Annotated in this window: 165 protein-coding genes, 3 tRNA genes, 2 rRNA genes and 1 pseudogene (1 of these 171 cut by a window edge); 101 read left to right on the top strand and 70 right to left on the bottom strand. The window is 68.2% G+C overall.

Translation table 11 applies throughout. From position 1 onward, the window contains the following. From M1L36_RS07915 to M1L36_RS07890, 6 genes and pseudogenes are all read left to right on the top strand, one after another. Positions 1-360: pseudogene (locus tag M1L36_RS07915) on the top strand (MFS transporter); the annotation flags it as partial. Positions 361-556: 196 nt separating this feature from the next. Further along, entirely contained in the window at positions 557-1,810 is a 1,254-nt protein-coding gene (locus M1L36_RS07910) for a tryptophan--tRNA ligase (protein WP_250873166.1), read from the top strand. A gap of 25 nt (positions 1,811-1,835) precedes the next feature. Then, positions 1,836-2,387, top strand: a complete 552-nt coding sequence (locus M1L36_RS07905; protein WP_250873165.1) for a GNAT family N-acetyltransferase — start codon at positions 1,836-1,838, stop codon at positions 2,385-2,387. Positions 2,388-2,719: 332 nt separating this feature from the next. Further along, the gene (locus M1L36_RS07900; RefSeq protein ID WP_250873164.1) at positions 2,720-3,268 is read left to right on the top strand and encodes a KH domain-containing protein; all 549 of its coding nucleotides are present in this window, start codon (positions 2,720-2,722) and stop codon (positions 3,266-3,268) included. 76 nt (positions 3,269-3,344) lie between these two features. After that, the gene (gene paaK, locus M1L36_RS07895) at positions 3,345-4,631 is read left to right on the top strand and encodes a phenylacetate--CoA ligase PaaK (protein ID WP_250873163.1); all 1,287 of its coding nucleotides are present in this window, start codon (positions 3,345-3,347) and stop codon (positions 4,629-4,631) included. A gap of 139 nt (positions 4,632-4,770) precedes the next feature. After that, positions 4,771-4,959, top strand: coding sequence for a DUF7470 family protein (locus M1L36_RS07890; protein ID WP_250873162.1), 189 nt, complete (start codon positions 4,771-4,773; stop codon positions 4,957-4,959). A 9-nt stretch (positions 4,960-4,968) separates the two neighbouring features. Here the strand turns inward: M1L36_RS07890 and M1L36_RS07885 are convergent, their stop codons facing one another. The 3 genes from M1L36_RS07885 to rnz all read right to left on the bottom strand — a co-directional run bounded on the left by M1L36_RS07885 (position 4,969) and on the right by rnz (position 8,208). Beyond that, on the bottom strand, positions 4,969-6,948 hold the full coding sequence (locus M1L36_RS07885) for a DUF460 domain-containing protein (RefSeq protein WP_250873161.1): 1,980 nt from the start codon (positions 6,946-6,948) through the stop codon (positions 4,969-4,971). 93 nt (positions 6,949-7,041) lie between these two features. After that, complete coding sequence (locus M1L36_RS07880; protein WP_250873160.1) at positions 7,042-7,230, bottom strand: hypothetical protein; 189 nt, start codon at positions 7,228-7,230, stop codon at positions 7,042-7,044. 57 nt (positions 7,231-7,287) lie between these two features. Next, positions 7,288-8,208, bottom strand: coding sequence for a ribonuclease Z (gene rnz, locus M1L36_RS07875; protein ID WP_250873159.1), 921 nt, complete (start codon positions 8,206-8,208; stop codon positions 7,288-7,290). Positions 8,209-8,295: 87 nt separating this feature from the next. Between rnz and M1L36_RS07870 the strand changes: the two genes are divergently transcribed. The 4 genes from M1L36_RS07870 (at position 8,296) to M1L36_RS07855 (ending at position 12,177) form a co-directional block, all read left to right on the top strand. Then, positions 8,296-8,790, top strand: coding sequence for an SHOCT domain-containing protein (locus tag M1L36_RS07870; RefSeq protein ID WP_250873158.1), 495 nt, complete (start codon positions 8,296-8,298; stop codon positions 8,788-8,790). A 314-nt stretch (positions 8,791-9,104) separates the two neighbouring features. Continuing rightward, positions 9,105-10,151 (top strand): DUF4382 domain-containing protein, encoded by a 1,047-nt coding sequence (locus M1L36_RS07865; RefSeq protein ID WP_250873157.1) that lies wholly within the window; start codon positions 9,105-9,107, stop codon positions 10,149-10,151. A 107-nt stretch (positions 10,152-10,258) separates the two neighbouring features. Further along, positions 10,259-11,254 (top strand): AAA family ATPase, encoded by a 996-nt coding sequence (locus M1L36_RS07860; protein WP_250873156.1) that lies wholly within the window; start codon positions 10,259-10,261, stop codon positions 11,252-11,254. Positions 11,255-11,388: 134 nt separating this feature from the next. Then, the gene (locus tag M1L36_RS07855) at positions 11,389-12,177 is read left to right on the top strand and encodes a YihY/virulence factor BrkB family protein (protein ID WP_250873155.1); all 789 of its coding nucleotides are present in this window, start codon (positions 11,389-11,391) and stop codon (positions 12,175-12,177) included. A 45-nt stretch (positions 12,178-12,222) separates the two neighbouring features. On the opposite strand, the gene M1L36_RS07850 is transcribed toward M1L36_RS07855, so the two are convergent. Continuing rightward, positions 12,223-13,281: a methyltransferase domain-containing protein gene (locus M1L36_RS07850; protein ID WP_250873154.1), complete on the bottom strand. Its 1,059-nt coding sequence runs from the start codon at positions 13,279-13,281 to the stop codon at positions 12,223-12,225. A gap of 124 nt (positions 13,282-13,405) precedes the next feature. Here M1L36_RS07850 and M1L36_RS07845 point away from each other — a divergent pair, with 124 nt between their 5' ends. Genes M1L36_RS07845 through M1L36_RS07835 form a run of 3 tightly spaced genes read left to right on the top strand, consistent with a single transcriptional unit; the run spans position 13,406 to position 15,365 of the window. Further along, the gene (locus M1L36_RS07845) at positions 13,406-13,969 is read left to right on the top strand and encodes a TATA-box-binding protein (RefSeq protein WP_247414323.1); all 564 of its coding nucleotides are present in this window, start codon (positions 13,406-13,408) and stop codon (positions 13,967-13,969) included. A gap of 44 nt (positions 13,970-14,013) precedes the next feature. Next, positions 14,014-14,385, top strand: coding sequence for a DUF7473 family protein (locus M1L36_RS07840; protein ID WP_250873153.1), 372 nt, complete (start codon positions 14,014-14,016; stop codon positions 14,383-14,385). Beyond that, positions 14,382-15,365 (top strand): CPBP family intramembrane glutamic endopeptidase, encoded by a 984-nt coding sequence (locus M1L36_RS07835; protein ID WP_250873152.1) that lies wholly within the window; start codon positions 14,382-14,384, stop codon positions 15,363-15,365. Before M1L36_RS07840 ends, M1L36_RS07835 begins: the two co-directional genes overlap by 4 nt. Positions 15,366-15,369: 4 nt before the next feature. Here M1L36_RS07835 and hisG read toward each other — a convergent pair whose 3' ends face one another. Continuing rightward, entirely contained in the window at positions 15,370-16,218 is an 849-nt protein-coding gene (gene hisG, locus M1L36_RS07830) for an ATP phosphoribosyltransferase (protein WP_250873151.1), read from the bottom strand. 367 nt (positions 16,219-16,585) lie between these two features. Between hisG and M1L36_RS07825 the strand changes: the two genes are divergently transcribed. The 4 genes from M1L36_RS07825 (at position 16,586) to hjc (ending at position 21,095) form a co-directional block, all read left to right on the top strand. After that, positions 16,586-17,893, top strand: coding sequence for an amidohydrolase (locus M1L36_RS07825; protein ID WP_250873150.1), 1,308 nt, complete (start codon positions 16,586-16,588; stop codon positions 17,891-17,893). Between the two features lie 174 nt (positions 17,894-18,067). Then, positions 18,068-19,072 (top strand): hypothetical protein, encoded by a 1,005-nt coding sequence (locus M1L36_RS07820; RefSeq protein ID WP_250873149.1) that lies wholly within the window; start codon positions 18,068-18,070, stop codon positions 19,070-19,072. A gap of 84 nt (positions 19,073-19,156) precedes the next feature. Then, on the top strand, positions 19,157-20,554 hold the full coding sequence (locus M1L36_RS07815; protein WP_250873148.1) for an adenosylhomocysteinase: 1,398 nt from the start codon (positions 19,157-19,159) through the stop codon (positions 20,552-20,554). Between the two features lie 118 nt (positions 20,555-20,672). After that, positions 20,673-21,095, top strand: coding sequence for a Holliday junction resolvase Hjc (gene hjc, locus M1L36_RS07810; RefSeq protein WP_250873147.1), 423 nt, complete (start codon positions 20,673-20,675; stop codon positions 21,093-21,095). Positions 21,096-21,137: 42 nt separating this feature from the next. On the opposite strand, the gene M1L36_RS07805 is transcribed toward hjc, so the two are convergent. Further along, positions 21,138-21,782: an SWIM zinc finger family protein gene (locus M1L36_RS07805; protein ID WP_250873146.1), complete on the bottom strand. Its 645-nt coding sequence runs from the start codon at positions 21,780-21,782 to the stop codon at positions 21,138-21,140. A gap of 282 nt (positions 21,783-22,064) precedes the next feature. Between M1L36_RS07805 and M1L36_RS07800 the strand changes: the two genes are divergently transcribed. Further along, a complete protein-coding gene (locus M1L36_RS07800) occupies positions 22,065-22,265 on the top strand; it encodes a DUF7472 family protein (protein ID WP_250873145.1) in 201 nt (66 codons plus the stop codon). A gap of 213 nt (positions 22,266-22,478) precedes the next feature. On the opposite strand, the gene M1L36_RS07795 is transcribed toward M1L36_RS07800, so the two are convergent. Together M1L36_RS07795 and M1L36_RS07790 are read right to left on the bottom strand one after the other, a co-directional pair. Continuing rightward, positions 22,479-23,486, bottom strand: a complete 1,008-nt coding sequence (locus M1L36_RS07795) for a DNA primase large subunit PriL (protein ID WP_250873144.1) — start codon at positions 23,484-23,486, stop codon at positions 22,479-22,481. Between the two features lie 37 nt (positions 23,487-23,523). Continuing rightward, positions 23,524-23,727 (bottom strand): hypothetical protein, encoded by a 204-nt coding sequence (locus M1L36_RS07790; protein ID WP_250873143.1) that lies wholly within the window; start codon positions 23,725-23,727, stop codon positions 23,524-23,526. Between the two features lie 243 nt (positions 23,728-23,970). On the opposite strand from M1L36_RS07790, the gene M1L36_RS07785 reads away from it, so the two are divergent. After that, a complete protein-coding gene (locus M1L36_RS07785; protein ID WP_250873142.1) occupies positions 23,971-24,636 on the top strand; it encodes a helix-turn-helix domain-containing protein in 666 nt (221 codons plus the stop codon). Positions 24,637-24,903: 267 nt separating this feature from the next. After that, complete coding sequence (locus M1L36_RS07780) at positions 24,904-25,578, top strand: DUF7474 family protein (protein ID WP_250873141.1); 675 nt, start codon at positions 24,904-24,906, stop codon at positions 25,576-25,578. Positions 25,579-25,626: 48 nt separating this feature from the next. Here the strand turns inward: M1L36_RS07780 and M1L36_RS07775 are convergent, their stop codons facing one another. Next, positions 25,627-26,370: a DNA polymerase sliding clamp gene (locus tag M1L36_RS07775; protein WP_250873140.1), complete on the bottom strand. Its 744-nt coding sequence runs from the start codon at positions 26,368-26,370 to the stop codon at positions 25,627-25,629. A 153-nt stretch (positions 26,371-26,523) separates the two neighbouring features. On the opposite strand from M1L36_RS07775, the gene M1L36_RS07770 reads away from it, so the two are divergent. Both M1L36_RS07770 and M1L36_RS07765 read left to right on the top strand, forming a co-directional pair. Beyond that, entirely contained in the window at positions 26,524-27,153 is a 630-nt protein-coding gene (locus M1L36_RS07770; protein ID WP_250873139.1) for a hypothetical protein, read from the top strand. Between the two features lie 87 nt (positions 27,154-27,240). Next, complete coding sequence (locus M1L36_RS07765) at positions 27,241-27,999, top strand: 23S rRNA (uridine(2552)-2'-O)-methyltransferase (protein ID WP_250873138.1); 759 nt, start codon at positions 27,241-27,243, stop codon at positions 27,997-27,999. A 27-nt stretch (positions 28,000-28,026) separates the two neighbouring features. Here the strand turns inward: M1L36_RS07765 and M1L36_RS07760 are convergent, their stop codons facing one another. The 4 genes from M1L36_RS07760 to M1L36_RS07745 all read right to left on the bottom strand — a co-directional run bounded on the left by M1L36_RS07760 (position 28,027) and on the right by M1L36_RS07745 (position 31,872). After that, complete coding sequence (locus M1L36_RS07760) at positions 28,027-28,743, bottom strand: queuosine precursor transporter (RefSeq protein WP_250873137.1); 717 nt, start codon at positions 28,741-28,743, stop codon at positions 28,027-28,029. Continuing rightward, complete coding sequence (locus M1L36_RS07755; RefSeq protein WP_250873136.1) at positions 28,736-28,912, bottom strand: ribbon-helix-helix domain-containing protein; 177 nt, start codon at positions 28,910-28,912, stop codon at positions 28,736-28,738. The genes M1L36_RS07760 and M1L36_RS07755 overlap by 8 nt, the downstream gene beginning before the upstream one ends. A 77-nt stretch (positions 28,913-28,989) precedes the next feature. Beyond that, complete coding sequence (locus M1L36_RS07750; protein ID WP_250873135.1) at positions 28,990-29,388, bottom strand: hypothetical protein; 399 nt, start codon at positions 29,386-29,388, stop codon at positions 28,990-28,992. A gap of 210 nt (positions 29,389-29,598) precedes the next feature. Then, positions 29,599-31,872, bottom strand: a complete 2,274-nt coding sequence (locus tag M1L36_RS07745) for a twin-arginine translocase subunit TatC (RefSeq protein ID WP_250873134.1) — start codon at positions 31,870-31,872, stop codon at positions 29,599-29,601. Between the two features lie 89 nt (positions 31,873-31,961). Here M1L36_RS07745 and tatC point away from each other — a divergent pair, with 89 nt between their 5' ends. Next, entirely contained in the window at positions 31,962-33,410 is a 1,449-nt protein-coding gene (tatC, locus tag M1L36_RS21340; RefSeq protein WP_305794378.1) for a twin-arginine translocase subunit TatC, read from the top strand. A gap of 394 nt (positions 33,411-33,804) precedes the next feature. Beyond that, on the top strand, positions 33,805-34,461 hold the full coding sequence (locus M1L36_RS07735; RefSeq protein WP_250873133.1) for a histidine phosphatase family protein: 657 nt from the start codon (positions 33,805-33,807) through the stop codon (positions 34,459-34,461). Between the two features lie 24 nt (positions 34,462-34,485). Here M1L36_RS07735 and larE read toward each other — a convergent pair whose 3' ends face one another. Then, complete coding sequence (gene larE, locus M1L36_RS07730; protein ID WP_250873132.1) at positions 34,486-35,394, bottom strand: ATP-dependent sacrificial sulfur transferase LarE; 909 nt, start codon at positions 35,392-35,394, stop codon at positions 34,486-34,488. 160 nt (positions 35,395-35,554) lie between these two features. Between larE and M1L36_RS07725 the strand changes: the two genes are divergently transcribed. From M1L36_RS07725 to M1L36_RS07710, 4 genes are all read left to right on the top strand, one after another. Beyond that, on the top strand, positions 35,555-35,869 hold the full coding sequence (locus M1L36_RS07725) for a hypothetical protein (RefSeq protein WP_250873131.1): 315 nt from the start codon (positions 35,555-35,557) through the stop codon (positions 35,867-35,869). Further along, positions 35,866-36,177, top strand: a complete 312-nt coding sequence (locus M1L36_RS07720; protein WP_250873130.1) for a hypothetical protein — start codon at positions 35,866-35,868, stop codon at positions 36,175-36,177. The genes M1L36_RS07725 and M1L36_RS07720 overlap by 4 nt, the downstream gene beginning before the upstream one ends. 85 nt (positions 36,178-36,262) lie before the next feature. Further along, on the top strand, positions 36,263-38,263 hold the full coding sequence (locus M1L36_RS07715) for a MutS-related protein (protein WP_250873129.1): 2,001 nt from the start codon (positions 36,263-36,265) through the stop codon (positions 38,261-38,263). Between the two features lie 75 nt (positions 38,264-38,338). Next, complete coding sequence (locus M1L36_RS07710; protein WP_250873128.1) at positions 38,339-39,460, top strand: ORC1-type DNA replication protein; 1,122 nt, start codon at positions 38,339-38,341, stop codon at positions 39,458-39,460. Positions 39,461-40,892: 1,432 nt separating this feature from the next. Here the strand turns inward: M1L36_RS07710 and M1L36_RS07705 are convergent. Next, positions 40,893-41,435, bottom strand: coding sequence for a CDP-2,3-bis-(O-geranylgeranyl)-sn-glycerol synthase (locus M1L36_RS07705; RefSeq protein WP_250873127.1), 543 nt, complete (start codon positions 41,433-41,435; stop codon positions 40,893-40,895). Positions 41,436-41,598: 163 nt separating this feature from the next. Between M1L36_RS07705 and M1L36_RS07700 the strand changes: the two genes are divergently transcribed. Next, entirely contained in the window at positions 41,599-42,426 is an 828-nt protein-coding gene (locus tag M1L36_RS07700; protein ID WP_250873126.1) for a proline dehydrogenase family protein, read from the top strand. A 32-nt stretch (positions 42,427-42,458) separates the two neighbouring features. Here the strand turns inward: M1L36_RS07700 and M1L36_RS07695 are convergent, their stop codons facing one another. Both M1L36_RS07695 and M1L36_RS07690 read right to left on the bottom strand, forming a co-directional pair. After that, the gene (locus M1L36_RS07695) at positions 42,459-43,121 is read right to left on the bottom strand and encodes a DUF502 domain-containing protein (RefSeq protein WP_250873125.1); all 663 of its coding nucleotides are present in this window, start codon (positions 43,119-43,121) and stop codon (positions 42,459-42,461) included. A 34-nt stretch (positions 43,122-43,155) separates the two neighbouring features. Then, the gene (locus M1L36_RS07690; protein WP_250873124.1) at positions 43,156-43,314 is read right to left on the bottom strand and encodes a DUF7556 family protein; all 159 of its coding nucleotides are present in this window, start codon (positions 43,312-43,314) and stop codon (positions 43,156-43,158) included. Positions 43,315-43,554: 240 nt separating this feature from the next. Here M1L36_RS07690 and M1L36_RS07685 point away from each other — a divergent pair, with 240 nt between their 5' ends. The 16 genes from M1L36_RS07685 (at position 43,555) to M1L36_RS07610 (ending at position 62,172) form a co-directional block, all read left to right on the top strand. Further along, on the top strand, positions 43,555-45,504 hold the full coding sequence (locus M1L36_RS07685) for an ABC transporter substrate-binding protein (protein ID WP_250873123.1): 1,950 nt from the start codon (positions 43,555-43,557) through the stop codon (positions 45,502-45,504). A 188-nt stretch (positions 45,505-45,692) separates the two neighbouring features. Continuing rightward, positions 45,693-46,721, top strand: a complete 1,029-nt coding sequence (locus M1L36_RS07680; RefSeq protein ID WP_250873122.1) for an ABC transporter permease — start codon at positions 45,693-45,695, stop codon at positions 46,719-46,721. A gap of 2 nt (positions 46,722-46,723) precedes the next feature. Continuing rightward, positions 46,724-48,235, top strand: coding sequence for an ABC transporter permease (locus tag M1L36_RS07675; protein ID WP_250873121.1), 1,512 nt, complete (start codon positions 46,724-46,726; stop codon positions 48,233-48,235). Next, on the top strand, positions 48,232-49,602 hold the full coding sequence (locus tag M1L36_RS07670; protein WP_250873120.1) for an ABC transporter ATP-binding protein: 1,371 nt from the start codon (positions 48,232-48,234) through the stop codon (positions 49,600-49,602). Before M1L36_RS07675 ends, M1L36_RS07670 begins: the two co-directional genes overlap by 4 nt. Next, complete coding sequence (locus M1L36_RS07665) at positions 49,595-51,358, top strand: ABC transporter ATP-binding protein (protein WP_250873119.1); 1,764 nt, start codon at positions 49,595-49,597, stop codon at positions 51,356-51,358. Before M1L36_RS07670 ends, M1L36_RS07665 begins: the two co-directional genes overlap by 8 nt. Next, on the top strand, positions 51,358-51,795 hold the full coding sequence (locus M1L36_RS07660) for a DUF7555 family protein (protein WP_250873118.1): 438 nt from the start codon (positions 51,358-51,360) through the stop codon (positions 51,793-51,795). Before M1L36_RS07665 ends, M1L36_RS07660 begins: the two co-directional genes overlap by 1 nt. Positions 51,796-51,904: 109 nt before the next feature. Then, positions 51,905-52,519: a DUF7529 family protein gene (locus M1L36_RS07655; RefSeq protein WP_250873117.1), complete on the top strand. Its 615-nt coding sequence runs from the start codon at positions 51,905-51,907 to the stop codon at positions 52,517-52,519. An 84-nt stretch (positions 52,520-52,603) separates the two neighbouring features. Next, entirely contained in the window at positions 52,604-53,461 is an 858-nt protein-coding gene (locus M1L36_RS07650) for a CBS domain-containing protein (protein ID WP_250873116.1), read from the top strand. After that, positions 53,458-55,206: a glycine--tRNA ligase gene (gene glyS / locus M1L36_RS07645; RefSeq protein WP_250873115.1), complete on the top strand. Its 1,749-nt coding sequence runs from the start codon at positions 53,458-53,460 to the stop codon at positions 55,204-55,206. Before M1L36_RS07650 ends, glyS begins: the two co-directional genes overlap by 4 nt. A gap of 1 nt (position 55,207) precedes the next feature. Then, the gene (locus M1L36_RS07640) at positions 55,208-55,801 is read left to right on the top strand and encodes a dolichol kinase (protein ID WP_250873114.1); all 594 of its coding nucleotides are present in this window, start codon (positions 55,208-55,210) and stop codon (positions 55,799-55,801) included. Positions 55,802-55,956: 155 nt separating this feature from the next. Next, on the top strand, positions 55,957-56,451 hold the full coding sequence (locus M1L36_RS07635; protein ID WP_250873113.1) for a cation:proton antiporter regulatory subunit: 495 nt from the start codon (positions 55,957-55,959) through the stop codon (positions 56,449-56,451). Next, entirely contained in the window at positions 56,444-57,661 is a 1,218-nt protein-coding gene (locus M1L36_RS07630; RefSeq protein WP_250873112.1) for a cation:proton antiporter, read from the top strand. The genes M1L36_RS07635 and M1L36_RS07630 overlap by 8 nt, the downstream gene beginning before the upstream one ends. 49 nt (positions 57,662-57,710) lie before the next feature. Further along, positions 57,711-58,622 carry an AEC family transporter gene (locus M1L36_RS07625; RefSeq protein WP_250873111.1) on the top strand — a complete coding sequence of 304 codons (912 nt, stop codon included), beginning with the start codon at positions 57,711-57,713 and terminating at the stop codon, positions 58,620-58,622. An 83-nt stretch (positions 58,623-58,705) separates the two neighbouring features. Then, positions 58,706-58,912: a hypothetical protein gene (locus M1L36_RS07620; protein WP_250873110.1), complete on the top strand. Its 207-nt coding sequence runs from the start codon at positions 58,706-58,708 to the stop codon at positions 58,910-58,912. Between the two features lie 87 nt (positions 58,913-58,999). After that, the gene (locus M1L36_RS07615) at positions 59,000-61,558 is read left to right on the top strand and encodes a DEAD/DEAH box helicase (RefSeq protein ID WP_250873109.1); all 2,559 of its coding nucleotides are present in this window, start codon (positions 59,000-59,002) and stop codon (positions 61,556-61,558) included. 113 nt (positions 61,559-61,671) lie between these two features. Beyond that, a complete protein-coding gene (locus M1L36_RS07610; protein WP_250873108.1) occupies positions 61,672-62,172 on the top strand; it encodes a hypothetical protein in 501 nt (166 codons plus the stop codon). 35 nt (positions 62,173-62,207) lie between these two features. Here M1L36_RS07610 and M1L36_RS07605 read toward each other — a convergent pair whose 3' ends face one another. Next, positions 62,208-62,831, bottom strand: coding sequence for an Sjogren's syndrome/scleroderma autoantigen 1 family protein (locus tag M1L36_RS07605; RefSeq protein ID WP_250873107.1), 624 nt, complete (start codon positions 62,829-62,831; stop codon positions 62,208-62,210). A 376-nt stretch (positions 62,832-63,207) separates the two neighbouring features. Between M1L36_RS07605 and mdh the strand changes: the two genes are divergently transcribed. Next, positions 63,208-64,122: a malate dehydrogenase gene (gene mdh, locus M1L36_RS07600; RefSeq protein WP_250873106.1), complete on the top strand. Its 915-nt coding sequence runs from the start codon at positions 63,208-63,210 to the stop codon at positions 64,120-64,122. Positions 64,123-64,199: 77 nt separating this feature from the next. Here the strand turns inward: mdh and M1L36_RS07595 are convergent, their stop codons facing one another. The 3 genes from M1L36_RS07595 to M1L36_RS07585 all read right to left on the bottom strand — a co-directional run bounded on the left by M1L36_RS07595 (position 64,200) and on the right by M1L36_RS07585 (position 66,504). Beyond that, positions 64,200-65,321, bottom strand: a complete 1,122-nt coding sequence (locus M1L36_RS07595) for a Brp/Blh family beta-carotene 15,15'-dioxygenase (RefSeq protein WP_250873105.1) — start codon at positions 65,319-65,321, stop codon at positions 64,200-64,202. Continuing rightward, positions 65,318-66,079: a lycopene cyclase domain-containing protein gene (locus M1L36_RS07590; protein WP_250873104.1), complete on the bottom strand. Its 762-nt coding sequence runs from the start codon at positions 66,077-66,079 to the stop codon at positions 65,318-65,320. Before M1L36_RS07590 ends, M1L36_RS07595 begins: the two co-directional genes overlap by 4 nt. Positions 66,080-66,261: 182 nt before the next feature. Beyond that, the gene (locus tag M1L36_RS07585; protein WP_250873103.1) at positions 66,262-66,504 is read right to left on the bottom strand and encodes a ferredoxin; all 243 of its coding nucleotides are present in this window, start codon (positions 66,502-66,504) and stop codon (positions 66,262-66,264) included. 131 nt (positions 66,505-66,635) lie between these two features. On the opposite strand from M1L36_RS07585, the gene M1L36_RS07580 reads away from it, so the two are divergent. After that, a complete protein-coding gene (locus tag M1L36_RS07580; RefSeq protein WP_250873102.1) occupies positions 66,636-68,927 on the top strand; it encodes an ATP-dependent DNA helicase in 2,292 nt (763 codons plus the stop codon). Further along, positions 68,927-69,427, top strand: a complete 501-nt coding sequence (cgi121, locus tag M1L36_RS07575) for a KEOPS complex subunit Cgi121 (RefSeq protein ID WP_250873101.1) — start codon at positions 68,927-68,929, stop codon at positions 69,425-69,427. Before M1L36_RS07580 ends, cgi121 begins: the two co-directional genes overlap by 1 nt. Before the next feature lie 203 nt (positions 69,428-69,630). On the opposite strand, the gene M1L36_RS07570 is transcribed toward cgi121, so the two are convergent. Further along, positions 69,631-70,251, bottom strand: a complete 621-nt coding sequence (locus M1L36_RS07570) for a MaoC family dehydratase (RefSeq protein ID WP_250873100.1) — start codon at positions 70,249-70,251, stop codon at positions 69,631-69,633. Between the two features lie 192 nt (positions 70,252-70,443). Between M1L36_RS07570 and M1L36_RS07565 the strand changes: the two genes are divergently transcribed. The 5 genes from M1L36_RS07565 (at position 70,444) to M1L36_RS07545 (ending at position 74,198) form a co-directional block, all read left to right on the top strand. Next, entirely contained in the window at positions 70,444-70,764 is a 321-nt protein-coding gene (locus tag M1L36_RS07565; RefSeq protein ID WP_250873099.1) for an AbrB/MazE/SpoVT family DNA-binding domain-containing protein, read from the top strand. 19 nt (positions 70,765-70,783) lie between these two features. Continuing rightward, on the top strand, positions 70,784-71,413 hold the full coding sequence (locus M1L36_RS07560; protein WP_250873098.1) for a hypothetical protein: 630 nt from the start codon (positions 70,784-70,786) through the stop codon (positions 71,411-71,413). Beyond that, on the top strand, positions 71,410-71,952 hold the full coding sequence (locus tag M1L36_RS07555; RefSeq protein WP_250873097.1) for a poly(R)-hydroxyalkanoic acid synthase subunit PhaE: 543 nt from the start codon (positions 71,410-71,412) through the stop codon (positions 71,950-71,952). Before M1L36_RS07560 ends, M1L36_RS07555 begins: the two co-directional genes overlap by 4 nt. Then, the gene (gene phaC, locus M1L36_RS07550) at positions 71,949-73,376 is read left to right on the top strand and encodes a class III poly(R)-hydroxyalkanoic acid synthase subunit PhaC (RefSeq protein ID WP_250873096.1); all 1,428 of its coding nucleotides are present in this window, start codon (positions 71,949-71,951) and stop codon (positions 73,374-73,376) included. Before M1L36_RS07555 ends, phaC begins: the two co-directional genes overlap by 4 nt. Before the next feature lie 81 nt (positions 73,377-73,457). Next, the gene (locus M1L36_RS07545) at positions 73,458-74,198 is read left to right on the top strand and encodes a beta-ketoacyl-ACP reductase (RefSeq protein WP_250873459.1); all 741 of its coding nucleotides are present in this window, start codon (positions 73,458-73,460) and stop codon (positions 74,196-74,198) included. Between the two features lie 41 nt (positions 74,199-74,239). On the opposite strand, the gene M1L36_RS07540 is transcribed toward M1L36_RS07545, so the two are convergent. The 5 genes from M1L36_RS07540 to M1L36_RS07520 all read right to left on the bottom strand — a co-directional run bounded on the left by M1L36_RS07540 (position 74,240) and on the right by M1L36_RS07520 (position 80,633). Next, complete coding sequence (locus M1L36_RS07540) at positions 74,240-76,177, bottom strand: ABC transporter ATP-binding protein (protein ID WP_250873095.1); 1,938 nt, start codon at positions 76,175-76,177, stop codon at positions 74,240-74,242. Positions 76,178-76,236: 59 nt separating this feature from the next. Further along, the gene (locus tag M1L36_RS07535; protein ID WP_305794376.1) at positions 76,237-77,289 is read right to left on the bottom strand and encodes an ABC transporter ATP-binding protein; all 1,053 of its coding nucleotides are present in this window, start codon (positions 77,287-77,289) and stop codon (positions 76,237-76,239) included. Continuing rightward, positions 77,286-78,494, bottom strand: coding sequence for a FecCD family ABC transporter permease (locus tag M1L36_RS07530; protein ID WP_250873094.1), 1,209 nt, complete (start codon positions 78,492-78,494; stop codon positions 77,286-77,288). Before M1L36_RS07530 ends, M1L36_RS07535 begins: the two co-directional genes overlap by 4 nt. Positions 78,495-78,557: 63 nt before the next feature. Further along, positions 78,558-79,418 carry an FAD-binding protein gene (locus M1L36_RS07525; RefSeq protein ID WP_250873093.1) on the bottom strand — a complete coding sequence of 287 codons (861 nt, stop codon included), beginning with the start codon at positions 79,416-79,418 and terminating at the stop codon, positions 78,558-78,560. Between the two features lie 3 nt (positions 79,419-79,421). Further along, positions 79,422-80,633 carry an ABC transporter substrate-binding protein gene (locus M1L36_RS07520; protein ID WP_250873092.1) on the bottom strand — a complete coding sequence of 404 codons (1,212 nt, stop codon included), beginning with the start codon at positions 80,631-80,633 and terminating at the stop codon, positions 79,422-79,424. A 154-nt stretch (positions 80,634-80,787) separates the two neighbouring features. Here M1L36_RS07520 and M1L36_RS07515 point away from each other — a divergent pair, with 154 nt between their 5' ends. Then, positions 80,788-81,651 (top strand): SDR family oxidoreductase, encoded by an 864-nt coding sequence (locus M1L36_RS07515; RefSeq protein ID WP_250873457.1) that lies wholly within the window; start codon positions 80,788-80,790, stop codon positions 81,649-81,651. A gap of 54 nt (positions 81,652-81,705) precedes the next feature. Here the strand turns inward: M1L36_RS07515 and M1L36_RS07510 are convergent, their stop codons facing one another. Together M1L36_RS07510 and M1L36_RS07505 are read right to left on the bottom strand one after the other, a co-directional pair. Further along, a complete protein-coding gene (locus M1L36_RS07510; RefSeq protein ID WP_250873091.1) occupies positions 81,706-83,211 on the bottom strand; it encodes a glutamate-cysteine ligase family protein in 1,506 nt (501 codons plus the stop codon). A gap of 83 nt (positions 83,212-83,294) precedes the next feature. Then, a tRNA-Gln gene (locus M1L36_RS07505) sits at positions 83,295-83,367 on the bottom strand. 130 nt (positions 83,368-83,497) lie between these two features. Between M1L36_RS07505 and M1L36_RS07500 the strand changes: the two genes are divergently transcribed. The 5 genes from M1L36_RS07500 to pstB all read left to right on the top strand — a co-directional run bounded on the left by M1L36_RS07500 (position 83,498) and on the right by pstB (position 89,106). Continuing rightward, entirely contained in the window at positions 83,498-84,082 is a 585-nt protein-coding gene (locus tag M1L36_RS07500; protein ID WP_250873090.1) for an IMP cyclohydrolase, read from the top strand. Positions 84,083-84,378: 296 nt separating this feature from the next. After that, on the top strand, positions 84,379-85,476 hold the full coding sequence (locus tag M1L36_RS07495; protein WP_250873089.1) for a PstS family phosphate ABC transporter substrate-binding protein: 1,098 nt from the start codon (positions 84,379-84,381) through the stop codon (positions 85,474-85,476). Between the two features lie 63 nt (positions 85,477-85,539). Beyond that, positions 85,540-86,541: a phosphate ABC transporter permease subunit PstC gene (pstC, locus tag M1L36_RS07490; RefSeq protein WP_250873088.1), complete on the top strand. Its 1,002-nt coding sequence runs from the start codon at positions 85,540-85,542 to the stop codon at positions 86,539-86,541. After that, positions 86,541-88,217 (top strand): phosphate ABC transporter permease PstA, encoded by a 1,677-nt coding sequence (pstA, locus tag M1L36_RS07485; protein ID WP_250873087.1) that lies wholly within the window; start codon positions 86,541-86,543, stop codon positions 88,215-88,217. The genes pstC and pstA overlap by 1 nt, the downstream gene beginning before the upstream one ends. Positions 88,218-88,275: 58 nt before the next feature. Beyond that, positions 88,276-89,106 (top strand): phosphate ABC transporter ATP-binding protein PstB, encoded by an 831-nt coding sequence (gene pstB / locus M1L36_RS07480; RefSeq protein WP_379819854.1) that lies wholly within the window; start codon positions 88,276-88,278, stop codon positions 89,104-89,106. A 394-nt stretch (positions 89,107-89,500) separates the two neighbouring features. On the opposite strand, the gene M1L36_RS07475 is transcribed toward pstB, so the two are convergent. After that, entirely contained in the window at positions 89,501-90,685 is a 1,185-nt protein-coding gene (locus tag M1L36_RS07475; RefSeq protein WP_250873086.1) for an aspartate kinase, read from the bottom strand. Between the two features lie 201 nt (positions 90,686-90,886). Here M1L36_RS07475 and M1L36_RS07470 point away from each other — a divergent pair, with 201 nt between their 5' ends. Further along, positions 90,887-91,270, top strand: a complete 384-nt coding sequence (locus M1L36_RS07470; protein ID WP_250873085.1) for a hypothetical protein — start codon at positions 90,887-90,889, stop codon at positions 91,268-91,270. A gap of 272 nt (positions 91,271-91,542) precedes the next feature. Here M1L36_RS07470 and M1L36_RS07465 read toward each other — a convergent pair whose 3' ends face one another. Beyond that, positions 91,543-92,169 (bottom strand): rubrerythrin family protein, encoded by a 627-nt coding sequence (locus tag M1L36_RS07465; protein WP_250873084.1) that lies wholly within the window; start codon positions 92,167-92,169, stop codon positions 91,543-91,545. Between the two features lie 124 nt (positions 92,170-92,293). Between M1L36_RS07465 and M1L36_RS07460 the strand changes: the two genes are divergently transcribed. The 3 genes from M1L36_RS07460 to M1L36_RS07450 all read left to right on the top strand — a co-directional run bounded on the left by M1L36_RS07460 (position 92,294) and on the right by M1L36_RS07450 (position 94,974). After that, positions 92,294-92,740 carry a DUF6789 family protein gene (locus M1L36_RS07460; protein WP_250873083.1) on the top strand — a complete coding sequence of 149 codons (447 nt, stop codon included), beginning with the start codon at positions 92,294-92,296 and terminating at the stop codon, positions 92,738-92,740. Between the two features lie 148 nt (positions 92,741-92,888). Continuing rightward, positions 92,889-94,655 (top strand): cbb3-type cytochrome c oxidase subunit I, encoded by a 1,767-nt coding sequence (locus M1L36_RS07455; RefSeq protein ID WP_250873082.1) that lies wholly within the window; start codon positions 92,889-92,891, stop codon positions 94,653-94,655. Positions 94,656-94,818: 163 nt separating this feature from the next. Then, positions 94,819-94,974, top strand: coding sequence for a hypothetical protein (locus M1L36_RS07450; protein WP_250873081.1), 156 nt, complete (start codon positions 94,819-94,821; stop codon positions 94,972-94,974). Positions 94,975-95,476: 502 nt separating this feature from the next. Here M1L36_RS07450 and M1L36_RS07445 read toward each other — a convergent pair. Continuing rightward, on the bottom strand, positions 95,477-96,340 hold the full coding sequence (locus tag M1L36_RS07445; RefSeq protein ID WP_250873080.1) for a sulfurtransferase: 864 nt from the start codon (positions 96,338-96,340) through the stop codon (positions 95,477-95,479). Positions 96,341-96,562: 222 nt separating this feature from the next. On the opposite strand from M1L36_RS07445, the gene M1L36_RS07440 reads away from it, so the two are divergent. After that, positions 96,563-97,369, top strand: a complete 807-nt coding sequence (locus tag M1L36_RS07440) for a sulfurtransferase (RefSeq protein ID WP_250873079.1) — start codon at positions 96,563-96,565, stop codon at positions 97,367-97,369. A 6-nt stretch (positions 97,370-97,375) separates the two neighbouring features. Here M1L36_RS07440 and M1L36_RS07435 read toward each other — a convergent pair whose 3' ends face one another. Then, a complete protein-coding gene (locus M1L36_RS07435; RefSeq protein WP_250873078.1) occupies positions 97,376-98,554 on the bottom strand; it encodes an AI-2E family transporter in 1,179 nt (392 codons plus the stop codon). A 94-nt stretch (positions 98,555-98,648) separates the two neighbouring features. On the opposite strand from M1L36_RS07435, the gene M1L36_RS07430 reads away from it, so the two are divergent. Genes M1L36_RS07430 through M1L36_RS07420 form a run of 3 tightly spaced genes read left to right on the top strand, consistent with a single transcriptional unit; the run spans position 98,649 to position 102,724 of the window. After that, positions 98,649-99,794, top strand: a complete 1,146-nt coding sequence (locus tag M1L36_RS07430) for a thiamine ABC transporter substrate-binding protein (RefSeq protein WP_250873077.1) — start codon at positions 98,649-98,651, stop codon at positions 99,792-99,794. A 46-nt stretch (positions 99,795-99,840) separates the two neighbouring features. Then, on the top strand, positions 99,841-101,628 hold the full coding sequence (locus M1L36_RS07425) for an ABC transporter permease (protein WP_379819740.1): 1,788 nt from the start codon (positions 99,841-99,843) through the stop codon (positions 101,626-101,628). Continuing rightward, positions 101,621-102,724, top strand: a complete 1,104-nt coding sequence (locus M1L36_RS07420; protein WP_250873076.1) for an ABC transporter ATP-binding protein — start codon at positions 101,621-101,623, stop codon at positions 102,722-102,724. The genes M1L36_RS07425 and M1L36_RS07420 overlap by 8 nt, the downstream gene beginning before the upstream one ends. 26 nt (positions 102,725-102,750) lie before the next feature. Here M1L36_RS07420 and M1L36_RS07415 read toward each other — a convergent pair whose 3' ends face one another. Further along, positions 102,751-103,431, bottom strand: a complete 681-nt coding sequence (locus tag M1L36_RS07415) for a class I SAM-dependent methyltransferase (protein WP_250873075.1) — start codon at positions 103,429-103,431, stop codon at positions 102,751-102,753. Between the two features lie 110 nt (positions 103,432-103,541). Between M1L36_RS07415 and M1L36_RS07410 the strand changes: the two genes are divergently transcribed. After that, positions 103,542-103,982, top strand: coding sequence for a DUF2391 family protein (locus tag M1L36_RS07410; RefSeq protein WP_250873074.1), 441 nt, complete (start codon positions 103,542-103,544; stop codon positions 103,980-103,982). Between the two features lie 201 nt (positions 103,983-104,183). On the opposite strand, the gene M1L36_RS07405 is transcribed toward M1L36_RS07410, so the two are convergent. From M1L36_RS07405 to M1L36_RS07395, 3 genes are all read right to left on the bottom strand, one after another. Continuing rightward, positions 104,184-104,765, bottom strand: coding sequence for a DUF7090 family protein (locus tag M1L36_RS07405; protein WP_250873073.1), 582 nt, complete (start codon positions 104,763-104,765; stop codon positions 104,184-104,186). Positions 104,766-104,870: 105 nt separating this feature from the next. Next, positions 104,871-106,343 (bottom strand): NCS2 family permease, encoded by a 1,473-nt coding sequence (locus M1L36_RS07400; protein WP_250873072.1) that lies wholly within the window; start codon positions 106,341-106,343, stop codon positions 104,871-104,873. Between the two features lie 101 nt (positions 106,344-106,444). Then, complete coding sequence (locus M1L36_RS07395) at positions 106,445-107,158, bottom strand: phosphoribosyltransferase family protein (protein ID WP_250873071.1); 714 nt, start codon at positions 107,156-107,158, stop codon at positions 106,445-106,447. A 138-nt stretch (positions 107,159-107,296) separates the two neighbouring features. Between M1L36_RS07395 and lpdA the strand changes: the two genes are divergently transcribed. After that, positions 107,297-108,721, top strand: coding sequence for a dihydrolipoyl dehydrogenase (lpdA, locus tag M1L36_RS07390; RefSeq protein WP_250873070.1), 1,425 nt, complete (start codon positions 107,297-107,299; stop codon positions 108,719-108,721). A 227-nt stretch (positions 108,722-108,948) separates the two neighbouring features. Here lpdA and M1L36_RS07385 read toward each other — a convergent pair whose 3' ends face one another. Next, entirely contained in the window at positions 108,949-109,434 is a 486-nt protein-coding gene (locus M1L36_RS07385; RefSeq protein WP_250873069.1) for an SRPBCC family protein, read from the bottom strand. A gap of 86 nt (positions 109,435-109,520) precedes the next feature. Between M1L36_RS07385 and pheA the strand changes: the two genes are divergently transcribed. After that, positions 109,521-110,348: a prephenate dehydratase gene (gene pheA / locus M1L36_RS07380; protein WP_250873068.1), complete on the top strand. Its 828-nt coding sequence runs from the start codon at positions 109,521-109,523 to the stop codon at positions 110,346-110,348. Between the two features lie 83 nt (positions 110,349-110,431). Beyond that, entirely contained in the window at positions 110,432-110,839 is a 408-nt protein-coding gene (locus M1L36_RS07375) for an Hsp20/alpha crystallin family protein (protein WP_250873067.1), read from the top strand. Between the two features lie 22 nt (positions 110,840-110,861). On the opposite strand, the gene M1L36_RS07370 is transcribed toward M1L36_RS07375, so the two are convergent. Together M1L36_RS07370 and leuS are read right to left on the bottom strand one after the other, a co-directional pair. After that, positions 110,862-111,989: a winged helix DNA-binding domain-containing protein gene (locus tag M1L36_RS07370; RefSeq protein ID WP_250873066.1), complete on the bottom strand. Its 1,128-nt coding sequence runs from the start codon at positions 111,987-111,989 to the stop codon at positions 110,862-110,864. 68 nt (positions 111,990-112,057) lie between these two features. Next, positions 112,058-114,697 carry a leucine--tRNA ligase gene (leuS, locus tag M1L36_RS07365; RefSeq protein ID WP_250873065.1) on the bottom strand — a complete coding sequence of 880 codons (2,640 nt, stop codon included), beginning with the start codon at positions 114,695-114,697 and terminating at the stop codon, positions 112,058-112,060. A 159-nt stretch (positions 114,698-114,856) separates the two neighbouring features. Here leuS and M1L36_RS07360 point away from each other — a divergent pair, with 159 nt between their 5' ends. Continuing rightward, the gene (locus tag M1L36_RS07360) at positions 114,857-115,072 is read left to right on the top strand and encodes a DUF7535 family protein (protein WP_250873064.1); all 216 of its coding nucleotides are present in this window, start codon (positions 114,857-114,859) and stop codon (positions 115,070-115,072) included. 78 nt (positions 115,073-115,150) lie between these two features. After that, complete coding sequence (locus tag M1L36_RS07355; protein ID WP_250873063.1) at positions 115,151-116,092, top strand: phosphotransferase family protein; 942 nt, start codon at positions 115,151-115,153, stop codon at positions 116,090-116,092. Between the two features lie 21 nt (positions 116,093-116,113). Here the strand turns inward: M1L36_RS07355 and M1L36_RS07350 are convergent, their stop codons facing one another. Beyond that, positions 116,114-117,106: an ornithine cyclodeaminase family protein gene (locus M1L36_RS07350; protein WP_250873062.1), complete on the bottom strand. Its 993-nt coding sequence runs from the start codon at positions 117,104-117,106 to the stop codon at positions 116,114-116,116. Between the two features lie 115 nt (positions 117,107-117,221). Here M1L36_RS07350 and M1L36_RS07345 point away from each other — a divergent pair, with 115 nt between their 5' ends. The 3 genes from M1L36_RS07345 to M1L36_RS07335 all read left to right on the top strand — a co-directional run bounded on the left by M1L36_RS07345 (position 117,222) and on the right by M1L36_RS07335 (position 121,245). Further along, the gene (locus tag M1L36_RS07345; protein WP_250873061.1) at positions 117,222-118,733 is read left to right on the top strand and encodes a hypothetical protein; all 1,512 of its coding nucleotides are present in this window, start codon (positions 117,222-117,224) and stop codon (positions 118,731-118,733) included. Positions 118,734-118,830: 97 nt separating this feature from the next. Further along, positions 118,831-120,348: a hypothetical protein gene (locus M1L36_RS07340; RefSeq protein WP_250873060.1), complete on the top strand. Its 1,518-nt coding sequence runs from the start codon at positions 118,831-118,833 to the stop codon at positions 120,346-120,348. A gap of 63 nt (positions 120,349-120,411) precedes the next feature. Then, positions 120,412-121,245 (top strand): hypothetical protein, encoded by an 834-nt coding sequence (locus tag M1L36_RS07335; protein WP_250873059.1) that lies wholly within the window; start codon positions 120,412-120,414, stop codon positions 121,243-121,245. A gap of 115 nt (positions 121,246-121,360) precedes the next feature. On the opposite strand, the gene thsB is transcribed toward M1L36_RS07335, so the two are convergent. The 5 genes from thsB to M1L36_RS07310 form a co-directional block, all read right to left on the bottom strand. Beyond that, the gene (thsB, locus tag M1L36_RS07330; protein ID WP_369694212.1) at positions 121,361-123,034 is read right to left on the bottom strand and encodes a thermosome subunit beta; all 1,674 of its coding nucleotides are present in this window, start codon (positions 123,032-123,034) and stop codon (positions 121,361-121,363) included. A gap of 195 nt (positions 123,035-123,229) precedes the next feature. Next, positions 123,230-123,625 carry a DUF7383 domain-containing protein gene (locus tag M1L36_RS07325; protein ID WP_250873058.1) on the bottom strand — a complete coding sequence of 132 codons (396 nt, stop codon included), beginning with the start codon at positions 123,623-123,625 and terminating at the stop codon, positions 123,230-123,232. Positions 123,626-123,853: 228 nt separating this feature from the next. Next, a tRNA-Ser gene (locus M1L36_RS07320) sits at positions 123,854-123,934 on the bottom strand. A gap of 82 nt (positions 123,935-124,016) precedes the next feature. Next, complete coding sequence (locus tag M1L36_RS07315; protein ID WP_250873057.1) at positions 124,017-124,238, bottom strand: DUF7981 family protein; 222 nt, start codon at positions 124,236-124,238, stop codon at positions 124,017-124,019. Beyond that, positions 124,235-124,615, bottom strand: coding sequence for a Rid family detoxifying hydrolase (locus M1L36_RS07310; RefSeq protein ID WP_250873056.1), 381 nt, complete (start codon positions 124,613-124,615; stop codon positions 124,235-124,237). Before M1L36_RS07310 ends, M1L36_RS07315 begins: the two co-directional genes overlap by 4 nt. Positions 124,616-124,814: 199 nt before the next feature. Here M1L36_RS07310 and M1L36_RS07305 point away from each other — a divergent pair, with 199 nt between their 5' ends. Then, positions 124,815-125,810, top strand: a complete 996-nt coding sequence (locus M1L36_RS07305) for a patatin-like phospholipase family protein (protein ID WP_250873055.1) — start codon at positions 124,815-124,817, stop codon at positions 125,808-125,810. A gap of 35 nt (positions 125,811-125,845) precedes the next feature. Here the strand turns inward: M1L36_RS07305 and ilvA are convergent, their stop codons facing one another. Continuing rightward, a complete protein-coding gene (ilvA, locus tag M1L36_RS07300; protein WP_250873054.1) occupies positions 125,846-127,057 on the bottom strand; it encodes a threonine ammonia-lyase in 1,212 nt (403 codons plus the stop codon). 212 nt (positions 127,058-127,269) lie between these two features. Beyond that, a complete protein-coding gene (locus M1L36_RS07295; RefSeq protein WP_250873053.1) occupies positions 127,270-127,659 on the bottom strand; it encodes a gamma-glutamylcyclotransferase family protein in 390 nt (129 codons plus the stop codon). A gap of 66 nt (positions 127,660-127,725) precedes the next feature. On the opposite strand from M1L36_RS07295, the gene M1L36_RS07290 reads away from it, so the two are divergent. Beyond that, positions 127,726-129,192, top strand: coding sequence for an MATE family efflux transporter (locus M1L36_RS07290; protein ID WP_250873052.1), 1,467 nt, complete (start codon positions 127,726-127,728; stop codon positions 129,190-129,192). A gap of 92 nt (positions 129,193-129,284) precedes the next feature. On the opposite strand, the gene M1L36_RS07285 is transcribed toward M1L36_RS07290, so the two are convergent. Then, positions 129,285-129,800, bottom strand: a complete 516-nt coding sequence (locus M1L36_RS07285) for a hypothetical protein (RefSeq protein ID WP_250873051.1) — start codon at positions 129,798-129,800, stop codon at positions 129,285-129,287. A 233-nt stretch (positions 129,801-130,033) separates the two neighbouring features. Between M1L36_RS07285 and M1L36_RS07280 the strand changes: the two genes are divergently transcribed. Beyond that, the gene (locus M1L36_RS07280; RefSeq protein ID WP_250873050.1) at positions 130,034-130,315 is read left to right on the top strand and encodes a hypothetical protein; all 282 of its coding nucleotides are present in this window, start codon (positions 130,034-130,036) and stop codon (positions 130,313-130,315) included. A 75-nt stretch (positions 130,316-130,390) separates the two neighbouring features. Beyond that, entirely contained in the window at positions 130,391-130,882 is a 492-nt protein-coding gene (locus tag M1L36_RS07275) for a hypothetical protein (protein ID WP_250873049.1), read from the top strand. Positions 130,883-130,916: 34 nt separating this feature from the next. Here M1L36_RS07275 and citZ read toward each other — a convergent pair whose 3' ends face one another. Then, the gene (gene citZ, locus M1L36_RS07270; protein WP_250873048.1) at positions 130,917-132,053 is read right to left on the bottom strand and encodes a citrate synthase; all 1,137 of its coding nucleotides are present in this window, start codon (positions 132,051-132,053) and stop codon (positions 130,917-130,919) included. Positions 132,054-132,188: 135 nt separating this feature from the next. Here citZ and M1L36_RS07265 point away from each other — a divergent pair, with 135 nt between their 5' ends. Further along, positions 132,189-133,421, top strand: coding sequence for a potassium channel family protein (locus M1L36_RS07265; RefSeq protein ID WP_250873047.1), 1,233 nt, complete (start codon positions 132,189-132,191; stop codon positions 133,419-133,421). Positions 133,422-133,503: 82 nt separating this feature from the next. On the opposite strand, the gene M1L36_RS07260 is transcribed toward M1L36_RS07265, so the two are convergent. Then, positions 133,504-133,809, bottom strand: a complete 306-nt coding sequence (locus M1L36_RS07260; RefSeq protein WP_250873046.1) for a DUF7536 family protein — start codon at positions 133,807-133,809, stop codon at positions 133,504-133,506. Positions 133,810-134,006: 197 nt separating this feature from the next. On the opposite strand from M1L36_RS07260, the gene M1L36_RS07255 reads away from it, so the two are divergent. The 3 genes from M1L36_RS07255 (at position 134,007) to M1L36_RS07245 (ending at position 137,767) form a co-directional block, all read left to right on the top strand. Next, on the top strand, positions 134,007-134,963 hold the full coding sequence (locus tag M1L36_RS07255; RefSeq protein ID WP_250873045.1) for a succinylglutamate desuccinylase/aspartoacylase family protein: 957 nt from the start codon (positions 134,007-134,009) through the stop codon (positions 134,961-134,963). 89 nt (positions 134,964-135,052) lie between these two features. After that, positions 135,053-136,162, top strand: coding sequence for a threonine synthase (locus M1L36_RS07250; RefSeq protein WP_250873044.1), 1,110 nt, complete (start codon positions 135,053-135,055; stop codon positions 136,160-136,162). Positions 136,163-136,303: 141 nt separating this feature from the next. Continuing rightward, the gene (locus tag M1L36_RS07245) at positions 136,304-137,767 is read left to right on the top strand and encodes an extracellular catalytic domain type 1 short-chain-length polyhydroxyalkanoate depolymerase (protein WP_250873043.1); all 1,464 of its coding nucleotides are present in this window, start codon (positions 136,304-136,306) and stop codon (positions 137,765-137,767) included. Between the two features lie 61 nt (positions 137,768-137,828). Here the strand turns inward: M1L36_RS07245 and M1L36_RS07240 are convergent, their stop codons facing one another. Together M1L36_RS07240 and M1L36_RS07235 are read right to left on the bottom strand one after the other, a co-directional pair. Next, a complete protein-coding gene (locus tag M1L36_RS07240; RefSeq protein WP_250873042.1) occupies positions 137,829-138,479 on the bottom strand; it encodes a DUF192 domain-containing protein in 651 nt (216 codons plus the stop codon). 94 nt (positions 138,480-138,573) lie between these two features. Further along, positions 138,574-139,923 (bottom strand): TiaS agmantine-binding domain-containing protein, encoded by a 1,350-nt coding sequence (locus tag M1L36_RS07235; protein WP_250873041.1) that lies wholly within the window; start codon positions 139,921-139,923, stop codon positions 138,574-138,576. Positions 139,924-140,169: 246 nt separating this feature from the next. On the opposite strand from M1L36_RS07235, the gene M1L36_RS07230 reads away from it, so the two are divergent. Together M1L36_RS07230 and M1L36_RS07225 are read left to right on the top strand one after the other, a co-directional pair. Further along, the gene (locus tag M1L36_RS07230; protein WP_250873040.1) at positions 140,170-141,165 is read left to right on the top strand and encodes a transcriptional regulator; all 996 of its coding nucleotides are present in this window, start codon (positions 140,170-140,172) and stop codon (positions 141,163-141,165) included. A gap of 94 nt (positions 141,166-141,259) precedes the next feature. Beyond that, positions 141,260-141,733, top strand: a complete 474-nt coding sequence (locus M1L36_RS07225; protein ID WP_250873039.1) for a hypothetical protein — start codon at positions 141,260-141,262, stop codon at positions 141,731-141,733. Between the two features lie 96 nt (positions 141,734-141,829). Here M1L36_RS07225 and M1L36_RS07220 read toward each other — a convergent pair whose 3' ends face one another. The 6 genes from M1L36_RS07220 to M1L36_RS07195 form a co-directional block, all read right to left on the bottom strand. Then, a complete protein-coding gene (locus M1L36_RS07220; RefSeq protein ID WP_250873453.1) occupies positions 141,830-142,090 on the bottom strand; it encodes a glutathione S-transferase N-terminal domain-containing protein in 261 nt (86 codons plus the stop codon). A 111-nt stretch (positions 142,091-142,201) separates the two neighbouring features. After that, positions 142,202-143,008, bottom strand: coding sequence for a DUF7089 family protein (locus M1L36_RS07215; protein WP_250873038.1), 807 nt, complete (start codon positions 143,006-143,008; stop codon positions 142,202-142,204). A gap of 4 nt (positions 143,009-143,012) precedes the next feature. Further along, positions 143,013-143,099, bottom strand: a complete 87-nt coding sequence (locus M1L36_RS21730) for a hypothetical protein (RefSeq protein ID WP_439954813.1) — start codon at positions 143,097-143,099, stop codon at positions 143,013-143,015. A 356-nt stretch (positions 143,100-143,455) separates the two neighbouring features. Further along, on the bottom strand, positions 143,456-144,607 hold the full coding sequence (locus M1L36_RS21560; protein WP_369694211.1) for an OapC/ArvC family zinc-ribbon domain-containing protein: 1,152 nt from the start codon (positions 144,605-144,607) through the stop codon (positions 143,456-143,458). A gap of 5 nt (positions 144,608-144,612) precedes the next feature. Next, entirely contained in the window at positions 144,613-145,017 is a 405-nt protein-coding gene (locus M1L36_RS07200) for a DUF2073 domain-containing protein (protein WP_250873037.1), read from the bottom strand. Further along, positions 145,017-145,661, bottom strand: a complete 645-nt coding sequence (locus M1L36_RS07195; protein WP_250873036.1) for an Era-like GTP-binding protein — start codon at positions 145,659-145,661, stop codon at positions 145,017-145,019. Before M1L36_RS07195 ends, M1L36_RS07200 begins: the two co-directional genes overlap by 1 nt. Before the next feature lie 1,392 nt (positions 145,662-147,053). On the opposite strand from M1L36_RS07195, the gene M1L36_RS07190 reads away from it, so the two are divergent. Continuing rightward, entirely contained in the window at positions 147,054-148,736 is a 1,683-nt protein-coding gene (locus tag M1L36_RS07190; protein ID WP_305794374.1) for a Cdc6/Cdc18 family protein, read from the top strand. A gap of 155 nt (positions 148,737-148,891) precedes the next feature. Here M1L36_RS07190 and M1L36_RS07185 read toward each other — a convergent pair whose 3' ends face one another. Together M1L36_RS07185 and M1L36_RS07180 are read right to left on the bottom strand one after the other, a co-directional pair. Further along, the gene (locus M1L36_RS07185) at positions 148,892-149,068 is read right to left on the bottom strand and encodes a hypothetical protein (RefSeq protein WP_250873035.1); all 177 of its coding nucleotides are present in this window, start codon (positions 149,066-149,068) and stop codon (positions 148,892-148,894) included. 105 nt (positions 149,069-149,173) lie between these two features. Next, the gene (locus tag M1L36_RS07180; RefSeq protein WP_250873034.1) at positions 149,174-149,971 is read right to left on the bottom strand and encodes a S26 family signal peptidase; all 798 of its coding nucleotides are present in this window, start codon (positions 149,969-149,971) and stop codon (positions 149,174-149,176) included. Positions 149,972-150,194: 223 nt separating this feature from the next. On the opposite strand from M1L36_RS07180, the gene M1L36_RS07175 reads away from it, so the two are divergent. Next, the gene (locus M1L36_RS07175) at positions 150,195-151,826 is read left to right on the top strand and encodes a DNA-directed DNA polymerase II small subunit (protein WP_250873033.1); all 1,632 of its coding nucleotides are present in this window, start codon (positions 150,195-150,197) and stop codon (positions 151,824-151,826) included. Between the two features lie 303 nt (positions 151,827-152,129). Then, positions 152,130-152,663: an orotate phosphoribosyltransferase gene (gene pyrE, locus M1L36_RS07170; protein ID WP_250873032.1), complete on the top strand. Its 534-nt coding sequence runs from the start codon at positions 152,130-152,132 to the stop codon at positions 152,661-152,663. A 126-nt stretch (positions 152,664-152,789) separates the two neighbouring features. Here pyrE and M1L36_RS07165 read toward each other — a convergent pair whose 3' ends face one another. The 6 genes from M1L36_RS07165 to M1L36_RS07140 form a co-directional block, all read right to left on the bottom strand. Then, on the bottom strand, positions 152,790-154,337 hold the full coding sequence (locus M1L36_RS07165; RefSeq protein ID WP_250873031.1) for a dihydrolipoamide acetyltransferase family protein: 1,548 nt from the start codon (positions 154,335-154,337) through the stop codon (positions 152,790-152,792). Further along, positions 154,338-155,342 carry an alpha-ketoacid dehydrogenase subunit beta gene (locus M1L36_RS07160; RefSeq protein ID WP_305794373.1) on the bottom strand — a complete coding sequence of 335 codons (1,005 nt, stop codon included), beginning with the start codon at positions 155,340-155,342 and terminating at the stop codon, positions 154,338-154,340. Further along, entirely contained in the window at positions 155,339-156,442 is a 1,104-nt protein-coding gene (gene pdhA, locus M1L36_RS07155) for a pyruvate dehydrogenase (acetyl-transferring) E1 component subunit alpha (RefSeq protein ID WP_250873030.1), read from the bottom strand. The genes M1L36_RS07160 and pdhA overlap by 4 nt, the downstream gene beginning before the upstream one ends. A gap of 260 nt (positions 156,443-156,702) precedes the next feature. After that, positions 156,703-157,638: a lipoyl synthase gene (gene lipA / locus M1L36_RS07150; RefSeq protein ID WP_250873029.1), complete on the bottom strand. Its 936-nt coding sequence runs from the start codon at positions 157,636-157,638 to the stop codon at positions 156,703-156,705. A 55-nt stretch (positions 157,639-157,693) separates the two neighbouring features. Next, on the bottom strand, positions 157,694-158,638 hold the full coding sequence (otsB, locus tag M1L36_RS07145) for a trehalose-phosphatase (protein WP_250873028.1): 945 nt from the start codon (positions 158,636-158,638) through the stop codon (positions 157,694-157,696). Continuing rightward, positions 158,635-160,140, bottom strand: coding sequence for an alpha,alpha-trehalose-phosphate synthase (UDP-forming) (locus M1L36_RS07140; RefSeq protein ID WP_250873027.1), 1,506 nt, complete (start codon positions 160,138-160,140; stop codon positions 158,635-158,637). The genes otsB and M1L36_RS07140 overlap by 4 nt, the downstream gene beginning before the upstream one ends. A gap of 276 nt (positions 160,141-160,416) precedes the next feature. Between M1L36_RS07140 and M1L36_RS07135 the strand changes: the two genes are divergently transcribed. The 5 genes from M1L36_RS07135 to M1L36_RS07115 all read left to right on the top strand — a co-directional run bounded on the left by M1L36_RS07135 (position 160,417) and on the right by M1L36_RS07115 (position 168,067). Further along, on the top strand, positions 160,417-161,847 hold the full coding sequence (locus tag M1L36_RS07135) for an MATE family efflux transporter (protein ID WP_250873026.1): 1,431 nt from the start codon (positions 160,417-160,419) through the stop codon (positions 161,845-161,847). Positions 161,848-161,995: 148 nt separating this feature from the next. Beyond that, a complete protein-coding gene (locus M1L36_RS07130) occupies positions 161,996-164,335 on the top strand; it encodes a DEAD/DEAH box helicase (RefSeq protein ID WP_250873025.1) in 2,340 nt (779 codons plus the stop codon). An 88-nt stretch (positions 164,336-164,423) separates the two neighbouring features. Beyond that, complete coding sequence (locus M1L36_RS07125; protein WP_250873024.1) at positions 164,424-165,167, top strand: topoisomerase DNA-binding C4 zinc finger domain-containing protein; 744 nt, start codon at positions 164,424-164,426, stop codon at positions 165,165-165,167. A gap of 130 nt (positions 165,168-165,297) precedes the next feature. After that, positions 165,298-166,299 carry a tRNA-intron lyase gene (gene endA, locus M1L36_RS07120; protein WP_250873023.1) on the top strand — a complete coding sequence of 334 codons (1,002 nt, stop codon included), beginning with the start codon at positions 165,298-165,300 and terminating at the stop codon, positions 166,297-166,299. Between the two features lie 106 nt (positions 166,300-166,405). After that, complete coding sequence (locus M1L36_RS07115; protein WP_250873022.1) at positions 166,406-168,067, top strand: tryptophan--tRNA ligase; 1,662 nt, start codon at positions 166,406-166,408, stop codon at positions 168,065-168,067. Between the two features lie 21 nt (positions 168,068-168,088). On the opposite strand, the gene M1L36_RS07110 is transcribed toward M1L36_RS07115, so the two are convergent. Then, positions 168,089-168,724, bottom strand: a complete 636-nt coding sequence (locus M1L36_RS07110; RefSeq protein ID WP_250873021.1) for a class I SAM-dependent methyltransferase — start codon at positions 168,722-168,724, stop codon at positions 168,089-168,091. Between the two features lie 479 nt (positions 168,725-169,203). Here M1L36_RS07110 and pheS point away from each other — a divergent pair, with 479 nt between their 5' ends. The 3 genes from pheS (at position 169,204) to M1L36_RS07095 (ending at position 173,004) form a co-directional block, all read left to right on the top strand. Continuing rightward, positions 169,204-170,721, top strand: coding sequence for a phenylalanine--tRNA ligase subunit alpha (gene pheS / locus M1L36_RS07105; protein ID WP_250873020.1), 1,518 nt, complete (start codon positions 169,204-169,206; stop codon positions 170,719-170,721). Beyond that, positions 170,721-172,463 carry a phenylalanine--tRNA ligase subunit beta gene (gene pheT / locus M1L36_RS07100; RefSeq protein WP_250873019.1) on the top strand — a complete coding sequence of 581 codons (1,743 nt, stop codon included), beginning with the start codon at positions 170,721-170,723 and terminating at the stop codon, positions 172,461-172,463. Before pheS ends, pheT begins: the two co-directional genes overlap by 1 nt. Positions 172,464-172,533: 70 nt before the next feature. Next, on the top strand, positions 172,534-173,004 hold the full coding sequence (locus tag M1L36_RS07095) for a GNAT family N-acetyltransferase (protein WP_250873018.1): 471 nt from the start codon (positions 172,534-172,536) through the stop codon (positions 173,002-173,004). A 27-nt stretch (positions 173,005-173,031) separates the two neighbouring features. Here the strand turns inward: M1L36_RS07095 and M1L36_RS07090 are convergent, their stop codons facing one another. Both M1L36_RS07090 and M1L36_RS07085 read right to left on the bottom strand, forming a co-directional pair. Next, complete coding sequence (locus tag M1L36_RS07090; protein WP_369694210.1) at positions 173,032-174,081, bottom strand: quinone-dependent dihydroorotate dehydrogenase; 1,050 nt, start codon at positions 174,079-174,081, stop codon at positions 173,032-173,034. After that, complete coding sequence (locus tag M1L36_RS07085; RefSeq protein WP_250873449.1) at positions 174,081-174,281, bottom strand: hypothetical protein; 201 nt, start codon at positions 174,279-174,281, stop codon at positions 174,081-174,083. The genes M1L36_RS07090 and M1L36_RS07085 overlap by 1 nt, the downstream gene beginning before the upstream one ends. Positions 174,282-174,456: 175 nt before the next feature. Here M1L36_RS07085 and M1L36_RS07080 point away from each other — a divergent pair, with 175 nt between their 5' ends. From M1L36_RS07080 to M1L36_RS07065, 4 genes are all read left to right on the top strand, one after another. Continuing rightward, entirely contained in the window at positions 174,457-174,771 is a 315-nt protein-coding gene (locus M1L36_RS07080) for a non-histone chromosomal MC1 family protein (RefSeq protein ID WP_250873017.1), read from the top strand. 838 nt (positions 174,772-175,609) lie between these two features. Further along, positions 175,610-177,081, top strand: a 16S ribosomal RNA gene (locus M1L36_RS07075). 100 nt (positions 177,082-177,181) lie between these two features. Beyond that, positions 177,182-177,253, top strand: a tRNA-Ala gene (locus M1L36_RS07070). Positions 177,254-177,450: 197 nt separating this feature from the next. Further along, positions 177,451-178,962: ribosomal RNA gene (locus tag M1L36_RS07065) — 23S ribosomal RNA — on the top strand (it continues 1,399 nt past the right edge of the window). Together the 16S and 23S rRNA genes with 1 tRNA gene alongside form the textbook arrangement of a ribosomal RNA operon.

The following is a 178,962-nucleotide window of genomic DNA, read 5'->3' as shown; positions in this document are numbered from 1 at the left end:
CTGGGGGGGGCGCTCTGGGCGGCGGCCGTCGCCGTCGGGTGGCTGCCGGCGACGCTCCTCTTGCTCGCGCTCGCGCTCGTCCCCGTCGGCGTGACGAACGTGCTGTTCGCGGCGCTCGTCCAGTCGCTCGTCCCCGAGGAGATCCTCGGTCGCGCTAGCGCGGTGATGGGGAGCGGTGCCGGGGCGGCGACGCCCCTCGGCGCGCTCCTCGGCGGGGCGGCCGCCGACGCGTTCGGCGTCACGACGGTGCTGTACGTCGTCGCCGCCGGGTTGCTCGTGCTCTCGCTGTACCTCTCGACGGTCACCCAGTTCCGTCGGCTGCCCGAGATAGCCCAGGTGGAGACGCTGGCCGCCGACTGACGAACAGCGACACGCTTTTTCGACTCCACGGACTCCTCTCGAACATGTACGCTGTCTGCTGGCGCTGGCACGCCCCCTCGCCAGCGGACAGTCCCGTCGTCGTCCCCGCCGCGGCCTAACCCGGCCGGGCGACGACGGTCGCTCCCTCGCTGCTCTCTCGCCTCGCTTTCGACCACCACAGTACCCACAGCATCCGATGCACGACGACACCGACCCGACCGACGAATCGCCCACCGATCGCGACGCGACGACCGACGACGCGAACGCCACCGAGACGGCCGCGACGACCACCGACCCGACGACCACCGACGAGTACGAGCGCCTCGTCAGCGAGTTCGGGGCCGACCCGCTGGACGACGACCAGCGCGCGCGGTTCCCCGACGCTCACCCGCTGATTCGACGGGGACTGGCGTACGCGGGTCGCGACCTCAACGACTTTCTCGCGGCCGCAGAGCGCGGCGAACGCGTCTCGGTCGTCACCGGCGTCGGCCCCTCCGGGCCGATGCACCTCGGCCACACCGTCGCGTTCTCGCTGGCGAAGTACCTGCAAGAGGCGTTCGGCGCGTTCGTCTACGTCCCGCTGAGCGACGACGAGAAGTTCTTCACGCGCGAGCAGACGCTCGCGGAGACGCGTGCGTACACCCGCGAGAACCTGCGGGACGTGTTGGCGTTCGGCTTCGACCCCGAACGCACCCGCATCGTCGTCGACACCGCCGACGCCGACGTGCTGTACCCGCTGGCGACGGCGCTGGCGAAGGCCGTCACACCCGCCACCTACGAGGCGGTGTACGGGTCAGCCGACAACGTCGGCGCGTCGTTCTACCCGGCGATGCAGGCCGCCCACCTCCTGCTCCCGCAGTTCGTCGACGGCGCGCACCCGACGACGGTGCCCATCGCCGTCGACCAGGACCCCCACGTCCGCCTCGCGCGTGACGTCGCCGCCAAGGAGCGCCTCCCGGTCTCGAAACCCGGCGCGTTGCTCGCGAAGTTCCTCCCGGCGCTCACCGGGCCGGGGAAGATGAGTTCCTCGGACGACGCGCCGCGCATCGACCTCACCGCCGACCGCGAGACGGTCCGCGACGTGTTGCTGACGCACGCCTACTCGGGCGGTCGCGACAGCCTCGACGCCCACCGCGAGCACGGCGGCGACCCCGAGGTCGACGTCGCCTTCCAGTACCTCCGGGCGCTGTTCGAACCCGACGACGAGGTGCTGGCACGCCTCGACCGCGAGTACCGTGCGGGCGAGTTGCTGACGGGCGAGTTGAAGACCCACGCCGCCGACCGCATCAGCGAGTTCCTCGACGCCCACCAGACGCGCTGTCCGAGCGACGACGAACTGGACGCCGCGCTCGAACCGTACCTGCTGACCGACGCCGAACGTGGCCGTGCGCTCGCCGCAGTGGGACTCGGAACCGGCGTTCGGACGCTCGACGGGAGCGGGCAACGCTGAAATCGCCACCCCGAGAACGTGCCGTATGAGCGACGATTCGGCCGACCCGTCGACGGCCGTGACGATTCGCGAGGCGACCCGCGACGACGTGCCGGGCATCCGCCGGGTCGCCCGCGAGGGCTGGCACGCCGCTTACGACGAGTTCCTCGACGAGACAACCATCGAGCGAGTCCTCGACCGGTGGTACGGTCCCGCGTCCGTCGAACGCGCCGTCACGGACCCGGACGCGGTCTACCTCGTCGCCGAACCGACCGACTCGACCGACCGGAACGTCGTCGGCTACGTCTCCGGACGGGCCCAGACCGACCGCTACGGCAGCGGCAAGTCGTTCTACGTCGCTCCCGAGCGGTGGGGCGAGGGCATCGGCAGCGCGCTGTTCGAGCGGTTGCTGGACTCGTTGCGCGCCGCGAGCGTCGAACGCGTCGAGTTCGAGGTGCTCGCGGCCAACGAGCAGGCTCGCGGGTTCTACGAGTCGCGTGGGTTCGACGCGGTGGGCGAGTCCGAGGACGACCTGTTCGGAGAGGTGCATCCGGTCGTCGTCTACGCGCGGGACGCGACGCTCGGTTCCGACGGGTGAGAGAGACGAGAATCCGACACGACCCACAGCAGCGTATCGGAGGGGTTATCCGTCGATAGCGGCGACTGGTACTCAGGCGGCACGGTCACGACAGCACCTTTCAACCCACGTGATCGGCACGTGTGGTCACCGCTGTCTGACCTAAACCGTCTGTCTCTACAACCGACGAGCGACTGCTCCTCCCCGACGAGACGCCACCAACCGAGAGCGTCGGCGTCACGCAGCGATCGAACGTTCGCCAGTCGTCGAACCGCCATCGTCGGCCGTCTCCGGGTGTGATGCGTCCACGTGGCGAGCGAACGCTTAAACCGTCGGACCCGTTAGCACGCTCTATGCAACACGTGACGATTCCGCAGGACCGCATCGGCGTCCTCATCGGCGAGGGCGGGGCCACGATGCGCGAGATCGAGTCCCGGGCGGAGGTTCGTCTCGACATCGACTCCGAGACGGGGTCGGTCGCCATCGAGAAGACCGGCGACCCGCTCGTCGGTCTGAAGGGGCCGGACATCGTCCGGGCCATCGGTCGCGGCTTCCGTCCCGAAGACGCCCTCTCGCTGCTCGACGACGACATGCGGATGCTCGAACTGGTCGATTTGGACGCGGCGACGCGAAACAAGAACGACCTCCGCCGACAGAAGGGCCGCCTCATCGGCGAGGACGGTCGCACTCGGCAACTGATGGAGGAGCTATCGGGCGCGAAGGTCGTCATCTACGGCTCGACGGCCGGACTCATCGGCGGCCCCGAACAGGTCCGGACCGCCCGCTCGGCCATCGAGATGATCCTCGACGGCGCACCCCACGGCGCGGTGTACTCGTTTCTCGAACGCCGGCGCTCGGAGCTGAACCAGGGCGACCTGAACTACCACGAGTTCCCGGGCTGAGCGGTCTCCGGCCCCCTCGAACGGCGCGGTCGAACAGCGCCCACACACTTTTCGCACGGCCCGTCGTCGGGCCGGCATGGTCTGGAACGACATCGAGACGACCAACCGGGACGCGCTGACGGACCTCCAGGACCAGCGCCTCCGCAAGCGCGTCTCGTACGTCTACGAGAACGTCCCGTTCTACCGCGAGCGGTTCGACGACGCCAGCGTCACCCCCAGCGACGTCGACGGTGTCGAGGACCTCTCACGGCTGCCGTTCACGACGAAGGAGGACCTCCGGGACAACTACCCCGACGGACTGTTCGCCGTCGACCGCGAGGAGATGCGCTGTCTCCACGCCTCCTCGGGCACCACGGGGAAGCCGAAGGTCGTCGGCTACACCGAGAGCGACCTCGACCTCTGGCGGGAGGTCGTCGCTCGCTCGCTGACCGCCGCGGGCGTGACGAGCGACCAGACCGTCCAGAACGCCTACGGCTACGGCCTGTTCACGGGCGGTCTCGGCATCCACCACGGCTGTGACGAACTCGGCGCGACGGTCGTCCCCATCGGTGGCGGTCAGACCAAACGCCAACTGGAGTTCCTCGCGGACCTCGGCAGCGAGACGCTGACGTGTACGCCGTCGTACGCGCTCTACCTCGCCGAGCAGGCCGACGAGATGGGCATCGACCTCAAGTCGCTCCCGCTCTCGACGGTCATCTTCGGCGCGGAACCCTGCACCGACCCGATGCGCGAGGCCATCGAAGAGCGCCTCGGGGTCACCGGCGTCGACATCTACGGTCTCTCGGAGATCATCGGCCCCGGTGTCTCCAACGAGTGCGCCGAGGCACAGGACGGCCTGCACGTCTGGGAGGACCACTTCTACCCCGAGGTGGTCGACCCCCAGACCGGCGACGTGCTGCCGGCGGGCGAGGAGGGCGAACTCGTCCTCACGACGCTCACCAAGGAGGGGATGCCCGTCATCCGCTACCGAACCGGCGACATGACGACGCTCACCCGCGAGGAGTGCGACTGTGGCCGGACGATGGCCCGCATGGACAACGTCACCGGGCGGAGCGACGACCTGCTCATCGTCCGCGGCGTCAACCTCTACCCCAGCGAGATCGAGGCCACCGTCCTGGACATCGACGGTCTCGCTCCGCAGTACCGCATCGACCTCCACCGCGAGGGCGAACTCGACGAGATACACGTCACGCTGGAGGAGTCGCCGACGTACGGCGGCGACTCCGAGGAGCTACGCGAGGAGGCCCGCGCACGGCTGGACGCCCAGTTGTCGTTCAGCCCCGACGAGGTCGAAGTCCGCGAACCCGGCGGTATCGAACGGCAGGAGACCGGGAAGGTCCAGCGCGTGTTCGACCACCGATAATCTCACTGCGGTCGACTACCGTCGTCCCCCTTGGTCGCTACGCCCCCTCGTGGGACCACCGCTGACGGTGCTTCGCACTGCCAGCGTGCTCCACGCCTGAACCGCGGCGTTTTATCAGGCCGCTCGTGTACCGACGGGTATGTTCGGCAAACTCGGCAGGACTGGGCTCGCGGGGATTCTCCTCCTCGTCGGCGGACTCGCGCTGGTCGCCACGGAGAACGCCATCATCGCGGGCGGCATCGCGCTCGTACTCGTCGGCCTGCTCCTCGTCGCCCGAGGGCTCATCGGGACGATGATGACGGCGTTCGGGATGGACGGGATGTTCTGAACCGTCGACTCAGCTGTCGCCCTGTGACTCGCCGGCGCGGTGTTCGCTGATGAGGCGGTCGACCATCGCGCCGCGCTGTTCCTTACGGCGTTCCTCGGCGCGGCGTTCCCAGTCGGCGATGGCGGCCTCGACGGCCGCCTCCTCGGCGACCGCGAGTTCGTCTATCTCCTGAATCTCGATACCCTCGGCGGGAGCGACGGGTATCTCGTGGCCGAACAGTACCTCGTCGGCCACCTCCGAGAGGCCCCCCTGCCGGAGGACCACGCGGGGGTCGGTCTCGGCGAGGCGTTCGGCCGTCGAACGCCCCGCTCCGGAGGCGTCGCGCAGGAAGACGACGTCGCCGCTGGCGAGGCCGAACTCCTCGTCGGCGTGGTCGATAGCGCCCTTCGTGAACTGCTCGACGACCTTGACGGGGACGAGGCCCTGTCGTTTCTCCGCGACGGCGGCGAAGTTCGAGTGGTCGAGCTTCCACAGCTCTTTGAGTCGCTCCAGTTTCGACTCGACGGCCTCGCGCTCCTCGCGTTCGTCGGCGAGTTCGCGTTCGAGGCGCTCGGTCTCGCGTTCGAGGCGCGTGACCTCGCGGCGTTCGCGGGCCTCGCGGCGTTCCTCGCGGCGGGCCTCCGAGAGTTCGTCTTCGTACTCCGCGATGCGTTCGTCCTTCGTCGAGATGGTTCCGCGGAGCGTCTCGACCTGTGATTCGAGGCGATTGGCACGGGCTTCGAGGCGCTTGATGCGCTTCTCCTCGGCCGTGAGTTCGCGTTCGACGTGTTCGTGCTCCTCCTCGTCGCTCCCCTCGTCCTCGGTGAGCGCGTCGATAGCGGCCTCGACGCTCTCGTCACGGCCGAGCACGCGCGAGGCGACCTCGCCCAGGTCCAGCGAGGCGGGGATCTTCCGGGCGATGCGCTCCAGTTGGTTCTCGTGGTCGTCGAACGCGAACAGCGCGGCGGCCATCGCATCGCGCTGGTGGTCGTCGTCGTAGCCGACCTCGCGGGTCCGGTGCTGTTTCGTGTCGACGGGCAGGTCGCGCTCGGGTTTCCAGCCGGCGGCGTCGAAGCTGCGACGGTACTTCTCGACGGTCTCGGGCATCGGCGTCACGTCGGCGGCGACGAGGAGGGGCCGACCGCGCTCGATTATCCACTCGGTTATCTCGGCGGTGTCGGCGGTGCGCGTCGAGAGGACGTCCAGCACCTCCCCGCCGAGACCGACGATGGCGACGGCCGTCGTCGTTCCGGGGTCGATGCCGACGAACACGTGGTCGCGACGCTTGACGAGCGGTTCGAACTCGATACCGTCGCGGCGCTCGCGTTCGATCTCGACACGGACGTCGCCGGCCCGCGAGCGGGAGACGGGGATGTCCTGGGGGCGAGCGTGGACCTCGAAGACGGCCCGCGAGAGGCCGCCGTACTTCTCGACGCGTTCGACCTCGTAGTCGAGGTTGGCCTCGTCGAGCGTCCGTTCGACGTCGCGGGCCTTGTTCTGGACGTGGCCGTGGATGCGGCGGGTGTAGCGGTCCTCGCTCCACCCCCCCTTTCCGGTCGAGCGGCCGCGAGAGACCTTGACCGAGGTGGTGTCGGAGAACGCCGTCACCTCGTAGCCGACGTTGGCGGCGGCGAGACGGGCCGACGCCTCGGCCTCCTTCATCGGCTTCTTGCCGTAGGGGACGCCGTGGCGGGCGGCGACCCGAGAGAGCGGTTCCGGACGGTTCTCGCCGGTCACCTGGACCAGTTTCGTCTCGGCGGGCAACGAGTCGAGGAGGTGGACGAGCGCGTCCTTGTCGGCCGCGAGTTCGTACATGTTGTCGGTCGCGACCATCGCCGGCTTCTCGCGGTCGATGAGTCGACGGAGTTTCCGGAGGGACACCACGTCGCGGTCGAGGTGTTCGCCGTCGAAGGCGACGACGGCGTACTGGGGGGCGTCGCCGCGGACGTCGCCGCTCTGCACGTCGACGCCGAACACGACCGCGTCGAGCGCACTCGTGCGGGTACTCACAGCTTCGCTAGGGCGACGAGCGGCTTAAATTCGGTGCCGGAGTCGCTGCCGTGGTGCGGTCCGGGCGACGGGTCGGGTGGCTGCGAGCGTCCGTCACCGCGACTCCGACGGCGACCACGCACACGACGTTCCGTACACCAATCGCTCGGCCTCGACGTGGGCGTGGAGGCAGGCGTAGTTACAGAACCCGCCGACAGGCGTTCGGTCCTCGCCGTGTCCCTCCTCGACCCACACCGGTTCGTACCGGGTGAGGTCGCTCCCGCAGTACGTGCAGTCGGCCATGGCGAAGGGAGGGACGGCGACGACGAAGGGCTGTCGACAGGTGGTGGCGGCGAGTGACTACTCGGCGTCGGGGAACGGCACGTCGACGCCCTGGCCGTCCTCGGCGACGAACGCCTCGGAGAACTCCTCGCGGGCCTGCTCGCCGAGGTGGCCGGCGTAGCCGCCGTACCGGGAGGAGACGTGCGTGAGCGCGAGACGCTCGACGCCCGCGCTGGCGGCGAGTTTCGCCGCTCCACGGGCCGTCGAGTGGCCGGTGTGGGGCGCGCGTTCGGCGTCCTCGTCGGCGAACGTCGCGTCGTGGATGAGGAGGTCCGCGCCCTCGGCCGCGCGCTCGACGGGCGTCGAGGGGCGCGTGTCGCCGGTGTAGACGACCCGGCGACCGGGCCGGGGGTCGCCGACGACCTGCTCGGGGTCGACGACGGTGCCGTCGTCGAGTTCGACCGACTCGCCGGCGTGGAGCTTCGAGAACTTCGGGCCGACGGGGACGCCGAGTTCCTCGGCGCGCTCGCGGTCGAAGCGGCCCTTGCGGTCGTTCTCGACGAGCGCGTAGCCGACCGAGCGGGTGCGGTGGTCGGTCTCGAACGCCCGAATCTCGAACTCCTCGCCTCGGAGGGCGGTCGCGCCGGCCGCGACCTCGTCGACGCGGACCGGGTAGGAAGGGCGAGTCCCGGCGACCGAGACGAGGTCCTCGACCTCGGGTTTCGTCCCCGAAGGGGTGTGGATGGCCAGTGCCTCCTCGCGGTCGTTGAAGTCCCACGTCTGGAGCAGGCCCGGCAGGCCCAGCACGTGGTCGCCGTGGAGGTGGGTGAGAAAGACGTGTGAGACGTCGAAGCCGGTGCCGTACCGCATCATCTGGCGCTGGGTCCCCTCGCCGACGTCGAACAGGAACCGCTCGCCCTCGCGCCGAAACAGCACCGCACTCGTGTTGCGCTCGGTCGTCGGGATAGCCCCGCTGGTCCCGAGGAACGTGACGTGCATACCCCGATTCGCCGTGGGCGTCGGATAGCGGTGTCGAATCGGCCGGCGTGCGGGAAGCTTTTTCACCCCAAATGGGCAATCGATGACATGGCAACGGAGACGTTCGGAGAGCGACTCGTCGGGGTGGTCGCCATGCTGGTCCTCGGTGTGGGCTTCCTCGACCTGTTCATGGACGTGCTCCCGGGCGTCCCCTTCTTCCTCGTCTGGATCATCGGGTTCGCCGTCGTAGTGCCCATCGTCGCGCTGTTGCTGGGCGTCGACGACGAGGAAGAGGAGGGGTTCGTGCGCGGGTTCGAGCGCGAGATGGAACGGTTCGGCGAGCAGATGGAACGCACGTTCGAGGGCGGCGACCGTCGGGAGCGCTCAGAACACCGGACAAACGACCGCGAGACCGACGAGGAGTCCACCGCCGACGCAATCGAGACGCTCCGCACGCGCTACGCTCGCGGCGACCTCACCGACGAGCAGTTCGAGTCGAAACTCGACCGCCTGATGGAGACCGACACGCCCGAGAACGCAGCGGCCTGGCGCGAGCGAGAGCGGGACCGAGAACGGGGCCGCGAACCCGACGCCGAACGCTAACACGACGCACGCGGCGAGAGTCGGCGTATTCTGCCGGGAGCGGACGGCGCGAGCACGCTCCTCGCCGAACGGCGACCCTCGCCACGACCGGGACAGGTCTATTTACCCGAAATCGACGGGGACAAGCGTCTATTCGAACGAGTGGAGAAGTTCACAACCCTCGAACAGTTCGGCGACTGTGAGTCGGATTTCGAGAGCGAATCCTGCATCGTTCCTCACTGTTTCGACCGTTCAACCGCCACACTGCGGCGGGATTCAACGGCCCGGAACGGCCGCTCAGCTTATGTAGGAATCTGAGACTACTCGCAGTTACGATGAAACGAACCGCAAGCGCACTGCTGGTCCTGTCGATGGTGGTGCTCGCGGGCTGTTCCGCGAGCCTCCCCGGGTCGAGCGAGGAGCAGACCGGAACCGTACAGCTGTACGTCAGCGACGAGCGCAACGCTATCGAGCAGTTCAGCAGTCTGAACGTCACCGTCACCGGTGTCGCGTTCCAGACGAGCGAGTCGGTGACCGCCGACGCCTCGTCCGCGAACGCGAGCGCCGACGGGTCGGCCGACGTGGTCGCCGGGGCCAACACCACCACGGTCGCACCCACGACGCGGGCGTCCACGGACGATGACGGCACGTGGGAGACCCACAGCGTCGACAACGTCACCGTCGACCTCACGCGGCTGAAAGGTGAGAACGCGACGCGTCTCGGCAACCTCAGCGTCGCCGCCGGCGAGTACGACGCCGTCCGCCTCGAAGTGGGGGCCGTCGACGGGAGGCTCACGAACGGCGAGCGCGTGACCGTGAAGCTGCCCAGCGACCGCCTGCGGCTGAACGACGGGTTCGCTCTCGAAGCGGAGGGCGACGTCGAGTTCGTCTTCGACGTCACCGTCGTCGAGGCCGGCAACAGCGGCACGTTCGTGTTGAAACCCGTCGCCAGCGAGTCGGGCACCGACCAGCCCATCCGTCTGGTCGACGCCCGCGTCGGTGCCGGCGTCGCGGCGAACGCGAGCAGCGGCGTCGACGTCGAGGCGAACGTCTCGACCGGTGCCCAGCGCTCGAACGCGAGCGTCGAACTCGCCAACGGCTCGGTCGGCGTCGACCTCGGCACCTCCGGGTCGGGACCGAACACGACCGGTGGCCTCGAACTCCACGTCGTCGGGACGCCCGCACCGGGCGAGACGGTGACCGTGAAGGTGACCCGCGGCGACGCCGCCGTCACGGACGCGCGGGTACTCCTCGACGGCGAGGCCGTCGGCCGGACGGACGCCGACGGGACGGTCGGCGTGACGCTCCCGACCAGCGGGACGACGACGCTCCGCGTCGAACACGGCTCGGCGTCGGTCGACGCCGAACTGGTGTTCGGCTGAGTCGGGCACGGACGGACGGCCGGTCGGGACCGACATCCGGCCCGTGAGTCGGTCGCGGCGTGAGGCAGACCGACCGATTGATAGCCGTCGGTCGGCTTCGCGACAGTATGGACGCCCCGCTGTGGACCGAGACGCACGCGCCGTCGCTGGAGGAGCTACCACAGCCCGGGGTCCGCGACTCGTTCGAGCGGGCCGTCGACGAACCGATGAACCTCGTCGTCTACGGGCCACGCGGCGCGGGCAAGACCGCCGGCGTGCGCGCGCTCGCCGACGCCGCTCACGACGACCCCAACGACTTCGTCGAGATCAACGTCGACGACTTCTTCTCGCGACGCAAGACCGAGATCAAGAACGACCCCCGGTTCGAGCGGTTCCTCGTCGGGCGCTCGCGCATGTCGAAACGCGACATGATCAACCACGTCCTCAAGGAGTCCGCGAGCTACGCGCCCGTCTCGGGCACCTACCGGACCGTCCTGCTGGACAACGCCGAGGCCATCCGCGAGGACTTCCAGCAGGCGCTCCGGCGGGTGATGGAGCGCCACCACGCGACCACCCAGTTCGTCATCGCGACGCGCCAGCCCTCGAAGCTCATCCCACCCATCCGCTCGCGGTGTTTCGACGTCCGGGTACGCGCGCCGACCCACGACGAGGTCGTCGGCGCGCTCGAACGAATCGTGGAGGCCGAGGACGTGGCGTACGACGCCGACGGTCTGGAGTACGTCGCGGGCTACGCCGAGGGCGACATCCGACGGGCCGTCCTCGGTGCACAGACCACGGTCGAGCAGGAAGGGGAGTTGACGATGCAGACCGCCTACGAGGCGCTCGGCGACCTCGGTCTGACGACCCGCGTCGAGGAGATGCTGGACGCCGCGGTCGCCGGGGAGTTCGCCGACGCCAGGAAGACCCTCGACGACCTGCTCGTCGACGAGGGGTACGACGGTGGCGAGGTGCTCGGCGACCTGCTCCGCGTCGCGCGTTCGCGGCGGTCGGGCCGTGAGTTGGCCGAACTCCACCGCCTCGCCGGCGAGGTCGATTTGGACCTCGCGGAGGGCACCAGCGACCGTATCCACATCGGTCACCTGCTCGCCGAGTTGGGGCGCTGACGACTGTCGGGGTGGCGAGCGTCCTCCGACGGCACGACCGAACCGCCAAGGGCCGATGACGGCCGTCACACCTCACAGTGTCATCCTGGAGGCTGGTGGCGGGCTATTTGGCGGCCACGGGCGAACCGTGGGTTATGGTTCGTCTCGCCGACGGTGTCGACCTCGCCGTGGCCGTCGCTCGGGTCACGCTGGCGGAGAAACTCCGGTACCCGGCGGCGGCGCTGGCCTACTACGCCTTCGTCTCGTTCGTGCCGCTCCTGTTGCTGGTGTTCGTCGCTATCGGGCCAGTTCTCGCGACGGACATCTCGCAGGCGGCCCCCCAGTTCCTCACCCCGGCGGTGCGGCAACTGGTCAACCAGTCGATAGCGACCGGGGCCGAACGGACCGGCACTGGCGTTCTCGCGGCGCTCGTGTTGCTCTGGAGCGGTGCGAACTTCGTCGGTGACGTCCGCACCGTCGTCGAGCGCATCGAGGGGGACGTCGAGAGCACGATTCGGGACTGGCTTCGCGACGCCGTCGTCGTCCTCGGCAGTCTCGGGACCGCCATCCTCGCCGTCGGGGCCACGAGCATACTCTTCGCACTCCAACCGACCGGCGTCGTCAACCAGTTCGCCGCGTTCGTCGGCCTGTGGGTCACGCTCGGGGTCGTCTTCCTCCCGCTGTACTACGTCCCGTCGACCGTCGTGACGTCGCCGCGGGCCGCGCTCCCGGGCGCGGCGACTGCCTCCCTCGGGTGGACGCTCGTCCACACCGGCGTCCACTTCTACGCGGTCAACGCCGGTCGGTACGCCGTCTTCGGCGTCCTCAGCGGTATCATAATCATCTTCACAGCACTCTACCTCGCGTCCTCGACGCTACTCGTCGGTATCGTCGTCAACGCGGAGGTCGCCGCCCGACGCGACGACGAATCGACCGTCGCCTAGCCGAGCGAGCGGGAGACCGGACGCGCCGGACCCCACACCGCCCCGCTACTCCAACACTAGCGTGTAGCGGTCGAGCGAGCGGTGGACGCGGTGGCAGAAGCGATGCTCGACGGTCCACCCGGCGGCCGTGGCCGCGTCGTCCCACTCGCGGTCGGCCACGAGGACACAGCGCGGGGCGACCCGTCGAGCCTCGCTCAGCGCGTCGGTGACCAACTCGCGGAGGTCGCCCACGACCTTCGACTGGCGGCCGTAGGGGGCGTCGAAGACGACGGCGTCACACGAGTCGTCGGCGAACGGGAGACGCGTCGCGTTCGCCCGCGCGACGCCGAACGCTCGGGTCGACCCGAGCGCGTCCGCGAGGTTCTCGTGGGCACCGCGGACCATCTTCCACTGGGCGTCGCTGCCGACGACGTCCGCGCCGACCAGTCCTGCTTCGATGAGGACGCCGCCGGTGCCACACATCGGGTCGAGAACTCGCGCGCCGTCGCGAGCGCCGGCGACGTTGACGAGCGCACGGGCGAACAGCGGCCCCATGCTCCCCGGTTGGAAGAACGGCCGGTCGCTGGGGAGGCGCTCGCCGAAGTCCCGGCGACTCTCGGCGGCCAGCCAGCCGAGCGCGCAGACGGTCTCCCCGTCGTCGTCGTCGGGAGCGTCCGGGTCGCCGTCGACGCGGGCGAACAGCGCCCGGAGTTCGTGGTCGGGGTCGTCGAGGTCGACCTCGAACCCGCGGGCGACGAGCACGCTTCCGAGTTCGCGTTCGGCGCGCTGGGTGTCGACGCCCGTCAGCCCGCGGACGTCGTTCGCCCGCACCGCGACGGTGCCGTCGTCGAGCGGTCCGTCACGATGGGAGACGACCGGGAGCGAGGCGCGGTCGACGGTGGCGGCGTCGAGGAGCGTTCGAGCGTCGGCGACGCTGGCCTCGGGCGCGCTCGTCGTCCCGACGAGGCGACTGGCCCGGTGGGTGAACGCGAGCGTCCGAACCCGTCCGGTGACGCCGCGAGCGGTGGCGAGGCCGGTTCCGAGCGCCCGCACGTCGTCGCAGGCGCTCGCCGCCTCGCGTCGGGCGAACGCGTCGTCCTCGCCGCCGAGTTCCAGCACGTACACGTCCGGCCTTCACCCGTCGGCGGGCAAGAGCGTGCCGATGTGACCGGAATTACGGCGAGTCGGGACCTGTCAGTACGACCCCCACACACTTATAAAGGTTAAATACGTGGTTTAAATCGTGTCAATGACCGACCCCAAGGAAACCATCAACATCGAGAACGTGGTGGCCTCGACGGGCATCGGCCAGGAGCTGGACCTCCAGAGTGTCGCGATGGACCTCGAAGGGGCCGACTACGACCCCGAGCAGTTCCCCGGTCTCGTCTACCGAACCCAGAACCCGAAGAGCGCCGCGCTCATCTTCCGTTCGGGGAAGATCGTCTGCACGGGCGCGAAGTCGACCGACGACGTCCACGAGAGCCTGCGAATCGTCTTCGACAAGCTCCGTGACCTGCAGATTCAGGTCGACGAGGACCCCGAAATCGTCGTCCAGAACATCGTCACCTCTGCCGACCTCGGCCGCACCCTCAACCTGAACGCCATCGCCATCGGCCTCGGGTTGGAGAACATCGAGTACGAACCCGAGCAGTTCCCCGGTCTCGTCTACCGACTCGACGAACCCGACGTCGTCGCGCTGCTGTTCGGCTCCGGGAAGCTCGTCATCACCGGTGGGAAACAGCCCGTCGACGCCGAGCACGCCGTCGACAAGATCGTCTCGCGTCTCGAAGACCTCGGACTGCTCGACGGCTGAGCGGAGACGCAGGATACAACCCGTTCGCTTTCCTACCCGTTCGTATGATTCCGGCCCAGAGCGTGACCGGTGGCGGCGTTCTCGCCATCGTCGTCACGTTCCTCCTCGCGTGGCTGTTCTACGCGGTCGCGCTCCACCTCGCGGCGACGTTCTTCCTCGGTGACGTCCCCACCCAACGCGCGGCGACCGCCGCGTTCGCGCCCGCACTGTTCGCGATGTTGCTCCAGTTGGGGCAGGTCGGGGGAGCCGACATCCCCATCGTCGTGTTCATCGTCGTCTCGTTCCTCGTCGCGCTGTTCGCCAACCACCTCGTCTACCGCCTGCGCTGGACGAGCGCGGCGATGCTGACGCTGCTGTACTTCGCGTTCGCGTTCGCGCTCGGACTGGCGCTGTTCAACATCTACACGTTCCTGTGAGCACCGACAGCACCGACTCCCCCGGCAGCGCCCTCCGGACCGCCGACGGCCGCTACCGGATGCCGATTCGCCTCGCGCTCGGGAGCGTCGTCATCGTCTTCGTGAGCGCGGTCGGGGCGGCGCTGGCCGCCTCGCTCGTGGGAACGGGCGACGGCGAGGCGAACCGTGGCGTCCTCGTCGTCGGCAGCGCCGTCGGGACGACGCTCGCCGTGCTGTTCGTCGCTCGCGAGGGCGACAAGCGGACCGTCGCGGACCTCGGCCTCGCGCTCGACCGGCGGTGGTGGGCCGACCTCCTCGTCGGGTTCGCGCTCGGCGCGCTCCTCCTGACCGGTATCTTCCTCGTGCTCGTCGGTGGCGAGTGGGCGCGCGTCGCCCGCGTCGGTCTCCCCGCGCTCGTCCCGTGGTTCGGCACGCTCGGACTCTTCCTCGTCGTCGGGTTCTACGAGGAGCTGTTCGTCCGTGGCTGGCTGTTGACGAACGTCGCGGAGGGGTTCGCCGCGCTCGGCGAGCGCCTCGCGGCGGCCATCGCGATAGTCGCCTCGGCGGGCGTCTTCGGTGCGCTCCACCTCGCCAATCCGGGGGCGACGCTCGCCAGCACGCTCGGAGTGACCGCTGCCGGGGTGTTCTTGGGCTACGCGTTCGTCCGTACCGCGAGTCTCGCCCTCCCCGTGGGCGTCCACGTCACCTGGAACTTCGTCCAGGGCGCGGTGTGGGGCTTTCCCGTCAGCGGCATCGCCACGCCCGCGACGGTCGTCGAGACGGTCCGCTCGGGACCCGGGCTCGTCACCGGCGGCGCGTTCGGCCCCGAAGCCAGCCTGCTCGGTCTCGGCGCGTCGGTGGCCGGGACACTCGTCGTCGCCGTCTACGCCCGTCGCTACTCGCCGTCGCTGGCCGTGGCGCTGACGTGGACGACGACGCCGGCGTTGCGCGGCGAGCGCGACGGGGCCGACCGCGCGACCGAAGCGGCCTCCCGGCGCTGAGTCCTCACTCCACCAGTCGCTCGATTTCGGTGACGAGGATGCCGCTCGCGCCCTCCTCGCGGAGCTTCGCGATGGTCTCGAACACGTCGCGTTCGTCGACGACGACGTGGACCGCGAGCGTGTCGCCGCCGTTGGCGACGTCCATCACCGTCGGGCCGCCGAGGCCGGGGATGACCGCCTCGACCGCTTCGAGGCGCTCTTCGGGGACGTTCATCATCAGGTAGCGCTTGCCCTTCGCGGAGACGACCGACTGGAGGGCGGTCCGGACCTGTTCGACCTTCTCGCCGTCGACGGCGTCGGGGTGGGCGAACAGGCGGACCGAAGAGGCCATCACCTCCTCGACGACGGCCAGACGGTTCATCCGCAGCGTCGTGCCCGTCGAGGTGATGTCGACGATGGCGTCGGCGATGTCGACGTGCGGGGTGAGTTCGGTCGCCCCCGACACCTCCGCGACCGAGACGTCGACGCCCTGCTCGGCGAAGAACTCGCGGGTGATACGCGGGAACTCGGTCGCGACGGTCCCACCTTCGAGGTCGGCGACCGACTCGACGGCGGACTCCTCGGGCGCGGCCAGCACGAGTCGGCACTGGCCGAACTCCAGATCGAGGAGGTCCGTCAGGTCGGTGCCCGACTCGCGTTGCTGGTCGAGGCCCGTGATGCCGAGTTCGGCCGCGCCGTCGGCGACGTACTCGGGGATGTCCGCGGCCCGGGCGAACAGCACGGTGACGTCGGGGTCGACGGTGTCGGCGTACAGCTTTCGGTCCGCGCCGTCCGTCAGGTGCAAGCCCGCGTGTTCGAGCAGGTCGATGGTCGGGTCGTGCAGGCGGCCCTTGTTGGGGACGGCGATTCGCATTGGTGAGTGGTGCACTGGAGGGAGGTTGTGTGTTTCGCCGCTAGCAGGTGTTTGGTGATGAGATTCGGAAAGAGAGTTAGCGGGGAACGGCTCCGAAGCCCTCGCTGGGTGTTGTTGGAACGATAACACCTCGAGAGCCCTCGGACCGAGGACTTGGTGCGGCGGGCGCGCTCCTCGGCTCGTTTCACTCGCCTGCGGTGCTCACCCGTCCGCGCCTTCCTCCTCGCCCCTCGCCCTTTCAGTCCACCGAGGCAGCCCTACCCTTCCCCGAGTCGCGCGGCCTCACTGCCGTTCGGCACGCGCTCTCGGCCACCGCTTCGTCGTCGATGCCGATACACTGACACCCCCACCGCGAAAAGCCGCGGACATGACGACACTCGGCATCACCGACGGGCAGGTGTTGCGACCCGACACGACCGTCGAGGCGGCGGACGTGCTCATCGACCAGGAGAGCGGCGAGATTCTCGACGTCGAACCCGACATCGGCGCGAGCGCCGACGAAATCCTGGACGCGAGCGACTCGCTCGTGATGCCCGGCCTCGTCAACGCCCACGGCCACGCCGCGATGACGCTCCTCCGCGGCTACGCCGACGACAAACCGCTCGAAGCGTGGCTCCGCGAGGACGTCTGGCCGGTCGAGGCCGAACTGACGGGCGAGGACGTGGCGGCGGGGACGCGACTCGCGATGCTGGAGATGATCCGCTCGGGGACGACGGCGTTCGTGGACATGTACTTCGAGGTGCCCGACGTCGTGGCGGCCATCGAGGAGGCGGGGATGCGCGCCCGCGTCGGTCACGGCGTCGTCACCGTCGGGAAGGACGACGAAGCGGCCCGCGAGGACGCCGCCGAGTCCATCGCCGTCGCCGAGACGTTCGACGGGGCCGCGGACGGGCGCGTCCGGACGGCGTTCATGCCCCACTCGCTGACGACCGTGAGCGAGGAGGTGTTCCGCGAGTTCGTCCCGCAGGCCCGCGAGGCGGGCGTCCCGGTCCACATCCACGTCAACGAGACGACCCACGAGGTCGACCCCATCGTCGAGGAACGCGGGATGCGCCCGGTCGAGTACGCCCGCGAGGTAGGTCTGTTCGACCCCGAGAGCGACCAGCGGGACTTCCTCGCCCACGGCGTCCACAGCGACTCGGGCGAGGTCGAGGCGCTCGCGGAGACGGGCGGCGGCGTCGTCCACTGCCCGGCCTCGAACATGAAACTCGCAAGCGGGATGGCCCCGGTTCAGGCGATGCTCGACGCGGGCGTCCCGGTCGGCCTGGGGACCGACGGCGCGGCGTCGAACAACGACCTCGACCTGTTCGGCGAGATGCGCGACGCGGCGATGCTCGGGAAACTCGCCAGCGAGGACGCGAGCGCCGTCGCCGCCCCCGACGTCGTCCGGATGGCGACCGAAGGTGGCGCGACCGTCGCGGGCCTCCCCGGCGGGCGTGTCGAACCCGGTGCGGCCGCGGACCTCGCCGTCGTCGGCTTCGACGCCCCACACCTCACGCCCACCCACGACCACGTCAGTCACCTCGCGTACGCCGCGACGGGCAGCGACGTCCGCCACACCGTCTGTGACGGGCGAGTGCTGATGCGTGACCGCGAGGTCCGAACCCTCGACGCCGAGGCGGTGCGTACGGAGGCGACCGAGCGCGCGTTCGACCTCGTCTCGCGGGCGGAGTGAGGGCGACGCGACGAGGACGCGGGTCGACGGTGGAGTAATCAGAGCTAAACGTCGAGAAGGGGTTTTGAACGTTCTAACGAGTTCTCGACTCGCCTCGCGGAGCCGTCGAACACCCCCGAACCGGCTGAACGTCCTGACTGACTTATGTCCGTGTCGTTCACAGAATGTGATGTGATGAGTCAGAAACGAACTCTGTTCGCCGTCTTCGCGACGGCGTTGCTCGTGGTCGGTGCGTTCTCCACGGGTGCGGTCGCACTCGGCATCGCCCAGGACGACGACGGTCTCGCGGTCGACGTGAGTCAGGCCGAGAACGTCGTAATCACGGTCACGAACAACGGGAGCGCGGTCGAGAACGCCTCGGTCGTCGTCGGCCCCGTCGACAACTCCTCCGTCGTCGCGGAGGGCGAGTACTCGACCGACGCGGACGGCACGGTCACGCTCGCGTCCCCCGAAGAGAACGTCACCGTCGACGTGACGGCGACGGTCGGGAACGCCTCGGTCACCGAGACCGTCGAACTGGTCGGTGAGACAGACGAGAGTGAGGAGCGCGAGGCGTTCGACGTCGTCGTCGAGCAGGACGACGGTGTCACCGTCCTCGTCACCGAGAACGACTCGGGGGTCGCGAACGCCTCCGTGACGGTCGACGCGCCGGTCGTGAACAACTCGACGTACGCGGGCGTCGGCAACTACACGACGGGTCCGAACGGCACCGTCGACCTCCCGACCCCCGAAGGGAACGTCACCGTCGACGTGACGGCGACGATGGGCGACGAGACGGCCACGACGACGGCCACGCTCGTCGCCGAGGAAGACGGGGAGCCGAAGAGCTTCGGCGACCGAGTCTCGGCGTTCGTCCACGGACTGCTGAGCGGCGACAGTGACGGCGACGAACCGCTCGGTCAGCTCGTCTCCGATTTCGTCACCGAGAACAACCCCGGTGCGGACCAGAAGCCCGAGCACGCCGGCAAGCCCGCCCACGCCGGACCGAAGGACGACGACGACCGTCGCGGTCCCCCGGAACACGCGGGTAACGACAAGCACGACGAGAAGGAGAAGAAGCACGGCAAGGACGACGGTGACGATGAAGAGAGCGAGGAAGAAGCGGAGGAGAACGACGAAGACGACAGTGACGACGAGCCAGAGGCCTCTTACGGCCCGGTCGTCTCCATCGACGTCTGAACGTCGGTCGCTCCCTCGCGGGTTCTCACGTTTTCACGGTCCGGTAGCGGTAGCGTTTTCCTGTCGCCCCCGGACGAGACAGACATGACCGAGACCGTCAGCGAGTACCTCACGACGGCGACGGCCGACGAGGAGTCGGACGTGGCCTTCGAGAGTCTCGCCGCCGCACGCGAGTCGGGACGAAAGAAAATCGACTGGGCGCGCCAGCACATGCCCATCCTCGCCGCCCTGCGCGAGGAGTTCGAGGAGTCGACGCCGTTCGAGGGCCAGCGTATCGCCATGGCGATGCACGTCGAGGCTAAAACAGCGGCACTCACCGAGACGCTCGCCGCCGGCGGCGCACAGGTCGCCATCACGGGGTGCAACCCGCTCTCGACCCACGACGACGTGAGCGCGGCGCTCGACGCCAACGAGAACATCGACTCCTACGCCAAACGCGGCGTCGACGACGAGGAGTACTACGAGGCTATCGAGGCGACCATCGCCCTCGAACCGACCGTCACCGTCGACGACGGTGGCGACCTCGTCCTCCGCATCCACGAGGAGCACCCCGACCTCATCGAGGGCATCATCGGCGGGTGTGAGGAGACCACCACCGGGGTCCACCGCCTGCGCGCGATGGACGAGGACGGCGCGCTCGACTACCCCGTGTTCGCGGTCAACGACACGCCGATGAAGCGCCTGTTCGACAACGTCCACGGGACCGGCGAGTCCTCGCTGGCGAACATCGCCATGACGACGAACCTCTCGTACGCCGGGAAGAACGTCGTCGTCGCGGGCTACGGCGACTGTGGCCGCGGCGTCGCGAAGAAGGCCGCCGGGCAGAACGCCCACGTCATCGTCACCGAGGTCGACCCCCGCCGCGCGCTCGAAGCACACATGGAGGGCTACGAGGTCTGCTCCATGAAAGAGGCCGCCGAGAAGGCCGACGTGATACTCACGACGACCGGGAACCGCGACGTCGTCACCGAGGAGCACTTCGAGGTCGCGAAGGACGGCGTCCTCCTCGCCAACGCGGGCCACTTCGACATCGAGGTCAACCTCGACCAGCTCTCGGACATGGCCACGAACGTGCGAGAAGTCCGCGACGGCGTCCGCGAGTACGAGATGGACGACGGCCGCCGCCTCAACGTGCTGGCGGAGGGTCGACTCGTCAACCTCGCTGGCCCGCTCTCGCTGGGCCACCCCGTCGAAGTGATGGACCAGAGCTTCGGCGTGCAGGCCGTCTGTGTCCGCGAACTCGTCGCCGCCGAGAAAGGTGGGCTGGGCGAACGCATCGCCGAGCGCGTCCGCGAGCGCATCGGTCGGGGCAACGGGCTGACGCCCGCCGGCGAACGCTCCTATGACGCGGGCGTCCACGACGTACCCGACGCACTCGACCGCGAGGTCGCACGCATCAAACTCGCCGCCGAGGGCATCGACATCGACGACCTGACCGACGCGCAGGTCGAGTACATGGGCGACTGGCAGCACGGGACGTAGACCGCCACCAGCAGCCCGGAGGAAGCGATTCTCGACCGTCTCACGTCACCCCGCCGCCGTCTGTCAGTTTCACCGCGCTCTCCACGCCCTTAAGCCGCTCCGGCCGAGAAGCAGGCACATGCCGGGCAACAGGAAGGGGGACCGTCGCGAGCGAGAACTCGTCAACGAACTCCACGACCGCGGGTTCGCGGTGATGCGCGCCCCCGCCAGCGGGTCGAGCACCGACCGCGAACTGCCGGACGTCCTCGCCGGGAACGGCGACGTGTTCTACGCCATCGAGGCGAAGGCCTCCAACGGTCGGCCCATCTACCTCACGGGCGAGGAGGTCGAGGCGCTGGTGTACTTCTCGCAGAACTTCGGCGCGAAACCGCGCATCGGCGTCCGCTTCGACCGCGAGGACTGGTTCTTCTTCCACCCCGCCGATTTGTACGTCACCGACGGGGGCAACTACCGCGTGAAGAAGGAGACGGCGCTCGCCGACGGCACCGACATCGAGGAGTTGACCGGCGGGAGCGAACAGACGACGCTGACGAGCGACTGACGCGAGCGCCTCGGCGTCGCGTCGCCACGTCGTCGCGCCCGCTCAGGCCGGTGCGAGCGAGCGGTCCGTGTCGCGCCGGTCGGCCTCCTCGCGGCCGCTACTGCGGGTGGGCCCGGAGCGGTCGGGCCGCGAGACGACGCGGTCGAGGCGCGACAGCGGGAACGAGTACCGCTGGAGGTCCTCGAACGGCGTGTCCGGGTCGCCCGAGAACGGATACACCGCCCGGACGACGGGGTCCTCACGCGGGTAGTGGCGGTTGTTCGGGTAGTCGGCGACGGTGGTCTCCTCGTCGACTCCACCGTCGAAGTCGGCGAGCGTGCCCTTCTTCGGGACGGTCACCTCGTCGGCGCGTTCGTCGGTCGTCTCGACGACGACCAGCAACGCGTCGGTCTCGCGGTCACGCACCGTCGTGCCCGGCGGCAGTCGGCAGTGGTCACAGACCGCAGGGTCGTCCTCGCGGACGAACGCCTCGCGGCCGCAGGCGAGACAGTCGACGACGCGGCGACCCGGAGCGGGGACTCTTCCCCCCGTTATTTCGAGTGCAACTCTGCGGATGTGCTTACAGCGAACGCCACGCATCTGGTGGTCGGGACAGCTACACTTCCCGTCGACGAGGTCGACGGCGTAGGTGTGGCCGCTGTCGCTCTCGACCTCGTAGATGCCGCCTCCGAGGGCTGTAACGGCCATCTTCTCGGTCCACGCGCGGGCCGCACGTGGGTCGAGCAGTCGCGTATCCGGGGCAAGTGCGTGCCGCTGTGACGCTGGTGTGTGTTCGGTTGGCGTCATGGTTTGGCTCGGGAGACGGACGGCGTCCGCTCCACACGAAACGTAGGTTGTCGAGACGTATCAACCGCTCGCCCGCGTGTGCGTGGTGAATCTGAAATTGCCCGACGGGACGCACGGCCGCGTCCTCCGCCGTCGGGCGTGCGGTTCGAAGGGCTTTTGCTGTGACCGTCGGAATCGCGGGACATGGCTCTGGACCGGGAGACAGTCACCGAGATCGTCGTCTCCGTCGTCGCCGTCGGACTCTTCATCGCCGCCGTCGTCTACGTCGGCGGGACGTACAACGCCGACGGCCTCTCCGGTGAGGGCGCGTTCGCGCTCATCGGCTCCATCGCGGGGTTCGTCGTGTTGATGACGCTCGTCGCCGTCTTCCTCTCGCGGCAGTAGCCGACCCGCACGCTCGTCGCGTACGTCACCCTCGACAGCGTTCGTTCTGTCGAGATTCTCACTCACTGACGCTCGTCACCGGCGTCCATCGGACGCCGGTTTCCAGCGGGACCAGGGGTCCCGCGCGGCTCCGAATCTCGCTACTCACGGCTCTCGGTGTTCACCGTTCGTTCCGTCGAGATTCTCACTCGCTGACGCTCGCTCCGAATCTCGCTACTCCAACGCCTCGGCGTAGTACTCGAGCGGGTGGTCGATGGTCGCACAGCGGTCGTCGGGGTCGATGCAGACGTCGTACGCTTGCATCGTCGAACAGCTGGGTGGCGGGTAGAGACCGCCGTCGAGACGGTCGGCAGCGTACGCGAGCGACTCGTCGGCCGACCCGACGAGCGTCGTCGCCGCCTCGCCGTCCATCCCGAGCGCACCGAGAAACGAGACGAGCGCGAACCGACCGGCCGCCGACAGCGACTCCTCGTCGCTCCGAGCCCGGTCGAGCAACGCCTGCATGCACGGCGGGAACGACCCTGGGTCGACCCGGTCGAACGACCGGGGGTAGGTGGCGGTGGCGAGCGCCGACTCCACCTCGCTCACGACGGCCGCCAGCGGGTCGGCGATCTCCTCGGGCACCGTCAGCGGCAGGCCGTCGGCGACCCGGCGCTCGACGGCGCGTTCGAGCAGGTCGTACAGCTCTCGGCGGGTGACGGTGACCCAGCCGTCGGCGAGTTCGCGGGTGACGAGTCGCCAGTCGTCGCCCGCGGGCGCGAGGTCGAGGTAGGTCCCGACGGCGACGCGATACTCGGTGGGGTCTGTGTCCGTCCCGTCGCTCCGGACGACGCTCGCGAGGTCGAACTCCCGGAGGACGGCGTCGAGGGTGAGCGGGTCGCCGCCGAGCGTCGACTGGCGGCCGCGCTCGAACTCCTCGACGAACCGCTCGTGGGCCGTGGTCGCCTCGCTGGCGGCGTACTTCTCGACCGCACCGGGAGCGTCGACCAGCGAGACGAGCACCCGGGCGATGGGGTACGACAGCACCTCCGTCCGGGCGTCGACGCGCTGGTCGCTTGCCTGTTCGACGGTACCGGCGACGAGCGCGCGCTGGACGCGCTCGCGGCCGCGTTCGACCGCCGGGTGGCCCTCGCGAATCAGCGTGACGAGGTCGACGCCCGCCTCGCCCACCGCCTGGCGGGCGCTCTCGAAGAACGGGTAGCGCGCGTGGTGGGCGTCCATACTCGCTCCATCGGCCGCGGGCCGATAAGTACGGCGGTCAGGCCCCGTCGGTCGACTCCACGGTGGACGCGGTGGGGGCGAGTTCGAGGATGACGGTGTCCCAGTCGGGACCGTCGCCGTCGGTCGAGCAGTCCCACCCGCCCGCCACGTCGACGCCGTTGTCGGACGCCGCGAGGAGCAGTGTCGCGAGTGCGTGGTTGAACGAGTCCGCGTCGGTGGCCGCCGGAAGTGTCATCGTCATGGGTCGGAACCCGAAAGCCGGCGTTGTGACACCGTTCGGCCCCGAGGGGCCGACCGATACGACGGCGTGTTGGCGACGGGCGGTGGATGCCAACGAATGTCACGCGCGCCGCACAGATACGTCTGTGGCTTGGCGGACACGCTATGTCTCTCCGTCGCATAGTAGTGGCGAGCGTCGCGGCCGGCTTGGTGAACCAAGCTTCCAGCCCATACCACCACCGCTCGCCAGAACAGGTACGAAATAATGAGTGTCGTCGCGGAGCTTCGCATCGCCGCGGGGCAGTTCGAACTCGGCCGCATCCTCCCGATACCCGAGGGGACGGAACTCGAACTGGAGCGAGTCGTCCCGGTCGGCGAGCGCGCCGTCCCGCTCGTGTGGACCTACGACGCCGACCCCGAACGGTTCGCGAGGAGCGTCCGGAACCACCCGGCGGTCGACTCGTTCGACGAACTCGACCGCTTCGACGGTGAGACGCTCTACGCCCTCCGCTGGGACGCCAGCAGCGACCACCTCTTCGACGCCATCCACCGCGAGGACGCCCACCTGCTTCGCGCGACTGCCGTCGCAGACACGTGGACGTTCGAACTCCGATTTCACACCCACGAGTCGCTGTCGGCGTTCCAGCGTCACTGTGAGAACGCACACGTCCACTACGGCGTCCGTCGAATCACCACTCCCGACGGCCCCGTCGACCGACGCCACTACGGGCTGACCGAACAGCAACGCGAAGCACTCGTCCTGGCCGTCGAGACCGGCTACTACGACATCCCGCGGCGACGTTCGACGGTCGACCTCGCGGAGCAACTCGGCATCTCGGACCAGGCGGTCACCGAACGACTCCGGAGAGCCATCGTCGCCCTGTCGACGAGTACGGTCGTCGTCCCCGACGCCCCGGACCGGTCCGACTGACGAGCACGTCGGCCAGCGAGATAGTCACAGACGTTCGACAGGATACACCATGCAACGCGATTACGACCGTCGCGCCGCCTCTGACTGGTAGCCCGAGAAGGACCGTCGCGTACCGACGACAGTGATGGCCTCTGACAGCCCAGCACGACGACTCCGACGGGTCGCCGGTTCCCCCTGAGACCCGTCGACTCGGGCCATCGGCGAGCGACTCGCGCTGTGGGGGCGTCGAGTCGGCCGCCGAGTCATCGGTCGTCGCCAGTCCGGGCCATGGGCGGAGACACCCTCGTCTCCGACGCCGTGGTGACCCGCTCGACGACCCGAACGACATTTATCGGCCCCCACCAACTCCCGAGCGTGCGGTTTCGCTACCCCTGTCCGGACTGTCGCTCGACCAACAGCCTGCACGACCCCGACTGCCGGTTCGACGGCACCCCCTGGCCCGAGGTCGAGCGCGCCTACACGGACGTGCTCGTCGCGCTGAGCGACGGCGCGAAACGCGAGGGGCGCATCCGCGAGGCGACCGACGGACCGTGGGACCCGCTCCACTCCGCGGCGCTGAGTCGCCTGCGTCACGAACAACGGCTGAAGGAGACCCGCGGCGACGCGCTCGAACTGCGCTCGGCGGCGGAGTTCAAAGAGCAGGTCTCCGAACCGACCCAGGAACCCATCCGAACGGTCTACGAGAAGGGGTCGGTGCCGGGCACCCACGACAACGCCGTGTTCGCCATCATCGCGTACTACGAGATGGTGGGACTCTCCTGGGAGGAGACCCGCGAGCAGGTCGTCGCGTGGCTCCACGAGTCTGGCACCTGGAAGCGCGGCGGGTTCGAGGAGGCCTCGCCCGAGCACCTCGTCGACTCGAAACGCCACGTCTACGACCAGGGCTACGGCTGGAAGGAGAAGGCACGGGCGGCGAAGGCGGTCATCGACCGGTCGCTCTGAGAGCGGGGTCGGGAGAGAAGAGACCGAGAGAGCGGGCTCTACCGTCGTTCAGTCGCTCTGGATGCGCGGGGCGAGCATGTAGGTGACGTTGCCCTGTCCTTCCGCGATGTCGAAGTGCATCTTGACCGGGAAGTCCTCGCCGAGTTCGACGGTGACCTCGGCGTCTTTCGGGATGGCCTTGTTCATCTCCTTGAGGTAGTCGAGGCTGAACAGCGAGTGGGCGTCGCCGGCGGTGAGGTCGATGAGGTCCTCGCGGTCGAGTTCGAAGTGGACGTCGTCGGTGTCGCCCTGCGCGTCGACGTAGAAGTGGTCCTCGTCTTCGTTGACGCCGAGGACGATGTGCTCGGAGACCATGTCGGCGGCCTTGACCGCGCGGTCGATGTGGCTCCCTTCGAGGACGATGTTGGCGGCGAGGTCGAGGTCCGGGAGGTCGGGTTCCTGGCGGATGGAGTCGGGGTCGATGAGCGCCAGCGTGTACTCCAGGCCGTCGATCTGGATGTGGAGCTTGCGCGTCTCCTCGTCGAGTTCGAGGTGGACGAGCTGGTCGGCGCTCGCCATCTTCACCATCTCCTCGAGGCGCGAGAGGTCGACGCCGATGACGCCGCCGTCGGTCTCGTAGGACTCGAAGGCGGCGGGGGAGAGCGAGAGGTCGACCATCCCCACGTTCGCGGGGTCGACCGCACGAATCGTGAGCTCGTCTTCGTCGAGACGGATCTTACACTCGTCGACCAGCACGCCGACGGAGTCGAGCGCCGCCCGGAGCGTCCCCGAGCTCACGATAGCCTTGAACATACGAACGGTTTACCGGGGATGGGTTAAAAACCTAAACGATTCTCCCCGCGTGCAGGCGGGCGCGGGACCGCCGACCGGGAGCGTGGACCGCGACCACCAGCGACGCTCACCGCGGGCCCAACAGTCAAACGATAGCCGCGAGTCGGTTCTCGCATGACCGAACCGAACGCGCGCCTCAGCCGTCGTCGTCTGCTCGCCACCGCAGGAACGAGTGTGGCCGCGCTCGCCGCCGGCCCGACCGTCCTGGCCGCTCAGGACGGCGAGAGCGAACGAGTCGCCGTCCCCGCCGTCATGCCACAGACGGGGGCGATAAGCGGCGACGAGGACTACACGGGGTTCCTGCTGAAGCTGACGAGCGAACTCGACACCACCGTCGAGGGGGTCGGTGGCTGTACCGTCGAGGGGTGGACGCCGTCGAACCCCCGAGTGTTCGAGACGCAGGTCGTCGACACCGTCAACGCGGGAGAGAACGACCAGTACGAGGTCGTCCCGTCGTCGGCGTACCTCCCGCAGGACACCGACTTCGCGAGCGGGGACCTGTTCGTCATCAACAACCAGTCGGCGTGTGGGGGTGGCGAGTTCCTCGGTATCCAACTGGAGAACGTCCGCGACAGCGAGGACGCCGTCCGGTACAACTTCAGCCGCGAGGACGTGAGCAGCGACGGCGGCGGCGACGACGGGGAGTCGGGCGCACTCGGCCCCGGCTTCGGCCCCGTCGCGGCGCTCGGGGGCGTCCTCGGCGGCGCGTACGCGCTCGCCCGTCGGGGGCGTGGCGACGACTGACAGCCCGAGCGCCGCGACACGGTGTCGCACGACCCGGACGCCGACCGAACGAAGGGCGTATCCGGTCGAACCGCCTACGCGGGCCAAATGGCGCGCAAGGACGACTACTACAACCGTGCGAAGCAGGAGGGCTACCGTTCTCGCGCGGCGTACAAGCTGAAGCAGTTGAACGAGGAGTCCCACCTCGTCGAGCGCGGCGACACCGTCGTCGACCTCGGAGCGGCCCCCGGCGGGTGGCTCCAGGTCGCTGCGGAACTCGCGGGCGACGAGGGCACCGTCGTCGGCGTCGACCTCCAGCGCATCAAGGACATCGACGGCGTCGAGACGGTCCGTGGCGACATGACCGACGAGGACGTCCGCACGGACCTCGTCGAGCGGGTCGGTGAGGCCGACGTCGTGCTCTCGGACATGGCTCCGAACATGACAGGCGAGTACAACCTCGACCACGCCCGCTCCGTCCACCTCGCTCGCCAGGCGTTCGAGACGTCGATGGCGGTGCTCGCACCCGGCGGCGACTTCGTCGCGAAGGTGTTCGACGGCCCCGACCTCGCCGACCTCAAGGCGGCCGTCGAACGCGAGTTCCGCTACGTCCGCGAAGTGCGACCCGAGGCCTCGCGCAAGGAGTCCTCCGAACTGTACCTCGTCGCGAAACGTCGACTCACCGCCCCGGTCCGCGAGGGCGACGAACTCGACGTCGAGATTCAGGACGTCGGCAGCGAGGGCGACGGCATCGCGAAGGTCGAGGGGTTCACGCTGTTCGTCCCCGACACCGAGGCCGGCGAGACGGTCACCGTGGAAGTGACCGACATCAAGGCACGGTTCGGGTTCGCCGAGAGAGTCGAGTAGCGCTGTCGCGACGGAGGAACGCCGTCGTCAGTCCGTCGGCGTGACGCGCGGTGCGACGCCGCGGTCCCGAGCGGTCCGGACGACGAGGTAGACGAACGGCGTGTCGACGACGGCGATGAGCAGTTTCAGCAGGTACTGTCCGACGACGAGCGTCAGCAGTTCCGACCCGGGGAGGACCGGACCGACGCCGAGCACCGACGGCGCGAGGCTGAACGCGACGCCGACGAAGATGACCGTGTCGAGCAGTTGGCTCGTGGCGGTCGAACCGATGTTCCGGAGCCACAGTTTCTCGCCGTCGGTCGCCTCGCGGATGCGGTGGAAGACGACGACGTCCCAGTTCTGGCTGACGACGTACGCGAGCAGGCTCCCGGCGACGATGTTCGTCGACGCGCCGAGGACGGCCGCGAACTGGTCGGCGAACGCCGCGTCGGCGGCGGGCGCGGCGATGGTCCCCCAGACCAGCAGGAGCAACACGAAGTTCATCACGAACCCGACGTTGACCATGCTCTGGGCGGCGCGCTTGCCGTACAGTTCGGAGTAGCAGTCCGACGCGAAGAACGTGAGCGCGTAGGCGAGCGCCGCGCCGGGCAGCGCCAGCGCGGGACCGACGACCGGGAGCGAGACGGGCAGGGAGAACAGCAACACCTTCGAGGCGGTCAACTGGGCGGTGACGAGCGCCGTGACGAACAGCGCGACGAGCGCGACGGCGGCGACCGGGAGGACGCCGGAGCGCGCCTCACTCATCGTCGTCGAGGCGGCCGTGGCGGGCGTCGATGTCGTCGAGCACGTCGAGCGTCTTGCGGATGGACGCCCGGATGGCGTCGCTCCGGTTGACGAACTTCCCCTCGTCACCGACGTGGTCGTCGAGGTCGTCGAGCAGTTCCTGTGGAATCTCGACGCTGATCTTGGGCATGGACGGCAGTTGCCGGCGACGATTCAAAACCTGTCGATACGGACGCCGCGACGTGCGGACAGTGCGACCGGAGAGCCTCAGTGAGAGCGAAACAGCGCGACGAGTTCGCGACAGACGAACCCCGCGAGGAAACCGAGCAGCGCTCCGCCGAGACAGAGCAGGGCGACGGTGCCGGCCGTCGCCATCGCGAGCGCCTCGGGGCGACCGAACAGGACGAACGCGACCGGGGGAACCATCCCGATGACGATTCCTTCGAGCAACCCGCCGCCCCGCGCCGCCGAGATAGCGGCGACGAGCGGTGGTGTCGCGAGCAGTACGACCGGTAACACGCGACGATACAGCGTGTCGCTGATGGTGCCACCCGGGAGGACGACGACCGTGACGACCGCCAGCAACGCGGCGGCGTACACGGCCGAGACGTACCACTCTCGTGTGTCGCGTCTCCCCCGAAGCAGCGTCTCCGTCGCCCCGCTCATCGGTGTCTCCCCCGAGCAGGGCGGGTCGTCAGACGTGCGAACATACCCCCCAACTCCCCGCCCGCACAGTTAGCTTTTCCGCAGCGGAAGAGTGTCACAGTATCAAATGTGAAGCATCGTTCGGGACACCCCCGAGGATGACCCGGCGAGCGCGGACGTCGGGCCGGGAGGGACGGGGTCGAACGGTGCGCCGCGACCGACGAGACGTCGTCAGTCCGCGCCCTGGCCCCGCGAACGGGGCGAGCGCCGGCCGCCGAGGGTGTACACCCAGAGGACGCCGAGACCGACGCCGTACATCAGCGCGACGGGGACGGCGACGAGGAACATCGTGAACAGCCCTCGCGGGGTGAGGAACGCGGCGAGCGCGAACACGGCGGTGACGGCCTCGCGCCAGCGGTCACGCTGCATCTGGAACGGGACGATGCCGCCGCGGTGGAACAGCAGCATCGTCGTCGGGATGGCCGCGAGCAGGCCGATGCCGACGGTGGTGAAGAACACCAGCCAGCCGAAGGCGTTGACGCGGTACTTGATGAGCATCCCGTTGTTGACGATGTCGGCGGCGAGCCACGAGATGACGTTGGGCGCGATGACGAGGAAGCCGACGACGCTCCCGACGGTGATGGCGATAGCCGTCGTCACCGCCCACGTGAACAGGACGCCCCGGTCGCCGGTGACGAGACCGCGCTCGGCGAGCGCGGGCCACATGTAGTAGAGCAGGAGCGGGACGACGGCGACCGCGCCGATGATCATCGAGAGTTTGACCTCGAAGATGAGCGCCTCGACGGGGTGGAGCGCGACGATGTTGAACACCTCGGGCGAGATGGACTCCGAGAGACGAACGACGTACCCCGGCGACAGCGACCCCGCACCGCCCGAGACGGGGTCGGGACCGACGACCGGGTACTCGACGTAACCCGCCGTCGGCAGCCGACTGAGGAAGACGTCGACCAGGTCGCGGATACCGCCGGTGTAGAGCCAGGCGAACGAGCCGCCCATGAACAGCATGAACACGGCGATGAGCCGGAACGACTTGGAGGCGAGACTGCCGAGGACGAACTGCACGTCGTAGAGGTAGCCGCCGATGTCGTCCTCGTCGGTGTCGTCGTCGGTGAACGCCCCGACCATCCCGGTGGTCGTCCGGGTGACGACGCCCTCGTCGTCCGCTTGGTCGTCGGTCGCCTGGGCCGCCTCGGCCTCGGCGGCCGCCTGCCGACTCGCTTCGGCCTCGTCGAACCGGTCGAGGACGGCCTGGGCCTTCTCGTGGTCGCCGTCGTTCATCGCCGCGCCGGCGACGTTCAGGGCCTCCTCCTCGTCCATCTCGGCGAACGCCTCGGGGGGGGCGGCCCGGACGCCCGCGGCGTCGAGCGTTCGCACGTCGATGGCAGATGGGTCGCCGAACGCGCCGGGGTCGTCGATGGCGAGCTGGTCGACCACGCGGAACAGGTGGAAGACGAACACCGCGAGCGCGACGAGCACGGCGACGGCCGCCGAGGTGACGATTAGCGCCGTCGCCTCGGTCGTCCCGAGCAGGTCGGCGGGTGCGGGCAGTTGGACCCGGTAGTCCGCGGGAAGTCGCGTCAGCGCGCGGTTGGCGCGTTCGACCCCGCCCGCCGAGAGCGCGCCGTAGGTGGCGGCCCCGCCGAGCACCGCCCCGCCGAGGACGGTGTTCCAGTTGCTCCGGACGACGGCGCGAAGCCCGACCGCCTCGCCCGAGCGCTTGACCGAGACGACCACCTTGGTCAGCCCCAGGCTGGCTCCGTAGAGGAACAACAGCGGCACCGCCCACATCACCTGCGTGAACGGGTCTGGCGGCGAGAACACCGCACCGAACGCGAAGATGGCGACGACCGCGTAGCGCCAGTTGTCGCGGAACGTCTCATACTGGACGAGTTCACCGTACGCGAGCGACGCCATCGCCAGCGGCAGCTGTGCGGCGAGACCGAACGACAGCGAGAGGAACAGGACGAACTCCGCCCACTTGACGATGGAGTAGTCCGGTGCGAACCCGGCCTGGACGGCGTTCGAGGCCAGGAAGTCGAACATCACCGGGAAGAAGACGTAGTAGCCGTAGGCGGTCCCGAGCACGAACAACACGACGGAGGTCAGCCCCATCCCGACGAGTTGCCACGTGGGAATCTTCTTCTCGGGCCACCAGCCCCGGCGTTTGAACGCGTCGCGTCCGAAGTAGACAAGCACCGGGAGGGCGAGAATCGCGCCGATGATGAGCCCGATCTTCGCCTGGAGGAGGATGACGTCGAACGGCGTGACGGCGACGATGTTCGCTTCGGGGGCCGTTCCGAGCAGGTCCGCCTGCAGGCGACTCCACCCGAAGTAGTAGAGGAACATGATGGTCCCCAGCAGACCGAAGAGGAACACGAGCGCCACCTTCTGGAGGTCTTTCTGCGCTGCTCGAAGCATCTCGCCGACGGCGGCCCGTCCGTCGACTAGTGCTCGTTTCGTATCGTCGTCGATGGCGCTCGACACACCCGACCTAGCCAACTCCGTGCTATCAATCTTTTCCGTCGGCGTCGGGTGAGAAGGCTTACAACGGACCGGTGACCTACGGTCGGGTAATGAGTGGCGACGAGCGGCGTGGGTCCGACGACCCGCCGGAAGCCAGCGACGAAGTCGCGGGTGACGACGCCGACGTCGCGGACAGCGAGGTCGACCAGCGGGAGACCTCGGAAGACCGAGCGGTGACCGACGAGAACCGTGAGGACAGCGAGGCCGACCAGCGGGAGACCTCGGAGGAAGGCGAAACCGACCGGCCGGACGTCCCGGCCGACGCGGCCCTCGCGGACCTCTCGTACAAGGAACTGCAGTCGCTCGCGACGACCCACGGTATCGCACCGGTCGGCCACTCGGCGGCCGACCTGCGCGACCACATCGCCGAGGCTCGCGACGACTCCGAGGGTGACGACGGGTCGACGGACGGGACCGCGGCCGACGCCGAGACGGCGACCGACGCCGAGGACAACGCAGACGACGCGGACGACCCGATGGCCGACCACGACGTCGAGTACCCGAGTCCGCCGAGTACCGACTGGTCGGCGGACGACGAACCCGCCATCGACGAGGTGTTCGAGGACGACGACGAACCGGTCGACGACGGCGACGGCGAGGACCCCGCCGACCGCCTGTCGCCGGTGCCGTCCGACGAGCCGAGTACCCCTCCGGCGACCGACGCGGCGGACGACGACGGCGTCGCCCAGTCCGACGGCGGTGCGACGGTCGTCGACGGCGCGGACACCGACCTCGACTACAGCTACTACGAGGACGACGGCGACTTCATGAGCGGCCCGGAGCACGACCAGGAGATGCCGCTGGCCGACCACATCGAAGAGATGGTCAAGCGCCTCGGCGTCGTCATCATCGCGATGGCGCTGGTGAGCGTGCTCACCCTCCCGTTCGCCGTCGACCTCATCAACTTCATCTGGTACTCCATCCTCGGGTCGGTCCAGAACAGCGTCACCAGCCCGCGGGCGTACCAGCCGCTGTCGCTCGTGCTCGCCCGGCTGAAGGTGGCGACGCTCGCCGGCTTCGTCATCGCGTTACCGGTGTTCGTCTACGAGACGTACCTGTTCATGCGGCCGGGGCTGTACAAACACGAGCGACGCTACTACCTCGCGGCCGTCCCGACGAGTCTCATCCTCGCGTTCATCGGCGTGGCGTTCGCGTTCTACCTCGTCCTCCCGTTCATCTTCAGCTACTTCGTCGGCTACTCCGAGCAGGCCGCCGACATCGCGTTCGGTCTGACCGAGACGTTCGGCCTGATGTTGCTGTTGATGGGCTTCTTCGCCGCCGTCTTCCAGATTCCGCTGCTCATCATGCTCGCGGTGATGATGGGCCTGACCACCCGCGAGTGGCTGGCTCAGCGTCGCCTCTACTTCTGGGGTGGCTTCCTCGGCGTCGCGCTGCTGTTCAGCCCCGACCCGACCGGTCTCGCACCGTTCATCGTCGCCATCACGATGGTGACGCTGTTCGAGGGGACGCTGTTGCTCCTGCGCTGGACCCAGCGCTAGCAGCGTACGACGTTCCGGTCGTCCACGCTCTCGACCACGGCCGTGCTTGTAGAGGAGTTGGTACCACCTCGAAAGCCCCGAGACGCTGGGCGAAGGTGGCCGACGCAAGCACTGGAGTGAGCAAAGCGAACGAAGCGCGCAGCGAGGCCCCCGAGTCCAGCGTCTCGCCCCTTTCAGTCCACCCACGATAGCTGGCTGAACTGTCGTCGCGGGTGGACTGAAAGGGGCCGCGGTCTGGTGAGCCGAAACGACGTAAGCACCACAGTGAGCGAAGCGAGCGAGGAGCGCAACGAGTTGCAGGCCACCAGACCGCGGGGGCTTTCGAGGTGTTCTCCTCGGCAGCCGAGTCGTTCCCTCACGAAGAACCAAGCCACCACCGTCCAAACCCCCACCAATGCCGACAGTCGTGCTGATGCGACACGGGGAGACGCCGTGGAACCGCGACCAGCGGATGCAGGGGTGGGCACCCGTCCCGCTCTCCGACCGGGGCCACGAACAGGCCGCCGCGGCCGCCGAGCACGTCGCCGCGAGCTACGACGTCGACCGCATCGTCTCCTCGGACCTTCTCCGAACGCGGGAGACGACCGAGCGGGTTCGCGAGACGCTGGGCGACCTGCCGGTCACGTTCGAGCGGGCGTGGCGCGAACGTGACATCGGCGTCTACCAGGGACTCGGCTACCAGGAGATGCTCGACCGGTTCCCGACGTTCGCGCTGGGCGAGACGGCGGCGCGGGCGGCGACCGAAGTCCCGGACGGCGGCGAGAGCATCGTCGGGATGCGCTCGCGGGTGCTGACCGGGTGGCGGACAGCAGTCGAGGAGTCGGGGACGACGCTCGTCGTCACCCACGGCGGCCCCATCCACCAGGTGCTCGGGCACGCGAAGGGGATGGACGCGACGACGGCCGTCCTCGAACACGAGCAGGCCAACTGCGCGGTCAACGAGTTCGAAGTCGACGGCGAGTCGGTGACGGTCCAGCGCGAGAACGCGACGCCGTGGGCCGACGGTCTCGACGTGCGAACCCGCGAGGGACTGGAGGGCGGCGCGGAGTAAGAGCAGACGAGCGACCGGGCCGAGCTACCGCGTCGGGTACTCCGTCTCGAAGACGTTCGTGACCTCCGAGACCGAGTCGTCGCACTCGGGCGCGTCGTCGGCCTCTGGCTCGGTGTCGGCGTCGCTCGCGGGACTGACGCTGCCCGTCGCGTAGCCGTGGAGGTCGAGCGTGACGTGGTCGAAACCGACGGCCTCGCAGTGGTCCCGCGCGGCGGCGACGAACTCCGGGTCGAGTGCTCGGTCGAGTTCGTCCTCGCCGACCTCGATTCGCGCGAGACCGTCGTGGTCACGGACGCGGAACTGCTCGAACCCCCACTGCCGGAGCAGCGACTCGGCGCGTTCGACGCGGGTCAGGCGCTCCTCGGTGACTTCGAGACCGGTGGGGATGCGCGAGGAGAGACACGCCATCGCGGGCTTGTCGGCGACCGAGAGGCCGTACTCGCGGGCGATGTCGCGGACCTCCTCCTTCGAGACGTCGTGGGCGAGCAGCGGCGAGAGCACGTCGAGTTCCGCGACCGCCCGGAGACCGGGGCGGTGGCCCTCGCCGGGGTCCGAGGCGTTGGTGCCGTCACAGACGGTGTCGATGTCCAGCGAGCGAGCGTGGTCGTACATCGCGCCGAGACGCATCGTCCGGCAGTGATAGCAGCGCTCGCCGTCGTTCTTCACGAACTCGGGGTCGTCCAGTTCGGAGAACTCGACGGTCTCGTGGCGGATGCCGATCTCCTCGGCGACCCGGCGGGCGTCGTCGAGTTCGGCGTCGGGGAGCGTCTCGCTCTTGGCGGTGCAGGCGACGGCGGCCTCCCCCAGCGCGTCGTGTGCGAGGGCGGCGACGACGCTGGAGTCGACCCCGCCGGAGAACGCGACGAGGACGGCGTCGCGTTCGGCGAGCGCCGCTCGGGCGGCGTCGCGTTTGGCCGCGGTGTGCTCGTCCATGCCCGAGACTGTGTCGCGACGACCAAAGCCCTCACGTCCCGTCGCCGTGGCGTGACACCGGACCGAGAGACGGGGTCGGTGGGGACCGAGCCAGTCGCGCCTCGTGAACACGCAGTGGCGGGCACAACGCTCAGGGTCGTGGCGCGAGTCGTCGATCCACATGTCCGGACGGGACGACACGACACTCGGCACGAGCGACTCGCCGCTGTACCCGGAGGACCACCAGGGCGCGCACTTCCTCGGCGTCGAGGACCGAGGGTCGCCGCTGTACTACGACGCGAACCAGAACACCGTCTACACCGGGAAGGTGGAGTCGGGACAGTTGACCGACGAGTGGGCGACCGAGGTGTCGCTCAGCGACCGGTCGCTCTCGGAGTTCCTCGACAGCGAGTCGAGCAGTTGGGAGTCGCTCTCGGCGTTCGCCAAGCGTCACCTCCCGGGCGTCGACACCGACGAGGACGAGGGCGACCGATGAGCGACCGGCCGGGACCCCCCGGCGACGACGAGCGCGCACGGTTGCGCGAGGACGCCCCGCAACTCATCGGCCAGTCGGCCGGCGGGAGCCACATCTACTACGACGAGGTCGGGGACACGATGTACGAGGGGTCGCCCGACGACCCCGACACGCGGCGCAACGAACGACCCCTCGACGACGCGGGCGTCGAGGGCATCGTCGACACGGTCAACGAGCGCGAGGGCTGGAACTGGCTCTCGGAGTTCACCCAGGAGCGCCTCCCCGACCTCGGGACGATAACCGGCGACGACGCCGACGAATCGGGCTGAGCGCGGCATCGGCCCGTGTATCGGGACGACACCACACCGCACGCGGAGCGACGGACCTTTGTCAGCCGACTGCAACGGCGGGGGTATGGACCTCGAAGCCATCCAGGGTGTCGGCGCGAAGACGGCCGACCGGCTTCGACAGTTGGACGACGCCGAGCGCGCGCTGGAAGACGGCGACGTCGCCGCCCTCGCCCGCGCCCCGGGCATCACCGAGGGCACCGCCGCCCGCATCGCCCGCAACGCCATCCGCGAGCGCCACGGCGACACCGAGGACTTCCTGCGGACCGACCGCGCCCGCGAACTGTACCGCGAGGCGCTGGCGCTCGTCCAGGAGCGAGCGGTCACCGACTACGCGAAGAAACGCGTCGAGACGTTCTACCCCAGTGCGAGCGCCACCCGCATCGCGGAGGTGCAGACGTTCGTCGCCGACGCGCGCGACCACGACCCGACCCCCGAGGTCCGTGAGGCACTCGGCGACATCGAACCGCTCGTCGCGCCACGGGACCTCCGCGTCCGGGACCGCTGTGTGGCGACGGGCGACGCCGAACGCTTCGCCCGCGCCGAGAGCGCGTTCCCCGAGGTGAGCGTCGAACTCGTCGAGGACTCGCGGGACATCGCCGAACTCGCGCGCGGGTACTCGACCGTCGTCGTCCTCGACGAGCGCTTCGCCGGCCTGGACATCGACGGCGACGTGCGCGTCCTCCCCGACGCCTTCGACCGGGTCGACGAGGTGGTGCCCGAACGCCTGCTTCGGTTCTTCGCGGACAACCGCTCGCGACTCGACGCCGCGGCGACCGTCCACGAACGCGCGGGCCTCGACGCCCCGTGTGACCTCGACGCGATGCGAGACGGCCTGGACCGACTGACCGACGACGGGACCGTCAAGGGCGACGCGGACCTGCATCGCCTCCGCGACGCGGTCGACGACCTCGACGTGGCGGTCTCGACGGCAGAGAGCGTCGCCAACGACCGTCTTCGGGAGGCGATTCAGTCACAGGACGTCACCATCGAGGGCGCGGACCTGCTCTCGCTGGTCGAACAGGGCGCGCGCGTCGACTCCCTGCTGGAGACGGAGCTCGCCGACGAGTTCGACGCGGCCATCGACGCCGCCCGCGACCACCTCTCGGACGCGCTTGCAGTTCCGGACTACGACGACCTCGTCGAACAGGCGTTCGTCGAAGACCCGACGTTCCCCGTCGAACACCAGGAGGAGGCGGTCAACCGCCTCCGCCGGGAGTTGCAGGCCGCCCGTGACCGACGCGCCGCGAAACTGAAGGCCGCGCTCGCGGCGGACCTCGCGGACCTGCGCGACCCTGCGGGGACGCTCGTGCGGGCGGCGCTCGACCTCGACGTCGAACTCGCGGTGGCGCGCTACGCGGCCGACTTCGACTGCACGGTGCCGGAGTTCGTGGAGCGCGATGGCGACGGCATCGGAGCGGGAATCCTGATGCAGGGCGGGCGCTCGCCGCTGCTGGACGTCGACTTCGAGGCGGTCGACCCCGTCGACTACGGCGTCGAGGGAGTCGCGCTCCTCTCGGGGGTGAACTCGGGGGGGAAGACCTCGACCATCGACCTCGTGGGCCTCGTCGTCGTGCTCGCCCAGATGGGCCTGCCCGTCCCCGCAGAGCGCGTCGAACTCCAGCGCTTCGACGCGCTACACTACCAGGCGAAGAGCCAGGGGACCCTCGACGCGGGGGCGTTCGAGGCCACGTTGCGGGAGTTCGGCGACCTCGTGGATGGACCGGGCGCACGCCTCGTGCTCGTCGACGAGTTGGAGTCCATCACCGAACCCGGGGCGAGCGCCCGTATCATCGCGGGCATCCTCGAATCGCTCCACGAACAGCGTGCGACCGCCGTGTTCGTCTCGCACCTCGCCGGCGAGATCCGCGACGCCACGGGGTTCGACGTGCAGGTCGACGGCATCGAGGCCGTCGGTCTCGTCGACGGCGAGTTGCAGGTGAACCGCTCGCCGGTGAAAGGGCGACTGGCGCGCTCGACACCCGAACTCATCGTCGAGAAACTGGCCGACGACGCGGGCGACGGCGACGGGTTCTACCGGCGACTGCTGGCGAAGTTCGCCGACTGAGCGTCCGGTTCGCGGACCTGTCAGACGGGTGTCCTCCCAACAGTTAAGTCCCCTCAGTAGCGAGGTGAAAGTGAAATGGCCGACGACGAGATGCTGTCGTGGGACGAGTCCGTGTTCCGCGACGAGCACGTCTTCGAGATCGACTACGTCCCCGAGACGTTCTACCACCGCGACGAGCAGATGCAGAACCTGAAGTACGCGCTCCGGCCCGCCGCGCGTGGCTCCCGGCCGCTGAACGTGATGATGCGCGGGCCGCCGGGGACGGGGAAGACGACGGGCGTCGGCAAACTGTTCGACGAACTGCAGGCGGTCGCGGACGTCAACGTCGCGCACGTGAACTGCCAGGTGGACTCGACGCGCTACGCGGTGTTCTCCCGGCTGTTCGAGGAGATGTTCGAGTACGAACCGCCCACCAGCGGCATCTCGTTCAAGAAGCTGTTCGGCCAGATAACCGACCGCCTCGTCGAGGACGACGAGGTGCTGGTCGTCGCGCTCGACGACGTCAACTACCTGTTCTACGACGACGAGGCGAGCGACACGCTGTACTCGCTACTCCGGGCGCACGAGGCGCACTCCGGGGCGAAGATCGGCGTCGTGCTCGTCTCCTCGGACCTCGACCTCGACATCATCGAGGAGTTGGACACGCGCGTCCAGTCGGTGTTCCGCCCCGAGGAGGTGTACTTCCCGCGCTACGACGAGGCCGAAATCGCCGATATCCTCCGCGAGCGCGTCGAGTACGGCTTCCGCGAGGACGTCGCCGGCCCCGAGATAACCGACCGCGTGGCGGAACTCACCGCCGAGACCGGTGGCGACCTCCGGGTCGGCATCGACCTGTTGCGGCGGGCCGGCCTGCAAGCGGAGATGCGCGCCTCCCGAACCGTCGAACTGGAGGACGTCGACTCGGCGTACGACAAGTCGAAGTACGTCCACCTGTCGCGGCACCTCCAGGGGCTCTCGGACTCCGAGCAGGCGCTCGTGCGCGTCATCGCCGAACACGACGGCGAGCGCGCCGGCGAGGTGTACGACGCGTTCGAGGACGAGACCGGTCTCGGCTACACGCGCTACTCCGAACTCATCAACAAACTCGACCAGTTGGGACTCATCGACGCCACCTACACCAGCGTCGAGGGACGCGGGCGTTCGCGGACGCTCTCGCTGGCGTACGACGCCGAAGCGGTGTTGGAGCGGTTGGACTGAGCACCGTCGGAACTGATGGCGTGTATCGGAACGTAACGAGCGTTAGACAGAGAGCGTGAGTATATCGGCGCGCAGAGTAGACTGCTCACCTATTGACCATGAGTTTGTGGAACATTGATGTGTTGAACGGTTTTCTAGCAAATTACAAAATCTCCTTCAACACGATTTTTGTTGTCCAACACGGCGACGCATTGGCTAGAATCATCACCGTGAGAATATTTAATATCTGGCTGCACCATCCTACTCTTTGAAAGCATCATGGAATTCAATACCTCTTCAAATTCGGGACGTGCAAGTGCTCTCCCTGACGTTGTGAAAGTGAACCTCATTCTGTGGGGAGCCATGATTGCAGCACTGGGCATCATTTTGTGGGACACGATGTTCCTCGCTCAGGCACTACCTGTGGCATTCCTCGCTGCAATTGCGAGTAATCTCTTCCTTCTATGGGGGACCCGAGAGATGCGTGATGACGTAGACGCCTGAACATCGAGTTATTGTGGCTCTGGTATGTTATACGCCATTTTCTATTATTGCTCGAAGCCTGAACAGTAAGTCGGTCAGTGTTACACACGCGGCACGTGTCTAACAGCTGAATCACCCCAAACCTGTTTGGAAGAAACTTCCTGCTTCGATTGCCGGTATTGATAGACAGAGAGCGTGGGTCTATCGTTTCTCTGGTGTGAACGTCTCTGTGCCTTTGACGTTCTCAATCGTCATCCGATTGTGGTCAAGGGTGGCTGTCACACGGTCATATACCTGCACCTGACTGAAGTCCGCACGAGATGTGGCCGCAAATCGACATCCCTCCGCAGGGTTCGAGTCATCTCCCCACTCTTCGCTACACACACTCAGCGTGTATGATACTCTATTGTATTCGGTTTGTAGCTCCCTGTGAAGAGCCTCGGAAACGGTTGGCCTTCTTGGGGTCGAAAAGCGGTCTGCCCATTCGTCGGCGAGGTACTCCACTCGGGGTCGCTGTGTCGTCTCAAGGACACCGAGCGAAACCCGAATCACGTCTTCACGAATGGCTTGGCTCTCTTCATTGCGCCACACGTCAATTGCTTTGCTTTGTACGTAGCCCGTCGTACTTGGGGGTGTGGAGCAACCAGGTATCCCGGCGGCTCCAGCTGCAGTGAGAGACGCAAGGAGGGTGCGCCGATTCATACGTTATTTCACTTATCATAGAATAAGTAAGTTTGCAGGCAGGGAATAGTAGGTAGTGATACACACGCGGCACCCGTCTTTCAGTCAACGCTGGCCGTTCGAGAGCCACCCGCCAGCCCACTGTACCGCGAGCGAACGCCGTGAGCGAGCGGGGTGACGAGTGAACGGAGCGCCCGCTCTGCGGGCGCGAAGTGAACGAGGAATCCTTTTGTTCGAGCTTTTACCCTGTGGGGCGGCTTCGCCGCCCCACTCGTGGATAAACAGTCGCTTACCAGGGTTCGTCCTTCAGTCCCAGCAGGTACGCGCCGACGTTGGTCCCGACGTGGAGCAGCGGCGTCACGACGAGCACGACGGCGACGGTCGGGCGGGTGAACGTCTTCTGGAACCAGTTCGGCGCGACGAGGCGGGCGAGTGCGAGCGCCCCGGCGACGAAGTCGAGTTGGTCGAGTCCGGGCGCCATCGCCCCGCGAGTGCGACCGGTACGTCGCTTGAGGAACGACCCGACGATGTCGCCGAGCATCGCGCCGGCGGCCAGCGCGACGCTCGCCCGGAGCGGGAAGCGAGGGAGCGACCACGAGGTGCGCCCCTCGACGGCGGCGGCGACGCGGTTGAGGCCGCACGCGGTGAGCGTCCCGACGAGGATACCGGCGGCGGTGCCCCGCCAGGTCTTGCCGTCGCCGAGCAGACGCTTGCCGTTCCACTCCCGGCCGCCGTCGATGGGCGAACCGCCGCCGAACAGGACCGCGGCGTTGTTCGGCAGGTAGGCGGGCAACATCGCCCAGAACGCGGCGACGAGCGTCGAGAGGGTCATGACGCGACGTGCTCGTGGCGATGAGTAAACACTGTCGGAGCAGGTTGCCCGAGGAGCGCGACCCGGTCGCGGGCGACGGGCGGAGCGCGAACTGGCGGTGGAGTCGCGAGTGTGGCGTCGGGGATAAACACGCTCAAGTCGGCGGACGGCAGAGCTTGCCACGATGATACCTCCTATCGCGGACCGGTTCGTGGCGGGCGAGAGCGCCGCCGCGGTGCTCGACCACGCCCGACGGATGGAGGCGTCGGGCGTCAAGAGCATCTGCAACCTGCTGGGCGAACACTACCAGGAACGCCCGCCCGCCGACGGCGACACCGCGGCGTACCGCCAACTGCTGCGGGACATGCCCGACACGCTCGACGCCTGCGTCTCGGTGAAACCCTCGCAGCTCGGTATCGAGGTCGGCGACGCGGTGTTCGAGGAGAACCTCGGGCGCGTCGTCGAGGTCGCCGAGCAGGAAGGGCGGTTCGTCTGGGTCGACATGGAGGACTACACGACCGTCGACGCCACCATCGACGCGTTCGAGGCGGCCGCTCGGGACTACCCGAAGATGGGGCTGTGTCTCCAGTCGAACATGAAACGCACCGACGAGGACCTCGAACGGGTCGCCGACGTCGCCGGGAAGATACGCCTCGTGAAAGGCGCGTACGACCCGCCGAAGGAGCTGGTACACCAGGGTAAGGAGGCGGTGAACGAAGCGTACGGACGCCACATGGAGTACCTGTTCGCGGAGTTCGACGGCACTGTCGGCGTCGGCAGTCACGACCCGCGGATGATCGACCGTGCCATCGCCCTCCACGACGAGTTCGGCACCGACTTCGAGATTCAGATGCTCATGGGCGTCCGGGAGGACGCGCAGGTCGACCTCGCGGGCGAGTACGAGGTGTACCAGTACGTCCCGTACGGCGACAAGTGGGCGTCGTACTTCTACCGACGCGTGCTCGAACGCAAGGAGAACGCGCTGTTCGCGCTTCGAGCGATTCTCTCCTGAGCCGACGGACTGTCGGAGCGAGGGTCGGCGGTTCAGACGTCCTCGGCGTCGGCCCGGTCGGCGCGCAACGACGGCATCTCCTCTTCGACGTCGATCTGGACGCCGCTCTCCTTGGCGTCGCCGAAGCCCGCCGAGAGGATGCGTGTGAGCGCGTCCTCGACGGTCTCGTCGACCTCGGTGTAGCTCTCGGGTTCGACCTCGACGACGAACCCGGTGGTGATGTTCGGCGCGGTGGGCAAGAACAGCAGTTCGCGACCGTCGTCGGCCTGCTTTCCGGTCTTGAACCCGGTCATCCGCATCCCCTGCCAGGTCTCGATCTTGACGGGGCTCTGGAGGTCCTCGGGACCCTGCACGGCGGTCTCGACGGCCATCTTCGAGGCGTTGTAGACGACGCGTAACCCCGGAATTCGGTTCATCGAAGAGTCGATGCCGCCCTCCACGAGGTCGCCGAAGGTGGTCCGCATCATGTAGCCGACCGACAGCGTGAGCAGGAGGAGGACCGCGATGAGGAGGCCGACCTGAACGTACGGCACCGCCCACTGGTTGTTGGGCAACTGTTCGGCGGTGATGGGGATGAGTTCGAGCGCCGCGAGTTTGACGAACAGCCAGCGGAGGATGTAGAGGGTGACCAACAGGGGACCGAGGACGATGAGGCCACTCGCGAAGTCGCGTTTCCACGAGCCTAGCGAAGCCATACCGAGCACAACGGGGGCGGGATTATCAGCCTTCCTACCGGTGGTCGTCGACGGCGACCGACCCTGCCAGCGGCACCGAGAGCCACGCGTCGTCGCGCGAGATGTCGGCGATGACGAGTCGCTGTCCCGAGATTGCAGCCATCACCTCGCCGTCGCCGCTCGCGTCCGCCCGTGCCGCTGAGTTGGATGGCATCACGTGTCACTATCTAGCATTCAACTATAAACGTATCGGAACGGGTTGCCGGTTCATCACGGTCGAGCGTGTTGGTAAAACCCGTATTTCAGTCAACGCGACGTATTAGTCACGAGAACCGCTACCTCGGTTCGTGTGGACGCCTAACAAGATAGCATCGTACCGAAAATCGGCGGCAGATGCCGTCGGCGTGGAGACAACGGCAGTTTTATCACCAACAATCAAATACGGAGACTTGGAATGACAGACAGTAGCGGACTTTCCCGGCGTCGCTTCCTGCAGGCGACCGGTGGGGCGGCAGGCGTTGCCGCGCTCGCAGGTTGTCTCGGGCTTGGCGGTGACGACGGCAACGACGGTGGCAACGACAGTGACGGGAACGGCAACGGTAACGGCACCGGCAACGGTGGCGGCGACGGCAACGAGTCGACGCCCGAACCGCAGTCCGGCGGGACGTTCCGGATGATCAACTCGACGATGACGACGTTCGACCCCGTCGCCGCAGGCGACGAGGCATCGGGCTACGTCGTGACCCAGATTCACGACGCCCTGATGAACTACCCGAACGGCGACACCTCCGTCGAGAACCTGCTCGCCTCGAACGTCGAGCGTTCCGACGACGACACGACGTACACGTTCACACTCAACGACGCGACGTTCCACGACGGCAACACCGTCACGGCACAGGACTTCGTCTACTCGTTCGAGCGGCTCGCCCGCTCGCCGAAGTCGGTGCGGTCGTACTTCATCCTCGACTCGCTGGGCATCGCCCACGAGACCGACGGCGACGGCAACTACGTCGCGGAGTCGCTCAACGTGAGCGCCGAGGACGAGAAGACCCTCAAGATCACTCTCGCGGAGCCGTTCCACATGACGCTCCAGATGCTCGCGTACTCCTCGTTCGCGGTCATCCCGCAGGACGCCATCGGCATCGACATCGACGCCGAGCGCACGGGCTCGGGTGAGGAGGCCGAGGACGCCCCCGAGTACACCGAGTTCGCCACCAGCTCTCCCATCGGCTGTGGTCCGTTCTCCTTCGACTTCTGGGAGAAGGGGACGGCCGCAGAGGTCTCGAAGTACGACGACTACTACGGCGAGAGCGCCTACCTCGACAAGGTCCACTGGCAGGTCATCGAGGACGACAACGCGATGTTCAACTACGCGATGTCGCAGAACGTCGACCGGTTCAACGTTCCGACGCCGCGCTACGACCGCAGCAAGGTCAAGAACACCTCGAAGGACGACCAGGGTCGCACCGTCGGCGAGTACGGGCCGTTCCAGGCGAACGGCGAGACCGTCGACTACCTGAAGGTGCCCGAGGTGTCGACGTTCTACATCGCGTTCAACACCCAGGAGGTCCCGAAGCCGGTCCGCCAGGCGTTCGCTCACGCGATCAACCAGGAGAGCCTCTCGAGCCGTGTGTTCAAGGACCGCCAGGCGCCGGCGTACCACCTCACGCCGCCGCTCGTCTTCCCCGGGGAGAACCCCGCGGAGAACTACGACTCGCACGTCCAGGAGAACTACCCGTACGGTATCGGCGAGTCCCAGGTCCCCGAGGCCAAGCAGGTCATGGAGGACGCTGGCTACTCCTCGAACGAGAAGTTCGAGCTGACGCTCACGCACTACGAGAGCACGACCTGGAACGAGATGGCCCAGATCATCCGCCAGCAGCTCCAGAGTGCACACATCGACATGACCATCGAGTCCGCGGAGTTCTCGACGCTCCTCGACCGTGGTCAGAACGGGAACCTACAGGCGTACACGCTCGGGTGGATCGCCGACTGGCCGGCCGGAGACAACTTCCTCCAGCTCATCAACCCGCCAAACACCTACACGGGTGAGACCGGCGTGCTGACGTACACGAACTGGGGCCGCGACGAGGCGACGGAGGCCTCCCAGAGCGCCGCCGAGGCGTGGGAGACCATCCAGGCCAACCCCGGTCCGGGCGACGATGCAGAGCAGGCCCGTGCCGACGCCTACCTCAAGATGGAGGAGGCGAACTGGGAGGACGTCATCCTCGTGAACATGTTCCACGGCGCGACGGAGCGGTTCAAGTACAAGTACATGCACATGCCCGCCTTCGGTGCGATGGGCGAGTCCCGCCAGAAGTTCACGAGCTTCTGGAAGGAGCAAGAGAGCCGCCGGACGGTCACCGCGACGCCGCAGACGCCCGCAAACGGCTCCGGCGAGTAAGCACCGTCCACGTCTGAACGTACCGTTTTTCGACCCAACGCGCCCAGCGGCGCGCGTGCGAGACGAAAGAGATAATTGCCGCACCCCAAAATTCAGCGACAAGCTACAATGATAGCCATGGACAGCGACGGCGGTGACTGCGCCCGCGGACGGGCGACGGGCCGTCCCGAACGAGACGGGAGGGCTCCATGAGCCGCTGGAGCTACTTCGCGAGGCGACTCGTACTCGCCATTCCGGTGCTGTTGTTCTCGATGTCGCTCACCTTCATCATCCTTCGGATGGGTCCACTGGACCCGGTGTCTGCGATCGTCGGGACGAACAACGACCCCGGCTACCGCCGCGCGGTCGCACGGAGTATCGGTATCATCGACGCACAGGGCAATCCGATTCCCCTCTGGCGACAGTACGTCGCGTTCATGACCGACCTGTTGACCTTCGACCTCGGTCAGGCGTGGGTCGTCAACCGCGGGTCGGACGTGACGGAACTCATCGCGACGCGAGCGCCCCGAACCATCTGGCTCGGCTTCTGGTCGGTGCTGGTGGCGCTGCTCGTCGGCATCCCGCTCGGGTTCTACGCCGGCCTGCGTCCGAACACGCTGTCGGACTACTCGGCGTCGTTCGGTGGAATCGTCTGGCGAGCGATGCCGAACTTCTGGCTCGCCATCATCATCTCGTCGTTCCTCGTCGCTTCGAACCAGTTGACCGGCGGTGCGTTCAACTGGTCGACGTGGATCGTCGACACGAAGGTCATCACGGCACCGCCGCTGGAGGACCTCACGGACCCCGAGAACCTCGCGGTCGCCATCAAACAGATCCTCCCACCGGCGCTGGTGTTGGGCTCCTCGTCGATGGGTAACGAGATGCGTGTCGGCCGGACGGCCGTTCTGGAGACGGTGAACTCGAACTACGTCGAGACCGCCCGGGCGAAGGGCGTTCCCGAGCGCATCATCGTCTGGAAGCACATCTTCCGGAACGCGCTCATCCCGCTGGTGCCCATCATCACCGCGGAGGCGTTCATCCTCATCGGCGGGTCGGTCATCGTCGAAGAGATCTTCGCCATCAACGGACTGGGCAAACTGTTCATCGACGCGGCGTTCCAGGGTGACCTGCCGCTCGCCGGGTCGCTGATCTACGTCTTCGTCCTACTCACGTTGATAATCAACATCCTGCAGGACTTCCTGTACACCCTCATCGACCCACGAATCGGGTACGACTGACAATGAGTAGCCAACACCAATTCGAGGAGGTACCGCTGCGCGAGCGTCTCGCGACGAACCCGCGGCCCGCGCTCGTGTGGGCCGTCGGGCTCGCCTTGCTGCTGCTCGTCGAACTCGGCGCCGTCATCTCGACGCTGTTCGGCGTGTTCGAACTCGTCGCCAGCGTCGCTATCGGTGCGGTCAGCGGCGCGCCCCAGGGCATCGGCCCCAACAGCGACGCGACGGGTGCGGTCGTCGTCAGCATCCTCAACAGCATCGAACAGTTCGGGAACACCCTGCCGACGCTGCTCTCGCGGAGCCTGATTCCCAACCAGGGCCACCAGGTCGCCAGCGGGGCGTGGGAGGGCACCTTCCTGGGACTGCCACCGGCGTACGCCTGGTTCTTCCGGGTCGTCCTCATCTACGCCTACCTGTTCCTGTTGCTGTGGTGGGCCTGGTTCGGCTACCGGACGTTCGTCGAGCACTACCGACAGGCCGACTGGACGCCCCGCGACGACGTCGTCGACCGCCTCCGCGGTCACCGCTGGGGTCAGTTCGGCCTCGTCATCGTCGTGCTGTTCGTCGGTCTGGCGCTGTTCGCGCCGACCATCTCCCCGACGACGTTCGAACAGGACATCGACCGTCCCTACGAGTTCGAGGTCGAGTACTTCGACGAGGAGACGGGGACCGTCGAGACGACGACCGCCGGTGACGCGAATCTCGTCTCCTCTTCGCAGGGGACGCCCGCGTACAACACCGGGCCGCTGTCGTACGACGAGTTCGGCCGGTTCCATCCGTTCGGGACGATGAACTTACCGGGCGGTGACCTGTTCACCTTCATGGCGTACGGGGCACGCGTCTCGCTGTTCATCGGCGTCACCGCCATCGCCATCAGTGGCTTCATCGCCGCCGCGTTCGGTCTGCTGACGGCGTACTACAAGGGCTTCGCCGACCTCTCGGTGGTGGTCATCAGCGACTCCATCCAGGCGATTCCGGTGTTGCTGTTGCTCATCCTCATCAACGTGGTGTTCGCCGACCACTGGTTGACGAGCTTCTACAACGGCGGGTTACTGCTCGCGCTCGCGTTCGGGTTCCTCTACTGGCCGGGGCTCTGGCGTGCGGTGCGTGGGCCCGCCTTCCAGGTCTCCGAACAGGAGTGGGTCGACGCCGCTCGTTCCTACGGGCAGCGCTCGACCACCACGATGCGCAAGCACATGCTGCCGTACATCCTCGGCTACCTGCTCGTCTACGGGTCGCTGACCATCGGCGGCATCATCATCACGACGGCGGCGCTGTCGTTCCTCAACATCGGAATCGGCGCGCCGACCCCCGAGTGGGGCCGGGCGGTCGCCGACGGGCGGTCGTACGTCGCCACCGAGTCGTGGCACATCGCGCTCATCCCGGGCATCCTCATCGTGCTCGTCGTGACGGCGCTGAACGCGTTCGGCGACGGCATCCGTGACGCCATCGACCCACAGAGTCAGGGTGGCGAGGGTGCTGCTAACGAGGCCGCGGCCGCCGGGGGTGGCGGATGAGCCTCCAGCAGAGCCGGATGGACGAACCCATCCTCGAAGTGGAGAACCTCCAGACGACGTTCTTCACCGACAAGGAGACCATCCGTGCGGTCGACGACATCAGCTACACCATCCACCGCGGAGAGACCGTCGGCATCGTCGGCGAGTCCGGGTCGGGCAAGTCCGTCACCGCCCGCTCCATCATGGGACTCGTCGACTCGCCCGGTCGCATCATGGGCGGGTCCATCAAGTTCCGCGAGCCGACGACCGTCGACCGGCTCGCGCGACTGTTCCCCAAGCGGACCGCCGAGATCGACGAACTCCGCGAGGAACACGACCTCGTCGACCTCGTCGACCGCCTGCTGTCGAGTGGCCACCGCGCCTCGGAACTCGGCGGCGACCAGTACGCCGGCGCGGACGCCGAGACGCTCGTCCGCGAGGGGCGTGTCGACATGGCCGACCTCGTCGAGGGCGGCTACGCCGCGGAGCTCGGTATCGTCCGCGAGAAGACGTTCGTCGTCCGCGACGGCGCGGAGGGCTACGTCGAGATCACCAACGCACCCAAGGAGGGGCTCCGGAAGCTCCGTGGCAGCGGTATCGCCATGATCTTCCAGGACCCGCTGACGTCGCTCAACCCCGTCTACACCGTCGGTAACCAGATCAAGGAGGCGCTGCGCCTCCACCGCGGGCTGACCGGGAAGGCGGCGACCGAGGAGGCCGTCCGCCTGCTCGAAGCGGTGTCCATCCCCGACGCCCGTCGACGCGTCGACGAGTACCCCCACCAGTTCTCCGGAGGGATGCGCCAGCGGGCGGTCATCGCGATGGCCCTGGCGTGTGAGCCCGAGTTGCTCATCTGTGACGAGCCGACCACGGCGCTCGACGTCACCATCCAGGCGCAGATTCTCGAACTGCTCGACGAGATCCAGGCGGAACGCGACCTCTCGATCATGTTCATCACCCACGACATGGGTGTCATCGCCGAGATCGCCGACCGCGTCAACGTGATGTACGCCGGCGAACTCGTCGAGAGCGCCCCTTCGCGGGTGCTGTTCGACGAGCCGAAACACCCCTACACGCAGGGGCTCCTCGAGTCGATTCCGAGCCGCAACGTCGGCGGCGAGCGCCTCCGTACCATCGAGGGGGAGGTGCCGACGCCGAACGAACAGCCGACGTACTGCCGGTTCGCACCGCGGTGTCCCGAGGCGTTCGACGCGTGTGACGCCGTCCATCCGGTGAGCGTCGACGTGAGTACGAGCGAGGCGGAACACACCGCCGCCTGCCTGCTGTACCCCGAAGACATGGCCCGCGAGGACGCCGTCGCGTACCACCAGTCACGTGGTGCGACGACCGCGCGAGCCGACCCAGACGAGGTGAGCGACGATGAGTGAGACAGAAGAACTCCGCCGAAGCGACCGAACCGACGAACGCAACGACCTCGTGAACGTCAACGGCCTGAAGACCTACTACGAGAGCGGAGGCATCCTCGGCTCCCAACCGGTCAAGGCCGTCGACGGTGTGGACTTCGACATCGAACGCGGGGAGACCCTCGGACTCGTCGGCGAGTCCGGGTGTGGGAAGACGACGCTCGGCCGGACGCTCGTCCGCCTCGAGCGCGCCACCGACGGCGAGGTGCTGTTCGACGGCGAGGACATCACGACGTTCTCGGGCAAGCGCCTCAAGAAGTGGCGGCGCGACGCCCAGATCGTGTTCCAGGACCCCGAGTCCAGTCTCAACGACCGAATGACCGTCGGGGAGATCATCCAGGAACCGCTCGACGTCCACGACTGGCCGGACCTCGACGTCGACGTCGTCGGCACACAGAAGGAGGTCACCGTCAGCGGCGACGGCCACCTGAACGAGGACGAGCGGGAAGCCGACATCACCGTCGAGGTGCCCGGCGGAGCTATCTCGGTCCGCGACGGCGTCCCGCTCCCCCAGGACCGCGTCAGCGTCGACGTCAGCGAGAGCGACTCGTCGGTGACGGTCACGCTGTCGGTCGACGTCTCGCGGAGCAAGCTCCGACGAGCACGCGTCAGGGAACTGCTGACGACCGTCGGCCTGCGCCGGGAGCACTACTTCCGGTACCCCCACCAGTTCTCGGGCGGCCAGCGCCAGCGCATCGGTATCGCCCGCGCACTGGCGCTCGAACCGGAGTTCGTCGTGCTCGACGAACCCGTCTCCGCACTGGACGTGAGTGTCCAGGCGAAGATCCTCAACCTGCTGGAGGAGCTCCAGGAGGAGTTCGGGCTGACGTACCTGTTCATCGCACACGACCTCTCGGTGGTGCGCCACATCTGCGACCGCGTCGCCGTGATGTACCTCGGACACATCATGGAGATCGGCGAGAGCGACGAGCTGTTCCAGAACCCGAAGAACCCGTACACGCGGGCGTTGCTCTCGGCGATTCCCGACCCCGACCCGACCGACGACAAACGGCGGATCACGCTGCGGGGCACGCCGCCGAGTCCGCGTGACCCGCCGAAGGGCTGTCCGTTCACCACGCGCTGTCCGGTGAAGATCCGCCCGTCGGAGTACGACCACCTCGACGAGGAGACGTGGGAGGGCATCGAACTGTTGCGCGAGATCCTCCGCGAGCGGTCGCGGGCCGACCGGTCGTTCACCGAGATGGCCCGGGGCGTCCTCGGGATGGAGACGCGCTTCTCGGGCATCGACGAGATCGTCCGTGAGGTGTTCCCCCACCGCCTCGACCCCGAGCGCGAACAGGCGCTCGAACGGGCCATCGAGGCCGCCGACGGCGGTCGGGAGGACGAGGCGCGCGAAATCCTCGGACAGCACTTCGACCCCGAGGAGACCGACGCGGACTTCGACGACCTCGTCGACGCGTTCATCAGCGACGTCCACGCGGGCAGCCACGAGCAGGCACGCTCGCGGGTCCGCGACCGGTTCGGCGAGATGGACGTCCCGCCGGAGGTCCGCTCGGACGTCGAGACCGCCATCGACCACGTCCGGTCGGGCGACGAGGACACCGCACGCGAGTACCTGCGCGACCAGTTCGGGAGCGTCTGTGACGCCGAATCGCCACAGCACCACGTCGTGAGCGACACGGGACGGACGAGCTACTGTCACCGTCACCGTGCCGAACACGAGGAGCCGGAAGTGGTGTTCGAGAGCCTCGTCGACTGATGGCGGACCGCTCGGCGACACCCGAGGAGTTCGACGGGTCGGGGGCGGACCGTCCGCGCCAGCTCGTCGACCTCGTCGCCTACTCGCTGAGCGTCCTCGTCGTGTTGTTCGTCGTTCTGGGTGCCGTCAGCGTCGCGCTCGGCGGCGGGCTCGTCGGGGTGAAACGAGGACTGTTCGTCGTCGGGATGTTGCTGTTCGGCCTCGCGGCGTTGAAGCTCCGCCCGACCCGACTCGACAAGCGCGACGAGGCCCGACTGCCCGCCGACCGCGGCCGAGAGACGCCGTTCCAGTCGCGCGTCCAGCGGGTGATTCCGTCGGCGTATCGCCTGGACCACGACGACCGACTCTCTGACGCGCTGAAGCTGTTCGTCGCGAGTCTGCTCGTGCTGGCCGTCTCCTACGTGATGGAGACGGTGTTCGGTATCGCCGTCTCGTAGCCAATCGTCGCGGCCGGGGGACGAACCGGTCGCGACGACGGCACGCTCGGTCCGGGCGTGTCGGGACGACGCCAACAGCTTTTACACGTTCAATCGCCGAGAGGGAGGCATGCCCGAAATCGGAGAGGAGACCGACTACGCCGACCGCGTCGCGAGCAACGCCGACGCGCTGAAGAACGCGTGGAACGCGACCCGCGAGGAGCTGTACGGGATGGCCGAGGAACTCGAGGAGAAGGGGTGGGACGCGCTCGCCGTCGCTGCCGACGACCTCGCACCCGAGAGCCCGGAACAGGAGCCGACGGGTCGCTACGGCCTCACGTTCGGTGTCGTCGACAACCTCGCCGACGACGTGCTGGAGGTGCTCGCGACGGTGACCGACCACACCGTCGAGGAGCTCGCCGCCCAGGAGGAGGGCGAGCCGCTCGAACTCGACGCGTTCGACCGCTTCGAGGTGTTCCAGCACGAGCAGAGCGGTCAGGTGTACATGGTCGTCGCGTACTTCGACGACGACAGCCAGACGGCGCTGTTGCTGGCCGGAGCGTACCAGCAGATGTACGCGGGGGCCGTCCGCCGAGCGGTCGTCGACAACGAGACGGCGTTCGTCCACGTTCAGCGTCTTGACCGGACGCCCGTCGCCAGCTTCCGCCACGAGGAGTGGGAGCCGTTCTTCCCGAAGGCGGAGCAGCGACTCGCCGAGGGAGCCGACGAGGACCCCCGACACTGACCGGCGGTCGACCGGCCCCCGTCCGTGTGAGAAACCGACGGGGATGTGTAACGCCTTTGTACGCGGGCGGAGTCAGTGTGCACCATGAACGTCGCAGACGCCATGACGCCGGGCGACGAGGTCGTGACGGTGTCGCTACCGGGCAGCCGCGACGACGCGTTGGAGTACCTCCGCACGGGCGAGTTCTCCTCCGTCGCCGTCGTGAAACCGACCGACGACGGTGAGGTGTTCCGGGGACTCGTCTCCCGGGAGGGCCTCATCAACAACCCCGACGAGGACCAACTCGCGTTGCTCGTCGAGGAGGGGCCGACCGTCACCGCCGACACGTCGCTCGACGAACTCGCCGCCGTGATGCGCGAGCACGACGCCCGGCGCGTGCCGGTCGTCGACGGCGACACGCTCGACGGCATCGTCACCATCACCGACGTCGTCCGGGCCATCGCAGAGGGCGACGCCGACGGCGAGAGCGCGGTCGGCGACCTCGCGACGCGCACCGTCAACTGCGTCTACACCGAGACGCCGCTGGCGGTCGTCGAGCGCGAACTGTCGTTCGCGGACGTCCCCTACGGCATCGTCGTCGGTGAGGACGACGACGAGGTGGACGTCGTCGGCATCATCACCGAAGCCGACCTCATCGAGGTCGCCGAGGTCGTCGAGGGCGAGGGCCAGACCGGCGACTCCATCGCCGACGAGGACGACGACTGGAAGTGGGAGGGTATCAAGGCCGTCGGCAACCGCTACATCCCGACGCGTGACGTGCAGTTCCCCGAGGGCACCGCCAGCGAGTTCATGAGCGAGGAGATGGTGACCGTCTCGCGGACGAAGACCGCGCAGTTCGCCGCCCGCCAGATGCTGAAACACGACATCGAGCAGATACCGCTGATGAGCGGTAGCGACCTCGTGGGCATCGTCCAGGACATGGACCTCCTGAAGTCGCTATGAGCGAGGCCGACACCGACCTGATGGAGCTCGCCAAGCGCCGGGGCTTCTTCTTCCAGGCCAGCGAGGCGTACGGCGGCGTCGCGGGCTTCTACGTCTACGGCCCGCAGGGTGCGACCCTGAAGTCGAACGTCGAGGACGCCTGGCGCGACCGCTACGTCACCCGCGAGGGCCACATGGAGATCGACGCGCCAACCGTCATGCCCGAACCCGTCTTCGAGGCGTCGGGCCACCTCGACACGTTCGACGACATGATCGTCGAGTGCCCGTCGTGTGGCGAACCCCACCGCGCCGACCACCTCGTCGAGGGTGCGACCGACATCGCCGACGCCGAGGCGCTCCCGATTCCCGACGTGGAGGCGCTCATCGCCGACCACGACATCGCCTGTCCGGCGTGTGGCGAACCGCTCGCGGGCGTCGACGTCACCGACTTCAACCTCATGTTCGAGACGGCCATCGGCCCCGGCTCCTCGCAGGCGGGCTACCTGCGCCCGGAGACCGCACAGGGCATCTTCGTCGAGTTCTCGCGGCTCAAGGAGTACGCGCGCAACCAACTCCCGTTCGGCGTCGCACAGGTCGGTCGAGCCTACCGCAACGAGATATCGCCGCGGCGGGGTCTCATCCGCGTCCGAGAGTTCACGCAGGCCGAACTGGAACACTTCGTCGACCCCGAGGCCGACGAACCGCCGCTCGAACGCGTCGCGGACGTCGAGGTACCGCTGTACTCCGCGAGCGCGCAGGACGGCGACGGCGGCATCGAGACGATGACCGTCGGCGAGGCCGTCGAACGAAACGTCGTCACGAGCGACTGGGTGGCGTTCTACCTCGGTCTCTCCAAGCAGTTCTACGAGCGCATCGGCGTCGACATGGACCGGTTCCGCTACCGCCAGCACCTGCCGGGCGAACTCGCCCACTACGCCAGTGACTGCTGGGACGCCGAGGCCGAGATCGACGGCAACTGGATCGAGATAACGGGCTTCGCCTACCGGGGCGACTACGACCTCTCGAAACACGCGAAGTACGCCGACGCCGACTTCACCGTGTTCCAGCAGTACGATGACCCCGTCACCGTCGAACGGGCGGTCGTCGACCCGGACATGAGCGTGCTCGGCCCCGAGTTCGGCGGCGCGGCCGGCGACGTCGCCGCGGAACTCGACCGGATGGCCGCCGCGGGCGAGGGCGACTTCGACGCCGACCCCATCCCCGTCACCGTCGACGGCGAGACGTACGACGTGCCCGGCGACGCCGTCGACCACCGCGTCGAGGAGGTCACGGAGGCGGGCGAGCACGTCACGCCCCACGTCGTCGAACCGTCGTTCGGCGTCGACCGTCTCGTCGCGACGGTGCTCGACCACGCGCTCCGGACCGACGAGGTCGACGGCGAGCAGCGCTCGTACCTCGCTCTCCCGCCGGAGATGGCCCCGACCACCGTCGGCGTCTTCCCGCTGATGACGAAAGACGGCATGGACGAGCGCGCGAAGGACCTCGCGAGCACGCTCCGCCAGACCGGTCTGAGCGTCGTCTACGACGACTCGGGTGCCATCGGACGGCGCTACCGCCGCCAGGACGAGGTCGGTACGCCCTACGGCGTCACCGTCGACTACGAGACCCTGGAGGAAGACACCGTGACGCTGCGCGAACGCGACTCGACCGACCAGGTCCGCCTGCCGGTCGCCGACCTCGCCGCGGCCATCGCCAACCTCCGGACCGGCGGTGACCTCCGCGAGTGGGGCGACCCGGTCGAGTAACGTGGTCGTCCCCCCAGAGGTCCAGCGCCGGTTGGTCCACGCCACCGGTGCGGTCGTCCCGCTCGCGTACCTCCTGTTCGACGTGCCGTGGCGGTGGGTCCAACTCGCCTGGACGCTCGCCGCGCTGGGAGGGCTGCTCCTCGAAGCGCTGCGGCTGTCGGGGGTCGTCCAGTGGCGTATCTACGACACGCTGACCCGCGAGTACGAACAGGACAACCTCGCGGGCTACGCGCTGTACCTGGTCTCGATGTGCGGGGTGGCCTGGCTGTTCCCCCCGAGCGTCGTCCCCGGCGCGGCCGTCGCGGGGATGTTGATGCTCGCACTCGGCGACCCCGTCTCCGGGCTGTTGGGGTCGGGCGAACTCCAGTCGGTGAAGGGGACGCCCGTCCTCCTCGCGATGTTCGCGGTGTGTCTCGCCATCGCGCTCGGCGTCGGCCTCGCGCCGGTGCCGGCCATCGCGGGCGCGGCGGCCGCCACCGTCGCCGACGGCGTGAAACCCGTCGTCGCCACCTACGTCATCGACGACAACCTCACCATCCCGCCGGCGGCGGCCGTCGGCGTCCTGCTCGGGACGTACCTCCTCGGCGTGGCCTGACCGGTCGACGACGCCGACGCTTCGACCGTCAGACACGTCCGAGTGTCACGATTCTGCACCCGAAACGAAGGGGTTCGCCAACGTCTGTCGTGGGGTGCGAGAACCGTCCCACAGCGTCGGGACGGTTATGACCCGGCGCACACTTGGTTCGTGTAATGACCGTCTACGAGAGCGACCTCCCGGGCGTCGGCAAGAAGTTCGAGGTGGAACTCGACGGCGAGGCGCGGTTGGTCATCGTCATCCACAACACCGGGAAACGAGAGCTGTTCCTCCGAGAGTCCGAGGACGCGGACGCCGAGAAGCTGTTCGGCCTGTCGGACCGTCTCGCCCGCCAGGTCGGGACCATCATGGAGGGGGCGTACTTCCAGCCCATCCGAACCGACAGCATCGAGACGGTGCTGTCGGACGACACGCTCATCGAGTGGACGAAGGTCCAGGCGGACTCCCCGCTGGTCGGGAAGACGCTCGCCGAGACCCGACTGCGCCAGGAGTTGGGCGTCTCCGTCGTCGCCATCCAGCGCGGCGGGGAGACCATCGAGAACCCCGGCGCGGACACCGAGATACTGGCCGAGGACACGCTCGTCGTCCTCGGGTCGAGCGAGGCGTGTCGCCAACTGGACGGCGTGGTCTCCGGGGACGTGGATGGCTGAGGGGACGACGCTGCTCGCCGTCGGGGCGATGTTCCTCGCGCTCGTCCTCGCGGGCGTGCTCGCCCGACGCGCGGGCGTGTCGGTCATCCCACTCTACATCGTCGCGGGCATCGGCGTGGGGGAGGTGGCGACCGGCGCGGCCGGCGCGTCGGGGACGCTCGCGGAGGTAGCGACGATGGTGCCCCAGCCGGACAGCGAGTTCGTCGCGCTCGGCGCGGAGCTGGGTATCGTCTTCCTGCTGTTCTTCCTCGGACTGGAGTTCAGCGTCGAGCGCCTGCTGGCGAGTCGCGACCGCCTGCTGTCGGCGGGCGCGCTGGACCTCGCGGTGAACTTCCCGGTCGGGGTCGCCATCGGTCTCGTCGCGGGCTGGTCGCTCGTCGAGGCGTTCGTCCTCGGCGGAGTCGTCTACATCTCCTCCAGCGCCGTCATCACGAAGTCGCTCATCGACCTGGGGTGGATCGCCAACGCCGAGTCCGAACCGATGCTCGGGACGCTCGTGTTCGAGGACCTCGCCATCGCGCTGTACCTCGCCATCCTGTCGGCGGTCGTCCTCGGTGGCGGTGACCTCGCGAGCGCCGCGCAGGGCGTGGGCGTCGCCGGGGGCTTCCTGCTCGTGCTCGTCGCGGGCGTCGTCAAGGGCGAGGCGCTGTTCGCACGCTACCTCGCGGTCGACTCGAACGAACTGTTCGTGTTGCGCGCGGTGGCGGTGGCGACGCTCGTCGGCGGTATCGCGCTCGAACTCGGGGTGAGCGAGGCGGTCGCCGCCTTCTTCGTCGGGATGGGTTTCTCGTCGACGCGCCACCTCGAAGCGCTCGAACGGCTGCTCGCACCGATTCGGGACGTGTTCGCGGCCGTCTTCTTCTTCTACATCGGTTTGACGACCCAGCTCGAACTCGTCGGGGCCGTCGTCGGTTTGCTCGCCGTGGCCGTGGTGCTCACGACGCTCTCGAAGTTCGCCTCGGGGTATCTGACGGGGCGGCGGGTGTACGGCCTCGACCAGCGACGGTCGGTCCGTGTGGCGGCGGGTCTCGTCACGCGCGGGGAGTTCTCACTCATCATCGCGGCGCTGGTCGCGGGCGCGAGTTCGCCCGTCCTCGCCGAGACCATCCCGGCGTTCGCCGTCGGCTACGTCCTCGTGATGAGCGTGCTCGGGACACTCGCGATGCAGTACGCCGACCGCATCGCGGACGTGATTCCGGGGGCGACCTGACCGGCGTGGAACGCAACACCGAACCGCCCGCCGTTCGAACGCCCTCCCAGTGAGCGTCGTCACGAACCTGCTGTACCTGCTCGTCGTGCTGGGCCTCGGCGTCGCCGGGCGCTCGGTCGGCCTCCTGACCGACCGGCGGGCGGACCTGCTCACGACCGTCGCGTTCTACGTCGCGCTGCCGGCGCTCGTGTTCGGGTCGACCGCCGGGCAGGACCTCGGCGAGGTGCTCGAACCGCGTCTCGTCGTCGGCTACTGGACGGTGCTGTTCGCCGTCGTCGCCGTCGGCTGGGTCGTCCACCGCCGCGAGTCCTCGTCCGCCGTGCGGAGCGTCGCCGTCGTCCAGTCGTACCACGGCAACCTCGGGTTCCTCGGCCTGCCCATCGTCGCGGCGGCGTTCGGTAGCGGCGTCGTGACCGCCAAGGCGAGCCTCCTGCTCGGCGTCGGCGCGCTGACGCAGGTCCCCCTGACGCTGGGGGTGTTCGCCTTCCTCACCGACGCCGAGACCGACCTCCGCGCGGAGGTCCGGGGTTTCCTCACCAACCCGGTACTGCTCTCGCTGGGCGCTGGCCTCGCCGTCGCCGCACTCGGCGTGCCGGTTCCGGAACCGGTGTCGGCGGGGCTGGGCGTGCTGGCGGAGCTCGCGCTCCCGGTGGCGCTGCTCGCCATCGGCGCGTCGCTGTCGTTCGACCGCGACGCCGTCGACCGCTCGACGGTCGGGAGCGTCGTCGCCGTCAAGATGCTGGTGATGCCCGCCGTCGCGCTCCTCGTGTTCTGGGCACTCGCTGCCGACCCCTCGACGACTCGCGCGGGGGTGGTGATGCTCGCGATGCCGACCGCGGTGTCGACGTTCGTCTACGCGAGCGAACTCGGTGGCGACGCCGACCTCGCCTCGACGAACGTGTTCGTGACGACGGTCGCGTCGGTCGCGAGCGTGCTCGTGGTGCTCCAGTTCGTCGGGTGATGTCGAGGGGGCAGTGGCGCGTCCGGCCGTCGCGCCGGGTTCGCAACCCCCAGCGCTTTCCGACGGTGGGCGCTACTGCCACCGTGCCCGACTTCGGCAACCCCGCCGGCTTCGACGTCGCGACCGTTCTGACTGGCTCCGGACTCACCCTCCTGTTCTCGGCGGCCATCACGATGTACGGCGACCGGTTCGCGTACACGCCCGGAGAGCTGTACGCCATCGGCGGCGTCGTACTGGTCGTCGTGGGCGTGCTCTTCGGTCTCGTGCTCGTCGCGACGGGCAACCGCTGAGCGGTCAACGCGTTCGAGGACGTTCGCCGGTTCACTTTCACCCCGATACGCGAACCCTTAACCGCGAACGCGCGTCAGTATCGCCAAATGGCGGCCAGTAGCGAGTCCGACGCCGAGACCATCGACGGCCCACTCCTCACGCCGGGCCTGCTCCAGCGCCGGGAGTACCAGGCCGAACTCGCCGACGCCGCGCTCCGCGACCACACGCTCGTCTGTCTCCCGACGGGACTCGGGAAGACCGCGGTGAGCCTCCTCGTCACCGCACAGCGCCTCCACGAGACCGGCGGGAAGTCCCTGCTGCTCGCACCGACGAAGCCGCTGGTCAACCAGCACGCCGACTTCTACCGCGAGGCGCTGACGATTCCGGACGACGACATCGTCGTGTTCACCGGGAGCGTCCGCCCCGACGACCGAGCGGAACTGTGGGAGTCCGCGCAGGTCGTCGTCGCCACCCCCCAGGTCGTCGAGAACGACCTCGTCGGCAACCGCATCTCGCTCGAAGACGTCACCCACCTCACCTTCGACGAGTGTCACCGCGCGACCGGCGACTACGCCTACTGTTACATCGCCGAGCGCTACCACGCCGACGCCGCGGACCCGCTCGTGACCGGCATGAGCGCCTCGCCCGGTGGGGACAAGGAGGAGATTCTCGTCGTCTGTGAGAACCTCGGGCTTCGGGAGGTGGAGGTGATGACCGAGGGCGACTCGGACGTGAGCGAGTTCACCCACAAGACCGAGGTGGAGTGGGAGCGCGTCGAACTCCCCGAGGGCGTCATCGAGATACGAGACGCGCTCAACGAGGTCATCACCGACCGCCTGGAGAAGCTCAAACAGTTGGGCGTTACGCGCTCGACGAACCCCGAGATGTCCCAGCGAGACCTCAACTCCATCCGCTCGGAGCTCCAGAAGATGATGAGCAACGACCAGTCGGAGGGCTACCAGGGGATGTCCGCCCACGCCGAGATAATGAAGCTGCGGCGGGCGGTCGAACTCGTCGAGACCCAGTCCGTCGAGTCCCTCCGGCGGTACTTCGAACGCCAGCGCAACGCCGCACGCTCGTCGGGGGCGTCGAAGGCCTCCCAGCGGTTCGTCTCCGACCCGCGGGTCCAGGAGGCGATGCGCCGGGCCGAGCAGTTCGACGACCTCCACCCGAAGTTCCGTCGGGCGCGCATCCTGCTGGCACAGACGCTCGGCATCGAGGAAGGCGAGCGCGTCATCGTGTTCACCGAGTCCCGCGACACCGCCGAGACGCTCACCGAGTTCTTCGGCGAGCACTTCGAGACCCACCGGTTCGTCGGGCAGGGCGACAAGGAGGGCTCCGACGGGATGACCCAGAAACAACAGCAGGAGACCCTCGACGCGTTCCGGAACGGGGAGTTCGAGGTGCTCGTCTCGACGAGCGTGGCGGAGGAGGGTCTAGACGTCCCCGAGGTCGACCTCGTCCTCTTCTACGAACCCGTCCCGAAGGGCATCCGTGCCATCCAGCGCAAGGGTCGAACCGGTCGGCAGACCGAGGGGAAGGTCCACGTCCTGCTCGCCGAGGACACCCGCGACGAGGCGTACTTCTGGATTTCGCGCAGGGAGGAGAAGCGCATGGAAGAGGAGTTGCGGAAGCTGAAGGGCGTCGCCGGCGAGGTCAACGAGGAACTCGGCCAGCACGGCCTCGACGAGTTCGAGTCGGCGAACGAGGCGGAGGCCACCCCGGACGCGTCGCCCGCGGCCGCACAGACCGCGACCAACGGCGGAGCCGACGCCACCGACGACCCGAGCGAAAGTGATGACTCAGTTGACACGAAATCGAGCGAGGGGGCGAAGGCGTCGACCGGAAACGAGGGGGGTTCGGACGGCCAGTCCGGACTCGACGCGTTCGCCGGCCGCGAAGAGGGAGGGGGAGAGCGCCACGAACGCGCGTCCGACTCGACGCTCGACGACGCCACCGACACGGACGACGGCCCCGGCGCGGACGCCACGGTCGCGACCGCCCGCGGTGACGGCGACACCGTCGAGATCGTCGTCGACCAGCGCGAACTCGACTCGACCATCGCCCGGGACCTCTCGACGCGCGACGGCATCACTACTCGGCTGGAGACGCTCGCGGTGGGCGACTACGTGCTCTCGGACCGCGTCGTCGTCGAGCGCAAGTCCGTCGACGACTTCCTCGACACGCTCGTCGGGGGCGACCGCTCGATGTTCGAGCAGGTGAAAGACGGCGCTCGGCACTACTCCCGGCCCGTCGTCGTCGTCGAGGGAGAGGACCTCTACGGCGCGCGCAACGTCCACCCCAACGCCATCCGCGGGGCACTGGCCTCGCTCGCCATCGACTTCGGGGCCTCGATTCTGCGGACGACCGACGAGGCCGACACCGCCGACCTCGTCGAGGTCATCGCCCGACGCGAACAGGAGGAGTCCGACCGCGAGGTGAGCGTCCACGGCGAGAAGGCCGCCAAGACGCTCGACGAACAACAGGAGTACGTCGTCGGCTCCATCGCCGACGTCGGGCCGGTGACCGCCCGCGCGCTGCTCACTCACTTCGGGAGCGTCGAGGCGGTGATGACCGCGAACGAGGAGGACCTGCTGGAAGTGAAGGGTGTGGGAGCCGTGACCGCCGAGCGCATCCGCGAAGTCGTCGGCAGCGACTACGAGTGAGCGTTCGGGAGAAAGTACTTACAGGCGAGTCGATAGGTCAGGTTGTGAACCCCCGAGGGGCCCTGCTCTGTCTAGCCGGCGTTGCACTCGTAGTGGTGCGACCTGGAGACACGATGCTCGGACGGGGACTGTTGCTCGGTGGGGGGTGTATCTACGTCGTGAGCGGTGTGGCGGTGACCGTCGCCGAACGTCTCGAACGCCGATTGACACCGACGGGTGCGACCCTGGTCGCCACGGTTGGGTTCGTGACGGCGCTCGTCGTCAGGGTGCTGTCGTTCACGGCCGGTCGACCCGGTCTGCCACCGTCCGGAGTACAGTTCGACGACCTCGCGTTCGGCGGGCCACTGATTCCGATCTTAGCTGTCGTCGCTACGTCGGTAGTGTTCGCGGTTCTATCGAGTCCAACACTCCGGTTGGGAGTGGCGATGCTAGCCTCGATTCCCTTCGTCTACCCCATCGTCACGGCCGACCAGCGGGGACTCGAAGCCATCGGAGTCGTCTACTTCAGCGGCGTCTTCTTCGGGATGGCGGTGTTGATGAGTGTACCAGTGTATCTGACGGTGAGCGCGCAGCGAGTATCGAGCGACCCGCCTCGGCGAGAGACGGCCGGGTAAGCAGACCTCCACGGTCGCCGTTCGTCCGGGCCTGCCTACTTCTCGGCGTTCCTGACTGCCGCGAGCGCGTCCGCCGCGTCCTCGACCGCGTCGAGGTACTCTCGGGCACGCGCGAGGTCGTCGGTCCGTTCGGCCTCGTCGGCGAAGCGCGTCACCGTGCGGGCGAGCGACGCGCGGGCCTCAGAGAGGTCGGTGTGGGCCGGGTGGGTGGACTGGCCTCGTGGCTCCGGAGCGGCGGTCCGTTCGGGCGTCGGCGTCGCCTCGTGGCCGTCGGTGGTGGCCGTCGAGGACGAGGACTGCGCGGGAGCGGGGCGGTCGGGGGCGGGTGACTGCTCGGTGGGTTGTTCGACGGGCGACGGCTCGGACGGTGGCCGTTCCGATGGGGACTGCTCCGTGGGGGCAGTCGCCTCGGCGTCGGCGGCCTGCTCGGCGTTCTCGGCGGCGACGGTCTCGCGGCCCTCGGTCTGACACGTCGGGCAGAACTCCTCGCCGTTCTGGCGGAAGAGGGGAGCACCGTGGACGTCGCAGTGCTTGTTCGTCATCGTCGCCCCCTGGAGGAGTAGTTCGCTCATCCGTTGGGTCGACTCGCGTTCGCGCTCGTCGTCGGCGAACTGTTCGCGGAGTTTCTCGCGCTCCGCCTCCTTGTCGAACTCGCTCATAGACCACGCTACGGGCGGCTGAACCGAAAAGCGTGGTGGGTGCGCGATTCGGAGTGAGCGTCGCGAACGAGAATCGCGGCTGGCCGAGCGGTGAGTGGAACGAACCGCGAGATGCACGGTGCACTGAGTTTGGCGAGGCCGTCGGTTCCGCTAGAGACCGGCGGCGTTCACCCCGGTGACGAGCGACCGGAGCGAACGAGCGAGAGCCACGGGGGACCGAACGGCGGGCAGTCCCGAACAGTGGTAGCTACTCACGCTCGTTTCGTGACAACGATAGCCACACGGGCGGCGGCCGCGTCGATTGGAAACACCGTGGCCGAGTACCGAGATACGGCGCTTCGAAGCGCTTAACCACTGTCCGCGGGACGTTGAAGGTATGGTAAAAGTGAGCGTCGTCGGAGCGGCCGGCACGGTCGGCGCCGCAGCCGGGTACAACCTCGCGCTGCGTGACGTCGTGGACGAACTCGTCTTCGTCGACATTCCGGACAAGGAAGACGAGACCGTCGGACAAGCCGCCGACACCAACCACGGGGTCGCCTACGACTCGAACACCACCGTCGTTCAGGGGGGCTACGAGGACACCGCCGGGTCGGACGTCGTCGTCATCACCGCCGGCATCCCGCGCCAGCCGGGACAGACGCGCATCGACCTCGCGGGCGACAACGCGCCCATCATGGACGACATCGGCTCGTCGCTCGCGGAGTACAACGACGACTTCGTCTCCGTCACGACGTCGAACCCGGTCGACCTGCTCAACCGCCACCTCTACGAGACGGGCGACCGCGACCGCAACAAGGTCATCGGCTTCGGGGGTCGCCTCGACTCCGCGCGGTTCCGCTACGTCCTCTCCCAGCGCTTCGACGTCCCCGTCAAGAACGTCGAGGCGACCATCCTCGGCGAGCACGGCGACGCGCAGGTCCCGATGTTCTCGAAGGTCCGCGTCGACGGCGCGGACCCCGAGTTCGACGCGAGCGAGCGCGAGACCATCCTCGAAGAGCTACAGGAGTCCGCGATGGACGTCATCGAGCGCAAGGGCGCGACCCAGTGGGGACCGGCGACCGGCGTCGCCCACATGGTCGAGGCCATCCTCCGGGACACGGGTGAGGTGCTGCCCGGCAGCGTCGTCCTCGACGGCGAGTACGGCTACGAGGACACCGCCTTCGGCGTCCCCGTCAAACTCGGCGCGAACGGCGTCGAGGAGGTCGTCGAGTGGGAGCGCGACGACTACGAGGTCGAACTGATGGACGACGCCGCCGAGAAGCTCGCCGACCAGTACGAGAAGATCTCGTAACCCGGTCGCTCCACCATCGATTCTTCCGACGCGACGCCACGACCAGCGTCGGCGACGCTCTCCCGCTCGGCAGTTCGTCACCGCCCTGGGGAGCCGTGGGCGGGTCCCGGTCCGTCGACTCCCGGCGGCGTCCACAGCCCCTGTTCGCGGTCCAGCAGCGTCACCACGACGACGTGGGGGAGGGTCAACACCGCCAGCAGGACGAGGTAGACGGCGACGAGCGCTGCGAGGCTGCCGTCGGTCGGGACGGCGAGGAAGAGCGCCGCGAAGACGACGAGTGCACCCACCGTGAGCGGGGCGGCGTCGCGGGCGAACCGAACGACTCCGGGGCGCAGGTCACCGGCCGCCAGCGCGCGGGTCGCGGGCCGGTCGAGGACGACCAGTCGGGCGATATGCCGCACCGAGTGCCAGAGACAGAAGTAGAGACCGACCGCGAGGACGGGTGGGACGACGAGGAAGTACCCCCAGAGCAGGGTCGTCTCGACGGCGTCGAGTCGCCACGACACGCGGGCGGCCCCACCGCGACGCCGGGCGTGGACGAACCCCAGTACGAGTGTGGCCAGCGAGAGTGCGCCGAATCCCACGGCGACGACGAGTCGCGTGCCGGGCGCGAACGCGGGGGCCAGCGCGTCGGCAGCGCCGGCGTCGAACAGTCCGACGACGTCGGTGGCGACCCGACGGTAAGCGACTGGCGCGCCAACCAGCGGGACGACCATCGGGAGGCCACCACGGACGACCACGGCGAGCGCTCGCTGGGAGCCGGTCCGGAGGTGCGTCGTCTCGACGAGGTCGACGAGCGCGTAGAGGTCACCCTGCCCCCAGTGGAACCACGTCAGAGCGACGAAGACGACGAAGGCGGCGGCGGGTGCGACCCACCAGCCGAGCAGGTACGCCCCGCCGAGGACGAGGTACAGCAGTCCTACGCGCGCGAGGGCGTCGCGGGCCGGCCCGGTGAGGAGTGCGCGGAGGCCGGCGTCGGCGAGGGTCCCCCGAGCACGCAGCAGCGTGACGTGGTCGACCGCGCCGTGTGGCAGTCCGAGTACGAGGACGCTCGCGGCGAACGGGAGGTACAGCAGCGCCCGGGGAACCGTGAGACCGAGCGCGAACGGAACCGCGACGGCCACGAGGAGGAGCCACACCGGAAGGAACACCGCCCGTCGGAGGGTTCGGCGGGCCGCCGACGCCGTCTCCACGGTCATCGCTGTCGCGGGGCCGGTCGTGGCGTGGGGTCGGCCGCGGGGGTTGGCCGGCGCTCGGCGGACACCGCGAGCACCCACTCGAACAGGAGCAACCCCTGGACGACCAGCAGGTTGGTCACGAGGAAGAACGTCGCCTCCTCGACGGGGAGACCCAGCGGCGCGAGACCGGTCGTGAACTCGGAGTTGATGACCCAGATACCGAGCGCGATGGCGACGGCGTCGGCGACCCAGAGGTACAGCGTCGGGACGGCGACGGCGAGGACGAACGGGCGGCGGGACGCCCAGAGAGCGTGACCGCCGAACCCCCACTGGAAGGCGAGGACGGGAGCCGCCCAGACGAGGATGGCACCCAGGTAGTAGCCCGCGTCCGTGATCGTGAGTGCGCCGCCCGCAACGGCGAGCGCACTCCAGAAGAGGACACCGGCGGCCCGCGGTCGCCACCCACCGGCGGTCGCCGTGTCGACGCTCGCGACGGTTCGATGGTACCACAGCCCCGTCAACACCGGCTGGAGGAGGAAGAACACGTACTCTTCGTAGGGGGCCTGCCAGACGCGGCCGAGGACCGCGTCGGGCGGGTACGACCAGACACCCTGCGCGATGAGGTAGTTGTCCCACGGCGTCGTGTAGACGAACGCGATGCTCGCCAGTAGCGCGATGCCCGCCGCTCGTCGACGCGTGAGTCGTGGGCCGATGACCACGAGGAAGACGAGAGCGGGGACGACGAACACCAGGTGGAAGCCGAGATAACTGAGCGCCATCCGACGACTGTCACCGAGACGTACGGTCGACGACGAGAAAAGCCTACGTTCGTTTCCCACTCGAACGTCGTCCGACAGACCCAGAAACGGGAATCTCGGACCCGTGGGTGGGCGAGTCGAGTGCTCGTCGACACACGGTCGGGGCGTGCCGACGGGGGGCGGTGGGACGGTGAAAACGTCGGCTAGATTATCTGCTCGCCGTCGTCGTCGAACACCTTGATGGCGTCGACGGGACAGACCCGCGCGGCGAACTTCGCGTCCAGTTCCGCGTCCGCTGGAATCTCGCGGCTGAACACGCCGTCTTCTACCTCCTCACTGTCCTCCAAGACGGCCTTCCCGGCGTCCATGTCCTTCGAGAAGCCGTCCCACTCGGCGACACACTGGTACATCCCGATGCAGGTGTCCCGGTCGTACTCGATGCGCATACGCGAGGTTCGTCGGGGGGTGAGAAAGGGGTGGCGCTCGGTGGGAGACGCCACGGCGGTTCTCACGTGACCAGTTCCACTTTCGCCGCGACTGCCGAGCGTTTAAAAACCATCGCGCGTTATGCCCGTCAATGAACGTCGACGACGTCCCCGAGGTCCCCGAGTGGCTGCCAGGACATCTCCGGGACGACGGTATCGAGGAGCTCTATCCGCCGCAGGCCGAAGCCGTCGAGAAGGGCGTCACCGAGGGCGACAGCCTCGTCGCCTCCGTCCCGACCGCGTCGGGCAAGACGCTCATCGCCGAGTTGGCGATGCTCTCCAGCGTCGCTCGTGGCGGGAAGGCACTCTACATCGTCCCGTTGCGCGCGCTCGCATCCGAGAAACAGGAGGAGTTCGAACAGTTCGAACGCTACGGGCTCTCGGTCGGTGTCTCGACGGGTAACTACGAGTCGGAAGGCGAGTGGCTCTCCTCCTCGGACATCGTCGTCGCGACCAGCGAGAAGGTGGACTCGCTGGTGCGCAACGGTGCGTCGTGGATCGACGACCTCTCGTGTGTCGTCAGCGACGAGGTCCACCTCGTCGACGACGCCCACCGTGGCCCCACGCTGGAAGTCACGCTCGCGAAGCTTCGGCGGTTGAACCCGAACCTCCAGACCGTCGCCCTCTCGGCGACGGTCGGCAACGCCGAGGAGATGGCCGACTGGCTGGACGCCGAACTCGTCGACTCGGACTGGCGACCCATCGACCTGCGGACGGGCGTCCACTACGGGCAGGCGCTCCACTTCGACGACGGCGAGAAGCGCGAACTCCCCGTGCGGGGTAACGAGAAACCCACCTCGGCTATCGTCCGGGACACGCTCGACGAGGACGGCTCGACGCTCGTGTTCGTCAACTCCCGGCGCAACGCCGAGGGTGCGGCCAAGCGCCTCGCGGGTGTCGTGAGCGAGACGCTCTCGAACGAGGAACAGGAGGCGCTCGGCGAGGTGGCCGACGCCATCCGGGAGGTGAGCGACACCGACACGAGCGACGACCTCGCGGCAGCCGTCGAACGCGGTGCGGCGTTCCACCACGCGGGGCTCGCCCGTGACCACCGCTCGCTCGTCGAGGGGGCGTTCCAGGACCGCCTCATCAAGGTCGTCTGTGCGACGCCGACGCTCGCGGCGGGGGTCAACACGCCCTCCCGACGGGTCGTCGTCCGCGACTGGCGACGCTACGACGGCTCCGTGGGTGGGATGGCTCCCCTCTCGGTGCTCGAAGTCCACCAGATGTTCGGGCGGGCGGGCCGCCCCGGTCTCGACCCGTACGGCGAGGCCGTCCTGCTGGCGAACAGCCACGACGAACTCGACGAACTGTTCGAGCGCTACGTCTGGGCCGACCCCGAGGCCGTCCGGTCGAAACTCGCCGCCGAACCCGCCCTGCGGACGCACGTCCTCGCCACCGTCGCCAGCGGGTTCGCCGACTCCCGGTCGAGCCTCCTGAGCTTCCTCGAACGGACGCTGTACGCGACCCAGACCGACGAACCGGGTCGCCTCGAACGCGTCACCGACGACGTCGTCGCGTACCTCGTCGCCAACGAGTTCCTCGAGAAAGAGGGCGACAGCCTCGCCGCCACCAGCATCGGCCACACCGTCTCCAGACTCTACCTCGACCCGATGAGCGCCGCCGAGATAATCGACGGGCTCCGCGGAGCGACCGACGCGACCGCGATGGGTCTCTACCACCTCGTCAGTCGCACGCCGGACATGTACGACCTCTACCTGCGCTCGGGCGACCGCGAGCAGTACACGATGCTCGCGTACGAACGCGAGTCGGAGTTCCTCGGCGCGATGCCCAGCGAGTTCGAGGACGCCCGGTTCGAGGACTGGCTGTCGGCGCTCAAGACCGCACGGATGCTCGAAGACTGGGCCGGCGAGGTCGAAGAGGACCGCATCGCCGAACGCTACGGCGTCGGCCCCGGCGACGTCCGCGGGAAGGTCGACACCGCCGAGTGGTTGCTGGGCGCGGCCGAACGCCTCGCCGGGGAACTCGACCTCACCATCGCCCCGGCCATCCGCGAGGCCCGCGTCCGGGTGAAACACGGCGTCGGAGAGGACCTCATCGACCTCGCCGGGGTGCGAGGCGTCGGTCGCAAACGCGCCCGGCGGCTGTACGAGGCGGGTATCGAGGACCGCTCTGACCTCCGCAACGCCGAGAAGTCGGTCGTCCTCGGTGCGCTCCGCGGTCGCCGGCAGACCGCCGAGTCCATCCTGGAGAACGCCGGGCGAGAGGACACCTCGATGGACGGCGTCCGCGAGGACCCCGACGCGAAGTCGACCGCGCTCGCCATCGAGGCCGACAGGGCCGAGCAAAGCTCGGCGAGCGGCCGGACGCAGTCCGGCAACGACCCCGAGGAGGAGGACCAGACCAGCCTCGGTGACTACTGATGCGGCTGGTCGAGGGGCGGGCGACCGTCGAGTCGGTCGACGCGTTCGTCGCCGAGTTGGGCGACGTCGGCGACGAGTACGGCTGTGCGGTCCAGGCGTTCGACGCCCGCGCGGTCGTCGACGAGGCACACCTCCGGCGGGCGGTGGAGTTGGCCGACCGCGCGTTCGAACGCGGCGAGAACGTCGCTCGTGACCGGGGCGTCGAGATACTGCTGTACGCGGCGGGTCGCCGGCAGATAGACCAGGCGCTCGCGCTCGGCGTGCGCGAGGGGGAGGTACCGGCGGTGGTCGTCGTCCACGCGAGCGAGGAGTCGGGAAGCGAGCGGGCGGCCGCCGAGGCGGTCTACGACCTGCTCGCGCCCGCCGAGACGCTCGGCGAGTACGACGAGCAGCGGGTCCGTTCGTTCTACGACGTCACCGACGCCGAGCGGGCGGCGACCGACGCGTCGCTGTCCGAACTCGTCCGCGAGCGGGTGGCGTTACTGACCGTGGAGAAGTAGGGAGATTCGAGCGCAGCGAGAATCTCCGAGAAGCGAGCGGGGAGCGACGCGACCCGCGAGCAGCGTCGTTCGGAGAGAGTGAGCGCAGCGAACGAGCGAGAACCACGGCCAATCGAGCGACGACCGCAGTGAGCCGCGAGTAGGGAGAGTCGAGCGCAGCGAGAGTCGCCGAGAAACGAGCGGCGAGCGTCACCGACGGGTCGTCACTGCGCGTCCGGTGCGTGGTCGATGAGGACGACGGCCTCGCCCTCGATGACCGCGTCCTCGCCGCTGCGGACGCGGGTGGTGAGTCGGAATCGGTCGTCGCCGAACTCCTCGACGATCTCGACGTCGGCGGTGATGCGGTCGCCGATGCGGACCGGTCTGAGGAACTCGAGGTCCTGTGAGAGGTAGATGACGTTGCCCGGGAACCGGGCGAGCGCGGCGCTGATGAGGCCACCGACGAGCGTCCCGTGGGCGATGCGACCCTTGAATCGGGTGTCCGCTGCGTACGACTCGTCGAGGTGGAGCGGGTTGGTGTCGCCGCTGGCGGCGGCGAAGCGCTCGACGTCGCGTTCGGTGATGGTCTTGGTGAACCGGACGCCGTCGCCGACGGTGACGTTCTCGCGGGAGTGGACCGTCCGTTCGGTGTCCCACTCGGGGAGGTCCTCGCCCGGTTCGAGTCGTTCTTCGGTGTCGGCGTCGCCCGTCGGCGCGTCACCGTCGGCCGACATCGGGACGCCGAAAGCCGCGGCCGTCGCGCGGTTGGCGGCGACCACACTGTCGACGAACAGCTCCGACGTCTTGACCCACGGTTCGAACAGCGACGGGGGCGTGTAGCTCATTCGGCCACCCCTTCGACCCCGTGCGTATTAATCACGCGCCTCGTGGCCGGAACGTGAACTGTGCCCATAGGGACACGAACGGGCCGAGCACAAAAAGCCGTTTCGCCCGTTGCCAACGAGTGGTATCAGATGGTATCAGATGGTGAATCAGAGCAACGCTTAAGTCTCGGAGCCTCCTGACATCGAACGACGATGTCCGACGACCGCGACCCGATGTGGCCGCCCGCGCTGTTCGCGCGGGAGTTCCAGGAGGCGTCCGAGGAGGCGCTGGACCGCCAACAGCAGTACTTCCAGCGGATGCTCGACGCCAACGGCCTGGGCGGGATGGGCGACTCCGTCCCGTCGCAGTTGGGCGCGATGAGCCAGTTGGCGATGTTCAAGACCCGGGTCCAGAGCGGCGGCCGGATTTCGATTCCGGACGCCGAACGAGAAGCCCTCGACATCGAAGAGGGAGACATCGTGCAGACCGTCGTCGTACCGATCAAACGAAACCGAGGAAACTCAGATGACTGACAACAGCTACACCGGACCGATGAGCACCGCATTCGAACTCCAGCGCGACGCCGTCAAGCAAGGGCAACAGGCGTTCGAGCGCTCGCTGGACTTCCAGCGACGCATGAACCACGCGATGCTCGACGGGATGGACACTCAGGAGGAGACCCAGCGAACGGGCGTCGAGTTCGCCCGCGACGGCATCCACGCGTACCTCGACGCCGTCGAGACGATGAGCGCCCCCGGCGTCGGCACGCGCGGCGTCCGCGAGATGCGCCGCTCGGTCGACGAGGGGTTCGACAACCTGCTGGAGGCCCACGAGGAGGCGTTCGACGCCGCCGGCGAGGGGATGGAGCGCTCCGTCGAGGAGTACGAGGAGTTCTCCGAGGCGTACCTCGACGCGCTCGAAGCGCAGGTCGAGGCCCTGTTGGAGGCCCACGAGGACGTCCAGGAACGCACCATCACGACGATGGAGGAGTCCCTGGAGCAGTACGAGCGCCTCCAGTCGGAGATGGAGGGGCAGGCCGAGGAGATGAGCGACGCCTTCGAGCGTCAGAGCGAGCAGTTCCGCGAGACGTTCGAACAGCAACTCGAACAGTACCGCGAGCAGGTCGACCGCATGCAAGAGCAGGTCGAGGAGCTCCAGCGCCGGAGCCAGGAGGAAGAATGAGCGACCAGGCGCAGTTCAACTGGCTCAACATGGCCGAGCAGATGAACGAGGCGATGGCGCGCTCCGTCGAGCAGAACATGGAGGCGCAGGCCAAGTTCATGGAGTCGTGGACCCAGGGCGTCGAGCAGGCGATGCTCGACCAGGACCAGCTCGAAGAGAGCGCCGAGTCCTACGCGAGGGCCTACGAGGTGTGGATGGACGCCGCCGACCAGATGTACGAGCGCGTCACCGACGCCGCCGAGGGCGAGGACGTCTCGTTCACCGAGTTCCGCGACATCTGGCTGCGCAGCGCCAACGACGCGTTCAAGGAGGTCATGGGGACGACGGCGTTCGCCGCCTCCCAGGGCTCGATGGTCGAGGCGATGATGGACCTCCAACAGCAGACCGACGAGGTCAGCGAGGAGACGCTCTCACAGCTCGGCTTCTCGACGCGCGGCGACGTCGACGAGGTGGCCGGTCGCCTCGTCGAACTCGAGCGCCGCCAGCAGGCCGTCGAGGACCGACTCGACCGCATCCTGGAGCATCTGGAGGACGAATGAGCCGCGAGGACTCGACGCCCAACCCGTTCGACCTGGCCGTCAACACCCAGCGCGAACTGCTGGAGGCGACGACGGGCGCGTTCGAACGCAGCGAGGTCGTCGACGACCGACTGGAGACCCTCCAGTCCGTCGAGGTCGGCGAGACGCCCAGCGAGGTCGTCTACACCGAGAACAAGCTGGAGTTGCTTCACTACGAGTCCCAGAGCGACGAGCAGAACGAGGTGCCCATCCTCGTCATCTACGCGCTCATCAACAAGCCGTTCATCCTCGACCTCCAGCCCGACCGCTCGGTGGTGCGTCGCCTGCTCGAAGCGGGCCACGACGTCTACCTCATCGACTGGAACGAGCCGTCGCGGCTCGACCGCCACCTGACGCTCGACGACTACGTCAACCGCTACATCGAGAACTGCGTCGACGTGGTCCGCGAACGCTCGGGGCAGGACGCCATCAACGTGCTGGGCTACTGCATGGGCGGGACGATGTCTGTGATGTACGCCGCGCTCCACCCCGAGAAGGTGAAGAACCTCGGGCTGATGGCCGCGGGCCTCTGCTTCGAGGAGAGCGGTGGCGTCCTCGAGACGTGGGGCGACGACGAGTACTACGACCCACGGGACGTGACGGAGGTGTACGGCAACATGCCCAGCGAGTTCCTCGACGTGGGGTTCGCGCTGATGGACCCCGTCGCCAACTACGTCTCGAAGTACGTCCGCCTGTACGACAACGTCGAGAACGAGGACTTCGTCGAGAACTTCGCCCGCATGGAGCGGTGGCTCTCCGAGGGTATCGACGTCGCCGGCGCGGCGTACGTCCAGTTCCTCGAGGACATCTACCAGGACAACAAGCTGTACAAGAACGAGCTGGAGCTCGACGGCAAACACGTCGACATCTCGAACGTCGACATGCCCGTCCTCCAGATTCTCGGCGAGTACGACCACCTCATCCCGCCGGGAGCCTCGAAACCGTTCAACGACGTCGTCGGCAGCGACGACGTGACGGTCATCGAGTACCCGACGGGCCACATCGGCCTCTCCGTGTCGGGCAGTTCCCACAAGGAGGTCTGGCCGAAGGTCGCCGAGTGGTACCACGAGAAGAGCGGAGACGGCGACGCCGAGGGCGCGTTCGACGACGTGGCCGAATCGGAGGACGTCGAGGTCGTCGTGGAGAGCGAGGCAGGGGCCGACGTCTCCGACGACGTCGAAGAAGCGAGCGCCGACGTCGAAGAAGCGGAGGCCGGTCCGGCAGGCACCGAGGGCGAAGACGTCGAAATCGTCGACGGTATCGGCCCGACGTACGCCGAACGACTCCGAGCGGCGGGCATCGCGACCGTCGACGACCTCGCCAGCGCGGACGTGGCGACGGTCGCGGAGGCCGCAGAGGTCGGCGAGGCACGCGCTCGGGAGTGGCTCGACGGCCTGACCGAGTAGCCCGCCGGCGGTTTTCTCCTTCGTCTGACACGAGAAAGTCCTATCACCCCTCGCTCTCAGACTGCTACTATGCGAAGTGAGATGCTCTCGGGTCAGACCTGTCTCGTCACCGGCGGTTCACGCGGTATCGGGCGCGGCATCGCCCTCGAACTCGGCGAACACGGCGCGAACGTCGCCGTCAACTTCCGCTCCTCGGAGGGTGAGGCCGCGGAGGTCGTCGACCGCATCGAGGACGCTGGCGGCCGGGCCGTCACCGCCCAGGGCGACGTCGCCGACCACGCGCAGGTCGAGGCGATGTGCGAGGACGTCCGCGACGCGTTCGGGCCGGTCGACGTGCTCGTCAACAACGCCGGCATCACCATCGACAAGACGTTCAAGAACATGACCCGCGAGGACTGGGACCGGGTGATGGACGTCAACCTCGGCGGCGTGTACAACTGCACGAACTGTCTGTTCTCGGACCTGCTGGAGTCCGACCAGGGCCGTCTCATCAACATCTCCAGCGTCGTCGGCCAGCAGGGCAACTACGGGCAGGCCAACTACGCGACCACCAAGTCGGGGATGTTCGGGTTCACCCGCACTATCGCCCTGGAGATGGCCCGCTCGGGGTCGACCGCCAACTGCGTCGCCCCGGGGTTCGTCCAGACCGACATGCTCGACGAGGTGCCAGAGCGCGTCCAAGAGAAGATCTTGGAGCGGATTCCGCTGCGCCGGTTCGCGAGCGTCGAGGACGTCAGCGGCATCGTCCGTTTCCTCTCCTCGCCCGAGTCGAGCTACATGACCGGCCAGGTGCTCGCCGTCAACGGCGGGATGGAGTGGTGAACGGCCAGTTCTGAGGACACGGTTCTGAACGGGCCGCCCGCTCAGTCGTCGTCGCGGTCGACGACGGCCTCGGGGGCGCGTTCTCCGGCTTGCACACCCCAGAGCGTCGCGTAGAGGCCATCTTCGGCGAGCAGTTCGTCGTGGGTGCCGCGCTCGACGACCCGGCCGTCGTCGAGGACGAGGATGAGGTCGGCGTTCTTCACCGTCGAGAGGCGGTGGGCGATGACCAGCGTGGTGCGGTCGGCCGACAGGCGGTCGAGCGAGCGCTGGATGAGCGCCTCGGTCTCGGTGTCGACCGCCGAGGTGGCCTCGTCGAGGACGAGCACGGGCGGGTCCTGGAGCACCGTGCGGGCGATGGCGATGCGCTGGCGCTGGCCGCCCGAGAGCTTCACACCGCGTTCGCCGACGCGCGTGTCGTAGCCGTCGGGGAGGTCGCGGATGAACTCGTGGGCCTCGGCGGCGCGGGCCGCGTCGCGAATCTCGTCCGCGTTCGCGTCGAAGTGGCCGTACTCGACGTTCTCGGCGATGGTGCCGTCGAACAGGAACGAGTCCTGACTGACGTAGCCGACGCTGTTGCGGAGGCTGTCGACGGTCACCTCGTCGAGCGCGTAGCCGTCGAGGCGAACCTCGCCCTCGGTGGGTTCGTACAGGCGCAAGAGGAGTTTGAGGAGTGTGGACTTCCCTGCACCCGTGGGGCCGACGACGGCGACCGTCTCGCCGGGGGCGGCCTCGAAGGTCACGTCGTGGAGCACCGTCTCGCCGTCGGTGGCGCGGGCGGCCGCGCCGTCGGTCGCCGGCACGTCGGCCTCGTCGGGCGCGAGGGGCAGTTGGCCCTGGTAGGCGAAGTCCACGTCGTCGTACTCGACGCGGCCGGCGACGTCGGTCAGTTCGACGGCGGTGGGGTCGTCCTGCACCCGGACCGGGATGTCCATCAGCCCGAAGACGCGTTCGGAGGAGGCCTTCGCGTTCTCGTACTGGTCGACGATGTTCGACACCTCCGCCAGCGGCGTGACGAACCGCTGGGTCATGAACAGGAACGTGATGAGCGCCCCTTCCGAGAGCGCGAGCGAGAACGGGCCGGGCGGCCCGGCGAACACCCAGTAGCCGCCGACGAGGAACGTGACGGCGAACGAGAGGCCCGCGAGCATCTCCATCCCCGGTCGGTAGAGGTAGTTGAGTTTGAGCACCGCCATCGTGTCGTCGAACAGTCGGCGGGAGGCACCGCGAACCCGCGACACCTCGTAGTCCTCGCTCCCGCTGGTCTTGATGAGTTCGACGCCCGACAGCGCGTTCTCCAGGCGGGTGTTGAGGTCGCCGACCGTCGCCCGCTGGGAGACGTACAGCGGTTCGGCCAGGCGCATGAACCCGGCCGTCGCGAGCACCATCAGCGGGACGGCGACGAGCGTGACGAGCGCGAGTTGCCAGTTCAGCCAGAACAGCACGCCGGAGATGCCGAGCACCATCACGACGAGTCGCGCGGAGTTCATCAGCGCGTTGTCGAGGAACATCTCCAGGTTCTGGGTGTCGTTGTTGAGCACCGACATCACCTCGCCGGTCTGCTTGTCGTCGAAAAAGGCCATGTCCAGCCGTTGCATCTTCTCGAAGCTGTCGACCCGGACGGTGTGCATCACCTCGTGGGCGAACAGGTTGGCGGCGACGCCGTACACCCAGGTGAACACCGCGGTCACGACGAACGCGCCGGCGATGAGCCACACCGAGAGCCAGAACTGCCCGAGGTCCGCGCCGGGAATCCAGCCGGCGGGCACGAGCGGGAGGGTGTAGGTGCCGTCGTTGAACACGCCGTCGACGGCCGCCCCGAGCACGAGCGGGGGAATCAGGCTGGCGAGTCGCGCGACGAAGTTGCCGCCCATCCCGACGGCGAACCAGCCGAGACGCGGGCGGCCGTACTCCCGAAACAGTCGATAGAGGGGCCGTTCGACGCGCGCACGGTAGGCGTCGAACGGGTTCTCGTCGTTCACACTGAAAGATCAGCTGCGGACGACATACGTGCCACGATTGCGAGTGCCGTGGGACGGGTTCACTCGGCGTCGTCGTCGGACCGTCGACCGTCGGCGTCGGTCACCCCGGCCCCCGACTTCTCGGTCGTGTCGGTTGCCGACTCCTCGGGCGTGGTGTCGGTCACAGGGTCGGCCGTACCCTCCTCGTCGGACTCCTCGGCGAGCGCGTAGCGCGGGATGACCTCCGGTTCGGGCGTGTAGCGGACGGCGGCGTCGACGCGGAACACGTCGGCGAGCAGTTCCTCGGTGACGACCTCTCGGGGCGGCCCCCAGTCGTACGGTTCGCCGTCGCGGAGCGCGACGAGGTAGTCGGCGAACCGGGCGGCCTGCGCGATATCGTGGAGGACGACGCAGACGGTGACGCCCTCGTCGGCGTTGAGTTTCCGGAGCGTCTCCAGGACGCGCAACTGGTGGTGGAGGTCGAGGAACGTCGTCGGTTCGTCCAGCAGGAGCACCTCGGTGTCCTGCGCGAGCACCATCGCGATCCACGCCAGTTGGCGCTGCCCGCCGCTCAACTGGCCGAGTTCGGCGTCCGCGAGGTGGTCGACGCCTGCCAGCGACATCGCGCGCTCGACGGCCCGGTCGTCGGCCTCCGAGAGCGAGTCGAACAACCCCCGGTAGGGGTACCGGCCGTGGTAACAGAGGTCCTCGACGGTGAGCGTCGACGGCGAGTCGTGTTCCTGTGAGAGGTGGCCCAGTTCGCGGGCGAGTTCCTTCGAGGAACGCTCCTGGAGGGCCCGACCGTTGAGGACGACCCCCCCTCGCTCGGGGGCGAGTTCGCGAGCCAGACACTTCAACAGGGTCGACTTGCCCGACCCGTTCGGCCCGACGAGCGCCGTGATTTCCCCCTGTGGAACGTCGAGCCGCGCACACTCGACGATGGGGTCGTCGGTCGAGGGGTAGCCGATGGCGAGGTCCTCGCCGACGATGGCGCTCCCGGCCGACTCGTCGTGTGCGGGCGTGGCCCACCGGGTGTCGGCCCCGTCCGGGTCGACCGATTCGCCACCGTCCGCCGCGGGCTCGCCGCCGCCGGTCGTCGGTCCCTGCGTCGAGTCCTGGTCCTGCCGGCTCATAGCTCACCCATCGTGTCCTGTTTGCGCATGAGGTAGAGGAAGTACGGCCCGCCGACCAGCCCCGTCACGATGCCGACGTGGAGCTGTTGGGGCTGGTCGAACACCACCTCGAAGAACAGCCGTGCGCCGACGTCCGCCGCACACAGCAGCGCGGGGCCGACGAACAGACAGCCGACGATGAGCTTCCGGTAGTCGCTCCCGACGACGTTCCGGACGACGTGGGGGACGATGAGACCGACGAAGCTGACGATGCCGGCGACGGCGATGGAGGCGGCGGCCGCGACGATGGCAACGACCGAGAGGCCGAGGCGCATCCGCTCGACCGGCATCCCGAGCGAACGGGCGGTCTTCTCCCCGAGCAGGAGGACGTTCAACTGCCGGGCGAGGAGGAGGGCGAGGACGACGGCGAGGAGCGTCCCCGGGAGCGCGACGCGGACCTGGCCCCAGCCGACGCCGGTGAGCGACCCGGTGGTCCACGCGAGCGCCTGCTGGACGACGCCGATGTCGCTGGCGAACGTGAACAGCGCGCGCTGGAGCGACTGGAACACCGTCGAGACGACGACGCCCGCGAGGACGAGGCGGACGGGACTGGTGCCGCCCTTCCAGGCGATGGCGTAGACGAGCGCGAACGCGATGGCCCCGCCCAGCGCGGCGGTGAACGGGAGCAACGCGGTCGGGTCGAGGACGACCGCGCCCGCCGTGAGCGGGACGACGAACGTGGCCCCGGAGAACACGACGAGCGTCAACAGGACGGTCAGTCCCGCCCCCGAGGAGACCCCGAGGATGAACGGACTGGCGAGTTCGTTGCGGGTGACCGCCTGGAAGATGGCCCCCGACACCGCCAGCGCCATGCCGGCGAGGATGGCGACGAAGACGCGGGGCAGTCGGATGTTCCAGACGATGTTCGTCGCCGTCGCGAGGTCCACCTCGGCCGTCGAGAACCCGAGCGTGCTCGCGACGATGTTCCCGAGGCCCTCGCCGAGCAGGAACCGGAAGAGGACCTGCGGGTTCGTCCAGACGGCCGCGTCGGCGACGGCCCCCCACGCTTCGGGGATGCTCATCGAGTACGTCCCGAAGCTCACCTGGACGAGCAGGCTGGCGACGACGACGAACGAACTCCCGAGACAGAGCGATAGCAGTCGGCCGTCGACCAGCGAGGCGCGTCCCCGCTGGCGGTCGGTGGCCGTGTCGATGTCGGTCGCCATTCGATTGCGTTTAGGTACCCCTAAAACACGGAAAACCGTTTCGGAGTCGGCGTCCCCACGGCGTCACCCCTCGCTCGGCCAGTCGAGGCCCTCACGAAGCGCCTCGCGGCCCGACGCGACCCGTTCGTCGCGCTCCGTCGCGGTCGTCTCGAACGCCAGGCGGTCGGCCTTGACGGCCTCGCTGACGCGTTCGAAGCGTTCGTCGGAGACGGCCTCGGGGCGGGTGTCGGCGAGCCACGCGTCCATCGACTCGTGCCACTCCGCCTCGTCGTAGCGCCCCTCGGGGACCGACCAGTCGTAGTACGTCGCGACGGCGTCCCACCAGCCGTCGGCCCGGCGGCGGTTCGAGACGACGGTCTTGCCGACACGCGCGCCCTGCCCCGCGCAGGCGACGACCTGGTGGGGGCCTTCGGTGAGCCACCCGGCGACGTAGAGTCCGTCGCGGTCGGTCCGGCCACCCTCGTCGACGGCGGTGGGGTCGACGTCCTCGGGGAGGTAGTCGGCGTCGTACGCGGAGGCGGCGACGACCGCACCGGTCTCGACGGCGCGGCCGTCGGCGGTCTCGACGCGGAATCGCGGCGCGTCGTCGCCCGCCGCGAGGGGGACGACGTCGGTGACGGCGTCCTCGACGACGCTCCCGCCGGCGTCCTCGACCTGCGTCCGCCCGACCGAGAGGAGTTCTTCGGGGGTTATCGCGGGCAGTCCCAGGTAGTTCTCGACGACGTACGCCTGGCGGATGGCGGAGGGGCCGCGGTCGAACACGAGCGTGTCGAGGTCGTACCGGGCGGTGAACAGCGCCGCCGAGAGACCGGCCGCCCCACCGCCGACGACGACCACGTCACGCTGCTCGTCCGCGGCGGCCGTGTCGGCGGCGTCGGCGACGGCGGAGGCGTCGGTGTCGCTCGCGGGCGGGTCGGTCGTCACGGCTCAGTTGCCGGTGACGACGCTCGCGAGTTCGTCGCGGTCGAACAGCTCGCCCGAGAACTGGTCGGGGAAGTACGCCTGCGCGAACCGCTCGGTCAGGAACAGGTTCTGGATGGGCCCCTCGTAGATGGGGCCGCCACGGAACACCATCCCGTCCTGGACGGCCGTGAGGTCGCTCGCGACGGGGTGTTCTTCCATGAACGCGACGACGGTGTCCTGGAACTCCCCTTCGGTCTTCGTCTCGTGGCCCCGAATCAGGATGGAGTCGGGGTCGACCTCGGCCATCGTCTCGTAGTCGATCTGGCCGCGGTCGTTCGTCGAGAGGCCGCCGATGCCGGTCCCCTCCAGCGCGTCGCCGATGCCGAGGTCGCGGAACTGCTTCTTGTTCGTCCCCTTTCCGGTGATCCGGTACGGCGAGAACGTCTCTGGCTGGTCGCCGCTCCCGAAGGTCAACAGCGCGTTCGGGCGCTCGCCCTCGGCGGGCAGGTTCGACTCGACGGTCGAGAGGACGTCGTCGTGGAACGACGCGAACGCCTCGTAGCGCTCCTGTTCCTGAAACACCTGCGCGACCTTCTCGAACGCCTCGTACATCGAGTAGTACTGGTAGTCGTGCCAGTCGTCCGTCCGGCGGAAGATGGTGTTCCCGAGGAACGGCGCGACGTTCTCGCTCACGTCGTCGACGTCGGACTGCGCCCACCCGCTGAAGTTGTTCAGCAGCCAGTTCGGGTCGACGAGGTGGAGGTCGCTGTCGAGTTCGTAGAACAGCTCCTTGTCGATGCCGTCCTGGTACATGTTCGTCAGCGACGCCTTGTCGAGACTGACTCCCGAGAGGTCGTCGTAGTAGCTCGTGTAGTAGCGCGCCTTCTGCCCGACCGTGTTCACGGCGTCGCCGTGACCGAGCGCGACCGCCATGTCGGCGTAGCCCGGGCAGTAGACGGCCACCGCCTCGGGCACCGACTGGAACTCGACGGTACCGACCGGCTCCATCGACACCGAGTACGAGCCGCTCTCGGTCGACTGCTGGTTCTCGGTCGATTCGGTGGTCGTCCCCTGGCCCCCGGCGTCGGTCCCTCCATCGGTCCCCGCGTCGGTCGGGTCCGCGGTCGGTGACCCCTCGCCGGAGCCGCCGTCGTTCGTACAGCCTGCGAGCAGCGCGCCCGCCCCGACCGCACCGCTCGCCAGCAGGAACTGTCGTCGCGTCCGGTGGTCGTCCATACGGTTTAGGCCAACCTAATCCACTATAAGCCCACCGAAGTTTCGGCGTGCCTAAACCCTCGGTGCGCGGTGGCACACCGCGGCGGGTCGAGGGGATGGTGTCGGCGGGCGGAGCTATTTCACCCCCCGCCCCGTCGCGCCGGGTATGGCCGACATGTCCGTCGAGGAAGCGATGGAGCAGTACGGACCCAGCGAGATAACCCCCGAGGACCTGCTGACGGTCCCCGACCCGGACTTCACCGAGGAACACGTCGCGTTGGTCACCGGGGCGGCGAACGGCATCGGTCGGGCCATCGCGCTCGGGTTGGCCGCCAACGGGTTGACCGTCGTCGGGACGGACGTCGACGAGGACGGACTGGCCGAAGTCGAAGAGACGACCGAGGACCTGGAACTCGACGGCCGGTTCATGGGTGCACCGGGCGACCTCACCGACGACGAGGCCATGCGCTCGGTCGTCGACGCGGCCGCCGAGGAGGGCGCGATTCGCTACCTCGTCAACGTCGCCGGCATCCAGCACATCGCCCCCATCGCGGAGTTCCCGATGGAGAAGTACGACCAGATGCACGCCATCATGCTCCGAGCACCGCTGCTGTTGACGCAACTGTGCTGGCCGCACTTCGAGTCGGCCGGCGGGGGCGTCGTCTGTAACATGGCCTCCATCCACGGCCACTACGTCACCCGCGACAAGGTGGCGTACAACGCGACGAAGTTCGGTCTCCGGGGGCTGACGCAGTCGACCGCGGCCGAGGGCGAGGGGGCGATTCGCGCGTTCACCGTCAGTCCGACCTACGTCAAGACCGAACTCGTCGCCAAACAGCTCCCGGACACCGCCGACGCCCGCGGGCTGACCGTCGACGAGGCCGTCACGCAGGTGTTGCTCGAACAGGCACGCACGAAGGAGATGATGGAGCCCTACGAGGTGGCGAACGTCTGTACGTTCGGCCTGTCGAGACACGGCCACTACATCAACGCCGGCGACCTGCTGCTCGACGGCGGCTACACCCTCACCTACGAGTAGTCACCGAGCGGTCGGGGCCGACGGTGTGGCGACGCTCCCGTCGGACCACCCCGCTCACTCCAGCCAGTCGACGAACGTCCCCTCGACCAGCGTCTCGCGTTGCTGGTCGATGTAGTCGCTCTGAGTCGCGTAGATGGCCTGGTCGAACGGCGCGCCGTCGGCGACCAACTGCCGGACGCGGTCGTGTTTCCAGGAGGCGGGGGTCACCCAGCGGTCGACGCGGGCGGCCAGCGGCGCGATGTAGCGGTCGATCTCGCGCTCGGAGAGCCCACGCAGTGCCAGTCCGTCGCGGGCGGACTCGAGCAGGTCGTCGAACAGCACCTCGGCGTCGGTCGTCTCCTCGCCGTCGGCGGTCACCCAGCGGAACTCGCCGTCGAGGCCGTCGCGGACGGCCGCGTAGAAGTTGTCGCGGGCGGCCTCCCACGGGAGGTCCGTGAGCGGGTGGTCCCGAGCGTGGAGGCTCTCCAGCAGGCCGGCGTAGGCGGCGAGGAAGGCGACGGTGTCCCGGACCGTCGGCTGACCGGGGATGGGCCGGAACTCGATGCGGGCGTTGGCCGCCGACCGGGTGGGGCCGTCGAAGACGGGGCGGACCCACCGCCAGTACGACCCGTGGGTGTGGCGGAGGTGGGCGAACCGGTCGTCGAACCGCCCCGACTCGTCGGTGAGCATCGGGACGACGGTGCGGTCGGCGGCGATGTCGTCGATGGCGTCCTCGACGCTGTCGAAGTCCGGCGGGAACCGGACCTTGTTCTCGCCGCCGGTGTTGAGGAACGACTCGAAGATGCCGACGCGACACTCCATCCAGCCGTCGTCGAGGACCGTCTCGGGGTCGGCGTCGTACAGTTCGGGCGGGACGAACGGCGAGTTGACGCCGAGCGCGAGCAGCGGCCCGGCGACTCGCAGCGCGTACGCGAAGTAGTCGGGGAGGTCGGGCGCGTGTGAGACCTGATAGTGCGGCTGGATGGAGGTGATGAGGCTCTCGGGCATCACCGTGTCCGCCGACAGCGAGACGTGGGGGACGTCCAGTTCCATCCGGATGCCGCCGTCGACGTTCGCCATCGCGTGGTAGCGCACGGCGTCGGACATGTTGGTGGCGATGCGGACACCGCCGTCGTCGACGCTGTCGGAGAGGTACTTCCCGGCGGACTCGCCGACGGGCGGAATCGTCCAGATGCCGTCGGAGACGAGGTCGATACCCGACGAGCGGGTCTCCCTGAGCGCGGCGTCGAGACGCGCCTGGACCTCCGCGGTCTGCGAACGCAGCCCGTACTTCGAGAGCGGTTGGGGCGTCGTCTGCATCTCGGCGTTGTGGAGACCCAGTTCCTTCTCGAAACCGATGTACTCCAGCAGCCGTCGGGGGACGCGCTTCAACGTGTGGTCGTCGGTGTCGACGCCGTAGAACTCGTACTCCAGACCGACGATGCCCTGTGGGTTGTCGAACGTCCCGTCCCGGACCTCGTGCTTCAGGTCCTCGGCTTCCCGTTCGACCCGCCGCTGGAACTCCTCGGCGTCGACCGAGAGCACCTCGGACACCTGTGTGGCGAGGTCTGAGGCTGTCATGTCAGGCTCCACGCGGGGCGAGGATTTCAACGTCGGGGTTCGGGCGACGAGAGCGGACGCTCGACGGGTGGAGAGTGAAGAAGTAGTCCCACACGGATTCGAACCGCGGTCGTTGCCCCCAGAAGGCAACAGGATTGGCCACTACCCCATGGGACTGCACTCGAAAGGACGGAGGCCGGATATTAAAACGTCGTGGTTCGCGTTCGCGCCCGAATCGAACCCCTTCGTTTCGGGTCGAACGTGCATCACCGTCAGCTATTTCTCTCCGAGGTATGCACGAACACGTATGTACGTCGGTCGCTTCGTCGTCGTCGGTCCGGGCATCGGTGCGTATCGAGTCTCCTCGCGGTCGTTCCCCGATCGCCAGGTCACCGACCGTGACGGGACGCTGACCGTCGCGCCGACGCCGGACGCGCCGCCGTCGGACAACCCCTACATCGCGTACAACTGCCTGCGGACGGTCGAACGCGAGGAGGGGCCGCTGGCGGTCGTCGGCAACGGGTCGCACGTCGACCCCGTCACCGAGAAACTGGCGATGGGCTACCCCGTGCGCGACGCGCTGGCGCTGTCGTTGCTCGCGCTGGACTTCGAGAAGGACGACTACGACACGCCACGCGTCGCGGGCGTGGTCGGTGCCGAGGCGGCGACCGTCGCCACCGTCCGTCGGGACGCGCTGGTCGTCCGAGAGGTCGACGAGCCGACGCTGGTCGCGACCTACGAGACCGACGACCCCGAACCGTTCGACCTCGACGCGGCGGACGCGAACGCGGCCGCCCGCGAGGTGTACGACCACGAGTTCGAGCACGCGGTCTGTGCGGCGGGCGTGACGGTCGACGAGGAGGGGTTCGAGACTGCCTTCGTCAACGACTGAGCGGACCACGAGAGACCGAGCGGGCGGACCGGACTACCTCGAAGCGGGTTCCGACGACGCGGTGCGCCGACACGCAGGTTCGTTCCGGGGAGTCTCCGAGCGGTCCCGGTGCGAGAACGAGCCGGGAGCAGCGAGCCTCCGGAGACCGGACGTCTGTATTGGTAATCACCGACACGGATAGCTCTCTGTAGCCGTATCGAGAGGGGAGGAGTGCAACGGCGATGTAGCAATATTTTCTACAAAAATATATACCTGAGTCGGAAGCTTGATATTGTGAACGCGGCGAGTACCCGGTGATGGCAGACAACTCGTCCAAGCGTCTCTCGCGTCGCAAGTTCATCGCCGCCTCGGGCACGGCTGGTGCGCTGGCGCTCGCCGGCTGTACGAGCAACCCGAACGCGGGTGGTGGTGACGACGAGAGGAGCGACGGCGATTCCACCGACGGTGGCGACGGCGGCGGGTCGACGGAGGGCGGTAACTCTTCCACTGGGGACGGCAACAGTGAGTACCAGAATCTCTCGGGCGAGATCAACGTCGCCGGGAGTTCGACGGTGTACCCCCTCGCACAGGCGCTCCAGGAGCAGTTCACCAGCGAGGAGATGCACCCGGACGTCAACATCACGCTCCAGTCGACCGGGAGCGGTGGCGGCTTCCAGAACTACTTCTGTGTCGGCGACACCGACTTCAACAACGCCTCGCGGCCCATCAAAGAGGAGGAGCAGGCACTCTGTCAGGACAACGGCGTCAACCCCGTCGAGCTGAAGGTCGCGACGGACGCGCTGACGGTCGTCGTCAACAACGAGAACGACTTCGTCGACGAGATCACCTTCGAGCAGCTCTACCAGATCTGGTCGGCCGACAGCGACGCTTCGACCTGGAGCGACGTCAACTCCGAGTGGCCCGACGAGAAGCTCCAGCTGTTCGGCCCGACCGAGGCATCGGGCACCTACGACTACTTCCTCGAGACCGTCATCGGCGAGGAGGGCCCCGGCATGCGCACCGACTACCAGGCGACCGAGAACGACCGCACCATCGTCCAGGGTGTGCAGGGCTCGCAGTACGCGATGGGCTTCTTCGGCTTCGCGTACTACAGCAACAACACGGACGCCGTCAAGGCGCTCTCCGTCGAGGGCGGCGACAGCGACGGGGCCGTCGCACCGAAGCTGGAGACCGCGAAGTCCGGTGCTTACCCGCTGGCCCGGCCGCTGTTCACCTACCCCGCCCGCGAGTCACTCGCCGAGGAGCACGTCGCCGCGTTCGCGAAGTTCTTCGTCGAGCAGTCGACGAACGAGGACATCGTCGCCAACCAGGTCGGCTACGTGCCGAACTCCCAGGAGGAGGCCGACGAGATGATGAGCACGCTGGAGTCGGCCATTCAGGAAGCTCAGGGCTGAACGGCCGACCGACCCGGGGGGGAACGAAGCGCTTTTTCGACTACACACGAAGGACAAATCAAAATGGGGGCAGACAATCTGACAGACACGCTCACGAGGCAGACGGAGAACTCGCCTCGTGAGTTGCTCGTACGGACGTTCTTCTTCGTCTGTGCGTTCGTATCGATTCTGACGACTGCCGGTATCGTCTTCGTACTCGTCTCGGAGGCGGCGACGTTCTTCACCGGTACCGCACAGTTCCTCGGTGTCACCGGGGAGACCGTCTCGCTCGTCGACTTCCTGACGGGGACGACGTTCTCCATCGCCGGCGACCAGTTCGGTGTCCTCCCGCTGCTGTCGGGGACGCTCGCCATCGTAATCGGGTCGGCGGTCATCGCACTCCCACTCGGGGTCGCGACGGCCATCTACCTCAGCGAGTACGCCAGTCCGCGGGTCCGGGCGTACCTCAAACCCGCACTGGAGATCCTCGCCGGCGTCCCGACCGTCATCTACGGCTTCTTCGCCATCGAGTACATCACCCCCCTCCTCAAGCAGTACCTGTTCCCCGACATCGGTTTCTTCAACGCGCTGTCGGCGAGCATCGTCGTCGGCATCATGATCATCCCGATGGTCTCCTCGATCTCCGAGGACGCGATGAGCGCGGTACCCGACGAACTCCGGCAGGCCGGCTACGGCATGGGCGCGACGAAGTTCGACGTCTCGACGGGCATCGTCGTCCCCGCCGCCATCTCCGGCATCGTCTCGTCGTTCATCCTCGCCATCTCCCGGGCCATCGGCGAGACGATGGCCGTCGCCATCGCCGCGGGGGCGACCCCGCGACTGTGGACGACCGGGAGCGTCGACGCCGGGCCGGTGTCGCTGCCGTACCCCGACCCCGCGTACTTCCTCGAGTCCATCCAGCCGATGACCGGCGCGATGGTCCAACTGCTGTTCTCGGACATCACCGGGGGCGGGTTGGCCTACCGCAGTCTGTTCGGCATCGGCATCACGCTGTTCGCGATAACCCTGTTCATGAACATCGTCAGTAACTGGATCGCAAGCCGGTACCAGGAGGCGTACGACTGATGGCGGCCGACTCCCCGAGCACGGTCAGAGACGGGTTCGGCACCGTCAGTCGAACTGCCGGCGTCGTCTTCCGCTACGCGCTGTTGGCGGCGACGCTGCTCGGCATCCTCGCCGTCGGCATCCTGTTCGTCTACGTCGCCAACGACGCCATCCAGCCGTTCACCGCCGACCCCGGCTGGCACCTCACGTTCTTCCTGACGCTCGTGGTGCCGACGCTGGCCGTCGGCTACTCCCTCTCCGGACGGGGAGAAGGGAGCCTCCGCGTCGGGCTCGAGTCGCTCGGTCTCCTCGCGGTGATGCCGCTGTTCGCCGGCGGCGTCGCCGTGTTGTTCCTGAGCATCCTGCCCGCGCTGGTGGTGTTCTCGTTCGCGGTGGCGCTCGCGATTCCGCTCGCCGCCATCGTCGCGCTCCAGCGCACGCGCCAGGTCGGGTTCGTCGCGAAACTGGTCGCCGCGGCGGTCGTCACCGTCGCCTCGCTGCTGTTCGTTCCGAACTTCATCCAGAACGTACCCGTGATTCCCGTCGAGTGGCTGCTCGTCGCGCTCACCATCGGGGCACCAACCGCGGCCATCGCGGGGGCGTACGCCGCCGCCTCGTGGAACGACCGTCGAGTCGGTCGTATCGCCGCGCTCGCCGCGCTCGGCGGCGTCCTCGTCGGTGGGCTGGTCGGCTCGCTCACCGGAGTCGGCGGTATCGCCGCGACGGTCCTGGCGACCGTCGCCGGAGTGCCCGTCGGACTGTACGTCGCGACGGTCGTCGACCAGCACCCGACCCGTCGCGAGGGGCTGTTGCTCCCGCTGGTCGTCCTCGGCGGGATGCTGCTGGGCGCGTTCCTCGTCCGGACGGTCGGCTTCGCCGGGCCGGCGTCGTGGCTCGACTGGGCGTTCGTCACGAGCGACAACAGCTTCTCCGCCGAGAGCGCGGGCATCTACCCCGCGCTCGCGGGCAGCATCATGCTGATGCTCATCGTCAGCCTCGCCTCGTTCCCCATCGGCATCGGCGCAGCGGTGTACCTCGAAGAGTACGCCGGCAACTCCCGGCTGACGCGGCTCATCGAGGTCAACATCGCCAACCTCGCGGGCGTCCCCAGCGTCGTCTACGGTCTGTTGGGTCTCGGCCTGCTCGCGCGGATGCTCGAAGACGGCCTCCCCGTCTTCCCGGCGGTCGTCGCCGACCCGCTCGGTCTGGAGCCGATTCGCGTCGGCGGGGACCTGTTCGGTATCGGGACCGTCTTCGTCGGCGGGCTGACGCTGTCGCTGCTCATCCTGCCCATCGTCATCATCTCCTCGCAGGAGGCCATCCGCTCGGTGCCACCCTCCCAGCGTCAGGCCTCCTACGGCATGGGCGCGACCCGCTGGCAGACGGTGAAGAACGTCGTCCTCCCCAAGGCGTTCCCGGGCATCCTGACGGGGACCATCCTCGCACTCGGGCGGGCCATCGGCGAGACCGCACCGCTGCTCGTCATCGGCGCGCCCAACGAGTTCGGCATCCCCCAGGAGCTCTCCTCGCGGGTCGGCGCGATGCCCCTGCAGATCTACGCGTGGGCGACGACCTCCGGCACCGAGGAGTTCTACACGAAGGTCATCCCGGCGGGCGTGGTCGTCCTGCTCGTCGCGATGCTGGCGATGAACTCCGTCGCCATCGTCCTGCGGAACCGCTACCGGCAGCGAAACTGAGGTGACACCAATGAAATCGGAAGACACGACATCCCAGGCGGTCGAAGAACAGGAAGACATGAGCGACCCGACGGACGACGACATGCTCATCCAGACGGACGTCAGCGACTCCGTCTCGGCGGGCAGTTCGACGGTGACCGACACCGTCGTCGAGGCGAAGGACATCAACGTCTGGTACGACGACGACCAGGCGCTCCACGACATCTCGCTGGCGATTCCCGAACGGCAGGTGACCGCGATGATCGGTCCCTCCGGCTGTGGGAAGTCGACGTTCCTCCGGTGTATCAACCGGATGAACGACCTCATCGACGCCGCGCGCGTCGACGGCGAACTGTACCTCGGCGACAAGAACGTCTACGACGCCGACGTCGACCCCGTCGCGCTCCGACGCCGGGTCGGGATGGTGTTCCAGAAACCCAACCCGTTCCCCAAGTCCATCCGCGAGAACGTCCTCTACGGGCTGAAAGTGCAGGGCATCGACGCCGACTACGATAAAGTGGTCGAGGAGTCCCTGCGGAAGGCCGCGCTGTGGGACGAGGTGAAAGACCGTCTCGACGAGTCCGGCCTCGAACTCTCCGGCGGGCAACAACAGCGCCTCTGTATCGCGCGCGCCATCGCCCCCGACCCCGAGGTCATCCTGATGGACGAACCGGCGAGCGCACTCGACCCCATCGCCACCTCCCAGATCGAGGACCTCATCGCCGACCTCGCCGAGCAGTACACCGTCGTCATCGTCACCCACAACATGCAGCAGGCGGCGCGTATCTCCGACAAGACCGCCGTGTTCCTCACCGGCGGCGAACTCGTCGAGTTCGACGACACCCAGAAGATCTTCGAGAACCCCGAGAGCGAGCGCGTCGAGGACTACATCACCGGGAAGTTCGGGTAGCGCCCGCGGACCTCGTTCGGGACGACCCCGGAGCGACGTGCGTTCGACTCCGATTCGATAGCCGCGAGCGGCGCGACCCACCGGCCGCGTGGTCGACGGTCGGAACCATCCGCGGCGCGGACGGTTCGGGTGGACGATAGAGCAGACAGTAGCCCGATAGAGCCCACTTAGCGAGGCTTTTACTCCCGAGTCGACACCGTGTAGATGGCGCGTGACACCCCCCTGACGACCCGGGACATCGTCCGCCGTCTGTCGACGCCACTGGGTCCGACGCGCCGCCTCTCGACGGCCGTACGGGCCGCCCCCGCCCGTACGGACTCCGTTCTCTCGGACCTCGCCTCTCGAAAACCTCGTCTCTCGGAAACCTCACGTGTCCGAGCGTGGCGACCGGCGGCTACTCCGTGAACTCCTCCTGGATGATGCGCAGCGCGTCCTCGCGCTCGTCCCAGCGGACGAAGACCGCGACGCTCGTCGCGCTGGTCAGCAGGTCGTGGATGGTGATGTGGGCGTCCGCGAGCGGGTCGACGATCTGGCGGATGACGCCCGGCCGGTTCGGGAGTTCCCCGCCGGTCACCCGGACGACGGCGATGTCGGGGTCGACGGTGACGCTGGAGAGCGTCGCCTCGTCGACGACCTCGTCGTGGAGCACCATCTCGGCCTCCTCGGCGACCGACTGGTCGACGTAGTAGGTGATGGAGTCCATCCCGCTGGCGACCGCGTCGATGTTGATGTCGGCCCCGGTCAGCGCTCCCGAGAGGCGCGCGAGGATGCCCGGCTGGTTGCGGATGGCGCGGCCCGCGATGGTGAGACAGGCCAGCGGGTCCTCCCGGAGGTCGATGAGGTTCTCGAACTGCCCCTCGACGCTCGTCCCGCCCGCCAGCAGGTCGCCGTGCTGGTAGTGGACGACCCGGACTCCGAGCGTCTCGGTCTTGTACGACAGCGCCGAGGGCGCGATGACCTCCGCGCCCCGGAACGAGAGGTTCCGGAGTTCGTCGACGGTTATCTCCCCGACGTTGCGCGCACCCTCGACGACGGCCGGGTCGCCGGTCATGACACCCTCGACGTCGGTGACGATGACGACCTCGTCGGCGTCCATGTAGTTGCCCAGCATCACCGCGGAGGTGTCGGAGCCACCACGGCCGAGCGTCGTCACGTTGCCCGCGTGGTCCTGGGCGAGGAAGCCCGTGATGACCGGGACGGTGCCGTCGAGGCGGTCGGCGAGCGCCTTCGTGCGTCGCTGGGTCTCCTCGACGTCGACCTCGCCGCGGGCGTCGGTGATGACGGGCCACGCGGCGCTGCCGGGTTCGACGACCAGCGCGTCGACGCCCCGGGCGGCGAGGGCGGCTTTGAGCATCCGCACGGAGGTGCGTTCGCCCATCGAGACGATCTCGGCGCGGTCCTTCTCGTCGGCCTCGAAGTTGATGGCCTCCAGGAGAAAGTCGGTCGTGCTCCCCATCGCGCTGGCGACGATGGCGACCTCGTGGCCGGCCTCGACGGCCGCCGCGACGGAGTCGGCCGCCCGGTTGACGCGGTCGCCGTTCCCCAGACTCGTCCCCCCGAACTTCGCTACGACGCGCATACACCATCCCCCCGATTCGGCCGGCGAAGCGGTCGTCGAAGCGGTCGTCGAGACGGTCGCAGCGCCCTCAGGTTCTCGGGCGTGTCAAACATTGTCGTGAACAAGCTCCGGGCGGGCATAAACAGACGGAATCACACGAAGGCTTGCCGGTCTCCTGTCGGTGGGTGGATTTATCCCGTGGCAGGAACTAGCAGAGGGACGATGCAGGTGCGGGACGCAGTCGAGGCCGACGCCGAGCGCCTCGCGGAACTGACGGGCCGACCACGGGACGTGATGCGCAACCTGGTCCACGACCGGACGGTCCGGGTGGGCGTCGACGACGACACCATCGCGGGGTTCGTCAGCTTCGACGCCGAGCGCCGGACGGTGTACATCACCCAACTGGAAGGCGACCCCGAGGCGTGTGAACGGTTGCTCGAAGAGCCGGTTCGGTTCGCGCGCGGCGAGTCGATGGCCGTCGAACTTCTCCTCCCGGAGCACGACGACAGTCGTCGGAACGCCGCCGAGACCTACGGGTTCGAGAGCGACGGCAGCGGTCCCCGCTTCGAGGGGACGCCGACCGTCCGCTACCGATTGGCCTCCTGAGCGAGGGTTCATACACGAAGACGCACCCAGCGTCGTCGTGCGCTGAGTGACACCGCCGGTCGTCACGCGTGGGAGAGTCCACGACACCGTGCGAGGCAGCGCCCGGCGGCGCGACGAGCCTCGCCTGTTCGCCAGGAGAGCGCGGTACTGAGCGGTCGCCGAGCGGTGCGGGCGTGGTGCTGTGCGGGTCGGTCGTCGGTCGTACCGTGAGCGAGTGAGCCGCGAAGCGGCGAACGAGCGCAGCAAAACGTGGGTGGTGAAAGGTGGGTGTTCTAGCAAACGGGTTTCGGGTTGACGCCCATCCCCTCCAGACGGTCGGTGTACTCCTCGTAGGCCGCCTGAATCGCCTCGCTTGCGGCGGTGGCGGCGCGGTCCCGGTCCTCGTCGCTCTCACAGAGCGTGTCGAGCAGGTCGAGCGCCCGTTCCAGTTGGTCGTCGAGGTCTCCGTTCATCTCGCGAATCTTCCGCGTCGTCTTCGGGTCGGCCTGGCCGACGAAGAATCCGACGAGCTGGTCTTTGGACTTCTCGGCGGCGAGCGTCCGCCCGAGGAAGCCACCGGCACGGTCGAGGGTGTCCTCGCGCTCGCGGAGGTACTGCTGGATGGCGGGCACGTCGTCCACCTCGACCTCCTCACCGAGCAGTTCCGAGACCGTCTCGTAGTGGCCCTGCTCCTCGTCGGCGGTGGCGGCGAACGCCTCGCTCGCCTCGCCGTCTTCCTCGTCGGCCCACTGCTCGTAGGTCTCCCAGGCGGCGCGTTCGGCCTCCGCGGTGGCCCGGAGGACGGTGTCGCGCTCGATGTCGCCGCCGGTGTCGGCGTACAGCGCCTTCGAAGAGCCGAGTCGGGAGAGGGCGGTGCGGTTGTCCTCGCGAACTCGGTCGGCGAACTCGTCTGCGGTCATGGACGACGGTACGGTCGGTGTGGGTTTGTAGCCACCGGGACCGGCGGTTCTTCGGGGTGAACGCTCCGAGGGGGAGGCGACGCCGACGGGATAGCGTTTTGTCGCCGCGCCGAGAGAGCGGGGTATGGACCGCGTGCCAAGCGCAATCGCCGGCGGCGTCGCCGGAACCGCCGTCCTCTCGCTGTTGTTGATCTTACTGGAGGTCCAGACGCGAGAACAGATCCTCGTCTTCGACGTCATCGCCCGGTTCGTCGGCCTGCCCGAGCAGCAGGCCATCGGGTTCGTCATCTACCTCCTCGCAGGCTGTGTCGCGTGGCCGCTCGTGTTCATCGCCATCCAGCGGTACATCCCAGGTGGCCCGGACCCCGCCGCACAGGGTGTCGTCTTCGCCATCCCGCTGTGGGTCGCGTTCGCCGTCACCGGCCGCGGCGACATCACCGGCCCGCTGCTCATCGTCTACGTCGCGCTGACGCTCGTCGCCCACCTCGCGTACGGCTGGGTGATGGGTGCGGTGTACGCCCACCTCCACGGGGAGACCGAACTCCCCCGCGAGGAGTACACGGTCGGCTGAACGACCCGACGTCGGTCGGTCTCGGCGACCGTCAGCGCCCGGATGAGGTCGTTCCGGAAACGACGAAAACGCCCGACGCTACGCCGCCTCAACCTATTTGACCCTGCCACGCGGAGGTTCGACCACGAGTCCCTCCGACTCGCACACCATGGTATCTGTCCAGACTATTCCTGGTATCCTCATCGCCGGGGCCCTGCTGTCCGTGCTCGTGCTCGTGGGGCTGTATCGCGCTCCCGGGCGCCGGACGGCGGCCGACGGGGGCTACGCCAGACCGGGCGAGACGGCGACAGAGACGGCGAAGCCGACGGGTGTCCTCCGCTGGTTGACGACCGTCGACCACCGCGACATCGGTCTGCTGTACATCTTCTTCGGGACCGTCGCCGCGCTGTGGGGCGGCACCGACGCCATGATGGCCCGGACGGAGCTGTTGACGCCCGCCGAGACCATCTGGGGCAACGAGACGTACAACGCGCTGTTCACGACCCACGGCATCACGATGATCTTCTTCTTCGTCGTGCCGGTGTTCACGGGCATCGCGAACTACTTCCTGCCCATCCTCATCGACGCCGACGACATGGCGTTCCCGCGCATCAACGCCATCGCGTTCTGGCTGTTGCCGCCGGCGTTCTTGCTCGTTCGTGGCGGCCTCATCACCGAGGTGTTCGCGAAGGTCGTCGCGCCGGCGCTCGGGTCGCTCGTCGACCCGCTGTTCGCGTTGCGCCCGCCGACGACGTCGTGGACCATGTACACGCCGCTGTCGCTCGCGCAGGTGAACCCACAGGTCGACCTGATGTTACTGGGGCTGCACCTCTCGGGTATCGCGACGACGCTGGGAGCCATCAACTTCATCGTCACCATCTTCGTCGAACGCGGCGACGGCATCGACTGGGCGAACCTCGACATCTTCAGTTGGACGATGCTCACGCAGTCGGCCATCATCCTGTTCGCGTTCCCGCTGCTCGGCAGCGCACTCATCATGCTGCTGATGGACCGGAACTTCGGGACGACGTTCTTCGCGCTGGAGGGCGGCGGTCCGCTGTTGTGGCAACACCTGTTCTGGTTCTGGGGACACCCGGAGGTGTACATCCTGTTCTTACCGGCGACGGGGCTGACGAGCCTCATCCTCCCGAAGTTCTCGGGCCGGAAGCTGTTCGGGTTCAAGTTCATCGTCTACTCGACGCTCGCCATCGGCGTGATGAGCTTCGGCGTCTGGGCCCACCACATGTTCACGACGGGCATCGACCCGCGCATCAAGGTCTCGTTCATGGCGGTCACCATCGCCATCGCCATCCCGAGCGCCGTCAAGACGTTCAACTGGATGACGACGATGTGGGAGGGGGCCATCAAACTCACCGCGCCGATGGTCCTGCTCATCGGCGGCATCGGGACGTTCATCGTCGGCGGCGTCACGGGCGTGTTCCTCGCCTCCATCCCCGTCGACATGGCGTTCCAGGGGACGTACTACATCGTCGGGCACTTCCACTTCATCATCATGGGCATCATCGCCATGGCGATGCTCGCCGCGAGCTACTACTGGTACCCCATCCTCACCCGCCGGATGTACGACCGGCGGTTGGCGATGGCCCAGGCGCTCATCCTCATCGTCGGGGTCACCATCACGTTCACCACCCAGCTCCTGCTCGGCTACCTCGGGATGCCCCGGCGCTACGCGGAGTACCCCCAGCAGTTCACCCTGCTCCACCAGATATCGACGCTCGGGGCGTACATCATCATGTTCTCGGTGACGCTCTGGGTCGTCAACATGGTCCAGTCGCTCCGGACCGGCCCCATCGTCATCGACGCCGACGTCTGGAAGCTGAAGGAGACAGACCAGTTCACCCGCGAGTGGCAGTGGTTCGAGCGCAAACTCGCGGAGCGCCGCGGCTTCGAGACCAACCCCTCAGACGAGGACTGACCCGCTCACCAACCCCCTGGGTCGGGGAAAGGTGCTTACATATCAACCCCTCCTTGCGAAATCGAATCGCCAGCGGGCGACGCCGTCGGTTTCGGCTCTCGCAAACCGGCAGTGTACCCGTCCGGGACCGCTAGCGACGATGATGACAGAACGACGAATCCTGGTGTGTGAAGACTGTGAACGAGTCATCTCGGGGCGGGTCGAAGAGGATGGCTCGATAATCCTCCCGCTTGCGGGCAACCGCTGTACGTGCGGGGGCGAGAAGTTCGACGTCGTCGAACCGGTCGGTGGACCGAAGACCGACGCCGCGCCGGGGTGAGCGGCCAGCCCCGCAGGGCGGACGGACGACCACCTCACGGCCGTCGCGTCGTCGAAGCGGACGCCGCGCTGCAGTAGCCTCGACGACGCGTGCCCACACGGTCGTGTGGCTCCCCGGTCACACGCCGGTGACGCCTTCGGCGTGACGGGCGTCTCCGGGTGTCGCCGGTCGTTTCTCGTGGTGCTCGACGACCAGCGGTGCCGCTGGGTGAACCGACGCCGGTCGCGGCCGCTCGGCGGAGTTCTTCGGAGCTTTCGGTCGAGAAAAGTTCGACAGCGAGGGTCGTTTCAGTCACCCTGCTCGCGGGTCACTCCGCTCCCCGCTCGCTCTTTTCGAGGCTTCCTCTTTCGCTTCGCTACAGTCGTCGGCCTCGCCCTGCTCCACGGGGCACTCCGCTCCCCGCTTCGCTATGAGGCCTCGTGCGCTCGCGCTTACTCGGCTTCGCCCTGCTCGCGGGCCTTCGGCCCGCTCGCTCTTTCCGAGGCTTCCTCCTTCGCTTTGCTCAGTCGTCAGCCTCGCCCTTCTCGATAGGCGCACCCACGAGGTTGCCCCACTCGGTCCACGACCCGTCGTAGTTGACGACGTCGTCGTACCCCAGCAGTTCGTGGAGCGCGAACCACGCGATAGAGGAGCGTTCGCCGATGCGGCAGTACGCCACGACCTTCTCGTCGTCGGTGACTCCCTCGCTCTCGTACAGTTCGCGCAGTTCGTCGGCGGACTTGAACGTCCCGTCGTCGTTGACCGTCGCGGCCCACGAGATGTTCGACGCGCCGGGGATGTGGCCGCCGCGCTGGGCGGTCTCCTGGAGTCCGGGCGGCGCGAGAATCTCGCCGCGGAACTCCTCGGGCGAGCGCACGTCGACCATCGGCAGGCCCGCGTCCATCGCGTCCTCGACGTCGCCGCGGTACGCGCGGATGGAGTCGTCGGGGTCGTCCGCCGAGTACTCCTGCTCGGGGAACTCGGGGACGTCCGTCGTCGTCGGGTAGTCGTTGTCCAGCCAGTAGTCACGCCCGCCGTTCATGAGTCGGACGTCCTCGTGCCCGAAGTACTTGAACTGCCAGTAGGTGTAGGCGGCGAACCAGTTCGAGTTGTCGCCGTACAGCACGACCGTCGAGTCGTTCGAGATGCCGTGACTGCCGAGCAGGTCCTCGAAGTCCTCCTTCTCCAGCACGTCGCGTTCGGTCTGGTCCTGCAGTTGGGTCTCCCAGTTGAACCCGATCGCGCCGGGAGCGTGGCCCTCGTCGTACGCCTCGGTGTCCACGTCGACCTCCACCAGTCGGTGCGCCGGGTCGTCGCTCTGGAACTCGTCGAGGTGCTCCTCGACCCAGTCGGCCGAGACGAGCACGTCGTTCGCGTAATCGCTCATAATGCACCGGAACGTTACGTCAGCGTGGCTATATCCGTGTTACTGCCGGACGGATTCGCCGCACGTTCCGCCTTGGAGAAACGATTGCCGGTTGTTCGGTGGAGTCGCACGTGACGGGTCGAACCACCCGGACAGAGACGGGCCGGTGCCGAAACAACCGGCAACATACACAGGTATCTCCGAGCGGGGAACGGTGAAGTCTCGACCCCCACAAGGCCTCGTATGGACATCGTCGGTGCCGACTGGGTCGAGACGGAGGGTGAGGCGGTCCGTCGCGTGGACGTCCGCGACGCGTGGGAGTACGACGGCATCGGCCACCTGCCCGACGCGGTGAACGTGCCGTTCGACAGCTACCGGGCGGACGACCACGCCTCGGCGGGTGGGGCGGGCGAAGCCGGGATGCTCCCCGGTGCCGAGACGTTCGCCGAGGTGATGGGCGCGGCGGGCGTCACCCGCGAGGACGACGTGCTCGCGTACGACGACACCCACGGGGTGTTCGCGGCGCGACTGCTCGTCACCTGCGAACTGTACGGCCACGACCCCGAGCGTCTGCACCTGCTCGACGGCGACTACTCGGCGTGGGCGCGCGAACACGCCGTCAGCCAGGAGGCGGTCGACCCCGACCCGGCGACCTACGAGGCGGCGTTCGACGCCGAAGGGCCGCTCGTCGACGCCGACGCCGCGGCCGCGGCGCTGGACGACCCCGACAGCGTCGTCGTCGACACGCGCGAGCAGTGGGAGTACGAGGAGGGACACCTGCCGGGGGCCGTCCGCCTCGACTGGCAGGAACTCGTCGACGACGACACCCGCGGCGTCCGTCCCGAGGCCGACCTCCGCGCGCTGCTCGACGAGCGGGGCATCTCTCCCGAGAAGCGCGTCGTGCTCTACTGCAACACCGCCCGGCGCATCAGCCACACCTACGTCGTCCTCCGGCACCTCGGCTACGAGGACCTGGCGTTCTACGAGGGGTCGCTGACCGAGTGGGAGGAGGAAGGCAGGGAGTTGGCGTCGGGCGACGGCGAGGACTGAGCCGCCTCAGTCACCGGTCGGGTCCGTCCCGGACTGGTCGCGACCGGAGGAGTCGGAATCGGACGGAGACGACCCGCCGTCCGCCGACTCGCTCGGGGAGTCCCCCGTGTCCGGCGGGTCGTCCGCTTCGGGCGGTGCGTCGGTGTCGTCCTCGACCGACGGCCCCACGTCGTCCGCGTCGGCCTCGGACGCGGACCCGGTGTCGTTCGCGAGCAGTTCGACGGTCTCGACGACCAGCGCGACCACCAGCGGGCCGGCGATGAACCCGATGGCTCCGACGGTGAGGACGCCGCCGACGAACCCAATGAAGTAGAGGCTCGTCGGGAGGTCGGCGGCCCACGACGCCAGTCGCGGGCGGATGACCGCGTCGGGAACCGCACCGATGAGGACGCCACCGACGACGACGACCAGCGCCGCCCGCGTCGGGTCGGGCGTCGGGCCGACGAGGTCGACGAGCGCGAGGAGTGCGATGAGGACGCTCGGACCGAGCACGGGGATGAACTGGAGGAACCCCGCGACGATGGCGAGGGTGAACACCGCCTCGTAGCCCAGTGCGTAGAAGACGACCAGCGCGACGAGTGCGGTGCCGAACGCCGTCGCCGCCTGGAGGACGTAGATGCCGTACAGCGTCTGGCGGATGCGTTCGTTGAGCGCGATGAGGACGTCGTGGTAGGCGTCGGGGACGACCCGCCGGAACGCGTCGCCGGTCGCACCCGGCCGGAGGAGCAGACCGAACAGCAGGATGGCGAACAGCATCAGCTTCAGCAGGACGACCGGGAGCGTGGCCGCCAGACCGGTCGCGACACCGCGGAGCGTCGCGGTCACGGCACCGACGACGGTCGACAGTTCGACGGCGTACACCATCCCGGCGACCTCCAGGGAGAGTTCGTCGGGCAGCGACTCGATGAGCGTGAACGCCGACTGGCGGCGCTGGTAGAGCAGGAAGCCGAACGCCCCGAGGACGAACAGCACGACGGCGAACGCACCGGTCGTGACGAGCGCGCTCGCGACCCGCCTGGAGAAGCCGCGGGCGACGAGGCGGTTGCGCGCCGGGACGAGGACGTACGCGACGGTGATGGCGAAGAACACCGTCCCGATGACCTCCCAGAGGACGTACGCCGCACACAGCGCGAACAGCGCCAACAACCCCGCGACGACGTTTCGACGGCGACGAGCGAGATGCATGCGCCCCGTTGTGATTGCCCACCAATAAATCAGCCTCATCGACCCGACCCCCACACCGTGTGACGTAAGTACCACCCGAAGAAACAACCGAGTAATGAGACGACGAAGCTTCCTCCTGAGCGCCGGTGCGGGGGCGGCGGCGCTGGCCGGCTGTCTGGGCGACGACGGCGGCGAGACGACCGAGACGACCGATGGGGACGGCGCGGGCGGGGCGAACGCCACCGACGGACCGACCACGGGCGAGGGGACGACGTCCGGGACGACGACGGGCACGGCGGCGTCCGTCTCGGGGACCCTGGTCGTCGCCACCTATCCGACGTGGGTCGAGGGCGACAGTCCCGCGGGGACGTGGGTGAAGGAGGCGTTCGAGTCAGAGTACGACGCGACCGTCGAGTACACCACGCCCGACTCGCGGTTCAGCTACTTCATCCGCCGGGCGGCACAGGGTGCGCCCATCGACGCCGACGTCTACCTGGGGCTGAACGTCGACGAACTCATCGACCTCGACGAGAAGGCCGGGGGCGACGTGCTCTCGCCGCTGTCGGTCGACGCGCCCGTCAAGGAGGGCCTCCAGTTCGACCCGCAGGGGCGGGCGGTGCCCTACGACACGGGCTACATCAGCCTCGTCTACGACGAGACCACCGTCGAGGCACCCGCGACGTTCGACGACCTGCTGACCGAGGAGTACCGCGGCGACCTGCTCGCCCAGAACGCCCAGTCGAGCGCGACGGGCCGGGCGTTCATGCTCCACACGGTGAAGGCGAAAGGCGAAGACGGCTACCTCGACTACTGGCAGCAGCTTCAGGACAACGACGTGCGCATCCTCGGCAACTGGTCGGACTCCTACACCGCCTACGAGAACGGCGAGGCCCCGATGGTCGTCTCCTACTCGACCGACCAGGTGTACGCCCACCAGGCGGGGGCGGACCTCTCGCGCCACCAGGTCGGCTTCCTGAACGACCAGGCGTACGCCCAGCCCGAGGGCGTCGCTCGCTTCGCCGACTCCGAGCAGCAGGAGTTGGCGCAGGCGTTCGTCGAGTTCCTGCTCACCCCCGAGGCCCAGGGCGAGATCGCCCAGCGCAACGTCCAGTACCCTGCGACGACGAACGCAGAACTCCCCGAGGAGTTCTCGAAGTACACGTTCGAACCGGAGGAGCCGGTGACGTTCACCTACGAGGAACTCAAGGGGAACGTCGACGAATGGGTCGACCAGTGGGCGCGCCAGATCGCACAGGGCTGAGCGGACGGGTGGACGACGCCACGAGCGCGCCGACCCGGAGGGGACGGTGAGTCGCGCGAGCGGCGCGTTCGAGCGGGTCGGTCTGACCCGCGAGCGCCGCGTTCGCCTGCTGGCGACGCTCGCCGTCGGCGCGTTCCTCACCGCGATGCTGTACTACCCCGTCGCCAGCGTGCTCGTCGAGGCCGTGACGGTCGAGGGGGCACCGAGTCTCGACCCCCTCGTCACCGTGCTCACCGACCCGTTCTACACCGGAGCGTTCGGGAGCGCGCTCGCCGACCCGAGCGCCATCCCCGCCGGCCTCGCCGCGTGGGCCGCGAACGGCTTCTCGTGGCCCGGGTTCGGCCTCGTCGGGTTCACCGCGTGGCAGGCGCTCCTCTCGACGGTCGCGAGCGTCGCGCTCGGCCTCCCCGGTGCGTACGTCCTCGCGCGCTTCGAGTTCCGAGGGCGAGAGACGGTCCGGTCGCTGACCGCGGTGCCGTTCGTCCTCCCCTCCATCATGGTCGCGGTCGGCTTCGTCGCCACGTTCGGCATCGACGGGACGCTCAGCGACGCGTTCGCCGCAATCGGTCTCCCACGGTTCTCGCTGCTGTTCACGCTCGAACTCGTGGTGCTGGCCCACGCCTTCTACAACGCGCCGCTCGTGGTCCGCATCGTGAGCGCGGCCGCCGAACGCCTCGACACGCGAACGCTCGAAGTCGCCCGCGCCAGCGGCGCTCCGCGCTGGCGGGCGGCGTGGGACGTGCTCGTCCCCCAACTGCTTCCCGCGCTCGGGACGGCTGCGCTGTTGACGTTCGTGTTCACCTTCCAGTCGTTCGCCATCGTGCTCGCGCTCGGTGGCCTCCAACTGGCGACCGTCGAGGTGTGGGTGTTCGACCTCGTCCAGTCGTTCGACCTGCAGGAGGCCGCCGCCCTCGCCACCGTCGAGGCGGTCGTCTCGCTGTCGCTCACCTACGCCTACCTGCGCTACGAGGCCCGTCAGGCCCGCGGCGGGAGCGGGCGGACGCTCGACCGACTCCGGTTCGGTGCAGCGAGCGCACGTACTCGCCTCGCGGTCGGGGCGTACGGCGTCGTCACGCTCGTGGTGTTCGCCCTCCCGCTCGTGAGCATGGTCGCCGAGAGCGTCGTCGGGCCGAACGGGTTCACCCTCCGATACTACGAGTTCCTCGTCGCCCGCCAGACGACCGCCGCGAGCTTCCAGACGCAGCCGCTGACCGCCGTCCGGAACTCGTTGCTGTTCGGCTTCGGGACGCTCGCCCTCGCCGTCCCGCTCGGCGTGACCGTCTCGCTACTGACCGCACGGGGCGGCCGTCTCGTACAGGTCGGCGGCACGCTCGCGTTCGTCCCGTTCGCCGTCAGCGGCGTCGTGCTGGGCCTCGGCCTGCTCCAGTCGTTCGTGTTCGGGACCGTGCTGTTCGGCCACCGCATCGTCCTCACGGGTGCGTTCGCCATCGTCGCCGCCCACGCCGTCGGCGCGTACCCGTTCGTCACGCGCTCGGTGTCGCCGCTGCTCGCGCGCCTCGACCCGGCGCTCCCCGAGGTGGCCCGCGCCGCCGGTGCGAGTCGCCTCCGGGCGCTGTGGGACGTCGAACTGCCGCTCGTGATGGGCGGCGTGCTGGCGGGCGCGGCGTTCGCGTTCGCCATCTCCATCGGCGAGTTCGACGCCACCGTCATCCTCGCGGAGGGGTCGGAGAGCTACACGATGCCCGTCGCCGTCGAACGCTACCTCACCGAGCGTTCGCTCGGTCCGCCCAGCGCGATGGGCACGGTGCTGCTCGTCGTGACTGCCGCGAGTTTCGTCGTCATCGACCGCCTCGGAGGTGCGTTCGATGGCTGACGTCGACCTGACGGGCGTCGAGAAACGATACGGCGACACCCGCGCGCTCGGCCCCGTCGACCTGCACGTCGAGGACGGCGAGTTCTTCACGCTCGTCGGCCCCTCGGGGTGTGGGAAGACGACGACGCTCCGCCTCGTGGCAGGGTTCGAGGACCCCACCGTGGGGGAGGTGTCCATCGGCGGCCGGTCGATGGTCGGCGTCCCTCCCGAGAAACGCGACGTGGGCGTCGTCCCCCAGCAGTACGCGCTGTTCCCCCACATGAGCGTCCGCGAGAACGTCGGCTACGCGCTGAACTTCCGCCCACCGCCGGGCGGTGACGCCGACGCGAGGGTCGACGAACTGCTGGACCTCGTCGGCCTCTCGGGGCTGGGCGACCGGGACCCCGATGACCTCTCGGGCGGTCAGCGCCAGCGCGTCGCGCTCGCCCGCGCGCTCGCGCCGAGTCCCGAACTGCTCCTGCTCGACGAACCGATGAGCGCGCTCGACGCCCGCCTGCGCGAACGGTTGCGCCGGGAGGTCCGACGCATCCAGCGCGAACTCGGCGTGACCACCATCTACGTCACCCACGACCAAGAGGAGGCGCTGGCCGTCTCCGACCGGTTGGCGGTGATGAACGACGGTCGAATCGAGCAGGTCGGAACGCCACGCGAGGTGTACGACGCGCCCGCGACACGGTTCACCGCGGCGTTCGTCGGCGAGAACAACCTGTTCGACGGCGAGGTGCTCGAACTGGTCGACGCGAGTTCGGTGCGGACCGCGACCGACGTCCAGGGCGACGGCGGCGACCGCCCGTCGCTCGCCCGCGTCGCCCTCGACCGCCTCGACGCGACGGTGACGGTCGCCACCGACGCCGCCGTCGGCGAACGCGTCGCGTTCTCGGTCCGCCCCGAGTCGTTCACGCTGGATTCGGAGGCGGGGCCGGCACCGACCAACGCGCTCGCCGGTCGCGTCCGCGAGACGGAGTTCCTCGGCACCGCCACGCGCCTCACGCTCGACTGTGGCGAGGCGACGCTCGTCGTCAGGGTGGCGGCCGACGCGACCCCTGACGGGGAGGTGACGGTGACGTTCCCACCCGAAGCGGCACGGCCGCTCTGAGTCGAGAAAGTGGCGAAACGGTCAGACTACGGCGCGACGCCGACGGTGAGGAGCGTCCCGAACACGCGATACCGCTCGACCATCGCCTCGCGGGTCTCCCAGCCCTCGTGTGGGAACTCGCTCTCGTTGGGAATCTCCGTCTCCTCGTCGGGGATGGTGTCCTGCTCGGCGACGTGGAGGCCGGCGCGCTCGAACGCCTCGCGGTACTCCGTGCGCGACCAGCGGGTCATCTCCACCGAGATGTTGTCCTGCCAGTCGTGGCTGTGGACGTTCTCCTCGTAGTAGTTCACGGCGCAGTAGAAGGTCCCACCGGGTTTCAGCACGCGCGCGACCTCTTCGAGCGTGTGGTCTGGGTCGGCGGCGTAGTAGAACGCCTCCATCGTCCAGACGTGGTCGAGCGAGTCGTCCTCGAAGGGGAGCGAATCGAAGTCGCCGACGACGAACCCCACGTTCGGGTCGTCGGTGTACGACCGGGCGTTGGCAGCCATCTCGGGCGAGCCGTCGAGGCCGTACACCCGTTCGGCGTCGGTCGCCTCCCGAATCGCCCGGGGGATGTAGCCCGACCCGGTTCCCAAATCGAGCACCCGGTCGCCCTCCTCGATGGGCATCCGCGCGAGTGCGTGTTTCGCGGTGTGCCAGTGGCGCTCTTCCATCCCCTTGTCGCGGCCGTCGGCCGCCCACGCGTCGAACTCCTGACGAACGCTCATACCGAGTGCGCGCGGGGCGACGCCAAACCGATTGCGAAGCGCGGGAGGTCGGTGACGACCACCCAACACGAAGGCGGGAGCGTTATACCGCCCGCCGGCCACGACCCGGCATGGTCGGACCGCGTCGCCGCTTCAAGACCGCCGACGTCGCCCAGCAGTTGGTCGGTGGCTTCCTCCTCGCCGGCCCGTTCGTCGTCACCGCGGAGGTGTGGCAACTGGCGACCAACATGCGCTGGTACCACGTGCTCGCGACGGTAGCCATCGTCTTCGGTATCGGTTACGGGGCGCTGTACAAGGCCGACGCGGGCCGGGACCCCGACCGAGAGGTCGAGGTCGGCGGGGTCCCTGCCCGGTTCGTCTCGCTGATGGGGGTCTCCTTCGGGTCCGTACTCGTCCTCGCGCTGGCGTTCAACGCGCCGAACACGTTCGCCGGTGACTTCTTCGAGGGGACGCCGGACCTGACGACGCTCGTGTACTTCACGCTGAAGGCGACCGCCGTCGGGGCCATCTTCTCGGTCGTGGGCGCGGCGACGGCGGACTCGGTGTTCTAAAACCACCTTTTAACCACGCGCCGGGTCGCGGAGCGACCCGGCAGTGTAAAAGCTGGACCAAAATCACGACTCACCACCTTCGGTGGTTCGTCGCTCCCGCTCGCTCCCTCCGGTCGCTCGCGACACGACAGAACGACTGCTCACCCAGTCGGCTATCGCAGTCGCTGGTGAGGCCGAGCGACCGAACGGAGAGAGCTCCGTTCAGGAGAACTGCGACTCGACGCGGCCGTCCTCTTCGAGTTCGATGACGCCGTCGAACAGGTCGCGGTAGCCGTCGACGACGTCGTCGTCGTGGACCTCCTCGGCGACGTGGAACAGACCGATGGCGTCGTGTTCGTCGAGCAGTTCGAGAATCTGTTCGACGGCCGTCCGGGTGCGCTCCTCGTCGGCGTAGTACGCCATCTCGGTGACGGAGTCGATGGAGATGCGGAGTTTCCCGTCGTGGGTCTCGAGGAACGTCTCGATGGCCTCGACCATCCCGTCGAGGTCGTCGGGCGAGGAGACGTAGCGGATGTTCTGCCCAGAGCGTCGGGAGTAACCACGTTCGATGGAGAGGGTGTCGAGGATGGTCGCTCGGCTCTCGTCGACCTCGTAGTACTCGAGTTTCTGCTGGACCTCGCGGGCCGTCGTCCGCGTCGAGAGGATGAACAGGTGGTCGGTGTCGGTCTTGAAGAAGTCGGTGTCGATGCGGTCGGTCTCGCCGGTGCTCGGGTGGAGCAGCATGATGCCGGTGCCCCCCGGCACGGTCTCGGGCGTCGTCTCGATGGCGAGCGCGTAGTCCATACCCCGTTCGCGTCCCGTGTTCTCTTAAAAGGTAAGATTCGTGGTGTGAGTTCGCACGGGACGAGCACGTTCGGTGGCGAACGTGGCGGTTCGAACGGTGGGCAGTTACGACCCGACCGCGGCGTCGAGGACGCCGCCGGTCGCGACGACGAAGTAGACGACGAACGCCAGCGCGAGGACGACCTGCGTCGGCCGGATGTCGCGCCACTCGCCGACGGCGGCCTTCACGAGCGGGTAGGAGATGATGCCCGCGGCGATGCCGTAGCCGATGTTGAACGTGAACGGCATGACGAGGATAGTGAGACCGGCGGGGACCGAGTGGGTGATGTCGTTCCAGTCGACCGCGGCGATGTTGCCGAGCATCACGACGGCGATGACGACCAGTGCGATGTGACTGGCGTACAGCGGAATCGCCGTCGCGAGCGGGACGAACGCCAGCGAGAGCAAGAACAGCAGGGCGACGACGAGCGCGGTCATGCCCGTCCTGCCGCCCTCTTCGACGCCCGTCGCGGACTCGATGTAGGTGGTGACGGTGGAGGTGCCGAGCATCCCGCCGACGGTGGTGCCGACGGCGTCGGCCATCAGCGGCTTCTCGATCTCGGGGAGGTCGCCGTCCTCGTCGAGGAAGCCCGCGGCCTGCCCGACGCCAGTGAGCGTCCCCGCGGTGTCGAAGAAGTCGACGAAGAAGAACGTGAAGACGACCAGCGAGAACGCGAACGGTTCGATACCGCTGAGTCCGGTGACGAACGCTCCCGCCAGCGGGGTGATGTCGTACTGGACGTTCGTGAGTTGGTCCACGAACACCGCGCCGTCGATACCGCCTTCGACGACGAACGCGGGAGCGACGGTACCGGGTGCGACGAGGCCACCGACGGTGACGAGACAGCCGAGCAGCGTCGTCCCGAGGATGCCGATGACGATGGAGCCACGCACGCCGCGAGCGTAGAGCGCGAGCGTCAGGAACAGGCCGACGACGGACATGATGGCGACGGGGTTGCTGGCGACGTTGCCGAGCGTGACGAGCGTCTCCTGGTCGGCGACGACGATCTGCATCTCCTCGAGGCCGATGAGCGCGAGGAACGCGCCGATGCCGGCTCCGACGGAGAACTTCACGGGTTCGGGGAACGCCTCGATGATGAACTTCCGCGCGCCGACGGCGGTCAGCGCGATGAAGACGAGACCCTCGACGACGACGGCGGCGAGCGCCGTCTGCCACTGCACGCCGAGTCCGAGGACGACGGTGAACGCGAAGAACGCGTTCAGCCCCAGTCCGGGCGCTTGCCCGAACGGCCGGTTGGCGTACAGCGCCATGATACTCGTCGCGACGAACGCCGCGAGGATGGTGACGACGGTGAGCATCGAGACGACCGCCGCGTCGCTCATCCCGGGAATCGTGATGGCCGGCCCGAGGATGACCGGGTTGAGGAAGACGATGTAGCTCATCGTCAGGAACGTCGTGATGCCGGCGGTCACCTCGGTCCCGAGGTCGGTCCCGTAGCGGTCGAACTCGAAGAACTCGCGGACGGTCCCCCGCATCCCGCTCGCCGACTCCTCCGACTGGGTATCAGTGGCCCCCATAGTTCACGTTCGAGCATACATTCGCATACTGACTTAGGCGTTGCCTTCTAAAGTATGCACAAACGTGTATTGTGTATCGTCGACCGCGACCGTCGCGTCGCTCAGTCGAGCGTCGTGAGCGCGCCGACGGGGGCGTCGGTGCGCGACTCGGCGACCTCGACGCCGTCGGTGCCGGCGGCGATGAGCGCGAACACGCCCACGACCTCCGCGTCCGCGCCGTCGGCGATATCCAACAGGAGTTCCTGGGTCTCGCCCGAACGGATGAGGTCGTCGACGACGAGCACGCTGTCGCGGCCCGACAGCGCCCGTTCGGGGAGGTAGTAGGTCAGCTCGATGCCCGACTCGAAGCGCTTTCGGGCCTCGATGAACTCCTCGACGGCGGTCTCTTTGGACTTCTTCGCGTAGGCGAGGCGGGCGTCGAAGTGCCGGGCCATCGCCGACCCGAGGGTGATGCCGTCGGTGGCCGCCGTCAGCACGACGTCGGGTGAGTCGAACGCGAAGCGCTCGGCGACGACGGGCGCGACGAGGTCGAGGAACGGCTGGTCGAAGACGGCCGCGGAGTTGTCGACGTACCCCTCCTCGTCGTGGCGGATGCGCGATTCGAGTTCGGCCGCGAGCGTCTCGTAGCCCGTCTCGCTCACGATGTCGCGGGCTCGGGACTCACCGGGCAGCACGTGGCCGTTGACGTACCGGTTGAGGTCGCCCGCGGGCAACCCGGTCTCGTCGGCGAGTTCGTCGTACGTGCGCGTCCGCTTGAGCGTCCTGAGGACGGCGACCGCCCGCAACTGGAGGGTCGCCTTCTCGGCGCGGTTCATACCCACCCGAGAGTGTATGCACGAACATGAGTACGTCGATGCTGGACGGAAGCTCGGTAGGCACCGCGATGGACAGCTCGTGACACGGCACGCGACGGAACCCATACAGCCAAACCCCCGGCGGCAAATATCGCGTGTATGGTCGTCGGAGACATCGCGACAGGCACCGACGTCGTCGTCATCGGCGCGGGGCCGGGCGGCTACGTCGCCGCCATCCGTGCCGCACAGCTCGGGAAGGACGTCACCCTCGTGGAGAAGAACGCGTACGGTGGTACCTGCCTCAACTACGGCTGTATCCCCTCGAAGGCGTTCGTCACCGCCTCCTCGCTGGCCCACGACGCGGGCAACGCCGAGGAGATGGGCATCCACGCCGACCCCGCCATCGACATGGCGGCGATGACGTCCTGGAAGGACGGCGTCGTCGACCAGCTCACCGGCGGCGTCGAGAAACTCTGCAAGGCCAACGGCGTCAACCTCATGGAAGGGACGGCGACGTTCGCCGACGAGAACAAGGTCCGCGTCGGTCACGACGGCGAGGGCCAGGGCAGCGAGTCCATCGAGTTCGAACACGCCGTCGTCTCGACCGGCTCTCGACCCGTCCAGGTCCCGAACTTCGAGTTCGACGGCGAGCACATCCTCTCCTCGCGTGACGCGCTGGCGCTCGACGCGGTCCCCGAGAGCCTGCTCGTCGTCGGCGCGGGCTACATCGGGATGGAGCTCTCGACGGTGTTCGCCAAGTTGGGCACCGACGTGACGGTCGTCGAGATGCTCGACTCGGCGCTGCCGGGCTACGAGGACGACGTGGCACGCGTCGTCCGTTCGCGCGCCGAGGACCTCGGCGTCGACTTCCACTTCGGCGAGGCCGCCAGCGAGTGGGAGGAGATGGGCGAGGGCATCACCGTCCGCACCGAGAACGCCGACGGCGAGGTCAGCGAGTTCGGCGCGGAGAAGGCACTGGTCGCCGTCGGGCGCTCGCCGGTCACCGACACGATCGACCTCGACGCCGCCGGTGTCGAGACGAACGACAAGGGGTTCATCGAGACGGACGACCGCGCTCGCTCGAACGTCGAGCACATCTACGCCGTCGGCGACGTCGCCGGCGAACCGATGCTCGCGCACAAGGCTAGCAAGGAGGGGCAGGTCGCCGCCGAGCACATCGCCGGCGAACCCGCCGCCCTCGACTACCAGGCCGTCCCCGCCGCGGTGTTCACCGACCCCGAAATCGGCACCGTCGGCCTGACCGAGGCCGAAGCCGAGGAGCAGGGCTTCGAACCTGTCGTCGGCCAGATGCCGATGCGCGCCTCCGGGCGTGCGCTCAGCATGAACGAGTCCGAGGGGTTCGTCCGCGTCGTCGCCGACGAACCGAGCGGGTTCGTCCTCGGCGCACAGATCGTCGCGCCCGAAGCGAGCGAACTCGTCGCGGAACTCGCACTCGCCATCGAGATGGGCGCGACCTTAGAGGACGTCGCCGCGACCATCCACGTCCACCCGACGCTGTCGGAGGCGACGATGGAGGCCGCCGAGAACGCGCTGGGCCACGCGATTCACACGCTCAACCGCTAAGCCCTCGAAATCGCTTGGCCGCGATTTCTCGCCCTTAGTGTTCCGCCAGGACGGCGTTGCGCGAGTCGCACTGGTCGCGCGACCGCGCCGGAGTGCCACTCACTCGCTTCGCTCGTTCGTGGTTCGGTCGAGAGACAGGCCTGCCCTTCCCCGAGTCACGCTGACCCTCGCGCCTGCTCGGGCACGCGCTCCCGGCCACCACACCGCGACACCACTCCACCCGTCGCTCACTCGTCCAGATACCGTCGCCAGTCGTCGCCCTCGGCGACGCGCTTGAGGAACGCGTTGCGCTCTTCGAGGACGGTCGAGAACCGCCGCTCGACGGCGCGGTCGAACACCTGTCCGACCGGGCCGAGCGGCGACTCGAAGGTGAGGACGTCTCTGAGGACGGTTCCCTCCTCGGGGTCGTCGGCGTCCTCGAACGCGAAGAAGTGGTCGTGGACGAGCGTCTGGAGCGGCCCGTCGGTCATGGTCAACCGGAAGTGCGTCGGTCGGGAGTACGCGCTCACCTTCGTCGTCAGTTCGAAGCGCTTGCCGAGCAGCGGGACGCGCCACACGGTTGACTCGCCCGGGTCGGGGAGACCCGTGACCGCACCCGCGACGGGCGTGCCGCTCGCCTCGGAGGACTCGCGCCGGAGGTCGACGCTTCGCGCGAGGTCGAACACCCGCTCGGTCGGCGCATCGACGTGGGTCTCCAGGCGAATCGTCACCATCCTGTGGTCGTCGTCACCACTCGACCGGAGTGGATGAAAGTTGTGACCGCCGACGCGCTTTTCCGGAATCGCTGCGACGGCGGGGTATGAAGGTCATCACGCTCGGTCCCGCCGGGACCTACTCCCACCGGGCGGCCCGTGCGGTCGTCGACGGTGGCGAGGACCCCGACGAGGCCATCTCGTTCACCGAGTCGGTCACCGACATCGTCGCCCGGGTCGCCGACGGGACGGCCGACCGCGGCGTCGTCCCCATCGAGAACAGCATCGAGGGGAGCGTGACCGAGAGCCTCGACGCGCTCACGAACACCGACGTCGCAGTCGTCCTCGAGATCGTCACCCCCATCCGCCACGCGCTGCTCGCCCAGTCGGAGTCGTTCTCGCGGGTCGCCAGCCACGCCCAGGCGCTCGCGCAGTGCCGGGGCTACCTGGAGGCGAACCATCCCGAGGCGACCCAGGAGGCCGTCGCCTCGACCGCTCGCGGGGTGGAGGTCGCCCGCGAGGACCCGACCGTGGCGGCTATCGCCCACCCGGACACGGCCGACGGAACGCTGCGCGTCCTCGCCGAGGAGATTCAAGACCGCACCTCGAACGCGACGCGGTTTCTCGTCGTCGCCCCCGCCGAGGAACGCCAGCGCGGCGGCGGCAAGACCTCGCTGGTCGTCTACCCCAAGACGAACCACCCCGGCCTCCTGCTCGAACTGCTCGAACCGTTCGCCGACCGCGACATCAACCTCTCGCGCATCGAGTCCCGGCCCAGCGGCGAGCGACTGGGCGACTACGTCTTCCACGTCGACGTCGCGGCGGGCCTCTACGAGGACCGCACCGCCGAGGCCGTCGCGGAGGTCGAGGCGATAGTCGGCGAGGGGTGGGTCCGGACGCTCGGGTCGTACGACACGCGTCACGTGCTCTACTGAGTCGTCGACCCGTCCGCCGGTTCCGCGGACGACCGCCCCGCACCTGTGGTAGATTTATCAGTTTTCGCGGCCTACCGCCCCCCATGTCACGGCGCAACCCGTTCGACGATATCAACCGGATGTTCGAGGAGATGAACGAGGGGTTCCGCGCGTTCGACACGCAACTCACGCGCGGCGTGCCCGTCGACGTCGTCGACCGCGAGGACGCCTACGTGGTGACCGCCGACCTCCCCGGCTACGAGAAGGAGGACATCGACATCCGCCTCTCGGGGGCCACGCTCACCATCAGCGCGACCCGGGAGTCGGAAGCCGACGAGGAAGGGGAGAACTACGTCCGCCAGGAACGTGCCACCGAGTCGGTCTCGCGGACGCTCCGTCTCCCCGACCGCCTCGACGGTGGTGCGACCGAGGCGTCGTACAACAACGGCGTGCTGACGGTGACGCTGGAGAAGGCGAGCGGCGACGAGGGCGACTCCATCCCCATCGAGTGAGCGAGTCGGCGCTGGGAGTCGACTACGCCATCGCCCCGGTTCGCCACTCGACGGGGCGGTCGAGGAACCGACTCACGTCACGGACTTCCTCGTCGATACGCTCACGAGCCGAGTCGTCGAGCGACCCGAACGGTGAGACGGTCACCAGCGCGTGCGAGCGCGAGCGGTCGAGGTGCCACGTCCCCGCCACCTGCCCGTCGACGAGCACCGTCGGGCGGATGATACCCCCGCCGGGCCAGACGCGGGACTCGAACCCCACGGGGATGGGCCGGTTGGACTTCTCGTAGCCCAGCAGGAACGTGTCGTAGCCGGGGAGGAGACGGACCGACGTGGTGTCTCCCCGGTCGTCGGGTGCGTCCCTGTCGTCCAGAACTAACGCGGACGTCTCGCCGACGCCGACCTCGCGGACGTCGTCACCGAGCGAGTCCCACGCCGCTTTCACGTCGGCCGCGTACAGACCGCTCCACGCCGCGAAGTCGGCGCGTGTCGCGGGGCCGTACGCCGCGAGATACCGCCGGCCGAGCGTCGCGAGCGCCGCGTCGCGGTCCGGCGCGAGCGGCAGGTCGACCCACGAGTCGAGTCGGTCGTAGGCGTTCTTCCCGTCGACGGGCGCGACCGCACAGAGTACCCCCCGGAGCGCGGCCCGCCGAATCAAGACGTTCGGAGCCTGCGTCGACGGGTCGAGGGCGACGCCGCGAGCGACGAGCGCCTCGACGATGTCCCGCTTCGTGAGCGGCCCTTCGTCGGCCAGCACCGCCCCCACGAGGTCGACGGCCGCGTCGATGGTGGCCTCGTCGAGTCCCCACGCGGCCAATCGTCGGGCCTCCGGTCCCCGCGTCGCGAACGTCGGGCCGAACACCGAGAGGAAGAGCGAGAGGTCGTCGGTGGCGACGAGGTGGAGCGTCCCGCGCATACACCACGTCCGGACGACCGAGCGCTCCTCGTACAGCGCTCGTTCGACGTCCTCGGCCGTCAGTCCACGGCTCCGCGCCCGGACCGACAGCGCCGCGGCGGGCTTCTCCTGGGCCTGGAGACCGCAGGCGGCGTGTACCACGTCGGCGACCGTCGCGGTCTCGGCGTGGCGCGGCGCGAGACGCTGGGCACGGAGTCGCCGTCGTCGAACCTCGCCGGTCACGGTCGGTGAATCCATGGAGGAGGGAGGCGATACGAGGAGAAAGCGGTGCGTTCACGCCGCCGGGACGGTTCGAAGGCGAGCGCTCAGTCGATCCGAATCGCCGGGCGGTTCGGCGCGGCCTTCTTCGCGACGCTCTCGTCGGCCTCGCTCGCGGGCACGACCGACACCTCGGCACCGAACTCGCGTTCGACCAACCACGTCGCCTGTTCCAGCACGGCCAGTTCGCGGTCGGGGGCCAGCGCGCTCGTCAGCGACTGGCGCTCGTTCTGGAGGTCCTGCCCGTAGCTGGCGGCCTCGTCGCCCTTCGCGCGGATCTCTTCGTCCTGCATCAACTCGCCGATGACGTTGGGCGCGTCGCTCTCGATAGCGATGTCCAGCGCGCGGTGTTTCCACGCCGGCGCGACGACGATGGTGACCTGTTCGGGGTCCTCGATGCCCGCCACGTCGACGATGTTGCGCACGTCCTCGCGGGTGTTCTCGACCAACTGGCGTTCACGCTCGGCGTCGCTCACGTCGCCCGCCGGTTCGGGGAACGACGCCTCGGCGACGAACCCGTCGTGACCCAGCGTCGACCACAGTTCCTCGGCGATGTGGGGCGTGACCGGGGCCAGCAGGCGAACCGCGACCGACAGACCACGCTCGAACGTCTCGGCGTGAGGGTCGGTGTACTCGCGGTACTGGCGCAACAGGCCGACCAGGTCGCGGGTCTCGCGCAGCGCCTCCGTGAACGTCAGGTCGTCGTAGCTCTCGCGAGCGGCGGCGATGGTCGCGTCGACCTCACGGGCGACGTATGCGGCGATGGCGTCCTCGTCGCCCTCGGGGGGCGATTCGCGGAACATCTCGACGGTCTCGTGGAAGCGTTGCAGGAAGCCGTTGGCCGACTGGACGCCGGTCTCGGACCAGTCGAAGTCCCGCGGGGGACGGGCGGCCTGCATCGTGAACAGGCGGGCGGTGTCCGCGCCGAACTCGTCGACGATGGCCAGCGGCGAGACGCCGTTGCCCTTGGACTTCGACATCTTCTCGCCGTCGGCCAGGACCATCCCCTGAGTCACCAGGTTCTCGAACGGTTCGCGGTGCTCCAGTAGCTCCATGTCCGCGATGGCCTTCGTGACGAACCGCGAGTACAGCAGGTGCATCACGGCGTGTTCGATACCGCCGACGTACTGGTCGACGGGCATCCACTCGTTCGCTCGCTCGACGTCGAACGGTGCGTCTGCGTCGTCGGGCGAGACGTAGCGCAGGAAGTACCACGAACTGTCGACGAACGTGTCCATCGTGTCCGTCTCGCGTTCGGCGTCGCCGCCACAGTCGGGGCAGGTGGTCCGTTTCCACTCCGTCGCCTCGTCCAGCGGGTTCCCGGTGGTCTGGACGAACTCGGGCAACTCGACGGGCAACTCCTCGTCGGGGACCATCACGGGGCCACAGTCCGGACACTCGACGACCGGGATGGGCGTTCCCCAGTAGCGCTGTCGGGAGATACCCCAGTCGCGCAGGCGGTACTGGACGTGGTCGGTCGCCGAGGCGATGTCGCGGGTCAACTCCTCGCGGGCGGCGGCGCTCTCGGTGCCGGAGTAGTCGCCGCTGTTGACCAGCACGCCGTCGTCCGTGTAGGCGGCCTCGCTCACGTCGGGCACCTCCTCCGGGGAGGGGGCGACGACGGGCACGATGTCGACGCCCTGGTCGCTCGCGAAGGCGTGGTCGCGGTCGTCGTGGCCCGGCACGCCCATCAGCGCGCCCGTGCCGACGTCCGAGAGGACGAAGTCCGCGACGAACACCGGAATCTCCTCGCCCGTCGCCGGGTTGGTCGCGGTCAGGTCCGTCCGGACGCCGTTCGGTTCGTCGCCTTCGGGGTCGGCCTCCTCCTCGACGAAGTGGCGAATCTCGTCGTCCTCTTCGGCCAACGCCTGGGAGATGGCGTGGCCCGGAGCCAGCGCGAAGAACGTCGCGCCGTAGATGGTGTCGATGCGCGTGGTGAACACCTCGACGGGGCCGTTGTCGGACACCTGGAACTCCAGTCGCGCGCCGGGTTGGCGACCGATCCAGTTCTCCTGCATCTGGCGGACGTTGTCGGGCCAGCCGTCCAGTTCTTCTAAGTCGTCGGCCAACTCGTCGGCGTACTCGGTGATGCCCCAGAACCACTGGTCCAACTCGCGGGTCTCGACGGGCGTACCACAGCGCCAGCAGTGTTCGTCGTCACCCTCGACCTGCTCGTCGGCCAGGACGGTCTCGCAGTCCGGACACCAGTTGACCTCGCTGGCCTCGCGGTGGACCAACCCGGCGTCGTGGAACTGCTGGAACAGCCACTGGTTCCACCGGAAGTACTCGGGGTCACACGTCGCTATCTCGCGTTCCCAGTCGTAGCCGAACCCCATCGCCTGCATCTGCTCGCGCATCGTCTCGATGCACGACAGCGTCCAGTCGCGCGGGTTCGTGTCGCGTTCGATGGCCGCGTTCTCGGCGGGCAACCCGAAGGAGTCCCAGCCGATGGGGTGGAGCACCTCGTCGCCCTGCAACTTCCGATAGCGGGCGTACGCGTCGGTGATGGTGTAGTTGCGGACGTGACCCATGTGCAACTCCCCGGAGGTGTACGGGAACATCCCCAGTACGTACGTCGGGTCGTCGGCGTCGTCCGGGATGTGGAAGGTGCCCGCCTCCTCCCACTCGCGTTGCCATCGTGGCTCTATCTCGCCGTGGTCGAAGCCTCGTTGGTCCTGGTCCTGCATGATGGTGATATACTGCTGGTACTCGGTGGGTGCTTCTTTAGGTTGTCATTCGACAGCGGGGACTGACAGGTACGCGAACGGGAGCGAGTCGCGTCGACCGGCCGTCGCGCGAACCGGATGGGGACTACCGCTATATGCACGCGAGTCGTCACGTCTAGCATGAGCGAATCGGACGACCCAAACGGACTGACCGGCGCGCTCCGGACCGTCACGCCCGAGTACTTCGGCCGCCCCGACGTGGAGATGGACGTGGTAGGCTGGTCGCTGTTCCTCGGTCTCGTCATCCTGCTCGTCCCGCTGTTACCGTTCATCGTCATCGTCTGGCTGGTGTCGAAACTCGCCGAACGCGGGGAGCGACGGCTGAGCGACGAGTAGCCGGCCGCACTCCGACGGGCCTTTGCTCCCGTCGGTCCGACCGGACGGTATGCGACCGGGACCACGTTCGGTGAGAGCGTGACGAGCGCCGTCCACGCGATAGCGCGACGGGAGCTGGATGCGCCCGCAGAGCGCGTCGAACGCGTCGACGGCGGGTTGCTCAACGAGACGTACACGCTGCGCTGTGCCGGGCGCGAGTACGTCCTCCAGTTCGAGGCGGACCCCGAGCACGACTGGGACGACTCCCTCCAGCGCGGCCTGGACTGCTACGTCGCGCTGGGCGGCAGCGACGTGCCGGTCCCCGACGTCGTGACGGAGCGACTGGGAACACACGGCGACCGGACGTACAGCCTCGTCGAGCGCCTCCCCGGCGAGACCGGCGGGCGTTCGGTCCCCCGCGAACGCGCCGTGAACGCCGGGCGAGTGCTGGCGCGTCTCCACGACCACCGCGGGTTCGAACGGGCGGGGCCGGTGGCGCTCGCCGAGGGGCGACTGCACGCCGAGGCGTTCGCCGAACCCGACCCGCGCGGTCGCCTCCAAGAGATCGTCGGGGACGTGGTCGGGGAGATTCGCGACGCCGGCCACCCGACCGTCGCCGCGGACGTCCAGCGCGTGGTCGATGGGTCGCCGAACCTACCCGGAGAGGTCCCGGCCGTACTCTGTCACGGCGACTACTCGCCGGACAACGTGCTGTTCGCGGGCGACGACATCGCGGGCGTGCTCGACTTCGACCGGGCGTACGCCGGCGACGCGCGCTGGGACCTCGCGAAGGCCGCGAACGGCTTCTGGATGCACGACCCCGCGAGCGACCGCGACGTGCGTAGGGAGTTCTACGCGGGCTACCGGGCGGTCGCCGGGACGGACGACTCGTTCGCGCGGGCCGAACCCGTCTATCGCGTGGCGACGCTCGCGGCCCACGTCGGCGGGTTGCTGATGTTCGAAGCGCTCACCGACGAGGAACTGGCGTTCTACGCCGAGCAGTTGGCGGGCGCTGTCGACCGGGCGGAGCGACTACACTGAGAAGAGACGCGTCGTATCGGTTCAGACCCGCGTGTCGACGAGGTCGAACGGGTCGCCGTTGTCGTTCTCGTCGGCCGCGGCGTAGACGACGTGGGCGGTGGCGATGTCCTGGATGGCGAGGCCGGTCGAGTCGAAGACGGTGATGCCGGTCTCGTCGGTGCGGCCCGCCTTCTCGCCGACGACGATTTCGCCGAGCGCGCCGTGGATGTCGTCGTCGTCGAGGACGCCCTCGCTCCACGGGACGTTGATCTCCCCGGAGTGGGTCGTCTGAGCGTAGTCGTCGATGACGAGCGTGGCGTCGAGGAGCGTCTGGTCGTCGTGTTCGTGTTTGCCCTCTGCGTCCGCGCCCATCGCGTTGATGTGGGTGTGCTCACCGAGCCACTCACGTTTCACGATGGGCGACTCGACGGGCGTCACCGTCGAGAGCACGTCGCAGGCAGCGGCGTCCTCGATGGACCCCGACTGGACGTCGAACTCGTCGCCGAAGCGGTCGACGAACGCCTGGACACGCTCGTCGTCGAGGTCCGAGACGACGACGGTCTCGATGGGGCGAATCGAGGCGATGGCTTCGAGTTGGGAGTACGACTGGACGCCCGCACCGACGATACCGAGCGAGGAGGCGTCCTCGACGGCGAGGTGGTCGGTGGCGACGGCGGCGGCCGCGCCCGTCCGCAGGCGCGTGACGGTGGTGCCGTCCATCACGGCGAGCGGGAACGCCGTCTCGGGGTCCGAGTAGATGATGGTGCCCATGACGGTGGGCAGGTCGTGGTCCTCGACGTTGTCGGTATGGACGTTCACCCACTTGACGCCCGCGGCGTCCCAGTCGCCCGCGTCGAGGTAGGCGGGCATCGAGCGGAAGTCACCGTTGTACTTCGGCAGGTCGATGTACGACTTCGCGGGCATCTGTGCGTCCCCGCGTTCGTACGCCGCGAACGCGTCCTCGACGGCCCGGATGACGTCGGTCATCCGCGCGTTCTCGACGACGTCGTCGCGGTTCAGGAGCAGCGTCTGCATGGTGGCAGTTCTTGCCCACCGGTACTTATTCCATCCGAAGCGCCCGGCAGGTCGGCCACGTCGAGCGAACAGTGTAGACAGAAGACATTTCACGGACAGTCACGGAGCGTGAACAATGCGCCCTCCAGCGCTCGCCGTGGTCCTCGCGCTCTGCTGTGTCCTCGCGGGCTGTAACACGTTCGCGCCCGGTCAGACCGGCGACCGAGGTGCCGTACCGACCGTCACGCCCGCCGAAGTTCCCCGCGACATGGCCGGCGGGACCGTCGCGCCGGGGCTGACCGAGGAGGGTATCGTCGACGGCCGTGCGCTGGTGGCCGCCCACGCCCGAGCGGTCGCGAACCGTTCGTTGACCCTCCGACTCCGCTACGAGCAGCGCCGCGGCGACGAGACGACCCAGTCCGCACGCCTCACGCACCGCTTCGGCCCGAACCGAACGACGAGTGTGATGGACGCTCGCATCGGCGCAGGGCAGGCCGCTCCGTACGACCGGTCGAGCAGTTGGACGAACGCGACGACGAGCTACCAGCGGACGGTCGTCGGGAACACGACCACCTACCAGCGCCAGACGTTCGACCCCGAGGACCCCCAGCGCGGCCCCAACAGCTACGAGATGCGCGCGAGCCAACTGACACGACTGCTCGACAGACTCGTCGTCGACGACGTCACCTACGCGGGGAGCGTGGAAGGCGTCGACGTCTACCGCGTCGACGGGCGACTACCGGAGACGGGCCAGCGCTGTGACCGCCACGGCGGTCGGCAAGTCGCCGGACAGGTCGACCTCGTCGTCGACGAGAACGGGTTCGTCCGGGGGTACGAGCGGACGACCCCGCGATGTATCCACCTCGAAGAGCCGGTCAACGGGACGGTCGTCGAGGAGACGCTGTACGAACGCGGTGGGGACACCCTCGACCGGCCCGACTGGGTAGCCGACGCCCGCGAGACCATCGCGAACCGCGAGTACGTCGCTCCCGGCGTCACCACCGAGCGCGTCGTCGCTCCCGACGAACTGAGCGAGACCCACCGTCGGTTCGTCCGGAACACGCCGCTGCGCTCCGTCGAGGAGCGTGGAACGGTCGTGGACGGCGAGCGCGCCACCGAGTACACCGAACGGACCGTCCGCGGGACGAGCGGGGCGTTCCTCGTCGAGTCCTGGCGCGACGACGGGAACGGCGTCGACCGGAGTCGCTGGTCGAACGGGTCGGTCGGTTACATCCGCGAGCGCGGCGAGGAGACGCGTTACTTCCGCCAGGACCGGATGGACGCGGGCAACGACCACTGGCTCGACCTGGACTACCGACTCGTCTACGCCGCGGAGACGACCGTGACGCCCCTCGACGACGGGCGGTATCGGGTCACCGCGCGGGGCCTCCCGACGGTGTACTACGGGGTGGGAACGAGTGCCGACGTTCCGGACCGGGCCGGGTTCGTCCGGTTCGTCGTCAACGAGAGCGGGTTCGTCAGCCAGTACGAACGCGAACGGCTCGCCGTCGACCACGACGAGGAGGGCGAGCGCGTAGTCCGGCGGTACGTCGTCGTCCGCTACTCGGACCTCGGAACGGCGACCGTCGAGCGACCCGACTGGATCGACGACGCGCGCAACGCGACGGCCACGGACGACTCGACGTGACCGGTGGCCGTGCGTGAGCCAGCGCTCGCGTGACCGACGAACCACGCGGTCGGGACGACGAGAAGACTCATATCGCGCGGACAATCAGTCGGGGACGATGCGCCCTCCCCGCTTCGCGGTCGTCCTCGCGCTCTGCTGTGTCCTCGCGGGCTGTAACGGCCTCGTTCCTGGCGGAACCACCGGCGACGCGCCGATGCCGACCGTCACGCCCGCCGAACTGCCGGAAGACGAGACCGAGACCTACCCGCCCGGACTCGCCCAGGGCCGACTCGTCGACGGGTCGACGCTGCTGGCCGCCCACGGCGACGTGCTCGCCAACCGGTCGGTGGTCGTCGAACGCCACTTCCGGGAACTGGCCGTCAACGGCACCGAACTGGGCACGCGGGCGGTCGTCTACCGGTTCGCGGCCGACCGCTCGCGGCTCCTGTACTCCGGACGCGGCCTCGACCAGCGGTACAGCACCGTCGACGTCTGGGTCAACGAGAGCGCGATGCTGTACCGCCACGGCGTCGACGACCCCCGCTACGAACTGGACGAGCGCGCGGTCGCCATCGGCCCCGAGAGCGTGACGGTCCCCTACGAACTCCGACTCTCGGAGCTCCGTAGCCGCCCCGTCGAGACGACCTACCTCGGCGAGCGAGACGGCTACGACCGGTTCCGGGTGACGGTGCCGGGCGGCGAACTCGCCGACGAGCCCAACCGGTTCGTCGTCGACGAGCGCGGGTTCATCAGCGAGGTCCACACCGGTCGTATCGGCCACGACGGGACGAGTCAGCAGACGTCGGTCGAGGTGTCGTTCACGTCGGGCGACCTCGAACGGCCCGACTGGGTGACCGACGCCCGCGAGACCATCGCGAACCGCGAGTACGTCGTTCCCGGTGTCACCAGCGAGCGCATCGTGAACACGCAGGCGCTCCGCGAGGCACACACCGCCGTCCTCGCGAACACCTCGGGGACGTACGTCCACGAGCAGCGTCGGGAGGAGTCGGACGGCACCGTCTTCGACCGCGAGCGGGTCGTCGTCGAGCGTTCGACCGACCCCGACCGGTACCTCCGGACCGGCGAGTACGGGACGGCCGAGCACACCTACTACGACGACCGCTGGTCGAACGCGACCGTCACCTACCACCGCTCGGGCCGGGGCAACGACAGCGACTACGACCGACGGCCCGCTCGCGAGGGGGTCCGGTCGCTCCCCTCCGTCCGGCTCCCCGACGCCGCCGAGGTCGGACAGACGACCATCATCGACCTCGGCGACGGCCGCTACCGAATCTCCGTCACCGACTACTACGGCGACGACACGGGGCGGAGAGGCGAGTTGCTCGTCGCCGTCGTCGACGACCGTGGGTTCGTCTCGTCTGTCAGGGAGGGCTACACCGTCGTCGACGAGCGCGGGACGGAGTACGATGTCGTCGAGACGACCCGCTACACGAACGTCGGGAACACCACGGTCGAGCGCCCCGACTGGCTTCCCGACGCGCGCAACGCGACGAGCGAGCGGCCGACCGCCCTCGACGCGTCGGTGACCATCGACACCCACCAGCCGGGGACGGCCGTCGTCGTCGACCCCGTGACGGGCGACCCGCTGGCGGTCCACGACGACCAGACCGGATAGCGATAGACGACCCGAGCGGCGACGGAGCGGAACGTACTTGATTTCCGGGACGAGAGTCGACGCGTGCGCCCTCCACGCCTCGCCGTCGTCCTCGCGCTCTGCTGTCTCCTCGCGGGCTGTAACGCATTCTCGCCCGCCGGCACGAGCGACCACACCGCCCCCAGCGTCGGAGTCACTCCCGCCGACGTCCCCCGTCTCGCGAGCGACCCGGTCGCTCCTGGGGTGACGGGCGAGGCGGTGACGAACAGGTCGGCGCTCCTGGCGGCTCACCGGGCGACGCTCGCCGACCGACCCGTCACTGTCACGCAGGTCAGACGGGCGACCGCGGCGAACGGGACGCTGCTGTACGAGCGACACGTCGAACGTCGCTACGCAGCGAACCGTTCGGTCGGCGGCGTCACGAGACGGACGGTCGGTCTCGACGCGGACCCGAACGTCACGTACTGGCAGGACCGAGGTGTTCGCCTCTCGCGCTACGAGGGCGACCCCCCGCGGTACGAACGACGCCCCGTCGGGCGCTTACCCGCCCCCGACGTGCACGCGTGCGACGAACTCCGGGCTCTCGACGGCGTGTGGGTCCCGGTCGAGACGCGGTCGCTCGGGGACCGAGACGGGCGCGACCGGTTCCGGGTGACGGTGTCGTCGCCCGACGACGGACCCGACCCGACCACGTTCGTCGTCGACGAGGACGGGTTCGTCGGTGAGATTCGTCGCACACAGCGGACCGGACTGTACGCCGGTGAGCGCGTCTTCGAGGACGTGACCATCGAGACGGTGACGCGCTACTCGCTCGACGACGGCCCGCTCGACCGACCGGAGTGGCTCCCCGACGCGCGCGACGCGACGGGCGAGCGGCCGGCCGCCACGAGCGAGAGAACACCAACCGCGAGCGACTGAGCACTCGTTACGAGCGGGCGAGCGTCGCCACTTCTCGGTGTAAAGAACGGAAGAATCGGTCGTCGAGCGGTGCGCCGGGGTCGGTCGGGTGGGTGTGGGGTGGCGTGAACCGAACTTACATCATGCCGCCCATGCCGCCCATCCCGCCCATGCCGCCGGGTGCGCCACCGGGGGCACCGCCCTCGTCGTCACCGCCTGCGGTCGACAGGTCGCCCGCGGCGATGATGTCGTCGATTTTGAGGACGAGGTTCGCGGCCTCGGTGGCACTGGAGAGCGCCTGCTCCTTGGCGTGGGCCGGTTCGACGACGCCGGCCTCGAAGGTGTCCTCGACCTCGCCGCTGAAGACGTTCAGACCGGCGCGCTTCTGGCCGTCCTCGTGAGCGGCGCGCAGGTCGACGAGCGTGTCGATGGAGTCCAGCCCCGCGTTCTCCGCGAGGATGCGGGGGATGAGCTCCAGCGAGTCGGCGAACGCCTCGACGGCGAGCTGTTCGCGACCCTCGACGCTGTCGGCGTACGAGCGCAGACGCCGCGCGACCTCGACCTCGATGGCACCGCCGCCGGCGACGACGCGACCGTCCGAGACCGTCGCGGCGACGACGTCGAGCGCGTCGGTGATGCCGCGTTCGAGTTCGTCGACGACGTGGTCGGTCGAGCCGCGCAGGAGCAGCGTGACACCGTGGGTGTCGTCGCCGGCACCCTCGACGTAGAACAGTTCGTCGGCCTCGTCACGGGTGACCGAGCCGTGCCCGAGGTCGGACTCCTTCGCGCTGTCGAGGTCCGAGACGACGCGCGCCCCGAGGACCTCCTTGAGGAACTTGAGGTCGGACTTCTTCGCGCGGCGGACGGCGAGGATGCCCTCCTTCGCGAGGTAGTGCTGGGCGAGGTCGTCGATGCCCTTCTGACAGAAGACGACGTTCGCGCCCGTGTCGACGATCTGCTGGACCTTCTTCTTCAGCTGCTCCTCTTCCTGGTCGAGGAACGACTGGAGCTGGTCGGGGCTGTCGAGGCTCAGGGAGGCGTCGGCGTCGGTCTCCTCGATCTCGACAGGCTCGTTGACGAGCAGGACCTTCGCGTCCTCGACGTCCGAGGGCATGTCGGGGTGAGCGGGGTCCTTGTCGATGGCCGCGCCTTCGAGCAGTTCGGACTCGCCCGCGGCGCGCCCGGTCTGCGTCTCGATGTTGATGAAGTCGAGGTCGACGACGTTCTCGCCGTCGGGACCCTCGACCGTCACCGCGCGCACGGCGTCGACGATGAGCTTTCCGAGGACCTCCTTGTTGAGTTCGGCACCCTTGCCGGTCATGGAGGTCTCGGCGACCTTCCGGAGGAGCGCCTCGTCGTCGGTGTCGACGCGCTCCGCGATGTCGTCGACTTCCTCGCGAGCCTGCTCGCTCGCCATGTGGAAGCCCTTGATGATGGCCGAGGGGTGGATGTCCTGTTCGAGCAGGTCCTCGGCGTTCTTCAGCAGTTCACCAGCGACGGCGACCGCCGTCGTGGTGCCGTCGCCGGCCTCGTCCTCCTGTGTCTCGGCGACTTCGATGATCATCTCGGCAGTCGGGTTGTCGATGTCCATCTCCTGGAGGATGGTGACGCCGTCGTTCGTGACGGTGACGTCGCCCATCGAGGAGACGAGCATCTTGTCCATCCCTTTCGGCCCGAGCGTCGAGCGGACGGACTCCGCTACGGCGCGGGCCGCCTGGATGTTGTACGACTGCGCGTCGCGGTCCTTGACGCGCTGGCTGTCCTCACCGAGGATGATCATGGGCTGACCCATGCGCTGTCGCTGGCTCATAGTCGGGACGAACGTTGCCGGCGGTTCTATATAAAAGTTGCAGTTTCGGAGAGAGAGAAGCTACCACACACCACAGCGACGATACACCGAAACCGACGGGCTCGGACCGTCTCACAGGTCGCAGTTCGTTCGGACCGGGACGCCGCCGAGCGGTGACCGAGCGCCACCTTTATACGTTCGTCCGAAGCGGGCCGCTCACTCGACCGGTTCGCGCCAGGTGACGCGGACGGTCCCGAGGACGAAGGCGTCGCGCGTGTCGGTGTCCCGGCGAACCTGGATGGTGTTCGTCCCCTCGCGGAGCGTCGCACCGGTGATGACGTCCATCCAGCACTGCCACCCCGACGCGGGCGGGATGTCGAACCCCGACAGCGACTCGCCGTTGACGAGCACCTCGTGGTCGTAGGAGTCGACGTCGAGCGCCTGGATGGTGACGTAGCCGTCGATCGCGCCGTCGACGGGCACCTCGAAGCTGTGTTCGGTCGACTCGTCGCCGACGAACTCCGCCCACGGGACGTCGAGCGCGCCCTCGCGGTCGGCCAGCAGTTCGCCGAACTCCAGGAGGGCGTAGTTGCTCCGGTACCGTTGGTCCATGTCTCGTCGTTTCGGTCCAGTTACAAAGAAGGCGCGGGATGGCGGGACGACCACACGCGACGCGGTACACGACGGGTCGCTCGTGGTAACCGCGCCGGAACGGAAACTGTGAACAACGCCGAGACGGTCCTGCTCGCCTCGCTTCGCTCGGCTTCGCGGGCTACGACCCGTCTCGTTCAAACCCCTTCGTAGCGGTTCCACTGCTCGCAAGTTGCTCGCAGTGAGAAACGCCAGGACAGGGATTTGAACCCTGGATCCCAGAGGGAACACGCTTTCCAGGCGTGCGCCTTACCACTCGGCCATCCTGGCTCAGTCGTGACTACCGGAATGGGACGGATAAGTCCTTCTTTCCGCATCGGCGAGTCGGCGGGCGATTCGACCGCCCGACCCGTTACGGCCCGACGAGGTACGTCAGGAGCGTCGTCCCGGCGAAGACGACGACGGCGGCCACGGCCACGACGCCCAGCGGGAGCGTCCCGAACTCCAGCAACTGGTAGCCCTGGACGAGGACGAGGAAGGCGAGCGTCGCGATGACACCCCAGAGCACCGCGGCCTTCAGCGTCGCTCGTCGCCCCGCGCCCGTCGGGCGCGCGCGGTCGGACTGCTCGCTCACTCCAGCGTCGCGATGGCTTCGATTTCGACGCCGACGCCCTTCGGAAGCGCACCGGCCTGGACCGCGCTGCGCGCCGGCATCGACTCCTCGAAGTACGTTCCGTACGTCTCGTTCATCTCCTCGAAGTCGTCGATGTCCGCGAGGTACACCGTCGTCTTGAGCACGTCCGAGAGGTCCGCGCCCGCTTCGGCGAGCACGGCCTTCACGTTCTCCAGTGCGAGTTCGGTCTGCTCGGCGATGGAGGCGTCGGCCTTCGACTCGCCGTCGGGGGTGAACGGAATCTGCCCCGCGGTGAACACGAGCGACCCGTTGGTCGTCGCCTGACTGTACGCGCCCACTGCCGCCGGTGCCTCGTCGGTGCTGACGATGTCTTTCATCGCTCGGCGATGTGCCGGGCGCGAGCATAAAACCCGGCGACCGTACCCCCGGTGACCGGAGCGGAGCGAGACCGGAACGGTACGGACCGGGACGGCGAGGTGGCGTAGAGAGCAATCGCGGGAGGCGGACCGTCGTCCATCCCGTGAGCCGACTGTCACGAATGCGAACTGTTACCCGGGCGCACGTGGAGCGTCGGGCATGGTCACGAACGTCGCCATCGCGTGCCAGGGCGGTGGCAGCCACACCGCGTTCACCGCGGGGGCGTTGCGCGAACTGCTCCCCTCGCTCGAAGCCAGTTCCGAGCACCGACTCGTCGGTCTCTCGGGCACCTCCGGCGGTGCGCTGTCGGCGCTCGCGGCGTGGTACGGCCTGGAGAGGGAGGGTGCGGCTCACGCACGACGGCTGCTCAGACAGGCGTGGCTCGACCTCAGCGCCGGCAACCCGGTCGACTGGTTCGCCAACGAGGCACTCGTCGCCACCGCTCGCCTCACCAACGGGGGCGCGGCGGTCCCCGAGGTGAGCCCCTACTACACGCCCGCGGCGCTGTGGGGCCAACAGCGTATCGAGCGCGTGCTGGAGTCGCTCGTCGACTTCGACCGCCTCCACGCGCTCGCCGAGGACGACGGCGTCCCCGAACTCCACATCGGTACCGTCGACGTCAACGGCGGGGAGTTCGAGACGTTCGGCGCGGACACCGTCACCCCCAAGGTGATGCTGGCGTCGATGGCGCTGCCCGAGATGTTCCACGCGGTCGAACTCGACGGCGATGACCACGGCCACGCCCACTGGGACGGGCTGTTCTCACAGAACCCGCCCATCCACGAACTGATGGAGGTCCCCTCCGGGCGCAAACCCGACGAACTGTGGGTGCTCCAGATCAACCCCCAGGAGCGCGAGAGCGTCCCCACCGCGCTCACCGACATCGCCGACCGACGCAACGAGCTGTCGGGCAACCTCTCGATGAACCAGGAGCTCCGGTTCATCGAGCAGGTCAACTCGTGGGTGGAGAAGGGCCACCTACCGGACGACCAGTTCAGTCACACGACGGTTCACCGCATCGGCATCGGCCGGCAGTTCGGGCTGAGTTCGAAACTCGACCGTTCGCCGCGGTTCGTCCGCCAACTGCTCGAACTCGGGGAGGAGCGCGCCGGCGAGTTCCTCGCCGACCACGAGGCGCTGGACGCGGAGACGTAGCACGGGAGCACAGCGCTCGCCGGCCTGCGCGCCGTTCAGACGAGTATCTCGACGGGGTAGCCGCGGTCTTCGAGCGCGTCGACGAGGCGGGCGACGTGTTCGTGGCCGCGGGTCTCCAGGTCGATCTCGACCTCCGCACTGCCCATCCCGATGTCGCGGGCGGTGCGGTCGTGCTGGATACCGTAGATGTTCGCACGCTGGTCGGCGACGATACGGGTGAGTTCGGTGAGCGTCCCCGGTTGGTCCTTGAGGACCGTCCGGAGGCGGAGGTACCGGCCGCTCTCGATGAGTCCGCTCATCAACACCGTCGTCAGGACGTTCGGGTCGATGTTCCCACCACAGACCAGCGGGACGACGACCTCACCCTCCGTCGTCTCGAACTTGCCTTCGAGCGTCGCGGCGAGTGCGGCCGCGCCCGCACCCTCCGCGAGCAGTTTCGAGCGTTCGAGCAGGTTCGTGATGGCCATGGCTATCTCCCGGTCCGAGACGGTGACGACCTCGTCGACGCGTTCTTCGATGACCTCGAAGGTGTGACTGCCCACCTCGCGGACGGCGATACCGTCGGCGATGGTGTCGACGGCGTCGACGGCGACCGGGTGGCCCTTATTCAACGCGTCGGCGACCGTCGAGGCCCCCTCCGCCTGCACGCCGACGACGCGCACGTCCGGGTCGAGGCCCTTCACGGCAGTCGCGATACCGGAGATGAGGCCGCCGCCACCGATGGGGACGACGACGGTGTCGACCTCGGGCAGGTCCTCGACGATTTCGAGACCGATGGTCCCCTGACCGGCCATCACGTCCTCGTCGTCGAACGCGTGGAGGTAGAAGCGGTCCTCCTCCTCTTCGATGGCGTGGGCGCGGGCCTGCGCCTCGTCGTAGTCCGACCCGTGGAGGACGATGGACGCGCCGTACCCCTCCGTCGCCTTCACCTTCGAGATGGGGGCGTTCTCGGGCATGACGATCTTCGCGTCCACACCCGCGCGGGTCGCCGCGAGCGCGACGCCCTGGGCGTGGTTGCCGGCGCTGGCGGTGACGACGCCCGCCTCGCGCTGCTCGTCGGAGAGCGTCGCGATGCGGTTGGTCGCACCGCGGATCTTGAACGCGCCCGTGCGCTGGAACTGCTCGCACTTGAGGTAGATCTCGGCCTTCGTGAACCGCGAGAAGGTGTTCGAGTACTGGATGGGCGTGTGTGCGGCGGCGTCACCGATACGGTCGCGCGCCGCCTGCACGTCCGCGAGCGAGAGCATGGGCGAACCTCCTGCGGGCGGCACCCTATGCCTTTTGCAACACTTGCCGCTCGGCGGACGAGGAGAAACGCTCCAGAAGGGGACTACCGGAGCGTGTGACGTCTGTCGCAACGGCTGACTCACCCATAAAGCCCGGCCATGTACAGTGAAAGTGAAATCGAGCGACGGCGACGTTGCCGACCTGTCGATTCGGCGATACACCGGCGGTCGGGTCACCCCCCGTCCGGTCGGACCCGTGCGTCGTGAGCGGCGAACCAACGGCGAACGCGCTCCGGAAACGCTCCCGACCCCGGCCACGTCGCGTCGGTGTCGGCGTCGAGGCGCTCGGGGTCGCCGACGTACACCGCGCAGGGGCCGGCCGGTCCGGCCAGCGTCTCGCGGACGTACAGTCCCCGGTCGACCCCCTCGTAGGCGTCGAGCGCCCCGAGGTTCGCCGTTCGGAGGATGCGACCCTCGGTCTCGCCGCCGGGGGCGAGCGTCGGGTACGCGCCCTCGACGCGGTGACAGCCCACGAGCGTCGCGTCGGGGCCGAACTCGAACGCGTCGAGCACCGAAGCGGTGCGGTCCGGGTCGGTGAGCGTCCCGTAGACGAAGACGTCCATGGTCCGACCAGGACGCGACGCGGGAAAAAACGGCACGCTGAAAGGCTACGGTGTGAAGTGAGTGACGTGTCGACACGGAGCCTTCGGTCGGTGTGGCGGCGGGTGTTCTCGCTGGCGTGGCCGGTGATGGCCGAACAGACGTTCCGCACGCTGATGCGGACGACCGACATCGTCGTCACCGCCGCCATCTCGCCGGTCGCCGTCGCCGCCATCGGCCTGGCGGACCTCTACGCCCGGTTCCCGCTGTGGGTCGGCCTCGGGATGGGCGGCGGAGCCATCGCGCTCTCCAGTCAGGACACCGGCGCGGCCGACGCGGACGATGGGTCTACCGACCGCAATTCGGGCGACACCGACCGTGCGGCGAACACCGTCGAGGAGACCACCACCGACGCGACGGCACGGGCGTCGGCCAACCGCGACCAAGCGATCTCGACGGCCGTCGTCCTCGGGGCGGTCCTGGGACTCCCGTTCGCCGCCTTCGGCTGGTTCTACGGCGAGCAGGCCATCGCGCTGCTCGGTGCGCCCGCCGACGTCGCCCGCCTCGGTGGGCAGTACCTCGCCGTCATCTTCCTCACCGCGCCGGCCCGCCACGTCGCGCTCGTCGCCGCCCGCTCGTTACAGGGCACCGGCGACACCCGAACTCCGATGTACGTCAACGTCGTCGCGAACGGGCTGAACATCTCGCTGAGCGTCGTCCTCGGCCTGGGTCTGTTCGGCGTCGAGGCTCTGGGCGTCGTCGGCGTCGGCGTGGCGACCGCCGCGGCGAACGTCCTCACCGCGAGCGCACTCTGTCTCGCCCTGCTCGGGTCGTGGTCCGACGCGAACCTCGTCGTCCCCTCGGACCCCGTCGTCTTCCGACAGCTCGTCGCGGTGAGCGCCCCGAGCGTCGCCGAGGGCCTGCTCTCGACGCTCGCGGAGTTCCCGTTCAACGCCATGCTGCTCGGCTTCGGCACCGCCGTCAACGCCGCGTTCCAGGTCGGCCGACGCGTCTACCAGCAGGTGACCAGCCCGCTCGGTCGGGGGTACAACGTCGCCGTGAGCGTCGTCGTCGGCCAGGCGCTCGGGCGGAACGACCCCGGCGAGGCACGCTACCTCGGCTGGGCGACCGCGGCGCTCGGCGTCGTCACCGTCGGGACCATCGGCGGCGTGCTGGCCGTCTTCGCCCCTACCTTCGTCCGGGCGTTCACCGACGACCCCGAGACCGCTCGCTACGCCGTCGACTTCGCCCGGGTGTACGGTCTGACCGCGCCGTTCCTCGTGAGCTTCGTCGTCCTCCAGGGCGCGTTGCGAGGTGCGAGCGAGACCCGCGTCCCCCTCGTCGCTCGGACCACCGGGATGTTCGGGTTCATGGTCGGCGGGACCTACCTCCTGGGCGTCGTCTGGGGCTACGGCGTCCTCGGTGCGTACGTGGGGTTGGCGCTGAGCTACGTCTGGATGGCGGCCGTCGTCGCGGCGAGTTTCCACCGCGGCGACTGGGCGGTCCGGGCCGCCCGGATGCTCGCCGACCGCGGGTCGTCCCGGAGCGACGACTGAGCGTCCGAGAGTCACGAGGAGGAGTCGTAGGCGACCGAGGAGCCCGGAACCGCAGAACACCGGAGCCGGCACGCACTGGGGCCGACGGCCGCTCAGATGAGGACCATCGCGCCGCCGATGAGGCCCGCGACGGCGAGCAGACGCGCGACCGTTCCGAAGAACGCCGCGAGCGCGAACTTCGCGTAGTTCATCTCGAGGACGCTGAACGTGTAGATGACGGCCGTGTCCGGGAAGAACGGGATAGCCAACCCGACGCCCAACCCGAGGTAGCCGTAGCGGCTCATCGTCGTCACGACGCTGCTCTCTCGCAGGGAGACGACCGAGGGGACGTTTCCGACCAGTCGGTCGAACACGCCCGTCCGCGCGCCGTTGCCGACCCGGAGCGCGAGCAGACTGCCTCCCGCCTTGCCGATGGAACTGGCGACGACGAGCAGCGCCAGTTCGGTCATCGGGTCGAACCCCAGGTCGAGCGGGATGGCGAGCACCAGTTCGCCGGGGAACGGGAGGACGACGGCGACCAGCAGCGAGTACACCGCCGCGACCAGCAGGCCGAGCGGACCCGTCACCTCGTGGATGAGCGCCTGAATCACCTCGGGGACGGGTATCATTAGTTAGACGGGAGAGTCTACGTTGCCTAAGTTAAGTGGCTACTATGATTGAGCGACGAAACGACCTCGAATGCAGGACGGAACCGAGGTAGGTAGCCGCCGGAATCGGTGGCCGCCGGGCGAGCAGCCCCACGACGGACCGAGGAGTTATGCAGTGACTCGGTGACAGGTTCGACGTGCCGACCAGTACCAGACCGGGGGCCCGAGCGCGCGCCGAGGGACTCCCGAGCAGTATGCTCGCACGACCGTTCCTGACTGCCGGTATCGTGGTCGCCGGGGTCGTCGAACTGAGCGTCCAGACGGCCCTTCCTCTCTACGGGTTCGTCCGGTGGGGGCTGGTCGCTCCGTTCGCCGGCCTGGTCGTCGCGACGGCCGTCGTGCTGTTGACGTTCGCCGAGAAGTACCCCGAGACGGACGCGCTCGGGTTCTACGCGTTCTTCGTTGGCCCGATTCTGCTCGGCGTGACCGTCGCGCTGGGACTGCTCGAACTGGGGGCGCAACTCGCCGCGGGCTGAGAGGACGGGCACGGACCGACCGTCCGGTGGCGCTCGTCTCCGGACACTTATCAGCCCGCTCGGTGACGGGCCGACATGGCAAACCGCCGGAACGTGGAGTCGGGGGGAGATCAGCTCGGCCCGCTGTTCGCCGCGCTCGTCGCGGGTGTCGTCGTCGCGGTCCCCGTCGTGTTCACCGGCTGGTTCGTCGACGCCCCCGCGTTCCTCGCGTTCGCGAGCGTCGTCTACGCGCTGGGACTGCTCGCCGTCTGGGCGGTCGGACGAGCCAGATACGGTCGTCCCACCGCCCCGTTCACCGGTCGGGCGGTCGCTCTCGTCCCCGTCGGTGCGGTCGTGTTGACCGCGCAGGCGGCCCTCCCCGTCTACGGGTTCGTCCGCTGGGGACTGGTCGCACCGCTGGCAGTGTTGTTCGTCGTGACGGCCCTCGCGGTGCTCACGTTCCCGTCGAACGAGGGTGACAGCGACGCACTCGGACTGTACGCCGTGTTCTTCGGGCCGATTCTGCTCGGCGTGACCGTCGCGCTTGGACTGCTCGAACTGGGGGCGCGCACGCTCGTCGTGGGATGAGCGACGAACTGCGAGAGAGGAGAAGAGACCGCGTCTACCGCTCGTCGAGCGCCGTGAAGTCGGCGTCCTTCTCGCCGACGTAGCGCGCCCGCGGACGGATGAGGCGGTTGTCGTCGTACTGTTCGAGGACGTGGGCGACCCACCCGGCGACGCGGCTGATGGCGAAGATGGGGGTGTAGATGTCGATGGGGATGCCCATCTGGTAGTACGTCGAGGCGGAGTAGAAGTCGACGTTCGGCGCGAGTCCCTTCTCCTCGGCCATGTACTGCTCGATGGTCGAACTCATCTCGAACCACTTCGGCGTGCCGGCGGCCTCGCCGAGTTCCTCCGAGCGCTCGCCGAGGATCTTCGCCCGCGGGTCCTTGACGTTGTAGACGCGGTGGCCGAACCCGGCGACGCGGCGACCGTTGTCGAGGGCGTCTTGAATCCAGTCGAGGGCGTCCTGGTCGCTGCCGTCGACCTCTTTCAGCATCCGCATGACGTTGGCGTTCGCGCCGCCGTGGAGGCTGCCCGAGAGCGTCCCAACGGCGGAGGTGACCGCCGAGTGCATGTCCGCGAGCGTGCTCGCGGTGACCATCGCGGAGAACGTCGAGGCGTTCAGGCCGTGGTCGGCGTGGAGCACGAGCGCCATGTCGAACGTCTCGGCGAGCACGTCGTCGGGCTCCTCGCCGTTGAGCATGTAGAGGAAGTTCGCGGCGTGGCTCAGGTCGTCGCGGGGTGCGACCGGGTCCTCGCCGTTGCGAGCGCGGGAGAACGCCGCGAGCGCCGTCGGCAGTTTCGCGGTGAGCCGCCGCCCTTTCCGGAGGTTGGCCTCGTAGTCCGTCGGGTCGGCGTCGGCGTCCGCGTCGTACGCCGAGAGGTGGGAGGCGACGGTCCGCATCGCGGCCATCGGCTCCTCGTCGGCGTCGGCGAGTTCCTGCGCGAGTGAGACGATGGCGTCGTCGACGTGGCGCTCGTCGGCCATCGACGCCGCGAACGGCTCCAGTTCCTCGGCCGTGGGGAGCGCACCGTGCCACAGCAGGTAGACGACCTCCTCGAAGCTCGCCTCGCGGGCGAGGTCCTCGATGGAGTAGCCGCGGTAGACGAGTTTGCCGGCGTCGCCGTCGATGAACGAGAGTTCCGACTCGGCGACGAGAACGCCTTCCAGCCCCTTCTTGAGTTCGTCAGCCATAGACAACGCTTCCCGAGGCGAGTCTAAAAGGATTGTTATACGGGGAAATCGTGAATCGGCGAACAGGTCGTCGCTCGCCGGCGACGCGAACCGGTCGGAGGCAATCCTTTATCCGTTGGCGGTCGACTCGGGAGTATGAGCGAGGTGGCGTACGAACCGGTGTCGGTCAAGGAGGTGCTGGCGGAGATGAAAGACACCGCCGAACTCCTCATCGACCTGTCGTACTCCGCCGTCCTCCTGCGGAGCGACGACATCGCCGAGGAGGTACTGGACCTGGAGGGCCGCATGGACATCCTCCAGCTGAAAGCCTGGATGAGCCTGCTGATGGCCGCGCGCAGCCCCGAAGACGCCGAGGCGCTCGCGCCCGTCCTGGGGGTCGTCGGGGCCGCCGAGAAGATAAGCGACGCCGCGGGCGACATCGCGAAGGTCGTCTTGGAGGACATCGGCCTCCCCGACGCGATGCGGGCGGCGCTCCCCGAGGCCGTCGAGACGCTCGTGCGTGCTCGCCTCGACGAGTCGTCGTCGCTGGCGGGCCAGCGCCTCGGCGACATCTCGCTGGAGACGACGACGGGCGTGCGCGTCATCGCCGTCCGCCGCGAGGGTGGGTGGCTGGTCGACCCCGACTCGGAGACCCGACTGGAAGCCGGGGACGTGTTGCTCCTGCGTGGCCCCGAGGAGGCCGTCGGCGAGGTGTACACCGAGACGTCGGGACGGGAGTTCGTCCCGGCGGCGGCCCCCGAACCAGCCATCGACGACCTCGAACGGGCCGTCGACTCCATCGTGCTGATGAAGAACATGAGCGAACTCGCCGTCGACCTGGCGTACGGTTCGGTGCTGTTCGACAGCACCGACGTCGCCGAGGAGGTGCTGGAACTCGAAGCCGAGGTCGACGCGCTCCAGTCGCGCTTCGAGGCGTGGACGCTCCAGGCGGCCGCCCGCGTCGAGGACCCCGTCTCCTTGCGGGGCCTCGTCCACCTCGCCAGTGCGACCGAGGTCATCTCCGACGCCGCCCTCGAGATCAGCGAGGGCGTCCTGCGCGGACTCGGGACCCATCCGGTCGTCGAGGAGGCCGTCCGTGCGAGCGAGGAGGTCGTCGTCCGCTTGCGCGTCGCGCCGGGCAGTGCGCTCGACGGGACGACGCTGCGCGACGAGATGGTCGGCACCGAGACCGGGATGCGCGTCATCGCCGTCCGCCGGGGCGAGGAGGAGGGGCGGACGATGCGCGGTCGGTTCGGCCGGGAGCGCGGCGAGTGGGTCGTCTCCCCGCGGGCGTCGACGGAGCTCCACGACGGCGACACCATCATCGCGAAGGGGACCGCCGAGGGAGCCGAGCGACTCGCCGACCTCGCCGGCGGGCGCGAGGGCTGAGGGGCAGTTCTGCGGCCGTGGAGGCTGCGCCGTCACTGTCCTGCGGAGGCCACGCCGTCACCGTCCCGAACACCCGCGACGACTACAGTTCGCGAGCGCGACGTACCGCCGTGACGACGGTCAGTGCGACCGTCACGAGCAAGGCCAGCCCCGTCGCCAGGACGAACGCCAGCATCAGGAAGTACCACGGGCCGCCCGCCTCGGGCGCGGGGCCGAGCAGTTCGAACACACGGACGGCGTAGACGAGGGCGGCGACCACGACGCCGACGGAGACGCCGATACGGGCGTTTCGCGGGACGTTCAGCACGCGGACGAGGTTCGCGGTGCCGGGGCGTTCGGGGACCGTCTCGCCGGGCGTCCCCGGCGCGGAGTCGTCTGACTGTGCCACGGGCGACGTTGGGGAGCCCCGGCCAAAGCGTCTGCGTCTCCCGGCGCGTCGGAGACGACCACCCGGACGGGGCGTGCGAGAGAACCGCTCGTCTGCGAGCGAACGTTCGGTGCTCGCGGGGGAAACCGGACGTTCGTCCGCCGGAAAGCGGTACCGAGACCGAACTACATAAATGGATGTGCGTGCCGCCTAGAGGTATGACTACGCTCGGTACCGCGACTGCTGCGCCGGGGGAGTTCGCGACCGGGCGGTTGCCGGTCGGGGAGGCCCGCGACGGCAGCGAAGTCGCCCTCCCGGTCGCGGTGCTCAACGGCGCACGCGACGGGCAGACGCTCTATCTGCAGGCGGTGAGCGACGGCGACGAACTCAACGGCGTCGGGGTCCTCCAGCGCCTCGTCCCCCAGCTCGACCCCGCCGAACTGGCCGGTCAGATACTCATCGTCGGCATCGTCAACCTCCACGCGTTCTACGTCGCCGAACACCGCAACCCCATCGACGACACGAAGATGAACCGGGCGTACCCCGGCGACCCCAACGGCACCTCCAGCGAGCGCATCGCGGCGGCGACGTTCGAGGCCGCCCAGCGCTCGGACATCGTCCTCGACCTCCACCAGGGGTCGACCTCCCGGATGATCAACGAGACACGCGTCCGCTGTGGCCCGCGCCACCGGATGCACGACGAGTGTCTCGAACTCGCCCGCGTGTTCGACGCGGGCTACGTCCTCGACCAGAAGGGACCGGACGGCCAACTCGCCCGCGCCGCCCCCGACGAGGGCATCCCGACCATCGACCCCGAACTCGGCGGCTGTGTCGGGTGGGACGAGGAGTCCATCGCCATCGGCGTCCAGGGCGTGAAGAACGTGCTCGTCCACTACGGGTTCCTCGACGGCGAGGCGAGTTTCGGCGAGCAGACGCGCGCCAGCGGCTTCGAGCAGTACGGCGCGCCCGCCGGCGGCCTCGTCTCGTTCCGCAAGGACCTCGCCGAGGAGGTGAGCCGCGGTGAACCGCTGTTCGACGTCACCGACCCGTTCGGCGCGGTCAAGTCGACGGTGACCGCCGACTCCGACGGCGTCTTCTGGCGCACCCGCCGTCTCCCGCAGGTCGCGACCGGCGAGTACGTCTGCTCGGTCGGCACCGACATCGACACGGTCTGACCGACGGGCACCGAGAACACGCGAACGACCCGACCGCCGACGGTTCTGCAACCGAAACGGACACCACAGCACCGCACCGAGCCTCGCGCATGCTTCGCTGTCCGGCCTGCGAGTCCGAGTACGAGGACCGCTGGCGCTGTTCGTGTGGGCACGCGCTGGAGTTCGCCGACCCGCCACGCCCCGACCCCGACGCCCCCGACGCCCGCGAGGGACTGTGGGCGTTCGAGGCGTTCCTCCCGGTCGACCACCGCGTCAGCCTCGGCGAGGGCTACACCCCGCTCGTCGACGCCCCCGACTGGGACGCGCAGTTCAAACTGGAGTACGTCTTCCCGTCGGGCAGTTTCAAGGACCGCGGGGCGACGACGACGCTCTCGCGGGCGCTCGACGTGGGCGCGGAACGAGTCGTCGAGGACTCCTCGGGGAACGCGGGGGCGGCCATCGCCACCTACGCCGCACGGGCCGGCGTCGACTGCGAGATATACGTCCCCGCGTCGGTGAAGGCCTCGAAGCTCCGGGCCATCGAACGCGCCGGTGCGGACGTCGTCCGCGTCGAGGGGTCGCGACAGGCAGTCACCGACGCCTGCGTCGAGGCCGTCGAGGAGGGCGCGGGGTGGTACGCCAGCCACGCCTGGAACCCCGCGTTCTTCGCCGGGACGGCGACGGTCGCCTACGAACTCGCCCACCAGCGCGACTGGTCGGTGCCCGACGCCATCGTCCTCCCGCTCGGACACGGCACCCTCTTTCTCGGCGCGTATCGCGGCTTCCGCGCGCTACAGGAGGCCGGCTGGACCGATTCGATGCCCCGACTGCTCGGCGTGCAGGCGGCGGGCTACGACCCCATCGCCCGCGAGTTCGAGTCGAAGCGAAGGGGTTCGGGACGGGATGGCGTGGCGAGCGGTGAGACCCCGGACCCCGACGCGGCCGTCGAGACGAACGACCTCGCGGACGGCATCCAGATTCGCGACCCCGCTCGCGGCGACCAGATACGTGCTGCCATCGAGGCGACCGACGGCGACTGCATCGGCGTCGACGCCGCCGCGACCGAACGCGAACTCGACGCGCTCCACGCCCGCGGCTTCTACACCGAACCGACGTGTGCGGTCGCCCCCGCCGGACTGCGCGAGTACCGCGAGCGGGGCGTGCTAGACGAGGGGAGTGACGTCGTCGTCCCGCTGACCGGCAGCGGACTGAAGGGCTGAGAGCGACGGGTCCCGCGACCCATCACACTCGACGGCTCCACAGCCCACGGAGTCACCGAACGATACCTTCCGAATTCGACGTGTTTTCGTTAATATGTTAACCTAGAGAAGTTAGTTCGCGCGCGCCGTTAATTCGAGTGCATGAGTGACGTAACACGTCGCCGGCTCCTGCGGACGCTCGGAGCGGCGGCAGCGGCGAGTTCCGTAGCGACGACTGCGAGCGCGGCCAGCGGGTCGATCACCGACCAGACCTACGGCGGTCGACGGTACAAGCGGTACGTCCCGAGTGGCTACGACGGGTCGGAGCAGGTCGGACTGGTCGTGATGCTCCACGGCTGTACCCAGACTCCCGGGGGGTTCGCCTCGGAGACGGGGATGAACGACCTGGCCGAACAGGAGGGCTTTCTCGTCGTCTACCCCGACCAGACCAGCGGGGCGAACGCCAACGAGTGCTGGAACTGGTTCGAACCGGCTCACCAGCGACGCGGCAGCGGCGAACCCGCGCTCATCGCCGGGATGACCCAGGAGGTGGTGGACGGGTTCGCCATCGACCCCGAGCGGGTGTACCTCGCGGGGTTCTCGGCGGGTGGCGGGATGGCTCCCATCATGGGTGTCACGTATCCGGACCTCTACTCGGCCATCGGCGTCCACTCCGGCCTGGAGTACGACGCGGCCAACAGTCTCACCGAGGCGACGACGGCGATGAACTCCGGCGGCCCCGACCCCCAGCAGAAGGGGACGCTCGCCTACGAGGACATGGGGTCGCGAGCGACAGTCCTCCCGACGGTCGTCTTCCACGGCACGAGCGACTACACCGTCGTCACGCAGAACGGCCACCAGGCGGCCGAGCAGGCCACCCAGACCATCGACCTCGCGGCCGACGACGCCGACGACGACGGCACGGACTACACCGCCGAGACGACCCGGACCGAGCAGTCGGCGGGGCACAGCTACACAGTCAGCGAGTACGCAGACGAGTCCGGGTCGGTCGTCGTCGCGAAGTACATCGTCGACGGGATGGGCCACGCGTGGGCCGGCGGCACGAGCGGCGGGGCGTACACCGACCCCGACGCACCCGACGCGAGCACCATCATGTGGGAGTTCTTCGAGGGCGCGAGCGGTGGCGGCGACGGTGGGGGCGACGACGGCGGGGACGGGACCAACGCCGCACCGACCGCCGCCGCGAGCGCGTCGCCGACGACCGCCGCGGTCGGCGAGTCCGTGAGCTTCGACGCCAGCGGCTCCTCGGACAGCGACGGCTCGGTCGCGAGCTACGACTGGACGTTCGGCGACGGCGCGTCCGCCACGGGCGCGACGCCGACCCACGCCTACGGGAGCGCCGGGAGCTACACCGCGACGGTGACAGTCACCGACGACGCGGGCGCGACCGACAGCGCGAGCGTGACCGTCACCGTCGAGTCGTCGAGCGGCTACTGCGGCACGGCGAGCAACTTCGACCACGGCGAGGCGGGGCGGGCCTACCAGTCGATGTCGACCGGCGCGTACTACGCCGAGGGGTCGGACGACTACATGGGCTTTCCCGCCTACAGTTCGACGCTGAAGGAGACGTCACCGGGGTACTTCGAGGTCGTGAACAGCTGTTGAGGCCGCGAGCGGCGGTCGAAGAGGAGCGGACCGGAGGCGGTGGCCGAGGACCGGCGGCCGGTCAGCGCGAGTCGGTCTCGGTCTCGCTCGTCGCGTTCAGCGCCGAGAACTCGACCTGCGTGCCGGGGCCGATGCCCGTCTCGTTGGCGAACCCGCGGTTGACCTCGACGACGTACTGGGCGGGACCGTCGCTCTCGTAGTTCCCGTAGTCTGTGCTCCCCTCGGGCGGCACGTCGGCGTGCTCGACGTTCAGGACGGTGCCGTTCGAGGAGACGAACACCATGTCGAGCGGGATGAGGGTGTTCTTCATCCAGAACGTCCGGGGGTTGGCGTCGTCGTAGACGAACACCATCCCCGCGTCCTCGGCGAGCGACTCGCGATGCATCAGCCCGCGGCGGCGCTCGCTCCTGTTGTCGGCGACTTCGAGCGTGACCGTCGCGAGCGTCTCGCCGTCCTCGACGAACGTCGCGCTCGGACCGGTCGGTGTCGTGGTGGGCGACGTCGTCGGGTCGGCCGTCGACGCGGGCGACGGTGTCGCCGTTTCCGAGGCGTCCTCGGTCGGCGACGTCGCGGTCGGCGGCGCGTCGGTTCCCGTCGCGGGGGCCTGCGTCTCGGTGGTCGCTGGGTCGTCGGCGATACCCGCACACCCCGACAGCGCGACGACGAGCGCGACCGCGAGGAGGAGGGCACCGGTTCGTGTCGAACGGACCATACCACCACAGCGGACGCCGGGACCTTCGGTGTTCTGACCGCGGCACGTCGAACGGACGAACCCACCGCCGGGGGCGACTCGGGCCGTCGACCCGCTACCGTTCGGGGTGGGTCGGCGCGTCGAACCCGCCGCGGACGAGCGGTTTCGCGACGTGCCGGCGCGCACACGGCGGCACCTCGTACCAGCCGACGTCGAGGTCACGCTCGACCGACCGCTCAGTCTTCCCGTCACGGTGGGTCGAGCAGTCCCGACAGCGATAGCCCTGGTCGCGGCCGGCGCTCTCCATCCGCCGCCCGCAGTCGGGACAGTCCGGCACCACCAGTTCCGTGGCGTCGAGCGCGCGGACGGCGAACTTCTCCAGTTTGACGGTCCCGTCGCTCACCTCGCCACAGACGGTGAGGCGGTCGCCCGGACGGAGCGCCCGTACCCGGTCGCGAAAGCGCTTGGTCGGTTCGAAGGCGGCACACCGGAGCGTCGGCGGGTCGGCAGGGAGTGTGGTGTCGTCGAGAGCCTCGTCGCTGGCCCCGAGTGTGAAGAAGACGTGGCCACCCCGACGGGTCTCGGGGGCGTCGAGGACAGTGCCGTCGAGGCGGTACGCCCGGCCGTCGAGTGCGTCGGCGAGCGCCCCCGCCCGGAGGTGCGCGTCGGTCCCCTGGTTCGTGTGGAACGTCTCGGCGCTGGCGACGGGTTCGCTCTCGATGGCGGCCGCGACCCGCTCGGCCGTGTCCGCGTCGTCCCCGCGGATGCCGTAGAGAACGGGACCGGGCGTGTGCGGGACACAGACGGTCTCACCCTCGCCACGGTCGACGGTGTCCCAGACGCTCGGGTACGCCTCGTCGGCGGCGGCGACCACCGAGTCGGCGTCGACGTCGCGAGGGGTCCCCCACTTCTCGCGCTCGCGGTAGGCGATGCGTTCGTACGTCCAGTCGCCGAAGACGGGGTCGGTCTCGGACCCGGCGGCGTCCTCGATGCCAGCGGCCCACGCGCCGACGGCAGCGAGCGCCCCGATACGGCCGCGGCCGTCACCCCACCCTTTCGCGTGGAACCCGGCGTGCGCGAGCAGCGCCTCGGCGTCTGCGATGGCGAGGTGGTCGCGGACGGCGGCGCGGGCGAACCGGACGACGGCGTCCTGTGGACCGAGCGTAGCGTCGGGGTCGCCGGCGGCGACGACGAGACCGGGGTTCGTGTTCGGGTCCGTCTCGACGGCCGCCCCATCGACGACCTCGCGGGCGACGGCGAACGCTTCGGCGGCGGGGACGTCGGTGTGAATCGCGAGGGCGGCGTTGCCGCGGGTCTTGTGCTCGACGGCGGGGTTGAGCCGTATCAGGAGGAGGCGCTCGACGGTGCCGCGTTCGCGCAGTCGCTCGGCGATCCGGTGGGCGACGTGGGTCGTACACATCCCGTGCTCGCGCGAGTCGGTGTCGTCGAGGCCGATGACGGTCACGCGCGGACTCGGCGGGCGAGGCGGTAAGCGCTTTCGTCACGGTCGCTTCCGGGGTGGGTCGGCCGTCGACCGTCCGGGGCGACGACCCCGAAGCATCGACCTGTCGCCGACGAGACAGCTGGTGGTCGGCAGGTCGGTGGACCGGCCGTACCACTTAAAACGAGCCGAGAGCGGCCCCGAAACCGCCGGACGACGGTTCCGGTGTTGACACAATATATATATGCGGACAAGCGCATACCACCAGTTATGTCACGGTCTGCACTGGTCGGAAACGTGACCGCGATGCTCGCCGACGCGGGCTTCCTCGTGAGCGACCGGTGTGCCGTCCGTCCGAAGAGCTTCGACGTCGCCGCCCGCCGACGGGACGACGTCCTCCTCCTGAAGGTGCTCGGCAACGTCGACTCCTTCGACGCGGCGACCGGCGCGGAGATGCGTCGTCTCGGACGGTACCTGAACGCGACGCCGCTGGTCATCGGGCTGCGGACCCGCGACGAGGACCTCAAACCGGGCGTAGTGTACTTCCGCCACGGCGTCCCCGTCCTCTCGCCGGACACCGCGATGGACCTGTTCATCGAGGGCGTCCCGCCGCTCATCTACGCCGCCCCCGGTGGGCTGTACGTCAGCATCGACGGCGACGTGCTCGCCGACAAGCGCCGCGAACGCGAGTGGTCGCTCGGCCGTCTGGCCACCGAACTCGGCGTCTCCCGGCGCACCGTCTCGAAGTACGAGAGCGGGATGAACGCCAGCGTCGAGGTGGCCGCCCGCCTCGAGGAGCTGTTCGACGGCTCGCTGTCGAACCCCGTCGACGTGTTCGAGTCCGAGGAGCTCCGAGACGCCGACCCGATGCCCGAAGACCCCGAGGCCGACCCCGACGACGAACCGCTCGTGACGGTGTTGACCCGTGTCGGCTTCGACGTCCACCCCACGCTGCGCTCGCCGTTCAAGGCCGTCAGCGAGGACAGCGGGGCCGGTGGGTCGACCGCCGTCACCGGCGACGACGGCGGGACGATGCTCACCGGTCACTCCACGTTCGACCGCACCGCAGAGAAGCGCGCCCGCATCATGAGTTCGGTCGGCGAGGTGACCCGCACGTCGGCCATCTACGTCGTCGACCGTGCGCGCCGGGACAGCGTCGACCGAACCGTCCTCATCGAGCAAGACGAGATCGCCGACATCGAGGACGCCGAGGACCTCCGAGACCTCATCCGCGAGCGGACCGACCGCTCCGAGTCCGAAGCGTAGCCCTCGCTAACCGCTGCTTTCAGTCCGGTTAGCGGAGCATTTCGACACGTTCCACGCGTCATACCTTTATCGTGCCATGCGGTACCACATCCCCATGGCTATCGAATCGATGGGCCTCGAAGCGACGGGCCGCCCGTCGTTCACCGACCGACGGTCCGGGGCGCTTCGCGACGCTGTCTTCAACACCGTCCGCGCGTGGGAGCGTGTCGAACCGGGAACGGTCGGCGGGTACCCGGCGTTCCTCGTCGACGACCGACCGTTCGCCGTCGTCACCGACGGCGGCGTGGCGCTGTGTGGACTCGACGACGACGCTCGGGACCGACTGCGGGTTCGCTGGTCGGGGTTGACCCTCGACTGGGACGGCGACGTCGCCCTCGGCGGGCCGACGGCGACCGACGACGACCGGCGTGACGGCCCGGGTGACCGCGTCGACGGCCCCCGCGACCACGCGCTGCGTTCGGACGGCGGACGGGACCGCTCCTGGCCGCTCGTCCCCATCGGCGGCAACGACCTCGTCCTGCTGCGGCGGTTCATCCGTCTCAGCTACGAGGGCGTCTGCGCCGCCTGAGCCGACGCCGGGCGGTGGCGACGCTGACGGTTGGGGTCACGAGTGATCACGAGAATTCGGGCCGTGAAGGGGCTGTGAGCGCGTCGTCTCGGCCGTTCAGGCGCTCGCTTCCCGACCGTAGGTTCGTTCGAGGTACTCGACGATGTCGTCGGACTCGGGCATCCCGTCGACGCCGTGGTCGGGGTCGACGAGCACCGGCACGCCGGTCTGGCCGCTGATCTCTTTCACCTCGGTGCGCTCGCCGTGCGAGCGCGGAACCATGTGGGACTCGTACTCCAGTCCGAGTTCGTCGAGTTTCGACGTCACCTTCGCACAGTAGGGACAGCCCTCCAGTTCGTAGAGTTCGAGGTTCGACATCACCGACGTGTACGGACGGATGCCGTAAGAAGCCGACGCCGTCGTGTCGAGGCCACACACCACCGGCGAACCCCGAACTCGGGTCGCGAGCGGCTCCTCGGCGACGGTCCCTCACTCCTCGACGAGTTTCTCGAACGTCTTGCGCGCCCAGACGACGGCGTACTCCGCGCCCGCGTCGCGGTACGCGGCGGTGTCGAGCGCGCCGAACGGCGTCGGGAGGTCACAGCCGTGTTTGACGCCGCTGCACGCGAGTTCGGCCGCGGCTGGGAACGACGTCCGGCCCGTCGCGACCTCCCGCGCGAGACCGTCCAGCCGTGGCTGGAGTCGCTCGCCCGCGTCGCGCCACGCCTCGTGGAGTCGGGGGTGGTCGTCGGCCCACTCGCGGAACACCGGGCGGGTGTGGAGTCCGAGGTAGGCGTCGTACAGCGCGTTCGCCAACTGGTAGGTGTCGGCGGGCGAGAGCCCCGTCGCGGCGGCGAGGTCGGTGTACCGCTCGCCGAAGAAGCCGAGGAACTGTTCGGGGAGTGGGGGACCGCCGTCTCGGACGGCGATGCCGGCCTCGACGAGCGCCTCGGCGACGAGGAAGTCGAGGAACGCCTCGGGCGACCCCGTCGTCCGCGCCTTCACGAGGACGACCGGCGGCGTCGTCTGGGTCGTCCACGTCACCCCGCCGTCGCCGGGCATCCCGACGGTGAACGTCTCGCTGGCGTACCGCCGGAGGAGTTCGGGGGCGTCGTCGGGGAGCCACTCGGCGGGGAAGGAGACGGGCGCGAGGCTGTCGACGAACAGCCCCAGCGTCTCGGCGGCGTCCGGTGGCAGTGTCTCGAAGTCGCCCTCGCAGTCGAGGACGACCGTACCCGGTGCGTGGGCTTCACGCACCGCTTGGAGTTCCGGGGAGAGGTCCCGTCTGTCGAACATCGACTCAGAGTGCCAGGACGACGACGAGTGCGACCGCGAGCACGGCGGCGACACCGATGGTTCCCATGACGACTTTCGTAGCCTCGCTCATGGAACTCGCTTCGCGGGCGACCGTTTAAGTCCTGCCGGGTTCGTCCCGACGACCGTGTCCATCGTAGCGGGGCGACCCTCGCGGGACGACGCGACCGACGCCGTCCGCGACGTGACGACCGAGCCCCCTCGCGGCGCTCCTGGGCGACGGTCACGGACGCACGACGGTTCGGCTGACTCCGTCGTCGGCGATAGCAACTCGTAAGCACCGACAGTCGACAGCAGTACGGTCGACGACGTGGCGACCCCCTCGTTTCCGGTGGAGAACCGTACGACGGCGACCGGGAGCGTGAACACGGCGGGCGTCCGGAAACGGACCCGAACGAGTCGCGACTACGACACCCGAAGGGACCGCGGCTACGGTACGTCGCGGTCGCCGAGCCAGTCTTCGGGCATCTGGATGACGTACCGACCGTTCTCCCGGAGCGAGATGATGTACTCCTGGCGGTCGTACAGCTCCATCAGGTTGAGTTCGTACTGACCGGGTTCGACGATCTTGATCGACTCGAACTGCTCGTTGAGCTCCTCGCGGAGTTCGGCCATGTCGGGTTTCTCCCCGCTCGGTTCGCTGACGACGCGACCCGAACTGGGGGCTTCGGACTCCCGCGGCGGGAGTTCGTCGGGGCGCGCCATCTCGCTCCGCGCGCTCGCCTGGGCGGTGTCTTCCGTCGAGCCGTCGAGGGATTCCTCGTCGGCGACGATGAGACCGTCCTCGTTCGGCCGAGGGGTGTCGTCGCGAGGCTCGTCGGTCGGCCGGTCGACCGTCTCGGCCACCCGTTCGGTCTCGGTCGGTCGGTCGGTCTGAGTCGTCTGGTCCGTCTCGGTCGCCTGTTCGGTCTCCGTACCCCACCGCCCAGCGCGTCGCCGGCGACGGTGGACGCGCTGGTCTTTCTCCCGAACGTGGCTCACGTCCGGCGGGTCGGGCCACGCGGCCAGACCGTCGTCCGTGTCTTCGCCGGATGCGACCGCGTCTGGGGCGGCCGCGTCGTCCGATTCGGAGGTGGCGGGTGACCGTGTGTCGTCCGGAGAACGGTTCTCGTCCGCTGGTCGTGTCGCGTCTGCTGGTCGCGTCTCGTCGGTCGTCGGTTCACCAGTGGTCCGCTCGTCGACGCTCGCGGTCCCGGTTTCGACCCCGGTGTCCGCGTCACCGGCGTCGGTTCGAGTGGAACCGGTCGCGTCCTCGACGTCGGTGGTATCGGGGACGTCGGTGGAGTCGGGGGTCTCGGCAGTGTCGGGAGCGCCGGCAGTGTCGGACCTGTCGGGAGCGTCGTCGCGGTGCATCCAGTCGCGCATCGCGGTGGCGGTGCGGCCCATGCGTTCGGCGACGCCGCCGGACTCACGTTCTGGCGGGGTCGCGTCGGAGTCGTCCGGCGCGTCGGTCGACGTCCCGTCGGCCGCACCGCTCGGGCGGAACTGGAACGTCGTGCCGCCACAGCCCGGACAGCCCGACAGCATCTCCTTCGAGCCGTCCTCGAACGTGTGCCCGCAGGCGGTACACTGGTGTGGCACCGGGGTTACCTCCGGGTGACCAGCGCGCTGATGAGGTTCTCGTCCTTGTGGAGGGTCTCGATGCGGTTGGCGGGGCCGATGACGGTCAGCTTGTTGTCGTTGTCCGACCCCTTGCCCATCAGGCGGTTGAACAGGCCGCCGTCGTTCGAGGGTTTGGGGTAGGTCTCGATCTCGATGCCGGTGAACCCGTCGGGGCTGATCTCGCTCATCGTCACCTCGATGAGTTTCGACTCCTCGTCGGGCGAGAGGCCGTCTTCGAGGATGACGATGTTGCCGTCGTGGACGCTGTCGAGGATGGTCCGGATCTTCTCCATCGTCCGGAGGTTCGACATTCGACCGGCACTGATGAGGTCGATCTGGACGCCGTCGGGGGTCTCGGGCGCGCCGTTGGGTGGTTGCATGCCAGGCATTATCCGAAGTACTCCGCGATCTTGTCGTACACTTCGTCCATGTTGTCGCCTTCGAGCGCCGACAGCGGGACGGTCTCGTGCTGTGGGAACGCGTTGGCGATCTGCTGGACGCTCGACTCCTCGAGGTCGGTCTTGTTCGCGAAGATGAGCACGGGGAGGTCCTTCGACTCGATGATGCCGATGAGCATCGTGTTCACCTGCGTGAACGGGTCGGCCGCGCTGTCGAGGACGTAGATGACGCCGTCGACGTCCTCGCGAAGCCAGTGCATCGCCTCGGCGACGCCCTCGGTCGCCTCTCGGGACCGACGCACGGCGTCTTCCTTCTCGATGTCGTGTTCGAGGAACTCCTTGTAGTCGACCTTCGTCGTCACGCCGGGCGTGTCGACGATGTCGATGGTGACGCTCTTCCCGTTGCGTTCGATCTCGACGTTCTCCTTGCGACGAGCACGACGTGTCTCGTGAGGCACGTGGCTCTCCGGGCCGATGGCGTCACCGGTCCAGTCGCGGGCGATGCGGTTCGCGAGCGTCGTCTTGCCGGCGTTCGGCGGCCCGTAGATACCGATTCGCTTCGGTCCCTGATCGGGCGCGAACAGCTTCGACGTCACGCGCGAAATACTCGATCTGAGTTCAGTTAACAGTCCCATCCTGGCGTATCCTCCCCGGCCCCGAGGGGCGGGTCTATCTGCCATAGCCGACCCGACTCACTTAACACTGCGTCAGACATACATACATTTTCTGACAATATTGCGGAGACGTCCGACCGAGCGTGTCGAGGTCGGCCTCCCGACACGCGTATCGAGAGTGCGATTCCGTACACGCGCGCGAGACGCCCGAACCGACGGAGTTCGGTTCGCCGAGTCCGGACCGGACGCGTTCGACCCGTCGAGTCGAGGCGACCGTGTTCGATGTGACCGACCTCGGTCGGTCCACCGGAAGCGACGGGGGCCGGGTCCGACAGTCCTCGCCTCGAGACTCGTCGCCACCGTGGCTGGTGGGGCGCGAGTCGACAGTCGGTAGTGAGCGTGACGGCGACGCAGCCTCACACCTCAGCCGAGTCGGTTCGACACGAAGTGGTGCCGTCGTGGTGTGAGGGCATCCGCGATACTAGAGGGTGCTAGAGGGCTACTAGTACACCCCTAGAGCTGTTCTAGGCACCCTCCGAAACCCCCACCCCTTCGTTTCGTGTGGAGCGGGCACCACCCACCGGGGTGGGGACGGGTCGAACTCGGGCCGAACGACCGAACTCGTTTCTAGAACTAGAAAGAAACCGTGCAGAATTGATTCTAGCAACACACAGCACTAGAAATAAACTAAATTAGACCAGTTGTCTCTAGTACGGGTTTGGTATGCTGGACGTGTATATGAATGTTTCTGTGACTAGCCAGGCTCGCGACTCGTCACACCCCCCACCCCGCCTTTTGGCGTTTCCACCCGAAACGAGGGGGTGGGGGGGTCAGGTGGTGCGAGTGAACGACACGCACTGCCGAGAGAGCGTCCGTAGGTGGCTAGCTAGCGGTTCTCACGACCCCGTCGACGACTCCCCGCTGAACGGTGATATCCGACCCCCACCTCCCCTTCCCGTCCGCACCGGAACTCACCCCACGCTCGACGTCTCCTTCGACGGTTGGAGGAGAAGGGACGGGGTCCACCGACTCGTCCTGACCGGCGGACGACACCCCACGACGAGGAGGGGTGCTTCCGTGCACTCTCGCTGCACTCGGAAACACGGCCCGTGCCGAGTGGGTGCCGCGTGGGTCTACCGCTCGAGCACCGTCGTCTCTCGGTGACGACCGGTGTCGCTCCCACGGTGCGGTTCCGAGACCGCACGGCCGAGCGTGTGGGTGAGAGCGTCCCGACACACTGACCGTTCGCCGAGACCACAATGTTTAATTGATGTCTCGACTTCGTGTTCTTCTGCATCAACTGGACGCACTCCTGCGGGACGATTCCGAGAAGCGGTCTTCTACGGGGGAACAACGACCGTCTCGCCGGGTGCGTGGGGCTGACTCCACCCGAAACGGAGGGGTCGAGGACACATGACGAACACAGATTCGAACACCGACGCCGACCCGTCCGCACGCGACGACCGGCCGAGAGACGACGACACCGTCGGCCGACGTGAGGCGGACGACGTCGAAGAGGTCGACGAGTCCGAAGTGACCGAGGACGTCGAGGGGATCGACGAACAGGGACTTACGGCGGACGACGGGTCCGACCCGACGGTCGACGACGGGTCGGCGACGACGGTCGCCGCCGACGTAACTGACGTCGAAGCCGGCGTCGAAGCCGACGGAGTGGCCGACGACACGTCCGAGGCGGAGCCCGACGAGGCGTCGCCGGGACTGTTCGACGACCTGCTCAGCGGCGAACCCATCTTCGAGAACAAGGAGGTGCTCCGCCCGTCGTACACGCCACGACGACTCCCGCACCGCGAGGAGCAGATCAACAACATGGCGACCATCCTCGTCACTGCGTTGCGCGGCGACACGCCGTCGAACATCCTCATCTACGGGAAGACGGGGACCGGCAAGACCGCGAGCGCGAAGTTCGTCAGCGACGAACTGGAGACCACCTCCCAGAAGTACGAGGTCCCTTGCGAGGTCCAGTACATCAACTGCGAGGTGACCGACACGCAGTACCGCGTGCTCGCACAGCTCGCGAACAAGTTCATCGACGAGAACGTCACGTACATCGAGTCGGAACTGGAGCGACTCGAAGACACACGAGCGGCACTCGACGAGGAGACGACGACCGTCGAGGAAACTGGCTTCGACAGCGAAGAGGCGCTCGACGAGCGTATCGAGGACCTCGACGCCGACCGCGAGGAGTTCGAACCCGTCCCCATGACGGGGTGGCCGACCGACCGCGTCTACTCGACGTTCTTCGAGGCCGTCGACTACCGCGAACGCGTCGTCGTCATCATGCTCGACGAGATCGACAAACTCGTCGAGAAGTCCGGTGACGACACGCTGTACAACCTCTCGCGGATGAACTCCGAACTCGACAACTCCCGGGTCTCCATCATGGGTATCTCGAACGACCTGAAGTTCACCGACTTCCTCGACCCGCGCGTGAAGTCGAGTCTCGGCGAAGAGGAGATCGTCTTTCCTCCCTACGACGCGACCCAACTCCGGGACATCCTCCAGCATCGCTCGGACATCGCGTTCAAAGAGGACACGCTCTCGGAGGACGTCATCCCGTTGTGTGCGGCGTTCGCCGCCCAGGAACACGGTGACGCGCGTCGTGCGCTCGACCTACTCCGGACGGCGGGTGAACTCGCCGAACGCGACCGGACCGAGACCATCCACGAGGCCCACGTTCGACGCGCCCAGGAGAAGATCGAGTTGGACCGCGTCGTCGAGGTCGTCCGGACGCTCCCGACGCAGTCGAAACTCGTCCTCTACGCGGTCATCCTCCTGGAGGAGAACGGCGTCCACAACATCAACACGGGCGAGGTGTTCAACATCTACAAACGCCTCTGCAACGAGATCGACATGGACGTGCTCACCCAGCGGCGGGTGACCGACCTCATCTCCGAACTCGACATGCTCGGCATCGTCAACGCCGTCGTCGTCTCGAAGGGGCGGTACGGCCGCACCAAGGAGATGAGCCTCTCGGTCCCCCTCGACGAGACCAAGAGCGTCCTCCTGGCCGACTCGCGTCTAGGCGAGGTCGAGGACGCCCAACCGTTCGTGCAGGCGCGCTTCGACGACTCCTGACCTGTCGGCTGCGACACGTCTCGGTTGACTAACCCGTTCGTTTCGTATCGAGAACGGTGACCGGTCGACTGGCGACCGTCGAGAAAGCCGAAAACGGCTGCTTGTGTGGAAAACGTTCACAAGGAACTCCACCCGAAACAACGGTCGAGTAGTCGTTACCGGGGCGCTTCGTCACCCGTCTCGGTCGCCTCCTCGTCGGTCACCTCTTCGAGCAGGTGTGGGTCGTGTTCGCGGATCTGTTCGAGGACCTCGTCGTCGTCGTACTCGAAGCCGTCGCCGTCGTAGCCGTCCTTTCCGAAGTTGATACCGAACTCGGGTCGCTCGTCTCCCATGGTCGACCACGGGAGGAAGCGCAGTTAACTGTCGGGGTGGTGCCACGTCGACCGGAGGGGCAGTCCCGCCGGGTCCTGTCGAGGAGCGTCGGTCGTTCCTCGTAACTACCCACGGCGCGCGTCGAACCCGAGGACGAGCGCGCCACCGAGTCCGCCGCCCGCGGCCGCGACCAGCGTCACGAGCGTCTCGACGGAGCCACCGAGCAGGCCGAACAGCAGGCGGACGTTGCCGAGCAGCGGGATGCGGAACTCGGCGGTGCCGATGATCCAGTCGGGAGCGACCGGACGGTCGGCGATGCCGGCGACCTGGTCGTACTGGCCGTTCGTCGCGTCGTTGTCACCCTTCGTGATGAACCCGGCGTTCGGGGCGGGGCAGGCGGGCAGGGCAGTGTCGGTCGCGGGGTCGTCGTCGATTTCACAGGCGTCGTAGCGACCGACCGCCTCCGGGTCCGCGCGGTCGTACCAGTCTTCGCCCTCCTCGACCCAGAGCATCGCCCGGTGGATGATGGGCGTGGCGGTGGTGCTCCCGTCGGGGCGATAGACGACGACGTCGCCGGCGGCGGAGAACTTGCTGTAGCCCGTCTCCTGGCCGGTACGGTACGTGACGACTCCGGTGGAGTCGCCCGCGGCGACGGTCGCCGCACCGTCGGCGAACCGTTCTTCTTCCATCACGAACACGAGGTCGCCCTTCTGGATGTGCGGTTCCATGCTCTCGCTCTCGATAGCGACGAGCGGCGGCCAGACACCACTGACCGCGAACAACAGGAGTCCGACCAGTGCGACCGCGGCGACGCTCCCCGCGACCTCGCGGACGTAGACCACGGCCTCGTGGTCGGTGGTGAAGAGCCAACGAACCCAACCGAGTCCGACCGGTCGTTCGCCCTCTTCACCGGGGTCTTTCATCGTCCCCTCCTATCTCTCCGGGCCGTTTCAACCTTCTGTTGCCCGAACGCAACGTTCGGCCGTCCGTCGAGCGAACGCGCCTCGCCCCGTGGTGTGGCGGTTCGACGCCCCGACGAGCGCCGACCGACGAGCACCGACCGCGAACGCCGTGACCGTCCGTCTCGCGAGGACTGTCCGCACTCCGAGACGCTACGTTTTTGCCGTCACCGACGGACCGTTGAGTGTGCCACTGGAGACACCCCAGCGCATCGTGGCCGAACTCGCGAGTCGCGGCTACAACGCCGACCGCGAGGCGGTCACCCTCCTCGCGGGTGCCTCCGACCCCGGCCGCGCGCTGGCGGCCGCCCTCGACTCGCTCCCCGACGACGCGCTGAAACTCTCGGCCGCACACGTCCGGACCACCCTCGACCGCGGCGTCGTCCCCGACCCCGAAACCGACGCCACCTCCCCCGACGTGCGGACCGACTCCCCGACCGACGCCACCTCCCCCGACGTGCGGACCGACTCCCCGACCGACGCCCCGCCGAAGCCGGCGGCCTCGGGCGACGGCGACCCCCCCGTTTCCGATGCAACCCCCGCGCAGTCGTCGACAACGGCTGGAAACGGGACTGCAGTGGAAACGGGGGGGTCGGCGGTCGGAACCCGCTCGCCACCGCCCGCCGACATCCTCGGCGACATCACCGGCGAGTCGACCGGGACCGGCGAGTACGACGAGTTCGTGAAGGTGTTCCGCGACCGCTACGAGCGACTCTCGTCGGTCCTGCGCGGCCGGGTCAACCACCGACCCACCTCTTCGCTCGAATCGAGCCCCGGTGGCGAGGACGCCGCCATCATCGGTATGGTCAACGACGTCCGCTCGACCGCCAGCGGTCACTGGCTCGTCGAACTGGAGGACACCCAGGGCGTCTTCCCGTGTCTCGTCATGAAGGACAAGCCCATCGCCGAACTCGTCGACCAACTGCTGATGGACGAGGTCATCGCCGTCGACGGGACGCTCTCGGGTGACGGCGGTATCCTGTTCGTCGACTCGCTGCACTTCCCCGACGTCCCCCGGACCCACCGCCCGAACACCGCCGACCGCCACGTCCAGGCGGCGCTCATCTCGGACGTCCACGTCGGTAGCCAGGAGTTCATGGGCGAGGCGTGGTCCCGGTTCGCCGACTGGCTCCACAGCCCCGGTGCCGAGTCCGTCGAGTACCTCCTCATCGCCGGCGACATGGTCGAGGGCGTCGGCGTCTACCCGAACCAGGACGAGGAGCTCTCCATCGTCGACATCTACGAGCAGTACGAGGCGTTCTCGGAGCACCTGAAGGAGGTGCCCGGCGACATGGAGATCGTGATGATCCCGGGCAACCACGACGCCGTCCGCCTCGCCGAACCCCAACCCGGGTTCACCGAGGAGCTTCGAGACATCATGAGCGCCCACGACGCCCGCATCTCCGGGAATCCCTCGACGGTGACCGTCGAGGGCGTCGACGTCCTCATGTACCACGGCGTCAGCCTCGACGAGGTCATCGCGGAACTCCCCGAGGACAAAGCGAGCTACGACGAACCCCACAAGGCGATGTACCAACTGCTCAAGAAACGCCACGTCGCCCCGCAGTACGGTGGGCACACCCGTCTCGCGCCCGAGGAGCGCGACTACCTCGTCATCGAGGACGTCCCGGACGTGTTCCACACGGGCCACGTCCACAAACTCGGCTGGGGGAAGTACCACAACGTCCTCGCCATCAACTCCGGCTGCTGGCAGGAACAGACCGACTTCCAGAAGTCCGTCAACATCTCGCCCGACCACGCCTACGCGCCCATCCTCGACCTCGACACGCTGAACCTGACGGTCCGGGACTTCAACTGAACCTTTTATCCACGAGTCGGGGGCCTGCGGCCCCCGACGGGGTAAAAGCTTCAGCAAAAGGATTCCCTCACCGTCTCCCTCGCGCCTGTGGCGCTCGGTCGACGGTTCAGTCACCCCGCTCGCTCACTCGCTACGCTCGTTCGTCACCGGCGACTCCGTCGCCGGTTTCCAGCGGGACCGGAGGTCCCGCACGGCTCGCGGTACGACCGATCGACGTGGTTCGATTCGACTGTAATCGCAACCCTGACCGATTCGTTGCGTCGCTCCGGGACGCTTACGGTCGCGCCTCCCAGAGCCTCGCACATGAGCGACACCCAGCGGCTCATCGACGCGCTCCGGGCGGCCGAGGCGGTCCAGTTCGGCGAGTTCGAACTCTCCCACGGCGGCACGTCGGACTACTACGTCGACAAGTACCTGTTCGAGACGGACCCGACGTGTCTCGACCTCATCGCCGAGGCGTTCGCCGAGCGGACCGACGACGTCTCGAAACTCGCTGGCGTCGCGCTGGGCGGCGTCCCCCTCGTCGCGGCGACGAGCGTCGCGACCGGGAAACCGTACGTCATCGCGCGCAAGAAGGCCAAGGAGTACGGCACCGGGAACCGCATCGAAGGACGACTCTCTGACGGCGAGGAGGTCGTCGTCCTCGAAGACATCGCCACGACGGGCCAGAGCGCACTCGACGCCGCCGAAGCGCTCCGTGAGGCTGGCGCGGAGGTGAACCGCGTGCTCGTCGTCGTCGACCGCGAGGAGGGTGCCGAAGCGTTGCTCCACGAACACGACCTCCGACTGGAGGCCCTCGTCACCGCGAGCGACCTGCTCGCCGACGAAGAGCGATAGAACGGCGACTCGTTTCACTCGGTCGACAAGCCCTTCGTTTCCACTGGAGAACCACGAGACTGCTCGCTGGTCGGCGGTGAGAACGGGGAGACGGAGAGACGAGAGAGAACCGCGAATCGACCCGGACTACTCCAACAGCAGGAGCGACGGGTTCTCCAGGTACTCCATGACGCGGTTGGTGAACGCGGCGGCCTGAGCGCCGTCGATGACGCGGTGGTCGATGGAGAGCGAGAGCGTCATCACCTTGCGCGGGACGACCTCGCCGTCGACGACGCGCGGTTTCTCCTTGATGGCACCGAGACCGAGGATGGCGCTCTCGGGGAAGTTGATGATGGGGGTGGCGTACTCGCCGCCGATGGCTCCGAAGTTCGTGATGGTGAACGTCCCGTCTTGCATCTCCGTCCGGGAGATGGAGCGCTCGCGCGCCTTCTCGACGAGTTCGTTCATCTCCGAGGAGAGCTGGAGCATCCCCTTCTGGTCGGTGTGCTTGACGACGGGGACCATCAGGCCCGCGTCGGTGCCGACGGCGACGCCGACGTTGTAGTCCTTGCGCAGAACGATCTCCTCTGCCTCCTCGTCGAGCGTGGAGTTGAGGTACGGGAACTCCTTCAGCCCCGCGACGACCGCCTTGATGACGAACGGCATGTACGTCAGCTTGATGCCGCGCTCTTCGGCGACGCCCTTGAGGTCGCCGCGCGTGGCGACGAGTTCGGTGACGTCGACCTCGTCGTGGTGGGTGACGTGTGGCGCGGTGAACTTCGAGCGCTCCATCTGCTTACCGATGGTGCGGCGGATGCCGCGGTACGGGACGCGCTCGTCCTCCTTGCTCTCGGTGGTACCGGCCTGGACGGCCTGCGTGTCGGCCTCCTGGGCGGCCTGCTGCGCCTCGGCGTACTGGGTGACCTGCGCGGGCGTGACGAACGCCTGTCCGTCGCGCTCCTCGTCGGTCGGGACGGCGTTCAGGTCGACGCCCTCCTCGTCGGCGAGTTTCCGGGTGGCGGGTGCGGCGAGCGTGCGGTCGCGGTCCGCGCTCTCGACGCTGGCGGACGCGCTCGACGCGCTCGCGGAGCCACCGTCGCCCTCGTCGCCGACGCGTTTCGTCGCGGACTTGACGCCGTCGTTCGAGACCTCGGGGGCCTCGGACCCGTCGTCCGCGTCCCCGCCGGAGTCGGCGTGGGCGCGCACGTCGGCGTCACTGACTCGGCCACCGGGACCGGAGCCGTCGACCTGCGCGATGTCGACGCCCAGTTCGCGGGCCAGTCGACGCGCGCTCGGAGCGGCGAAGACGCGACCTTCGGGGGTCGAGACCTCCTCGTCGCTCGCGCCGTTGGTGCCCGAGGCGGCGTCGGTCGCCGTCGACTCCTCGGTGTCGCCCGCGGAGACGCCTTCGTCCTCGGCACTCGTGGACTCGGAGGCGGACTCGTCCGCACCGCCCTCGGTCTCGAAGACGATGATGACGTTCCCGACGGGAACCATCTCACCGGCCTCGGCGCGAATCTCCTTGACCGTGCCGTTGACGGGCGAGGGGACCTCGACGACGGCCTTGTCGGTCTCGGCCTCGGCGACCGGCTGGTCCTCGCTGACCGGGTCGCCCTCCTCGACGAGCCAGTTGACGATCTCGGCCTCCGTCAGGCCCTCCCCGACGTCGGGGAGTTTGAACTCGCGGATACCCATCTAGAACTCCACCGCCTCGCGGATGCCGTCCGCGACACGGGCCTTCTCGGGCAGGTAGTAGTCTTCCAGTGCGTACAGCGGGAAGGGGACGTCGAAGCCGGTGATGCGCTCGACGGGCGCTTCCTGATACATGAGGGCTTCCTCCTGAATCGTCGCGATGATCTCGCCGGCGAGGCCGCCCGTCTTGGGAGCCTCGTGGACGACGGCGGCGCGACCGGTCTTCTTGAACGACTCGACGATGGTCTCGGTGTCCATCGGCGAGAGCGTGCGCAGGTCGACGACCTCCACGTCTATACCCTCCTCTTCGAGGTCCTCCGCGGCTTCGAGGGTCGGGCGGGTCATCGCGCCCCAGGTGAACACCGAGATGTCGGTGCCCTCGCGGCGGACGGCGGCCTTCCCGAGTTCGACGGTGTAGGTGTCGTCGGGCACCTCCTCGCGGAACGCGCGGTAGATGAGCTTCGGCTCGAGGAAGATGACCGGGTCGGGGTCGCGGATGGACGCGGCGAGCAGCCCCTTCGTGTCGTACGGTGTCGAGGGGATGACGACCTTCAGACCCGGCTCGTGGACGTAGAACGCCTCCTTCGACTCGGAGTGATGTTCGGGGGCACGGATGCCGCCACCGTAGGGTGCGCGGACGACCATCGAGGCCGTGTAGCGACCGCGCGAGCGGTTGCGCAGACGGGCGGCGTGGCTGACGATCTGGTCGAACGCCGGGTACATGAACCCGGAGAACTGCATCTCGGCGACCGGTTTCAGGCCGTAGGCGGCCATCCCGACCGCCGTCCCGGCGATGCCGGACTCGGCGAGCGGCGTGTCGATGACTCGGTCGTCACCGAAATCGTCCCAGAGACCTTCCGTCGCGCGGAAGACCCCGCCGTTCTTCCCGACGTCCTCGCCCATGACGATGACGTCGTCGTCCCGTTCCATCTCGCCGTGCAGGCCGTCACGGACCGCCTGCACGAGCGTCAGATTCTGTGTCGACTGCTGTTGTTCCTGAGTGCTCATTCGAGGAGTTCCTCGTCGCCGTGGCGTTCGCGAAGCTGTTCGAGGTAGTCGAGTTGTTCCTGCAGACGTTTGGGCATCTCGCCGTAGACGTCGGCGAACATCTCGGCGGGGTCGGGCCGTTCTGCGGCCTCGGCGTCCGAAATCGCTTCGGCGACCTCGTCTTCGACCTCGCCGTCGATGGCGCTGATGGTCTCGTCGTCGAGCAGACCGTTGTTCACGAGGTACGACTCGAGACGCGGAATCGGGTCTTTCGCCTTCCACTCCTCGACCTCGTCGTCCTCGCGGTAGACGCTCGGGTCGTCGGCGGTGGTGTGGGCTCCGAAGCGGTACTGGACCGCCTCGATGAGCGTCGGTCGGAGTTGGCCCTCACCGGGGTTCTTCGCCTTCTCGACGGCGTCACGGGTCACCTTGTACACCGCGAGCGGGTCCATCCCGTCGACCTGCACGCCCTCGAAGCCGTAGGCGACGGCCTTCTGAGCGATGGTCTCGCTGGCGGTCTGGCGCTCTCGTGGAACCGAGATGGCCCACTGGTTGTTGTTACAGAAGAAGATGGAGGGGGCGTCGTAGACGCCGGCGAAGTTGAGGCCCTCGTGGAAGTCACCCTCCGAGGTCGCGCCGTCGCCGAAGTACGTCAGGAACGCCTTCTCCTCGCCCTTCAGTTTCGACGCCCACGCCATCCCCGCACCGTGGAGGATCTGCGTGGCGATGGGCACCGCGATGGTGAACACGTTCTGTTCGTCCATCCGGTTGGCGCGCTCGTCGCCCATCCAGTAGCGCAGCGACTGGTCGAGGCCGACGCCGCGGACGTACACCGAGGCGTGCTCGCGGTACGACGGGATGACCCAGTCGTCGGGGTCCAGCGCCGCCGCGCTGCCGACCTGGGCACCCTCCTGGCCCGAGAGCGGTGGGTACGTCCCCATCCGCCCCTGGCGCTGGAGGCTGACCGCCCGCTGGTCGAAGTGACGCGCGGTGCGCATCGCACGGTACATCGAGACGAGCGTGTCGTCGTCGAGGTCCGGAACCTCGGCGCCGTCGCGGACACGGCCGTCCTCGTCGAGAATCTGGACGCGCTCGCGCGGGTCGCGCTGGAGCGTACTCATACCGCCCTCCATGACATACGCCGACTTCCACTACCCGGCCGCTTAGTGTTTTCGTAAAACCGTTTCGTTCGTGCTGGTTCTTGCCACTCCTCGGCGTCAGTCCGCGAACTCGTGACGCCTCCCGCACGAAGAGTTCGAAGGTATCCGATTCTGAACCGATGAACTGGACACCACGGGGAGAACAGTTGTCTCTCCCGTCGAATTCCGAACGAACGTTCACAACGAATCGCGTTCCCGACCTCTCGTTCGCCCCCGCCGACTCAGTCGCTCGACCCGGCGCGGGCGGTCGCACGCGCCTCCTCGACGCTCGCGCCCTCTCGGAGCAGCGCCTCGACGAACAGTTCGCCGGCCTTGTACGACGACCGGACCATCGGTCCCGACGCGCAGTACATGAACCCGAACTCCTCCTCGGCGACCCGCTCCCAGACGTCGAACGTGTCGGGGTGCACGTAGTCGAACACTTCGAGGTGCGACCGCGAGGGCTGGAGGTACTGACCGAACGTGACGACGTCGACGTCGGCCTCCCGGAGGTCCGAGAGCGCCTGGTACACCTCGTGGTCGTACTCGCCGACGCCGAGCATCAGCGAGGTCTTCGTGTAGACGTCGGCGGTCTCGCTCACCCGTTCGAGCACCGCGAGCGACTGCTCGTAGGTCGCCCGGCGGTCCCGGACCGGCCACTGGAGTCGCTCGACGGTCTCGACGTTGTGCGCGACGACGTCCGGGCCGGCCTCGACGATGCGGTCGACGGCCTCGGGGTCACCCGCGAAGTCCGGGATGAGGACCTCGACGAGGATGGAGGGGTCCCGACGCTTTATCTGGCGGATGGTCTCGGCGAAGTGCGCCGACCCGCCGTCTTCGAGGTCGTCGCGGTCGACGCTGGTGAGGACGACGTACTCCAGGCCGATTTCGGCGACGGCCTCGGCGACGTTCGCGGGCTCCTCGGGGTCCAGCGGCTCCATCCCGCCGGTCTTCACGTCACAGAAGTTACAGCCGCGCGAACAGCGGTCGCCCATCAGCATGAACGTCGCCGTCCCCGGGCCGTCGCGCCCGGACCAGCACTCCCCCAGGTTCGGGCAGTTGGCCTCCTCGCAGACCGTGTGGAGGTCGTGGTCCCGGAGGGTCTGCTTGATCTCGGTGTAGCGCTGGCCCGACGGTGGTCGCATCTTCAACCAGTCGGGCTTGCGCCGGTAGCTCATGAGTGAGTGTTCGTCGGGCGGGCCAAAAGGGTGCGGATTGTCGGGGGTCGGCGGTTCACTCTGACGCGCTCGGCACGAGGCCGGTCGTCACGAGCCAGTCGAGCAGGTCGCTGACGACCGTCGGGTCCGCGACGTGGTGTGCCTCGTCCGGGCCGTCGGCCCCGACGTAGACCGCCACGCCCCGGTCGGCGGCCACGCCGAACGCCGAGCGGTCGCTCCGGTCGTCCCCGACGTACATCACCAGCGGGTCGGCGTCGTGGCGCTCGGCGTGCTCGTCGGCGAGCGCGCTCACCGCCGCTCCCTTGTTCACGTCTGTCGCGGGACCGACCTCGAACACCTGGTGGCCCTCCGAGACGTGGAGGCCGCCGACGCGCTCGACGACACGCCCGACCGTCTCGGCGACGCGCTCGTGGGTGTCGGGGGCGTTGCGGGTGTGGACCGCGAGCGACCAGCGCTTGTCCTCGACGCTGACGCCCGCCGCCCACCCGAGCCTGTCACGGAGCGTCTCGCGCGCGCGTTCGAGGTGGGGTTCGGCCCGCCGAGCGTCCTCGTGGACCTCGATGGGGTCGTCGGCGTCGCTCCCCGCGACCGCGCGTTCGAGGCCCGCGTTGCCCGCGTAGTGGATGTCCTCGACGCCGACGCGCTCGCGGACGTCGGCGAGGCCACGCCCGCTGACGACGGCGAGCGTCACCGCCGGGTGGTCGCGCAGGCGTTCGAGGCGGTCGCGGTTGCCTGTCCGGAGCGCGGCGCTCGCCGGGTCCGAGACGATGGGCGCGAGCGTCCCGTCGAAGTCGACGCACAACACGAGGTGGTCGTGGGTGCGGAGTTCGGCCGCGATGCGCTCGCGCAACGGGTGGTCGCTCCCGGATGGTTCGGTGACCGCATCGTCCGTCGTGGCGGCCGCCCCCGACGTATCGCGCGTGTCGGTGGTCGGGTCCGTGTCCACGTCCGCGTTCGCGGGGTCGTCGCTCCCGTCGGCGACGGGCGGTCGCTCGCTCATCGGCCGCGCGTTCGACGGACCTCGCGGGCCTCGCCGAAGATGTCGTCCATCCAGTGTTCGATGTCGTTGGCCGCCACCGCCGCCCGGAGGTTCGCCATCCGCTCGCGGCGCTCGCGCTCGCTCATCGTCAGCGCCTCGCCGATGCGGTCGGCGAACCCCGCGGTGTCGTACGGCTCGACGGGGAGCGCGAACTCCCCGAGTTCCTTCTGCGCGCCCGCGAGTTCGCCCAGCAGCAACACGCCGGGGTCGGCGGTCTGGGCGGCGACGTACTCCTTGGCGACGAGGTTCATCCCGTCGCGCACGGGCGACACCAGTGCGATGTCGGCGTTCCGGTACAGGCCGTAGAGCTGGTGAGCCGAGAGGTGGCTGTCGAGGCGGACCACCGGCTGCCAGTCGTCGGTGCCGAACCGGCCGTTGACGCGCTCGATGGCCTCGGCGACGCGGTCGGCGACGTCGCCGTACGCCGGGATGCGCGAGCGACTCTCCGAGAGCTTCTGGACGTGGGTGAGTTCGCCACGCCACTCGGGGTGTTCCTCGAAGAACCGTTCGAGCGCGGCGAGGCGCTCGGGGATGCCCTTCGTGTAGTCGAGTCGGTCGACGCCGACCGACAGCGTCGCCTCGGGGTCGACGCCGATGGCGGCGGTGAACTCGGCCCACTCGGCCTCGGTGCAGGCGGCGGCCTCCCGCTCGATGCGGTCGACGTCGACGCCCATCGGGAACGCCCGGACGCGCGTCGTCTCGCCGTCGCGGTGGATCTCGCCGGTCTGCTCGTCGACGGTGGCGTCCTCGAAACAGCCCGCGACACAGTCGAGGAAGTTCTCGCAGTACCGCGGGATGTGGAAGCTGAGCAGGTCGTTGGCGAGCAACCCGTGGAGGATGGCTTCGCGCGCGGGACAGGTCCGGAACGTGTCCCAGTCGGGCCACGGGATGTGCCAGAACTGCATCAGGGTCGGCCCGTCGACCCGCTCGCGGACGTGCCGTGGCGCGAGCGCGAAGTGGTAGTCCTGGAACCAGACCAGCGAGCGCTCGCCGGCGCGTTCGGCGACGGCCTCGGCGAACGTCTCGTTGACCTCGCGGTACTGCTGCCAGTGCTCGTCGCGGTACTCCATCGTCCCGACGAGACCGTGACTCAGCGGCCAGAGGACGCGGTTCGAGAAGCCGTAGTAGTAGCCCTCGACCGCCTCCTCGTCGAGCCACACCCGCCGCAGCGTGTAGGCGGGGTCGTCCGGCGGCACCCGGACGCAGTCGTTCTCGTCGACGGTCTCGGCGTCGGCGTCGCCGTCGCCCCACGCGACCCACGTCCCGTCGACGCGCTGGACGACGGGGTCGAGGCCCGCGGTCAGTCCGCCGACGGGACGGTCGGTCACCACGTCGCCGTCGTCGTCGTAGCGGTGGCGGTACGGCTGACGGTTCGAGATGACCACGAGGTCGTCGTGGACGCTCGTCTCGTCCTCGCGTTCGTCGACCGCGACCCGCTGGGACGTCCCGCTGTAGTTCCTCATCGGCCCGTCACCTCACCGCCACGGTGCCGAGTCCTCCCCGGCGACCCGTGTCCGTCATCTGTGTCATGTCTTACCTATCAAACGAGCCAGAACAAGTAACCCCCTTCTGCCTGTGTGGGCCAACGGTTTTTATAGCCTTCTCGTCGTCGGGACCGTCTCCGGCCCGAATCTGTCCGATTAGGAGGCTCTCGCGGACGGTCGGAACCGGTCAGTGGTGGCGACGTTCACAGCGAAAATTGCAAAAATTAATAACGTGTGTGGCAAAACCGGGCATAGATGTTCGACCTCTCGCCCGACGACATCACCGAGGGGCCCGTGTTGCGGGCGATGCTGGTGTTGGCCGCGCCGTTGCTGGTTCAGAACCTCGTCCAGGTCGTCCAGCAGGTCGTCGACCTGTTCTGGCTCGGCCGACTCAGCGACGCCGCCGTCTCGGCCATCGGTCTCGCCTTCCCGCTCACCAGTCTCCTGTTCGCGCTCGCGCTGTTCGCACCGTTCGTCGGCACGCAGATCGTCGTCTCCCAGCGCGTCGGCGCGGACGACACGACCGGGGCGCGACGGGCGCTGTTCACCGGCCTGTTCCTCTCGGTCGTCCTCGGCGTCTGCTTCGGCGTACTGACGTTCCTCGGCGCGCGCCCCCTGCTCGACCTGTTCGCGCTCGTCCGCCCCGGTGCCGACACGGACACGGCCGCGCTCGAACTCGCCGCGACGTACGTCGGCGTGACGGCGCTCGGCCTCCCGTTGCTCATCCTCTCGGACACGACCGAGGCGGGCTTTCTCGGATGGGGCGACTCGAAGACGGCGATGCGGATGAACGTCGTCGCCGTCGTCGTCAACGTCGTCCTCGACCCGCTGCTCATCCTCGGCATCGGCGGGTTCCCCCGCCTCGAGATGGCCGGGGCCGCGCTCGCCACCGTCGTCGGCTACACCGTCGGTGGGGCCTACGGCTACGTCCGCCTCGCACGGGGCGCACACGGCGGGATGCTCTCGCGGGCGACCGCCACGGTCGACCTCGACGAAATTCGCGAGGTGCTGACGGTGGGCGCACCCATCGCGGGGCAGAACGTCGTCAAGCAGATCGCGGACGTCGTCCTCGTCACCGTCGCGTTCGTCGCCGGCGGTGCGCCGGCGCTCGCGGCGTGGGCCGTCGGCGTCCGGGTCGCCGCGCTCGCGGTCATCCCCGCGGGCGGCCTCCAGCAGGCCGCCCAGAGCGTCATCGGCCAGAACCTCGGTGCGGGGTTCGTCGGACGCGCTCACCGCGCGACGTGGCAGGGGGCGGCCGTCGCCGCCCTCGGTCTCGGTGCCCTCGGCGTCGTCCAGTGGGTGGTCCCCGGACTCATCGTCGAGACGTTCGCGCCGACGCTCTCCGCGCAGGGGCAGTCGCTCGGCGTCGAGTACCTCCGCATCCTCGCGGTCGGGTACCCGGCGATGGGGGCGATGTACCTGTTCCGAGCGGGGTTCAACGGCGCGGGCCGGACGACGACGAGTTTCGTCGCCAGCATGGGCCAGTACTGGGGTGTCCGCATCCCGGTCGCCGTCGTCGGAGCCAGCGTCTTCGGCATCGTCGCGTTCGACTTCGGAATCAGCGCGGTGTTCTGGGCGGTGACGCTCTCGAACGTCGTCGCCGCGGTCGGCCTGGGCGCGTACTACTACTACTCGACCGAACGCGGGATGCTCGACCGGGCCGCCGAGGACGCCACGGCGGCGTGATTCGCTCCCGGTGAACCGCCTTCCGACACGGTCGGTCCGACGACAAGTCTCGACTCCGCCCACGCCGGCTTCCTCTGTTACTCGGCACCACCGACTCCCCCAACCGGGCAATCGCTAGGTCTTTGGCCGGTCGCTCCCGTCACTACCTGTGAACGTCGCCGAGCGCCTCCCCGAGTTCGCCGACGCCTTCCCGTTCGACTCGTTCAATCGGATGCAGGCGACGGCGTACCCGGCCATCATGGAGCGCGACGAGAACGTCGTCGTGAGCGCACCGACCGCCAGCGGGAAGACGGCGCTCGCCGAACTCGCCATCTGCAAGACGCTCGAAGCCGGGGGTACCGCGCTGTTTCTCGCCCCCCTCCGCGCGCTGACCAACGAGAAGGAGAGCGAGTGGGAGCGCTTCGAGGAGATGGGCTACTCCGTCTACGTCGTCACGGGCGAACGCGAGTTGACGCCCCACCTCGCCGACCGCGCCGACATCCTCGTGATGACGCCCGAGAAGGCCGACTCGGCGACCCGGAAACACGAGTCGACGCGCTACGGCTTCATCCGCGACGTCGACTGCTGTGTCATCGACGAGGTCCACCTGCTCGACTCCGACCGCCGGGGGTCGGTGCTCGAAGTGACCATCTCGCGACTCCGACGGCTGTGTAGCCCCCGCGTCGTCGCGCTCTCGGCGACGATGCCGAACGTCGACGACGTGGCGCGGTGGCTCGACGCCCCCGCCGACTGCACCTTCGAGTTCGACGACGAGTACCGTCCCGTCCCGCTCGACGCGTCGGTGAAGACGTACTCCCGTGGGGACAACCCGTTCGCCGACAAGTACCGTCGGCTCTACCGCGCGCTGGACCTCGCCGAACCCCACGTCAGCGAGGGGGGACAGGCGCTCGTGTTCGTCGCCTCCCGGCAGGACACCGTCCGGGCCGCCGAGAAAGCGCGGGACGAACTCGCCAAGCGGGACGTCCCGATGGGCGCTCGCGGCGACTACGACTTCCACAACGAAGCCAAGGAACTCCAGAACCAGACGCTCCGGAAGTCGGTGCTCGACGGGGTGGGGTTCCACCACGCCGGCCTCGCGAAGGGCGACAAGGACCGCGTCGAGGCGTGGTTCAAGCGCGGCGACATCCAACTGCTGTTCTCGACGTCGACGCTCGCGTGGGGGGTGAACCTCCCCGCTCGCTGTGTCGTCATCCGGGACACCAAACTCCACGACCCGCTCGAAGGCGAGGTCGACATGAGTCCCCTCGACGTCCTCCAGATGCTCGGACGGGCGGGCCGACCGGGGTTCGACGACGCGGGGTACGCCTACGTCGTCTGCCAGTACTCGGACAAGCCACGCTACGAACAGCTGTTGAGCGAGGGCAAAGAGATCGAGTCGCGTCTCGCAGACGACCTCGACGCCCACCTCAACGCCGAGATATCGTTGGGCACCATCCGCGACCTCGACGACGTGATGGACTGGCTGGAGACCACCTTCTACTACGTCCGCGCGCAGAGTGCGCCCGACGGCTACGACTTCGGCGGTCGCTTGCGCGAACGGGTCCGCGAGACGCTCTCGCGACTCGTCGAGTCGGGGTTCGTCGAGACCGACACGGACCTCGGGGTGGAGGGCACCGCGCTCGGGCGACTCGCCTCGCGGTACTACCTCCGACTGGATACGGCCGAACGGTTCGCTGACCTCAGTGGGCGCGACCACGTCGACGAGTCGGCCGTTCTGGAGTGCGTCGCTGGCGCGGCGGAGTTCGACAGCGTCTCGTGTCGCTCGGCGGAGCGCGACGCGGTGAGTCGGGTCCTCTCCGGCGACGACACGCTGGACGACGACGGTCACCGCAAGGTGCTCGCCATCCTGCGCGCGAGCATGACCGGATCGACCCCGAGTGAACTCCAGAGCGACGCGTGGGTCATCCGACAGAACGCACTCCGGTTGCTCGCCGCACTCCAGGAGTTCCTCGACACGTTCGCCGCGCCCGACCTCGCCAACCTCGCCCGCCGCGTCGAGGCTCGGGTCGAACACGGCGTCGACGCCGAGGCGGTCGGACTGACGGCCATCGACGGCGTCGGTTCGGGGCGCGCCCAGCGTCTCGCGGGCGAGGGTATCACGACGCCCGCGGACGTGCTCGCCGCGGGCGAGGAGGGGCTGGTCGCCGCCGGGATGTCCGAGGGCGTCGCGACGACGCTCCTCAAGAACGCCCGGAAACTACCCGCGGTCGCGGTCGAGTGGGGGCAGTTCCCCGAGCGGGTCGGCCGCGGTCAGAACGACATGCGCGAACTCACCGTCCGCTCGACGGCCGGCGGCGCGCGCGCGAGCGTCGCCGTGACGGTCAACGGCGTCGAGATGGCCGACACGACGGCGTACCTCGGGCAGACGACGGTCCCGGCGGCGGTGTTCGGCGGGACCGCCGACGAGATGACGTTCGAGGTGGCGGTGGCGTTCCCCGACCTGCCGTTGCCGCCGGTCACCGACTCGCGTACCGTTCGCGTGGAGTGACGCCCCGGTCGGACCGCTCTTCTCGTCCGACTCGCTCCAGGCCCCGGCCTCCGAGCGTTCTTGTGCCAACACGCGACCAGCGGTGGCCATGTCCGGAAGCTTCCGACTGTTCGCCGGCGAGTGTACGACCGAGTTCGAGGGGACGGGACCGCGCGCCCGCCTCCAGCGCGGGCACGTCGTCTGTCTCGTCAAACCCGACGACACCGTCCTCGTCCACGACGCCGACGGCTACCAGCCGGTCGCGTGGCTCACCCGCCCCGAGTCGCTGACCGTCGAGTCCGACCCGGTCCGCGTCGTCGCGCGTGACGGCGACCAGCGACTGCGCGTGACCGTCCACGAGGAGTACGCGCTGAGTTCGGTCCCGGCGAGCGGCGCTGGGACGCCAGTCGGGTCGTGTCCGGGGTGTGGCGGGTCGCTCGTCCGCACCAAGGGCGGCGTCGTCTGCGTCGACTGTGACGTGCGCTACGGCCTGCCGGGGGACGCGAGCGTCCTCGACGGGACGTGTGACTGCGGCCTCCCCCGAATCCGTGCCGAGCGCGGGGCCGCGTTCGAGGTGTGTCTCGACCGCGACTGCGAGTCGCTCGACGCGGCGGTTCGCGAGGCGTTCGACCGCGCGTGGGACTGTCCGGACTGCGGTGACGACCTGCGCATCATCCGTCGGGGCGGCCTGCTCGCGGGCTGTGACGCCTACCCCGACTGCGAGACGGCGTTCTCGGTCCCACGCGGGGTCGTCGCGGGGACGTGTGACTGCGGCCTGCCGGCGTTCCGGACCGGGTCGGGGAGCGTGCGCTGTCTCGACGCGGCGTGTGAGGCCGTGCGAACGTCGGTGTGACCGAGAGGGACCGGGCTTCCGGAGTCGCCTGCGGAGTCGCGCTCGTGTGGGGCGGCTGTAGCCGGCCGTGTCGGGGCGAGCCCCAGACGAAAGGCGGACCGTTGATGGTCGTGGGGCTGGCAGACTACGTATGGACGCAACGCTCGACGGAGACGTCGTACACGTCGCGGGCCCGGCCCGCGAGCGGTTCTTCGACAACCGCGGGTACGGCTCGCCCGACGGCGACGCGCTCGACCTCGCGCCGGTGGAGGCGGCTCACCTCCTCTTCCGGGGGGACATCGACCGCGTCGACGGGATGGACTTCCGGTCGTTCCTGACGACGACCGACTGCACGCTCGACTTCCTCGTCTACAAGGACCTGCGCGACCGCGGGTTCTACCTCTCGCCGGCGCGCTGGCGCGACGACACCGGCGGCGCGGACTTCGTCGTCTACCCTCGCGGCGACGGGCCGTGGGACGGTGAGGTCGAGTACCAGATGCGCGTCGTCGGCGAACGCGAGCGCATCGACGCCGACTCGCTCGAAGAGACGCTCGCCGTCGTCGACGAGGAGTCCGAGATCACCTACCTCGGGGTCGACACCCCCGACGTCACCGGCTCCAGCGACACCGACCTCCCCACCGAGGTCGGAGGCGCACTGCTGGCCGACCGGGTCGTGCTGTGGAACCCTCCCTCCGAACTGTACCGCCAGGCGTTCTACGGTCGCCCGCTCGACGGCCGTGACGCCGACGGCCCCATCCAGTGTTCGCTGCTCGAAGGCGCGTACCTCGCCGAACGCGGTGTCGTCCGGGTCGACGCCAACCACGCGGGCATCGTCGACCGGGGCCGGGAGGTCGAGGGCGACCGGTTCGACCGCCGCCTCGCCGTCTACCGCGCGCTCCGGGAGCGCGACGTCGTCCCGAAGACGGGGTTCAAGTTCGGGTCGGACTTCCGCACCTACGCCGACGTCGACAGCGCCGACGACCTGGGTCACTCCGAGTTCCTCGTGCGCGTCGTCGAGGCGGGCCACGAGTTCGCCCCGCGTGACCTCGCGCTCGACGTCCGCCTCGCCCACGGCGTCCGCAAGACGATGGTGTTCGCGCTCGTCGACGGCAGCGAGGTGGAGTGGCTGTCGCTGTCGCGCCTGACGCCGTAGTCCGACCACTCGCCGACTCCTCCCGGTTTGCGACCGCGAGCACCGTCGCGTCGTGGTATGCGAACCGTTTTGCCGACGCCAACCGCCCCCTCTGACAACGAACGCCATGAGCGACCACACCGACGAGCGACAGCAGGGCGCTCGCGACACCGACGACACCGCCGACGCGGACCGCTCCCTGCGTCCGGACGGTGGTACCGCCGCCGGAGCGGACGACGTCACGCTCGACCCGTGGGGCTCCTCGACCGTCGAGGACTACCGCAAACTGTTCGAGCAGTTCGGCATCGAGGAGTTCGACGACCTGCTCCCCGACGTGCCCAACCCCCACTACCTGATGCGTCGCGGCGTCATCTTCGGCCACCGCGAGTACCGCCGCGTGCTCGAAGCGATGGCCAACGACGAGCCCGCCGCCGTCCTCTCGGGGTTCATGCCGACGGGCGACCCCCACATCGGCCACAAACTCGTCTTCGACGAGATAATCTGGCACCAACGGCAGGGGCTGGACGCCTACGGCCTCATCGCCGACCTCGAAGCGCACGCCGCTCGCGGCCTCTCCTGGGCCGAAATCGACGAACACTCGCGCGATTATCTCCTCTCGCTGCTCGCGCTCGGGTTCGACCCCGAGGAGGGCGAACTGTACCGCCAGTCCGAGAACCGCCCGTTGCAGGACCTCGCGTTCGAACTCGGGGTCAAGGCGAACTACTCGGAGTTGGAGGCCATCTACGGCTTCGACGGTGAGACCGACGTCTCGCACATGCAGTCGGTCGTCACCCAGATGGCCGACATCTGCTACCCCCAACTCGACGAACCGAAGCCGACGGTCATCCCCGTCGGCCCCGACCAGGACCCCCACGTCCGCCTATCGCGTGACCTCGCCTCGCGGATGCGCTTCTTCGGCGTCACCGAGGCGTACGCCAGTTTCGAGGTCGACGACGAGGAGCGAGCGGTGGTCGCGAACGCCTTCGACGCGCTCGCAGAGCGTGCGGCCGACGCGGACGGCGACGTCACCGTGCGCTGTCTCGACGCTGCCGTGCTCGTCGACGAGGGCGTCGAGGCCGTCGACTTCGCGGACCGACCACGGATGGACCAGTACGAGGCGGGCGACAGCGAGGCCAGCGACCCCGAGGCGCGTGTCGCGGCCAAACTAGCCAACGCCGGGATGGAGCCGCTGCGCCCGCGCGTCCGCTTCCTCGACCGCAACGCCACGCCCGAGGCGTTCGAGGCGCTCGTCGAGGCCATCGACGGCGAGAAACGCGTGTTCGACGAGCACGTCGACGCGTTCGACCTCGCCCACGACGCGGCCGAGGAACTGGCCCGCGAGGTCGAGGTCGACAACGGCGGCTACGGCTTCGTCCCACCCTCGTCTATCTACCACCGGTTCATGACCGGCCTCACGGGCGGGAAGATGTCCTCCTCGATTCCCGCCTCGCACATCTCGCTGCTCGACGACCCCGCCGACGGCTACGACAAGGTGAAGTCGGCGACCACGGGTGGGCGGGAGACCGCCGAGAAACAGCGTGAACTCGGCGGGAAGGTCGACGAGTGCCCCGTCTACGAACTGTACGCCTACCTGCTCGCACAGGACGACGACGACCTGACTCGCGAGGTGTACGAGGAGTGCGTCGGCGGCGAGCGCCTCTGCGGTGGCTGTAAGGAACAGGCCGCGGAGTTGATGCGCGACTTCCTGGAAGACCACCAGGAGAAACGCGCCGAGGCCGAGGAGTTGCTGGAGTCGCTCGACGTCGAGTTAGAGAGTTCGCGACGCTGAGTCGGCACTGTTCGTTTCGTCCTACTCGTCGCTCTTCTTCCGTGCGTACACCGTCGGCGCGAACTCCACGAACGACTCGTCGGTGCCGACCGCGTCCCAGTAGTCTCGCGTCTCGACGCCGAGGGTCGATTCGACGTCCGCACGCGTGCGGAGGTTCTCCTCGCCGACGACCAGCGAGAAGAACGCCTGGCTCTGTTCGTCCATCTCCAACGCCCCGCGGCGCGTTCCCTCGGAGGGGTACGAGACGACGAGGTGGCCGCCCGGCGCGACTCGCTCCCACAACGATTCGAGCGCCCGGTCGACGTCCGCGACGAAAAAGAGCGTCGCGATGCAGTAGACGAGGTCGTAGTGCCCCTTGGTGTCGAGGTCCGGCAGCGCGTCCACGGCGAACGTGAGACCGTCGAGGTCGGCGTCGCTCGCGAGGTCGCGGTTGTCCGCGACGAGCTCCTCGGAGACGTCGACGCCGTGGACCGTCGTCTCGGGGTGGCGCTCGGCGACGGCGAACTCGGTGACGGCGGGGCCACACCCCACCGAGAGCATCGTCTTGGGCACCCGTGTCCGCTCGAAGAACCGCTCCAGCAGGTCCGGCATCCGGTCGCCCGCGAGGTACGCGATGCGGTCGTAGTCGCGTTCGCGGTAGAACTCCGTCCACTCCATACTGTATGGTGGATTCGTGTCGTGAAAAGTTCCAGCGCGGGTGCGGGCGAGAGCGGAGCGACGCTCACCCCGAAAGCCCCGAGGCGCTGGAGTCGGTGCGCTCGTTGCGCCCTTCGCTCCCTCCGGTCGCTCCAGTGCTTACCTCGCGCGCCTTCCCCCAGCGCCCCGCCCCTTTCAGTCCCGCCCGCATCGCCGGTCCAGTCGCTCTCACGCCCCCGGAACGCTTTTGCCCGCGGCCCCGTCTCTCTCGGACATGGCAAGCGACCCTCGCCGTGCCGGTGTCGTCACCGACCAGTCACGCGTCGCGAGGTTCGGCTTCTTCTTCGCGGCCTGAGCGAGCGGCGGACTCCTTCCGCTGGGGAGGGACGAAATCGCTCGCAGGGGTCGCATCGCGCGGGCCGTCTCACCGCTTCGGCGTCGCTGTCGGAGCCACGAGTCGACTCGAAAACACCTAACCGACGTACCCGAGTGTACGAACCATGCAACTACCCGCAGCGCAGGTCGCGGTCCTGGAGGCCGCGTCTGCCACCGACGACCGAACCGTCGACGCCGTCGCGGACGAGGTGGGAGAGACCCCCACCGTCGTCACGCGCGCGGCGTTCGAACTACGAGACGACGGCCTGCTCGACGTCACCGAGCGGACCGAGGAGACCGTCAGCCTGACCGAGGAGGGCGAGACGTACCGCGAAGCGGGCCTACCCGAAGTCCGCCTCTACCGCGCCGCGATGGACGCGGGCGCGGCCGACGAGCCGGTCGAGATGGGGGAACTCATCGGCGCGGCCGGACTGGGCGGCCCCGAGGTCCAGATTGCCCTGTCGAACTTCGCGCGGAAGGGCTACGGCGTCATCGACAGCGGCGCGGTGTCGGCCGACCCCGACGCCGACCCCGACGCGGACACGGAGGCGAACGCGCTGGAGAGCATCGCCGCGAGCGACGCCGGAACCGTCGACGACGAGACGCTCGACGCGCTCGACCGACGCAGCCTCGTCGTCCGCGAGGAGTCCACGGTCCGCTCCGTCCTGCTGACCGACGCGGGTGTCGACGCCATGATGGAGGGCGTGAGCGTGGCGGAGACGGTCGCGCAGGTCACCCCCGAACTGCTCACCAGCGGCGAGTGGGAGGACGTGGAGTTCACCGAGTACAACGTCGAGGCCGACGCCGAGGCCGTCACGCCCGCGCGGAAACACGTGCTCCGCCAGACCGCAGACCGCGTCAAGGACGTGCTCGTCGGGATGGGGTTCCAGGAGATGGAGGGCCCGCACGTCGACTCGGAGTTCTGGATCAACGACACGCTGTTCATGCCCCAGGACCACCCCGCCCGCACCCACTGGGACCAGTTCGTCCTGTCGAACCCCGCGGAGATGGACGCCGATGACATGCCGAGCGAGCTAGTCGACCGGGTCGCGCGCGCCCACCGCGAGGGCGTCGGCGAGGACGGCGACGGCTACCACTCGCCGTGGACCGAGGACGTCGCGCGCGGACTGGACCTGCGCGGGCACACCACGTCGCTGTCGATGCGCTACCTCTCGGGGCACGCCGAGGGCGAGTTGGAGCCACCACAGCGGTGGTTCTCCGTCGAGAAGGTGTACCGCAACGACACGCTCGACGCGACGCACCTGCTGGAGTTCTTCCAGATAGAGGGTTGGGTGATGGCCGAGGACCTCTCGGTGCGGGATTTGATGGGGACGTTCACCGAGTTCTACGAGCAGTTCGGCATCACCGGCATCGAGTTCAAACCCCACTACAACCCGTACACCGAGCCGAGCTTCGAACTGTTCGGCCGCCACCCCGTCACCGACGAGCTCATCGAAATCGGGAACTCGGGCATCTTCCGCCCCGAGGTGCTCGAACCGCTGGGCGTCGACTGCGAGGTGATGGCGTGGGGGCTGGCGCTCGAACGCCTCGCCATGCTCGTCACCGGCGCGGAGGACATCCGCGACCTGCACGGGACGCTGGCCGACCTGGAGTTCCTGCGGAACGCGGAGGTGATCTACTGATGCCCGTCGTCGACGTCGACCCCGACGAACTGCGGACACTGGCGAGCACCGAGCGCTCCGACGAGGAGCTGAAACGCGACCTGTTCGACCTCGGTCTGGAGTTCGAGGGCGAGACAGAGGAGGGAGACATGCAACTGGAGTTCGCCCCGGACCGACTCGACCGTCTCTCCGTCGAGGGCGTGGCCCGGTCGCTGCGCTACCAGGACGGCACCGACAGAGGCGTCTACGTCCCCAAGACCAACGACGCCGAGTGGGTCATCGAGGTCGACGAGACCGTCCCCGACGAACGGCCGTACGTCACCGGCGCTATCGTCCGCGGTCTAGACATGAGCGAGGCGAAACTGGACTCGCTCATCCAGTTGCAGGAGAAACTGCACGCGACGATGGGCCGCCAGCGCGCCAAGGGGGCCATCGGCGTCCACGACCTGACGATGCTGAAGGGCAACGCCGCCCGCGAAGGCGCGGGGAAGGCCATCAGCTACCGGGGCATCGCGCCCGAGGAGGACACGTTCGTCGCGCTGGACTCGACGGAGGAACTCACCCCCGCGGGCGTGCTCACCGACCACCCCACGGGCGAGAAGTACGCCGACATCGTCGAGGGCTACGACCGGTACCCGGCCATCTACGACGACATCGGCCTGTTCTCGTTCCCGCCGGTCATCAACGGCCGTCGGACGGAGGTCGACGACGAGTCCCGGGACCTGTTCATCGAGATGACGGGCACCGACCAGTGGACCATCGACAAGATGTGCACCATCGTCTGCTACGCGCTGGACGCGCGTGGCGGCCGCGTCGAGGAGGTCCGCGTCGAGTACCCCGAGGGTCACCCGGCAGAACAGCGCGACCTGCTCCGGCCGGACCTGACGGTCGACCACAAGACCGTCGCGCACGCTCGCATCGAGCAGTTGCTCGGCGTGGATCTGGACGAGCAGCAGGTCGTCGACTACCTCGAACGGGCGGGGCTGGACGCCGAGGTGGTCGAGCGCGACGGTGCTCCCGCCTATCGCGTCGAGGTGCCACCGTACCGCGTCGACGTGCTCAACCCCGTCGACGTCGTCGACGACGTGGGACGCGCCCACGGCTTCAACGAACTCTCGCCGCGCTACCCGGACGTCTCGACGGTCGGGGGCCGCCACGAGACCTCCCGGCTGGAGAGCGCCGCCCGCGACGCGCTCGTCGGCCTGGGTTTCGAGGACATGCTCGACTTCCACATGACGAGCGAGCGCGACTGCCTCGACCGGATGGGGCTGGACGTGCCCGACGAGCGCGACCCGGACGCGCCCGTGGGCCAACAGCCACCGGTGACCATCGCAGAACCGTACAGCGAGGACTACACCGTCGTCCGGACGTGGGCGCTCCCGTCGCTGCTGACGGTCCTGGAGAACAACACGCACCGTGCGTACCCCCAGGACCTCGCCGAGATCGGCCTCGCGGCGCACGTCGACGAGCGCGAGGAGACGAAGGCGGCCGAGCGGCGGACCGTCGCGGCCGTCCTCGCGCGCACCGACGCGGGCTACGAGGACGCGAAGGCCCGACTGCAGACGCTCGCCGGCGCGTTCGGGAAGACCCTGGAGACGCCCGCGACGACCCACCCGTCGTTCATCGAGGGACGGACCGCGGCCGTCGAACTGGACGGCGAACGCGTGGGTGTCGTCGGTGAGGTCCACCCGCGCGTGCTGGTCGAACACGACCTCGAACTACCGGTCGCGGCGTTCGAGTTCGACCTCGCGGCGCTGGAGTAGTTCGCCCACTCGCCGTCTCGTCGTCCGGTCGGGACGACACCGTTTTCGCGCTCTCGCGCCCGTTCGTCGTATGGACTGCCCTCCCGAGTACACCGTCGAACCGATGACCCGCGCGGTCGCCGTACGTATCGACGAGTGGCGCTACGACCCGCCGTACGACTTCTACGACCTCGACGCCGACCCCGCCGACCGCGCGGCGTTCGTCGACGAGTCGACGTGGCCCGACCGCCGGTTCGCAGTCTCCGACGCCGACGGACTGGTCGGGTTCTACAGCTTCGACCCCAGCGGCGACACGGTCGACCTCGGCCTGGGGATGGCCCCCGACCGGACGGGCGAGGGTGACGGCGAGGCGTTCGTCCGCCGAGCGCTGGCGGTCGCCCGCGAGCGCTACGACCCACCGCGCGTGCGACTGGGCGTGGCGACGTTCAACGAGCGGGCGATGCGCGTCTACGAACGCTGTGGGTTCGAGCGCGTCGGGAGGACGGAGGAGGAGACGAACGGTGGACTGTACGAGTTCCAGTGGATGGAACACGAACTGTAGGGGTGTGCCTCCTGTCGCGCGGGTCGGCTACAGGTCCGCGCCGACGGCGTCCTCGACGGAGTCGAAGCCGTCGCGCTCCAGCAGGTCGAGCAGGCCGCGGTTGATGTCGCGCGCGAGCGCTGGCCCCTCGTAGACGAGGGCGGTGTACAGTTGGACGAGCGAGGCCCCGGCGCGAATCTTCGCGTACGCGCCCGCGGCGTCCGAGACGCCACCGACACCGACGACGGGGACGTCCGTCCGCTCGGCGACGAACCGGACCATCTCGGTCGCACGCTCCTCGATGGGTGCGCCCGAGAGTCCGCCCGTCTCCACGCGATTGTGGTTGCGGAGCGTGTCGGGTCGCTCGACGGTGGTGTTGGTCGCGATGACGCCGTCGAGGTCGAGGTCGTCGACGACCGCGAGGGCGTCCTCGACCGCGCCGTCGGTGAGGTCCGGCGAGAGTTTCACCAGGAGGGGCCGGGCGTCGGCGTCGAGGAGTTCGCCGATGATGGCCTCGAGGTGCTCGCGGTTCTGGAGGTCACGCAACCCCGGCGTGTTCGGTGAGGAGACGTTGACGACGAAGTAGTCCCCGCCCGCGGCGGTCTGCTCGTAGCTGTAGCGGTAGTCCGCGGGGGCGTCGTCGAGCGGGGTGACCTTCGACTTCCCGATGTTGACGCCCAACGGGACCGACGCGTCGGTGTCGGCGAGACGCGGGCCGACGACGTCCGCGCCCGCGTTGTTGAACCCCATCCGGTTGACGAGCGCGCGGTCCTCGGGCAGACGGAACAGTCGCGGGCGCGGGTTCCCCACCTGTCCCTCGGCGGTGACCGCGCCGACCTCGACGTGACCGAAGCCGAGTGCGCCGAGCATCCCCGGTATCTCGGCGTTCTTGTCGAAGCCGGCTGCGACGCCGACGGGCGTCGGGAACTCCAGGCCGAACAGCTCGGTGTGGAGTCGTGGGTCGTCGACGCGGTAGCGGGCGGTCAGTGCCTCCTCGACGGGTGTCCCCTGTCCGAGACGGAGCAGTCGCTTCGTCGCCGTGTGAGCGGTCTCCGCCGGAAGCCGGAACAGGAAGGGCTTCGCGGCACGGTAGAACATCAGAACTCGTGCTCTATCTCCTCTTCGTCTGAGGCTTTCTGGATGATTATCTTGTTGTCGCGCACACGCACGTACACTTCGTCGCCGATCTCCATGCCGGCGACGGTGAGCTCGTCTTCGTGGAGGTTGAGGTGGACGTTGTGATACTCGCCGTTCTCGTCTTTGGCGCCGCTCGGACTGAGCTTCTTCTTTCGCACCATCGCGGTATCTTACCTCGCACTTCGTCACACGCTGTACTTAAGTTTGCTGTGCGAACGACGACGCCGTCGTCCCGTTCTCCTCGGACCCGTATTTAAAGAACAGCGTTACATCGGGTGGTTTCGGGGATATAGTTATGTAGGGTCATGTCTCACACTGACACGGAGGTACCAAACCATGGCACGCAGCGACGACGGTAAGCGGAACTTCGCGCTTCGGGACACGTCCGGGAGCGAATCGAGTGTGTTCTCGGGACGCACTCCTCGACAGGCCGCACTGAAGGCGGCCCGACGGCTCGAACCGGCCGACGGCGAAGACGCCGCCGAACGGGAGGCTATCAGTCTCCGCGAGAAGGGGACGAAGAAGGTCCACCACTACGAGGGGTGGGCCTGGGTCGAGGACGCACCGGACGACAAACCCGACTGGATGCCCCAGCGCATCACGAAGGCCAACGTCTCGAAGCAGGGCATCGAGCACCTCGAAGAGATCTGAACGGGTCTCGCCTCACTTCTCAACTTTCTCCCGACCGTCGAGTGGACGCTGTGGGTCCACCTCGGTCCCACAGGTTATTGCACCCCTCCCCGCGTACGCGTAGACGCGCGGCCTCACCCGGTCCGACCGTCCGTTCACGCGGGGGATGACGAACCGGTCTCCAACCGCGCGACATCGACACCTCGAGCGACGGCTCCGGAGTTCTATCGAGCACTGTGACACTCTGCACCCATGGGAGTGTGTTCCCATGAAAACGCATGACGGAGCGCCGGTGGTTCGACGGCCTTATACGTAACCCTCCACTCGGATAGAATGCGAAGAAGCGCGGGACGCCCCCTTCCGGGGGCGAACCGCCGCAGTCCGACGCCCTTATATGTAAGGGCACACTCGGACCAAGTACGCGACAAGGTGGGTGGCGCTCTTCACGGGGCGTCATCCGAGGTCCGACGCCCTTATACGTATGGGGGCACTCGGACGTAATACGCGGAAAGACGAGGTGGTCTCCTTCGGGAGGTCATCTCCGGTCCGATGCCCTTATATGTATGGGGGCGTTCGGATGTAATACGCGACGGGGCGTGGCACGCTGGCCGCGTCCGGGATTTCGAACTCGGTTCGATGGGTTTATAACCCTCAACCGGGTACACTGAAATCCGAAGAAGTGAGGATTCCGCCCCTGCGGTCCGCCGTCAAGACGGGATCTGATGTTAGCCCTGGTAGTTCGGTGACACTCGGTCGGTCCGACTGTCGCCGACGTCCGATACACACATGCAATCTGCAAATGGGATATGGACACACTCTCTGAGTGTGTTCCCGCCAACCCCCCTCGTTAGAGGGGAACATTCCGGTTGATCCTGCCGGAGGTCATTGCTATCGGAATCCGATTTAGCCATGCGAGTCGCACGAGTTCACACTCGTGGCAAACGGCTCAGTAACACGTGGCCAAACTGCCCTATGGACACGGATAATCTCGGGAAACTGAGGCTAATCCGTGATACTGCTCCCACGCTGGAATGCCGGGAGCACGAAACGCTCCGGCGCCATAGGATGTGGCTGCGGCCGATTAGGTAGACGGTGGGGTAACGGCCCACCGTGCCGATAATCGGTACGGGTATTGAGAGATAGAACCCGGAGACGGACTCTGAGACAAGAGTCCGGGCCCTACGGGGCGCAGCAGGCGCGAAACCTTTACACTGCACGACAGTGCGATAGGGGGATTCCGAGTGCGAGGGCATACAGTCCTCGCTTTTGTGTACCTTAAGGTGGTACACGAATAAGGGCTGGGCAAGACCGGTGCCAGCCGCCGCGGTAATACCGGCAGCTCAAGTGATGACCGATATTATTGGGCCTAAAGCGTCCGTAGCCGGCCAGGTAGGTCCGTCGGGAAATCCACTCGCCTAACGAGTGGGCGTCCGGCGGATACCGCCTGGCTTGGGACCGGGAGACCAGAGGGGTACGTCTGGGGTAGGAGTGAAATCCTGTAATCCTAGACGGACCATCGGTGGCGAAAGCGCCTCTGGAGAACGGATCCGACGGTGAGGGACGAAAGCTAGGGTCTCGAACCGGATTAGATACCCGGGTAGTCCTAGCCGTAAACGATGCTCACTAGGTGTGACGCAGGCTACGAGCCTGCGTTGTGCCGTAGGGAAGCCGTGAAGTGAGCCGCCTGGGAAGTACGTCCGCAAGGATGAAACTTAAAGGAATTGGCGGGGGAGCACTACAACCGGAGGAGCCTGCGGTTTAATTGGACTCAACGCCGGACATCTCACCAGCTCCGACAGTAATCATGACGGTCAGGTTGATGACCTTACCCGACGTTACTGAGAGGAGGTGCATGGCCGCCGTCAGCTCGTACCGTGAGGCGTCCTGTTAAGTCAGGCAACGAGCGAGACCCGCACCTCTAGTTGCCAGCAGCATCTCGCGATGGCTGGGTACACTAGGGGGACTGCCGCTGCTAAAGCGGAGGAAGGAACGGGCAACGGTAGGTCAGTATGCCCCGAATGAGCTGGGCAACACGCGGGCTACAATGGTCGAGACAATGGGAAGCTACCCCGAAAGGGGACGCTAATCTCCTAAACTCGATCGTAGTTCGGATTGCGGGCTGAAACTCGCCCGCATGAAGCTGGATTCGGTAGTAATCGCGTGTCAGAAGCGCGCGGTGAATACGTCCCTGCTCCTTGCACACACCGCCCGTCAAAGCACCCGAGTGGGGTCCGGATGAGGCCACCGTCCGGTGGTCGAATCTGGGCTCTGCAAGGGGGCTTAAGTCGTAACAAGGTAGCCGTAGGGGAATCTGCGGCTGGATCACCTCCACAGATCGAGACCAGGCCGTCGTGCCTGGCTCACCTTTGGCGCGGACGTCGACGACGAAGTGGCCGACCGAGCACTTCAGAACTACCGGGGCTAACAGGTAGGGCCCATAGCTCAGTGGGAGAGTGCCTCCTTTGCAAGGAGGATGCCCTGGGTTCGAATCCCAGTGGGTCCATATTCACGGGACGGAACCGGGTTGCTTAAGTGCAATCCGGCGCTCGTTCCGATGAAGACAGATGCACCATCTCGTGCAAGCGAGGATGGGAAGGGTTGACGCAGGTCCGCTTAGTCTCCGGACGTGTGTATGACACCGTGTGTACGTGCAATCCAGGCGCTCACTGGACCCGTTTACCGCGGTCCAGAGCATTCAATTATTCGTGGCTACTGTGCCACGTGGTGGATGGCTCGGCTCGAGTGCCGACGAAGGACGTGCCAAGCTGCGAAAAGCTGCAGGGAGCCGCACGGAGGCTAAGAACTGCAGATCTCCTAATGGGAATCCCTTCACAATTGCTTCGCGCAATGGGGAACGTCCAAAACTGAAACATCTCAGTAAGGACAGGAAAAGAAACCGAACGGGATGTCGTTAGTAACGGCGAGTGAAGACGACACAGTCCAAACCGAAGCCTTCGGGCAATGTGGTGTTCGGACTTACCATACGCAATCAACGACTCACGAGAACTCTCCTGGAACGGAGGGCGATACAGGGTGACAGCCCCGTATCGTGAGTGGGAGATTGCAGGTTTGTTCCAGAGTATCGGGGGTTGGAAATCCCTCGAGAAGACGGCAGGCATCGACTGCCAAGACTAAATACAACTCGAGACCGATAGCGGACAAGTAGCGTGAGCGAACGCTGAAAAGTACCCTGAGAAAGGGGTTGAAATAAGGCCTGAAATCATGTGGCGATGGAGCGACGGGGCATAAAAGGCCGTGGACAGAACGACATGGGGGCGACCCCACAGTAGAATGTCTACGGAGCCGGTGTCTCGTCGTACGTTTTGAAAAACGAGCCAGGGAGTGTGTCTGTTTGACGAGTCTAACCCGAGTATCGGGGAAGGCGTAGGGAAACCAATATGGCCGCAGCATTGCCAGGGCCACCGTGTTTAAGCGCGGGGAGTCAGGCGGACACGACCCGAATCCGGGTGATCTACACATGAGCAAGGCGAAGCATGGCGAAAGCCATGTGGAGGCCTGCTAGAGTTGGTGTCCTACAATACCCTCTCGTGACTTATGTGTAGGGGTGAAAGGCCCATCGAACCCGGTAACAGCTGGTTCCAACCGAAACATGTCGAAGCATGACCTCTGCTAAGGTAGTTCGTGAGGTAGAGCGACTGATTGGGGCGATCGACGCCGAGAGGCGTCGACACCCCTGTCAAACTCCGAACTTACGAACGCCGTAGACGCAGGGAGCCCGGTGTGCGGGGTAAGCTTGTGCACCGTGAGGGAGACAACCCAGAGCTGGGTTAAGGTCCCAAAATGTGGATTAAGTGCGATTGAAGATTGTCCCGAGCCCTAGACAGCCGGGAGGTGAGCTTAGAAGCAGCTACCCTCTAAGAAAAGCGTAACAGCTTACCGGCCGAGGTTCGGGGCGTCGAAAATGATCGGGGCTCAAATCCACTACCGAGACCTAGCGGCACGCTTCATCGCGTGTTCCCGTAGGTTGGCGCTCCGATTGGGTGGAAGCATGGGTGAGAACTCGTGTGGACCGATTGGTGACGAAAATCCTGGCCATAGTAGCAGCGATAGTCGGGTGAGAATCTCGACGGCCTAACGGACAAGGGTTCCTCAGCAATGTTTGTCAGCTGAGGGTTAGCCGGTCCTAAGTGATGTCGTAATTCGAGCATCACAAAAGGGGAACTGATTAATATTTCAGTGCTTCCGTACAAT

The sequence above is a fragment of the Halomarina rubra genome (genome assembly GCF_023699475.1).
Taxonomy (GTDB): Archaea; Halobacteriota; Halobacteria; order Halobacteriales; family Haloarculaceae; genus Halomarina; species Halomarina rubra.
The sequence above is the reverse complement of the archived record's forward strand: the minus strand, read 5'-3'. Positions and strand labels throughout refer to the sequence as shown.

Bases quoted from the DNA above. Each gene is read 5' to 3' on its own strand.
- M1L36_RS07910 (WP_250873166.1), top strand. From the start codon at position 557: ATGCACGACGACACCGACCCGACCGACGAATCGCCCACCGATCGCGAC.
- M1L36_RS07905 (WP_250873165.1), top strand. From the start codon at position 1,836: ATGAGCGACGATTCGGCCGACCCGTCGACGGCCGTGACGATTCGCGAG.
- M1L36_RS07900 (WP_250873164.1), top strand. From the start codon at position 2,720: ATGCAACACGTGACGATTCCGCAGGACCGCATCGGCGTCCTCATCGGC.
- paaK (WP_250873163.1), top strand. From the start codon at position 3,345: ATGGTCTGGAACGACATCGAGACGACCAACCGGGACGCGCTGACGGAC.
- M1L36_RS07890 (WP_250873162.1), top strand. From the start codon at position 4,771: ATGTTCGGCAAACTCGGCAGGACTGGGCTCGCGGGGATTCTCCTCCTC.
- M1L36_RS07880 (WP_250873160.1), bottom strand. From the start codon at position 7,230: ATGGCCGACTGCACGTACTGCGGGAGCGACCTCACCCGGTACGAACCG.
- rnz (WP_250873159.1), bottom strand. From the start codon at position 8,208: ATGCACGTCACGTTCCTCGGGACCAGCGGGGCTATCCCGACGACCGAG.
- M1L36_RS07870 (WP_250873158.1), top strand. From the start codon at position 8,296: ATGGCAACGGAGACGTTCGGAGAGCGACTCGTCGGGGTGGTCGCCATG.
- M1L36_RS07865 (WP_250873157.1), top strand. From the start codon at position 9,105: ATGAAACGAACCGCAAGCGCACTGCTGGTCCTGTCGATGGTGGTGCTC.
- M1L36_RS07860 (WP_250873156.1), top strand. From the start codon at position 10,259: ATGGACGCCCCGCTGTGGACCGAGACGCACGCGCCGTCGCTGGAGGAG.
- M1L36_RS07855 (WP_250873155.1), top strand. From the start codon at position 11,389: ATGGTTCGTCTCGCCGACGGTGTCGACCTCGCCGTGGCCGTCGCTCGG.
- M1L36_RS07845 (WP_247414323.1), top strand. From the start codon at position 13,406: ATGACCGACCCCAAGGAAACCATCAACATCGAGAACGTGGTGGCCTCG.
- M1L36_RS07840 (WP_250873153.1), top strand. From the start codon at position 14,014: ATGATTCCGGCCCAGAGCGTGACCGGTGGCGGCGTTCTCGCCATCGTC.
- hisG (WP_250873151.1), bottom strand. From the start codon at position 16,218: ATGCGAATCGCCGTCCCCAACAAGGGCCGCCTGCACGACCCGACCATC.
- M1L36_RS07825 (WP_250873150.1), top strand. From the start codon at position 16,586: ATGACGACACTCGGCATCACCGACGGGCAGGTGTTGCGACCCGACACG.
- M1L36_RS07820 (WP_250873149.1), top strand. From the start codon at position 18,068: ATGAGTCAGAAACGAACTCTGTTCGCCGTCTTCGCGACGGCGTTGCTC.
- M1L36_RS07815 (WP_250873148.1), top strand. From the start codon at position 19,157: ATGACCGAGACCGTCAGCGAGTACCTCACGACGGCGACGGCCGACGAG.
- hjc (WP_250873147.1), top strand. From the start codon at position 20,673: ATGCCGGGCAACAGGAAGGGGGACCGTCGCGAGCGAGAACTCGTCAAC.
- M1L36_RS07805 (WP_250873146.1), bottom strand. From the start codon at position 21,782: ATGGCCGTTACAGCCCTCGGAGGCGGCATCTACGAGGTCGAGAGCGAC.
- M1L36_RS07800 (WP_250873145.1), top strand. From the start codon at position 22,065: ATGGCTCTGGACCGGGAGACAGTCACCGAGATCGTCGTCTCCGTCGTC.
- M1L36_RS07795 (WP_250873144.1), bottom strand. From the start codon at position 23,486: ATGGACGCCCACCACGCGCGCTACCCGTTCTTCGAGAGCGCCCGCCAG.
- M1L36_RS07790 (WP_250873143.1), bottom strand. From the start codon at position 23,727: ATGACGATGACACTTCCGGCGGCCACCGACGCGGACTCGTTCAACCAC.
- M1L36_RS07785 (WP_250873142.1), top strand. From the start codon at position 23,971: ATGAGTGTCGTCGCGGAGCTTCGCATCGCCGCGGGGCAGTTCGAACTC.
- M1L36_RS07780 (WP_250873141.1), top strand. From the start codon at position 24,904: ATGGGCGGAGACACCCTCGTCTCCGACGCCGTGGTGACCCGCTCGACG.
- M1L36_RS07775 (WP_250873140.1), bottom strand. From the start codon at position 26,370: ATGTTCAAGGCTATCGTGAGCTCGGGGACGCTCCGGGCGGCGCTCGAC.
- M1L36_RS07770 (WP_250873139.1), top strand. From the start codon at position 26,524: ATGACCGAACCGAACGCGCGCCTCAGCCGTCGTCGTCTGCTCGCCACC.
- M1L36_RS07765 (WP_250873138.1), top strand. From the start codon at position 27,241: ATGGCGCGCAAGGACGACTACTACAACCGTGCGAAGCAGGAGGGCTAC.
- M1L36_RS07760 (WP_250873137.1), bottom strand. From the start codon at position 28,743: ATGAGTGAGGCGCGCTCCGGCGTCCTCCCGGTCGCCGCCGTCGCGCTC.
- M1L36_RS07755 (WP_250873136.1), bottom strand. From the start codon at position 28,912: ATGCCCAAGATCAGCGTCGAGATTCCACAGGAACTGCTCGACGACCTC.
- M1L36_RS07750 (WP_250873135.1), bottom strand. From the start codon at position 29,388: ATGAGCGGGGCGACGGAGACGCTGCTTCGGGGGAGACGCGACACACGA.
- tatC (WP_305794378.1), top strand. From the start codon at position 31,962: ATGAGTGGCGACGAGCGGCGTGGGTCCGACGACCCGCCGGAAGCCAGC.
- M1L36_RS07735 (WP_250873133.1), top strand. From the start codon at position 33,805: ATGCCGACAGTCGTGCTGATGCGACACGGGGAGACGCCGTGGAACCGC.
- larE (WP_250873132.1), bottom strand. From the start codon at position 35,394: ATGGACGAGCACACCGCGGCCAAACGCGACGCCGCCCGAGCGGCGCTC.
- M1L36_RS07725 (WP_250873131.1), top strand. From the start codon at position 35,555: ATGTCCGGACGGGACGACACGACACTCGGCACGAGCGACTCGCCGCTG.
- M1L36_RS07720 (WP_250873130.1), top strand. From the start codon at position 35,866: ATGAGCGACCGGCCGGGACCCCCCGGCGACGACGAGCGCGCACGGTTG.
- M1L36_RS07715 (WP_250873129.1), top strand. From the start codon at position 36,263: ATGGACCTCGAAGCCATCCAGGGTGTCGGCGCGAAGACGGCCGACCGG.
- M1L36_RS07710 (WP_250873128.1), top strand. From the start codon at position 38,339: ATGGCCGACGACGAGATGCTGTCGTGGGACGAGTCCGTGTTCCGCGAC.
- M1L36_RS07705 (WP_250873127.1), bottom strand. From the start codon at position 41,435: ATGACCCTCTCGACGCTCGTCGCCGCGTTCTGGGCGATGTTGCCCGCC.
- M1L36_RS07700 (WP_250873126.1), top strand. From the start codon at position 41,599: ATGATACCTCCTATCGCGGACCGGTTCGTGGCGGGCGAGAGCGCCGCC.
- M1L36_RS07695 (WP_250873125.1), bottom strand. From the start codon at position 43,121: ATGGCTTCGCTAGGCTCGTGGAAACGCGACTTCGCGAGTGGCCTCATC.
- M1L36_RS07690 (WP_250873124.1), bottom strand. From the start codon at position 43,314: ATGCCATCCAACTCAGCGGCACGGGCGGACGCGAGCGGCGACGGCGAG.
- M1L36_RS07685 (WP_250873123.1), top strand. From the start codon at position 43,555: ATGACAGACAGTAGCGGACTTTCCCGGCGTCGCTTCCTGCAGGCGACC.
- M1L36_RS07680 (WP_250873122.1), top strand. From the start codon at position 45,693: ATGAGCCGCTGGAGCTACTTCGCGAGGCGACTCGTACTCGCCATTCCG.
- M1L36_RS07675 (WP_250873121.1), top strand. From the start codon at position 46,724: ATGAGTAGCCAACACCAATTCGAGGAGGTACCGCTGCGCGAGCGTCTC.
- M1L36_RS07670 (WP_250873120.1), top strand. From the start codon at position 48,232: ATGAGCCTCCAGCAGAGCCGGATGGACGAACCCATCCTCGAAGTGGAG.
- M1L36_RS07665 (WP_250873119.1), top strand. From the start codon at position 49,595: ATGAGTGAGACAGAAGAACTCCGCCGAAGCGACCGAACCGACGAACGC.
- M1L36_RS07660 (WP_250873118.1), top strand. From the start codon at position 51,358: ATGGCGGACCGCTCGGCGACACCCGAGGAGTTCGACGGGTCGGGGGCG.
- M1L36_RS07655 (WP_250873117.1), top strand. From the start codon at position 51,905: ATGCCCGAAATCGGAGAGGAGACCGACTACGCCGACCGCGTCGCGAGC.
- M1L36_RS07650 (WP_250873116.1), top strand. From the start codon at position 52,604: ATGAACGTCGCAGACGCCATGACGCCGGGCGACGAGGTCGTGACGGTG.
- glyS (WP_250873115.1), top strand. From the start codon at position 53,458: ATGAGCGAGGCCGACACCGACCTGATGGAGCTCGCCAAGCGCCGGGGC.
- M1L36_RS07635 (WP_250873113.1), top strand. From the start codon at position 55,957: ATGACCGTCTACGAGAGCGACCTCCCGGGCGTCGGCAAGAAGTTCGAG.
- M1L36_RS07630 (WP_250873112.1), top strand. From the start codon at position 56,444: ATGGCTGAGGGGACGACGCTGCTCGCCGTCGGGGCGATGTTCCTCGCG.
- M1L36_RS07615 (WP_250873109.1), top strand. From the start codon at position 59,000: ATGGCGGCCAGTAGCGAGTCCGACGCCGAGACCATCGACGGCCCACTC.
- M1L36_RS07610 (WP_250873108.1), top strand. From the start codon at position 61,672: ATGCTCGGACGGGGACTGTTGCTCGGTGGGGGGTGTATCTACGTCGTG.
- M1L36_RS07605 (WP_250873107.1), bottom strand. From the start codon at position 62,831: ATGAGCGAGTTCGACAAGGAGGCGGAGCGCGAGAAACTCCGCGAACAG.
- mdh (WP_250873106.1), top strand. From the start codon at position 63,208: ATGGTAAAAGTGAGCGTCGTCGGAGCGGCCGGCACGGTCGGCGCCGCA.
- M1L36_RS07595 (WP_250873105.1), bottom strand. From the start codon at position 65,321: ATGACCGTGGAGACGGCGTCGGCGGCCCGCCGAACCCTCCGACGGGCG.
- M1L36_RS07590 (WP_250873104.1), bottom strand. From the start codon at position 66,079: ATGGCGCTCAGTTATCTCGGCTTCCACCTGGTGTTCGTCGTCCCCGCT.
- M1L36_RS07585 (WP_250873103.1), bottom strand. From the start codon at position 66,504: ATGCGCATCGAGTACGACCGGGACACCTGCATCGGGATGTACCAGTGT.
- M1L36_RS07580 (WP_250873102.1), top strand. From the start codon at position 66,636: ATGAACGTCGACGACGTCCCCGAGGTCCCCGAGTGGCTGCCAGGACAT.
- cgi121 (WP_250873101.1), top strand. From the start codon at position 68,927: ATGCGGCTGGTCGAGGGGCGGGCGACCGTCGAGTCGGTCGACGCGTTC.
- M1L36_RS07570 (WP_250873100.1), bottom strand. From the start codon at position 70,251: ATGAGCTACACGCCCCCGTCGCTGTTCGAACCGTGGGTCAAGACGTCG.
- M1L36_RS07565 (WP_250873099.1), top strand. From the start codon at position 70,444: ATGTCCGACGACCGCGACCCGATGTGGCCGCCCGCGCTGTTCGCGCGG.
- M1L36_RS07560 (WP_250873098.1), top strand. From the start codon at position 70,784: ATGAGCACCGCATTCGAACTCCAGCGCGACGCCGTCAAGCAAGGGCAA.
- M1L36_RS07555 (WP_250873097.1), top strand. From the start codon at position 71,410: ATGAGCGACCAGGCGCAGTTCAACTGGCTCAACATGGCCGAGCAGATG.
- phaC (WP_250873096.1), top strand. From the start codon at position 71,949: ATGAGCCGCGAGGACTCGACGCCCAACCCGTTCGACCTGGCCGTCAAC.
- M1L36_RS07545 (WP_250873459.1), top strand. From the start codon at position 73,458: ATGCTCTCGGGTCAGACCTGTCTCGTCACCGGCGGTTCACGCGGTATC.
- M1L36_RS07535 (WP_305794376.1), bottom strand. From the start codon at position 77,289: ATGAGCCGGCAGGACCAGGACTCGACGCAGGGACCGACGACCGGCGGC.
- M1L36_RS07530 (WP_250873094.1), bottom strand. From the start codon at position 78,494: ATGGCGACCGACATCGACACGGCCACCGACCGCCAGCGGGGACGCGCC.
- M1L36_RS07520 (WP_250873092.1), bottom strand. From the start codon at position 80,633: ATGGACGACCACCGGACGCGACGACAGTTCCTGCTGGCGAGCGGTGCG.
- M1L36_RS07515 (WP_250873457.1), top strand. From the start codon at position 80,788: ATGTCCGTCGAGGAAGCGATGGAGCAGTACGGACCCAGCGAGATAACC.
- M1L36_RS07510 (WP_250873091.1), bottom strand. From the start codon at position 83,211: ATGACAGCCTCAGACCTCGCCACACAGGTGTCCGAGGTGCTCTCGGTC.
- M1L36_RS07500 (WP_250873090.1), top strand. From the start codon at position 83,498: ATGTACGTCGGTCGCTTCGTCGTCGTCGGTCCGGGCATCGGTGCGTAT.
- M1L36_RS07495 (WP_250873089.1), top strand. From the start codon at position 84,379: ATGGCAGACAACTCGTCCAAGCGTCTCTCGCGTCGCAAGTTCATCGCC.
- pstC (WP_250873088.1), top strand. From the start codon at position 85,540: ATGGGGGCAGACAATCTGACAGACACGCTCACGAGGCAGACGGAGAAC.
- pstA (WP_250873087.1), top strand. From the start codon at position 86,541: ATGGCGGCCGACTCCCCGAGCACGGTCAGAGACGGGTTCGGCACCGTC.
- pstB (WP_379819854.1), top strand. From the start codon at position 88,276: ATGAGCGACCCGACGGACGACGACATGCTCATCCAGACGGACGTCAGC.
- M1L36_RS07475 (WP_250873086.1), bottom strand. From the start codon at position 90,685: ATGCGCGTCGTAGCGAAGTTCGGGGGGACGAGTCTGGGGAACGGCGAC.
- M1L36_RS07470 (WP_250873085.1), top strand. From the start codon at position 90,887: ATGCAGGTGCGGGACGCAGTCGAGGCCGACGCCGAGCGCCTCGCGGAA.
- M1L36_RS07465 (WP_250873084.1), bottom strand. From the start codon at position 92,169: ATGACCGCAGACGAGTTCGCCGACCGAGTTCGCGAGGACAACCGCACC.
- M1L36_RS07460 (WP_250873083.1), top strand. From the start codon at position 92,294: ATGGACCGCGTGCCAAGCGCAATCGCCGGCGGCGTCGCCGGAACCGCC.
- M1L36_RS07455 (WP_250873082.1), top strand. From the start codon at position 92,889: ATGGTATCTGTCCAGACTATTCCTGGTATCCTCATCGCCGGGGCCCTG.
- M1L36_RS07445 (WP_250873080.1), bottom strand. From the start codon at position 96,340: ATGAGCGATTACGCGAACGACGTGCTCGTCTCGGCCGACTGGGTCGAG.
- M1L36_RS07440 (WP_250873079.1), top strand. From the start codon at position 96,563: ATGGACATCGTCGGTGCCGACTGGGTCGAGACGGAGGGTGAGGCGGTC.
- M1L36_RS07435 (WP_250873078.1), bottom strand. From the start codon at position 98,554: ATGCATCTCGCTCGTCGCCGTCGAAACGTCGTCGCGGGGTTGTTGGCG.
- M1L36_RS07430 (WP_250873077.1), top strand. From the start codon at position 98,649: ATGAGACGACGAAGCTTCCTCCTGAGCGCCGGTGCGGGGGCGGCGGCG.
- M1L36_RS07420 (WP_250873076.1), top strand. From the start codon at position 101,621: ATGGCTGACGTCGACCTGACGGGCGTCGAGAAACGATACGGCGACACC.
- M1L36_RS07415 (WP_250873075.1), bottom strand. From the start codon at position 103,431: ATGAGCGTTCGTCAGGAGTTCGACGCGTGGGCGGCCGACGGCCGCGAC.
- M1L36_RS07410 (WP_250873074.1), top strand. From the start codon at position 103,542: ATGGTCGGACCGCGTCGCCGCTTCAAGACCGCCGACGTCGCCCAGCAG.
- M1L36_RS07405 (WP_250873073.1), bottom strand. From the start codon at position 104,765: ATGGACTACGCGCTCGCCATCGAGACGACGCCCGAGACCGTGCCGGGG.
- M1L36_RS07400 (WP_250873072.1), bottom strand. From the start codon at position 106,343: ATGGGGGCCACTGATACCCAGTCGGAGGAGTCGGCGAGCGGGATGCGG.
- M1L36_RS07395 (WP_250873071.1), bottom strand. From the start codon at position 107,158: ATGAACCGCGCCGAGAAGGCGACCCTCCAGTTGCGGGCGGTCGCCGTC.
- lpdA (WP_250873070.1), top strand. From the start codon at position 107,297: ATGGTCGTCGGAGACATCGCGACAGGCACCGACGTCGTCGTCATCGGC.
- M1L36_RS07385 (WP_250873069.1), bottom strand. From the start codon at position 109,434: ATGGTGACGATTCGCCTGGAGACCCACGTCGATGCGCCGACCGAGCGG.
- pheA (WP_250873068.1), top strand. From the start codon at position 109,521: ATGAAGGTCATCACGCTCGGTCCCGCCGGGACCTACTCCCACCGGGCG.
- M1L36_RS07375 (WP_250873067.1), top strand. From the start codon at position 110,432: ATGTCACGGCGCAACCCGTTCGACGATATCAACCGGATGTTCGAGGAG.
- M1L36_RS07370 (WP_250873066.1), bottom strand. From the start codon at position 111,989: ATGGATTCACCGACCGTGACCGGCGAGGTTCGACGACGGCGACTCCGT.
- leuS (WP_250873065.1), bottom strand. From the start codon at position 114,697: ATGCAGGACCAGGACCAACGAGGCTTCGACCACGGCGAGATAGAGCCA.
- M1L36_RS07360 (WP_250873064.1), top strand. From the start codon at position 114,857: ATGAGCGAATCGGACGACCCAAACGGACTGACCGGCGCGCTCCGGACC.
- M1L36_RS07350 (WP_250873062.1), bottom strand. From the start codon at position 117,106: ATGCAGACGCTGCTCCTGAACCGCGACGACGTCGTCGAGAACGCGCGG.
- M1L36_RS07345 (WP_250873061.1), top strand. From the start codon at position 117,222: ATGCGCCCTCCAGCGCTCGCCGTGGTCCTCGCGCTCTGCTGTGTCCTC.
- M1L36_RS07340 (WP_250873060.1), top strand. From the start codon at position 118,831: ATGCGCCCTCCCCGCTTCGCGGTCGTCCTCGCGCTCTGCTGTGTCCTC.
- thsB (WP_369694212.1), bottom strand. From the start codon at position 123,034: ATGAGCCAGCGACAGCGCATGGGTCAGCCCATGATCATCCTCGGTGAG.
- M1L36_RS07325 (WP_250873058.1), bottom strand. From the start codon at position 123,625: ATGGACCAACGGTACCGGAGCAACTACGCCCTCCTGGAGTTCGGCGAA.
- M1L36_RS07310 (WP_250873056.1), bottom strand. From the start codon at position 124,615: ATGAAAGACATCGTCAGCACCGACGAGGCACCGGCGGCAGTGGGCGCG.
- M1L36_RS07305 (WP_250873055.1), top strand. From the start codon at position 124,815: ATGGTCACGAACGTCGCCATCGCGTGCCAGGGCGGTGGCAGCCACACC.
- ilvA (WP_250873054.1), bottom strand. From the start codon at position 127,057: ATGCTCTCGCTCGCGGACGTGCAGGCGGCGCGCGACCGTATCGGTGAC.
- M1L36_RS07295 (WP_250873053.1), bottom strand. From the start codon at position 127,659: ATGGACGTCTTCGTCTACGGGACGCTCACCGACCCGGACCGCACCGCT.
- M1L36_RS07285 (WP_250873051.1), bottom strand. From the start codon at position 129,800: ATGATACCCGTCCCCGAGGTGATTCAGGCGCTCATCCACGAGGTGACG.
- M1L36_RS07280 (WP_250873050.1), top strand. From the start codon at position 130,034: ATGCTCGCACGACCGTTCCTGACTGCCGGTATCGTGGTCGCCGGGGTC.
- M1L36_RS07275 (WP_250873049.1), top strand. From the start codon at position 130,391: ATGGCAAACCGCCGGAACGTGGAGTCGGGGGGAGATCAGCTCGGCCCG.
- citZ (WP_250873048.1), bottom strand. From the start codon at position 132,053: ATGGCTGACGAACTCAAGAAGGGGCTGGAAGGCGTTCTCGTCGCCGAG.
- M1L36_RS07265 (WP_250873047.1), top strand. From the start codon at position 132,189: ATGAGCGAGGTGGCGTACGAACCGGTGTCGGTCAAGGAGGTGCTGGCG.
- M1L36_RS07255 (WP_250873045.1), top strand. From the start codon at position 134,007: ATGACTACGCTCGGTACCGCGACTGCTGCGCCGGGGGAGTTCGCGACC.
- M1L36_RS07250 (WP_250873044.1), top strand. From the start codon at position 135,053: ATGCTTCGCTGTCCGGCCTGCGAGTCCGAGTACGAGGACCGCTGGCGC.
- M1L36_RS07245 (WP_250873043.1), top strand. From the start codon at position 136,304: ATGAGTGACGTAACACGTCGCCGGCTCCTGCGGACGCTCGGAGCGGCG.
- M1L36_RS07240 (WP_250873042.1), bottom strand. From the start codon at position 138,479: ATGGTCCGTTCGACACGAACCGGTGCCCTCCTCCTCGCGGTCGCGCTC.
- M1L36_RS07230 (WP_250873040.1), top strand. From the start codon at position 140,170: ATGTCACGGTCTGCACTGGTCGGAAACGTGACCGCGATGCTCGCCGAC.
- M1L36_RS07225 (WP_250873039.1), top strand. From the start codon at position 141,260: ATGGCTATCGAATCGATGGGCCTCGAAGCGACGGGCCGCCCGTCGTTC.
- M1L36_RS07220 (WP_250873453.1), bottom strand. From the start codon at position 142,090: ATGTCGAACCTCGAACTCTACGAACTGGAGGGCTGTCCCTACTGTGCG.
- M1L36_RS07215 (WP_250873038.1), bottom strand. From the start codon at position 143,008: ATGTTCGACAGACGGGACCTCTCCCCGGAACTCCAAGCGGTGCGTGAA.
- M1L36_RS21730 (WP_439954813.1), bottom strand. From the start codon at position 143,099: ATGAGCGAGGCTACGAAAGTCGTCATGGGAACCATCGGTGTCGCCGCC.
- M1L36_RS07200 (WP_250873037.1), bottom strand. From the start codon at position 145,017: ATGCCTGGCATGCAACCACCCAACGGCGCGCCCGAGACCCCCGACGGC.
- M1L36_RS07195 (WP_250873036.1), bottom strand. From the start codon at position 145,661: ATGGGACTGTTAACTGAACTCAGATCGAGTATTTCGCGCGTGACGTCG.
- M1L36_RS07190 (WP_305794374.1), top strand. From the start codon at position 147,054: ATGACGAACACAGATTCGAACACCGACGCCGACCCGTCCGCACGCGAC.
- M1L36_RS07185 (WP_250873035.1), bottom strand. From the start codon at position 149,068: ATGGGAGACGAGCGACCCGAGTTCGGTATCAACTTCGGAAAGGACGGC.
- M1L36_RS07180 (WP_250873034.1), bottom strand. From the start codon at position 149,971: ATGAAAGACCCCGGTGAAGAGGGCGAACGACCGGTCGGACTCGGTTGG.
- pyrE (WP_250873032.1), top strand. From the start codon at position 152,130: ATGAGCGACACCCAGCGGCTCATCGACGCGCTCCGGGCGGCCGAGGCG.
- M1L36_RS07165 (WP_250873031.1), bottom strand. From the start codon at position 154,337: ATGGGTATCCGCGAGTTCAAACTCCCCGACGTCGGGGAGGGCCTGACG.
- M1L36_RS07160 (WP_305794373.1), bottom strand. From the start codon at position 155,342: ATGAGCACTCAGGAACAACAGCAGTCGACACAGAATCTGACGCTCGTG.
- pdhA (WP_250873030.1), bottom strand. From the start codon at position 156,442: ATGAGTACGCTCCAGCGCGACCCGCGCGAGCGCGTCCAGATTCTCGAC.
- lipA (WP_250873029.1), bottom strand. From the start codon at position 157,638: ATGAGCTACCGGCGCAAGCCCGACTGGTTGAAGATGCGACCACCGTCG.
- otsB (WP_250873028.1), bottom strand. From the start codon at position 158,638: ATGAGCGAGCGACCGCCCGTCGCCGACGGGAGCGACGACCCCGCGAAC.
- M1L36_RS07140 (WP_250873027.1), bottom strand. From the start codon at position 160,140: ATGAGGAACTACAGCGGGACGTCCCAGCGGGTCGCGGTCGACGAACGC.
- M1L36_RS07135 (WP_250873026.1), top strand. From the start codon at position 160,417: ATGTTCGACCTCTCGCCCGACGACATCACCGAGGGGCCCGTGTTGCGG.
- M1L36_RS07125 (WP_250873024.1), top strand. From the start codon at position 164,424: ATGTCCGGAAGCTTCCGACTGTTCGCCGGCGAGTGTACGACCGAGTTC.
- endA (WP_250873023.1), top strand. From the start codon at position 165,298: ATGGACGCAACGCTCGACGGAGACGTCGTACACGTCGCGGGCCCGGCC.
- M1L36_RS07115 (WP_250873022.1), top strand. From the start codon at position 166,406: ATGAGCGACCACACCGACGAGCGACAGCAGGGCGCTCGCGACACCGAC.
- M1L36_RS07110 (WP_250873021.1), bottom strand. From the start codon at position 168,724: ATGGAGTGGACGGAGTTCTACCGCGAACGCGACTACGACCGCATCGCG.
- pheS (WP_250873020.1), top strand. From the start codon at position 169,204: ATGCAACTACCCGCAGCGCAGGTCGCGGTCCTGGAGGCCGCGTCTGCC.
- pheT (WP_250873019.1), top strand. From the start codon at position 170,721: ATGCCCGTCGTCGACGTCGACCCCGACGAACTGCGGACACTGGCGAGC.
- M1L36_RS07095 (WP_250873018.1), top strand. From the start codon at position 172,534: ATGGACTGCCCTCCCGAGTACACCGTCGAACCGATGACCCGCGCGGTC.
- M1L36_RS07090 (WP_369694210.1), bottom strand. From the start codon at position 174,081: ATGTTCTACCGTGCCGCGAAGCCCTTCCTGTTCCGGCTTCCGGCGGAG.
- M1L36_RS07085 (WP_250873449.1), bottom strand. From the start codon at position 174,281: ATGGTGCGAAAGAAGAAGCTCAGTCCGAGCGGCGCCAAAGACGAGAAC.
- M1L36_RS07080 (WP_250873017.1), top strand. From the start codon at position 174,457: ATGGCACGCAGCGACGACGGTAAGCGGAACTTCGCGCTTCGGGACACG.